Origin of the sequence: Leptothrix ochracea, from assembly GCF_041083635.1 — a bacterium.
Classification (GTDB): Bacteria; Pseudomonadota; Gammaproteobacteria; order Burkholderiales; family Burkholderiaceae_C; genus Sphaerotilus; species Sphaerotilus ochraceus.
In genome coordinates this window covers 57672-288357 of record NZ_JBFPHB010000007.1, presented here as the reverse complement: position 1 = coordinate 288357, position 230686 = coordinate 57672, and the positions used below count along the sequence as shown (strand labels likewise).

Annotated in this window: 186 protein-coding genes, 5 tRNA genes, 1 other RNA gene and 2 pseudogenes (2 of these 194 only partly in view); 87 read left to right on the top strand and 107 right to left on the bottom strand. The window is 60.4% G+C overall.

Annotation, left to right across the window (positions count from 1 at the left end):
- On the top strand, window positions 1-844 hold the 3' portion of the coding sequence (locus AB3X39_RS04250) for a glutamine--tRNA ligase/YqeY domain fusion protein (RefSeq protein WP_369416104.1). 998 nt of this gene lie to the left of the window's left edge; 844 of the gene's 1842 nt are visible here — the last part of the coding sequence; its start codon lies off the left edge, out of view; it ends in the stop codon at window positions 842-844.
- A gap of 44 nt (window positions 845-888) precedes the next feature.
- Here AB3X39_RS04250 and AB3X39_RS04245 read toward each other — a convergent pair whose 3' ends face one another.
- From AB3X39_RS04245 to AB3X39_RS04235, 3 genes are read right to left on the bottom strand one after another with little or no spacing between them, the layout of a single operon-like run.
- The gene (locus AB3X39_RS04245) at window positions 889-2172 is read right to left on the bottom strand and encodes a TRAP transporter large permease (protein ID WP_369416103.1); all 1284 of its coding nucleotides are present in this window, start codon (window positions 2170-2172) and stop codon (window positions 889-891) included.
- On the bottom strand, window positions 2169-2774 hold the full coding sequence (locus tag AB3X39_RS04240) for a TRAP transporter small permease (protein WP_369416102.1): 606 nt from the start codon (window positions 2772-2774) through the stop codon (window positions 2169-2171). The genes AB3X39_RS04245 and AB3X39_RS04240 overlap by 4 nt, the downstream gene beginning before the upstream one ends.
- Window positions 2775-2807: 33 nt before the next feature.
- Window positions 2808-3812, bottom strand: a complete 1005-nt coding sequence (locus AB3X39_RS04235; RefSeq protein WP_369416176.1) for a TRAP transporter substrate-binding protein — start codon at window positions 3810-3812, stop codon at window positions 2808-2810.
- Window positions 3813-3959: 147 nt separating this feature from the next.
- Here AB3X39_RS04235 and AB3X39_RS04230 point away from each other — a divergent pair, with 147 nt between their 5' ends.
- The gene (locus tag AB3X39_RS04230; RefSeq protein WP_369416101.1) at window positions 3960-5906 is read left to right on the top strand and encodes a sensor histidine kinase; all 1947 of its coding nucleotides are present in this window, start codon (window positions 3960-3962) and stop codon (window positions 5904-5906) included.
- Entirely contained in the window at window positions 5903-6505 is a 603-nt protein-coding gene (locus tag AB3X39_RS04225) for a response regulator transcription factor (protein ID WP_369416100.1), read from the top strand. Before AB3X39_RS04230 ends, AB3X39_RS04225 begins: the two co-directional genes overlap by 4 nt.
- Here the strand turns inward: AB3X39_RS04225 and AB3X39_RS04220 are convergent.
- A complete protein-coding gene (locus tag AB3X39_RS04220; RefSeq protein WP_369416099.1) occupies window positions 6494-7483 on the bottom strand; it encodes a quinone oxidoreductase family protein in 990 nt (329 codons plus the stop codon). The genes AB3X39_RS04225 and AB3X39_RS04220 overlap by 12 nt on opposite strands.
- A gap of 104 nt (window positions 7484-7587) precedes the next feature.
- Here AB3X39_RS04220 and AB3X39_RS04215 point away from each other — a divergent pair, with 104 nt between their 5' ends.
- Window positions 7588-8226 (top strand): hypothetical protein, encoded by a 639-nt coding sequence (locus AB3X39_RS04215; RefSeq protein ID WP_369416098.1) that lies wholly within the window; start codon window positions 7588-7590, stop codon window positions 8224-8226.
- A gap of 12 nt (window positions 8227-8238) precedes the next feature.
- Here AB3X39_RS04215 and AB3X39_RS04210 read toward each other — a convergent pair whose 3' ends face one another.
- The 6 genes from AB3X39_RS04210 to AB3X39_RS04185 all read right to left on the bottom strand — a co-directional run bounded on the left by AB3X39_RS04210 (window position 8239) and on the right by AB3X39_RS04185 (window position 15185).
- On the bottom strand, window positions 8239-9777 hold the full coding sequence (locus AB3X39_RS04210) for a malonate--CoA ligase (RefSeq protein ID WP_369416097.1): 1539 nt from the start codon (window positions 9775-9777) through the stop codon (window positions 8239-8241).
- A gap of 20 nt (window positions 9778-9797) precedes the next feature.
- On the bottom strand, window positions 9798-10586 hold the full coding sequence (locus tag AB3X39_RS04205) for an enoyl-CoA hydratase/isomerase family protein (protein ID WP_369416096.1): 789 nt from the start codon (window positions 10584-10586) through the stop codon (window positions 9798-9800).
- Window positions 10583-11482, bottom strand: a complete 900-nt coding sequence (locus AB3X39_RS04200) for a formylglycine-generating enzyme family protein (RefSeq protein WP_369416095.1) — start codon at window positions 11480-11482, stop codon at window positions 10583-10585. The genes AB3X39_RS04205 and AB3X39_RS04200 overlap by 4 nt, the downstream gene beginning before the upstream one ends.
- Before the next feature lie 123 nt (window positions 11483-11605).
- Window positions 11606-13642, bottom strand: coding sequence for a putative bifunctional diguanylate cyclase/phosphodiesterase (locus AB3X39_RS04195; protein WP_369416094.1), 2037 nt, complete (start codon window positions 13640-13642; stop codon window positions 11606-11608).
- Between the two features lie 16 nt (window positions 13643-13658).
- The gene (locus tag AB3X39_RS04190) at window positions 13659-14522 is read right to left on the bottom strand and encodes a phosphate/phosphite/phosphonate ABC transporter substrate-binding protein (RefSeq protein WP_369416093.1); all 864 of its coding nucleotides are present in this window, start codon (window positions 14520-14522) and stop codon (window positions 13659-13661) included.
- A 39-nt stretch (window positions 14523-14561) separates the two neighbouring features.
- A complete protein-coding gene (locus AB3X39_RS04185) occupies window positions 14562-15185 on the bottom strand; it encodes a malonic semialdehyde reductase (protein ID WP_369416092.1) in 624 nt (207 codons plus the stop codon).
- A 33-nt stretch (window positions 15186-15218) separates the two neighbouring features.
- Here AB3X39_RS04185 and AB3X39_RS04180 point away from each other — a divergent pair, with 33 nt between their 5' ends.
- Window positions 15219-15650 carry a DUF1841 family protein gene (locus AB3X39_RS04180; protein ID WP_369416091.1) on the top strand — a complete coding sequence of 144 codons (432 nt, stop codon included), beginning with the start codon at window positions 15219-15221 and terminating at the stop codon, window positions 15648-15650.
- On the opposite strand, the gene AB3X39_RS04175 is transcribed toward AB3X39_RS04180, so the two are convergent.
- A complete protein-coding gene (locus tag AB3X39_RS04175; protein ID WP_369416090.1) occupies window positions 15614-16639 on the bottom strand; it encodes a PA2778 family cysteine peptidase in 1026 nt (341 codons plus the stop codon). The two genes, AB3X39_RS04180 and AB3X39_RS04175, sit on opposite strands and share 37 nt — an antisense overlap.
- Complete coding sequence (locus tag AB3X39_RS04170) at window positions 16636-17046, bottom strand: PA2779 family protein (RefSeq protein WP_369416089.1); 411 nt, start codon at window positions 17044-17046, stop codon at window positions 16636-16638. Before AB3X39_RS04170 ends, AB3X39_RS04175 begins: the two co-directional genes overlap by 4 nt.
- A gap of 71 nt (window positions 17047-17117) precedes the next feature.
- Here AB3X39_RS04170 and miaA point away from each other — a divergent pair, with 71 nt between their 5' ends.
- Both miaA and AB3X39_RS04160 read left to right on the top strand, forming a co-directional pair.
- The gene (gene miaA, locus AB3X39_RS04165; protein ID WP_369416088.1) at window positions 17118-18098 is read left to right on the top strand and encodes a tRNA (adenosine(37)-N6)-dimethylallyltransferase MiaA; all 981 of its coding nucleotides are present in this window, start codon (window positions 17118-17120) and stop codon (window positions 18096-18098) included.
- A gap of 50 nt (window positions 18099-18148) precedes the next feature.
- Window positions 18149-18910: an oxygen-binding di-iron domain-containing protein gene (locus AB3X39_RS04160; protein ID WP_369416087.1), complete on the top strand. Its 762-nt coding sequence runs from the start codon at window positions 18149-18151 to the stop codon at window positions 18908-18910.
- A gap of 53 nt (window positions 18911-18963) precedes the next feature.
- Here AB3X39_RS04160 and sbcB read toward each other — a convergent pair whose 3' ends face one another.
- Window positions 18964-20484, bottom strand: a complete 1521-nt coding sequence (sbcB, locus tag AB3X39_RS04155) for an exodeoxyribonuclease I (protein WP_369416086.1) — start codon at window positions 20482-20484, stop codon at window positions 18964-18966.
- Between the two features lie 5 nt (window positions 20485-20489).
- On the bottom strand, window positions 20490-20990 hold the full coding sequence (locus AB3X39_RS04150) for a rhodanese-like domain-containing protein (RefSeq protein WP_369416085.1): 501 nt from the start codon (window positions 20988-20990) through the stop codon (window positions 20490-20492).
- A 108-nt stretch (window positions 20991-21098) separates the two neighbouring features.
- Here AB3X39_RS04150 and AB3X39_RS04145 point away from each other — a divergent pair, with 108 nt between their 5' ends.
- The 4 genes from AB3X39_RS04145 to AB3X39_RS04130 are packed head-to-tail and all read left to right on the top strand — an operon-like array spanning window position 21099 to window position 23386.
- A complete protein-coding gene (locus AB3X39_RS04145; RefSeq protein WP_369416084.1) occupies window positions 21099-21848 on the top strand; it encodes a glycosyltransferase family 2 protein in 750 nt (249 codons plus the stop codon).
- 1 nt (window position 21849) lies between these two features.
- A complete protein-coding gene (locus tag AB3X39_RS04140; RefSeq protein WP_369416083.1) occupies window positions 21850-22362 on the top strand; it encodes a hypothetical protein in 513 nt (170 codons plus the stop codon).
- A 43-nt stretch (window positions 22363-22405) separates the two neighbouring features.
- Window positions 22406-22951: a DUF4256 domain-containing protein gene (locus AB3X39_RS04135; protein WP_369416082.1), complete on the top strand. Its 546-nt coding sequence runs from the start codon at window positions 22406-22408 to the stop codon at window positions 22949-22951.
- Between the two features lie 27 nt (window positions 22952-22978).
- On the top strand, window positions 22979-23386 hold the full coding sequence (locus tag AB3X39_RS04130) for a hypothetical protein (RefSeq protein WP_369416081.1): 408 nt from the start codon (window positions 22979-22981) through the stop codon (window positions 23384-23386).
- Between the two features lie 43 nt (window positions 23387-23429).
- Here the strand turns inward: AB3X39_RS04130 and AB3X39_RS04125 are convergent, their stop codons facing one another.
- Window positions 23430-24431 (bottom strand): carbohydrate kinase family protein, encoded by a 1002-nt coding sequence (locus AB3X39_RS04125; RefSeq protein ID WP_369416080.1) that lies wholly within the window; start codon window positions 24429-24431, stop codon window positions 23430-23432.
- A 160-nt stretch (window positions 24432-24591) separates the two neighbouring features.
- Between AB3X39_RS04125 and AB3X39_RS04120 the strand changes: the two genes are divergently transcribed.
- The 5 genes from AB3X39_RS04120 to AB3X39_RS04100 are packed head-to-tail and all read left to right on the top strand — an operon-like array spanning window position 24592 to window position 29115.
- Entirely contained in the window at window positions 24592-25590 is a 999-nt protein-coding gene (locus AB3X39_RS04120) for a sugar ABC transporter substrate-binding protein (protein WP_407069303.1), read from the top strand.
- 18 nt (window positions 25591-25608) lie between these two features.
- Complete coding sequence (locus AB3X39_RS04115; protein ID WP_369416079.1) at window positions 25609-26568, top strand: ABC transporter permease; 960 nt, start codon at window positions 25609-25611, stop codon at window positions 26566-26568.
- Complete coding sequence (locus AB3X39_RS04110; RefSeq protein ID WP_369416077.1) at window positions 26568-27359, top strand: ATP-binding cassette domain-containing protein; 792 nt, start codon at window positions 26568-26570, stop codon at window positions 27357-27359. Before AB3X39_RS04115 ends, AB3X39_RS04110 begins: the two co-directional genes overlap by 1 nt.
- A 32-nt stretch (window positions 27360-27391) precedes the next feature.
- Window positions 27392-27862 (top strand): RbsD/FucU family protein, encoded by a 471-nt coding sequence (locus AB3X39_RS04105; RefSeq protein WP_369416076.1) that lies wholly within the window; start codon window positions 27392-27394, stop codon window positions 27860-27862.
- On the top strand, window positions 27859-29115 hold the full coding sequence (locus AB3X39_RS04100) for an ROK family transcriptional regulator (protein WP_369416075.1): 1257 nt from the start codon (window positions 27859-27861) through the stop codon (window positions 29113-29115). Before AB3X39_RS04105 ends, AB3X39_RS04100 begins: the two co-directional genes overlap by 4 nt.
- On the opposite strand, the gene AB3X39_RS04095 is transcribed toward AB3X39_RS04100, so the two are convergent.
- The 6 genes from AB3X39_RS04095 to AB3X39_RS04070 all read right to left on the bottom strand — a co-directional run bounded on the left by AB3X39_RS04095 (window position 29087) and on the right by AB3X39_RS04070 (window position 34812).
- Window positions 29087-29980 (bottom strand): hypothetical protein, encoded by an 894-nt coding sequence (locus AB3X39_RS04095; protein ID WP_369416074.1) that lies wholly within the window; start codon window positions 29978-29980, stop codon window positions 29087-29089. The genes AB3X39_RS04100 and AB3X39_RS04095 overlap by 29 nt on opposite strands.
- A 118-nt stretch (window positions 29981-30098) precedes the next feature.
- Entirely contained in the window at window positions 30099-30602 is a 504-nt protein-coding gene (locus AB3X39_RS04090; RefSeq protein WP_369416073.1) for a hypothetical protein, read from the bottom strand.
- Window positions 30603-30605: 3 nt separating this feature from the next.
- Window positions 30606-30929, bottom strand: a complete 324-nt coding sequence (locus AB3X39_RS04085) for a hypothetical protein (protein WP_369416072.1) — start codon at window positions 30927-30929, stop codon at window positions 30606-30608.
- Between the two features lie 5 nt (window positions 30930-30934).
- On the bottom strand, window positions 30935-31528 hold the full coding sequence (locus AB3X39_RS04080) for an alpha/beta fold hydrolase (protein ID WP_369416071.1): 594 nt from the start codon (window positions 31526-31528) through the stop codon (window positions 30935-30937).
- A gap of 36 nt (window positions 31529-31564) precedes the next feature.
- Window positions 31565-32461 (bottom strand): carbonic anhydrase, encoded by an 897-nt coding sequence (locus AB3X39_RS04075; RefSeq protein WP_369416070.1) that lies wholly within the window; start codon window positions 32459-32461, stop codon window positions 31565-31567.
- A gap of 95 nt (window positions 32462-32556) precedes the next feature.
- Window positions 32557-34812 (bottom strand): Orn/Lys/Arg family decarboxylase, encoded by a 2256-nt coding sequence (locus AB3X39_RS04070; RefSeq protein ID WP_369416069.1) that lies wholly within the window; start codon window positions 34810-34812, stop codon window positions 32557-32559.
- Window positions 34813-34917: 105 nt separating this feature from the next.
- Between AB3X39_RS04070 and AB3X39_RS04065 the strand changes: the two genes are divergently transcribed.
- From AB3X39_RS04065 to AB3X39_RS04055, 3 genes are read left to right on the top strand one after another with little or no spacing between them, the layout of a single operon-like run.
- Window positions 34918-35349 (top strand): NfeD family protein, encoded by a 432-nt coding sequence (locus AB3X39_RS04065; protein ID WP_369416068.1) that lies wholly within the window; start codon window positions 34918-34920, stop codon window positions 35347-35349.
- A gap of 43 nt (window positions 35350-35392) precedes the next feature.
- Window positions 35393-36313: an SPFH domain-containing protein gene (locus AB3X39_RS04060; protein WP_369416067.1), complete on the top strand. Its 921-nt coding sequence runs from the start codon at window positions 35393-35395 to the stop codon at window positions 36311-36313.
- Window positions 36310-36678 (top strand): rhodanese-like domain-containing protein, encoded by a 369-nt coding sequence (locus tag AB3X39_RS04055; RefSeq protein WP_369416066.1) that lies wholly within the window; start codon window positions 36310-36312, stop codon window positions 36676-36678. Before AB3X39_RS04060 ends, AB3X39_RS04055 begins: the two co-directional genes overlap by 4 nt.
- Window positions 36679-36685: 7 nt before the next feature.
- On the opposite strand, the gene AB3X39_RS04050 is transcribed toward AB3X39_RS04055, so the two are convergent.
- A complete protein-coding gene (locus AB3X39_RS04050) occupies window positions 36686-38104 on the bottom strand; it encodes an SUMF1/EgtB/PvdO family nonheme iron enzyme (protein WP_369416065.1) in 1419 nt (472 codons plus the stop codon).
- 89 nt (window positions 38105-38193) lie between these two features.
- Between AB3X39_RS04050 and map the strand changes: the two genes are divergently transcribed.
- Together map and AB3X39_RS04040 are read left to right on the top strand one after the other, a co-directional pair.
- Window positions 38194-39006, top strand: a complete 813-nt coding sequence (gene map / locus AB3X39_RS04045; protein ID WP_369416064.1) for a type I methionyl aminopeptidase — start codon at window positions 38194-38196, stop codon at window positions 39004-39006.
- Window positions 39007-39008: 2 nt separating this feature from the next.
- Window positions 39009-41603 (top strand): [protein-PII] uridylyltransferase, encoded by a 2595-nt coding sequence (locus tag AB3X39_RS04040; protein ID WP_369416063.1) that lies wholly within the window; start codon window positions 39009-39011, stop codon window positions 41601-41603.
- A 48-nt stretch (window positions 41604-41651) separates the two neighbouring features.
- On the opposite strand, the gene AB3X39_RS04035 is transcribed toward AB3X39_RS04040, so the two are convergent.
- A complete protein-coding gene (locus tag AB3X39_RS04035; protein ID WP_369416062.1) occupies window positions 41652-43760 on the bottom strand; it encodes an EAL domain-containing protein in 2109 nt (702 codons plus the stop codon).
- Window positions 43761-43901: 141 nt separating this feature from the next.
- Here AB3X39_RS04035 and AB3X39_RS04030 point away from each other — a divergent pair, with 141 nt between their 5' ends.
- The 3 genes from AB3X39_RS04030 to AB3X39_RS04020 are packed head-to-tail and all read left to right on the top strand — an operon-like array spanning window position 43902 to window position 50146.
- Entirely contained in the window at window positions 43902-44705 is an 804-nt protein-coding gene (locus AB3X39_RS04030; protein WP_369416061.1) for a DUF4349 domain-containing protein, read from the top strand.
- A 53-nt stretch (window positions 44706-44758) separates the two neighbouring features.
- Window positions 44759-46726 carry an ABC-F family ATP-binding cassette domain-containing protein gene (locus AB3X39_RS04025; protein ID WP_369416060.1) on the top strand — a complete coding sequence of 656 codons (1968 nt, stop codon included), beginning with the start codon at window positions 44759-44761 and terminating at the stop codon, window positions 46724-46726.
- A 45-nt stretch (window positions 46727-46771) separates the two neighbouring features.
- Complete coding sequence (locus tag AB3X39_RS04020) at window positions 46772-50146, top strand: formylglycine-generating enzyme family protein (RefSeq protein WP_369416059.1); 3375 nt, start codon at window positions 46772-46774, stop codon at window positions 50144-50146.
- A gap of 36 nt (window positions 50147-50182) precedes the next feature.
- Here AB3X39_RS04020 and AB3X39_RS04015 read toward each other — a convergent pair whose 3' ends face one another.
- The 3 genes from AB3X39_RS04015 to AB3X39_RS04005 are packed head-to-tail and all read right to left on the bottom strand — an operon-like array spanning window position 50183 to window position 54645.
- Window positions 50183-52081: a patatin-like phospholipase domain-containing protein gene (locus tag AB3X39_RS04015; protein ID WP_369416058.1), complete on the bottom strand. Its 1899-nt coding sequence runs from the start codon at window positions 52079-52081 to the stop codon at window positions 50183-50185.
- A gap of 11 nt (window positions 52082-52092) precedes the next feature.
- On the bottom strand, window positions 52093-53661 hold the full coding sequence (locus AB3X39_RS04010; protein ID WP_369416057.1) for an ATP-binding protein: 1569 nt from the start codon (window positions 53659-53661) through the stop codon (window positions 52093-52095).
- Window positions 53662-53703: 42 nt separating this feature from the next.
- The gene (locus AB3X39_RS04005) at window positions 53704-54645 is read right to left on the bottom strand and encodes a hypothetical protein (RefSeq protein WP_369416056.1); all 942 of its coding nucleotides are present in this window, start codon (window positions 54643-54645) and stop codon (window positions 53704-53706) included.
- 448 nt (window positions 54646-55093) lie between these two features.
- Here AB3X39_RS04005 and AB3X39_RS04000 point away from each other — a divergent pair, with 448 nt between their 5' ends.
- Window positions 55094-56737 carry a hypothetical protein gene (locus AB3X39_RS04000; protein WP_369416055.1) on the top strand — a complete coding sequence of 548 codons (1644 nt, stop codon included), beginning with the start codon at window positions 55094-55096 and terminating at the stop codon, window positions 56735-56737.
- 907 nt (window positions 56738-57644) lie between these two features.
- On the opposite strand, the gene AB3X39_RS03995 is transcribed toward AB3X39_RS04000, so the two are convergent.
- From AB3X39_RS03995 to AB3X39_RS03985, 3 genes are all read right to left on the bottom strand, one after another.
- Complete coding sequence (locus AB3X39_RS03995; RefSeq protein ID WP_369416054.1) at window positions 57645-58007, bottom strand: hypothetical protein; 363 nt, start codon at window positions 58005-58007, stop codon at window positions 57645-57647.
- A gap of 64 nt (window positions 58008-58071) precedes the next feature.
- Entirely contained in the window at window positions 58072-59154 is a 1083-nt protein-coding gene (locus AB3X39_RS03990) for a M48 family metallopeptidase (protein ID WP_369416053.1), read from the bottom strand.
- Between the two features lie 18 nt (window positions 59155-59172).
- Window positions 59173-60288, bottom strand: a complete 1116-nt coding sequence (locus AB3X39_RS03985) for a YjgN family protein (protein WP_369416052.1) — start codon at window positions 60286-60288, stop codon at window positions 59173-59175.
- A gap of 144 nt (window positions 60289-60432) precedes the next feature.
- On the opposite strand from AB3X39_RS03985, the gene AB3X39_RS03980 reads away from it, so the two are divergent.
- The 5 genes from AB3X39_RS03980 to efp are packed head-to-tail and all read left to right on the top strand — an operon-like array spanning window position 60433 to window position 65476.
- Window positions 60433-61476 carry an SPFH domain-containing protein gene (locus tag AB3X39_RS03980; RefSeq protein ID WP_369416051.1) on the top strand — a complete coding sequence of 348 codons (1044 nt, stop codon included), beginning with the start codon at window positions 60433-60435 and terminating at the stop codon, window positions 61474-61476.
- On the top strand, window positions 61473-63035 hold the full coding sequence (locus AB3X39_RS03975) for a DUF4178 domain-containing protein (RefSeq protein ID WP_369416050.1): 1563 nt from the start codon (window positions 61473-61475) through the stop codon (window positions 63033-63035). Before AB3X39_RS03980 ends, AB3X39_RS03975 begins: the two co-directional genes overlap by 4 nt.
- Before the next feature lie 43 nt (window positions 63036-63078).
- Entirely contained in the window at window positions 63079-63294 is a 216-nt protein-coding gene (locus AB3X39_RS03970; protein ID WP_369416049.1) for a DUF350 domain-containing protein, read from the top strand.
- Window positions 63287-64864, top strand: coding sequence for a polyamine aminopropyltransferase (locus AB3X39_RS03965; RefSeq protein ID WP_369416048.1), 1578 nt, complete (start codon window positions 63287-63289; stop codon window positions 64862-64864). The genes AB3X39_RS03970 and AB3X39_RS03965 overlap by 8 nt, the downstream gene beginning before the upstream one ends.
- A 57-nt stretch (window positions 64865-64921) precedes the next feature.
- Window positions 64922-65476: an elongation factor P gene (gene efp, locus AB3X39_RS03960; protein ID WP_369416047.1), complete on the top strand. Its 555-nt coding sequence runs from the start codon at window positions 64922-64924 to the stop codon at window positions 65474-65476.
- An 86-nt stretch (window positions 65477-65562) separates the two neighbouring features.
- On the opposite strand, the gene AB3X39_RS03955 is transcribed toward efp, so the two are convergent.
- The 8 genes from AB3X39_RS03955 to tolB form a co-directional block, all read right to left on the bottom strand.
- Window positions 65563-66285 (bottom strand): energy transducer TonB, encoded by a 723-nt coding sequence (locus AB3X39_RS03955; protein WP_369416046.1) that lies wholly within the window; start codon window positions 66283-66285, stop codon window positions 65563-65565.
- Between the two features lie 39 nt (window positions 66286-66324).
- Window positions 66325-66400: transfer RNA gene (locus tag AB3X39_RS03950), tRNA-Lys, on the bottom strand.
- Window positions 66401-66477: 77 nt separating this feature from the next.
- Window positions 66478-66553 (bottom strand) — tRNA-Lys (locus AB3X39_RS03945).
- Window positions 66554-66590: 37 nt separating this feature from the next.
- Window positions 66591-67361 (bottom strand): tRNA threonylcarbamoyladenosine dehydratase, encoded by a 771-nt coding sequence (locus AB3X39_RS03940; protein WP_369416045.1) that lies wholly within the window; start codon window positions 67359-67361, stop codon window positions 66591-66593.
- Window positions 67358-68485, bottom strand: coding sequence for a YeeE/YedE family protein (locus tag AB3X39_RS03935; RefSeq protein WP_369416044.1), 1128 nt, complete (start codon window positions 68483-68485; stop codon window positions 67358-67360). The genes AB3X39_RS03940 and AB3X39_RS03935 overlap by 4 nt, the downstream gene beginning before the upstream one ends.
- The gene (gene ybgF / locus AB3X39_RS03930; protein WP_369416043.1) at window positions 68485-69279 is read right to left on the bottom strand and encodes a tol-pal system protein YbgF; all 795 of its coding nucleotides are present in this window, start codon (window positions 69277-69279) and stop codon (window positions 68485-68487) included. Before ybgF ends, AB3X39_RS03935 begins: the two co-directional genes overlap by 1 nt.
- A 59-nt stretch (window positions 69280-69338) precedes the next feature.
- A complete protein-coding gene (locus AB3X39_RS03925) occupies window positions 69339-69926 on the bottom strand; it encodes an OmpA family protein (RefSeq protein ID WP_369416042.1) in 588 nt (195 codons plus the stop codon).
- A 20-nt stretch (window positions 69927-69946) separates the two neighbouring features.
- Window positions 69947-71302, bottom strand: a complete 1356-nt coding sequence (gene tolB, locus AB3X39_RS03920; protein ID WP_369416041.1) for a Tol-Pal system beta propeller repeat protein TolB — start codon at window positions 71300-71302, stop codon at window positions 69947-69949.
- Between the two features lie 128 nt (window positions 71303-71430).
- On the opposite strand from tolB, the gene AB3X39_RS03915 reads away from it, so the two are divergent.
- From AB3X39_RS03915 to rfbC, 8 genes are read left to right on the top strand one after another with little or no spacing between them, the layout of a single operon-like run.
- Window positions 71431-72519, top strand: coding sequence for a glycosyltransferase family 4 protein (locus tag AB3X39_RS03915; RefSeq protein ID WP_369416040.1), 1089 nt, complete (start codon window positions 71431-71433; stop codon window positions 72517-72519).
- Entirely contained in the window at window positions 72519-73568 is a 1050-nt protein-coding gene (locus AB3X39_RS03910) for a GDP-mannose 4,6-dehydratase (RefSeq protein WP_369416039.1), read from the top strand. Before AB3X39_RS03915 ends, AB3X39_RS03910 begins: the two co-directional genes overlap by 1 nt.
- Window positions 73565-74650 (top strand): GDP-mannose 4,6-dehydratase, encoded by a 1086-nt coding sequence (gmd, locus tag AB3X39_RS03905; protein WP_369416038.1) that lies wholly within the window; start codon window positions 73565-73567, stop codon window positions 74648-74650. Before AB3X39_RS03910 ends, gmd begins: the two co-directional genes overlap by 4 nt.
- Entirely contained in the window at window positions 74643-75488 is an 846-nt protein-coding gene (locus AB3X39_RS03900; protein ID WP_369416037.1) for a DUF5672 family protein, read from the top strand. Before gmd ends, AB3X39_RS03900 begins: the two co-directional genes overlap by 8 nt.
- Before the next feature lie 43 nt (window positions 75489-75531).
- The gene (gene rfbB, locus AB3X39_RS03895) at window positions 75532-76593 is read left to right on the top strand and encodes a dTDP-glucose 4,6-dehydratase (protein ID WP_369416036.1); all 1062 of its coding nucleotides are present in this window, start codon (window positions 75532-75534) and stop codon (window positions 76591-76593) included.
- A gap of 31 nt (window positions 76594-76624) precedes the next feature.
- Window positions 76625-77530, top strand: a complete 906-nt coding sequence (gene rfbD / locus AB3X39_RS03890) for a dTDP-4-dehydrorhamnose reductase (RefSeq protein WP_369416035.1) — start codon at window positions 76625-76627, stop codon at window positions 77528-77530.
- 43 nt (window positions 77531-77573) lie between these two features.
- Window positions 77574-78455 (top strand): glucose-1-phosphate thymidylyltransferase RfbA, encoded by an 882-nt coding sequence (gene rfbA, locus AB3X39_RS03885; protein WP_369416034.1) that lies wholly within the window; start codon window positions 77574-77576, stop codon window positions 78453-78455.
- Between the two features lie 37 nt (window positions 78456-78492).
- A complete protein-coding gene (rfbC, locus tag AB3X39_RS03880; RefSeq protein ID WP_407069355.1) occupies window positions 78493-79047 on the top strand; it encodes a dTDP-4-dehydrorhamnose 3,5-epimerase in 555 nt (184 codons plus the stop codon).
- Here rfbC and AB3X39_RS03875 read toward each other — a convergent pair.
- The 12 genes from AB3X39_RS03875 to AB3X39_RS03820 all read right to left on the bottom strand — a co-directional run bounded on the left by AB3X39_RS03875 (window position 79034) and on the right by AB3X39_RS03820 (window position 90540).
- A complete protein-coding gene (locus AB3X39_RS03875) occupies window positions 79034-79909 on the bottom strand; it encodes a rhamnan synthesis F family protein (RefSeq protein ID WP_369416032.1) in 876 nt (291 codons plus the stop codon). The genes rfbC and AB3X39_RS03875 overlap by 14 nt on opposite strands.
- Before the next feature lie 89 nt (window positions 79910-79998).
- Window positions 79999-81456, bottom strand: coding sequence for a glycosyltransferase family 2 protein (locus tag AB3X39_RS03870; protein ID WP_369416031.1), 1458 nt, complete (start codon window positions 81454-81456; stop codon window positions 79999-80001).
- Between the two features lie 344 nt (window positions 81457-81800).
- Window positions 81801-82964: an acyltransferase family protein gene (locus AB3X39_RS03865; RefSeq protein WP_369416030.1), complete on the bottom strand. Its 1164-nt coding sequence runs from the start codon at window positions 82962-82964 to the stop codon at window positions 81801-81803.
- Between the two features lie 11 nt (window positions 82965-82975).
- Window positions 82976-84466: a ribonuclease G gene (gene rng / locus AB3X39_RS03860; RefSeq protein ID WP_369416029.1), complete on the bottom strand. Its 1491-nt coding sequence runs from the start codon at window positions 84464-84466 to the stop codon at window positions 82976-82978.
- Between the two features lie 22 nt (window positions 84467-84488).
- Window positions 84489-85118, bottom strand: coding sequence for a Maf family protein (locus AB3X39_RS03855; protein WP_369416028.1), 630 nt, complete (start codon window positions 85116-85118; stop codon window positions 84489-84491).
- 16 nt (window positions 85119-85134) lie between these two features.
- Window positions 85135-85605 carry a 23S rRNA (pseudouridine(1915)-N(3))-methyltransferase RlmH gene (gene rlmH / locus AB3X39_RS03850; protein ID WP_369416027.1) on the bottom strand — a complete coding sequence of 157 codons (471 nt, stop codon included), beginning with the start codon at window positions 85603-85605 and terminating at the stop codon, window positions 85135-85137.
- Entirely contained in the window at window positions 85602-86288 is a 687-nt protein-coding gene (rsfS, locus tag AB3X39_RS03845) for a ribosome silencing factor (protein WP_369416026.1), read from the bottom strand. The genes rlmH and rsfS overlap by 4 nt, the downstream gene beginning before the upstream one ends.
- Entirely contained in the window at window positions 86289-86954 is a 666-nt protein-coding gene (nadD, locus tag AB3X39_RS03840) for a nicotinate-nucleotide adenylyltransferase (RefSeq protein WP_369416025.1), read from the bottom strand.
- Window positions 86944-87873: an oxygen-dependent coproporphyrinogen oxidase gene (gene hemF, locus AB3X39_RS03835; RefSeq protein WP_369416024.1), complete on the bottom strand. Its 930-nt coding sequence runs from the start codon at window positions 87871-87873 to the stop codon at window positions 86944-86946. The genes nadD and hemF overlap by 11 nt, the downstream gene beginning before the upstream one ends.
- Before the next feature lie 35 nt (window positions 87874-87908).
- The gene (locus AB3X39_RS03830; RefSeq protein ID WP_369416023.1) at window positions 87909-88511 is read right to left on the bottom strand and encodes a 1-acyl-sn-glycerol-3-phosphate acyltransferase; all 603 of its coding nucleotides are present in this window, start codon (window positions 88509-88511) and stop codon (window positions 87909-87911) included.
- A complete protein-coding gene (purD, locus tag AB3X39_RS03825; RefSeq protein ID WP_369416022.1) occupies window positions 88508-89818 on the bottom strand; it encodes a phosphoribosylamine--glycine ligase in 1311 nt (436 codons plus the stop codon). Before purD ends, AB3X39_RS03830 begins: the two co-directional genes overlap by 4 nt.
- 2 nt (window positions 89819-89820) lie before the next feature.
- A complete protein-coding gene (locus AB3X39_RS03820; protein ID WP_369416021.1) occupies window positions 89821-90540 on the bottom strand; it encodes a YebC/PmpR family DNA-binding transcriptional regulator in 720 nt (239 codons plus the stop codon).
- Window positions 90541-90676: 136 nt separating this feature from the next.
- On the opposite strand from AB3X39_RS03820, the gene AB3X39_RS03815 reads away from it, so the two are divergent.
- Window positions 90677-90766 (top strand) — tRNA-Ser (locus AB3X39_RS03815).
- Window positions 90767-90795: 29 nt separating this feature from the next.
- On the opposite strand, the gene AB3X39_RS03810 is transcribed toward AB3X39_RS03815, so the two are convergent.
- A complete protein-coding gene (locus AB3X39_RS03810; RefSeq protein ID WP_473964887.1) occupies window positions 90796-91227 on the bottom strand; it encodes a PaaI family thioesterase in 432 nt (143 codons plus the stop codon).
- The gene (locus AB3X39_RS03805; protein WP_369416020.1) at window positions 91217-92047 is read right to left on the bottom strand and encodes a CPBP family intramembrane glutamic endopeptidase; all 831 of its coding nucleotides are present in this window, start codon (window positions 92045-92047) and stop codon (window positions 91217-91219) included. The genes AB3X39_RS03810 and AB3X39_RS03805 overlap by 11 nt, the downstream gene beginning before the upstream one ends.
- A gap of 698 nt (window positions 92048-92745) precedes the next feature.
- On the opposite strand from AB3X39_RS03805, the gene AB3X39_RS03800 reads away from it, so the two are divergent.
- A complete protein-coding gene (locus AB3X39_RS03800) occupies window positions 92746-95226 on the top strand; it encodes a putative bifunctional diguanylate cyclase/phosphodiesterase (protein ID WP_369416019.1) in 2481 nt (826 codons plus the stop codon).
- Here the strand turns inward: AB3X39_RS03800 and AB3X39_RS03795 are convergent.
- From AB3X39_RS03795 to AB3X39_RS03775, 5 genes are all read right to left on the bottom strand, one after another.
- Entirely contained in the window at window positions 95160-95891 is a 732-nt protein-coding gene (locus tag AB3X39_RS03795; protein ID WP_369416018.1) for a hypothetical protein, read from the bottom strand. The genes AB3X39_RS03800 and AB3X39_RS03795 overlap by 67 nt on opposite strands.
- Before the next feature lie 235 nt (window positions 95892-96126).
- Window positions 96127-96768 carry a hypothetical protein gene (locus AB3X39_RS03790; protein WP_369416017.1) on the bottom strand — a complete coding sequence of 214 codons (642 nt, stop codon included), beginning with the start codon at window positions 96766-96768 and terminating at the stop codon, window positions 96127-96129.
- Between the two features lie 160 nt (window positions 96769-96928).
- Window positions 96929-98113 (bottom strand): acetyl-CoA C-acyltransferase family protein, encoded by a 1185-nt coding sequence (locus AB3X39_RS03785; protein ID WP_369416016.1) that lies wholly within the window; start codon window positions 98111-98113, stop codon window positions 96929-96931.
- A gap of 60 nt (window positions 98114-98173) precedes the next feature.
- Window positions 98174-101560 (bottom strand): putative bifunctional diguanylate cyclase/phosphodiesterase, encoded by a 3387-nt coding sequence (locus AB3X39_RS03780; protein WP_369416015.1) that lies wholly within the window; start codon window positions 101558-101560, stop codon window positions 98174-98176.
- Between the two features lie 63 nt (window positions 101561-101623).
- On the bottom strand, window positions 101624-102163 hold the full coding sequence (locus tag AB3X39_RS03775) for a Spy/CpxP family protein refolding chaperone (RefSeq protein ID WP_369416014.1): 540 nt from the start codon (window positions 102161-102163) through the stop codon (window positions 101624-101626).
- Between the two features lie 289 nt (window positions 102164-102452).
- Between AB3X39_RS03775 and AB3X39_RS03770 the strand changes: the two genes are divergently transcribed.
- The 3 genes from AB3X39_RS03770 to AB3X39_RS03760 are packed head-to-tail and all read left to right on the top strand — an operon-like array spanning window position 102453 to window position 105697.
- Entirely contained in the window at window positions 102453-103439 is a 987-nt protein-coding gene (locus tag AB3X39_RS03770) for a Tim44 domain-containing protein (RefSeq protein ID WP_369416013.1), read from the top strand.
- A 47-nt stretch (window positions 103440-103486) separates the two neighbouring features.
- Window positions 103487-104200 (top strand): response regulator transcription factor, encoded by a 714-nt coding sequence (locus AB3X39_RS03765; RefSeq protein WP_369416012.1) that lies wholly within the window; start codon window positions 103487-103489, stop codon window positions 104198-104200.
- An 18-nt stretch (window positions 104201-104218) separates the two neighbouring features.
- Window positions 104219-105697 carry a sensor histidine kinase gene (locus tag AB3X39_RS03760; RefSeq protein WP_369416011.1) on the top strand — a complete coding sequence of 493 codons (1479 nt, stop codon included), beginning with the start codon at window positions 104219-104221 and terminating at the stop codon, window positions 105695-105697.
- Here the strand turns inward: AB3X39_RS03760 and AB3X39_RS03755 are convergent.
- The 6 genes from AB3X39_RS03755 to hrpA all read right to left on the bottom strand — a co-directional run bounded on the left by AB3X39_RS03755 (window position 105694) and on the right by hrpA (window position 117146).
- The gene (locus tag AB3X39_RS03755) at window positions 105694-105888 is read right to left on the bottom strand and encodes a hypothetical protein (RefSeq protein ID WP_369416010.1); all 195 of its coding nucleotides are present in this window, start codon (window positions 105886-105888) and stop codon (window positions 105694-105696) included. The genes AB3X39_RS03760 and AB3X39_RS03755 overlap by 4 nt on opposite strands.
- A 65-nt stretch (window positions 105889-105953) precedes the next feature.
- Window positions 105954-106787, bottom strand: a complete 834-nt coding sequence (locus AB3X39_RS03750) for a DNA/RNA non-specific endonuclease (protein ID WP_369416009.1) — start codon at window positions 106785-106787, stop codon at window positions 105954-105956.
- Window positions 106788-106813: 26 nt separating this feature from the next.
- Window positions 106814-111292, bottom strand: a complete 4479-nt coding sequence (locus tag AB3X39_RS03745; RefSeq protein WP_369416008.1) for a cadherin-like domain-containing protein — start codon at window positions 111290-111292, stop codon at window positions 106814-106816.
- 35 nt (window positions 111293-111327) lie between these two features.
- Window positions 111328-112122: a hypothetical protein gene (locus AB3X39_RS03740; RefSeq protein WP_369416007.1), complete on the bottom strand. Its 795-nt coding sequence runs from the start codon at window positions 112120-112122 to the stop codon at window positions 111328-111330.
- 99 nt (window positions 112123-112221) lie between these two features.
- A complete protein-coding gene (locus AB3X39_RS03735; protein ID WP_369416006.1) occupies window positions 112222-113172 on the bottom strand; it encodes a hypothetical protein in 951 nt (316 codons plus the stop codon).
- A 149-nt stretch (window positions 113173-113321) separates the two neighbouring features.
- A complete protein-coding gene (hrpA, locus tag AB3X39_RS03730; RefSeq protein ID WP_369416173.1) occupies window positions 113322-117146 on the bottom strand; it encodes an ATP-dependent RNA helicase HrpA in 3825 nt (1274 codons plus the stop codon).
- 103 nt (window positions 117147-117249) lie between these two features.
- On the opposite strand from hrpA, the gene argA reads away from it, so the two are divergent.
- From argA to mobA, 6 genes are all read left to right on the top strand, one after another.
- Window positions 117250-118587 carry an amino-acid N-acetyltransferase gene (gene argA / locus AB3X39_RS03725; protein ID WP_369416005.1) on the top strand — a complete coding sequence of 446 codons (1338 nt, stop codon included), beginning with the start codon at window positions 117250-117252 and terminating at the stop codon, window positions 118585-118587.
- A 15-nt stretch (window positions 118588-118602) separates the two neighbouring features.
- Window positions 118603-118875, top strand: a complete 273-nt coding sequence (locus AB3X39_RS03720; protein ID WP_369416004.1) for an oxidative damage protection protein — start codon at window positions 118603-118605, stop codon at window positions 118873-118875.
- Window positions 118876-118950: 75 nt separating this feature from the next.
- The gene (locus tag AB3X39_RS03715) at window positions 118951-119286 is read left to right on the top strand and encodes an H-NS histone family protein (protein WP_369416003.1); all 336 of its coding nucleotides are present in this window, start codon (window positions 118951-118953) and stop codon (window positions 119284-119286) included.
- Window positions 119287-119617: 331 nt separating this feature from the next.
- On the top strand, window positions 119618-120169 hold the full coding sequence (locus AB3X39_RS03710; protein WP_369416002.1) for a C40 family peptidase: 552 nt from the start codon (window positions 119618-119620) through the stop codon (window positions 120167-120169).
- Between the two features lie 36 nt (window positions 120170-120205).
- Window positions 120206-121393, top strand: a complete 1188-nt coding sequence (gene moaA / locus AB3X39_RS03705; protein ID WP_369416001.1) for a GTP 3',8-cyclase MoaA — start codon at window positions 120206-120208, stop codon at window positions 121391-121393.
- A 16-nt stretch (window positions 121394-121409) separates the two neighbouring features.
- Entirely contained in the window at window positions 121410-122021 is a 612-nt protein-coding gene (gene mobA, locus AB3X39_RS03700) for a molybdenum cofactor guanylyltransferase MobA (RefSeq protein ID WP_369416000.1), read from the top strand.
- On the opposite strand, the gene plsY is transcribed toward mobA, so the two are convergent.
- Window positions 121969-122652, bottom strand: coding sequence for a glycerol-3-phosphate 1-O-acyltransferase PlsY (gene plsY, locus AB3X39_RS03695; protein ID WP_369415999.1), 684 nt, complete (start codon window positions 122650-122652; stop codon window positions 121969-121971). The genes mobA and plsY overlap by 53 nt on opposite strands.
- 119 nt (window positions 122653-122771) lie before the next feature.
- Here plsY and AB3X39_RS03690 point away from each other — a divergent pair, with 119 nt between their 5' ends.
- Window positions 122772-123257, top strand: coding sequence for a DUF4124 domain-containing protein (locus AB3X39_RS03690; protein ID WP_369415998.1), 486 nt, complete (start codon window positions 122772-122774; stop codon window positions 123255-123257).
- A 12-nt stretch (window positions 123258-123269) separates the two neighbouring features.
- Here AB3X39_RS03690 and AB3X39_RS03685 read toward each other — a convergent pair whose 3' ends face one another.
- A complete protein-coding gene (locus AB3X39_RS03685; RefSeq protein WP_369415997.1) occupies window positions 123270-123596 on the bottom strand; it encodes an RnfH family protein in 327 nt (108 codons plus the stop codon).
- Window positions 123583-124047 carry a type II toxin-antitoxin system RatA family toxin gene (locus AB3X39_RS03680; RefSeq protein ID WP_369415996.1) on the bottom strand — a complete coding sequence of 155 codons (465 nt, stop codon included), beginning with the start codon at window positions 124045-124047 and terminating at the stop codon, window positions 123583-123585. Before AB3X39_RS03680 ends, AB3X39_RS03685 begins: the two co-directional genes overlap by 14 nt.
- 44 nt (window positions 124048-124091) lie before the next feature.
- On the opposite strand from AB3X39_RS03680, the gene smpB reads away from it, so the two are divergent.
- Complete coding sequence (gene smpB / locus AB3X39_RS03675; protein WP_369415995.1) at window positions 124092-124556, top strand: SsrA-binding protein SmpB; 465 nt, start codon at window positions 124092-124094, stop codon at window positions 124554-124556.
- Here the strand turns inward: smpB and AB3X39_RS03670 are convergent.
- A complete protein-coding gene (locus tag AB3X39_RS03670) occupies window positions 124526-125722 on the bottom strand; it encodes a PLP-dependent transferase (protein WP_369415994.1) in 1197 nt (398 codons plus the stop codon). The two genes, smpB and AB3X39_RS03670, sit on opposite strands and share 31 nt — an antisense overlap.
- Before the next feature lie 26 nt (window positions 125723-125748).
- Window positions 125749-127173: a 30S ribosomal protein S12 methylthiotransferase RimO gene (rimO, locus tag AB3X39_RS03665; RefSeq protein WP_369415993.1), complete on the bottom strand. Its 1425-nt coding sequence runs from the start codon at window positions 127171-127173 to the stop codon at window positions 125749-125751.
- Between the two features lie 95 nt (window positions 127174-127268).
- On the opposite strand from rimO, the gene AB3X39_RS03660 reads away from it, so the two are divergent.
- Window positions 127269-128588, top strand: a complete 1320-nt coding sequence (locus AB3X39_RS03660; RefSeq protein ID WP_369415992.1) for an Hsp70 family protein — start codon at window positions 127269-127271, stop codon at window positions 128586-128588.
- Window positions 128589-128680: 92 nt separating this feature from the next.
- Here AB3X39_RS03660 and AB3X39_RS03655 read toward each other — a convergent pair whose 3' ends face one another.
- Window positions 128681-129109, bottom strand: coding sequence for a YchJ family protein (locus tag AB3X39_RS03655; RefSeq protein WP_369415991.1), 429 nt, complete (start codon window positions 129107-129109; stop codon window positions 128681-128683).
- 39 nt (window positions 129110-129148) lie between these two features.
- Between AB3X39_RS03655 and yaaA the strand changes: the two genes are divergently transcribed.
- Window positions 129149-129931, top strand: a complete 783-nt coding sequence (gene yaaA, locus AB3X39_RS03650) for a peroxide stress protein YaaA (protein ID WP_369415990.1) — start codon at window positions 129149-129151, stop codon at window positions 129929-129931.
- On the opposite strand, the gene AB3X39_RS03645 is transcribed toward yaaA, so the two are convergent.
- From AB3X39_RS03645 to AB3X39_RS03605, 9 genes are all read right to left on the bottom strand, one after another.
- A complete protein-coding gene (locus AB3X39_RS03645; protein WP_369415989.1) occupies window positions 129924-130286 on the bottom strand; it encodes a TfoX/Sxy family protein in 363 nt (120 codons plus the stop codon). The two genes, yaaA and AB3X39_RS03645, sit on opposite strands and share 8 nt — an antisense overlap.
- A gap of 15 nt (window positions 130287-130301) precedes the next feature.
- A complete protein-coding gene (locus AB3X39_RS03640) occupies window positions 130302-130718 on the bottom strand; it encodes a TRL domain-containing protein (protein WP_369415988.1) in 417 nt (138 codons plus the stop codon).
- 120 nt (window positions 130719-130838) lie between these two features.
- A complete protein-coding gene (locus tag AB3X39_RS03635; RefSeq protein WP_369415987.1) occupies window positions 130839-133841 on the bottom strand; it encodes a hybrid sensor histidine kinase/response regulator in 3003 nt (1000 codons plus the stop codon).
- Window positions 133842-133868: 27 nt separating this feature from the next.
- Window positions 133869-134471, bottom strand: a complete 603-nt coding sequence (locus tag AB3X39_RS03630; RefSeq protein WP_369415986.1) for a cyclic nucleotide-binding domain-containing protein — start codon at window positions 134469-134471, stop codon at window positions 133869-133871.
- Between the two features lie 23 nt (window positions 134472-134494).
- Complete coding sequence (locus AB3X39_RS03625; protein WP_369415985.1) at window positions 134495-136378, bottom strand: ABC transporter ATP-binding protein; 1884 nt, start codon at window positions 136376-136378, stop codon at window positions 134495-134497.
- A gap of 17 nt (window positions 136379-136395) precedes the next feature.
- Window positions 136396-137736, bottom strand: a complete 1341-nt coding sequence (locus tag AB3X39_RS03620) for an ABC transporter permease (protein ID WP_473964886.1) — start codon at window positions 137734-137736, stop codon at window positions 136396-136398.
- On the bottom strand, window positions 137736-138728 hold the full coding sequence (locus tag AB3X39_RS03615; RefSeq protein ID WP_369415984.1) for an ABC transporter permease: 993 nt from the start codon (window positions 138726-138728) through the stop codon (window positions 137736-137738). Before AB3X39_RS03615 ends, AB3X39_RS03620 begins: the two co-directional genes overlap by 1 nt.
- Window position 138729: 1 nt before the next feature.
- Entirely contained in the window at window positions 138730-140982 is a 2253-nt protein-coding gene (locus AB3X39_RS03610; protein ID WP_369415983.1) for an ABC transporter substrate-binding protein, read from the bottom strand.
- Complete coding sequence (locus AB3X39_RS03605; RefSeq protein ID WP_369415982.1) at window positions 140982-141923, bottom strand: LD-carboxypeptidase; 942 nt, start codon at window positions 141921-141923, stop codon at window positions 140982-140984. The genes AB3X39_RS03610 and AB3X39_RS03605 overlap by 1 nt, the downstream gene beginning before the upstream one ends.
- Window positions 141924-142060: 137 nt before the next feature.
- On the opposite strand from AB3X39_RS03605, the gene AB3X39_RS03600 reads away from it, so the two are divergent.
- From AB3X39_RS03600 to AB3X39_RS03555, 10 genes are all read left to right on the top strand, one after another.
- Window positions 142061-142858: a gamma-glutamyl-gamma-aminobutyrate hydrolase family protein gene (locus tag AB3X39_RS03600; RefSeq protein ID WP_369416171.1), complete on the top strand. Its 798-nt coding sequence runs from the start codon at window positions 142061-142063 to the stop codon at window positions 142856-142858.
- Window positions 142852-144225: a glutamine synthetase family protein gene (locus AB3X39_RS03595; RefSeq protein WP_369415981.1), complete on the top strand. Its 1374-nt coding sequence runs from the start codon at window positions 142852-142854 to the stop codon at window positions 144223-144225. Before AB3X39_RS03600 ends, AB3X39_RS03595 begins: the two co-directional genes overlap by 7 nt.
- 34 nt (window positions 144226-144259) lie before the next feature.
- The gene (locus AB3X39_RS03590) at window positions 144260-145681 is read left to right on the top strand and encodes an aspartate aminotransferase family protein (protein ID WP_369415980.1); all 1422 of its coding nucleotides are present in this window, start codon (window positions 144260-144262) and stop codon (window positions 145679-145681) included.
- 103 nt (window positions 145682-145784) lie between these two features.
- Entirely contained in the window at window positions 145785-146903 is a 1119-nt protein-coding gene (locus AB3X39_RS03585) for a polyamine ABC transporter substrate-binding protein (RefSeq protein WP_407069341.1), read from the top strand.
- A gap of 1 nt (window position 146904) precedes the next feature.
- Complete coding sequence (locus tag AB3X39_RS03580) at window positions 146905-148011, top strand: ABC transporter ATP-binding protein (RefSeq protein WP_369415979.1); 1107 nt, start codon at window positions 146905-146907, stop codon at window positions 148009-148011.
- The gene (locus AB3X39_RS03575) at window positions 148008-148928 is read left to right on the top strand and encodes an ABC transporter permease subunit (RefSeq protein WP_369415978.1); all 921 of its coding nucleotides are present in this window, start codon (window positions 148008-148010) and stop codon (window positions 148926-148928) included. The genes AB3X39_RS03580 and AB3X39_RS03575 overlap by 4 nt, the downstream gene beginning before the upstream one ends.
- A complete protein-coding gene (locus AB3X39_RS03570) occupies window positions 148925-149731 on the top strand; it encodes an ABC transporter permease (RefSeq protein ID WP_369415977.1) in 807 nt (268 codons plus the stop codon). Before AB3X39_RS03575 ends, AB3X39_RS03570 begins: the two co-directional genes overlap by 4 nt.
- A gap of 34 nt (window positions 149732-149765) precedes the next feature.
- Window positions 149766-151193: a DUF3138 family protein gene (locus tag AB3X39_RS03565; RefSeq protein WP_369415976.1), complete on the top strand. Its 1428-nt coding sequence runs from the start codon at window positions 149766-149768 to the stop codon at window positions 151191-151193.
- A 17-nt stretch (window positions 151194-151210) separates the two neighbouring features.
- Window positions 151211-152710: an aldehyde dehydrogenase gene (locus AB3X39_RS03560; protein WP_369415975.1), complete on the top strand. Its 1500-nt coding sequence runs from the start codon at window positions 151211-151213 to the stop codon at window positions 152708-152710.
- A gap of 25 nt (window positions 152711-152735) precedes the next feature.
- Window positions 152736-153296 (top strand): nucleotidyltransferase family protein, encoded by a 561-nt coding sequence (locus AB3X39_RS03555; RefSeq protein ID WP_369415974.1) that lies wholly within the window; start codon window positions 152736-152738, stop codon window positions 153294-153296.
- Window positions 153297-153329: 33 nt separating this feature from the next.
- Here AB3X39_RS03555 and AB3X39_RS03550 read toward each other — a convergent pair whose 3' ends face one another.
- Both AB3X39_RS03550 and AB3X39_RS03545 read right to left on the bottom strand, forming a co-directional pair.
- Window positions 153330-154700 carry a 3-deoxy-D-manno-octulosonic acid transferase gene (locus AB3X39_RS03550; RefSeq protein ID WP_369415973.1) on the bottom strand — a complete coding sequence of 457 codons (1371 nt, stop codon included), beginning with the start codon at window positions 154698-154700 and terminating at the stop codon, window positions 153330-153332.
- Window positions 154700-156097, bottom strand: a complete 1398-nt coding sequence (locus AB3X39_RS03545; protein ID WP_369415972.1) for a phosphomannomutase/phosphoglucomutase — start codon at window positions 156095-156097, stop codon at window positions 154700-154702. Before AB3X39_RS03545 ends, AB3X39_RS03550 begins: the two co-directional genes overlap by 1 nt.
- Window positions 156098-156143: 46 nt before the next feature.
- Between AB3X39_RS03545 and AB3X39_RS03540 the strand changes: the two genes are divergently transcribed.
- The 7 genes from AB3X39_RS03540 (at window position 156144) to AB3X39_RS03510 (ending at window position 162087) form a co-directional block, all read left to right on the top strand.
- Complete coding sequence (locus AB3X39_RS03540) at window positions 156144-156704, top strand: methylated-DNA--[protein]-cysteine S-methyltransferase (protein ID WP_369415971.1); 561 nt, start codon at window positions 156144-156146, stop codon at window positions 156702-156704.
- Window positions 156676-157569, top strand: coding sequence for a 3',5'-nucleoside bisphosphate phosphatase (locus AB3X39_RS03535; RefSeq protein WP_473964885.1), 894 nt, complete (start codon window positions 156676-156678; stop codon window positions 157567-157569). Before AB3X39_RS03540 ends, AB3X39_RS03535 begins: the two co-directional genes overlap by 29 nt.
- Before the next feature lie 35 nt (window positions 157570-157604).
- Complete coding sequence (locus AB3X39_RS03530) at window positions 157605-158228, top strand: L-threonylcarbamoyladenylate synthase (RefSeq protein ID WP_369415969.1); 624 nt, start codon at window positions 157605-157607, stop codon at window positions 158226-158228.
- Between the two features lie 97 nt (window positions 158229-158325).
- Window positions 158326-158401 (top strand) — tRNA-Val (locus AB3X39_RS03525).
- Between the two features lie 60 nt (window positions 158402-158461).
- On the top strand, window positions 158462-160390 hold the full coding sequence (locus AB3X39_RS03520) for a SurA N-terminal domain-containing protein (protein WP_369415968.1): 1929 nt from the start codon (window positions 158462-158464) through the stop codon (window positions 160388-160390).
- A gap of 42 nt (window positions 160391-160432) precedes the next feature.
- A tRNA-His gene (locus AB3X39_RS03515) sits at window positions 160433-160508 on the top strand.
- A gap of 88 nt (window positions 160509-160596) precedes the next feature.
- Entirely contained in the window at window positions 160597-162087 is a 1491-nt protein-coding gene (locus tag AB3X39_RS03510) for an NAD-dependent succinate-semialdehyde dehydrogenase (protein WP_369415967.1), read from the top strand.
- 28 nt (window positions 162088-162115) lie between these two features.
- On the opposite strand, the gene AB3X39_RS03505 is transcribed toward AB3X39_RS03510, so the two are convergent.
- Together AB3X39_RS03505 and AB3X39_RS03500 are read right to left on the bottom strand one after the other, a co-directional pair.
- Window positions 162116-163831, bottom strand: coding sequence for a SulP family inorganic anion transporter (locus tag AB3X39_RS03505; protein ID WP_369415966.1), 1716 nt, complete (start codon window positions 163829-163831; stop codon window positions 162116-162118).
- Between the two features lie 20 nt (window positions 163832-163851).
- Entirely contained in the window at window positions 163852-164715 is an 864-nt protein-coding gene (locus AB3X39_RS03500; protein WP_369415965.1) for an MBL fold metallo-hydrolase, read from the bottom strand.
- 551 nt (window positions 164716-165266) lie between these two features.
- Here AB3X39_RS03500 and AB3X39_RS03495 point away from each other — a divergent pair.
- From AB3X39_RS03495 to AB3X39_RS03475, 5 genes are all read left to right on the top strand, one after another.
- Complete coding sequence (locus tag AB3X39_RS03495; RefSeq protein ID WP_369415964.1) at window positions 165267-171407, top strand: hypothetical protein; 6141 nt, start codon at window positions 165267-165269, stop codon at window positions 171405-171407.
- Between the two features lie 132 nt (window positions 171408-171539).
- Window positions 171540-172328: an FKBP-type peptidyl-prolyl cis-trans isomerase N-terminal domain-containing protein gene (locus AB3X39_RS03490; protein ID WP_369415963.1), complete on the top strand. Its 789-nt coding sequence runs from the start codon at window positions 171540-171542 to the stop codon at window positions 172326-172328.
- Window positions 172329-172345: 17 nt separating this feature from the next.
- Entirely contained in the window at window positions 172346-174253 is a 1908-nt protein-coding gene (locus AB3X39_RS03485) for a hypothetical protein (RefSeq protein ID WP_369415962.1), read from the top strand.
- Window positions 174250-174891 carry an SCO family protein gene (locus tag AB3X39_RS03480; protein ID WP_369415961.1) on the top strand — a complete coding sequence of 214 codons (642 nt, stop codon included), beginning with the start codon at window positions 174250-174252 and terminating at the stop codon, window positions 174889-174891. The genes AB3X39_RS03485 and AB3X39_RS03480 overlap by 4 nt, the downstream gene beginning before the upstream one ends.
- Window positions 174892-174948: 57 nt before the next feature.
- Window positions 174949-175188: a hypothetical protein gene (locus AB3X39_RS03475; RefSeq protein ID WP_369415960.1), complete on the top strand. Its 240-nt coding sequence runs from the start codon at window positions 174949-174951 to the stop codon at window positions 175186-175188.
- A 58-nt stretch (window positions 175189-175246) separates the two neighbouring features.
- Here AB3X39_RS03475 and AB3X39_RS03470 read toward each other — a convergent pair whose 3' ends face one another.
- The 18 genes from AB3X39_RS03470 to AB3X39_RS03385 form a co-directional block, all read right to left on the bottom strand.
- Complete coding sequence (locus AB3X39_RS03470) at window positions 175247-175810, bottom strand: type II secretion system protein (protein ID WP_369415959.1); 564 nt, start codon at window positions 175808-175810, stop codon at window positions 175247-175249.
- A gap of 5 nt (window positions 175811-175815) precedes the next feature.
- Window positions 175816-176232, bottom strand: coding sequence for a type II secretion system protein (locus AB3X39_RS03465; RefSeq protein WP_369415958.1), 417 nt, complete (start codon window positions 176230-176232; stop codon window positions 175816-175818).
- Complete coding sequence (locus AB3X39_RS03460) at window positions 176219-176740, bottom strand: prepilin-type N-terminal cleavage/methylation domain-containing protein (RefSeq protein WP_369415957.1); 522 nt, start codon at window positions 176738-176740, stop codon at window positions 176219-176221. The genes AB3X39_RS03465 and AB3X39_RS03460 overlap by 14 nt, the downstream gene beginning before the upstream one ends.
- Before the next feature lie 8 nt (window positions 176741-176748).
- Window positions 176749-179031: a secretin N-terminal domain-containing protein gene (locus AB3X39_RS03455; protein ID WP_369415956.1), complete on the bottom strand. Its 2283-nt coding sequence runs from the start codon at window positions 179029-179031 to the stop codon at window positions 176749-176751.
- A complete protein-coding gene (locus AB3X39_RS03450) occupies window positions 179028-179630 on the bottom strand; it encodes a hypothetical protein (RefSeq protein ID WP_369415955.1) in 603 nt (200 codons plus the stop codon). The genes AB3X39_RS03455 and AB3X39_RS03450 overlap by 4 nt, the downstream gene beginning before the upstream one ends.
- Window positions 179630-180175, bottom strand: a complete 546-nt coding sequence (locus AB3X39_RS03445) for a hypothetical protein (protein ID WP_369415954.1) — start codon at window positions 180173-180175, stop codon at window positions 179630-179632. The genes AB3X39_RS03450 and AB3X39_RS03445 overlap by 1 nt, the downstream gene beginning before the upstream one ends.
- On the bottom strand, window positions 180172-180783 hold the full coding sequence (locus AB3X39_RS03440) for a hypothetical protein (RefSeq protein WP_369415953.1): 612 nt from the start codon (window positions 180781-180783) through the stop codon (window positions 180172-180174). Before AB3X39_RS03440 ends, AB3X39_RS03445 begins: the two co-directional genes overlap by 4 nt.
- Window positions 180780-181556: a hypothetical protein gene (locus AB3X39_RS03435; protein WP_369415952.1), complete on the bottom strand. Its 777-nt coding sequence runs from the start codon at window positions 181554-181556 to the stop codon at window positions 180780-180782. Before AB3X39_RS03435 ends, AB3X39_RS03440 begins: the two co-directional genes overlap by 4 nt.
- On the bottom strand, window positions 181534-183153 hold the full coding sequence (locus AB3X39_RS03430; RefSeq protein ID WP_369415951.1) for a GspE/PulE family protein: 1620 nt from the start codon (window positions 183151-183153) through the stop codon (window positions 181534-181536). Before AB3X39_RS03430 ends, AB3X39_RS03435 begins: the two co-directional genes overlap by 23 nt.
- Complete coding sequence (locus tag AB3X39_RS03425; RefSeq protein ID WP_369415950.1) at window positions 183153-184232, bottom strand: type II secretion system F family protein; 1080 nt, start codon at window positions 184230-184232, stop codon at window positions 183153-183155. Before AB3X39_RS03425 ends, AB3X39_RS03430 begins: the two co-directional genes overlap by 1 nt.
- Before the next feature lie 22 nt (window positions 184233-184254).
- Entirely contained in the window at window positions 184255-184710 is a 456-nt protein-coding gene (gene gspG / locus AB3X39_RS03420) for a type II secretion system major pseudopilin GspG (protein ID WP_407069359.1), read from the bottom strand.
- An 84-nt stretch (window positions 184711-184794) separates the two neighbouring features.
- The gene (locus tag AB3X39_RS03415; protein WP_369416167.1) at window positions 184795-187284 is read right to left on the bottom strand and encodes a glycogen/starch/alpha-glucan phosphorylase; all 2490 of its coding nucleotides are present in this window, start codon (window positions 187282-187284) and stop codon (window positions 184795-184797) included.
- Window positions 187285-187325: 41 nt separating this feature from the next.
- Window positions 187326-188807: a glycogen synthase GlgA gene (glgA, locus tag AB3X39_RS03410; RefSeq protein ID WP_369415949.1), complete on the bottom strand. Its 1482-nt coding sequence runs from the start codon at window positions 188805-188807 to the stop codon at window positions 187326-187328.
- Window positions 188808-188821: 14 nt separating this feature from the next.
- Window positions 188822-190096 carry a glucose-1-phosphate adenylyltransferase gene (gene glgC / locus AB3X39_RS03405; protein ID WP_369415948.1) on the bottom strand — a complete coding sequence of 425 codons (1275 nt, stop codon included), beginning with the start codon at window positions 190094-190096 and terminating at the stop codon, window positions 188822-188824.
- Between the two features lie 46 nt (window positions 190097-190142).
- Entirely contained in the window at window positions 190143-191804 is a 1662-nt protein-coding gene (locus AB3X39_RS03400; RefSeq protein ID WP_369415947.1) for an alpha-D-glucose phosphate-specific phosphoglucomutase, read from the bottom strand.
- The gene (gene glgX, locus AB3X39_RS03395; RefSeq protein ID WP_369415946.1) at window positions 191801-193912 is read right to left on the bottom strand and encodes a glycogen debranching protein GlgX; all 2112 of its coding nucleotides are present in this window, start codon (window positions 193910-193912) and stop codon (window positions 191801-191803) included. The genes AB3X39_RS03400 and glgX overlap by 4 nt, the downstream gene beginning before the upstream one ends.
- Window positions 193912-196167 carry a 1,4-alpha-glucan branching protein GlgB gene (glgB, locus tag AB3X39_RS03390; protein WP_369415945.1) on the bottom strand — a complete coding sequence of 752 codons (2256 nt, stop codon included), beginning with the start codon at window positions 196165-196167 and terminating at the stop codon, window positions 193912-193914. Before glgB ends, glgX begins: the two co-directional genes overlap by 1 nt.
- Complete coding sequence (locus AB3X39_RS03385; RefSeq protein ID WP_369415944.1) at window positions 196164-197732, bottom strand: alpha-glucosidase; 1569 nt, start codon at window positions 197730-197732, stop codon at window positions 196164-196166. The genes glgB and AB3X39_RS03385 overlap by 4 nt, the downstream gene beginning before the upstream one ends.
- Window positions 197733-198048: 316 nt before the next feature.
- Here AB3X39_RS03385 and ahpC point away from each other — a divergent pair, with 316 nt between their 5' ends.
- The 9 genes and pseudogenes from ahpC to mscL all read left to right on the top strand — a co-directional run bounded on the left by ahpC (window position 198049) and on the right by mscL (window position 214040).
- Entirely contained in the window at window positions 198049-198615 is a 567-nt protein-coding gene (gene ahpC / locus AB3X39_RS03380; protein WP_369415943.1) for an alkyl hydroperoxide reductase subunit C, read from the top strand.
- Between the two features lie 372 nt (window positions 198616-198987).
- Entirely contained in the window at window positions 198988-204039 is a 5052-nt protein-coding gene (locus AB3X39_RS03375; protein WP_369415942.1) for a hypothetical protein, read from the top strand.
- A gap of 445 nt (window positions 204040-204484) precedes the next feature.
- The gene (locus AB3X39_RS03370; RefSeq protein WP_369415941.1) at window positions 204485-210181 is read left to right on the top strand and encodes a hypothetical protein; all 5697 of its coding nucleotides are present in this window, start codon (window positions 204485-204487) and stop codon (window positions 210179-210181) included.
- A 90-nt stretch (window positions 210182-210271) separates the two neighbouring features.
- Complete coding sequence (locus tag AB3X39_RS03365; protein ID WP_369415940.1) at window positions 210272-210745, top strand: YcxB family protein; 474 nt, start codon at window positions 210272-210274, stop codon at window positions 210743-210745.
- A gap of 69 nt (window positions 210746-210814) precedes the next feature.
- Complete coding sequence (locus tag AB3X39_RS03360) at window positions 210815-211819, top strand: PDC sensor domain-containing protein (RefSeq protein ID WP_369415939.1); 1005 nt, start codon at window positions 210815-210817, stop codon at window positions 211817-211819.
- A pseudogene (locus tag AB3X39_RS03355) lies at window positions 211737-212117 on the top strand (PAS domain S-box protein); the annotation flags it as partial. The gene AB3X39_RS03360 and the pseudogene AB3X39_RS03355, both read left to right, overlap by 83 nt.
- Before the next feature lie 161 nt (window positions 212118-212278).
- A pseudogene (locus AB3X39_RS03350) lies at window positions 212279-212455 on the top strand (hypothetical protein); the annotation flags it as partial.
- A gap of 111 nt (window positions 212456-212566) precedes the next feature.
- Window positions 212567-213412: a diguanylate cyclase domain-containing protein gene (locus AB3X39_RS03345; protein WP_369416166.1), complete on the top strand. Its 846-nt coding sequence runs from the start codon at window positions 212567-212569 to the stop codon at window positions 213410-213412.
- A gap of 274 nt (window positions 213413-213686) precedes the next feature.
- Window positions 213687-214040, top strand: coding sequence for a large-conductance mechanosensitive channel protein MscL (mscL, locus tag AB3X39_RS03340; RefSeq protein ID WP_369424375.1), 354 nt, complete (start codon window positions 213687-213689; stop codon window positions 214038-214040).
- Window positions 214041-214067: 27 nt separating this feature from the next.
- On the opposite strand, the gene polA is transcribed toward mscL, so the two are convergent.
- The 7 genes from polA to AB3X39_RS03310 form a co-directional block, all read right to left on the bottom strand.
- Window positions 214068-216869, bottom strand: coding sequence for a DNA polymerase I (gene polA / locus AB3X39_RS03335; protein WP_369415938.1), 2802 nt, complete (start codon window positions 216867-216869; stop codon window positions 214068-214070).
- A gap of 11 nt (window positions 216870-216880) precedes the next feature.
- Entirely contained in the window at window positions 216881-217300 is a 420-nt protein-coding gene (panD, locus tag AB3X39_RS03330) for an aspartate 1-decarboxylase (RefSeq protein ID WP_369415937.1), read from the bottom strand.
- A 134-nt stretch (window positions 217301-217434) separates the two neighbouring features.
- On the bottom strand, window positions 217435-222699 hold the full coding sequence (locus AB3X39_RS03325; RefSeq protein ID WP_369415936.1) for a hypothetical protein: 5265 nt from the start codon (window positions 222697-222699) through the stop codon (window positions 217435-217437).
- Between the two features lie 816 nt (window positions 222700-223515).
- Complete coding sequence (locus AB3X39_RS03320; protein WP_369415935.1) at window positions 223516-224328, bottom strand: sulfite exporter TauE/SafE family protein; 813 nt, start codon at window positions 224326-224328, stop codon at window positions 223516-223518.
- A 31-nt stretch (window positions 224329-224359) separates the two neighbouring features.
- Window positions 224360-224538: non-coding RNA, 6S RNA (gene ssrS, locus AB3X39_RS13555), on the bottom strand.
- A 21-nt stretch (window positions 224539-224559) separates the two neighbouring features.
- Window positions 224560-224886: a cell division protein ZapA gene (locus AB3X39_RS03315; protein WP_369415934.1), complete on the bottom strand. Its 327-nt coding sequence runs from the start codon at window positions 224884-224886 to the stop codon at window positions 224560-224562.
- Window positions 224883-225158: a DUF904 domain-containing protein gene (locus AB3X39_RS03310; protein ID WP_369416165.1), complete on the bottom strand. Its 276-nt coding sequence runs from the start codon at window positions 225156-225158 to the stop codon at window positions 224883-224885. Before AB3X39_RS03310 ends, AB3X39_RS03315 begins: the two co-directional genes overlap by 4 nt.
- Window positions 225159-225354: 196 nt before the next feature.
- Here AB3X39_RS03310 and AB3X39_RS03305 point away from each other — a divergent pair, with 196 nt between their 5' ends.
- From AB3X39_RS03305 to AB3X39_RS03295, 3 genes are read left to right on the top strand one after another with little or no spacing between them, the layout of a single operon-like run.
- Complete coding sequence (locus AB3X39_RS03305) at window positions 225355-226041, top strand: CerR family C-terminal domain-containing protein (protein WP_369415933.1); 687 nt, start codon at window positions 225355-225357, stop codon at window positions 226039-226041.
- The gene (locus AB3X39_RS03300) at window positions 226038-227213 is read left to right on the top strand and encodes an efflux RND transporter periplasmic adaptor subunit (protein ID WP_369415932.1); all 1176 of its coding nucleotides are present in this window, start codon (window positions 226038-226040) and stop codon (window positions 227211-227213) included. The genes AB3X39_RS03305 and AB3X39_RS03300 overlap by 4 nt, the downstream gene beginning before the upstream one ends.
- 14 nt (window positions 227214-227227) lie before the next feature.
- Complete coding sequence (locus AB3X39_RS03295) at window positions 227228-230317, top strand: efflux RND transporter permease subunit (protein WP_369415931.1); 3090 nt, start codon at window positions 227228-227230, stop codon at window positions 230315-230317.
- Here AB3X39_RS03295 and AB3X39_RS03290 read toward each other — a convergent pair.
- Window positions 230303-230686, bottom strand: partial view of a TIGR03862 family flavoprotein gene (locus tag AB3X39_RS03290; RefSeq protein ID WP_369415930.1) — the final stretch only. It continues 903 nt past the right edge of the window; 384 of the gene's 1287 nt are visible here — the last part of the coding sequence; its start codon lies off the right edge, out of view — the gene reads right to left on this strand; its stop codon occupies window positions 230303-230305. The two genes, AB3X39_RS03295 and AB3X39_RS03290, sit on opposite strands and share 15 nt — an antisense overlap.

Sequence of the window (230686 nt, the reverse complement as noted above, 5' to 3'; positions counted from 1 at the left end):
TGACGGTCACGTGCAGGGCTGGGACGATCCACGCCTGCCCACCTTGGTCGGTCTGCGGCGGCGCGGCTACACGCCTGAGAGCATCCAGCTCTTTTGCGAACGCATCGGTGTGTCCAAAGCAGATAGCTGGATCGACTACAGCAGCCTAGAAATCGCGCTGCGCGACGACCTCGACGCCAAGGCGGCGCGTTGCATGGCGGTGCTCGATCCGGTCGAGCTGGTCTTGGGCAACTGGGCGGAGATCTACAGCGCCGAGCACCGTGAACCGTGCAGCGCCCCGAGCCACCCGGCGCACCCCGAGATGGGTCAGCGCGCGTTCACCCTCGGCCCGCGTCTGTGGATCGAGCGTGACGACTTCATGGAAGCGCCAAGCAAGGGCTACCACCGCCTCTACCCCGGCAACAAGGTGCGCCTGAAGTACGGTTTCGTCGTCGAATGCACCGGCTGCGAAAAAGACGCCTCGGGCCAGATCGTGCGTGTCTTGGCCAACATCGTGCCCGACACCCGCAGCGGCACGCCGGGCGCGGAAAACATCAAGGTCAAGGGCGTGATCACTTGGGTGGGCGCGGATGACGGCGTGGCCGCTGAGGTTCGGCTTTTTGATCGCCTCTACACCCAAGCCCAACCGGAGGCCGGCGGCGCCGATCACCTTGCCAGCCTGAACCCGAACAGCAAGCGCGTGGTGCAAGGCTGGGTCGAACCGAGCCTGGCCCAAGCCCCCGCCGGCAGCGCCTTCCAGTTCGAACGCCTCGGCTACTTCGTCGCCGACCGCCTTGACCACCAACCCGGCCTCAAGGCCGTCTTCAACCGCACGACGACACTGAGAGATAGCTGGGGGAAGTGATTCCCCCTAGCTTGATCCTTGGCACTGGGGAACGATGGGTTGGCTCAAACCATCCCCATCATCCTCGGCAGCCACAGCGACATCGCTGGCCAGTACGTGACCAAAACGAGGAACACCAGCATCGTCAGCAGCCATGGCCAGACGGCGATGGTGAGTTCGGTGATGCCCATTTTGGCGATGCCTGAGGCCACGTAGAGGTTCAGGCCCACGGGCGGGTGACACATGCCGACTTCCATGTTGACCACGATCAGGATGCCGAAATGCACCGGGTCGATGCCGAGCTTGACCGCCACCGGGAAGAGGATCGGCGCCATGATCAGCACGATGGAGGATGGCTCCATGAAGTTGCCAGCCACCAAGAGCAGCACGTTGCAGACCAGCAAGAAAGCGATCGGGCCCAAGCCCATGCCAACCAGCCAATCGGCCAGATGCTGCGGAATCTGCTCGTTGGCCAGCACGAAGCTAAACAGCACCGCGTTGGTGATGATGTAGAGCAACATCGCGCTCATGTTGGCCGAGGCCAGCAGCACGCGCGGCACGTCCTTCAGGCCCAAGTCTTTGTAGACAAAGACCGCGATGATGAAGGCGTAGACCGCACTCATCGCTGCGGCTTCGGTGGGCGTGAACAAGCCGGTGTAGATCCCGCCCATCACCACCACGATCAGCATCAGGCCCCAGAGCGATTCACGCAAGGTGCGCAGCCGCACCGCCCAACTGGCTTTGGGTTGACGCGGGTAGTTGTACTTGCGCGCGCGCCACCACGTGGTGAAGCCCAAAAAACCGGCCAGCGCCAGCCCCGGAATCACCCCAGCCATGAACAAGGCTCCCAACGAGGTGTTGGTCGAGACCGAGTACATCACCATCACGATGGAAGGCGGAATCAAGATGCCCAGCGCGCCGGAGGTGGTGATCACCCCAGCACCAAACTTGGGCGGAAAGCCCGCCTTCACCATCGCCGGCAGCAAGATGGAACCGATGGCCACCACCGTGGCCGGGCTGGAGCCCGACACCGCAGCAAACAGCGCGCAGGCCAGCACACCCGCCAAGCCCAAACCACCGTACCAATGCCCAACCATGGCGGCGGCAAAGTTGATCATCCGTCGCGCCACCCCACCGTGGGTGAGGAAGTTGCCGGCCAAAATGAAGAACGGGATCGCCATGATCTCGAACTTCTCGATGCCGGTGAACAGTTTCAAGGCGACCGAAGCCACCGGCACGTCGGTGAAGGCGAAGATGAACGTCAGGACCGTCAAGCCCAGCGAAATGGACACCGGCATGCCGGTGAGCATCAGGGCCACCAAGAGGCCAAAAATGATGAGTCCGTTCATGCCTTGGCTCCGGCAGTTTCTTCTTCGAGGCCATCGACATGGCCGTGGTCATGGTGCGGCAGCTCGCCCGTGCGAACGAAGGTCCAAGCCACTTGCAGGAAGCGGAAACACATCAGTGATGAGCCCAGCGGAATGGCGGCATAGATGATCCACGTCGGCCATTCCAGATCCGGCGTGGTCGGGCCTTCGATCAGACCCTCCATATTCAGACCGAGCGCGTGGAAGCTGGCGTAGTGCAAGCCGTTCTCCCAGACAAAATGACCCCCGAGCGTGCCGATCAGGCCGGTGAACAGCGCCCCGGCCAGCAAACCGAAAAGCACAAACTTGGCCTTACGGCGTTCGGGCATGCGGTTGATGAACACATCCACCCCGACGTGAATGCCGGTGCGCACGCCATAAGCCGCGCCAAACTTGGCCATCCAAACAAAAAGGTAGATGGTCGCTTCTTGGGTCCACGACACATCCAAGCTCAGCAACCAGTCCTGCAAGGGGGTATGCATCCCCACCATGTAGCGATGCACGACCGCAAAGAACGTGATGAGGGTGGCCAAGGCCATCAGCACCGTGATGATCCCCTCCTCCAAATGATCGAGCCACTTCATGGTCTGCACTCCGCTTGACAGGCTTGACAGGCTTTACAGCTTGCTGGCATCGAAGCCTGTTTCTTTGTAGATCGCTTGGAGCGTTTCAGCCCCAATGCGTGATTCCATCTGCTTGTGCACCGGGGCCATCGCCTTCTTCAGCGCCAAACGCTCAGCTGGTGTGGGCGTGTAGATCTCGGTCTTGCCGCTGGCCTTGACCTTGGCCAAGGCTTCCTCGTTGAGCTGGCGGGCGTGATCGTTGGCCACTTTGGTGGCCTCCGTCATGGCTTGATCCAAGGCTTTGTGCACATCCACCGGCAGCCCATCCCAGAACTTCTTGTTCACCACCACCGCATAGCCCAAGTAACCATGGTCCGTGACGGTGAGGTGCTTTTGCACCTCGTGCATTTTTTGGGTGTAGAGGTTGGAATGCGGATTTTCGGTGCCATCGACCACACCAGTTTGCAAGGCTTGGTAGACCTCAGAGAACGCCATCACCTGCGGCACCACACCAATGGCGCGCATCTGGGCGTCGAGCACCTTGGACGACTGGATGCGCATCTTCAGGCCCTTGTAGTCCTCGACCTTGTGCATCGGTTTGTTCGACGAGAAGGACTTGAAGCCGTTGTCCCAGAAAGCCAGCCCGGTGATGCCCTTGGGTTCCAGCTTGGCCAGCATCGCCTTGCCCACCGCCCCTTGGGTGACTTGATGCAGCTCTTGGTAGTTGTCAAAAATGAAGGGCAGATCGAAAGCTTCGAATTCCTTCACCCCCAGCGGGGCGAACTTCGACAGCGAAGGCGCCAGCATCTGCACCGAGCCAAGTTGCAGCGCTTCCATCTCTTCTTTGTCTTTGTAGAGCTGGCTGTTCGGATAGACCTCGACCTTGACGCGACCCTTGGTCAGCTCACCGGCGCGCTTGGCAAAGAACTCGGCGGCTCTGCCCTTGGGCGTATCGGCGGCCACCACATGGCTGAACTTGATGACGATCGGTGTCTGAGCTTGAACCGGCCAAGTGGCGCTCAAAACGGTGCTCAGCAAGGCAGCAGCGCCAAGGGCCATCGTGCGGCGATTGGGGTGAAACATGGTGCAGGTCTCCGATAAAGGTAGGCATGAATCGACGTTGACCGATTTTCCCGAGGACCTCGGTGTAAAACCAGTTGTGGTTTTCCACATCCCTTTCTGAAAAACAGCACGTAGACTCGCCCTGTGCCGACCGTCCCACCTGTGCCCCTGCTCCATCGCTCTGTGCTCAAGGCACAGGCATGGATGCTGCCCTTCTTGCTCTCGCTCATCTTCGTGTTGAGCGTGGCAGCTTGGTTAGAGTGGTCCGACCGGGCCGAAGTCGAAGAAAGCCAGCGGGTCTTGATCTCGGATGCGCTCTCCCTCGAAAGCCAGTTGACCGCCCGCATCGAGGCCGAGCGCATGCAGCTACAGATGGTGGCGGCACAAATGTCGAGGGCGACGCGCGGGGCGGCGAACGAGCCCCATCTCAGTGCCTTGGCAGGTGTCAACGAGGGCTTGCGGCGCACATGGATCAGCCTGACGTGGATCGATGCGCAGCACCGTATCGTCCAGCATCTTCCCCCTGTCACCTCGGGCAGCACCTCGGGCAGCACATCCCCGCCAAGCATCGATAACTTGGGCATCAGCGCCCACATCACCGCCCCCTTATCCAGCCCGCTGGTCGGGCAACTCATCGTGCGCTTTGCACCGGCCGCCTTGTTGCGCAGCAGCGTGCCGTGGTGGCTGGCCAGCAAATACGAGGTGCGGCTGGTCGATGGCGAAGAACAAGTGCTGGCCACCACCAGCGATCCACCGAGCCAGCCCCAACGCCAAAGCAGCGCCAGCCATCGCATCAGTTTGGAGCCCTCGTTGAATGACACTTGGCTGGAGCTGATTGCCCGCAGCCAGCCCACCCCGTGGTGGCGCACCTTGCCGCCGGTGCTGATGGTGGTGTTTCTGGCCTTGGTCGGTTTGGCAACTTGGTTGCTGCGTCAACAAATGGCCGAAGTTTCGCGCGCCGAAGTGCGCTGGCGCACCGAAGCCGCCTGGCGCCAAGCCATGGAAGATTCGCTCACCGTGGGCCTGCGCGCCCGCGATCTCGAAGGTCGGTTGATCTACGCCAACCGCAGCTTTTGCAACATGGTGGGCTACAGCGCCGAGCACCTCTTGGGCCTGCGCCCGCCCATGCCCTACTGGGCCCCGGATCACTTGGAAGAAACCATGTGGCACCACCACCGCAACATGGCCGGTGGGGCGCCCCGCGAAGGCTATGAATCACACTGGCGTCACCGCGATGGTCGAGCGCTGAACGTGTTGGTCTTTGAGGCGCCCTTGGTCGATGCCCAAGGACGACACATCGGCTGGATGGCTTCGGCGCTCGATATCACCGAGCGCAAACGGCTCGAAGACCTTGAACGCCGTCAGCGCGATGCCCTTGCCCACCAAGCAAGGCTCACGACCTTGGGTGAAATCGCCTCGGCCTTGGCCCACGAACTCAACCAACCGCTCACGGTCATCCGCAGCGACCACGCTGGCATCCAGCGCCGCTTGCAAAAACTGGGCTTCAACGACGCCCCCGTCTTGGCGGCCTTGCAACGCCAAGGCGAACAAGCAGCCCAAGCGGGACAAGTGGTGCAACGCATCCGCGCTTTCCTCACCCGCCGCGAGCCCCAACCCGAGCCCTGCGATCTGACGGCCTTGGCCCGCCACGCCCTTGGGCTGATCCAACACGATCTGGCTCGACAACGCATCGACGTGTCGTGGGATCTGCCGGCCACCGCCGCGCAAGTCATGGTCATGGCGGATCCGGTCCTGATTGAGCAAGTGCTGATCAACCTGATCCGCAACGCCAGCGATGCCCCCCAAACCCGGCAAATCACGCTACGGCTGCGCCCGGATGGTGGTTTTGCGCGCCTGCAAGTGAAGGATGACGGCACGGGGCTGGGTGGGCGCAGCATCGAAACCCTGTGCGCCCCTTTCCACTCCACCAAAGCCGAAGGCATGGGCATGGGTTTGGCGATCTGCCGCTCCATCATCGAAGCCCATCACGGTGCCATGGATGCCGGCCAAAGTCCCTCGGGCGGCGCCATGCTGGCCTTCACCCTGCCCTTGGCGGCCCTTGCGTCCCAAGCACCCACCTTGACACCATGAATGCTGCGATCCATATCGTCGATGACGAAGCCGCCGTGCGCGAAGCGCTGATCTTTTTGTTCGACGCCCATGGGCTGGCGGCCCAAGGCTATGCCAGCGGGGTGGATTTTTTGGCCGCTCTCGCGGCTCAACCCCTGCGGGGGTGCGTGCTGCTCGATGTGCGCATGGAGCCGATGTCGGGCCTGCAAGTGCATGACGAAATGGTGCGACGCGGCGCGCAACTGCCGGTGCTCTTTCTCAGCGGCCACGGTGACATCGCCATGGCGGTGGACGCGCTGCGCAAAGGCGCTTACGACTTCATCGAAAAGCCATTTTTGGATGACTCGCTGGTCGAGCGCGTGCAGCACGCCTTGGCCATTGACGCCGCCCGTTCACAAGACAACGCCAAAGCGGCGGAGCTGCAAGCGCGACTCAACAGCCTGAGCGAACGCGAACACGAGGTGCTACGGCGGGTGGCCGCCGGCAAACTCAACAAGCAAATTGCCGACGAGCTGTGCATCGCCGTGCGCACCGTCGAAGTCCACCGCGCCCGTGGTCTGGCCAAACTGGGCGTGCGCTCGGCCGCCGAAGCGGCCGTGCTGCTGCAACTACGCGTCTAGGGTCAGGACGGTCGAGCCGGTGGTTTGGCGGGACTCCAAAGCACGGTGCGCCTCGGCGATCTCGGCCAACTCAAAACGCTGATCGATGCGGATCTTGATCGCACCGGAGCCGACCATGGCAAAGAGCTCGTCCGCCATGGCTTGGGTGCGCTCACGCGTGGCCAAGTGGGTAAAGAGCGTCGGCCGCGTCACGAACAGCGACCCCTTTTGTCCCAACATCCCGAGCGAGAACGGCGGCACCGCCCCGGTGGTGTTGCCATAACTCACCATCAACCCGAGCGGCGCCAAGCAATCGAGCGAGGGCTCAAAGGTGTCCTTGCCGATCGAGTCGTACACCACCTTCACGCCACGCCCGTCGGTGATCTCACGCACCCGGCTCACAAAGTCTTCACTGCGGTAGTTGATGACGTGTGCGGCACCATGCGCCAACGCCAAGGCACATTTGTCTTCGCTACCCGCCGTGCCGATCAAGGTCAACCCCATGGCTTTGGCCCACTGGCAAGCGATCAAGCCCACGCCACCCGCCGCCGCATGGAAAAGCACCGTATCCCCGCGCTGCAAGCCCCCTTGGGGCTGGGTGCTGCGCAGCAAGTACTGCGCGGTCAAGCCTTTGAGCATCATGGCTGCGCCGGTTTCGAAGTCGATGCCGTCAGGCAACTGCACCACACAGCGCGCTGGCATGACCCGCACCTCGCAATAACTGCCCGGCGGTTGGCTCGCATAGGCAACGCGGTCACCGACTTGCAAATGCTTGACCCCTGTACCCACGGCTTCAACCACCCCTGAAGCCTCCATGCCCAGTTGCAAAGGCAGTGGCAAGGGATACATACCCACGCGTTGGTAAACGTCGATGTAGTTCAGGCCAATCGCCTGATGACGGATGCGAACCTCACCCGGACCGGGATCACCGACCGTGACGTCGATCAGTTCCAAGACCTCGGGACCACCGTATTGCGCGACTTGAATAGCACGGGACATGGGACTCTCCTGAAATAGGTGCGCAGCTTACGCTTTTGTGTCAGCGTCCATCTCGGCGCTTTCACACTTGTGTGACAGCGCCGAGCCCGCTACGCTCGCACCCCATGAATAACCTTTTCTCGCTCCGCTGGTGGTTTGGTGGGTGGATGCTCCTCGTGTTGAGCCTCCAAGTCGCTCAGGCTCAAGTTCAACCCCTCATCTCGCCCGCTCGGGCGCAGTACATCGAAGCCCACGAGCATGGCTGGGTCGAGGTGGCGGTTCAAATTCCCGCCAACATGATCGAAAGCAAAGCATCCACACCGTGCATGCTGGAAGCCAATTTGGACGGCGAGCCTTACTTGTCGGAAACGCTGTACCCATCACCCGCCGCATCAGGAAGCATTCGCACCGGTTTCGTTTTGAATACGCCCGCTGGACAGCACACCTTGAACCTGAGCTACGCCAAATGCAACAAGGACAAAAGCAGCACCAGCTTTGCCTTTTTGCTGCCGGATCGCCATCGTCTGCAATTGCTTTTCACGGGGCAAGCCCTGACCTTGGCCCAAGCACCTGTGCGTGAAACCGGCTCCTTGGCTGGGGTGCAAAGCACCATCAACGACGTGCTGGGTCGTCAGGGTGAACAAGAGCAAGCCATCGACCGCAAGCTGTCCACCCTGTTCGATACCTTCTTGATGGGGGTTGCCGTCATTGCCATGCTGCTCGGGCTGGTCTTCTTACGGCTGCTCAAAAAGAAAAAAGACTGACGATACTGACGATCAAAGCGATCCGGGCATCGTGGCAAAGACCCCTGCGAGTTGCTCTCGCAGCAGTTTCTTTTGCACCTTGCCCATCGCATTGCGCGGCAGTTCATCTTGAATCACCACATGCTTGGGCACTTTGTAGCTGGCGATCTGATCCCGCAACGCTTCTTGCAGCATCCAAGGCTCCAAGTGATGGCCTGACTTGAGAACCACCACCGCCACCACGCCCTCACCCCAATCGGGGTGCATGACGCCGACCACCGCCGACTCGAACACCCCGGTTTGCGCATTCAAGTGTGCTTCGACTTCGGCTGGATAGACGTTGTAGCCCCCCGTGATGATCATGTCGGAGCTCCGACCGACAAGCGTCAGATAGCCTTTGTCATTCAGAAAACCCACATCGCCGGTACGAAACCAAGGATGCGTCACCCGCGCCGGATCTTGGACAAACGCCTCGTTGGTTTTCTCGGGCATGGCCCAATATCCCTTGAAGATATTCGGACCGCGCACCTGCACATGCCCCGCAATGACCCGTATATCCACACCCGGTAGCGCCTTACCCACGGTGCCCCCCATGCGTTCACCGTCCTCGGGTCGGCAGGGGTTGGAGGTCAACATCAACGTTTCGCTCATGCCATAGCGCTCCAAGAGGGTGTGCCCGGTGCGTTCTTGCCAAGCCTTGAAGGTGTCGAGCCGCAACGGCGCCGAGCCGGAAATAAAGAGCCGCATGCCAGCGCACAGCTCACGGTTCAGGCTAGGTTCTTGCAACAAGCGGGTGTAGAGCGTGGGCACGCCCATGAACACTGTGGCGCGCGGTAAGCGTGCCAGCACCGCTTGTGGATCGAATTTCGACAACCACAGCATGGTGCTGCCATTGAGCAACGCCCCGTGGATGGCGACAAACAAGCCGTGCACATGGAAGATCGGCAACGCGTGCAGCAGCACATCGCCCGGCTGCCAGTCCCAAGCCGTTTTGAGGGTCAGGGCGTTGGAGAGCAAATTGCCATGGCTGAGCATGGCACCCTTGCTGCGCCCGGTGGTGCCACTGGTGTAGATGATGGCAGCAAGGTCATCGGCACTGCGCTTCACCACATGATGCTCAGTGCTGCCATGCACCGAGGTGTCCAACAAGGTGCCGGTACCGTCGTCATTCAGGGTGAACACATGTTGCACCCCGGCTTTGTAAGCCAAGCGACTGATCCAGCTGTGATGTCGATTCGGGCACACCACCACCGCCGGCTCGGCGTTATCCAAGAAATAACTCAGCTCAGCGGGCTGATAGGCAACGTTGAGCGGCAGATAAACCATGCCCGCCCGCAACGTTGCCAAGTAAAGCATCAACGTCTCGACCGACTTGTCGGTATAGACCGCGATGCGTGAACCTCGTGGAATCTCTAGTGCGGCCAACAGATTGGCGATGGTGGCCGATCCTGTTTCAAGCTCCAGCCATGTGTATGACCGCAACCCCAGATCCGGTCCTTCGGCACGGATCGCGATGCGGTTCAAATCCTTGGGGAAAGCAGCTCGCAGCGCAGCGTAGAGATTCTGATTCACGACTTTCGCCTTCGTGTCGCTCAAGCCCCGGTGAACTGAGGCCGACGCTTTTCGAGGAAAGCAAGGATGCCTTCGCGGTGGTCAGGGCCCTCGGCGTAACTCGACAAAGCCCGGCGCTGCGCTTCACTGAACAGAATCTGTGGGGCCACGATGCGCAGCGTGCGTTTATTCAAGCGGGCTGCCAACGGCGCCCCCGCAGCGATGCGCTCAGCGGTGGCCTCCGCTTCGGTTGGCACCGCATCATCAGCCACCACCCGCTGCACCCAACCACGCTGCTGCGCGGTGGCCGCATCAAGCAGCCTTGCTTCCAGCAACATCTCCGCTGCCGAGGCCCAGCCCACCACCCGCACCAAACCCGCCAACTCATCGGGCGCCATGGGAAAGCCCAGTCGGGCAATGGGGGCACCAAAACGCACGCTCTGACCGGCGATCCGTAAATCGCACTGGCAAGCGATTTCTAAGCCCCCACCGACACAAACCCGCTCAATTTGTGCCACCAAGGGCACATCGCACTGGTAAAGCGCCGTCAAAGCAGGCGTCACCACGTCTTCGTGAAAATGGCGCAACCGTTCCGTGTCAAAGCGAAAAGCCGGGAACTCTTCGATGTCCCCCCCTGAAACGAAGGTGCCGCCTTCGCCACGCACAATCACGGCCCGCAATTGCGGCTCGCGCTCGGCCAAACCCTCGAACACAGCTCGCAGCTTTTGCCACATCGCCACGCTCACGGCGTTGAGCTTGCCCGTGTTCGCCAAGGTCAACATGGCGACACCGACCAAGCGTGGGTGGGGTTCGAAGCGAACCTCGGTCATGGCATGGCGCGCACGATGCGCATGCCAACAAAATTGCCACGGTTACTGGGCGCGATGGCCACGCGTGCCGCCGTGCGTGTCAAACGTGGTGACTCACCCCAGCTCCCACCCCGGAAGACCCGACGTTGGCAGACCGGATCGTCCCATGCATTCCCGTCGGTGGGCGCATTGATGTAGGTGTCATGCCAGCAATCTTGGGTCCATTCCCAAGCATTGCCATGAACATCAAACAGGCCAAAACCGTTGGGTTTTTTCTCACCCACCGCATGCGTATGCCCTTCACTGACCTTCGTGAACCAAGCAAAATCAGCCAAGCGGGCATCCTCAGAGCCAAAGCTGTAGCGCGTGGTGCTGCGCGCACGGGCAGCAAACTCCCACTCGGCTTCGCTGGGTAGGCGATAGGTTTTGCTGGTCTTCTGACTCAACCACTTCACATACGCTTGGGCATCGTTCCAGCTGACACACACCACGGGGTGGTGATCGTCTTGCTCAAAGCCCGGATTGCGCCAACTCGTTCCCGCACCTTTGTTGAGTTCACCGTTTTGCCAAAGCCAGCAACCATCACCGGTTTCTGCTTCGGTTTTGTAGCCCGCGTCATCGACAAAACGGGCGAACTCGCCCTTTTGCAACTCAAAGCGGCTCATGGCGATGTTCACGCTGATGCCCACATCGTGCTGGGGCACTTCATTGGGTTTGCGGCCTGCTTCGCTGTCCGGGGCGCCCATCAAAAAATGCCCCTTGGGAAGCACCACCATTTCCGGGCAATCGGTGCAATCTTTCATCACTGAACCAGCACCATAGACGGCTTGCGCCGAAGCGCCGGCAGCGCACAGGCTCAGCAACAGCCCGGCAAACCAGCCGGCAACACGAGCAGGTTCGAATGGCGATTTATTCAAGGCATGACTCCTGTAGAGGAAAGAAAAACGACCTCACGCAAGGTCCTCCGAACATCGTAACCAACGGGCCACGGCAACAGGTCACAGGTTACCGCGAACTTTTGTGAGCGATGAGCCATTGGTTCACACCGACTCGACTGGACATGAAACAGGCCGTAAAAGGTAGGCGTCCTCTTGGGCTCGCCGGGCCACGGTGCTCATGAACTGTGCCAGCGGTGCCGGCCGATCAAACCAATACCCCTGCACCAACGAAACGCCCAGACTTGGAATCAAGCGAGCGGAGACTTCATCTTCGACAAATTCAGCCACCGTCTCCCCCGCGCTTAATTGCACCGCCTCAGCAATCGCACGCACGATGATGCGGTTCTCAGCGTGCTGATCGATATCTTGCACAAACTGCCCATCGATCTTGACCAAATCGGCCTGCAATTGCTTCAAGTAGGCAAACGAGGCGTAACCGGAACCAAAATCATCCAGCGCAATCTTGCAACCCAGCGCCCTCAAATCAGCCACAAACAAGCGTGCTTCCGTCAAGTCACCCAGCGCCGATGTTTCGGTGATTTCGATGACGATGCGATGGGGTGAAACCTCAAAACTGCGCAAAATCTCGGCGGCGAACGCGGCAAAACCACCCGCTTTGATGGTGCTGGCAGACACATTGACGGCCACACACAAGGTAGGCTGATGCACCAACAAACCCACCACGCTACGAAAGACCCATCGATCAATTTCGCGAATGATGCCGCTGCGCTCGGCGTGGGCAATGAATTGAATCGGCGTGAAGATCAGATCGGGATTGTTTTCATCCCGGAGCCGCAACAAAGCCTCAGCGTGCGATAGCGAACCATCTTGGGTACGCCAAATACCTTGGAAACGTAGCTCAAACAAATTGAGCTCCAACGCTCGATAAAGACGCTGGTTCCAATCCAACTTGGCCAACCCCTCTTCGTGAGTCGCCGGCTGATAAAGCCGCGCCGCGTTGCGTCCCGCCGCTTTGGCACGGTACATGGCCGTATCGGCAGCCGAGGCCAAATCACTTGCGTTGTGACCATGCATCGGCGCCACAGCCACCCCGACACTGCCCGTCAAGCGCAAAGACGTTCCCCCCAAGGTCAGGGTGGTTTGACGCAGCGCTTGGAGCACTTGCTCCGCCAACATCAGGGCCGCTTGTTCGTTTTCGATCCAAGCGATGAAGCCGAACTCATCGCCCCCCAGTCGGGCAAACAAGGCCTCTTTAGGGACTTGTTGACGCAGAGCTGAAGCGACGCAAATCAACATCGCATCACCCGCAGCATGTCCGAGGTTGTCGTTGAGTTCTTTGAACTCATCGAGATCCAGATACATCAGCGCCAACCATTGACTGGGATGCGCAGCGGTCTGCTGGAGGCGTCGATCCAGTTCAACTTCAAAGGCCCGACGGTTGAAAAGACCCGTGAGAGGATCGCGCTCAGCGAGTTGGCGCTGAGCGTTTTCAGCTTGGCGAATGGCCTCGAATTGCTGTTGCAAATCACCCGCCATGCGATTGAAATCAGCCGCCAAGGCCCCCACTTCATCACGGGTCAGCACATGGGCCCGAACGCTCAGATCTCCGCCAGCGAGCGCCCTGGTGGTGTGAGCCAATTGCTCTAAGCCCCCGGTCAGCCGTGCCGCCCAGCCTTTGAACACCCAAAAGGCCAAGGCAATGGCGACGGGCACGCATGCCAGCACCACCCAAAAAAGGGCCATCAACAAGGTGCGTGCCGGTCCCGCCACAAAATGCAAACTCACTTCGCCAAAACGCAGCCCGTTTTCTTGCAAAACGATGGTCTGCGTGGACGCCAGCAAGTCATCCACACCTTCTGGTGTGCGGACCTGCGCCAAGACTTTGCCATCGGGAGAGCGGATCGTGACCTCTTGGATCCCATCGCGGCTGACGAGGGTCCGCGCGACTTCTTCGACGGAAGCGTAATCGCGTTCAATCATCGGTCCGGTAAACGCTGCGGCCAACAAGGGCCGCATCGCCACCCCCTGAAAACGTGCGGACTCGGCAGAAGTCCACCACACCAAGATACCCGTCACCAAAGCCATGAATGACAGCGCCAGCACGGTCGATGCGCCTGCAAGAAAGACCAGCTTGAGCCGAAACGGCAAGCGGTCAAACCAAGCCACAACAAAACGCATAGGTCTTGTCATTCGTTCACTCAGCGACCGATAACTGGCTGTAGAACTCAGCCACCACTGGGTCCAAACTACTCAGCTCAGCGGCCGTTGCAGGCACCAAGCCCTCATGCCCAAGCGCTTCAATGAAAGCGTGACCCGCCGGTGTTTTATTGGCAAAGTTCAAAAGCGCTTGGGCCAAGGCTGGTGCCTTGGCCGTCAACGTGGGAGCCACGTGGTACACCACGGCCGACAACGCTGGCGGAAAAGTCAACAGCACATGCACACGCTGAGCCATCTCCGGGGCCACCTGCTTCAAGGTCGTGCGCGACACAATGGCTGCGGCAGCCTCGCCCGCCAACATGCGATTGAGTGAGTTGGCATGCGAGCCTGAAACCACCAGCTTGAACTCTTGACCGGGCACCAAGCCTTGATCACGCAGATAACGCAGGCCGATCACCGACAGGGCCGCGAGCCGATCCGTCACACAAACGGCCCGGCCCGAGAGCTCCGAAAGTTTGGTCACACCGCCTTGAGCCGGCACCACAAGGACGGGCTCCAGTTGCGCTTTGGTTCGCACCACGGGCACATGGCTCAGATCGCGCTGGGCGATGCGCGACAAAAACAGCGAATCAGCGACCACGTCGTAGTCCCCGGCACGCAAGCGCTGCAAATGCGCCCCGTAACTGGGCGCACTGACAATCTCCACCGGCTGACCCAAAGCACTTTCCAACGTGGGCAATACCGGCGAGTACAACGCCACCAATCGCCGTGCCGGCAGGTAGGGCACCACACCAAATTGGATGCGCTCCCGCACGCGCCCCAACGTGGGCAGACCCCATGCGCCCAGTCCTGCTGCCAAACCAGTACCGAGCCAAGCTCGGCGAGACAGAGGGTGTGTCATGGGCGTCGTCCTGATCAAAAGTGTGGCGAAATTCAACAATCAAACAAAGGCACCAACATCCTCAAAGGCCAAACGGGGGCCACGCGGATGCAAGGCAGCGGGATCACCGTAGCCCAGATTGCACACCACCAAGGTACGCACCGGCCGATCGCCCCAGAACGCAGCGTCCACAGCGGCAGCATCAAAACCGCCCATGGGGCCGCAATCCAAACCCAGTGAGCGTGCGGCGATGATGAAGTAACCGATCTGTAAACCAGCGTTCAAACGGGCTTGAGCTTCGATGCGCTCAGCCGGCATGTTCGCCACCATCGAGCGAGCGTCGATGTAGGGGAACAGCTTGGGCAACTGCTCAAAGTAGTGCAGGTCCATCCCAAGAAGGGCGACCGCCGGGGCCGCAGCGGTTTTGGCCCGGTTGCCCTCCATCATCAGGGGCAACAATTGCGCCCGTTTTTCCGCAGACACCACAAATTGAAGGCGCAACGGGCAGCCGTTGAGGGCGGTGGGACCGAACTTAGCCAATTCATAGATCGCTTGAAGCTGTTCGTTCGACACCGGACGGGGGAGCCAAACGTTGTGGGTCCGCGCTTCGGTCAACAACTGCGCCGTGGTCAGCGTTTGGGTAGAAGAAGCAGCAGTAGAAGCAGCAACAGAAACAGAGCTCATGGACATCAATGCAGATAAAGGGAGAATTGTCGGATGTTTACACCAAGTCAGAACGACGTTCGTACCTTCTTTTGCACCGCATGGCGCAAACATGTTGAAGGCACACCACGCGATGCCATGGAAACCCTGGCCGCAGGCTGGATCGCCGAGCATCCCGAGTACCACGCCATCTTTCTTGATCTAGAGACCGCGCTCGCCACGGTCTATCACGTCGAGGAGGGTCAGACCAATCCGTTTCTGCACATCGCCATGCATCTGTCGATCAGCGAACAGTGCTCCATCGACCAACCGCGTGGCATTCGCGCAGCGGTCGAGCGCTTGGCAGCAAAGCGCGACAGCCTGCACACCGCGCATCACGAGGTCATGGACTGCTTGGGCGAGATGATCTGGGCCTCGCAGCGCGCCGGGCTGCCCCCCGATCCGCACGCTTACCTCGACAAAGTGCTGCGCCGCGCTTCGTCCTGAGCGATCTCGTCCAGCGTGGCCTGCACGGCGGCCACCTGTTCAGGCCCGACCGATTTGGCTTGGGCTCGCGCCAACGCCTTTAAAGCGGCTTGCCGAGCAGCAACGGTGTCGCCCAACACCCGGCGCGCTTCGGCCAGATTGTTCCAAGCTGCCACGCTGTCATGGCGCTGAGCCGTACGCTCAAACACCTCGGCCGCCCGCGCCGCATCACCTGCCGCCAGATGGGCGTTGCCCAAGCCGATGGCCGCGATCAGGCTCTCGGGCCAGCGCTGGGCCAGCGCGGACCATGCTGGCAACACGTCCACAGCCGACCGCAGGCGCGCAAAGGCCAAGGTCGCGGCCGTGGCCTCGTCTTCAGACACATCCGGCGGCAAATCGCCCGGCGGTGCGACCCGAAAGGCCCAATGCTGACTGCGCGCCCAAGTGTGCTCAAAAGTGACCCAGCCCATGCGCTGCTGCGGCTCCAAGCCGCTACGCAGGATCACCTCCCGCGTTAGGCGGTCGTAGCCCACCACCACGGCGTAATGCCAACGCGGCTCCATCGCCAGCCCGAGGTTGAGCAGCACCAGCACCGGCCGACCATCGGCCACGCTACGCAATACCGCGCCCATCTCGGGCGGCAGACGCAGCGCCAGCGCTCCGGCTTGACGCGCAGCCGCCAGCATCTCAACTTGGAAGCTGCCGGCACGGGCTGGTACAAAAACCGCCGCATCAATGGCCTGACGCGCCTCGGCGGACAGGGCATGCCTCCGAGCCGCTTCGAGCACCGTGATCAGGGCCGCTGAGCCGCAGTGGTTACGTTCCTGCGGCAGAAACGGCACCTCGGCCAAGCTCAGCTCCCGTTGATCAGCCAGACCCTGCGGCCAAGCCGTTTGCAACGCAGTGCCTTGGGGGGTGAGCCCGGCACAGCCCGTCAAACTCACGAACATCACCCAAAGGGTGGCCAAGACGAACGGCCGCCCCCAAGGCAAGATCAAGCGCTGAATCAACGAATGGCGCGGGTGAAGGGGAAGACCTTGGTGAAGCCGAGGATGTCGGTCACCAGCAAGAGCACGAACAGGAACACGATCGTGCCAAGGATGTCGCCGCCAGCGGGGGCGCTGTCGATGCGGTTGGCCAGATCCAGCGCCTCAGCGTCGGTCAGCGCCAGCACCCGGGCCTTGGCTTGGTCCAGATCGACACCACGTTGGGCCAAAGCTTGGGCCACATCGTCGCGCTCCAGCGCCGCCAAGGCGCGGGTATGGGCAGCGGTTGGGGTCGCCGCTGCGCTCACTTGGGCCACGGCTTCGGCGCTGATCACCGTCGCTTGGGCGCTTTGCATCACGCCCATGCCAGAAACACAGACTGCCAACATCATCACCAACGCCCGCGAACGGGTACCAAGGGTCGTTTTCATCAAGGAAGCTCCTGAAAATAAGAAACAATCAACGCAGGACCGGCACTTTAACGCCGCCATGCCCCCTCGTCATGCCTCTTGCTTCCTCTCACACCCTGCCCTGCATCATCCTGACCGGGCCGACCGCCAGCGGCAAAACAGCGGCCGCTTTGGCCATCGCCCGTGATTTCGCATCAAAAGATCGGCCTGTGGAGCTGATCAGCGTGGACTCGGCGCTGGTCTATCGCGGCATGGATATTGGCACCGCCAAACCCAGCCATGCCGAACAAGCCGAAGTACCGCATCACCTGATCGACATTCGTGATCCGCTGGCTAGCTATTCAGCCGCTGACTTTGCGAGCGACGCCGCCAGCCTGATCACCGCCATCCACGCCCGAGGCGCACTGCCCGTGTTGGTCGGCGGCACCATGCTCTACCTCAAAGCGCTGTTGGAAGGCATCGACCCCCTGCCCGCAGCCGACTCGGCCGTTCGAGCCGACCTTGATCAACGCGCCGCTATCTTGGGCTGGCCAGCGATGCACGCTGAGTTGGCACGCATCGACCCGATCACCGCAGCTCGCCTTGCGCCCCATGACGCCCAACGCATCCAGCGGGCCTTGGAGGTCTGGCAGATCAGCGGCCAGCCCTTGTCGTTCTTTCATCGCCGCCCCCAAGAGGCCGCTCCGGTGCACGACCCCAAGGTGTTGTGGTTGTCGTTGGAGCCCGAAAACCGCGCTTGGCTACACGCCCGGGTGCAACAGCGTTTCGAGGTCATGCGCGAGGCCGGTTTGATCGACGAAGTGCGGTCTTTGCGCGCCCGGGGCGACTTGCATGTGGCGCTGCCTTCGATGCGCTGCGTGGGCTATCGCCAGACGTGGGCACTGCTTGATGGCGAAATCAGCCCCACCCAGTGGCAAGAGCAAGTTGTTGCTTCCACGCGTCAGTTGGCCAAACGACAACTGACGTGGTTGCGCAGTACGCCCCAGCGACACATCATCGCGGCGGACGGTGCCGATCCCGTTCAAGCCGTTCTTGATCAAGTCCAAGTTTGGACAGAACGTCAAGCCTGTTAGAGTGCCCGCCTTGCGCCTTGCAGCGGCGAAGACCAAGGGAAATCTCACCCATGCCGATCGAGCTCTATAACAAAGATGGCTTTAAACGCCTGATGTTCTGTGACCTCAACTTGGAAGGCACAGAAGCGGTTCAAAGCAACCAGTTCCTCATCGTCAATGGGGACACAGGCGCCATCATCGACCCCGGCGGCAACTTGGCCTACAACTCACTGCTGCTCGGGGTGACGCACCATTTCGCGCCATCTAGGCTGTCAGCCATCATCGCTTCACACGCGGATCCGGACATCATTGCCTCGCTGGACCGCTGGATGACCACCACCTCGGCGCCAGTGTTCATCGCCAAAGTCTGGGAACGTTTCATCCCGCATTTCTGCAAGCCCGGCAAAACCGACGGCCGCATCATCGCCATCCCCGATCCCGGCATGCGCATTCCAGTGGGTGACGGCGAACTCTTTGCCCTGCCAGCGCACTTCATGCACTCAGAAGGCAACTTCCAGTTCTGGGACCCGGTGAGCCGCATCCTCTTTTCGGGTGATCTGGGCGTATCGATGGGCGGCAACCCGCGTGAGTACATCACGTCGCTGGCCCCGCACCTGCACCGCATTGAGCCCTTTCACCGCCGCTACATGGTGAGCAACAAGATCCTGCGGCTCTGGGTCAACATGGTCTACAAGCTGCCCATCCGCATGATCGTGCCCCAACATGGCTCGCCCATCGTGGGCCCTGCGGTGCGCGAATTCCTCGATTGGGCCAACAAGTTCAGTTGTGGCATTGATCTGATGAGCGAGCGCGACTACGTCATGCCCGTCTGAGGCGGCTGATGCGTCTGAAGCGTCTGAGCCGTTTAAGAGGCATCGGGCGCGTATCAGGGCGCGATGAACTCGGCCCATTCGTAAAGCGCGGCCAGCACGTTTTGCTGCTGCTCCAGCGCCGCTTCGCTCAAGCGCCCTTCCTCCTCGGCCAACATCAGGCTTTCCCCCAAAGCGTCGATGCGCTCTTGGAAGGCCGCCAGCGTCAAACGCCCTTCTTCCGCACCAACGCCTTCAAGCAGCCAAGCCGCGCAGTGCTGCTGCCAGCGGGCTTGCTCGGCTTCACCCAAGCTGTCCGGGAAGTTGCGCGCCCGAAAGCGAAACAGCAGTTCTTCCAAACGGGGATCGTCGAAGTCGATGTCACGCCCTTCACGCACCCGCTCGGCCATGGCCTCAGGCCCCAAGCGGCGCCAGCGCTCCAGCCGCGCCCGGTCTTCGCGGCCCAGAAAGCCGCCGTAGAGATCTTCGTCCACATCGACCGGCGCAGCCTGCACCGCCTCGGGTCGGGCAAAGACCTCCGGCCACAAGCCCATGAGCTTTGGCGCGTGCTCGGTGGCCCAAGCGCTGTGGCGCTCAATCGCCGCCCAATCCACGCCCCAACGCTCGGCCTGCGTGGCCGACAAGGTGCCCAAAGCACTGATCACCACGGGTGACTTGTTGATGTGGATCGTTTTGATCGCCAACCGCGTCTGGCCCTCAGGCAGGTCCTCGGTCTTGGTGTAGAGCCGCAAGCGGATCTGCTCGGCGCTCAGACCCAGCAGTTCGCTCGGGTCAGCGGCCAAGTCCCAAACAATCACTTCGTTTTTGTGGATCGGATGCGGTGCCAGCGGCCAGACCACCGCGATGCAGCCGCGCTCGGCACCGTACATGCCTGAAATGTGCAAAAACGGCTTGCCCTGCGCTTGGGCCTTGTGCATCTCGGCCACCACCGCGTCTTTGCTGCGCAGCTTCCAACAAAAATCAAATAGCTTGGGCTGCTTTTGGCGAATCAGCCGCGCCAAGGCCAAGGTGGCATGCACGTCAGAGAGCGCGTCGTGCGCCGCCGTGTGCAGCAAGCCGTTGGCGGCGCTGAGGTGTTCGAGCTTGAAGGACGGCCGACCGTCTTCGTGCTTGGGCCACGTGATGCCCTCCGGGCGCAAGGCGTAGGCGCAGCGCACCACATCGACCAGATCCCAGCGCCCACAGCCGTTTTGCCATTCCCGGGCGTAAGGGTCGATCAGATTGCGCCAGAACAGGTGCCGGGTCACCTCGTCGTCAAAGCGGATCGAGTTGTAGCCCAAGCCAACGGTGCCAGGCTCGGCCAGTTCATCGACGATGGCCTGCGCAAAGGCTTGTTCATTCACACCTTGGGTCAAGCATTGCTGCGGCGTGATACCGGTCAGCAAGCACGACTCCGGGTCTGGCAGTCGGTCACGCGGCGGCTGGCAATAAAGCATCAGCGGCGCACCGATGACGTTCAGTTCGGCATCGGTGCGCAAGCCCGCAAACTGCGCCGGCCCGTCGCGCCGGGGGTTGATGCCGAAGGTTTCGTAGTCGTGCCAGAAAAACGTGGTCGGGGCGGTCAGGTGAGTCGTCATGCCGTTCATGCCTTGGCCGCTGGGCGGCGTTGTTCGGGCCGCAGCGTGGCGGAAGCCAGCAAGCGCTCAGCGGTATCCGCATCCACGGTGTCTCCCGCCTCGTTCACCAACGGCTGATCGAAATCATTCCAGCCGCGCACGCCGGTTTTGAGCGAAAACACCTGCGTAAAGCCCATGCGCTGCATCACGTCAGCCGCAAACACCGAGCGATTGCCTGAGCGGCAAATCACCACGATCTCGCGTTCGCGGCCCGCCGCCAAGGCCGGCACGGTGTCGGCGTAATCCCAATCGCACGCTTGTTCAAGCACCCCACGCGGCACCGAGATGGCGCCTGGCATGTGCACAGCTGCAAATTCAGCCGGTTCGCGCACGTCAAGCAAGATCACCGCCGCTTGACGCTCAAGCCGATCGCGCACGTCCCAAGGCATCAGTTCGCGCACGCGCTCCAAGGCGTCTTTGATCAGATCGTTGTGCCCCAAGGCGGGCCGAAACGGCGGGTTGAGCATGATGGCAATGTCTCCGGTCGAAAACGGTGGGTTCTTTGGGCGATTATCGACGGGACGGATAATCGCCTGCTCCGCCACCCTTGTCTGTCCCCGACCCCACCCGCGCCCATGAAGCTCTCTGCCACCATCATCACCCTCAACGAAGAACGCAACATCGAACGCTGCCTGCGCTCGCTCCAAGGGGTGGTGGACGAGGTCGTGGTGGTTGATTCTGGCTCGACCGACACCACCCTCGCCCTCTGCGCCCGCTACGGTGCGCGGGTGATTGCCCAGCCGTGGTTGGGCTATTCGGCGCAGAAGAACTTGGCCAACGCCCAAGCCGAACACGACTGGATCCTGAGCCTCGACGCCGACGAAGCCTTGGACGAGCCGCTGCGCCAAGCCGTCTTGGCCTGGAAAGCCCGCCCCACGCCCACCCCGGCGCGCATCAACCGCATGACCAACTACTGCGGCCACTTTGTGCGCCACGGCGGCTGGTACCCCGACCACAAGGTGCGCCTTTTTGACCGCCGCCAAGCGCGCTGGGAAGGTCTGATTCACGAAGACCTGATCGGCGTGGACCGCCGCAGCGCCGAGCTGTTGCCGGGTCACTGCCTGCACTACTCGTACTACACGCTCGACGAACACCGCGCCCAAACCCAACGCTTCACCACCCTCTCGGCCCAAGAACTGCACGCACGCGGCAAAAAAGCCAGCCTCACCAAACGCTTCCTCAGCCCCGCCGCCCGCTTCCTCTCCGACTACCTTTTCCGCCTCGGCTTCCTCGACGGCCCCGCCGGCTGGCACATCGCCCGCATCTCCGCCCACGCCACGTATCTGAAGTACGACAAGCTGCATAAGCTGACCCAACAGCGCTGAGATGCCCCGCCTGTTGTTCATCCTTTTTCTCCTTCTCCTCGTCGCCTGCTCGACGACGCAGCAGTCGAGGTTGGGGAGTGCGGCGGTGACGCCGTTGAGTGATTTGAATATCGTGGGCGATGCGATTCCGGTGGTATTGAAAGCGGCGATGGAAGAGCCGATTTATGGGGTGCCGCAGGCGCGGGGCTGTGCGGAGATCAAGGCGCAGATTGCGGCGTTGAATGCGGTGTTGCCGCCGGATGTGGATGCGCCGCCACCGGCGGAATCGTCGGCCTCAGCCGCGCATGGGAGTCTGGGGATGAGTTTGGTGGAGCGCGGCACGGCGGCCACAGGGGACGCAGCCATTGCAGCGGTGCAGCGCTCGGCCGAGGGCGTGCTGCCTTTTCGGACGTGGATTCGCAAACTCTCAGGCGCTGAGGCAGCGGCGAAAAAAGCAGCCGAGGCCGTGGCCGCAGGCACAGCGCGCAGAACGTTTCTCAAAGGCTTGAGTGCCGGGCAAAATTGCCAGCAGTAGCACCGTTCGCCCCGGAAAAATCCTCACCGAAAGCCCAAGCACCATGGACACCCCCCAGCATGCAGCGCTCATCCAAACCCTGAAAACCCGGTTTGAGAACCACTTGCATCGGCATGAAGGCCACGCGTGGACCATGGTGCTGGCGCGACTGGAAAACCGGCCGGAGAAGCTCACAGCGCTTCAAGCCATGGAGCAAACCGGGGGCGAGCCGGATGTGGTCGCTTTTGATCGGACCACGGGCGAATACATGTTCTATGACTGCGCTGAAGAAAGCCCCAAAGGCCGCCGCAGCGTTTGCTACGACCGCGCCGGGCTGGAGGCAAGAAAAGAACATGCGCCCGCAAACACCGCCATCGATATGGCCGCAGCCATGGGGATCGAGCTGCTGACGGAACCTCAATATCGACACCTGCAAAAGCTCGGCCCTTGTGACGCCAAAACATCGAGCTGGCTGCACACACCGCCTGAGATCAGAAAACTTGGGGGCGCGATTTTTGGTGATTTTCGCTACGGCCAAGTTTTCGTTTATCACAATGGCGCGCAGTCCTACTACAGCGCCCGAGGCTTTCGCGGCGCGCTGCGGGTGTAGAGCCACATCACCCCTTGGAGAACCCGCATGAACTTGCTTCGGTTTATCGCCCTTTCATGCTTGGCCTTGGCCTTGGCCGCCGGATGCGGCGGTGGTTCGTCATCGAACGCCCATGCCACGTATCAGCAAGCGGCAGCGGCCGCCAATGCCAAAGAAGCCGAAGCACGGGGATGGGCATCACCCACGCCCTGCACCACGGCTGCGCAGTGCGATGCCCTGTTTTTTGTACCGCCGTCGGGGGTCTGTTCATGCCCGTCTTATCTGGCTTACTCCTTGGCTGCACCCTCCGCCAGTGCTGCGAGCGCCGCAGCCACCGCGCAACAAACCCTCGCCCAGCAAGCCAGAGTTCTCGGTGGTTTGGTCAACACCTGCGCCTGCACCACAGCCCTGCCCACCCTCACTTGCACCGCATCAACCTGCGCGCTGGCCCCTTAAAACCTGCTTCACAAAGACACCGTTTAACGGTATCGGTCGTGCCTCAAACAAGCGAGGGAAACTCCCCGCGCCTTGGTAGATCAGGGCCACGGCGGGTGCAGGTGATGGCGGCGGCTTGGGCGGCGAAGCTGAGGAGGGTCTGACAGGTTTCGAGGCTGAGCTGGCCAAGGCCTTCTGGCGTCAAGAGGCCAAGTTCAGCCAAGGCAACCAGGGTGGCGGCTTGGAAGGTGTCCCCTGCGCCGACGGTATCCGCCACCGTGACGCTGGGCGAGCGCACCTCGCAGTGGCCCGCTGCGCACCAGGCTTGGGCGCCTTGGCCCCCCTGGGTCAGCACCACCAAGCGCACCCCGGCAGCCCGCCAAACCGCAGCTTGTTCGGCGGGCGAGGTGTTGGGGTAAAGCAGCGCGAAATCCTCGTCGCTGAGTTTGAGCAGATGGGTGCGGTAGCTCATCCAGCGCACCGTGGCGCGCCAGACCTCGATATCCGGTTCGACGTTCAGGCGGATGTTGGGGTCATAGGCGATCACGGTGCTCGTAAAGCGCTCTTGGACCAACTGGCGGATCGTCGTGCCGATGGGCTCGACCACGCAGGCATAAGAACCGAAGTGCAAGGCCGCCACCTTTTTGGGCAGGCGGGCCAGATCCTTGGCATGCAGTTGCCGATCGGCCCCACCGTGGCCGTAAAAGCGATAGCTGGGCACGCCGTGGGCGTCCAACCCGATCAGGCTCAGGGTGGTCGGTGCATCACAGGGCACCAAACCGCAAGGGTCGATGCCTTCGGCGCGGATGGCTTGATCGATACGCTCGCCCAGAAAGTCGCGCGAGATCGGCCCGAGAAAAATGGTCGGCCGCCCCAGTCGCGCCACACCCACGGCCACGTTCAAGGGTGAGCCCCCCACCACCGCATCCAGCGCCAGCCCCGCCGGGGTGATGCGTTCTTGAAAAACATCCAAGAGCGACTCGCCGCAGATCACCACGGGCAACGACATCGATAAAGGGTTGGGGTTCGGGTGCACTGTTGCTCCTGAAAGGACGGGGGTGGGCATGGGTTGATGCGGATGGTGGCATCACCTTGGTGCGAATGCACTAGGGAAAGCACTAAATCAATCTCATTGATTTATTAAATGAGAAGACTAGCATTCGGTCCGTGGCCTCACCACGCCGGCCTTCGCCCGGTCCCACCCCCTGCATCCTCACGGAGACACCATGAAGCACCTGAACCTCAGCCTCGCTGCCGCCACCCTCGCCTGCATGACCCTGATGGCGGGCCCGGCTCAGGCCGAAGACAAGATCGTCATTGGCCTGATCACCAAGACCGACACCAACCCCTTCTTCGTCAAGATGAAGGAAGGTGCGCAGGCGGAGGCCAAAAAGCTGGGGGCCAAGCTCATGACGGCGTCGGGCAAGAAGGACGGCGACACCGCTTCGCAAATCAACGCGATTGAAAACATGGTCACCGCCGGCGCCAAGACCCTCCTGATCACCTCCAGCGGCGACGCCATCATCCCAGCCGTCAAAAAGGCCCAAGCCAAGGGCGTGCAAGTCATCGCCTTGGACAGCCCCTTTGAAGGCGCCGACGCCCTCTTTGCCACCAACAACTACCAAGCTGGTGTGCTGATTGGTCAATACGCCAAGGCTTCGCTGGGCGGTAAACCGGCCAAGATCGCCATGCTGGACCTCTTCCCCGGCCACCCGGTGGGCGCGCAACGCCACAACGGTTTCATGTCTGGTTTCGGCCTGAAAGCCTTTGACGCCAAGTCGAACGAACTGTCCAGCACGCCTGAAACCGTGTGTGCGGCGGATACCGACGGCAACCAAGCCAAGGGCCAGACCGCGATGGAGAACTGCCTGCAAAAGGACGCGGCCATCAACGTGGTCTACACCATCAATGAACCCGCTGCGGCGGGCGCGTACAACGCCCTCAAGAAAGCCGGCAAGGAAAAAGGCGTGCTGATCGTCTCGGTGGACGGTGGCTGCGCTGGTATTGCGGACGTCGGCAAGGGCGTGATCGCTGCGACATCACAGCAATACCCGCTGAAGATGGCCTCGATGGGTGTGGCCGCTGGCGTGGACTACGCCAAAGGCGGCAAGAAAGCCAGCGGCTATGTCGATACCGGCGTGACCCTGATCGCTGGCAAAGCGGTCGCGGGCGTGGATAGCAAAGATGTGAAGACCGGCACCGATCTGTGCTGGGGCAAGAAGTAATCATCAAGGATGACCACCATGACCGCCTTCAAGGACAAGTTACCGCCACTGAGTCAGCTCGGGCCCTTCATCGCCTTGGCCATCGCCTGCGTGGTCTTCGGTCTGACGACCGATAACTTCTTCAGCGGCGCGAACTTCGCCCTGATCTTGCAACAGGTCATGGTGGTCGGCGTCATCGCCATCGGGCAAACGCTCATCATCCTCACGGCGGGTATCGACCTGTCGTGCGGCATGGTCATGGCGCTAGGGAGCATCGTCATGACCAAATTCGCCACCGAACTCGGCTTGCCTGTGCCGGTGGCGGTGTTTTGCGGTTTGACCGTCACGATGCTGTTTGGTTTGGTCAACGGCTTGCTGGTGACCCGCATCAAGTTGCCGCCCTTCATCGTCACGCTGGGCACCTTCAACATCGCTTTTGCCATCACCCAGCTCTATTCCGGCGCTCAGACGGTGACCGATGTGCCCGAGAGCATGACTTGGCTGGGCAACACCTTCTTGCTTGGCAGCACCCCGATCGCCTACGGCACGGTGCTGATGGTGTTGCTCTATCTGGGCACGTGGTACTGGCTGCGCGACACCGCCTCGGGCCGGCATGTCTACGCCGTGGGCAACAACCCCGAAGCCACCCGCTTGGTCGGTATCCCCACCGAGCGCGTGCTGCTGGGGGTCTACGTGCTTGCCGGGCTTTTCTACGGCTTGGCTTCACTGCTGACGGTGGCCCGCACCGGCGTGGGCGATCCGAACGGTGGTCAGACCGAAAACCTCGATGCCATCACTGCCGTGGTGTTGGGTGGCACCAGTCTGTTTGGTGGACGCGGTGTGGTGCTGGGCTCGCTGGCCGGAGCCATCGTGGTCGGTGTGTTGCGCAACGGCCTGACCTTGATGGGCGTGTCCTCGGTGTATCAGGTGCTCATCACCGGCATCTTGGTGATCGTGGCTGTGGCGGTGGATCAACTTTCACGCAAGGGAGGCCGCTGATGGCTTCGAACCGAATCGTCATGCAAGCCCAAGGCTTGGTGAAACGCTACGGCCAAGTCACCGCGCTGGACGGGGTTGACTTTGAGCTGCGCGCTGGTGAAATCCTGGCCGTGATCGGCGACAACGGCGCGGGCAAATCCAGCCTGATCAAGGCACTGTCGGGCGCCACCATTCCCGATGAAGGCCAGATCCGGCTCGACGGTGAGCCCGTGCATTTCAAAAGCCCGATCGATGCGCGGCGCAAAGGCATCGAAACGGTTTACCAAGATCTGGCCGTGGCGCCAGCCATGACCATCGCTGAAAACCTCTTTTTGGGTCGCGAACTACGCCGCCCCGGCTTGGCTGGCAGCCTGTTTCGGCGCCTCGACAAGCAACGCATGCTCGACATCAGCATCGAACGCATGAATGACTTGAAGGTCGGCATCCGCTCGATGAATCAAGCGGTCGAGACCTTATCGGGGGGGCAGCGCCAATGCGTGGCGGTCGCGCGTGCAGCCGCCTTTGCCGAGCACGTGGTGATTCTTGACGAGCCCACCGCTGCACTGGGGGTCAAGGAAGGCAACATGGTGCTGGAGCTGATTCGCCGGGTGCGTGACAAGGGCTTGGCGGTGATCCTGATCAGCCACAACATGCCGCACGTTTTTGAGATCGCCGACCGCATCCATGTGGCCCGCTTGGGTCGGCGTGCGGCGGTGCTGAATCCGAAAAGAATCAGCATGAGCGACACCGTGGCCGTGATGACCGGGGCCATGGCGCCTGAGCAGATTCCGGCCGACTGCCTCGCGCATTGACCCCCCACGCTGGCCACTTTGGAGACCAAGCCATGCTCAAAGGCATTGATTCGCTGCTGACCCCTGATCTGCTCAAGGTGCTGGCCGAGATGGGGCACGGTGACGAGATCGTCATCGCTGACGCCAACTTCACCGCAGCCAGCCTGCGTATGGGTGCGGACGGCCAGCGCAAACCACTGATCCACCTGCCCGGTGCGGGGGTGGCGCGCACCGTGCAGGCGGTCCTCAGTCTGCTGCCCTTGGATACGGCGGTGACTCAGCCTGTGGCGTATATGCACGTGTGCGGTCAGCCCGAGGGTTATCGCAGTCGCCAACAACGTGACGTGGTCGAGTGGTTGGTGCGTGAAGGTCATGCCAAGACCGAACAGTGCGAGGCCGTGGAGCGTTTCGCCTTTTATGATCGGGTCCGCCGTGCGTTTGCCATCGTCCTCACGGGTGAACTGCAACCCTACGGCAATGTCCTTCTCAAAAAGGGTGTCCTCGGCGAAACCCTCGATCCATGATGCATTCAGCAGTCCACCCTCTCCAGATCCGTCCCCGAGGCTCCAACCACGTAGGGATGCGCCAATACAACGAGCGCGTGGTGCTGCATGCCATTCGCCTGCACGGCGATTTGCCCAAGGCTGATCTGGCACGGCTGACGCACCTGAGCACCCAGACCGTTTCACTGATCGTCAATAAACTGCTCGATGATCAGCTGCTGATCAAGTGCGCGCCCTTGCGGGGTCGCATCGGCCAGCCTTCGGTGCCGATTGCGCTCAACCCAGACGGCGCTTTTGCCATCGGCATCAAGATTGGCCGACGCAGCATGGACGTGCTGCTGATCGATTTCACCGGCAACGTGCGCCAACGCTTCGAGCGCAGCTATGCCTTCCCCGATCCACGGGTGCTTTTTGACGATCTACAAGCGATGGTCAGCGAGGTGGTCGCCTTCATGCAGCACATCCATGCCGACGCGGCGGATCGTCTCACCGGCGTCGGCGTGGCCGCACCGCTATCGCTGGGCGGCTGGCAAGCGCTGCTGGACGTGCCCGCAGAACAAGCCCAAGCTTGGAACGAGATGGATCTGTACAGCCGCATCCAGGCCTTGCCAGCGGTGCGCACCCTTGACCTGCCGGTGCATCTGCTCAAAGACACCGCTGCGGCCTGCACCGCCGAACTGGTCGCCGGCCGGGGTCACAGGCTGAAGAGTTTTCTCTACCTTTTCGTCGATACCTTCATCGGCGGTGGCTTGGTCATCGATAGCCACGTTCACAGCGGCACCAGCGGCAACGCGGGCGCGGTGGGTTCGATGCCGCTGCATGCGGCACAACCGACCGGTCCGGCCCCCGCGCAGGTCCTGAGTCAGGCATCCCTGCTGAATTTGCAACGCCTATTTTCAGCTGCGGGCTTGGTGGTCGAAGCGGCGCTGGACGAGCGCGCCTTGCAAGCTCCTTGGCTGGCGTTGACCGAGCGCTGGCTGGGCGAAGCCGCTCAGGCCATCGCGCTGAGCATCGCCAACGCGGCTTGTCTGCTCGACCTAGAGCATGTGATCTTGGACGGTGTTTTCAACCGCGCCTTGCTGGCTGAATTGATCGCTCACACCCAAAAGGCCTTGGATGCGCACAGCTGGGAGGGCGTGACCCGCCCCACCCTGCACGCTGGCACCATCGGCAGCGATGCTCGGGCGCTGGGCGGCGCGCTTTTACCCTTGCACGCCGCTTTCGCCCCAGACCCGGAAGTTTTTCTTAAAACCGGGCGCCCACTGCGAAGATGATTTCTTTGTAGTCGAACGTCTGCGAGGCTTTGTCGTTTTGCGCACTGGTCCAGACATCCGGCAGATCGACATAGCCCATCTTGGCCGTGGTGCGCACAAAGAAGCGCTTCAAGAAGTCGGCTTCAAAACCTGCACCGATGTGGGCGCTGTAGCCGGCCAGGTGGAATTGGTCGTTACGCGGCCGACCCATCACCCCCAACTCGACATTGCTCTTCGGCACCACAATACCGCCGCCGACCAAGCCGAACACGCGAGCATGTTGGGTCGCGCCCAACCAGTTCACCGGCTTTTGCTTTTCCCACTCGACCGAGAGCACATTCAAGCCATCGGTGTGCTCATAGGTCAGAAAGTTGGTGGTCAGCACTTGATTGCCCGACTGCGCCACGCCGTTGATCGCGCCCGAGATGCCCACCAGTTGATCGGTGGCCATCACGTATTTCATGTGGTCCAGATTGATCGCGATGGCGGTGTTATCCGCGTACTGATAGGCCAAACGCACGTTGGTCTGCGGAATCGTGATGCGCAGCGGATTGAGGTAGGTCTGAAAGATATTGGCCAAGGTCAGCTCTGCCTGACGGTCGTTGGCTTGAACATTGGCCAGCGTGAAGTCGTGACCTGCGCCTTGGAAATGAATATCGCTGCTGGAATACTGTTCGCGGTTCCAGCCCCATGAAAATGACCACTTGCGCACGTCTGGCGTCGGCGTCGTGACGGTCGGCTTTTCAGTCGGGGCGGCGGTCTGCTGCTGAGCCACGCGAGCGGCCGGCAAGGTCGTCGGCGTCGATTGAGCCCAACAAGCGGGAACGGCCAACAAAAGAGAGGCCAGCAGAGACGAGACGCCAACAGCGGTATAAGAAGTCTTCATGGATGGACGAAGTATTTTTAAAAGAAACGACCGCAGGCTTTTCCATGTCGGATGCTGCGCGGCCACGTAGCTTACAGGCATCACCCCGGTTGAGCCTGTTCCAGATCAATCGGTGTCTTCAACGGTCGATGATCTGCTCCATGCGCTTAGCACGCAGCACCGGATCTTCACCCAAGGGCAACTTATCCCCTTCGGGTGACGGACCCCCTCCGGGCGAGGCGGTCTCCGTGCCGGGGGGGCTCACCTTCTTGGCTTGCTCGACCAGCTTGCGCTGATCCTTGAGCACCGTGACCGTGCCACTCAAACTGAGTTCCTGCATGCCAGCAGGGCAGGCATCGTCGGTATAGATGACGGTCGAACCTTGACGGCATTTGCGCAGGCCCCCTTTGGCGGTGGCGGCGGTGGCGGCGGTGGCGGCGGTAGCGGCGATACGCCCCGGCGCCGCTCCAGGCTGCACGGCTTGAGGACGCTCAGCAGCCTCATCTCGCCAAGTGCGCTCCTCACTCACCACGGGGGGTGGCGGATGAATCCAGCGCTGAATCAGCGGGGCATCGTGGTAATGCCACGCAAAACTGGCGATCAGGCCCAACAACAAGGTCCAGAAAAGGGTTTTGGCAATCACGATTCAACTCCGTTTGCAGTGTTCTTGCCGTTCTAGCCAATACGCCACATTGCCCAGCACCATGATGCTGCCAGAGATCACCGCTGAGGCCGCAGCCACAATCCCCGTCGCGGCCAACAAGGCGGCGCAATCCTCGCCATGGCAGTGCTGCATACCTTCGAGCATCACGGGCTCAAGCTCAAACTGCTTCGAAGTGACGTGGCAATCCGCGTCGTAGTACGGCTTGGAACTCGGGACCATCACACAAGCTTCGAGCAGCCCCAACATCAGAACGATGAACCCGATACGGGTGCTTGCACAACGTGGCCAACAGACAAACAGGTTCATGGGATTCATAAGCACAGGAAGGCATGCACTTCGGCGTTAAAGGCTTCGGGGCACTCCATAGGACTGAGGTGTCCCGCCTGCGCCAGAACGACAAGCCGGGCGTGCGGTATCTGCGCGTGCATGTGTTGGGCGATGGACATCTCTGGCGTCCAACGGGCCGCCATGGCCTGCGGCGGTAACGATGCATCCGCTTCACAGCGGACCAAGCGCAAGCGACACGTCTCAGCCGGCAGTGACCCCCGCCAACCGGCGTAGGTGTCGGCCAAGATCAGCCCTCGCACACGCTGCGCATAGAGCTGGCAAAACACTTGCGCCAACACCCCACCCCAAGACAGCCCCAGAAAATGCGCCCGCTCAACCCCGATGCGATCCAGAAAAGCCGCAAGGGCATGACTCCAATCGACCAAAGTGAACGGCGCGGGGGGATCCTCAGACCCACCCGCGCCGGGAGCATCCCAAGCCACCACCCGGCGATTCTGCGATAGGCCAGTTAGCTGGGGCCGCCAGCACCGCGCATCGCAGAGAAAGCCGTGCAACAGCACGAGCACCTCATCACCCTGCCCCGCCTCGCGATACGTGACCTTGAGGTTGTGAGGCACCAGCTAACTCGGCAGGGATGCAAGATTCATCAAGAATCAGAGCGACTCTTTGATGACACGGTCATTGACCGGCTGGGTCGGACGTGCGTTGGCGTGGAAAATGTGTTGGAAGGCCCGCACGTGAGCGCGGGTCAGCGTGGCATGTTCCTTCAGGATCATCCAGTTGACGCCTTCGCTGCACGGCGGCGTGGTCAGCGAGCCTTCGAGGTTGTAGTACCCCAAGCCCTTCGGCAGCGCTGCGGCCAGATCCAAGCTCAGATCATCCACCGTGATCTTTTCGCCAGGGCGCGGCAGGTGGTCAAACACCGCATCAAGGGCTGAGGGCTCCTTGCCGATATCGATCAACAAAGCCACCACGCCGAGCTTGCCATCAGCGTTCTTGTGCACGAAGTGCGCCACCATCGGGGCGTGCTTGTTCGAAATGGCCTCTTCGCTGGGGGTGTGGAAGTGGAATTGCAGCAGCTCGTAGCTCTGATCGCCGACCTTCAGCTTTTGTCCTGACGGCAAATTAACTTGCACGGTGTGACCGTTGTTCAAGATCACCGGAGCGATGCTGCTGTAGCTGAATTCCAGCGCCGGCAAAGCGGCCTTGACCGTCTTATCGATGTTCACCGGGCTTTGATGCACGCCCTTGGAGCATTCCTCAAAAGCGTGGTCCAGATCACCCCAATGGCCCGGGCCCGTTTCATGCGCATTGACATATTCCCAATGGGCATGGTGCATCGCGTGAGCCGCGTGAGCGCCGCTGGCCACATGTTCAGCAGCATGCGCTTTGACGTCGGTGCGATGGTGGTGACGATGCCCACCGGAAGCTGCCGAAGCAGGCGCCGCCGCCGAAGCCGCAGCGACCGCTGGCTCAGCCGCTTGAGCGGACCAAGCCAGGCCCAGAAACGCCGAGAAAATAGCCGTGCGAATGAATTGAGAATGAATCACGGGGTTGCCCTTTAATCTGTCGTGAAGAAAGCGCGCCATTATTGCGCAAGCCTCTCCACAAAACAGAGTATTTGCCCCGAGATCCAGTGTCGGTCTTACGCCACACAGTCCACATAGTAGCGGCTCGTGCCGTTGCCCAAGTTTTCCTCGACCAAACCGTGCACATCGGTATGGAAGCCGGGGAAGTGTTGGTTGAACTCGCGGGCAAAACGCAGGTAGTCCACGATCTTCTTGTTGAAGCGTTCCCCCGGGATCAACAGCGGGATGCCCGGTGGATACGGCGTCAGCAGCGAGGTGGTGATGCGACCTTCAAGGGCGTCGATATCAACCCGCTCGGTGGTGCGGCGAGCGATGTGGGCAAAGGCATCGCTGGGCTTCATGGCCGGTTGCAGATCAGAGAGGTACATCTCGGTGGTGAGCCGCGCGATATCACCCTTGGCATAGGCCTCGTGCATGGTCTGGCAGAGATCCTTCAGGCCCATCTTTTCGTATTGCGGATGGGCTTGGCAGAACTCGGGCAGGATGCGCCACATGGATGCATTGCGGTCGTAGTCGTCCTTGAACTGCTGCAAGGCCGTGAGCAGCGTGTTCCAGCGGCCCTTGGTGATACCGATGGTGAACAGGATGAAGAACGAGTACAGCCCGGTCTTTTCCACCACCACGCCATGCTCGGCCAAGAACTTGGTCACGATGGCGGCCGGAATACCGGTCTTGGCGAACTTGCCCGACACGTCCAGCCCCGGGGTGATCAAGGTGCATTTGATCGGGTCGAGCATGTTGAAGCCGGTCGCCAAGCCGCCAAAACCGTGCCACTTGTCGTTGGTCTTGAGGGTCCAGTCTTCGGGCTTGCCGATGCCATCGGTCGCCAGCTTGTCCGGGCCCCAGACCTTGAACCACCAGTCTTTGCCGAATTCTTTGTCCACCTTGCGCATGGCACGGCGGAAGGCCAACGATTCCTTCAGGCTTTCTTCCACCAAGGCGGTGCCACCTGGGGGCTCCATCATCGCGGCGGCCACATCGCACGAAGCAATGATGGCGTACTGCGGGCTGGTGGAGCTGTGCATCAAGTAGGCCTCGTTAAAGAGGCTGCGGTCCAGCTTGCGGCCCTTGGAGTCCTGCACCAGCACTTGGGAGGCTTGACTCAAACCGGCCAACAGTTTGTGCGTGCTTTGGGTGGCGTAGACCAGCGATTCAGCCGCCCGCTCGCGGCCCTTGCCCATGGCGTGGTACTTCGAATAGAAGCGGTGGAAGGCGGCGTGCGGCAACCAAGCTTCGTCAAAATGGACCGCCTCGACCCAGCCGTCCATCATGCGGGTGATGGTTTCAGCGTTGTAGAGCACACCGTCGTAGGTGCTCTGCGTCACGGTGAGGATGCGCGGCTTGATGGTTGTCGGGTCCACACCTTCCAAGAGCGGATGGGCGCGGATCTTGCGCTCGATCGATTCGCGGGTGAATTCGCTCTCGGGGATCGGGCCGATGATGCCGAAGTGATTGCGCGTCGGCGTCAAGAACACTGGGATCGCCCCGGTCATGATGATCGCGTGCAGGATCGACTTGTGGCAGTTGCGGTCCACCAGCACCACATCGTTCGGCGCCACCGTGTGGTGCCAGACCATCTTGTTCGACGTCGAGGTGCCGTTGGTGACGAAGTAACAGTGATCGGCGTTGAAGATGCGCGCGGCGTTGCGCTCCGAGGCCGCCACCGGGCCGGTGTGGTCAAGCAGCTGGCCGAGTTCTTCGACCGCGTTGCAGACGTCAGCGCGCAGCATGTTTTCACCGAAGAACTGGTGAAACATCTGCCCGATCGGGCTCTTCAGGAAGGCCACGCCGCCCGAGTGTCCTGGGCAGTGCCACGAATAGGAGCCATCGGCTGCATAGCCCAAAAGCGCCCGGAAGAACGGTGGGGCCAGCGAGTCGAGGTAGCTGCGGGTTTCACGGATGATGTGACGCGCCACGAATTCGGGCGTGTCCTCAAACATGTGGATGAAGCCGTGGAGCTCGCGCAAGATGTCGTTGGTGATGTGTTGCGAGGTGCGTGTTTCGCCATAGAGGTAGATCGGAATTTCAGCATTACGGAAGCGGATTTCGGCGATGAAGTTACGCAGCTTGACGATGGCAGGATCTTGCTCAGGCCCGGGCGTGAACTCTTCATCGTCGATGGACAAGATGAACGCCCCAGCGCGGCTTTGCTGCTGGGCAAACTGCGAAAGATCGCCATAACTGGTCACACCAAGGATCTCCATCCCTTCTTTCTCGATGGCCTGCGCCAAGGCTCGGATACCCAAACCCGAGGTGTTTTCGGAACGGAAGTCTTCGTCAATGATGACGATTGGAAAGTGAAACGGCTGCATGACTGCCTTGGGGATAAAGCGTAAAAAGTTCGCGCAGTGTAGAGCCATCAAGTGACAAACCCGGCCCCTTACACTGTTCGTGGATCAAAGAACTTGGAGGGCAACATGAACGGCACGATGGATGGCAGTGTGGGATGGTGGCTGGTCGCTGGCCTGATGGTCGCTTTGGAGCTGTTAAGTGGCACCTTCTACCTGCTGATGTTGGCCTTGGGTTGCGTGGCAGCGGGTGTGGGTGCGTACCTTGGCGCGGGGAGCTTGATGCAAACCTTGTTGGCCGCAGGCATCGGCGGCAGTGCGGTTCTGGCTTGGCATGGGCTTCGGTCCCGGCCCTCCACGCCATCGACTCAGCTCAACCTTGATGTTGGTCAGCTCGTCCACGTCGATCAGTGGCAGTCTGACGGTACGGCCCGCGTTCACTACCGGGGCACGCTGTGGTCCGCACGGTATCCACAAAGTGACGCAACGCCTGCGCCCGGAGCGCATGTGATCCAAGCTTTGGACGGCAACACGCTGATCCTCGAACCACAACAACACTGACCACAACACCAATCACAACACCGATACCCAAGAAGCCCCTCTCATGGACCCCATTGCCCTCGTCATCCTCTTCATCGCGGTGGTTTTCATCGCCCGCTCACTCAAGGTCGTGCCCCAGCAGCACGCTTGGGTGGTGGAGCGCCTTGGCAAATACCACGCCGTGCTCGCACCCGGACTGAACTTCTTGGTGCCCTTTGTGGATCGGCTCGCCTACCAGCACACGCTCAAGGAAATTGCGCTGGACGTGCCCAGCCAAGTCTGCATCACGCGTGACAACACTCAGCTGCAAGTGGACGGCATCCTCTACTTCCAAGTCACCGATCCACGTCTGGCCAGCTACGGTTCGGCCAACTACGTGATAGCCATCACCCAGCTGGCTCAAACCACCCTGCGCAGCGTGATCGGCAAGATGGAGCTGGATAAAACCTTTGAAGAGCGCGAGGCCATCAACGCCTCGGTGGTCAATGCGCTCGACGACGCCGCCTTGAACTGGGGCGTGAAGGTGCTGCGCTATGAGATCAAGGACTTGACGCCGCCCAAAGAGATCTTGCACGCCATGCAGCAGCAAATCACGGCTGAGCGCGAAAAGCGCGCCCTGATCGCGGCGTCTGAAGGCCGCAAGCAAGAGCAGATCAACATCGCCACCGGCGAGCGCGAATCCTTCATCGCTCGCTCTGAAGGTGAAAAACAGGCTCAGATCAACAAGGCCCAAGGCGAAGCCGCCGCCATTTTGGCCGTGGCTGACGCCACCGCTGACGCGATCCGCAAGATCGCCCAAGCCATTGAGCAGCCCGGCGGCAGCCAAGCCGTGCAACTCAAAGTTGCTGAAAAAGCCGTTGAGGCCTACGCGCAGCTCGCGCAGAAGAACAACACCATGATCGTGCCGGGCAACATGAGCGAGGTCTCAGGGCTGATCGGCACCGCCATGGCGTTGATGAAAAACACCCCACCCACGTCACGATGAACACCCCCCTGAACACCACGCCTTGGGCTCAAGCTGACAACGGCCAGACCGTTGATTTAGAAACCGCACGTGCCACGTTGGAAGAAGGTCGCATTGCCGTCTTTGACCTGCGCGAACCCTTTGAACACGCGACCGGGGTGGCCGCTGGGGCGCGGCTGTTGCCCATGAGTCAGATCAACGCTCGCTTGGCTGAAATCCCCACGGATCAACCGGTCTTGCTGATGTGCAACACCCAAAACCGCTCACGCATGATCGCCGAGGCCCTTTGGGAGCGCGGTTACAAGCATGTGCGCTACGTGATTGGCGGCATGAGCCTGTGGACGCTCCACGGCTGGCCCAAGGTACCACCACCGGCGGGATCATGACGGCGTGTTAGGGCAACGAACGGGCGACACGCAAGCCCAGGTCGTCGTTGCTGAAGGTCGGCACCGACTTGATGCGCAAAGCGGTGCGGACTTCTTTGGGGAAGCCGTACCAGCTGCCCCCCCGGTAAAGACGCAAGGGGCAATCCAGCGCCAGCCGGGGGCTGCCGTCCACCGGCGCGCCTTGATACGTGGCGTGATAGCAGTCATCCACCCATTCCCACACATTGCCCAGCATGTCGTAAAGGCCAAAGGCATTGGGTCGATAGCTGCCAACCGGTGCGGTTTGAGCGAAAGCATCATCACAGTCAAAGGTTTCTGCCCAGTCGGGGTGTTTTTGACGGGCGCTTTGATCGGCCACATTGGCAAACAAACAAGCGCGCTCAGTCGAGTTACCCCAATAGCGCAACTTGTCGGTGCCCGCCCGAGCCGCGTATTCCCACTCAGCTTCCGTCAAGAGGCGATACACCTTGCCGGATTTCTCTGAGAGCCACTCGGTGTAGCCCACCGCTTGCTCGTAATTGATATGAATCACGGGCCGTCGCCCCTCGCCCCAACCGCCATCCCAAGCCGGGCGACAAGCATGCTCGGCCACGCAGACGTTCCATTCCTCGAAGGTGATCTCAAACTTGCCCACGGCAAAGGGATGGGCCAGCACCACCTTGTGTGCCGGGGTCTCGCTCTCATAGAGCCCTGTCTCTGAGGCCGATGAGCCCATGGTGAAGGAGCCGGCAGGCACCACCACCATCTCCGGGCAGCTCACGCAGTCCCGAAAAACCGTGCCGGCCGCCGGTATGGGCGCGGCGGCAACGGGGGCCGGTGCTATGGGCAGCGCCGATGCCGGTGCTGATACCGGTGCTGATACCGGTGCTGATACCGGTGCTGATGCCGGTGCTGATACAGGTGCCGGTGCCAGTGGTGCAGAAGCGGGTAGCGGCGGAACCACCGCCGAAGCGGCCACGGGAGAAGGAGCCACAGCAGGGACGACAACCCGCGCTGCCGGTGTTGCCAAGGCAGAAGCCGCCGGTGCTGGGGGGCGTGGAACGACGGGGACGACCGATGACTTATCACCGGCCAAACGCTGACGAGCCCAGGCGGCGGCCTCAGAACTGGGCGCCAGCACAACCGCTTGCTGGTAAGCCTGACGCGCCTTATCGCTTTGCTTCAAGGCTTCATAGCTCTCCGCCAAATAAAATTGGGCTTGAGCGTTGTTGGCATCCACCGCCAAACTCTGCCTGAACTTACCGGCCGCGCGGGCCATCTTGCCGGCCTTGAAAAGCTCCAACCCCACCGAAAAATCATCGCTGGCCGAAGGGGGGACCACGGTCTGCCCGACGACCAACCCTGAACCCAAGGCCAAGCCAACACCGCACAACAGCAGCGACAAGCGTGATCGGCGTGACAAGCGTGAAGTGACGTGTGAAAACATGCTTTGATGAAGCTTGGATGAAGAGATAAGACCCGTATCAAAAGGCTCGCAGCACGGATGTTACGGGCAAATGAGGATAATCCGCCCCTATGTCGATCACGATCAAATCCGCTTCAGACATTGAAGGCATGCGCATCGCTTGCCGTCTGGCCTCCGAGGTTCTTGACTATCTGGAACCCTTTGTTAAACCCGGCGTGACCACCAACGAGTTGGACAAGCTCTGTCACGACTACATGGTGAACGTCCAGCAGTGCATTCCGGCGCCGCTCAACTACGCCCCACCGGGCTATGCGCCTTATCCCAAATCGATCTGCACCTCGATCAACCATCAGGTCTGCCACGGCATCCCCAGCGACCGGGCGCTCAAAGATGGGGAGGTCATCAACGTGGACATCACCACCATCAAGGATGGCTGGCACGGTGACACCAGCCGCATGTTTGCCGTGGGCAAAAGCGTTTCCATCGCCGCCAAGCGCCTGTGCGCCTTGACCCATGAGGCCATGTGGCACGGCATCATGCAGGTCAAACCGGGTGCGCGACTGGGCGACATTGGTCAAGCGATTCAGCGCTTTGCTGAAGGCAATGGCCTGTCCGTGGTGCGTGAGTTCTGCGGCCACGGTATCGGCCTTGAATTCCACGAAGACCCCCAAGTGCTGCATTACGGCAAAGCGGGCACGGGCGAACTGTTGCGCCCAGGCATGGTCTTCACCATCGAACCCATGATCAACGCGGGCAAGCGTGAGATCAAAGATTCGGGCGATGGCTGGACCATCATCACCAAAGACCGCTCGCTCTCCGCGCAGTGGGAACACACCGTGGTGGTCACCGATGTCGGGTTTGAAGTGCTCACTTTGTCGGCGGGCAGCCCTCCCATCCCACCCTTTGCCAAAGCCAAGTCCTGAGCATGGTGGCCGCACCCTTGGGTATCCCGGAGCTGCGCCGGCAATGGCGTGAAGGCCGCGCCGCGCTGATCGAGCAGTTTCGCCAAGGACCGGCCCAAGCAGCTGCGGCTGAACGACTGGTACGCCGCATCAGCCGTTTGGCCGACACCACGTTGCAACGGCTTTGGGTGGAAAGCCAGATGCCCCGAGGTGCCGCGTTGGTGGCCGTGGGGGGCTACGGACGAGGGGAACTGTTCCCCTACTCTGACGTCGATGTGCTGATCTTGTTGCCGGAACAAGGTGAGCGCCCCGTCGATGACGATGACCCCATGAAAGCCGTGCTCGAAGGCTTTATCACGGCTTGCTGGGATGTGGGGTTGGAATTGGGCTCATCGGTTCGAACCGTGAGTGAATGCCTGACCGAAGCGCAAGCTGACATCACCGTTCAGACCGCCTTGCTCGAAAGCCGTCGTCTGTGCGGCACGCGGCGGGTGTACGACCAATTCCGCCAATGCACACGAGCCAGCATCCAGCCGGCCGCTTTTTTGCGGGCCAAGACGCTGGAGCTGCGGCAACGCCACATCAAATTCGAAGACACCCCTTACGCCTTGGAGCCCAACTGCAAAGAAAGCCCGGGCGGCTTGCGCGACGTGCAGGTGCTGCGCTGGATCGCCCATGCCGCCGGGTTGGGCCGTTCTTGGTCCGAGATGGCCGGCAAGGGCCTGATCAGTCGCTTTGAGGCGCAGCAACTCCAGCGCAACGAAGGGTTGCTCAAACTGATTCGGGCGCGCTTGCACATCGTGGCGGGGCGTCGCGAAGACCGTTTGATCTTCGATTTGCAAACCGCTGTGGCCGAGACGTTCGGCTACACCTCGACCCTCAAGCAGCGCGCCAGCGAGGCGCTGATGCGGCGCTATTACTGGGCCGCCAAAGCCGTCAACCAACTCAACGGCCTGTTGCTGCAAAACATTGAAGAACGCGTGCTTGGGGCGCAAAACGCGCCGATGCGCCCCATCGATGCGCGCTTCTTTGATCGGGCGGGCTTGCTGGAAGTGGCCAGCGATGATCTTTACCAACGAGATCCGCATGCCATCTTGCAGACCTTCTTGGTGTTCCAGCAACAAGTGGGCATCACCGGATTTTCGACCCGCACCCTGCGCGCGCTCTACAACGCCCGGGGCATGATGAATCACGCCTTTCGCATCGATCCAGTCAACCGCGCCACCTTCATGGCGATCTTGCGTCAGCCCAGAGGCCAAACGCACGCTTTCCGGCTGATGAACGAAACCTCGGTCTTGGGGCGCTATCTGTGGGTCTTCCGGCGCATCGTCGGCCAGATGCAGCACGACTTGTTCCACGTCTACACCGTGGATCAGCACATCTTGATGGTGCTGCGCAACATGCGGCGCTTCTTTGTGCCCGAGCACACCCACGAGTACCCTTTTTGCTCGAACTTGGCGGCCCATTGGGATCAACCGTGGATCCTGTTTGTGGCCGCACTCTTTCACGACGTGGCCAAAGGCCGAGGGGGCGATCACTCCGAGCTGGGTGCGGTCGAAGTGCGCCGTTTTTGCCGCGACCATGCGATCGAACGCGAAGACGCCCGCTTGATCGAATTCTTGGTGCGCGAGCACCTGACCTTCTCACACGTGGCGCAGAAGGAAGATCTCTCCGACCCCGAAGTGATCGACGCTTTTGCCAAGCGGATGCAAGACCCACGTCGTCTGACCGCGCTTTATCTGCTCACGGTCTGCGACATCCGAGGCACCAGCCCCAAGGTCTGGAACGCATGGAAGGGCAAGCTGCTCGAAGACCTGTACCGCGCCACCCTGCGCGCGCTGGGCGGTGAACGCCCCAACGGCGCAGCGGACGTTGAAACCCGCAAACTCGAAGCGCGGCAGATGCTGGCCCTGCATTCGGTGCTGCCGGGCAGCGAAGAAGCGCTCTGGTCCACGCTGGATCTGAACTATTTCACCCGCCACGACAGCGGCGAGATCGCTTGGCACGCCCGCGCCATCAAGCGCAAGGCCCAAACCACGCAGCCGCTGGTGAGCGCCCGCGTCTCCCCCGTGGGGGAAGGCTTGCAGGTGCTGGTCTACGCCCCAGACCGCCCCGATCTGTTCGCCCGGATCTGCGGCTATTTCGACAGCGCGCAGTTCAGCATCTTGGATGCCCGCATCCACACCACCCGCGCCGGCTACGCCTTGGACACTTTCCAAGTCATCGCCACGCATTTGGTCGATTACGCTTACCGCGACTTGATCCATTTGGTCGAACACCAGATGGCCGAAGGACTCGATCAGGACGGCCCCCTGCCCCTGCCCTCACGCGGGCGGCTCTCGCGCCGGGTCAAATCGTTCCCCGTGGCCCCACGCATCCAACTGCGTCCCGACGAAAAAGCCCAACGCTGGTTGCTTTCGGTCTCGGCCAGCGACCGCTCCGGCCTGCTCTACGCCATCGCCCGGGTCTTGGCGCAGCATGACATCAACCTGCAACTGGCCAAAGTCATCACCTTGGGCGAACGGGTCGAAGACACCTTCCTCATCAACGGCGCGGCCCTGCAACACAACCGCCAACAACTGGCGTTTGAATCCGATTTGTTGGATGCGCTCGGATAACCCCCATGGATCGGTGGAGGGGATGCGGGGATGCGGCTCTCGTGGCGCTCACACCTTGCTCTGCACCAAGCGCCGCAGGCGTTGTTTGGAGGCGTCCATGGCCAAGCGCAACTGGTCACGCCCATCGTCTCGACCCGCAGCTTCCCGAGCCATGGTGGTGAAGCACGCGTAGTCGCGGTGCCATGCGATGTGCTCCGCCTCCAGCGCCTCATCCCCGCCCAAGCGGGCAAGGATGGTGTGCAATGGGCAACAGGTGGCGTCCGACAGGGAACTCACGTCGATCACATCGCTCAGGGTCGTCAGCGCTTGGCGCATCACAAACAAGCGCGCCACGTGGCGACTGTACCAGCCGTGCAAGGAGTTGGGAAAGATCGGTGCTGGCCGACGCTCAAAAGTGGCCATCCACGCCCCAAGATCGGCAGCGCGCATCGGCCGGGCGATGGCGTAGCCCTGAAGCAAGAGCCGGTCGAGGCTGCCGAGCATGTCGTAGATCCCGGCCGTTTCGACCCCTTCGGCCACACAGTCCAAGCCGCGCTGTTCGGCCAGCAGGGCCAAGGTCAGGATGAAATCGAGCTTGTCGAAGTTGCTTTGCAGCGGGCGCACAAAGCTCTGATCAATCTTGATGCCCGTGATCGGCAAGGTCGCCAGCCGCAGCAGCGAAGACTCCCCCGAACCCACGTCGTCAAGCAGGATCGAGAAGCCAGCGTCACGCAGGGCCCGCAAGGCGTCGAGCATCAACGGGTCGTCAGTCAGGGCTGATTCGATGATCTCAAAGCCGATGCGTTGCGGGTCGCCCCCCAGACGCGCCACACGCTCGGGCAGGCTGAGCAGCCAGTCGGTTTGGCGCATCACTTCGGTGGGCAAATTCACGCTGGCATGCACCCCCGCCAACTCGGGCCGCGCCATGTCTTCGATGCTCTTGGCCAAGGTGGCCTCAAACAGATCGAGCAACTGCGTCGCACCGAAGGCCGCCAAAAACTTATCGGGCGAGATGATGCTGGCATCGTCGCCAGCGCCGTTTTGCAGCCGTGCCAGCGCCTCAACCTTCACCACCCGTTGTTGGCGTGGATCCACGATGGGCTGGTAATGCATCTTGACGCGCCCTTGGGCCAGCAAGTGGCGGTAATGCAGGCCGTCGCTCAACCGATGGCGTCGCTTGCCACCGTGACGCGCCAGCCCTTCCATGGTCATGCCGATTTGATCGGCCAGCCGCTGCCAGTAGCGCTGCTGAGTCGGGTTGGCAAAGTGGCCCGGCCAGCGGCTGAAGACAAACAAACAGGCATCCGGGGCCCCTTGAGCGCTGCGGGTCGGCCACAAGCCCATCGAGCGGGCCCCTAGGCGCTCGCACTCGGCTTGCAGCTCAGGCGTCAACACATCGGTCTGTGCCACGCTGGGAATGATCAGCGGCTTTTCGTCAAACCACGCTTGTTGCAAGTAAGGGGCCGCCACCGTTGGGTAGACGCCCCCCTCAGCGTCGTACAGCACCTGCCCTGTGGCCAGCAAGTGGCGATAGGTGCCGTTGCGAATGCCGCCCAGCGCCACCCCCGCAATCTCACCTTGATCGTGCACCGTGGCCAGCACCTGTTGGACGTAATCCAGCACATGACTGGCCTCGTACCCGAGCATCACCACGTCTTCCAGCAAGGCCAAGCGGGCGTGTTCCCACTGTGCAAAAGCATCGAGCTGACCGATCAGATCGTGTTGAAAGCGCTGGTTGAGCACCAAATGCAAGGGCAGATGGCTCTGCAAAACCGCAGGATCTTCAGCCACCAAACCTTCACCGATGGTTTGGGCATAGAGCAGCGAAGCATCGCTCAGCATCCCCAGTGACAAGCCGACATTCACGTGACGCATGCCCACGCTCACAGCGATCCGGTGGTGCTCCTCGGCGGTCAAATCCGGCGCCAGAATCGCCTCCAGATGCCGCCGCTGACCCTCGCGCAGATGCACCATCTCAGACGGTGTGAGCAGATGCAGCACTTTCGCCGCCTCGGGCTTGGTCATCAAGCGGCGATAAAACAGCTCGACCACATGCGCCACAAACGCTCCCAAGCTCGGCTCGAAATCTCTCAACAAGGCACTGGCTTGTGGCCCATACGCCACCACCGACCACGGTGTTTGGCCCTTCTCAGCAGCTTGGATGTCGGTGGTGCTCATGGCGAACTCGCTCCATTGGTCTTGACCAAAATTGAGTAGATCACACCTCTCAAAACGTAACCCCATCCTTCCGAGCCAAGGATCCCCCAAAGCAATGGGCTAGGATGTTTTTGAGATCCTCCATCCTTTTTCAAAACCCCCATGAAAAACGTCCTCACGCTGATTGGGATCTGCTTGGTCATGACCGCTTGCAGCCGACCTTCTGAAGACACGTCAGCGGCTTCCAGCGGTCCACGCCAAGCGATTCGCTCGGAGGATTCCGGTGAACTGATGGCCTATGAGCATCAGGTGAATGTGGTTGTGGAGGAAAACCGTGTTGTGCCTCTGCACAAAGAAGCTGAAGCCGCCTGCCTGAAAGCGGTGGCCGAGAAATGCATGGTCCTGCATTCAGAGATCAACACTGAGCACATGCTGAGCCCCACCGCAACCACGTTGCGCCTACGCAGCACCGCTGCGGGCGTCAAGGCGGTGCGCGACAGTTTGGTCCTCAAGGGCAAGATCGTCAGTCAAGTCACCAAGGCCGAGAACTTATCCAAGCCCATCCAAGACACGGCCCAAAAACTGGCCATGCTGACGGATTACCGCAGCAAACTCGAAGCACTGCGCCACACCACAGGCGCCCCGATCGACGCGCTGATCAAGATCAACAAGGAACTGGCTCAAGTTCAAAGCGATCTTGAAACAGCCGCAGCCGAGAAAGCCGGCCTGATGCAAAAGGTCGAAACCGAGCTTCTGGAGCTGAATATCACCTCCTCTGAACAGCGCTCCGCGTGGTATCCCGCCAAACTGGCCTTGCGCTCCTTTGGCAAAAATCTTGCCGATGGGTTTGGCCTCGCCATCTCCGCGCTGGCCTACCTCATCCCCTTCGGCTTGGTGCTTGGCACCCTTGGCTGGATCAGCCGGCAACTCTGGTGCCGCCTCAAAACCTTCCGCACGCGGCGCTGACGGCCATCCTTCAACCGATCCCCGGGGCCGGGCCCGCTACACTCCGCCCCGCCATGCTCACCCTTAAAAACATCACCCTGCGTCGCGGCGTCAAAGTCGTGCTCGATAACGCCTCTTTCACCCTGCAACCGGGAGAAAAAGCCAGTCTGGTCGGCCGTAATGGAGCCGGAAAGTCGTCCCTGTTTGCCTTGATCACCCATCGTCTGCAAGCCGATGCGGGCGATGTGACCATGCCGCCGCGCTGGCGGGTGGCGGAGGTCGCGCAAAACATGCCCGAAACCGAGCAAGGCGCGACCGACTTCGTGCTGGAAGGCGACACGCCGTTGATGGAAGCCAACGCCTTGCTGGCGGCGGCGGAAGCCTCGGGTGACGGCCACGCCATTGCCGACGCCTACACCGTCTTGGCCGAAGTCGGCAGCTTTGATGCCAAGGCGCGCGCGCAGTCGCTGCTGATGGGGCTGGGCTTCAAAAACGCACAGCTCGATGCGCCGGTGAACAGCTTCTCGGGCGGCTGGCGCATGCGCTTGCAGTTGGCGCGCGCGCTGATGTGTCCGGCCGATTTGATGCTGCTGGACGAACCGACCAACCACTTGGACTTGGACGCCTTGGTCTGGCTGGAAGCCTGGTTGCAGCGCTACGAAGGCACGCTGCTCATGATCAGCCACGACCGCGAGTTCCTCGACGCCATCACCCGCGTCACCTTGCACTTGGACGAAGCGCAGATCACGCGCTACGGCGGCAACTACAGCACGTTCGAGACCATGCGCGCGGAACGCATGGCGCAGCAGCAAGCGGCGTTTGGCCGTCAGCAAGACAAGATCGCGCAGTTGCAGCGCTTTATCGACCGATTCAAAGCCAAAGCCAGCAAAGCCAAGCAAGCGCAAAGCCGTGTCAAGGCGCTGGACCGAATGGAGAAGATCGCCCGCGTGCTCACCAGCGCCGACTTTGCCTTCGAGTTCCGCGAGCCTTTGAGCTTGCCCAACCCGATGCTGTCGCTCAAAGAGATCGACGTCGGCTATCACGGTGAAGACGGCGCGGCCGACACGATCATCGTGCGCAACATCAACAAAAGCGTGCTCCCAGGCCAGCGCATCGGCATCCTCGGGGCCAACGGCCAAGGCAAATCGACCCTTGTGAAAACCTTGGCGCGGACCCAAAAGGTGCTGGGCGGCCACATCCAAGAGGGCAAAGGCTTGGCGATTGGCTACTTTGCGCAGCAAGAAATGGACGTGCTGCGCCCCGAAGAAGGCCCACTGGCGCACATGATCCGCTTGGCGCGCGAGGTCTCACCCCAGGCGCGTGAGCAAGAACTGCGCGACTTCCTCGGCCGCTTCCGCTTCACCGGCGACATGGTCCAACAAGCGGTGGGCAGCCTCTCGGGCGGCGAAAAAGCCCGACTGGTGCTGGCGATGCTGGTCTGGCAACGCCCCAACCTGCTCTTGCTCGATGAGCCGACCAACCACCTCGACTTGACCACCCGCGAGGCGCTCTCGATGGCGCTGAACGAGTTTGAAGGCACCGTGATGCTGGTCAGCCACGACCGCGCCTTGCTGCGCGAAGTCTGCGACGAGTTCTGGCTGGTGGCTGGCGGCAAGGTCGAACCGTTTGATGGCGATTTGGACGACTACCAACGCTGGCTGATGGAGCAAAGCCGCGAAGCGGCGCGCGCCGCCAAAGACGCGCAGTCCAAACCCGCCCCCGTCAAAGCCAGTGCCGCCGCGCCCGCAGCGCCGCCGCCCACCCCCGAACTCGACCGCAAGGCCGCCGCCTTGGCGCGCCAAAAACTCAGCGACTTGGCCAAGCCCTTCAAGAAGGAACAAGCCCAAGTCGAGCAGCGACTCAGCGCGGCGCAAAGCGAACACGCCCAATTGCTGAACGCCCTGGCCTCACCGACCACCACCGCCACCACCCGCGCCGACCAAGGCCGCCGCCTCAAACAACTCGACGACGACATCGCCACGCTGGAAATGCGCTGGCTGGAGCTGGTGGAAAAGCTGGAGGAGATTGCGCAGCAGGGGTGAGGCGGGCCGCTAAACTGCGCGCCAAATTGCGGGGAGCACATCGGTATGAGTTGCCGTCATCAACAAGTAGTGCGGATTTTTCTGGCGTCGCCCAGCGCCGATACGCATGAGGCGCGCGCCCGAGTGGTCGCCGTCGTTGACGAGATCAATGCTGACCTGCAATACAACGTCCATGTCCGGCTCGACCTACGCCGCTGGGACGACCCGGTGCGGCCGGTGATCTGCGACCGCAGCGGCAACCCGCAGCAGAACGTGGTCAAGCAAGCTGCCGATCCGGCTGATTGCGATCTGGTGATCGGTTTGCTGGCCAATACGATGGGCGGCACCCTGCCTACGGATCGCTTCCCTCCGCCCACCGGACACAAAGAGCCGTGGCATTGCACAGAGTGGGAGATTGAGCAGGGGTTGAGCGCCAAGCGGGCAGTCTGGGTTTTTCACGATCAGCGCCCGCCGCCGTCGAAGAAGCCCGATGTGATGAAGGCAGCTATGGCCGTCTCCCAATACATCAATCGGTTCAATCCGCCTGACGGCCCGATGCGCGAGGGCTACAACCCTTTCAACGATGAAGAGGATCTGGCTGCCAGGTTACGCACCGGTCTGCGCGATTGGTTGAGCCGCGAGTTCATCACCACCAACCCGCCGAGCGCGCCCAACAGCGACCGACATGACCAGCGCATACACGCCCACCTCACTGCCCCGGTCGAGCGTCTGGCCCAGCACGAGCCGCGCTATGTACCGCTGCCTTTCCTCGGCTTGCTGCAAGGCGTGAGCTGGGCCGATGGCGAACCGCCGCCGCCGGCGTTGCTCGATGCCCTGACCGGCCCGTTGGCTGAGCAGGCCAACCCGGGGTTGCCCCCTGAAGCGCTGCTGCCACCCGACGTCTGCCCGTGGGTCGGGCTGGCGGCATTTCAGAAAGAGCAGGCACGGCGCTTCTTTGGCCGCGAACGTGACGTGCGGGCGGCGCTCAACCTGCTCGGCCGCGCACCCGATACTGCATCGCTCGCGCTGGTCGAAGGGCAGCCACCGGGGGCGATCGGTTCCGGCACGCTCAGTGGCAGCACAGCACCGTACCGCCGCTGGCTGCATATCGTCGGCGGCAGCGGCTCGGGCAAATCGTCGCTGATGCGCGCCGGGCTGCTGCCGCTCGTCGAGCAGGGTGAGCTGTCAGCCCGCACCGGGCTGGACGAATGGATCGTCACCGCGCCGATGTTGCCCGGCACCGAGCCGCTGGTCGCGCTGGCTGAGGTGCTGGCACCGGCGCTAGGTCAGTCGTCGCTGACGCTGCTGCGCAAGCTGCGCGACGGCCAGGAGCCCGAAACCTTGCGCCTGTGGCTGCGCGACGCGCCGCGCCAACGCCAGAACCCGCGTGGTGTGTTGCTGGTGATCGACCAGTTCGAGGAGCTATTCACGCTCAGCCCCGTCGCCACGCGCCAGCGCCTGGACGTGCTGCTGCACGCCGCCCTTACCGCCCCGGCCAGCCCGCTGCACCTCGTCAGCACCTGCCGCAGCGACTACCAGCACCACATCGCTGAAGACCTGCCGCACCTGGCCGGTCTGCTCAACACGCTGAGCAGCCTCTACACGCTGACGCCGATGGATGCTGGCGGCCTACGCCAAGCCATCACCGGGCCGGCCGGGCTGGGCCGCGTGCGGGTGCAGCCCGATCTGGTGCAGGCGCTGCTTGATGACGCCGCCGAAGACCCTGCCGCCGCATTGCCACTGGTGCAGCACGCCATGGAAACGCTCTGGCGGCACCGCCGGCGTGCGGCCAACGCCCCGGCCGAGCTGATACTGGCTGACTTTGATGCGCTGGGCCGCTTGGGCGGCATCCTCGCCACCGAGGCTGACCGCCTGCTCGCCAGCCTAGGCCATGACGGCAGCCCGCAGCACAAGGGCGCGCTGGAGCTGCTCAGCGCGCTGGCGCACTTTCATCCCGAAGGCCGCCACACCCGCCAGTCGCTCACCTGGGATCAGGCTTGCCGGCAAGCTGGCCAGGGTTTTGCGCCGGCTGACCTGGCGCGCGGCCAGAAGGTGCTTGACGCACTCTCCGGCCAGCGCCAGGACGGCGCCGACCAGACCGCCCGCCTGCGCCTGCTCACCCTCAGCGGCAGCGCTGCCGACAAGGACAGCGGCGACACCCGCCGCATCGACCTGATCCACGAAGCCCTGCTGCGCAGCCGCCCCGGCAGCCGCCCGGCTGATCCGGCCCGGCCCTACTGGCCCCGACTGGTCGATTACCTGACCACCCACAAGGACCGCGACCTGCTGCGGCAGAACCTGCGGGACGAGGCTGAGAAATGGCAGGGCTGGGGCCGCTACACCCGGCTGCTCGATGCCCCGGCGCTTGGCACACTGCGGCGCTACCGGGCCGTGCAGTATCTGGCGACGCAGGACGAAAACACCTACCTGCAAGCGGCCCGCCGCATGGCCCGTGGTCGCGCCGCATTGGGCTGGAGCAGCCTAGCGCTGTTCGCGGCGCTGATCCTGCTGATGGTGTTTCAGGCCGACATTGCCCGCTGGCTCAAGACCGACGAGGGCTGGGACACCGTGATGGCCCTGCGCTGGGGCTGGCGCTCGGCGCCCATGCCGCAGACTGAGCCTGTTCCACCCGGCGAATTTGACTACGGCTGCAAACCCGGGCGTGATGACCAAGGCGGTATCCAGTGCCCCAAGAACGAAGCTTGGCGCCATGTCGATCTGCGCCGAAAACAGCATGCGAATGAGAAAGATCGCTGCACCGCTTTCGGCAAGTACGAAGTGACGCTGGCTGAATACGATTACTACATTTGGCAGCAACGCCGCACCACGCCTGCCGGAGCTATCAAGCCCAGCTACGTCGCACAGCCGGTGATGGACAGTGCCTGGAACTGGCGGCCCGGGAATCTTGCGGTTGTCAATGTCAGTTGGCAAGCGGCCACGGCTTACACCCAGTGGTTGCATCAGCAGACTGACCAGCCTTGGCGCCTGCCGACCGAGGAAGAATGGGAGTACGCCGCCCGCGCCCCCGGCCATGGTGGTGTCGAGGCCGCGTTCTGGTGGGGGCCGGACTTGCCGAAGGAAGCGCCGGGCCAACCGCCTCGGGCCAACTGTGAGGGCTGCGATGCCCGCTATCAGCACCGCATCGCCCCGGTGGGCAGTTATGCCGCCAACCCCTTCGGTCTGCACGACACGGCCGGTGGCGCCTGGGAATGGACGTCATCGGCCGATACCCCAGATAACCAGCCAGCAGCAACCGAGGCCGACGATCAGAACAGTTGGCGTGTGCTGCGCGGCGGCTCCTGGGACTTCTTTCCGGGGAATCTGCGCGCGTCCATTCGCAGCAGCGTCCACCCCGACTACAGGTACTACAACATTGGTTTTCGGGTGTGTCGTGCGTCCCCCATCAGTGAAGGGCCGGACGCGGGTGCCACTGACCGCTGAACACGGGCTGGCTGTTCACGGATCGCGCCGCGTCAGCTACAAAAGCTTATGGGCCAGTTGCGCCATCCACGTTGAAACGGTGCAGTTTTCGCTTGGAAGATGGCCCATCAGATGGTCGGCAAACAGCTCGTTGCCCACGTGCTCGCCCAAAGCGCGGTAGGCCTCGAATTGGGTTTCGCTGTAGAGCTGTTGCGCGGTGCTTTGGTGCGGGAAATCAGGAAACTCGCGCCGGTAGTTGCGCAGGAATTCTGATTCGTTGCCGGTCATGGAGAGCTTGATGTAGAGCAGCAGGCCGCGCACCTCCGTGCCGGGATACGCTATGTCCGCCATGACAAAATGGTTGTTGCAGACACCTTGGGCGTTGGGGCGCAGGTCAGACAAATCGGGTTCGATGCGAACACCCAAGTCAATCTGAGCCATGCGGGTCAGCGTCAGCAACCCACCAAAGTGGTGCTCGGGGTCGCACTCACCATCAATGGCGATGATGAAACGGCAGCGGCGGCGCAGCAGTTCATAGACACCAAGGTTCTCGATGTGGCCGCCGTCTGACAGGTTCAGGTAGGGCTGTTTCTCGTCCATGCCCCTGCCACTCAGTTCACGCAGAAAGCAAAGCAAGCCGTTAGGCTTCCACCATCGGCCCGGGTTCTTGGGCCAACGCAGCCAACACCCGAGCCGCAACCCCAGCAACGTCATCAAAACGCGGTAATGCAGTCGGCTCTGTGTGCCCATGTGGGGCGACGCAGCTGCCCCCGAAATGGCCATGGCTGTGGCCAAGTCGATATCAAGATCAGCGGTCGATTGCCAGCCGGTCAACGTGCTCCCGCAATAGTGCTTGCTGAGCACAAAGTGCGTGCTTTGACGGTCGCGCAGATCGGCCTTTTCACTGGAAGGCACATTCAGCGCCGTGTTGATCAGGTGATAGGGTGCGATCACGCCTGAACCGTTCAGCTCGGCCAACGGCATCGGTCGGTCGTTCTGGATGAATGTTCGAGCCAGCCGATGACGGTAATAGTGGTGCAGCGCACCCGTGTAGGGTGGAAGCCACCCTACAACGACACACAGGCCCGACATGAGGATGCCCGACACAAGGACCCACAACAGCGTCCACAGCGTGCTCAGACCGCCCTCGATCAGATACCGGCTGTGGTTGCGCATGTGGCGAATAGGCGGCTCGTCGATGCCTGATGCTGAAGGCTTCAAGGCATCCATGCCATGGGTGCTGATGAAGCTGCCCAGATAACCGCCCCCCGACACCGTGGACATGAAGTCCACCTCTTTCAGCAAATCACGCTGTGCCAGTGGCTGTAGCACCCCCAGCGCAAAGGTGGCTGAGCGGATGCCGCCGCCTGAAAGAGCCAAGCCCACAGCATCAACGTCCGAGCGTGGAAGCTGCCCCCGGGCGCGGCGCAGATCAACTTCCTGCCGCTCGCGCTGGTTCATGTGTTCCACGTCCAGCTCGTTCGGCTCGTTCGGCACACCAAACGGCAGCGCCCCCTTTGTCATCTCGGCGTTGCTCGGCCCATCTTGCTGCGAGGCGATCAGTGGCATCGGCATGCTGGCGATGCTTGCCAAAGCTTGGGCAAGCCCGATCAGCTCCTTGCGCAATACCTCCAGTTCGGCACGGAAGCGGTAGCGCACGTCAGCGCTTTGCATCCGGTTTTGTGCCTTGATGCGATGCCAATGGGCAGTGAACGGCCGGACTTTTTCGTTGAGGGTGTTCAACACCAAGGGCGCGCACTGCACGCATTCCGGGTTTTCAGCAATCTTTGAACGTGCCAGCCTGAAAAAATCGGCCACGCTTTGCAAAGCAGTGGCCTCATCACCATCGCGCAGGGGCAAAGGCTGGGTGGTGATGCGGGTGCTCAATTCGGTGCAGAGCAACCATGCCACCTTCACATCCGCATCGGTGGTCGTTACCTTTTCACTCGAACCCATGAACCGTGCCCCTATGGCTGTGTCTCCACCTCAAACCTGACGATATTGCGCTCTGCTTTGCTGAACTCGACACCGATCAAGTGGATCGGCTCGCCACGGGCTTGGTATTTGTCGGCGTAGCCCTTGTCCTTGAGCTGCTGCAACGCCCTGCCCTGCGGCACCAGTTCGACCACCTTGAACTCGAACAGCCAGACCGCACCGCAGGCCAACACGGTCATGTCGATGCGGCCATGGTTGGTGGTGTCCTCAACGACGATGTCGAGGCCCAGCGCAGCAAAGTGGCTGTAGAAGATGCTGGCGTCGTAGCCCTCGAACTGAGCGATGGGACTGTTGCGGTACCAGTCATGCGGAATGCTGGCAAAGAAGGCGTGGAACAGCTCGCGCAAGCCCGCCACGTCACCAGCGTGCAGCACGCGCCAGAGCCGGCTGATCTGCGCCCCGGGCACGGCGACGTCACCGACAAAGCTCTTGAGCAGGCTGTCGTTCAGGCTGGCCTGCACTTCCTGGTTCGGGTATTTCAGCGTCAGCTCCATGCGGCCGGGGATGGCCCAGACGCTGTCGATGGTCAGATACCCGGCTTGGAACATCAGCGCCTCGGTCGAGATGGTGTCCACGTCGAAGGTGTAGAGCAGTGACTCGGTCGCCACCGTCTGGCCGATGGTCGGCGTGTGCACCTGTCGTTCGGTCAGTAGCTTGATCAGGAAGGTTGGCGTGCCGGTCTCGAACCAGTAGGGCCGGAACTGGCGATTGCGAAACAGCAGCAGCAGGTCGAACGGGTTGTAGACCGACTCGCCGCACCAGTTGTAGCCGTTGTACCAGCGGCGGATCTCGTCGCGGTCCAGCCCCGGCAGCTCGGGCGCGAACACCGTGTCCACATCCTGGTCGGTATAGCCGCACAAGGCGCTGTACTGCGGATCAAGCGTGAGATCGACCAGCTGGTTCAGCCCGGAAAACAGGCTGACCTTGCTGAACTTGGTCACCCCCGTCATGAAGACGAATTTCAGGTGCGCATCGGCGTCCTTGAGCATGCCGTACAGCGCCTTGAGGCCCTCGCGCATCACGGTGGCGAGCGCGCGGTCCTCGATGCTGTCGAGGATCGGCTTGTCGTACTCGTCAATCAGCACCACCACCGGCGCGCCGTGCTGCGCGTGGGCGCGCTCGATCAGCTCGGCAAACCGACCGCCCACGCTCTGGTGCCGGCAGACAACGCCCAGACGGCGCTCGTTGTCGTCCAAGATCTCGAAGATGCGCTGCTCCAGCCGCTCGGCGCTGGTCAGCCCGCCGCCGCCGAAGCTGATGCGCACAACCGGATGGCGCTGGCTCCAGTCCCAGCGCGTCTCGGCTGCCAGTCCGGTAAACAGCGCCCGGTTGGCCTCGAACAGCTCTTGGAAGGTATCGACCAGCAGACTCTTGCCGAAGCGGCGCGGCCGGCTGAGGAAGAAGTACTTGCCGGACTCGACCAAGTCGGCCGCCATGCCCGTCTTGTCGACGTAATAGTGGCCGCCTTGGCGGATTTCACGCAGGTTTTGAATGCCGATCGGCAGCTTGCGGCGGGACAAAACGGGGCTGGCGGAGCTCATGAGGCCCGAGTGTAGCGAGCCGCCCGCCCCGTCATGTGACGTTCAAACAATGCTCAGACTGCGCACCGCGCTGGTGGCGCTGCCGTTGCCGTTACGCACGCGGGTTCTGAGCTTGACGAGCTGGCCGGCGCTGAAGGGGCCGATGGCGTTGCCGCTCGGATCGACCCGGACGGTGCGGGAGAAATCGGCATCGACGCCAGCGATCTGCCACTCCAGCGTGCTGTCGGCCTTGCCGTCCACGCTGGCGGGGTCGTAGGCCACCAGCACGTGCAGGTGGTCTTCACCGCCTTGCAGCACGTCCTTGATGCTGAGTGTGGCGGGCAGGTTGGGCGCGCCGGTGTCGATCTGCGTCATGGCCCGTGCCAGCGCCGGGTTGGCGCGGGCCAGCGCCTGCAGGCGGGCGTAAAAGCGCTTGTTCAGGCGGTCCAACGCAACGGCGGCTTCACGCAGATCCACGCGGGCGTGGTTGAGGCGCGCACTGCCGTTGGCCAGGGTCTGCGCCAGCACGGTCTGGGCGTCCATGGCGGCGTTGAGCTCAGTCAGGCCCTGCGCGTCGTTGACGATGCCGGCCCGGGGTGGCTGCAGGGCCGCCAGATAGGCGTTGATGCGTTCCAACGCACTGGCCAGCTTGTGGCCGCGACTGAGTGCGGCCTCAGTGGTGCGCGGCTTGATGGCATAGGCCGGCGCAAGCAGATCGATGAGCGCGCTTTCCTCATGCACGTGGTCATCGAGTTCGGCCTCCACCACCTTGGGCAGCGTCAGCACCAGATGCTGGAGCGCCAGCAGGCCACGACGCTCAGCGTTGTTGGCACCGTCGTAGTCGGCCAGCGCATGATCGCGCTGCTGCGCCATCGGGTCCAACGCCAAGCCCTGCGCGGCCAACCCAGCCGCATCGACCCCAGCCACCGAAAGGCCGGCTGCAAAGGTATTGATCACCGCCACCGTCTGCGTCGTACGGTTTTGGATGCTTTGATGGAACTCCATGATCTTGCTCCCTGAGAATGTTGCCGAACCGCAAGGCCGCCACCCCATCCCGAGGCCACGCGCCTTGGATCCGCGATCCACTCTATAGACACGACCCATCACCATCCACCCTCGGCAGAAAGGCGTTACATCCGTTCCAGTTGGTTGCTAAGGTTTGGGGGTTAGGCGGGTCTACACGACATAACTCGGCCTCACCGACACACAACGCGGTGACGCCGGGCAGGCGGCAGTGGATGTCACCGGATGGTGCTTTGACCTAGATGTGGGGAGAATGGTCGGCGGCGATTCATGGGCTGAGGTGCGGAGGGTGAGATCAATCGCGTGTACCGGACCAGAGGAGTGCTGTCGGCTAGGAGCAGTCGGTCACCGATGTCAGCATCAGGGATCGCTTTTACATTCGTGTGAAACACATCACAGCAGAATGCGAAACGCATTTCAAGGAAAAGCTGTGAAACAAGAACTAGGAATATTTGCCACCGATCAAGTCGATCGCCACGGCACATGCACTGCCTCAGCGCTGATGGAGGCGGAGGAGCGAGCGCGGCATGCTGCGCGAGAGCAAGGATTACCCCGCGGCTATCCTACGCACATCCAACACGACTTGCACCGGCCCATTGGCTGGAGCAAGGTGTTGGGGCATCTGATCGATGGCGCAATGGTTCGCACCATCGGTCTGCTGAATCAGGTCGAAACCGATGAAGAGAAAGCGGACCTTGCTGAACTGGCGGCGGAATACTGGCAACACCATCATCATGTCGGGAAAGAGTCGCTTCGTGATGAGTTGTCCGAACGGGTAGCGCCCGCATCCCTCCAAGGGGCGACATATCACCAGTTGGAGGCTTACGCGATCGCTCGTTCGGGCCTCGCGGCAGAGCTCTATCCCGAACTTTTCGATCTCACGAGCGATTTGGTCGACAAGGACGGACTAACCAACTACCGCGCGCTTATCACTCGCATGGAGCGGCGGCTCCACCAGCCCGGTGTCTTTCTCGACCAAGAACGCGGTCTAGTCTTGTTTGCTCACAAGTTCTTCAGACGAAGCCTGTCTCACTGGAACAAACTGAACGACTATTTTCTCGCGAGCTTTGACGTCGCTGCTAACGAAAGCAGCCTGACACCACGTCTTCGGCTGGATCCAGATTTGGTGGGTCACGCGGACACCGTGACCCATCTGATGGAGCGGGAATACTGGCACGGACCAAAGTTCGGTGATGACGTCGTCTCGATACCGCCCGGCTCGTCAGAACACAAGGCGTCTGAGCGAGCACGCTACTTCGAAGGCATCGACAAGACCCACTTCTGGTGGAAGGTGCCAGAGGCGCGGAATCAGAATGGGACCGACGTAATTTATCGAACTTTTGAGGTCGAGGAACTAATCGACAACGCATCGGGAGGCCTGCTTGATGAGCGCTACGGTTGCCGCTATGCCCACGCCGAGTTCTCGCCTGCGGTATCAGCGATCACGCACTTTGACGGTGCCATCCGAGCCTACCCGGCCGAGGCCTATCTGGAACGGATCGAGAAGACGATCGACCGCGCTGGCAAGCACTCCGACTCCGAATACACGAAGCTCTTCCGCTTCGATGGTTCTTTGCCCGTTCAACGCTGGAAGCAGCTGCTGAGCGACTTCTATCGGGGAAATCCGCTCATCCCTGAATACCTTGGCGGAAACAGCCGGGATTTTGAGGCTGAGAATGATCCGGTGGATTCGAAAGATAGCGACGTGGAGCAAGAGGCGAATGCGGCAGGCGAAGAACTCTGTGCGTTTATCAGCCTCGACCATGAGGCGGTGGATCAGGCACTCGTCATTCACACGCAATGTTGTTTTTTGCAGTTCGGGGATGGCTTGGAGATTCAGGCTGCGGAGACCGGGGGGGGAGCAATCGACACCTTCCTGCGTTCTAAGGTTGACCTCGCGAACGTAGCCACGCTATGCGCAATGGATGGTGTGCTTCATCTGGCGCGGATCTCCTTTGGCGCGACAGAGACCTTGTTGGCGGACATGCGAACGATCATCGACGGCTTAGCGAACGGACTTGCGAAAGATGCAGCTGATCTTGCTCTGCGGAAGATTTCCGTGACCCTGTCCTAGCCGGTTCACAGGCTAAATGTTACTCTCAGCTTACGTGGCTCGCCCGGGAACATCGGGACCATCCTGAGCAGCGTGTTCACGGTGATCGATCCACTGACAGCGCCTTCGAATTGGATCGAGCCACTTTCGATTGTCGTTAAGCGACTTTCCCCACGACAGACACCGACTAGCAATCTTTGGAATGTATTAGAGGGCGCACTGGTCTACAGCCGCCCAGAAGGGGTCAAACAGAAGTTCCTGCTTACCTCACAGTTGGTAAAGCAGTTGCGAGCCGAAGGTCGATTGCCAAACAAAGCGGACGATGCTGACGCCGAGAGTCAGGGTTAATCGCCTGATCTCCCGTGGTCAGGCTCGGTGAGTCGTCTACTTTGGAGCAATTGCTGCCGGTCATGTGCCTGCAAACGACGGGTATCGGGCAGTTTGATTTGAACTTCAGACGGCTTCTATAGGTCGATAGCAGCTGACCCCGTGGCTCTTCTGAATGTTTACCCCCAGCCTAGAACTGGCCTCCGGCAGCCATCAACATTTCAACCCGACCGTCCTCCAATCCCTCGGCCCTGCAGACAAAGCCGACAGACGGCCCTACCCTGATTCTGCTCAGCCCGCGCACGGCAAAGGAAACCACGGCAGCAGACCATGCACGCCCGTTCCCGCAGCACAGAACACGGCTCCCTCGATACGCCGCATAGTTCCCGAAGGCCGAGGAACGGTTCCCAATAGAGCGGCAATGGTGGCCGGGTGGCGCAAGGGCGTTCTGGCACGGCCTAAGTTGGTTCCCCACCCGCAGCAAGCTGTGGCGGCAACGGAAAGTGGCGAAGCCGCAGGGCTGGCGGCTGGGGCGCTGGATCAGCCTGCGGCGGCGGGATGGCAACAGCGCCAGAACCGACGATGCCCCACGAGTCACCGATCAATCAAACCAAATGCCGCTCATGGCAAAGCGCAGGGTCATGTGGTTGCATTTGGGGCAGCGGTAGGCACCGTTGGTCAGGCGCAGGACGCGGCCAAGTTTTTGGCGGGCGTTCCAGCTCACCAGCGGTAAATCGCCAAGCTTGGACTCATAGAGCACCGGGTGGTGATACGGGATGGGATAAGGGTTGCGGCAGTGCGGACAAACTTTTTTGCGGTCATAGAGGTTGACCGTGATGAGTTCATTGCAATGACGGCAGAGGCACGGAAACAGGCAAACGATGTCATGGTTGGAAATGCCGCCACCCACCAGACTCTTGGTTTGAAATCCGCAAGCACAACTTGCCGTCACATGTGAACCCATCGCCCCGCTTCCTTTTCTTGCGCCCAGCAAAACAAGTGCGCATCCTAGATCGCCCGGCTCTGTTTCAGGGATGTGAAGCCGCCTTGAGTCGCTCAATCCGTTCTTTTGTGGGGGGATGGGATGAAAAACCGATCCCCCAATCGTGGGGAACGTCCTCGGGCACACCGTCAGGCGTGGTCGCTTGGCCGGCTTGTAGGCGCTCGAAGAGCACCGCCAACACCATGGGTTCGATGCGGTTGGCCTGCAAAACAGCGATGGCGTGTTCGTCGGCGTCGCGCTCCATGTCGCGCGAATAGGCCATTTGTCCCAAGAGCAAGGGGGCGCTGCTCAACAGGCCCACCACGCTGCCGGCGTCGTTGAACAACAAGCCAGTGGCGATCGCCAGCAAGCTGCCCTGCACCAGCATGCGCATGCCGTGGCGCTGGCGCACGTGGCCCATCTCGTGGGCCAGCACCCCAAGCAGCACGTCTTCGCGGTCGTGCAACAAAGCCACCAACTCATCGGTGACGACGATCACCCCGCCGGGCAAAGCCAAGGCGTTGGCGCCCGGCATCTTGTCGCGGCTGCGGCGAAAGCGCAGCTCCCAAGCGGGCGCATCGGCTTCACCGTGATCGTTCCCGTGATCCACCCGCGCCATGGCGCTGCGGAGTTGCTCGCGCAAGCGCTCTTGCTGCTGGACTGGCACTTGGCTGGGACTCAGCCAGTGCGCCTCCATGTGCTCGAAAACTTCCTCCCCCACCCGCTGGTCCAGGCTGGTCGGCACCATGCCCAGCACGACGTGGGCGATCAGCGGCAAGCCGTGGGTGAACATCAAGCCCACAAGCAGCAGCATCAACGCCACGGCCATCAAAGTGGCGCGCCAGCTTTGCTGCATGCGCACCACGCCAAGGCGGCCGTGGTGATGGCCCTGATCGGCCAACCAATGGTCCCAAGCACCGCCGTCAGCGCAATGAATCTGGCCGCCGATGTCGTCGGGCAGCACGAGCACTCGTGGGCCGTGGCGCTGATGCTCGGGCCAGTCGAGGCGTTGCGCGTCTAGGTCAAGTGCCACGCCCTCCCCACTCACCCGCAGCCGCCCGTCGTGCAGTCGCAGCTCCACCGGCCGCGCCAGCGCCGTGCGGCCGTCGAAGTAAAGCGCCGTGATCATGGTCGCTGCTTGCGCTGCTTAGAAGTCGATGTCCAAACCCAGCGGGTTCAGGTCGGCTGCGGCCTCGCCCGCTGCGCCAGGCTGGGTGATCATTGAGCCCATCAGTTGTTCCAACGGTATCGAAAGATCCAAGCTGATCGCTTCCAGCCGCATGCGCGTCAAGGCCACCGCCGCAAAGGGCCAGTAAAAGCCGAAGGTGATCACGGTCAGCACGGCGCTCTTGAGCATCAACTTGACCAAAGGATGAAGCAGCAACTCGCTGTGAAAAACGATGTGCTCGCTGCGTGTGCCGCCCCAAATCAAGTTTTGCATGCGGGCCATGCGGTAACCGACCACGACCAGCATCGTGGCGTAAAGGCCGATCACACCGAGGGGACCCGCCCAAGGGCCGAGTGACATCACCAAGATCGCCGTCAGTGAACTGCTGATGAGGCTCCCTAGAAACACCACACCGACGATGCGGATCTGCACCTTGTCGTAGTCCTTGAGCGTGGCCTCCAAGCGCGTCACTTCATCGCCCAAACGGTAATGGCTGTGCTGGAACTCTTTCAGCCGCCACATCAGACGAATCGACATCAGCATGGAGGCAAAGAAGCACAACAGCGTCACAAAGCCCCAAATCGTAGCTGGCGTTGATTTCAACACGCTCTCCCCGCCATCCCCGCCCCCTGCGCCCACCACCAACAGCACCACCCAGCCCACAGCGGCGACACCCAAGGGCGTGACCATGGGCACAAACAAGCGGTACATCTGCTTCAAGGTGCCGTCGAACTGCAAGCGCAGACCTCGCCAGCCGGTGTTGGCCACCCGAAAACGCAGGGCCGACCAAAGAAACCACGGCGCAAGCGGTAGCGTCAAAACCACCATCACCGCTGCCGCGTCCGGGTGGGTGTTGTTCAACACCGTGTAGACCCCGCCCAGCACCCCCATCAACACGTAGCCCCGCAGCATGCGCTTCGGGTCGCCGTGGAAACTGAGGGGTGAGTCGCCCACCAAGGTGTTTTCATGGAAATAACGCAACTTGCGCGCCTTGGCAAAGGGCCAGTAGAGCCCCAACGTGACCACAGTGAGGAGCAAATTGACGATCCAGATGCGGAAATACTCGCTGCCCGAGGCGGTGAATCGAATCTTCATAAAACCCTCTCTGTGGTCGGTATACCCACACCCTATACCTTCATCCAAGCAACCCCTTTGAGCCAAGGCAAGGCGTCACTCGTGGCTATGATGCGCATGGCCCCATGCTTCATGGGGCTTTGAGGTGTTTTTAGGAGCCAGAGCATGGGTCTGTTCGATTTCATCAAGAAACAGTTCATCGACGTCCTGGAGTGGACCGAAGACGGCAACGGTGTGCTGGCTTGGCGCTACCCGATGGCGGACAACGAAATCCAAAACGGTGCGGTGCTGACGGTGCGCGAATCGCAAATGGCCGTCTTCATCAACGAAGGCCAGATCGCCGATGTCTTTGGCCCAGGGCGCTACACCCTCAGCACCCAAACCTTGCCGGTGCTGACTTACCTCAGAAACTGGGACAAGCTCTTTGCCTCGCCCTTCAAAAGCGACGTGATCTTTTTCAGCACCCGCCAGCAAATCGATCAACGCTGGGGCACCCAACAGCCCGTGACCCTGCGTGACAAGGACTTTGGGGCGGTGCGGCTGCGCGCTTTCGGCAACTACAGCTACCGTTTGGCCGATCCGAAGCTGTTCTTCAAGGAAATCTCGGGCACCCGTGAACGCTACGGCGTCGAAGACTTGGACGGCCAGTTGCGCGGCCTGCTGTTGCAGCACATCTCGGACGCCGTGGCTCAAAGCGGGGTGCCTTTCCTTGATCTGGCGGCCAACCAAGTCGAATTTGCGGCACAGATCAAGGCGGTCAGCGCGCCTGAATTCACCAAGCTCGGCTTGAGTCTGGACAGCGTGACGCTGCAAAACGTCTCGCTGCCCGAGGAGCTGCAAAAGATCCTCGACCAAAAGATCGGCATGGGCATGATCGGTCAGAACATCGGCCAGTTCATGCAATACCAAACCGCCCAAGCCATCCCCAAGTTCGCTGAAGGCGGTGGTGGTCATGGTGGTGGTAGTGGCATCGCCGGTGACGCCATGGGCTTGGGCGCCGGCGTGGCCTTGGGCCAAGTGCTGGCCCAAAACCTCGCCCAAGGGCTGGCGCCTCAGCAGGCCGCCCCGGTTGCAGCGGCGGCCCAAGCCATGAGCCCCGATCAAGTCATGGCGACCTTGGAAAAGCTGGCCGATCTCAAGGCCAAGGGCATCCTCACCGAGGAGGAATTCAGCGCCAAAAAGGCCGAGCTGCTCAGGAAGTTGGTGTGACGCATCGCTCCTACAGCGCCCTTTGCCCAAACTGTGGCGGCCGGGTTGAATTCCGCTCGGCGGCCTCGGTCAGCAGCGTATGCAGCTTTTGCCGCAGCACCTTGGTGCGAGAAGGCGAGGCGCTGCGCCGGATCGGCCAAAGTGCCGAGCTGTTTGATGACCACAGCCCCTTGCAGCTCGGGACCAGCGGCAAATACATGGGTGAGGCCTTCACCTTGGTGGGCCGTTTGCAATGGCAATCCCCCGACGCCCGCTGGACCGAATGGCATGCACTTTTCAGCAACGGCTCGGGCGGCTGGCTCTCGGAAGACAACGGCGCTTATGTCTTCAGCTTTGACGCTGAACTGAGCCACCCCGAGATCGCCAGCCTGCAAGCCGGCCAAGACTGCAACCTCAGCGGCCAGCACTGGAGCGTGGCCTCGGTGGTGTCCGCCACGGTGAGCGCGGCCGAGGGCGAGTTGCCGCATCCGCTGCCTCAAGGTGCGGTGCTGATCGCAGACCTTCGCCATGAAGCCGGTGAAGTCGCCACACTTCAATCCGACGTGAGCACCGTCTCAGTGGGGCGCCCGGTGCGACTGGCTGAACTTGCGCTGCAAGGTCTGCGCGAGATCAGTGAGAAGAAGCAAGACGGCCGCAGCATCGCTTGCCCCAGTTGCGGCGCATCCATCGCTATCCAACTCGACAGCACCAAAGCCGTCACCTGCGGCCAGTGCAAAGCGGTGGTCGATGTCTCGAAGGGTGTGGGCGCGGACCTGAGCTTTTACGCCCAGAACACCCCTTTTGAGCCGCTGCTGCCGCTGGGATCGACCGCCACCTTGAGCCTTGCCAGCCACGCCCTGCCTTGGCAAGTGGTCGGAGCCATGGAACGCTGCGATCTGCCCAATGGAGCGGATGAAGATTTCGAACAAAGCTTCTGGCGCGAATACCTGCTCTACCACCCGCAGGAAGGTTTTGTGTTTCTGGTCGATGCCGAAGACGGTTGGAGCTGGATGAAGCCCCTGACGGGTGCGCCCAAGCTCAAAAGCGATCTGGCCCGCTGGGCGGGTCAAGATTACAAACGGCGCTGGAGCTACTCGGCCAAAACCACCTGTGTGCTGGGCGAGTTTTATTGGCAGGTTCACCGAGGTGAACAACACCATGTGATGGATTTTGAAGGTCAAGGCCAAGCACGGCGTCACCGCATGAGCCGCGAACAGCAAGGCCAAGAGGTGGTCTGGTCTGGGGGGGAATTGATCGAGGCTGGCACCTTGATGGATGCTTTTGCCATCCCGGCCGATCAACGCAGCGCTTTTAAGCGCGACGCTGCGCCGCTCCACGCCTTGGGCGATCCCGCTCGATGGCCTCTTTGGATCGCCTTGGCGGTGATCGTACTGATCGTGTTCTCGGCCGCTTTTTGCACCAACGACAGCTGCAAGGACGCTCGCACCGTGTTTGGCGAAAACAGCGCCGAGTACCAGCAATGCCTCCGTCAACCATCCCGCAGCGGTATGAATTTCAACAGCGGCAGTGGCGGCGGCTCTTGGGGCGGCTTCAGCAGCAGCGGTGGCGGCCACAAATAAACCGCCACGCTTCGATTCACAACAAGCATAAGGACGCTTTTCTATGGACATCCTCAACCCGCACATCCTGCTCGGCTCCGTCATCTACGCCGTGATCGGCGTGGTGGTGCTGTGGCTCAGTTTCATCGTCATCGACAAGATCACGCCCTACAAGCTTTGGGAAGAAATCGTCGAAAACAAAAACCTCGCCTTGGCCGTGGTGGTCGGCGCCATGTTCATCGCCATCGGCCAAATCGTGGCCGCAGCGATTCATGGGTGAGCGGGATGCCAGCCCACCCGTTGGAGCAGTTTCCCTCACCGAACTCACCCTCCTCGCTTCGGTTTTTCTGATTGCAGCCTGCGGCTTGGTCTACGAGCTGGCGGCGGGGGCGTTGGCCAGTTATTTGTTGGGCGACTCGGTGTTGCAGTTCTCCACCGTGATCGGCACCTATTTGTTCGCCATGGGGCTTGGCTCGTGGTTGAGTCGCTTCATCGAGCGCCAACTGGTGGCTGCGTTTTTGCGCATTGAGTTGCTGGTCGGGCTGGTGGGCGGCTTGATGCCGGCGGGACTGTTTGTGGCGCACAACCTCCTGCCGGGGAGCGCCCAAGCGGGGTTCAAGGTGCTGCTGTACGGGCTGGTGCTGTGGGTGGGCGCGCTGGTGGGTTTGGAAATCCCGCTGGTGATGCGCATCCTTAAAAAGCAGTTCAGCCAGCGCTACGCCTTGAAAGACTTGGTCTCGCAGGTGCTGACCTTCGATTACTTGGGTGCGCTGGTGGTGGCGCTGGCCTTCCCGCTGCTGTTGGTGCCGCATCTGGGCCTGATCCGCACGGGGTTGTTGTTCGGGGTGTTGAACGCGGCCGTGGCACTGTGGGCGCTGTGGCTGTTCCGGGCCGAGCTGCGCCGGCTGCGCGCTTACGCCATCGCTTGTGGCGCGGTGATGCTGGTGCTGCTGGCTGCCATGGCTGGAGCCGAGCGACTCACCACGTGGTCGGAAGACCGTTTCTACGGCGACCGGGTGATCTACAAAGCCACCAGCGACTATCAACGCATCGTGGTCACCGGCGGCCAAGCGGGCCTTCGATTGTTTTTGAACGGCAATCTGCAATTCCACGAACGCGACGAATACCGCTATCACGAGGCCTTGGTGCATCCAGCCATGGCGGCGCATGGTGCGCCCAAGCGCGTCTTGGTGTTGGGCGGCGGCGACGGTTTGGCGGTGCGCGAGATCCTCAAATACCCCAGCGTCGAGCACATCACCTTGGTTGAGCTGGATCCGCACATGACGCAGCTCTTTGCCGAGCAGCCGCGTCTGCGTGCCCTGAACCAGGATGCGCTGCACTCGCCCAAGCTGCACATCGTCAACGCCGATGCCTTCAGTTGGCTGGAAGATCCGGCCCAGCAAGGCGCGACTTGGGATGTGATGGTGATCGACTTCCCCGACCCGAGCAGCTTCGCCATCGGCAAGCTTTACTCGACCAGCTTCTATCAGGTGGTGGATCAGCACCTATCCGCCAGCGGTTATGCCGTGATCCAGACCACCTCACCGCTGATCGCCCGCCAGAGTTTTTGGACGGTGGCCTCGACCCTCGAAGCCGTGGGCTTGCAGGTCACGCCCTATCACGCCCATGTACCCAGCTTCGGCGAATGGGGCTACATCCTTGCCAGCCATCGCCCTTGGCACTCACCCTCTGCTTTACCCCCCAAGCTGCGCTTCCTCACGCTGCAAGGCCTGCCGACCTTGTTCGACTTTCCGCCCGACATGGCTCGCTTAGAGATGCCACCCAATCGACTATCGGATCAAAGTTTGGTGCGTGTCTTCGAAGAGGAATGGGGTCGGGTGCATTTTTGAATTCGCCCACCGATTAGAATCGGCGGTTTTGCATCTCTCAGGCTAGAGGCCACCGATATGAAAATCGCACAGGAAATCCGCGCCGGCAACGTGATCATGCATGGCAAGGACCCCATGGTCGTGCTCAAGACCGAATACAGCCGTGGTGGCCGCAACTCCGCCACCGTGCGCATGAAGCTCAAGAGCTTGATCGCTAACTTTGGGACCGAAGTTGTCTTCAAGGCTGACGACAAGATGGACCAAGTCATCCTCGACAAGAAGGATTGCACTTACACCTACTTCGCTGACCCGATGTATGTCTGCATGGATGCCGACTACAACCAGTACGAAGTCGAAGCCGAGAACATGGGCGACGCCATCAACTATCTGCAAGATGGCATGGAACTCGAAGTGGTGTTCTACGACGGCAAGGCCATCTCGGTCGAACTGCCCACCTCCGTGGTGCGCGAAATCACGTGGACCGAACCAGCGGTCAAGGGCGACACGTCGGGCAAGGTTCTGAAGCCTGCCAAGATCGCCACCGGCTTCGAAATCCCGGTGCCGCTGTTCGTTTCCCAAGGCGACAAGATTGAAATCGATACCCGGACCAACGAGTACCGCAAGCGCGTTTAAGCGCTGACGACCATTTTTTGTTGCGCCAAGAAAAACGGACACTTCGGTGTCCGTTTTTTGATGTGCCGTTGGCCCTAACCTCGTGATCAGTCCTCACGAAACGAGACTTCCAGCGGCACCAGCACTTCGTTGGCACCATCGACCCCGCAGCGCATGCGTCGCACCGCGTTTTGCACCGGGCGGTAATACTCGCGCGGCCCAGACACGGGGGTGACATCGACGATCTTGCTGCCCTGAATACGGATCTGCACCTTCACTACCCCGACCACACCCACACGGTCGAAGACCCCCGCCAAGGCATCTCGCAGCACTTGGGCGTAATCCGGACAAGCCACGCTGACATCACGCCGCAGCGGTGATGCGGGTGCCGTAGGGGCCGGTGCTGGCGGTGGGGGAGCCACCGGCGGTGGAGCGGGAGGTGGCGTACTGACCACGGCCTGAATCACAGGTTGAACCGCTGGGGGTGGCACGATGTCCGGCGGCGGCACATAGGCTGGCGGCGGTGGCGTATCGACCGGTGGCGGTGTTTTAGGCGGTGGCGGTACGGGTTTGGGCGGCGGCGGTGGCTCAGCCGGCGTGGGCGCTTGCGTGATGATCGCCACTTCGACAGGCTTGTGGATCACCTCCAACACCTGCCGGGCCATGCCGGATGAAATCAGCCAAAAGGCCAACCCATGCACCAGCATCACAACCCCCACGCCAAACCATCGACGTCGCTTGTCTTGGGCGGAAGGATCGGCGCCAAAAGTAGAACGTTGTGTTCTGAGGGACTTGTTAGCCGGGTTCTGATCCATTTTCGAGAGGGCCATAAAAAAAGGACTTGGCCTCAAAGACCAAGTCCTTCTTGTTGGTGGGCCCTGAGTGACTCGAACACTCGACCAACGGATTAAGAGTCCGCTGCTCTACCAACTGAGCTAAGAGCCCTTCAATTCGTAAGCCCTAGATTGTATCTCAACAATTTTAAGGCTGTCAAATTTTCTATAAAAAATTTGCAAAAACTTTGGTGGGTTGTGCGGGACTCGAACCCACGACCAACGGATTAAAAGTCCGCTGCTCTACCGACTGAGCTAACAACCCCCACATCAGATAGAGAACGAGATTGTAGCGTATTTATTCACATTTGCAAGCGTATTTGCTCTAAAAGTTCGCCGGCAGCCACCATGCCAAACGTTGCGGTCACCATCACGCTCGATCCATAACCGTGACACCCCAGGGTGCCATCACTTTCGCAGAGCCCTTGAGCCGGCAAAACCGGCTCGGCAGCGTACACACATCGGACACCCATGGCACCTTGGCGCGGCCACCCATCCCGACGAAGCTGCTGCCGCAAGCCCGAAAGCAGCGGGTCATGGGTCACATCCGCCAGATCGGCCACTTGGGCCTTGTCAGCATGCAACTTGCCCCCTGCCGCACCCACCGTGACCAAGCGCTGGCGCGTCTGCATGGCCCAAACCATCAGCGCCCGCTTGGCCTTGGTTTGATCACAAGCATCCAACACAGCATCCACGGGCGCTGGAAGCAGCGCGGGCCAGTTCTCTGGGGTCACGAAATCTTCGACGGTTCGAATTTGGCAGCCCGGATGAATATCCAGCAAGCGATCACGCAACACGCTCACCTTGGCCGCACCCAAGGTGCTACCGAGCGCTTGAATCTGTCGGTTCACGTTGGACTCGGAGACGTGATCCAAATCAATCAGCGTGAGCTCGGCCACGCCACAACGTGCCAAGGCCTCTGCGGCCCAAGAACCCACGCCACCGACACCAATCACCGCAACACGCGCCGCTCGCACACGCCGGTAGCCTTCAGCGCCCCAAAGTCGGCGCAAGCCGCCAAAGCGACGCTCCAAATCAGGCCTCTCGTCGTCGTTCTCAATCATGGTTGTCATGAACCTGCCATTGCCCGTTCGAGTCGCCAAGCGGTGTAGCGCAATGCAGCCACTGCACCCGCCATGATGGCGACGACGGCCACCAAACTCGTCAGGCTCAACGTTGAAAGACCCGAGAGGCCTTGCCCGATGGTGCATCCCATGGCGGTCACCCCGCCCATACCCATCAAGACAGCACCCAGCAGATGACGGCGCAAGTCTTCAAGGTCACGAAATCCTTCCCAAGAAAAACGATGCGTCTGCCAGGCCACGATCGTCGAACCAACCACCACCCCGACACCAGAAGCCATGCCCAAATTGACATGCCGATTGCTGTCACTGAAGAACACCAGCCATTCCAAGGTCGCCGCAACCGATGAGACAAAAGACAAGGACTCCATGCGATGCGTGCCCGTACCGACAAAGTCCTCCAGCAGGGTCTCTGGATGTTCGATCAAGTGACCCCAAACACCAGAAACATACCAAACGGCCACGATAACGCCCCCCGTGACCAACCCACCGAGCAAGGACTCCGAGGTCCGGCCTTCTTCGTGGGCCAACGACCACATCAACAGTCCACCGCCAACGATCAAACCCAATCCACCGGCCAGCCAACGCACAGCATCCGTTTTCAGAACGTAGGCCCATAGATGCGGAAGATCTTGCGATGCCGGTAGCGTCCAAGCCCAAGCATCGACAGTGGCCACACGCAACACGGCGGTGATCCCCCTCAACGTAGCCCATGCGGACAACCCCATCACCAACAACACGACCAAGGCCTTGAGATTGCCGGAACCGAGTCGAATCAGGGTTTTGCTTGCACAGCCGGAAGCCAGCACCATGCCAAAACCGAAAAGCATCCCGCCCACCAACGCCGACGCCCATTGCCAAACCCGTCCCGCATACATGGACTGATCCGCGCGTACCCACCCCAGCGCCACCAACGTGTTGAAGCCAACAATGGCCACGCCAGCCGCCATGGCCCACATCCGCATGCGACTCCAGTCACCCATGTTGACGATGTCGGCCACAGCACCCATGGTGCAAAAGTGCGTTCGCTGCCCCACGGCGCCCAACAAGGCTGAAAGCAGAAAAACTGCGCCCAGTACCTGCCAAGTCAGTTCTTGGACCGTCGTTGACATCATCACCCCGGTGTCTTGAGGCTATTGAGGCGTTCCTTGGCGGTCTGCGCCGATTCTGACTTGGGATACAGCCGAATCAACTCGTCCAGCGTGATCTTGGCCGCTTTGCGATCTTTCAACTCGGCCTGACACGTGGCGGCTTGCAGCAGGGCCTCCGGTGAGCGTGGGTGTTGAGGTGCCGTAGAAACCAGCACGCGATACGCCACGATGGCTTCTTTCAAATCCCGCTTGCCATACAACGCATTGCCCAGCCAGTACTGGACATCACCGGCATAAGCACTGCCAGGGAAACGGCGCTGGAAGGCTTGCAACTGCTGGGCAGCCGCACCGAAATCGGTGCGCAGCGTGTGCATCGCATCTTCATAGGCCTTGCGCTCTTCAGGCGCGACCACGATGTCTCGACCATCCATGCTGACTTTTTGCGGCTCTATTTGGCGCAGGCGGGCGTCCAAGCTGGTCTGGATATCGGTCATGCGGCGCTGGGTTTCCGCCAAATCACGCACGGTGGCCTGCTGCGTTTGGGTGGTGACCTCCGTCTGGCCACGCAACTTGGCGACATCAGCACGCAACTGCTCAATCTGATTGTTCAACTCCAGCAGACTGCGACGCAACTGCGCGTTTTGCTCCGTTTGCTGGGTGGACTGCTCCGTCATCTTGGCCACCAGTTGCTCATAACGGCTCAAATGCTGGGCGTTGTTTTGCTCGGATTGCACGCGCAAATCGTTGATGGCTTTGCGAGCTTCATCATCATCAAACACACCGGCTTGGCTTGCAGAGCAAGCCCACAGGCTCAACATGAGCACCCCAACAGGTCGCAAGGGGAAGGATGACCGGGATAACAAATAGGAAAACATAGTCACTGATCCTTCAGTTCAACGCGACGATTCTTGGCCCAAGATGCCTCGTCATGCCCCGGAGTCGCAGGCCGCTCCTTGCCCGAACTGACGCCTTCAAGCTGCTCAGGGGCCACGTTGAGCAGCTGGAGCGCCCTCACCACCGCATTGGCGCGACGCTGCCCCAACGCCAGATTGAATTCCCGTCCACCGCGTTCATCGGTATGCCCCTCAACCAGCATGCGCCGTTGGTGTGACGCCTTGAGATAACGCGCTTGGACTTCAATGACGTTGCGGCCTTCGTCATTGATCAAATCACTGTTGAAGTCGAAATAGATCACCCGGTTGCGCAACGCCCCTTGGGCTGCGGCAGGATCGCCCACTTGGACCCGTGCCACAGAACTGGGATCCATGACGCCACTGGTTTGAACCCCATCGAGACCCACCCCAGCGGTGCTGGCCCCAAAGGGCGAAACACCCTTGCTATCCACCCCCCCGGCCGAGGAGCGACGATCTTCGACAGCAGCGGGTGGCTCCAAACGCGTGTTTGTTGCACAACCACCCAACCACAGCACGCCGCAAGTCACGGCCACGGCACCCAACAAACGCATGATGTTCATGACTCTTGCTTTCAACGGACCGTCAAAGGACCCCAAACAGGCTCGCGAACATCGGCCTGAGAGGCTCCACCCCCCAAACGCGACTTGATGCGACCGTCCAGCGATGTCGTCATCAACACCTCGCGCCCTTGAACACGGGTGGAGTACATGATCATGCGGCTATTCGGTGCAAAGCTGGGGCTTTCGTCATCCCCCGTTTCAGTCAGCGCGGTGATGACGCCGGTATTGAGATCCAACAACGTCAACCGAAACACATTGCCTTGGCGATTGATGTAGCTGAGATAGCGGCCATCGGGACTGATATCCGGGCTGATGTTGTAGGCGCCTTGGAACGTCACGCGTTCGGTATTGCCATCGGCCACCGTGAGGCGATAAATCTGTGGGCTACCGCCCCGGTCGCTGACGAAATACACCGTTTTGCCATCCGGAGCCCACACCGACTCGGTGTCAATGGCGCCCGACTGGGTCAGCCGCCGCACTTCGCCACCATTGCGATTGATGAGATAAAGCTGCGAAGCGCCATCGCGAGACAGGGTGACCGTCAACTGAGTGCCATCCGGCGACCACGCCGGCGCACTGTTTGAGCCCCGGTAATTGGCCATCTGACGGCGCTTGCCGGTGGCGATATCTTGGATGAAGACCACGGCCTTGCGTGATTCGAACGAAACGTAGGCCAGCTCGCGGCCATCGGGTGACCATGAGGGCGAAATGATCGGCTCCGAGCTGGACACCGAGATATGGGCCGCTTCGCCATCAGCATCAGCCACCCAGAGGGCAAATTGCGCCCCCTGCTTCGTCACGTAGGCGATGCGTGTCGAAAAAATACCGCGCTCACCGGTCAAGCGCTTGTAGATATCGTCAGCCACGCGATGGGCCGCTTGACGCAAATCGTCTTTGGTCACCGCCATCGACTGCGCAGATAGTTCGGTGCCACGCACCACGTCCCACAGCCGATAGCGGATGTCAAAGCGGCCGTCGGCCAACTTGGTCACGGAGCCCCCCAAGAGCGCATCCGTGGCCCGGGTACGCCACTCCGCCATGGCAGGACGCGTTGCGTCATCCAACACGATGCTGCCCACATCCATCAGTTTGAAGAGCCCGCAGCGCTCCAAATCAGCGCGAATGATGGCGGTCAGCGATACCGGTGAGCGGTCCTCATTTTTGAAGGCTGGCAAGGCGATCGGAATCTGGGTCTCACCGACCCCAGAAATTTCGACACGGAATTCTTCGGCGCGAGCAGCCGGCGACCACGCCAAGCCGGCCCAGCTTGCCCCAAGGCCCAAGCCGGACGTCAAACCTTGGCGAAGGAAACGGCGGCGAGGAGATGCCGGCGGTGAACAAAGCAACTTGGAGGATTCGAAGGTCATGGCAGGTTACGAAAGCACAAAGGGTGGCATCGCAAGGCTCGGATTGTAGGCAGCAGACACAGGGAGTCGAAAGAAAGGGCCGCGATAATGCCGACCTCGTCCCACTCACGCATCACGAAGCAGCCCCCATGAATCGTCCGCCCCTACGTCGCATCGGTCTGAGCTTTGGCCAATTGCGGACTTTCCATGACGGCTTGGGCGAAGTGTCGCAACAGCTCGGTCAGCGTTTGGCCGAACGGGCCCCCCAGTTGCTCGAAGAACACGGGCTGGAGCTGTGCTTTCATCTGCCCGAGCGGCTGCACGGCCATTTTGGCCCCCAAGTGCGCTACCTCGGGACATCCCATTGGCAGCGCTGGCTGCATCTGCGCGGTGAGCGCTTTGATCTGTGGCATTCGCTGCACCAGTTCAACCCCTTTCGCGCGCCAAGCTCGGCCAAGGCGGTCTTGCAAGGTGTGATGGATCTGAACTTTCTCTACTTCCGCTCCGGCGACAAGATCCAGAAATACCTGCGGCGCATCGACACCCAAGTCAAGCGCAGCGATGCGGTGGTGACGATCAGCCATTTCGTCAAAGGCGACATCGAAACCCACTTGGCCACCCAAAGGCCGGTGCATGTCATCCACTTGGCTTCGCGCGATTTCAGTCAGCAGCCGCAGACCCCCCTGCCCGGTCTACCCGGCTTGGAGCCCGGCAGCTTCTTCTTCCACATCAGCCGCATGGCCCCGTCGAAGAATCTGGTCACCTTGATCGACATGATGGCGCTCTGGCCCGAAAAAACCTTGGTGCTGGCGGGGGGCGACAGCGCCGATGGGCGAGCCTTGCAAGCGCAGGTCCAAGCCCGGGGTCTGCACAACGTGCAGTTTCATTTCGACGTCAACGAAGGCCAAAAGGCGTGGCTTTACGCCCACTGCGCCGCCTTCATGTTCCCCTCGCTCACCGAAGGCTTTGGCTTGCCAGCGCTGGAAGCGATGTACTTCGGCCGACCCGTGTTCTTGTCCAACCTGACCAGCCTGCCCGAGATCGGCGGCGAAGAAGCCTTCTACTGGCACGACTTCGAACCCGCAAGCATGAAGCGCTGTGTCGAGCAAGGCCTCGCCCACTTCGATGCTCAGGCGGGGGCGCGGGTCCGGGCCCGAGCGCTGAGCTTTTCGTGGGATCGCTGCACCGACGAATACCTCGCGCTCTATCAGCAACTCATGCAGCACGCCCAAGCCTGATGCAAGAACGCGTCCTGATCACCGGCATCCTCGGCCAAGATGGCGCTTATCTGGCCCGGCATCTGTTGGATCTTGGCCATGACGTGATCGGCCTGGGCCGCGAGTTTGACGATCCGGCGCGGCTGTGGCGCTTGCGTTATCTGGGCGTGCACGATCAGGTGCGTTTGGTCGAGCTGGACTTGGACACGAGGGGCAACGATGTGCTCACGCGCATCGCCGCTTTGCGCCCAGACCGAATCATTCATCTGGCGGCGCAAAGCTCGGTGGCGCGCTCCTTTGCTGAGCCTTTGCTCACTGCGGAGTCCGCCGGCATGGGCGCAGTGCGGATCTTTGAAGCGGCTCGTCAGCTTGGCGGTGTGCCGGTGGTGCAGCCCTCCTCGGCCGAGATCCTTGATTTGCAGGGCCAAACCCACATTGATGCGCACACCCCCATCGGTGCCCAAAGCCCCTACGGTGCCGCCAAAGCGTTTGCCCATCTGATGGCGCGGGTTTATCGCCAAAGCATGGCCACACCCATCAGCACCGCGATCCTCTTCAACCACGAAAGCCCCCTGCGTGGCGACGCTTTTGTCACCCGCAAGATCGTGCGTGAGTTGGTGCGGATCCGGCGCGAGTTGGATGCGGGTGTCACCCAACCCGCCCCACTGCGCTTGGGCAAGCTCGACGCACTGCGCGACTGGTCGCATGCGCGTGACATCGTTCAAGGCTTGTGGCTGATTGCCCAACATCCCCAAGCCGGGGATCATGTTTTGGCCAGCGGGCGCCTGCACAGCGTGCGCGACTTTGTCAGCCTCACCGCCGCTCACGTGGGGCTGGATATGGTCTGGGAGGGCCAAGGGCTGGATGAGGTGGGACGCTGCCCACGCGACGGCCATGTGTGGGTCAGCGTGGACCCCGCTTTTTACCGCCCCACCGATCCGGATCAAATGCCGGTCGATCTCCGAAGCACAATTGAGGCCCTGCATTGGCAGCCGACCCCCTCGCTGGCCCCCTTGATTGCCGAGATGTGCGACTTTGAATTGACGATGAACGGAAGAAACGCCCCATGAAAAAAGCCCTGATCACCGGCGTGACCGGCCAAGACGGTGCCTACCTTGCCCGTCTGCTGCTCGACAAGGGCTATGAAGTGCACGGCGTGCGTCGGCGGGTGTCGATCTTCAACACGCAGCGCATCGACGCCATCTATGACGATCCGCATGTCAGCGACGGCCGCTTCGTGCTGCACTACGGCGATCTGACCGATTCGACCAATCTGGTGCGCTTGGTGCAGCAGATTCGCCCGGACGAGATCTACAACTTGGCCGCCCAAAGCCATGTCGCCGTGAGCTTCGAAGAGCCCGAGTACACCGCCAACGCTGATGGTTTGGGCGCGCTGCGCTTGCTTGAAGCCATCCGCATTGCCGGGCTGGAAAAAACCTGCCGCTTCTATCAGGCCTCGACCTCTGAGCTCTACGGCTTGGTGCAGGAAGTGCCGCAAAAGGAAAGCACACCCTTCTACCCGCGCAGCCCCTACGCGGTGGCCAAGCTCTACGCCTACTGGATCACGGTCAACTACCGCGAGGCCTACGGCATGTACGCCTGCAACGGCATCTTGTTCAATCATGAGAGCCCGCTGCGCGGCGAGACCTTCGTCACCCGCAAGATCACCCGCGCCTTGGCGCGCATCGCCATCGGCCGCCAGCCCTGCCTGTACCTGGGCAACATGGACGCGCTGCGCGACTGGGGCCACGCCAAGGACTACGTCGAGATGCAGTGGCTGATGCTTCAGCAAGAGCAAGCCGAAGACTTTGTGATCGCCACTGGTGAGCAGCACAGCGTGCGCGAGTTTGTGCAAAAAGCGGCTCAGCGCATGGGCTTGATAATCCGCTTTGAAGGCCAAGGCGTGGAGGAGGTCGGCTTGATTGAGGCCGTGCTGGATCCGGCTTTGGCTTGCAAGGTCGGCGACACCGTGGTGCGGGTCGATCCGCGCTACTTCCGCCCCGCCGAAGTTGAAACCCTGCTCGGCGACCCAACCCACGCGCATGCCAAGCTGGGCTGGAAGCCACGCACCACCTTTGATGAGCTGGTGCAAGAGATGGCCGACGCCGACTTGCAAGAAGCCCGCCGCGAGGCCCGCGCTGACCATGGCTGAATCAGCATCACGCTTGGCCCTGCCGCAGGTCACGATCTGCGCCGTCGATACCCGCACCCCCGGTGCCGCGCTGGCCGGCATGCAGCGCTCGATGGCGCAGATCGACTTCGGTGATGCGATTTTGTTCACCGCGCCGGACCGGCTGGACGATGTCCACGACCCACGTGTGCGCGTGCTGCCCGCGCCCGGCGTGGATTCGGTAGCGACCTACTCAGCGTTCATGTTGCAGGGCTTGGCCCCCCATGTGGCGACCAGCCATGTGCTGATCACCCAATGGGACGGCTTCGTCATCCACCCCGAAGCTTGGGAGCCGGCCTTTCTCGACACCGATTACCTCGGCGCGCCGTGGATCTGGTGCGACCGGGACATCGCCGTGGGCAACGGCGGCTTTTCGCTGCGCTCCAAGCGCTTGCTCGACGCCCTGCTCGACCCGGCGTTCGTGCGCAGCAATCCCGAAGATCTGGCCATCTGCCATCGCAACCGCGATCTCTTGGTACAGCGCCACGGCATCCGCTTCGGCGATTTTGCGTTGGGGGAACGTTTCTCCTACGAGCCGCGCCGACCATCCCAGCCGACCTTTGGCGTCCACGGTTTCTTCAACTTTGGCGACTTCATGGACGACGCCGAGTTGGCGGTGTTTGTGCGCGACCTGCCCGACGCCATGATGCGCGGCGTTGATGCCCGCAACTTGGCGCGCAACCTGCTGCGCCTGAAGCGCCCCCAGGTCGCCGGCCAAATCGTTGGCCGGCGTTGGGCCTTGGGCATGCGCGACTGGAAAACCCTCCGGCTCGCCACCCACTGGGGCTGGACCCGCCTCGCCCACGCTTTTTCGCTCTGACCCTCTGCCCACCTCTTGACACTCCTTTGACACCCCTGAACCCATGATTCTGATCACAGGCGCGGCCGGCTTTATCGGCGGAAACTTCATCCATCATTGGTTCGACAAGAGCACCGAGCCGGTGCTGGTGCTGGACAAACTGACCTACGCTGGCAACCCGCAAACCATCGCGGCACACCTCGACGCCGGTCGTTGCACCTTGGTGCAGGGCGATATCGCCGATCGCGCTTTGGTCGCCCAACTGCTGGCTGAGCATCAACCGCGCGCCGTGTTGCACTTCGCCGCCGAAAGCCACGTCGATCGCAGCATCCACGGCCCCGGCGAATTCATTCAGACCAACATGGTCGGCACGTTTGAGCTGCTCGAAGCGGTGCGCGCTTACTGGGGTGCGATGACTACCGAGGCCAAAGCGGCTTTCCGTTTCCTGCACGTTTCGACCGACGAGGTCTATGGCTCGCTCTCCGAGACCGACCCTGCCTTCTCCGAGACCACCGCCTACGCGCCCAACAGCCCGTACTCGGCCAGCAAAGCGGGCTCGGATCACTTGGTGCGCGCCTATCACCACACCTACGGCTTGCCGACGCTGACCACCAATTGCAGCAACAACTACGGGCCGTACCACTTCCCGGAAAAACTCATCCCGCTGATGATCTTGAACGCCTTGGACGGCAAACCCCTGCCGGTCTACGGTGACGGGCTCAACATCCGCGACTGGCTGTATGTCCGCGACCACTGCGAGGCGATCCAACAGGTCTTGGCCAAGGGCCGCGTCGGCGAAACCTACAACGTCGGCGGCAAGAACGAAGTGCGCAACATCGACGTGGTGACCACCATCTGCCGCAAGCTCGACGAGCTGCGCCCCAAGGCCGATGGCAGCCGCTACGAAGCGCAGATCACCTATGTGGCAGATCGCCCGGGCCACGACCGGCGCTACGCCATCGACCCCAGCAAGGTGGAGCGCGAGATCGGCTGGCAACCGGCCGAGACCTTCGAGTCGGGCATCGACAAGACCGTGCGCTGGTACTTGGACAACACCGTCTGGACCGACGCCGTGCGCACCGGGGCTTATCGCGACTGGGTGGCGCAAAACTACGCGGCCCGTTGAGTCGTTCAAAGCAAGAAAGAAGGGACCTTCCATGAAAATTCTTCTGCTCGGTAAAGGCGGCCAAGTGGGCTGGGAGTTGCAGCGTGCGTTGGCCCCTCTGGGCCATGTCATCGGCTTGGACCAAGACGGCAGCGTTCAGCATCCCGGCTTGTGCGGCGACTTTGCACATCCCAGCGCCTTGGCTGAAACCGTGCGCTTGCTGCGCCCGGACGTGATCGTCAACGCAGCAGCCCACACCGCTGTCGATAAAGCCGAGAGCGAACCTGATTTGGCGCGGCGCATCAACGCCACCGCCCCCGGCGTGCTGGCTCGCGAAGCGGCGGCACTCGGCGCTTGGCTGGTGCACTACAGCACCGATTACGTCTTTGACGGCGCAGGTGACCACGCCCGGCTGGAAAGCGATGCCACCGGCCCCTTGAACGTTTACGGCCAAACCAAGCTCGAAGGTGAACAACTCATCCAAGCCAGCGGCTGCCAACACCTGATCCTGCGCACCAGCTGGGTCTACGGCGCACGCGGGTCCAACTTCGCCAAGACCATGCTGCGGCTGGCAGGTGAGCGCAACAAGTTGAGCGTCATCGACGACCAAATCGGTGCGCCCACCGGAGCCGATCTGCTGGCCGATGTCACTGCCCACGCCTTGCGCAGCGCCCAAGCCCGCCCGGAGGTTTCCGGGCTGTACCACGTGGTCGCCGGCGGTGAAACCAGCTGGCACGGTTACGCCCGCCACGTCATCGCTTGGGCCCAAACCCACGGCCACGCGCTGCAAGCCGTGCCCGAAGCCGTCCTGCCCATCCCCACCAGCGCCTACCCAACGCCGGCCAAGCGCCCGCTCAACTCGCGCCTCTCGACCCAGCGCCTGCAAAGCACCTTCAACCTCACCCTGCCCCCATGGCAGCCGGGGGTGGAACGGATGCTGGCGGAAGTGCTGGGCTGAACGCGGCACACCTACTGCACAACAACAACCCAAGGAAACGTTTATGCAACGCAAAGGCATCATCCTCGCCGGGGGTTCCGGCACCCGGTTGCATCCGGCGACCTTGGCGATCAGCAAGCAGTTGCTGCCGGTCTACGACAAGCCGATGGTGTACTACCCGCTCAGCACCTTGATGCTGGCTGGGATTCGCGACATCTTGGTGATTTCGACCCCGCAAGACACGCCGCGCTTCGAGGCCTTGCTGGGCAACGGCAGCCGCTGGGGCTTGAACTTGAGCTACTGCGTGCAGCCCAGCCCAGATGGGCTGGCGCAAGCCTTCATTTTGGGGCGCGAGTTTGTGGGCGGCTCACCCAGCGCGCTGGTGCTCGGCGACAACATCTATCACGGCCATGATCTGCCGCGCATCCTGCGCCATGCCACCCACCGCACCAGCGGCGCCAGCGTCTTTGCCTATCACGTCACTGATCCCGAACGTTACGGTGTGGTTGAGTTTGATGCCGACAAGCGCGCGCTGAGCATCGAAGAAAAACCCAAGGCACCCAAGAGCAACTACGCCGTCACCGGGCTGTATTTCTATGACGAACAGGTCTGCGACATCGCCGCGTCCATCCAACCAAGTCCGCGTGGCGAACTGGAAATCACCGAGGTGAACGCCACCTACTTGCGGCAAAACCAGCTCAACGTCGAAATCATGGGCCGGGGCTACGCTTGGCTCGATACCGGCACGCACGACAGCTTGCTCGAAGCGGGTCAGTTCATCGCCACGCTCGAAAAACGCCAAGGTTTGAAGGTGGCTTGCTTAGAAGAAATTGCCTTTCGCCAAGGCTGGATCGACGCTGAACAGCTGGCACGCTTGGCGCAGCCGCTGCTCAAAAATGGCTACGGTCAGTACCTGATGAAGGTGCTGCACGACACCATTTACTAAAGCCTCAAAGACCGAGACAAAGACCCCCCAGATCATGCTGAAAGTCATCCCCACCGATCACCCCGACGTCTTGATTTTTGAGCCCCGCGTGTTTGGCGACGCCCGAGGCCATTTTTTCGAGAGCTGGAATCAACGCACCTTCAACCAGGCGGTGGGCCACGAGGTGACGTTTGTGCAGGACAACCAATCGCGCTCGCAACGCGGCGTGTTGCGCGGCCTGCACTTTCAACGGGCGCCCCACGCCCAAGGCAAGCTGGTGCGGGTCACATCGGGCGCCGTGTTTGACGTTGCGGTCGATATTCGCCCGGAGAGCCCCCACTTCGGCCGCTGGGTGGGGGTTGAACTCAGCGCCGACAACCACCGCCAACTCTGGATGCCCCCCGGCTTTGCCCACGGTTTTTTAACCCTGAGCGACAGCGCCGAATTCCTCTACAAAACCACCGATTACTACGCGCCCAAGTCCGAAGGCTCGGTGCGCTGGAACGACCCAGCGATCGGTATTGAGTGGCCGGACTTGGGTGTCCTACCGCTGCTGGCGACCAAGGATGCCGAAGCGGCTTTGCTGAAGGACATCAACCTCACTTCGGCTTAACCTGCTCCCGCTCCCAAGCCTGAAGCATCTCCGCCGGGAGTGCCGCACGCACGGCCGGATTGTGCTGACCTTCAGCCAACACGCTCACCTTCAAGTACGGAAAACCGCGCTCCATCAAGCTGGCCCAACGGTAGTAAATGCTGTTGGCCTTGTAGAGATTGTGCGGATCGGCCTCAAACAAGGCCTCACAGCGCAAGCCTTGCGCTTTCATCGCCAAGGTGAAATGGGTTTCGTAGACATCAATGACCAGATCCTTGTTGGGCAGGTTCTGGATGGAGGCCATGGCCTGCGCAAAGAGGCCGCGCTGCAACGCTTCGCGCTGAAAGACCAAGAAAAAGCTTTGAAGATGCCAGCGCGGTGCCCAGTTCTCGGTCAGACCAATCACATCGCTCTTTGAAGCCCGCACCCGATCCACCAAAGCTTTGAACGCCGGCTGCGACACCGGCCCGATGATGCTGTCGTTGGCCAGCACCACCCGGTCCAGCTCAACGGTGCCGAGCTTGAAGTGATCCACGGCATGCGCCCAGGCGGCGAAATCAAGCCCGGTGTTCTCGCGCACACAGATGGCTTCACAAGCGACCACCAACGCCGGGTCCAACGTGAACGTCTCAGCCGCATGAGGACTGTTCAAGATCAGAATGACCTCAAAACCTTCCTGACGAAAAGCTTGGATGTGATGCAACACATGCGCTTTAACCGTGGGTTGCGGCGCATAGCTGACAAACAAACAGAGATCACGGCCGGCACTTGTTGCTTCACCAGCCACATCCGCACGCTGATGCACCACCGTGAAACCGGCATCGGTCGCCATCGACGGCTTGGCCATGAACGCCAAGAGTGCTTGCTCGTAGCGCTGGGCCATCACAGCATATTCACGCCGACGCACATAAGGTAGTTTTTGCTTGAGATGCCATAAAAAGGCGCGAAACTTGAAATAGCCGCTGTTTTGCATTAGGCACTCAATTGATCGATAAACGCAACACTCGAAAAACGTGTCGGCATTGAACGATGGAAAGACTCATCATTCAAGGTACAGTTTTTATTATAGAAAGGATCGTTTTTTAGTAGGTCATCATAGGTTTTATGCATGAAATCACATTCGCGCAAAAATCGAGCTTTTTTCACAGGATGGTCATCAAGACCCCGTGTCGCTGATTCATGATGAATCAACGTTGCAAAAGGTGTCCACACATTCATATAACCAGCCTGATGCACACGCAAACAAAAGTCAACATCATTGAAGGCGACTTTCAAATCAACGTCATTGAGACCACCCATGGATTCATAAATGGATCGACGCACCAACAAGCAAGCCGCAGTGACCACCAAGAGGTTATGCGTTAGCACCGCCCGGCCTTGGTAGCCAGCCTGATCGGACTCAAGGTATCGATGAATATGGCCAGCTACGCCGCCCAATCCAGCAATAACACCAGCATGCTGCACCCGACCATCTGGATATAAAAGCTTCGCACCAACAACACCGGTGCCAGGCCTTGAGCCCAATGAAATCATTTCATCCAACCAATCATCATGAATGATTTCAATGTCATTATTCATCAAAACAATATAATCTCCGCGAGCCTTAACAACAGCATCATTGTTCAACTTTGAATAATTAAACTCGCCATCATCCCTGACAACAGTAATATTTGGCAAACCATTCAATGATTCAAAATACTGCAATGACTCAGGATCATCAGATCCGTTATCAACCAAGATGATTTCATAGTTTTTATACGTCGTTTTTTCAACCAAACTTTGAATGCATTGCTCGACAAGCGACTTGGCGTTGCGCGTCGGAATGATGATCGAAACCAAGGGCACGGATGCCGGCATGGGATAGCGCACCCGAAACCATGGTCGTCCAGAGAAGTCTTCCCCATGATGTTGCGCCAAGGCACCAGGAAACACCCGATCCAAATGGGCCTGCAAGGCCGATGTGGCGCGCTGTATCGCACCCAACCGCTGCCGCTGCGGGAGGCAGCGCACGTGATACAAAACCTGTGGCACATGCACGATGCACTTCGCATCCAGCACTTCTTCAACCGCGTGAAAGATCAGCTGTGAGCCCATCAAACCCCGATCAATGGCATCCCACAGGTGCGCTTCAAGAATCACATGCTTCCGAAGAACAGCAAAAGGCCCGATATACCCAGCAGATCTGAAAAAATCGGGACTCCAATCAGGTTTGAAATCAGGATTCATGCGTGCATTGGAATCAGAAATCTGATCTTCATCTGCATAGATGATCGCCGCCGATGGCTTGCAATGGATAGCGCACGATATCCAACTCAAGGCATCTGGATGCAACATATCATCCTGCCGAGTAAATCCAACATAATCACTTAAAACTGCGCAATTCAAATCATTTGGTTCAATCAACTTGATGCGATCGTCCTTGATGCTCATAATATGCATCCAATTTTGGATTCGCTCTTTATCCAGTACTGAGCAACAAATCCAAAGATACCAACACTTATTGCTTTGCCCTAAAACAGAGCGCAAAAACTCCGTAAAATAAAAGGGATGTGGATTTTTACAAGAAACCACTAAACTGACTGTGGGCGAATCATATGTGGCTGATGTTTTGGCCAAGTCAAGACTATTTATAGCCTCCTTACGACTGTTTAACTTGATCCACTCACTGTAGGAGCATTCGCCCGATTTTAGAAAAGATTCCCGACCAAGTCGACGCCGAATAAGCCGAGTCCTGTTGACAGATTTCAACCAAGATGACAATCGCTCAAGCCAGATCATTCAGACCACCTTTGATGATTTTTATTCATGAATGGTCTCTCCCAAAAAACGAATGAAACAAAACTAAATAGAACAAGCAAAGGAACGATCATCATGATCGTTAACCAATGATCATGCCCTGATAGATGGCTTGGGGCAACGTACCCGTTGATCGCATTGAACGCCATAAACAAGCACAGGCCATGAAGCATATAAATGCTATACGCCATTTGGCCCAAGATGTATGAAACATTTGTCGTCAAAGATCCAAACAGCGTATTACCGGAAGCAATCAAGACAAAAACAGCGGTCAACATGATCGACTGAATCGCACCGTAGGCGGTATCGAACATCATCACCTCCATGCCGAGCAACAAGATCATGAGCCATGACGCCAGATGGCTTGAGGCGAACATTTGTAACTTGGGATGGCGTGCAGCCCAAGCCGCCAAAATGCCTCCAAGAAACGAGGTCACATGAATCAATACCGGTTGGCGGGCCAAGAGCAACAACAAAGCCAGTGCCCCCATCGCCGTCCATTTTCGGGACGACCGAAGGCCGACCATGCCTCCAAGGACCGGTAGCGATGCGTAGAAAAGCCACTCATAGGGCAGCGACCATGTGACCCCAGCGACGATGGTGAACGTATGAGAAACGCCGTTCAGATTCGGTGCGCCCCACGCCGTGAAAAACACCCATGACAACCCATGGCGAATCAAGGTGAGGAGATGGTCTTGGAGTTGCCAGCCAGAGACTTGAGCCACACATAACGCCATGAGAAGCATGGCGAAAAGATACAGCGGCACCAAACGCCTTGCTCTGGATCGAAACAACGCCGCCCAGTCGATCGGGATACCCCGATCACGGTGATCGAGTAATTTTGAAAAGAACAAAAAACCCGTGATCATGAAGAAAAAGGCAACGCCTACCTGACCCAGTTGGGTATACAGGCGCGATGGCGGCACCGCCCAAACATGATCACGTTGATAGAAATACCAAATACAAGCGTGATGTAGAAAAACACTCAACGCCAGATAACCCCGTAAACCCTCAATGGATCGATATCGCCCCACCGGTGCGATAACGCCCCAGAAACGCTCCAACAAGCGTGCCGTCACGATGGCAACACAGAGCACCAAAAGCACAGGCCAAGGGCTCACCGGATCCAAAGCAAGATCCATCCATCAGCCCCTTACATCAACACAATGTCGTACTGCTCCGGATTCATCGTGGCTTCGGCTTGCATGGAGATGCGTTTACCGATGAATTCGGACAGTCCGGCCAGATGGGTGCTTTCCTCATCCAGCAGCATTTCAACCACCGCCGGGGCGGCGATGACGCGAAATTCCTGCGGATCAAACTGGCGCGCTTCGCGCAGAATTTCGCGCAGGATGTCGTAGCAAACAGTGCGGGCATTTTTGACTTGGCCCCGCCCCTGACACGTCGGGCAAGGTTGGCAAAGCATGTGTGCCAAGGATTCGCGCGTACGTTTGCGGGTGAGTTCCACCAAACCAAGCTGGGTAAACCCGCTCACCGTCACTTTGGTGCGATCGCGCCCGAGTTGCTTGCGTAATTCCGCCAGCACCGCCTCTTGATGATCGGTTTTCACCATATCGATGAAGTCGATGATGATGATGCCGCCCAGATTACGCAACCGCAATTGGCGCGCAATCACCCAAGCCGCTTCTAAATTGGTTTTGAAAATGGTGTCGTCAAAATTGCGCGCACCGACAAAACCACCGGTATTGACATCGATGGTGGTCATGGCCTCGGTTTGATCAAAAACCAGATAACCACCCGACTTCAGATCCACCCGGCGCGCCAAGGCACGTTCAATTTCTTGATCAATGTTGTGCAGGTCAAACAGCGGTCGATCGCCCTGGTAATGCTGCAAACGCGCCACAGCACTTGGCATATAACGCTGACCAAAAGAGCGCAGCGCCTCGAACTGCATGCCTGAATCGATGCGAATCGACTGCGTCTGCTCACCCACCAAATCACGCAAAACCCGCTGCACCAAGCGCAAGTCCTCATGCAAAAGCGAGCCCGGCGGGGTACGCATGGCCGCAGCGCGGATCTCGGACCACGTTTTGCGCAGATAAGCAATGTCATCGGCCAGTTCAGCGTCGGTCGCATCTTCGGCGTTGGTGCGCAGGATGAAACCGCCACCGCCGCCCTCCTCGCGCGTCCCCACCAGCTTGTTCAGGCGTTGGCGCAATTGATCGCGCAACTCGCCAGAGCCGATCTTTTGCGAGATCCCGATGTGCTCGTCCTGCGGCAAATAAACCAACAAACGCCCGGCAACCGAGATTTGAGTGGAGAGCCGAGCACCTTTGGTACCGATGGGATCCTTGATCACCTGCACGATCAGGGTTTGACCGTCAAACACATGCTTTTCGATCAGCGGTGGCGCAACACCCGCGTCCGTCTGCGGTCCCCGACCATGGTGACCGACACCCGGCACATGCACATCGGCCACATGCAAGAAGGCCGCGCGCTCTAAGCCGATATCGATGAAAGCCGACTGCATGCCGGGCAGCACCCGCGCCACGCGACCGGCATAAACATTGCCGACCAGACCGCGCTCCAGCGTGCGCTCGATGTGCAAATCCTGCACGACCCCGTTCTCCACGGTGGCCACGCGCGTTTCCTGCGGCGTCCAGTTGACGAGGATGTCTTGCATAGCAGGTGTTGTGATGTTCTTTTTAGAGGGTCCAACCGGTTTGCCGCAGCAAACGCGATGTTTCAAACAAGGGCAGCCCCATGATGCCGGAATAACTGCCCTGAATACGCTCAATCCACATCGCTGCACGGCTCTGGATGGCATACGCCCCGGCCTTGCCCATCGGCTCACCACTGGCCACGTAGGCGTCGATGTCAGCTTGCGACACTTGCGCCCACCGGACCCGTGACACGCTGACCGCCAAGGCGGCGGCCTTCGGAGCATCAAGCCCATCGGAGCGCCCCACCATCACAGCGGTCAGCACCCGATGGGTCTGCCCAGAAAGCAGTTGCAGGATACGTGCCGCGTCGGCCGAGTCCTCCGGTTTGCCCAAGATCAGATCGCCCAAGGCCACGGTGGTGTCGGCGCACAAGATACAGCCCGGCGGCAAATCGCAGGCCTTGTGCCGGGCACAGGCCGCCGCCCATTTAGCGCGTGTCACACGCTCGACATAACGCCGGGGTGACTCGCCGTGGCGGGTCGCCTCAAGGGCTTCGGCGTCTTCGCCGGCCAAAGGCAAGAGCAGTTCATGGCGCACCCCGATCTGGTCGAGCAGCTGGCGGCGTCGCGGGCTTTGCGAGGCGAGATAAAGCACGGGCAAAAGGGCTGTCATGAGGAACGAACCCACGTTATTCCCGGTGATACGGATGCCCGGTGTTGAGCGACCAAGCGCGGTAAAGCGCCTCGGCCAACAACACCCGCGCAAAAGCATGCGGCAAGGTCAGATCGGACAAACGCAAGGCTTCATCCGCACTGGCTTGCAGCTCGGGATCAAGCCCATCGGGGCCGCCGATGAGCAACGCCACGTCGCGACCATCGTGTTGCCACGCCTGCAAACGCGCCGCCAACTGCACCGTGGTGAGTCGAGCGCCATGCTCGTCCAGCACCACACGGCGCACGCCCTTGGGCAGCGCTGCTTCGATACGGCTTTTCTCAGCCGCCATCAAAGCCGACACAGGTTTGCCTTGGGTGCGCGGCTCCGTCTTGACCGCCTTGAGCGTCAAGGGCAGATCAGGCGGGAAACGCTTGGCGTAATCCTCGTAGGCCGTCTCCGCCCAAGCCGGCATGCGCTGGCCAACGGCCACCAGCAGCAGCTTCATGCCCGTGTTGTGGTCTTGGTACGTTTGGCCGGGGCCTTGCGAGCCGGCTTGCCAGCGGCCTTTTCAGCAATCGCCTTGAAGCCGGCTTTGTTGCGACCTGTCGGACGCGGCGAAGGCGTGCGCGCCACCACGGTTTCAATGGTCGTGGGAGAGGCCTTCTTGCGCGGCGCAGCCTTCTTGGCAGCGATGCCAGTCGCTGTCGTCTTGGTGGCCGCCCGCTTCTTCGGCACAGCCGGTGCAGCCGTGTTGGCAGCTGAGCGACTCTTCTTCACCACGGGCGAGGCTTCAGTGTCGTCGTCCATCGCGTCGTCCGACGCTTTGACCAAACCTTGGGTCACTGTGCCAAGCTTCATGCGCACCGCCTTGCCACCCCAGATTTCTTCCAAGTGGTAGTACTGGCGAATCACTGGCTGCATCACATGCACCACGGCTTGACCGCAATCCACGATGATCCATTCGCCGTTGCCCTCGCCTTCGGTGCTGAGAACCTCGCCGCCCCGCGCCCGCACTGCGTCACGCACGCTGGCGGCCAAGGCCTTGGTCTGCCGGTTGCTGGTGCCGGAGGCCACGACGATGCGCTCGAACAGCGGTGAGAGGTGCTCGGTGTTGTACACCACGATGTCCTGGGCCTTGACATCTTCCAGGCCATCGACGATGGCACGTTGCAGCTTGCGGATATCCATTCAGTTTGATGCGTTCTGTTGTTTGTAATCTAAGGATTTGAGCGCCGGACGGTACAAACCGTGCTGCTCAATGTAGTCAGCCACACGCTCATCCAGCCCCAAAGGCACCAGTTGATGCGCGGCCACACCCGCATGCAAGCGCTCGCGCAACAGCGTCGAAGACACTGCCGCAGCCCGCATTGTGACGGTATGCACCGAACGACCTGCTTGACGCAGGGCGGCCAGCACCTCGGGTGTGGTCTCAGGAGGCTCGCCATCACGCGCCACCACCGCCAAATCGACCCGCTGGACCACCTCGCTCCAAGCGTGCCAAGTGTTCAACCGAGCGTACTGGTCTTGGCCCATCAGCAAAAACCATTCAACGTTCTGGGCCGAAGCTTGTAGCTCACGCAAGGTTTGCACGGTGTAGCTCGGACCAGCGCGGTTGATTTCGCAGGCATCAAGAACATGTTCAGGGCGACCCTTGAGGACGCGCGCCAACATCGCCAAACGATGCTCCGCCGCCAGCAGCCCCCGAGGTTTTTGCCAAGGCTGACCGGCGGGGATCCAGCGCAACTGGTCGAGACCAAGTTGCTGCTGGGCGGCACAAGCCAAGGCAAGATGACCGGCATGCACCGGATCAAAACTGCCGCCGAACAGTCCGATACGAAGAGGTTCAACCCCCATGCGCCCAATCACGCGGACGCAAGAAGTCGCTGTAGAGCCGCGCCTCGGCCGAACCCGCCTCAGGAGCCCACTGGTAGCCCCAGCGCGCCAGCGGCGGCATCGACATCAGGATGGATTCGGTGCGGCCGCCCGATTGCAAGCCAAACAGCGTGCCCCGGTCCCAGACCAAGTTGAACTCGACATAGCGACCCCGACGGAAGGCTTGGAATTCGCGCTCGCGCTCGCCATACGGTGTGTCGCGGCGCTTCTTGGCGATCGGCAGCCATGTTTCAAGGAAAGCGTCGCCCACCGCACGCAGCATGGCAAAGCTGCCTTCCAAGCCCAGCTCAGAGAAGTCATCAAAGAAGATGCCACCCACGCCACGCGGCTCGTTGCGGTGCTTGAGGAAGAAGTACTCGTCACACCACGCCTTGAAACGCGGATACAGATCGGCACCGAAGGGTGCCAGCGCATCGCGGCAGACTTGGTGGAAGTGCACGGCGTCTTCTTCGAAACCGTAGTACGGCGTCAGATCCATGCCGCCCCCAAACCAGGCCACCGTTTCACCGGCCGGGTTCTTGGCTGAGATCATGCGCACGTTCATGTGCACGGTCGGCACATACGGGTTGCGCGGATGGAACACCAGCGACACGCCCATGGCCTCGAACGGCGCACCCGCCAACTCGGGCCGATGCTGGGTGGCCGAAGGGGGCAAAGCCGGACCGCGCACGTGCGAGAACGCACAGCCACCACGCTCCAGCAAGTGGCCTTCTTCCACCAAGCGCGTGATGCCCTCGCCCTCCAAACGGCCACCGGCCGGACGTTGCCAAGCGTCGTGGATGAAGCTCTTGCCGTCTTCGGCGCCCACAGTGCTGCAAATACGCTCTTGCAGGCCGAGCAAATAAGCCCGCACATCGGCAGGCGTGATGGGGGTCGTCATGATGTTGATCTCCTCGTTTTCTTCAATAACAACGCTTACCCACGTAAGCGAACCGGTCCAAAAGACGCGGGATGCGCACCTTGGACTTGCGCATAGGTTTGGGCAATCAGCCCCATATCCGCTTCAGCATCACCGCTCAGTCGAATGAACGTGACCAAGCGGACTTCCTTGTGGCCAAAGTCAAGCACCGCCAATCCCAAGGGCACGTCAGCCCCATGGGCAAGGTGATAGAAGCCCGAGCGCCAACCTTCGGTGCGACTGCGCGTGCCTTCAGGCGTCAGCACGATCCAGAGCACCTGATCGGTATCGCGGGCTTGGCGCATGGCTTGCACGGCGCTGCCGACCATCCCGGTGGAGGCTTGCCGATCGATGGGCACGCCCCCAAGCCAACGCAGCCACGGGCCCAAGATCGGCCAGCGAAACAGGCTGTTCTTGGCCCAAAAATTGGCGGGGATCCCCATGGCCCACTTGACCAGCACACCCACCACGAAATCCCAATTGGACGTGTGGGGGGCGACGATGATCACGCCTTGGCGGGTTGGTAGTCCGCTGTAATGGACCTTCCAGCCCATCACCCGCAACAACCAAGCCACCCAAGCTCGACCTTGCGGCGGCACCACGGGATCGAACGTGCTCAACGCTTGATCGCCCGATAGCCAATGTCGCTGCGGAACTGCATACCGTCAAAGCGGATTGAACGCACGTCTTGGTAAACACGCTGCTGCGCCGCTTTCACCGTATCACCCAGTGCTGTCACGCACAGCACACGCCCACCGCTGGTCACCACCCCTGCGGCCGGTGACAGCGGTACGGCTGAGCTGGTGCCCGCATGGAAGACCATGCAGTCTTCACTCTCTTCCGGCAGACCGGTGATGGGATCGCCCTTGCGAGGGTCCAAGGGATAGCCATGGGCCGCCAACACCACGCCCAAGGCCACGCGACGATCCCAATCGAGCTGCACCTGATCCAAGGTGCCATCGGTGGCGTGCAGCAAGACCTCAAACAAGTCACTCTTGAAACGCATCATGATCGGCTGCGTTTCGGGGTCTCCCATGCGGGTGTTGAATTCCAGCGTCTTGACTTGGCCCTTGGCATCGATCATCAAGCCAGCGTAGAGGAAACCGGTGAACGGAATGCCGTCCTTGGCCATGCCTTCAATGGTCGGGCGGATGATGTCTTGCATCACCTTGGCGTGCACATTGGGTGTCACCACCGGCGCGGGTGAGTAAGCGCCCATGCCGCCGGTATTCGGCCCAGTATCTGCATCACCCAGCCGCTTGTGGTCTTGACTGGTGGCCAAAGGCAGGATGTTGTTCTTGCCATCGACCATGACGATGAAGCTGGCCTCTTCGCCGAGCAAGAACTCCTCGATCACCACGCGCGCACCGCCCGCGTTGTGCTTCACGCCCAAGGTGTTGTTGCCGGCGTCGTCAGTCAGCATCCAATCCACGGCTTGATGCGCCTCTTCAAGCGACATCGCGACCACCACCCCCTTGCCAGCAGCCAAGCCATCCGCCTTGATGACGATGGGGGCCCCCATCTTGTCCACATACGCATGGGCTGCGGCCACATCGCTGAAGGTGTCGTAGGCAGCGGTCGGGATCTTGTGCCGCTTCATGAAGTCCTTGGCAAAAGCCTTGGAGCTTTCAAGCTGTGCAGCCGCCTTGGTCGGGCCAAAGATGCGCAAACCACGGGCGCGGAAAGCATCCACCACACCGGCCGAGAGCGGCACTTCAGGGCCCACCACGGTCAGGGCAATCTTTTCGCTCACGGCAAAATCAGCCAGCGCCTCAAGATCGCTCAAAGGAATGTTGCGCAAACGAGCATCTGCTGCCGTGCCACCGTTGCCAGGGGCCACAAAAACTTTTTGTACACGCTCGGCTTGCGTGAGTTTCCAAGCCAGAGCGTGTTCACGCCCGCCTGAACCGATAACTAGCACTTTCATGGTCAGAGCACCGCGTTGTGATGAATGGCTTGGGCGTCGTCGAGATCTTCAAGAACGTCCAAGAGTTTTTGCATGCGTGCGGCGTCATCGCCGCTCAGTTCAATGGTGTTTTCAGCGCGCATCGTCACTTCAGCGAGCTCATGCTTGAGCCCTGCGGCGTCAAGCGCATTGCGCACCGCCTCGAAATCAACCGGCGAACTCAGGACTTCAATGGCACCGTCGTCATCTGTGATGACATCCTCAGCCCCGGCTTCCAAAGCGACTTCCATCACTTTGTCTTCGCTCACGCCTGGCGCAAAAACAATCTGGCCGCAATGTTTGAACTGGAAAGCGACCGAACCTTCGGTGCCCAAGTTGCCACCGTACTTGCTGAAAGCATGCCGAATCTCAGCCACCGTGCGCACGCGGTTATCGGTCATGGTGTCGATGATGATCGCGGCACCACCGATGCCGTAACCCTCGTAGCGGATTTCTTCGTAATTCACGCCTTCCAGCGCGCCTGAAGCCTTATCGATGTTGTACTTGATGCGATCAGCCGGCATGTTGGCGGCTTTGGCCTTGTCGATGGCGAGACGCAAACGTGGATTGACGCTGGTATCACCGCCACCTTGGCGAGCTGCGACCGTGATTTCACGGATGATGCGGGTCCAGATCTTGCCGCGCTTTTCGTCCTGACGGCCTTTGCGATGCTGGATGTTGGCCCACTTGGAATGACCTGCCATGAAGGCTCCTCGGATGGTTTCTTCGTTAGGCCGGCATTCTACTTTTCGACACCCCCCCGCCTGTGACGTTGTGCATGATGAAAAGCTTAGAAATGAAAAAACGCCGCAAAAATCTGCGACAATCGCGGCCTTCCTAGGAAGCGTGGCCGAGCGGTTTAAGGCACCGGTCTTGAAAACCGGCGAGGGTTGACGCCCTCCGTGAGTTCGAATCTCACCGCTTCCGCCAATAGCCAGTTTCATCCCCTGAACTGGCTTTTAGCGAGGCAAAGCGTAGGTACCCACAGCATGAGCCACTGGCTCCTCGGTGCCTTCGCTGTAAATCGAAACTTCCCCAATGACCAAAGAGCGGCCGACCTTGAGCAGTTCGCAGCGGCCAATCAGTGCCTGACTGGCGACCGGCTTGCGCAGGAAATTGATGTTCAGGCTGGTGGTCACCGCCAAGGGCACGATACCGACCTCACCAAGAATGGCGACATAAAGCGCCACATCTGCCACCTCCATCATGACGGGCCCAGAGACTGTGCCGCCGGGGCGCAGTGCGTCAACACCGACATCGCGTCGCACCACCGATGCTTTTGAGCCCACCGCCTCGACGGTGACTCGGCTTTGAGGAAATTCCGTTGTCATGAATGCCACAACCGTTTGAAGCGTGGTCATCGCCATCTTTTCGAATGAATTAGCCAGCATGCCGTTTTCCTTGAGCAGGTTTTTCACGACGTCTTTCACGACTCATCCGGACTGAATACATGGCCAACCCCACGACGGTACACAACGCCATGATGGGTAGGCCATCCGCACTGGGTGAAAACGCCCATGTGTGCGTCCGATTCAGCGTCAGCCCCGAGGAAAGGTTGATTTGGGCGACGATATTCAGGGTGGCATGCAATGCAAAAGCGGGCCACACCGATCGGCTTTTGAGAAAAAGCTCGATGTAGACCAGTTGCATCGCAAGTACGCCTAGAAATAATCGGGGCGCCAAAGTCGTCGTCGATTCCACGGTGTAACTGGCCGAGAGCACATCCAAGTACGGCAAGTGCCAAGCAAACCAGATCACTGCACCGACACCGAGAACCACGGTATAGCGAAAACGAGCCAGCAGAGCCGGCATCAGATAACCTCGCCAAGCCGATTCTTCCAGCAAAGCAAAGACGGCAACACTCGCAAGATCGAGCATGCGACGAGCGAAAGGCGGTGGCGCTGTCACGAGATCCATGACCAAGCCGCCCATAGCCAGACCGAGCTTGATCACCATCCAAACCGCTAACGCGGCCAAGATCATCACCCCCACGGCCAACCGCAACGATGCGCGCTGGAAGGCAAAAGGCTGCGTGGTACGAACATCGGCATCCAAGCGGCGAAACACCCATGCCAGCAAGGCAGGCGTCAAAATCCAAATCAACAGACCAGCGGTGCCCCCATCTGCGCGTGAGACCACGCCCCCATGATCCACCCCGTGGCGTGCGAACACCGCCACGATGAGAACCATCAGGCCAAAAATCAAAGGCAACACAAGTCTCCGTGTTGATGGCAGCACCGGTTTATGAATCAAAACTGAAGATTTTTTGCGCTTTCTCATGACGTTAGATCGATGTATCGGTGCAAGGCTATAGGGCTTCGTTTTATGTCCCACTGGAAGACTCTCCGCCGACCAAGTCACCGCATAATGACCCCCTCGAATGAATACCTACCCGGCTGATGCAGACAACACTCGATCTAAAGTCTGACGCTTGGCGTGTAAGTTTGGAACGCTGGTTATACCGACTCTCCGCCTATGCCGTACCGATCAGCATTGCCCTGATATCGCTATGGGCTATTGTCGCTTGGGATTTGCACTATCCCATTCCCAACCAAACAAGCACACTGCCCTTTCAGATGATCAAAGAATCTGGAAAAGGCGGGTGGAGTTTGGCCGACGCTCAAGCGGCTTTAAAAGGTCAGCCTCCCCTCCTTTTTGCAGAAAACCGGCTTTCCGAGTCGCCGTTCTGGTTCTCTTTTCGGCCTCCTGAGACACAGGCCGATGGAACGGTTCCACTCGTCGAATTTCCCTCACGACATGCCACGAGCATCACCTGCTGGTCGGCAGACGATGCTCGTCTGCTCGGTGAAGGGCTGCGTACAGGTGTATTGCATGGCGCGATCTCGACCAGCCGGGCCGGTTTTCTTCTGACCATACCGCCGTCACCCGCCGTTCAACCGACAGCGGTGGTGTGTCGCACGACATTCATTGGCCCAGCACGGCTGACGATTCTTCAATGGTCCGCCGCTGAGCTTGCCTCGGCCACCCAAGCGTTCCATCACAGCGCTGGCTTGCTTGAAGGTGGCCTGATCATCTTGGCCTTGTTTGTCTTCATCACCGCGTTGATCAATCGCAACAGTACCTATGTTCTGTTCGCCGCTTGGCTGGTCGTCAACCTGCGCATGGCCTCTTTGTCAGCGGGCTGGGATCAACACTGGCTGGGGTACACGATTCCCCATGAAGGCCTCTCTCAAGGCCGGCTGCTGACACTGACGCTTTACTATGTTTTGACCTTGGTCCTCTTCACCACGCTTTTTAAAGAAGAACTGAATCAACTCGGCCACCGGCGACTGATTCAAGTGGCCCGTTGGTCCTGTATACCCCTGCTGCTGCTCTCAACCCTGTTGTCCTATGCGCACTACCTGCCGCTCCTATGGATGGCGACAGGTCTGGGGGTGGTGATGTTGGTGTACCTTTTGGTACGCATCCTGCATAAGACCCGCTCCCGGGTCGCCATGTGGTACGGCGCTTCATTGGCCTTTACCCTGTTTGCCAGTCTGTATGAAGTCGTTTCAGCATCCTTGGGGTTGCGCGGCTTGATTGGCGCCATCAATAGCGTGACGGCAGCTCTTGCATCGAGTTTGCTGGCTTCACTGGCCATCGCTGCACAGATGAAGCAAGAGCACGATGCTCGGGTGGCCATGCAAGCCAAGCTGCAACACACCTATGAAGCGATGCCCATTGGCTTATTCACCCTTGATTTGGCCGGGCAGTTGATGAGTGCCAATCCAGCCTTGCTCACAACGCTGGGGGCCTCCACCTTGGAAGAGGCCGTTGAAGCTTGGGGCGCTTTTTTCCCACCCGCCGAATGGCAGCGCTTGCAGCACTTGGTGAGCACCCAAAGTGATGCAGAAATGGAGATGGAAGTTCTCACCGACACCCCCGTCCATCTGAACCTTTCTCGTGCCTATTTGGTGAAGGCAACGTTGGCTCACGATCGGGTGGAAGGCTCTTTGCAAGACGTGACCGATAAGTCTCAGACCACCAAACACCTGCAATTTCTCGCCAGCAACGATCCACTGACCAAAGTTCTTAACCGTCGCGGCATTGAAAAAATTCTCGATGCCGCCATGGCTGAGGCCACCGAAGAGCACCCCCTGGCCTTGGCTTACTTGGATTTGGATCGTTTCAAACTCATCAACGATCTGTTTGGTCACAGCGCCGGCGATGAAGTGCTTCAACAAGTGTGTGGCCGTGTCCGCGCATTGCTTTCCAAGACCATGAGTCTCGGCCGCGTGGGTGGCGATGAATTCGTGATCGTGATGCCAGATACGTCCCTCACCTTGGCTCACGCCATTTGTCAAGGACTGGTCACCAGCATTGGTCAAACGCCGTACAAAGTCGGCAGCCGAGCCTTTCATGTCAGAGGCTCCATCGGCCTGATTGAAGTCTCAGGGGGCTCATCGACCAAGGACGCCGTCTCGACGGCGGATCGTGCCTGTCACGAAGCGAAGTCCGGCAACAGCAACGGTTTGGTGGTTTTTGGCAAGGGTGCTCGCGTGTTTCTGGAGCACGAGGCCGAATTGCGGTTGGTGGAACAACTCTCCGCACACTCAGACATTCGTGGTTTGTTCTTAGAGATGCAGCCCATCATGTCTCTGACAGCCCCCCACAGCTCTCTCAACTTTGAAGTTCTGCTACGCATGCGTGACCCGAATGGTGAACGCATCTCGACGGATCGCCTCATTGCAGCCGGAGAAAGTAGCGGACGCATGGGCATGATTGATCGCTGGGTCCTTGCCTCGACCCTGAGCTGGTTGTCAAGTAACCAAAACCGCCTGAGCCATACTCAATTCGTCTGCATGAATCTCAGCGGTGCGTCCCTCAATGACGAACGCTTCACACAAGAAGTTTTTGTCTTGCTTGAAAATCATCTGGACGTGGCCCATTACCTTTGCCTAGAGATCACGGAAAGCGTGGCTTTGCACGATTTGGAAAACACCCGTCGTTTCATTGATCGGGTGCGCTACTACGGTGCGCGTGTCGCTTTGGATGATTTCGGGGCCGGTTATACGTCGTTTTCGTATCTGAAGGACTTGCCCAGCGATTTACTCAAAATTGATGGCAACTTCATCGTGAACATGAACGAACATCCCGCCAACATTGCCATCGTGGAGGCGATCGTGAATCTCGCGCGCAACCTCGGGATGAAAACTGTCGCCGAATGGGCCGAAGATGCTGCCACGGTCCAGACCTTGACGGATATCGGCGTGGATTACGTTCAAGGCTATGTGATCTCACCCGCTTTGATGCCTGACGTCCTGTTGCAAGCACCGTCGTCGGCAAGTTTTATCCAAGACACCGCATTGCAGGCGTTGGCACATCAGATCCAGTCCCGCTTGACCCCACAGACGGATGGCATCTTATCGACGGCGCGTAATTTGCATTGAGTCGGGCCTAGATCGATATCGGGGTGATCGGTATGGCACATGAAATCCAACAATGGGTGCTTCACGGCCGTCCATCGCGCCTGAGCGCTCTGGATGTGCAGGGCCATCACTCGATGCGGCACATTGTGAACATGGCGCATGGGAATGTAGCCCTGCCCTGGATAAACATCGCAAAAGAGCAATTGTTCATATTGCCGATCAATCGGTGACCGACCTGTCACGACCACCCAGTCGATATGCCTCTGTTGACAGTACTGGTAGAACGCCTTGAACAAGACCGTCTTGACCAGATGACCCACTTGGCGATTGGTCACACCCAACCGAGTGGCTTCGACCAAGCAAGTACCTTGAAGCCAGACGGGTAACTTCAGGGATCGTTCAATCTCCAACGGTCGAAGATGATTGGATTGGATTCTCAAAGTGCCAATGGGTGAGCCATCGACTTTGGACTCGGCCAATAAAATAACCACGCTTTCGTTGTAGTCCATCGGCTCAGGCGCTGTCAGCATCTGAGCGAATTCCGGCAGATGTCGGGCATAGGCAAGGTGGCGAATCGCCACGGCTTTACGCAGTTCAACATCGTTTTTGACCAAACGAACCGTGAACGGTAAATGCTCGACTCTCTTGACCTGAATGGACTCCATCGTGTTCAGCAAATCAGTCATAGCCAAGCCCTTTGACTCAATATTTAAAAAGTGACCGCTGCACTTTAGGTTTTGGGCCATCCCAAGACCGTCGGATCGGCACCTCAAATCGCGACTGTCTATTGCTGATCACACATAGGCTGACACTCGGCAACACCTGTAGAGCTTCGACACTTGAACCATGGGTAGGCCCCATGACGGATTTGTTGCCCATCGTCCACACGCCCAGGGAAGCATTGAACCTTGACGCGTGATCTCAACTCCAGCCAAAAACCTGTCGCACCGTGTCGCGTAGCTTGTGGGTGGGGGTTGGGGCTGGAGCGGGTTGCGCCAAGCTGGCCCGATCATCCGAGACAGGCCGAAGTTCAGAAGCCATGGCGTGATGCAGCAAGGCTTGGGCAGACCAAACCAGCGCCACCACACAGGTCGCTAACAGCAGCATCGGCACCACACGACTGCGCGATGGAGGGGGATAGCTGAGATCCCGCAAATCCATGTCATCCCGTTTACCACGGGATGACATGCCGCCCAGACTGCTGGGGCTCATGGCACCGTAAAACGGCACCGGCACGGTGAGATCTTGCAAATCCGTCAAAGGCCCACCCTCTTTGGGACGGCCAAGTCGGGCACCCACAGGGTGGTGATACCACTGGGCCGTCTCGGGATCGACCATGTTCAAGGCCGGTGGGCGATCAACAAACAGCAGTTTGTTGGCGCGACGATGCCCCCGAGCATCGAGGCCAAGCATGAAGCTGACCTTCTCCCCCTTGATCGGCGGATTCTCATCCAAAGGGAAATCGTGCAGTCGAACAAAGAGGGCCTCATGACTGCCCTCACGTAAGACGATGCCGCAATTGCGCGACTCGTCCCAAGATTGGATGTGCCCTTGATATCTCACGTCAGCTCCATTGTCATCACATTGACCATGGAACTGAGCGTACCGAAGCAAGAGCCTCAGTGCACACGAACCTCCCTCAACAATGGGGTTCGTTCGTGGCAGATCACCATCGTTTTACCCCTGAAACAAGGGGGAAAACGACAAAAAGCGACAAGATGAATCAGGTGCGTTCAAAGATTGCAGCGATCCCCTGACCACCACCGATACACATCGTCACCAAGGCATAACGGCCCTGGATGCGCTCTAGTTCATAAATCGCCTTGACGGTGATGATCGCCCCCGTAGCCGCCACAGGGTGGCCCAACGAGATGCCGGAACCGTTCGGATTGAGCTTGGCAGCATCCAGACCCAGTTCTTGAGCCACCGCACAAGCCTGAGCCGCAAACGCTTCATTGGCTTCGATGACGTCCATGTCGGCCAACGTCAAGCCAGCACGCTCCATCACCTTGCGGGTGGCAGAAACCGGACCGATCCCCATGACCTCAGGCTCGACACCGGTGTGGGCATAGGCCACCAAGCGCGCCAACGGCTTGAGGCCACGGGCAGCCACAGCGGCGCCGGAGGCCAGCACCACAGCGCCAGCGCCGTCGTTGATACCCGAGGCATTGCCTGCAGTCACGCTGCCGTCTTTCTTGAAAGCGGGACGCATCTTGGCCAGCGACGCCATCGTCGTGTCAGGCTTGACATGCTCATCGGTGTCAAAGAAAACGCTGCCCTTTTTCGAAGCGATTTCCACGGGCACGATCTGCGACTTGAAGCGACCTTCAGCGATGGCCCGCGAAGCACGACGGTGGCTTTCGACAGCCGCAGCGTCTTGCTGTTCCCGGCTGATACCAAAGCGAGCAGCCACGTTCTCAGCCGTCACACCCATGTGAATCTTATGGAATGGGTCATGGAGGATACCGACCATGTAATCCACCATGGCAGCTTCACCCATGCGCACACCCCAACGGGCACCCGGCATCAGATAAGCGCCACGGCTCATGCATTCAGCCCCACCCCCAACGGCGATCTCAGTGTCGCCCAAAGCAATGGCTTGGGCGGCGGAAATGATGGCCTGCAAGCCCGAACCGCACAAACGGTTGACGTTGAAAGCGGGGGTCTCTTGGGCAATGCCAGCCTCCATCGCAGCCACGCGGCTCAGATAAGCATCGCGCGGTTCAGTCACGACCACTTGACCCATCACGACGTGCCCCACGGCGTCTCCCGCCACACCGCTGCGCTCCAGAGCTGCCTTGACGGCGATGGCGCCCAAACGGGTGGGCGGCACATCCTTCAAGGAACCACCAAAAGTACCGATGGCCGTGCGTGCAGCACCAACAACAAAAACGTCCAGTTTGTTCATGGTTTTGATATCTCTTAAAAAATCGAGCCTGCATCTTCGGTCGTAACCCTGACGCAATGCCTACCCCAATGACGGTGACGAGGGCAACGCTTGCGCCGGATCAATTCGACCCAGACGCAACAAGGGCGTGAGGTCGGCAGGATCCATGGCCCGCGCAAACAACCACCCTTGCAAGGTGTTGCAGCCCTTGGCCAATAGATAGTCAAACTGCGCCTCGGTTTCGACCCCCTCAGCCAGAACTTCCATGCCCAAGCTATGCCCCAAAGCCACCACCACCGATGCGATTTCACTCGCCACTGAATCAGCGGGAATGCCGCGCACAAAGCTTTGATCAACTTTGAGCTTGTCGATAGGGAACTTGCTCAAGTAAGACAGGGAGGAATACCCCGTCCCAAAGTCATCCACCGCCAAGCGAACACCCAACGCTTTGAGCGCCGTCAGACGTTCAACCGCTTGTGCGGCATCCATCAGCGCACTTTCAGTCAGCTCAAGCTCTAGGCGATCCCCCGGGACGCCTGTGCGCTCCAAAATGCGAGCAATTTTGTCCGGCAAATCGCTTTGAGCGAATTGCAGCGTGGACAAGTTGACCGCCATCACCTCTGGAGCGATGCCATCACGCATCCATGCAGCCATCTGCCAGCAGGCTTGGTACAGCACCCATTCGCCCAAACGCAGAATCAGCCGCGTCTCTTCGGCCACAGGGATGAACTCAGCGGGGGACACCATGCCATGGACGGGGTGATGCCAACGCGCCAAAGCCTCGACCCCCACGATTTGCCGTGTACGTGCCTCGACCAGCGGCTGGTAATGCAACTGCAACTCATCGTTGTCCAAAGCATGACGTAGCCGTGTCTCCATTTCCAAACGACGTTGGGCGGTATCGGTCAAAACTTGGGTATGGAAACAGTACGTACCCCGGCCGGACCCCTTTGCCTGATAGAGCGCGGCATCGGCTTGCTGCAAGAGCTGGTGCGCATCATCAGCGTCATCCGGAAAAAGGCTGATCCCCACGCTGGCACCCACAAAGACCTCATGGCCAGAGCGCAGGGTGAACGATCGACTCAGCACCTCAATGATTTGATGCGCCACCAAACCAGCCCCCTGCGGTTCTCCGACGCTATCAAGCACCACCACAAATTCATCGCCCCCCAAGCGAGCCACCATGTCCGATTCACGCAGGCGCTGACGCAGGCGCTCAGCCATCGCGCGCAGCAACTGATCCCCGGCAGCATGGCCAAGACTGTCATTGACGTTCTTGAAACGATCCAGATCAAGCAGCAAAACAGCACCCCGCAAGGCATTGCGACGCGCATTGGCCATGGACCGCGATAAATGGCTCATCAACATCACCCGGTTGGGTAAACCGGTCAGGAGATCGTGGTGTGCCAAATACTTCAGATCTTGCTCAGACCGTTTGGCTTTGGTGATATCGACACATGCCGCGACATAGTTCACGATCTCACCGTCGCTACCGCGCACCGCATTCACGCTTAAGCGCTCCGGATAAACCTCGCCGTTCTTACGTCGGTTCCACACCTCCCCTTGCCATTGCCCGGACTCGCGTAAAGCTCGCCAGAACGTGGCGTAGAACGCATCGTCTTGGTAGCCAGAACGCAGAATTTGCATGCGCTGGCCGACAAGCTCATCTTCGGCATACCCGGTCATGGCACAGAACGCCGCATTGACCATCAAAATGTGCCCGTCTGACGTGGTCACGGCCAAGCCCTCTTGCGTGTGCTTGAACACGGCCTCGGCTTGGCGCATGTGCAGCTCTTCAGCGCGCCGTACGCTGATGTCATCGACAAAAACCACCGTCCGATCGACTTCCACCCGAGTCGCGGTCACATTGATCCAGCGGCGCTTGCCATCAGCGCCGAGCAATGCGATATCGAATTTGCGGCTGTCCCGTTCGGCCATCGCTCGCCAAGACTGTTCAACCATCACCCGAGCTTGCTCGTCGGGGAAAAACCCCACCAGGGATTGCCCCAACATGGAAGACACCGAGGTCTTTCCCAGCATGTGGGCCATCACCTTATTGGCCTCCACCATGGCACCTTGGTTATCCAGCACGACGATCCCCAAGGGGGCTTGCTCAGCGTAACGGCGAAATCGTGCCGCCACTTGAGCGCGCATTTGAATCAACTGCATGTTGCCCCGCCCTTGCAGCAGCAACCCCACCATCACCAACATCCCCATGCACAACATCAACATCACGATCATGTTGAGCACAAAGCGATAGGTCGCCGCCATCACGTGAGACTCGTCCAACTTGACGACCAAGTACCACGGCACCCTGGCCACAGGGGCCACGCCCGCCAGCACAGCCACACCCCGATCATCCACGGCCCGGAAACGCGACAGTGGCTCGCTGCCCTTCGTCAAGGCCCCCACCCAATCACGGCCATCGATGAGCGTCAGGTTCAGCGATTTTTGATCTTTATGAGCGAGATGCGGCGTGTTGAGAACTTCTGCTTGGCGTTGATTGACTCGCATCACCCATGTTTCACCATGATCCGCGCCCTCAGGGTGAAGGATCGACTCAGAACCGAGCAAACCCCAATCGTCCGGAGTGTGGAAAACCATCACACCGATCAGTCGGCGGGGATCGCGCGCAGCATCGCGTCCGGCCTCGGGTTGATGCTCAGCATGGACCGCAACCACCCATGCGAGATGTGAGGGACCCGACGTTGCTGCGGCCACGGCCAACTCAATAGCGGTTGAATCGCTCTTAGAGGCCAGCGTCGATGCGGCCGCCACGGGCAAGGCATCCGCCGCAATGACAGCTCTTACCGCTGAAGCCCATGAGGTGGCGTGCTCCGACTCCGGGGGCAACTCGGCCAGGCTGCTCACCACACGTTGGCCCGAGGTGCTCCAAAACTCAACGGCTTCCCAGCCATAGTCTTTGGCCATCCGTTGCAAATCGCTGGCCTGCAACCCTTGGCTGATCTCCTGACGCAGGCGATCGGTTTCCACCAAATTCCGTGCCAACGTCTGCCGATCCCGCAACCAGTCAGACAAAAACTGACTTTTGGCCATGGCGTGGGACGCCAACTCTTCAAGCTGGTCGTTGCGCGCCTGAACGATCTCGTTACGCAACAACACCACGGCGGTCACGGCGATCAACACCAAGCTCGTTCCGATGCCCCACCACATGCGTCCGGAACGATGCCCCGCCGTGGCGGCGGGTGCCGTTGAAAGGATGTCGGAAGGCTCCGACAAAACCACCGGCGAGGCATGCTTGGTCAAAATCAGGTACAGCAAAACAGCCGTGACCACCACCAAGACAAGCCCTTTGACAGCACTGAACCACAGCACGCTGCGGAGGTCTGGCAAACGTTCTAAGAGATAGTCTGTACCGATCACCCACCCCCCCGCGAGCAGGAGATAGATCAGCGTCTGGAGCAGCGCTTGTCGATGGGACGATGGGGTGCGGTTATTTGTAACCATGGCGGCGCAGCATACCCGCACCCCAGAAGTCCGCCAAGTCGGCAGACACCTTCTTCAGCCAAATCAGTGCCCGGAGTGCGCGGGAACATCGGCATGATCCGACGCTTCTTGACGCAGCATCATGCCTTTCCCACCCATCTTTGCGTGTGATCTGTGCGCAATAAATTTACGCACTTTCTGTTGTTGCTCAGGTCGAAGGCTGTCAAAAAAGTCGGCAGCCGACTTGATCAGTTCAGGACTTTGCGATCGCAGGGTCTGCGTACGCTGCTCAACCCATGCCTGAGCCCCCTTCTGATCCAGATGATCCCCGGCCAGCAAGCCCAGCATCGCCTGACGAGGATCTTTGTCATGGCTGCTAGCGCGCTCTGCTTCTTGGAACGCATGCCACTTCTGACTCAAAACCGTGAGGCGCTGTTTCTGATTGGCATCCAAAACCAAGGCATCACTGACGCGTTCGATCATGCGCTCTTGATGTTTGTTGCGCGCTTGCTCATCGCCGCCCGACCCGTGGTGCCCCATCGTCATGCCCATGAGCCCGCCATGCTCAGGGCACATGCCATCGCCCTCTTCACCTTTGGGATGAGCCACACCCACCAGCGCCACGACCACCAAACCGGTCAAGACAGAAAGCTTCAATGTGTTGCGAACAATCTTGTTCATGGTCCGTCCTTCTTGTTGCTCATTGCGAGCGTTGTCACCATGAACACAAGCATGCCCCCCCGAAGTTTCGGCCGCAATGCCACCATGTTGCTGGCAGGTTTCTGGGCAGCCATCCGTGATCTCACGTGGGCCTTGATAAAGGGCCGAAAAGCCAAACTTAAGCGGCTGTGCTTAAAAACACAATTTCTAGAGAAATCTTTCTCATGACTTTGATTCCTCTCAGGAGACACGCTTGAAAACATTGTTGGTCACGCTTTCGATGGCTGTCGCCGCGCTCACTTTCGGTGTTGCCCCCCAAGACGCCCACGCCAAACGCTTGGGTGCTGGCAAGCCTGCAGGGATGCAGCGCCAACAAACCAACACCCCGCCAGCGGCAACACCACCCACCGCCACGCCAACACCCACACCGAACCCTGGCGCAACGGCCGGTGCTGCCACGGCGGGCGCTGGTGCTGCTGCGGCGGCCGGTAAGCGCAGCTGGATGGGCCCGTTGGCAGGTTTGGCCGCTGGGTTGGGGATTGCCGCCTTGATGAGCCACTTTGGTATGGGTGAAGCCTTTGCCAACGTGATGATGTTTGCCCTGCTTGCCATGGTGGCCGTGCTCGCCATTGGCTGGCTGATCCGTCGCTTTGCGAAACCAGCCAGTGCATCCACCGCCGTCAACGGGATGCAATTTGCAGGAGCTGGGGCGCATGGCAACACCATGGACACCGTCCCGACATGGCAAACAGCACCCACCCCATCAGCAGTCGCCCCATCAGCCCTATCAGCCCCAGCTGGAACAACAACACTCGCCTCGACAACCCCGACGGGAAGCTTGACTGCGTTGCCCGCTGACTTTGATCTGGCCGGCTTTGAGCGCATCGCCAAGACCGTCTTCATCCGCATGCAAGCCGCCAATGACTCCGGTCAAGTGGAGGATTTGCGCAAGTTCACCACGCCCGAGCTGTTCGCCTCATTGCGCGTGGATCTGCAAGAACGCGGCAACATCGAGCAGCACACGGACGTTGAGGAGTTGCATACCAAAATCGTCGATGCCGCCCAAGAGCACGATCAACAGATCGTCTCCGTACGTTTCCATGGTCGCCTGAGCGAACGCAGCCAAGGTCAGACGACTGTCGAGTCTTTTGCTGAACTTTGGCACTTCATCCGCCCCATGGACGGCAGCCGCGAATGGGCCATCGCAGGCATCACGCCCGTCGATAGCACGACACACTGATCACCACCAACGGCAACACAGGCGGGCGTGCCGCACAATCACGCCCCATGCGTACCGTACTAGCTGAAGACGATGTCATCTTGGCCGACGCACTGTCGGCCAATTTGCGTCATGCAGGTTTCGAGGTCGAAGTGGCGACCAATGGAGCCGTTGCGGAATATCTCCTGACTCGACCTGGATTTGATCTCGGGATCATTGATCTCGGCTTGCCGTTGGTCGATGGGCTCACGGTCGTGCAACGCGTTCGGGCTGCGCGGCCAACCTTGCCGTTGGTGATTCTGACGGCCTTGGATGGCATGGAAAATCGGGTGGCGGGCCTGAATGCCGGTGCCGATGATTACCTCACCAAACCGTTTGATTTTCCAGAACTCGAAGCACGTATCCGGGCCCTTCTTCGCCGCGCCCAAGCGCATGGTTCGGCAGCCTTGCCGATCGAGGCAGCCCCCAACCACGGTGCTGACGCCAAGGTCCATCTTGGAGGGTTGGTTTTCGACCGCGAAGCTCACCGAGCCAGTGTCCGTGGCCAGATGATTGACCTCTCACCTCGCGAATGGCTGCTGCTCGATTTACTGGTCAGCCATGTCCGTAAAGTCATCAGCAAAGAGCAAATTGCCCAAGTGTGGTCGGCAGACATGTCAGAAAGTGGTGGCCCCGCCTCACTTGAGGTCTACATCCACCGAGTTCGCCGCAAACTTGAGGGCTCCGGCATGGGGATCAGAACAGTGCGTGGTTTGGGCTATCTGCTCGAAACGCAGGACTGAGCACGTCCGTCCAGAAGCATGCGTGTCGCCCTGCGCCATCACCTGCTGATCTGGTTGCTGGTCCCTCAACTGGTTCTTTGGCTGGCTGCGGCTTTGGTGACCTACAGCGTCGCCGTGCGCTACGCTGACCTCGCCATCGATCGGAGCTTGTTTCAGGCGTCGAAGGCCTTGGCTCGGCAAGTCAAGCCCATGGGGAGTGGTCTGCTGGTGGACTTCCCCCGTGCCGCCCGTGACATCCTCGAAACCGATCCTGACGAGCAGGTTTACTACATGGTGAGTAGCCCGCCAGGGCAGTTCATTCTGGGCAATCACCAGCTCCCCCTGCCACCTGACCCCGATCCGGGTACGGACACCCAGCACTTCTACGACGCCTATGTGCAAGAGCAAGGCGAGACCGTCGCTGTTCGGGTGGCCGCCATCAGTCTGAATTGGGGCGAACCCGAGGCCCCCCAGCGCATGTTGGTCCAAGTGGCCAAAAGTCGCCACAGTCGTCAGATTTTGGCGCGCCACATCCTGCGAGATACCGCCGTGCCACTCAGCATCTTGGTGCTGATCATGTCGGCCTTGGTCTGGATGGGGATCCGCTCCGGCTTGAGCCCACTGGCACGTCTACGCGACACCGTCAGCCGACGGGCCCCTGGCGATCTAGCGCCGCTGCGGCTTGATGTCGCCCCAGAAGAAGTGCGAGATTTGGTCGGTGCGCTCAACACCCTGCTCGCAGCCGTCCAAGAAAGTCTCATCCAACAGCGGCGTTTCATCAACGATGCCGCTCATCAGCTTCGGACCCCTTTGGCTGGGCTCAAAAGCCAAACCGAACTGGCGCTGAAAGAGCTGGAACAACGTCACTATCCCGACCCAGGACTTCATGCTCGCCTCCAGATGGCCTTAGAAAGCGCCACTCGATCCAGCCATCTCATCACCCAATTGCTCACCTTGGCCCGCGCAGAACCCGAGTCAGCCTTGGTGGCTGGGCAGCAAAGTTTCGACCTGCATCAACTGGCGCGCGAGATCACCACCGAGTGGGTGCCACGGGCTCTGTCTGCGCACATCGATCTGGGCATGGATGAAGACGATGGGGCCGAGGATCTTCCCGCCTCAGGATCGCCCACCGTGGTGCTGGGCCATCCCCTGCTGATGCGTGAGGCCATCATCAACTTGATCGACAACGCCATTCGCTATGCCGGATCGCAGACAGAAGTGACCGTACGAGTGCGGGCTAGCGCGCAGTGGGTGACGCTGGATGTCGATGACTCCGGGCGCGGCATCGAACCTGCGCTGTTACCCCGGGTGTTTGAACGCTTCGTGCGTGGCCACCAAGACAGCCAAGGCTGTGGCTTAGGGCTGGCGATTGTGCGTGAAATCGTGCTGCGTCACGGCGGGGGCGTTCACCTCGCCCCCTTGAGCCCGCACGGACTGCGGGCCCGGATTGAACTGCCGCAGCCGAAAGCGGCAGCGGCAGCCGTTCAATCCAGCACCCACAGCACGATGCTCCCTTAGTCGGCAAATGGATTGCTCACCTGTTCAGTGGGTGGCTCCACCAACTGCTCCGGCAAGGGCTGCCCGGCCTCTAGGGCTTGGATCGCCTGATCAAGCACGGCTCGCAAAGCCCGAGCACGCTCTAAACCTTGCTGATCCCGCGTGATAGAGAGGCTACCGTAGAGCTCAAACCGATCACTGCGGTTTTCCATGGTGAGCTCATCAAGGCTCTCACTGGATGAGTTATCTGCAAAAGGATTCATTCAGTCACTCACTCTCAATGGGCACGGCGGCCATGCGTCGATGTCGTGGCAGCAGTCGCTTTGCTCTGTCCGGTGGTCGTTGGCCCCGTCGGATCCGGCAAGGGCCAACGGGTACTCTTGACGCTATCCGGTATCGCTGGGAATAAATTGATCTTCAAACGTTGCTCCAAGGCCGCAATGGACATGATTTCGGCCTTGATATCAGGAGCATTGCGGTCATTGGTCACCACATAAGCCCCTGCCCGCTGCGATTTTGGATCGTAGACCGCCTTGAAAACCGCCGTGGGGACCATCACCCGCTTGTTGAGTTGGGTCAGTGAGGAGCCTTCGAACATCGGCCCGGTGATGACATACAGGCTGTTCCCCGCCTGAACCTGCTGACGCACCGTTTTTTCAATCTCAGCCCACAAACCTCGGTTGACCTTGGGTGCCTGCGGCACCATGTTGGTCAGCACAAAGCTTTCTTGCTGCGCATCACGATCGGGCATGTCGTGATTAGGACTCAGGTGCCCCCGGTCATAGCCCGATTTTTCATAGTCATCGAGCTCGGCACGTTCAGCCTCCGGCAAGCGATCTTCGGCGTGGAAATTGCCCTTGCGATCAAGTTTGGCGGCTGCGGCGATCGACTTTGGCGTGAGGTACTCCGCCGACCACAGGGGCGTCAAAGTCACGCCGCTATTCATCACATCAAAAGCTGAATAGCAAAACTCCTTGGTTTTTTTGGCCATCGCTGGCTTGTTGATATCGGGCGCGACCCCGCCCGCATAAAACTGTGGGCAGGTGGTTGGCGCAGCGAATGCCGGAGCACTCAAGATCGCCAGCGCGATCATCCAAGGGGTTTTGCTCATGCATGAACCTTTCAAAACAAAGACGTTCAAACCACCGCGATCGGCAAATGCGTGAAGGGATCAAGGATCGCGGTGGGAGCACCGCTGTTGACATACGCCAAAGAGCTGATGGTCAACCCGGCCACCCCGGTGAGGGTGGTGATTGGCAAAGCGGCACCTGGGCCATTGCCATCGGCATCCCACGATAGCGTCCCGGTGGTGGTGTCAAAGAGCAGCACCGTGGTGGCGCTGGTTGCCACAGCACCCGGCGCACTCACCAGCTGATTGGCGTTTGGAGCCAAGCCATTGAGCGCCGTGTAGACGGTGGTATCCAAGACCAGATGATCCGTTCCCACCACAAAGTCAGTCACGGTGTCCGCGTTGGCCGCTGAAGGTAAGGTGTTGAAGATGAACTGATCCGCTCCAGCGCCCCCCGTCAAGGTGTCATGCCCCAAGCCGCCACCCAACACGTTGTTGGAGGCATTGCCCACCAAGACGTTGTCCGAATCGTTACCCGCGCCATTGATAGTCGAAGCCTTGGTCAAGAGTTGACTCTGGATCTGAGCGGCCAACGTCACCCCTGAAGCGGCCAAGGAGGCTGCGGTGAACGTCACACCACCGAGAGTGGCGGTTGCATCCAGCAGGGTCAGGTTTTCAACGTTGATCGGCAAGGCATAGCTCACGCCCGCTTGCACCGTGTCAGTACCCTGCCCGGCCAGTTCGATCACCACATCCCCGTTCGCCCCTCCCGTACCGACCACATAAGTGTCGTTACCCGGACCACCGATCATGGTGTCGCTACCCAAACCACCGTTGAGCGTATCGTTGGCTCCACCGCCAGCGAGCACATCGTTGCCCACCGTACCTGTCAGAGTTCTTGGCAAATTCACACTCAGACTCCAAGGAGTCGAGACTGCAAACTGCCCATCTGAAGCCTGAATACTCAGTGACAACACCGTGTCCGCAGTAACGTTGGGGGTCATCCCGCTGAATGTGGCCGTAGCAGCATCAAAGTTAAGCCAAGTTGGCAATGCCGTGCCGTCAGCCTGTGCAGCACTGAGTGTCAATATGGGCGAATCCACATCAGTGAACACACCACTGGGTAAAGTAAAGCTGAAAACTTGGGCGTTGGCCGTGGCTGTGGCCGCCAAGGTCTGAGCCACGATGGGGGGGTCATTGACTGCCGTCAGCGAAAACGTCTGGGTCGCATGCGTAACCGCCCCATGGGTATCAAGCACGTTGTAGCTCAGGCTGACCGGGCCATTGAGATTCAACGTCGGCGTCAAGGTCCATGTGCCGTTACCGTTATTGACCACGGTGCCACCGTTACTGCTGAGAGCCCCCACCGACAACACATCCCCATTCAGATCGGTATACCCCGCCAACAAGTCAGAGGCGTTGATCGTATACGCCGTATCTTCGATCCCCGCAGGCAGCGAGGCTGCTGTCCCAGTCAATGCTGGGGCATTGTTGACAAAGACAGGTAACAACGCCGTCGAAGCAGCGCCCCATACATCGACCACGTCGTAGTACAGATTAACCACACCACTGCTGCCCGCCACCGGCGTGAAAGACCACGTGCCATTAGCGTTATCCACCGACAGACCAGCAATCGAGCGCAGGTTCGCCACCGAGATGGCATCGCCCTCGACATCGGTCCAGCCCGCCAGCAAATCCGTCGCTTTCAAAAGACCCGCTTGGCCCTCTTGCTGGGTGGGCAACGTGGCCGGTGTTCCGGTCAAGATCGGCGCATCGTTCACCGGTGAAACGGTGAACGATTGGGTGGCCGCCACTGTGGCCCCCAAACTATCGGCCACGGTATAGGTCAGCGTCACCGGCCCGTTGAAATTCAACGGGGGTGTAAATGTCCACAGATCGGTGCCGTTGACATTGCCGTTCGACACCACCGTACCGACGCTCGATTGCACGTTAAGCACTGACAGGGTGTTACCGTTCGGATCGGTATAGCCGGTCAACAAATCAGGGGCCGCTAACACCACCGTGAAATCCTCTACCCCGTTGTTCAGCACAGCCAAGGGTGCCGTCAACAACGGTGGGTCATTCAACGCAAATGATTGCGTGGCGGGTGTGATACCCCCTTGGCCATCGATCACGTTGTAGTTCAGGGTCACCAAGCCGTTGGTGGTACCGGCTGTGGGTGTAAACGTCCACGTGCCGTTGTTGTTCGAAACCACTGTTCCGGCCAACGACGTGACATTGACCACGGCCAACGGATTATTTTCGACATCCGTCCAACCCTTCAAAAGATCAGCGTCTTTGAGGATCACGGGTAAATTGCTGGTCGCGTAGGGTAAGACAGCAGGTGTTCCCGTCAGCGCGGGTGGATCGTTAACCGGCGTGAGCGTCAACGATTGCGTTGCAGCAGTGACCGCCCCATAGCTATCGACCACGTCATAGCTCAGGCTCACCGGGCCATTCAAGTTCAACGTCGGGTGGAAGGTCCACGTGCCGTTGAGGTTGTTGACCACGGTACCACTGGCCGTACTGAGATTGGCCACCGATAGTACGTCACCATTCGGATCGGTGTACCCCACCAACAAGTCGCTGACCAAGACGGTGTAGGCCGTGTCTTCGGTCCCCACGGGCAAGGCAGCCAAAGTACCGGTCAAGGTGGCCGGATCGTTGATGACAAAGCTTTGATAAGCCGCCGTCACACCACCAAAGCCATCCAAAACGTTGTAATTGAGACCAACAGCCCCCTTAACACCCACATTTTGCGTAAACGTCCATGTGCCGTTCAGGTTATCAACCACGACACCATCAGGCGAGGCTACATTAGCCACCGACAAGGTGTCGCCGTTTGCGTCCGTGTAGCCTTGCAAAAACTGCGCACTCGACAACACCACTTGCGTGTTGGATAAGACATTGGGCAAATGTGCAAGCGCACCGGTCTGAGCAGGAGCCGTGTTAGCTCCCAAACCAGCGTTCAAGAACACCGAAACCCCGGCGCTACCGGCATCCACGGTGACCAGATCAGGGCGGCCGTCGCCGTTCAGATCAGCGGTGGCCAATGCGCCAGGACTCACGCCAGCAACCACTTGGGCGGTGGCGGTCCCGAAACCCCCGGTACCGTTGTTGGTCAGGATGGAAACTTGGTTGCTCAGTTGATCCACCGAGACGATGTCGATAGCACCATCGCCATTGACATCCACCAACTTGACAGACATCGGGTTGAAACCCACGGCCACCGACTGTGCGGGCGCAAAACCGCCAACTTTGTCGTTCATCAAGATCGACACAGCGTTGCTGCCGCTATTAGCCGTCACGATATCGGGAAACGTATCGCCATTCAAATCAGCGACAGCAACCCCCAAAGGGAAAACGCCCACGGTGTAGGTTTGCGCGACACCGAAAGTGCCCAATCCCGTACCGGGCAGCACAGACACATCCCCGCTGGCGTTGTTGGCCGTGATGAGGTCCAACTTGCCATCACCATTCACATCGGCCACCACCACCGCCTTGGGGCTGTGGAATACCTTCGAGCCCGCAGGAGCCACCGAATAGCCGACAGGTACCGGAAAGTTACCCGTCTTGTCGTTCAACAGCACAGACACGGTATCACCGGTGTCGGCATCGGCCGTAACGATATCAAGGGCACCGTCACCGTTCAGGTCAGCCAATGCCAACCCATAAGGCATGGCCCCAGCGACGGGAAAGGCCTTCGCAAGACCGAAGGTCGCCCCGCCGGCATTGAGCAAGACCGAAACCTGAGAGTTGGACGTGTCCGTCGTCACGATGTCCGGCAAGCCATCACCGTTCACGTCACCCAAACTGATCGATTGCGAACCCAGCATGGTCACGGGATAAGCGGTGGCCGTCGCCGGATTGAAGCCCCCCGCACCATTGTTGGCCATCACCACCACTTGGCCCGCAGCTTGATCGAGCACGACCAAATCCGGCTTGTTGTCGGCATTGAGATCGGCCAAAGCCAAGCCAACGGGCACGGTGGCCCCCAAGGCGGTCAAGTCAACCAACACAGGGGGTGTCCAAGTGGCGGTGGCCAAATGCGCCAAAGTGCCCTGCCAACCAACGGCGGCCAAAGCCGACACATTGGAAGCACCACTGCTGGCTTCAAGCACCCAGTTACCGCCTTGGGCGGCTGAACCGGTGAGATCGGTCGAAGCGGCCACCGCTGCTCCGGATGTTTGTGCCAACTGATTGACGAAAGCTTGGCCCGTGGACCCGGCCGCCATGTCACAGGCATAAAACATCAGCGCCCCGCCTGGTGCCAAATGGCTGCCCATGGTGGAGAACGTTTGAGCTTGTGCGCCCCCCGACAACGAAAGACTGTCGATCACGGTGCTGCCCAGCGTCAGCTGTCCGGCAGCGCCATGGCTGAAGATATCGATGGCACTCAGGTTGGCGTAGCTTTGCAACGCAGCGTTGATCTGAGTGAGCGCATCTTGGGCCGGGTTCAGGATCAGCACATCGACCCCCGCACCAAAACTGGCAATCAGTCCAGCGGAATTCGCGATGCTGGCATCAATGATGGCAAGACGAGACATGGTTGAAATCCCTGAAAAAGGAGGTGTTGGATCGGTTATTCAGACGTGAGCAAACGCAGCGAGGCCACGGGCAAACCCGTCAGATCTTGCGTATTGACTTGCTCAACCAAATACACCTTGGCCACACCCCCGACCATGAACTGATAAGCCTTGAGGCTATAGACCGTGCTGCCCAGAGGATTGCCAGTCACAGGGTCATTGCCCAAAGACGCCGTGTAGCCCGCCCCCAGCAACTGATTGACAGTGGCGACATCGCCAGGAACCACCGGATCAGGCTGGACGCGTGCCCCCACGCCATCGAAACTCATCGTGGGCATGGTGTCAGCGACACAGTCATGCACCGCTCGGAACGACTTGCCGGCCAAGCCTGTGGCACTGGTGATCGCCGTCGCGGTGCCCTCGGCATCGCTCGAAGCCGTGGCCAGTCCGATGTAATGCGTGGTCGGCGTACCGCCGATACCGGCGGTGCCATCGCACAACATCAACACGCCACCATTGCGAGCGCTCCACAGCGTCACGGCCCCCCCGGCCGAGGTCACCGCACTAAAGGTGGATACAGCAGCCGAGCCACTGGTCAAAGTGAGGGTGGTGTTGCCATCGGCACCCAAAGAAACCACCGCGCTTGTCGCCGCCACCCCACTGACAGCCCCAGACGCCGTCAAGACAGCGCTGCCTTGCACCGAAGCGACGGCGCCCGTTTTGTACACCGTGTACTGCGAAGCCGCCAAAGCCGCGGCAGTCGGTGTGGGTGTCGGCGCGGGGGCGGCGCCACCGCCACCACCACAGGCCACCAAAACCGACAAGGTGACTGACAGGACCGGCAATGCCATCCAAGCTCGAACACATGAGGCCATTCGCCCCTCCTATTTCTAATCAATGAAAAACAGCGATGCAGTCAGCAGGCAATCTAGCGCTGACATGTATCGGGTTTATTTTGGAAGCGAAATTTCAATCTGGGTCGGTGCCACTTCCAGCACATATCGTTCCGACGGCTCGGCGTCGCTGACGATGGGAGACCAACGCAGAGGTAAAGCATCCAACAGCGTCACATGAAGCGCGGGTCGCCCGGCAGCATCCACCAACGTCACTTGGATCTTTTTCCGGACATCTCGGAACTGCACCACGACGTCTTGGAACCATTGAAACCACGATGCGTGCGTCCCAGCGGCCAAGGTGAATTTGACCGTTTCAGGACGGGCCTTGGGGCTGATTCGCATCTGACCCGAGCGCAATCCACCTGATTCGCCCGCCAGATTGACCCCGTACTTGAAGCCCGCCATGCGTAACGCAGAGATCGAGGCCAAGCCATCCGCGCTCAACGTCACCACATCACCACCCACCATGGGGTGGCCTGCACCCGCCGTTTCACGACCCGATGTAACGCACTTGGCAACCACGGTCAGTTGCTGGTCCGGCATGAGCTCGAACTCGAACTTCGGCGCGCGATCTGGCAAGGACGGCACGCCCACACCCACCACCACCGGGTTGGTAAAGCGCGTTGCGTGCACCGGTAGCCCTTTCGGGCCCAGACTTACCAGTTCAAGGTAACCGCTGGGAGCGGCAAAGTGGCTGGGATGTGCGGTGGTTTCACGCAAGCCTTGGGCCAAGCTTTGTACGTCAGCCGCTGTGGTGGCCACCATATAAATCGGCTCCCACTTACGCGCACCCAAAGCCACCGGAGCTGGTGGCCATTCTGTGCTCACCGAGGCCACTCGCTCAGCCACAAGACTACCGCCGGACCAATCGCGAACCCCCAAGGCCATCGGCTCGCCGGTGGTGCCTTGATAGTTGATGCAGAAATTCTCCGCCGCGTGAGCCATGGGCATACCTGCCAGCCAAGCCAAAGCACAGCAGCGGAGAGACTTCATCGTGAGGGACATGACAACTCCACAGGGATACGGGAAACGGTACGTTTTGTGACGTCTTTGCGACGTCTTGTAAAGCTTGGAAGAATACTTCGCTCTGTGGTTCGACCCCGAGTAAACGGCGCGAAAGATTCGACCCGTTACATTCATACATCACGACCGACTCAAGATCCGATCACTTGAGACCACACCTTGTCGAGTCTTTTGACGCTGACCGGCTGGGGCGTGCGCAGCTCCTGCGCAAAAAAACTGACCCGTAGTTCTTCCATCAACCAACGGTATTCCGTCAAACGTGCGTCCTGTACGCCTTTGAGATCTGCCAATCGACGGGTATAGCGCTGCTCGATGGGACGCAGTTCGGCCATCTTCTGCGCGTCGCGGACGACGTCGGTACGCAGTTTGTCGAGTCTCAACGTCACAGCCTTCAAATAGCGCGGCACATGCTGCAACTGGGCCCACGGTGTTTGCGCCACAAAGCGTTTCGGGATCAAGCGCTGCAACTGGGCTTGGATGTCATCGCCCACCTCTTTGGGGGCGCGGGCATCTTTGAGCTTGCGCAAGGATGCGGCGTAGTCCGTCAGGATCAGCCCCGCTTGGCGTGCGACCTCTTGCGCAATCAAGTTCAAACGCGAACGGCCTTCGGTCAGACAACGCTCAAAAGCCATGCGATCCGTCGGCAAAGGATCATTCAAAAAGGCGCGGTCCAAAGCGACATCGACGATCTGAGCGCGCAACTCTTCTTGCGTGCCCAAGGACATATAGGCCACGGCCATCTTCTGCAAGTCAGGAATGTTCTTCTCCAAATACTTGAGCGGCTCCTTGATCTGCAACGCCACCAGCCGCCGCAAGCCCGCACGGTGCTTGAGCGCGGTCGCCTCGGGCTCGTCGAAGACTTCGATCTCGACGTGGGTCCCCTTGTCGATCAAGGCCGGGAAACCAATCAGTGTCTGCCCCGCTTTGCGGATCTCCATCAACTCGGGCAGCTCGCCGAAGGTCCAAGCGGTGTAGGTCTGGGGCGTTGTTTCCACCGCAGGGGCAAGCGAGAGCGACGGCTGAGGTGATGAGGGGGACGACGAGGCAGGCAACACGCTCGCCCCCACCTTCAACGCTGCCAAGGCTTGAAACGCTGAACGAGCTTGCCCCCCCAATTCAGCCTTCAAGGAGGCCAATTGCCGCCCCATGCCGAGCTGGCGCCCGTGTTCATCCACCACGCGGAAGTTCATGAACAGATGCGGCGCAAGCATCTCGGGTTTGAAGTCGTTTTTCTGCACCGCGAGCTGAGTGCGCTCGCGCACGGCCTTGAGCAGCACATCGATCAACGCCCCTTGAGCAAAGTCATGCAGCTCGATGAACTCGGCGACAAAGGCGGGCAAAGGCACCAGCCGTGAACGCGGCTTCTGATGCAGGCTCTTGAGCAGCGCCGTGATTTTGGCGTCCAGCATGCCCGGCACCAGCCAGTCGCAACGCTCCTCGCTGACTTGGTTCAGCGCATAGATCGGCACAGTCACCGTCACGCCGTCCTTGGCGTCGCCGGGCTCGTGCAAATAGCTGGCCGCGCAATCAATGCCACCGAGGCGAATCGTCTTGGGGAAGGCGCTGGTGGTGATGCCAGCCGCTTCGTGGCGCATCAGCTCGTCACGCGTCAGATGCAGCAGCTTCGCGTTCTGACGCTGCCCATCGCGATACCAGCGCTCAAAAGTGGCCCCGCTCACCACGTGCTCCGGCAACTGCGCGTCGTAGTAAGCAAAGATCAGCTCGTCGTCCACCAACACGTCTTGGCGACGCGACTTGTGCTCCAGCTCCTCAACCTGCGCAATCATCTTGCGGTTGTGGGCCAAGAACGGCAGCCGTGTCTCCCACTCCCCGTTGACCAGCGCTTCACGGATAAAGATTTCGCGCGCGGCTGGCGCATCCACCTTGCCAAAATTCACTCGCCGATTGCTGTAGATCACGATGCCATAGAGCGTGGCGCGCTCCAGCGCAATGACCTCGGCGGCCTTTTTCTCCCAGTGCGGCTCCAGCAACTGAACCTTGAGCAAATGCCCGGCGATCTGCGGCAGCCACTGCGGCTCAATCGCCGCCAAACCCCGGCCGAACAACCGCGTGGTATCGACCAACTCGGCGGCGACCAGCCAGCGGCCCGGTTTCTTCGAGAGATGCGCGCCCGGATGACGCCAAAACTTGATGCCGCGTGCGCCCAAGTACCAATCCTCGTCGTCCGACTTGCAGCCGATGTTGCCCAACAACCCCGCCAGCATCGACAAATGCAGCTGTTCGTAGCTCGCTGGCGTGGTGTTGAGTCGCCAGCCGTGCTCAGCCACCACGGTGTGCAGCTGGGTATGAATGTCGCGCCACTCGCGCACCCGACGCGGATTGACGAAGCTGTCGCGCAGGCGTTGCTCCTGCTGGCGATTGCTGAGCTTGTGCGCGCCTTCAGCGTGTCCGCGCCCTTCCTCGATCCATTGCCACAACTTCAAGTAACCGACGAATTCTGATTTTTCGTCATCGAACTTCTTGTGCTTCTCATCGGCCGCCTGCTGCGCCTCCAGCGGTCGGTCGCGCGCGTCCTGCACGCTCAAAGCACTGGCGATGATCAGTACTTCTTCGAGCGCTTGACGCGAACGTGCTTCAAGGATCATCCGACCGACACGCGGGTCGAGCGGCAGTTTGGAAAGCTCTTTCCCGATGGCGGTGAGCTCATTGAAATCATCCACGGCACCCAGTTCACCCAGCAAAGCGTAGCCATCGGCAATCGCCTTACGCGGTGGGGGCTCGATGAAAGGAAAGTCATCCACCAGCCCAAGGTGCAGTGCCTTCATGCGCAGAATCACCCCCGCCAACGATGAACGCAGGATTTCTGGATCGGTAAAGCGTGGCCGCCCGGCAAAGTCCTTCTCGTCGTAGAGCCGGATACAGATGCCGTTGGCGACCCGGCCACAGCGCCCGGCACGCTGGTTGGCCGCCGCTTGGCTGATCGGCTCGATCTGCAACTGCTCCACCTTGTTGCGGTAGCTGTAGCGCTTGACACGCGCTTGGCCCGAATCGATCACGTACCGGATACCCGGCACCGTCAGCGAGGTTTCGGCCACATTGGTCGCCAGCACAATGCGCCGACCGTGGCCCGTCTCAAAAACGCGGTCCTGCTCGGCCTGCGAGAGCCGTGCGAACAACGGCAAGATGTCGGCGTTGCGATTCAACGGCTGGTGACTCAGGTGCTTGCGCAAATGATCGGCAGCCTCGCGAATCTCGCGCTCACCCGGGAGGAAAACCAGAATATCGCCGCCACCAGGACCACGCCACAACTCATCCACCGCGTCCGCAATAGCGTCGTTGAGATCGAACTCCTTCGACTCCTCGAAAGCACGCCAGCGCTGCTCAACCGGGAACAATCGGCCGCTGACCATCAGTACCGGTGCCTTGCCCTTGGTGCTGGCAAAGTGCTCGGCAAAGCGATCAGCATCAATGGTGGCCGAAGTGACGATGATCTTCAGATCGGGGCGACGCGGCAGGATCTGACGCAGATACCCCAGCAAAAAGTCGATGTTGAGACTGCGCTCGTGGGCCTCGTCGATGATCAACGTGTCGTAGGCCTTGAGCAACGGATCAGTCTGCGTCTCGGCCAGCAAGATACCGTCGGTCATCAGCTTGACGGATGCGCCCGGTTGCAGACGATCCTGAAACCGGACCTTGTAGCCAACCACCTCACCGAGCGGCGATTTCAGCTCCTCAGCAATGCGCTTGGCCACCGAACTGGCCGCAATCCGACGCGGCTGCGTGTGACCGATCAAGCCGTGGCCCCCAGCGCCCCAACCACGCCCCAATTCGAGGGCAATCTTGGGCAGCTGGGTGGTTTTGCCCGAGCCCGTCTCACCACAAACGATGATGACTTGGTGCTCCTGCAACGCTTGGGCGATGTCCTCTCGCCGACTCGAGACCGGCAAGGCCTCGGGGAAATGGATCGGTGGAATGGGGTTGGCAACGCGTCTCAAACGGGGGGCAACGGCTGGGGAGGTCGGGGCTTTGTCAATACTCACAGGGGGCAATTATCCAGCCCAACCACGGTCGCCAAGCTGGGGCACAATTCCGGCCACGATGAGCCTGGTCTTCCCCCATACTTTTGTCCCTTGGTTTCGCGCTGTTGCGCCGTATATCCACGCCTACCACGGCAAAACCTTTGTTGTGGCCATGGCGGGTGAACTGGTGTCAGCAGGGAAACTGAATGTTTTCATCCAAGATCTGTCCATCCTTCACGCGATGGGGATCAAGCTTGTCCTGGTGCATGGTTTCAGGCCCCAGGTGAATGAGCAATTACGCACCAAAGGTCACACCTCACGTTTTCACCATGGCCTACGCATCACCGATGCTGTGGCGCTTGATTGCGCCCAAGAAGCTGCCGGGCAATTGCGCTTTGAGATCGAAGCCGCTTTTTCACAGGGATTACCCAATACACCGATGGCCAATGCCACGGTTCGGGTTGTTTCCGGCAATTTCCTGACCGCTCGCCCCGTCGGCATTGTTGACGGCGTGGATTTCATTCATAGCGGCGTGGTCCGTAAAGTCGATGGCACCGCCATTCGCAAAGCCATCGATATCGGCGCCTTGGTGCTCTTGTCACCTTTTGGCTTTTCACCGACCGGTGAGGCCTTCAATTTGACGATGGAGCATGTTGCGACTTCGACCGCCATTGCTCTTCAGGCCGACAAATTACTGTTCTTGACCGAAGTACCCGGCATCCAAGAAGACCTGAATGATCCGGAAAGCCCGATCGATACCGAGCTTGCTTTAGCGGATGCAAAACGTCTCTTGGCACGTTTACCGATTCCCACGCAGCCAACGGATACTGCTTTTTACTTGAGTCATTGCGTCAAAGCTTGTGAAGGCGGCGTTGAACGATCACATATCCTGCCGTTTGGTGTGGATGGCGCCATTCTTCAGGAAGTATTTACCCACGATGGCATTGGCACCATGGTGGTCGATGAGAAACTGGAAAGCCTTCGCGAAGCCACCAGTGATGATGTTGGCGGTATCGTTGCTTTGATCGAGCCTTTTGAGCGCGATGGCACCTTGGTGAAACGTAACCGCAACGAAATTGAGCGTGACATCGCCAGCTATACCGTGATTGAGCATGACGGGGTCATTTTTGGTTGCGCCGCTCTGCACGTTTATCCTGAATCACGCACGGCAGAGATGGCCGCTTTGACCATTTCGCCCCAAGTTCAAGGCCAAGGCGACGGTGAACGCATTCTGAAACGCATCGAACAACGGGCCCGGTCGCTGGGCCTCGATAGCATTTTTGTTCTCACCACCCGCACCATGCACTGGTTCATCAAACGAGGCTTCCAGCCTGTGGACCCGAACTGGTTACCAGAACCACGCAAGCGCAAATACAACTGGGATCGACGCTCCCAGATTCTTGTAAAGAAAGTCTGAAAAAGGAATCAAACCATGACACGAACTGTTCATTGCACCCTGCTCAAAAAAGAAGGTGAAGGCTTGGACTTCGCCCCTTATCCGGGCGTGCTGGGTCAGCGTATTTACAACCATGTCAGCAAAGAAGCTTGGCAACAATGGCTGCGCCATCAAACCATGCTGGTCAATGAGAATCGGCTCAATCTGGCCGATGCTCGGGCACGCCAATATCTGGCACGGCAAATGGAGCGTTATTTTTTTGGTGAAGGAGCCGATCAACCGACGGGATACGTCCCTCCCTCGGCCTGATTTATCAGGCGCCCATCTTGAGTTTCTCAAAAATTCAACTAGAATGGCGCGAACCTAAAACCTATTGGACTTTCCATGGCTACCTATCAAGAACTCGTCGCTCAGAAGAATGCACTTGAAAAACAACGTGCTGATCTCGATAAACAAATCAATGACGCACTGCGTAGCGAACGCACCGGTGTCATTACTCAGATCAAGACGTTGATGGTTGAGCACGGAATCACCGTGGCAGATTTGGCCGTGAAAACCACGCGTCAAGGCAAGGCAGCCCCGGCGGAAGGTGTTCGCAAAGTCGCCCCCAAATTCCGTGACGCCGTGACGGGCGAAGTTTGGTCGGGTCGTGGCTTGCAGCCGAAGTGGCTCAAGGCTGCCCTCGAAAATGGTCGCAAAATCGAAGAGTTCGCGCTCTGATTTTTGGCATCGATCTGAAGGAACGATTTTCTTCCTTTCAGATCGATCCGCCCCCATCAGCCACCTTCGGGTGGCTTTTGTTTGAGCGATACATTTTTGATACCAAAGTGGCTCATTCATCGCACATTCGTTGAAATGCGTGATTGACATCACGAACGGCGCCACCTATCCTCGCGACCTTGTTGAGAAAACCCCTCTTCACATCGGCTCCATGACTTCAAAGCATTTGCTCCTGTCGTGCTGCGTCTCCTTGGCGTGCCACCTTTCGCCCGCAATGGCTGCGCCGGACACCACCCAGCAACCATCTCACAGCTTTTGGCAAGATGCCGACATGCTGAAAGATGCCCTGCCCAGCGCGACAGCGGTGATTGAGCAAGTGCGTGACAAAGCCTCGGATCTCGTGCTGGATTCGATGAACTTCCTCGGCGTTCCCTATCGGCGCGGCGGGAATTCAGAAATGAATGGCTTTGATTGCAGCGGCTTCACCCGCTACGTCTTTGAGCAGAGTCTCGGGCGCTTGCTGCCTCGTCGAGCAGCTGAGCAGGCCAACGACCCGTCCCTGCTCGCCATCCATAGCGACGACTTGAAGCCCGGTGACTTGGTGTTCTTCAACACCATGAAGCACGCTTTCTCCCATGTCGGTATCTATGTCGGTGAAGGCAAGTTCATTCACGCGCCACGCACCGGCAAGGCTGTTCAGGTTGAGGACATGCGCCAAGCCTACTGGAGCAAACGCTTCAACGGTGCACGTCGAGTGCCCGCCCTTGCAGCAGCGCTGCCAGCGGAATCGTCGGCGTCGTCATCCATCGATTTTTTCAGCCAACTGGTTCAAGCAGCACCCACGCTGCCCTCCATCAGTACCAAGGCCACAAATACCCCCTGATGCATCTTGGGCGGCTCATGGGCACAATCTAGCCTCATGAGTCCACGCAAGATCATCACGATCCAAGATGCACGGATCAGCCCCCAAGAGCTGATCGTGCCTCGTTCAGCCGCTGTGCTGCCCAAGACAACAGCAACACGGAACACACCGTGGACGGATCGCCGGGATCGGCCGCTGCGTGATCTACGCATCTCCGTCACAGATCGCTGCAATTTCCGTTGCAGCTATTGCATGCCCAAGGAAGTGTTCGACAAAGAACACCGATTCTTGCCCCATGCTTCGTTGCTCAGTTTCGAAGAAATCACCCGCCTCGCCCGGATACTCGTCGCGCAAGGTGGTGTTCGCAAGATTCGGCTGACGGGAGGAGAACCGCTGCTGCGACGGCACATCGAGAACCTCATCGGCATGCTGGCGGAGTTGCGCACCCCCGAAGGGGACGCGCTTGATCTGACCATGACCACCAATGCGTCCTTGCTGACTCGCAAGGCGGAAAGCCTGAAGGCCGCAGGTCTGCAACGCGTCACGGTCAGCTTGGATGCCTTGGACGATGCGGTCTTCCGGCGCATGAACGACGTCGATTTTCCGGTCGCCGACGTCATGGACGGTATTGATGCCGCCTTGGCGGCTGGACTTGGGCCGATCAAAATCAACATGGTGGTCAAAGGGGGCACCAACGATGATCAGATCGTGCCGATGGTGCGGTACTTCCGCGAACGCCATGGCAGCAACGTCACCCTACGCTTCATCGAATACATGGACGTGGGCAGCAGCAACGGCTGGCGCATGGATGAGGTCATGGCCTCCGCTGAAGTGATCCGGCGCATCTCTGCCGTGTATCCGCTGCACCCCATCGCTGCCAGTCAAACCGGAGAAACCGCCAGCCGCTGGGCCTTTGCCGACGGCTGTGGCGAAGTGGGTGTCATCAGCAGTGTCACCCAAGCTTTTTGTCATGACTGTAATCGCTTGCGCCTGTCCACCGACGGCCATCTCTACACCTGCCTGTTCGCCACCCAAGGTCACGACGTGCGCTTCATGCTGCGCAACGACCCCGACGATGATCGTCTTGCCGCTGTGATCGCCCACCTTTGGCAGCAGCGTGACGATCACTACTCGGAGCTGCGCCAAGCACACTCCTCACAACCCGCCCAATCCACCGACGGATCCACCGACCCCACCGAACCGAGCTCACGCCGCCGCATTGAGATGAGCTACATCGGCGGCTAAGGATCCGAACACACTCATGCTGCTCCCCGAAAACATCACCGGGCTTGTTTTAGCGGGCGGCGAAGGCCGACGCATGGGTGGGGTGGATAAGGGCTTGCAACTTTGGCGCGGTCAACCCTTGGCCCAACGCGCCTGCCAACGCCTGCAACCGCAGGTGGGCTCGCTGCTCATCAGCGCCAACCGCCACCTTGATGTCTACGGCGCTTGGGGCTGGCCCGTGATCGTGGATGAACGGGTCGATGGAAGGCTGGATTTCCAAGGCCCCTTGGCGGGTTTGCTGGCCGGACTGCGCCACGCCCAAACACCTTGGCTGGTGAGCGTGCCCTGTGATGTGCCGCTGTTCCCTACCGATCTGGTGGCCCACTTGGCGCAGCACGCCAGCCCCCACACCCCAGACACCGTCATCATGGCCCGCAGCCCGGAGCGGATTCATCCGGTGTTTTGCCTCTTACCCACGGCGTTGGCGCAGGATCTGCAAAATTTTCTCGATCGCGGTGAGCGGCAAGTCCAGCGATGGATGCGACGTCACGCAACCATCGAGGTTGGCTTTGGGCCGCCGGACTGCTTTCGCAACCTCAATGTTTGTGATGACTTGAATGCGGGTGATGCGATGTCACCACAGGCTTAACCACCGCAGCTTTTTGACCGATCCGCCCTTCTGTCCCCTTGATGAGCTTGGCGATGTTGCCTTGATGCCGCCACACCAAGATGACGCACATGACCACCATCGGCAAAGTTGCTGCGGAGGGGTCCCAGACCATCACGTGTAGAAAAGGTGCCGCCAGCGCAGCAAGAATCGCGGCCAGCGAGGAGTAGCGTGTTGTGAAGGCCACAGCCAGCCACACGCCCAAAACAGCCAAGCCCAGCCAGATATTCAAGGCCAACAACACGCCCGCAGCGGTCGCCACGCCTTTGCCGCCTTCAAACTTGAAAAACACCGGCCACACATGGCCCACAAATGCGGCCAAACCCACCCACGCCAAAGTGCCCTCACCCAAGCCCACATTCAGCCGGGGAATCAAAGCCGCTGCGATCAGCACCGCGATCGTGCCCTTCACGGCATCCAACACCAAAGTCAGGATGGCCGCTTTCTTGTTGCCTGAGCGCAGCACATTGGTCGCCCCCGGATTGCCTGAACCATAGGAGCGCGGATCAGACAGCCCCATCGCACGGCTGACAATGACCGCAAAAGAGAGAGATCCCATCAAATAAGCGACCAGCGCAAATGCCAAGGTCCAAGCCAATGTCGTGAGCGTCATTACAGCGGTGTGTGTTCAGTTTGCAACAATTGAGCAGTGTAAGCGGGAGCCAAGAGCGAGCTCCAGCCCGCATACACTGAACGCCTGAATAACCGGGTATCCCCCGATCGATTGACGTGATGATGAGACAAGCTCTGAAGGCTGGCGTTTTGATCGCAACGGCCTGTATCCCCCTGCTGGTGCAGGGCCAGTGGAAATGGCGTGACGCGGAGGGTCGCATGCAATACAGCGACCGTGCCCCCCCGCGCGGCACTGCCGACAAAGACATCCTGACCCGCCCGGCCCATGCCCCCTTGCGCCTCGTGGCAGAGTCTCCCTCGACGTCGGCTGCCAGCAGCCCTCAGGGCAAGGCATCGAGTCCGGCGGAAGCTGCGCGGCGTGCCAGTGAACCCGCCTCGGTCCATCCGAACAAAGCGGACGAAGCGCGACGCCAACAACAACGGTCGGACAACTGCCACCGTGCTCAGGAATACGCCCGCACGCTTGACGAAGGTCAGCGCGTGCAACGCGTCAACGCCCAAGGTGAGCGTGAATTTCTCGATGAAGGTCAGCGCAGCCGGGAACGCGACAAGGCCCGACAGGTCATGGATGCCGAGTGCTCCTGAGCGAGGCCGCGCCTAGCGCGGCTGCTTGCGGGGTCGGGCCTGAGCGTGATAGCGCAGGCGCCGGGACTCTTTCGGGTCCACCTGCAAGGGCCGCAAGATCTCGACCCGATCACCCGTACGCAACACGTGATCCGGGGGCACCCGTCGGCCCCATACCGCGACGACTTGCTCACACCCCCCGAGTGCGTCTGCCCAGCCGCTGGCCTGCACCGCATCCCAAGCCGTGCTGCCTTCGATCAACGCCAGTTCAATGTGTTCGATCTGACGGGCAGCAGGGCTGCGGTAGACCTGTACGTTGATCTGCTGGGTCATGCCCAAGGTCTGATCAACGGGGCCCATAGACCTGCTCGGCCCGAGCGACAAAAGCATCCACAAAGGTGTTAGCGATGCGATCAAAAACAGGGCTTACCACCACCTCAAGAGGACGGCTGGCAAAGGCGTAACTCAGCTCGAAATCGATTCGGCAGGCCTTCGGTGCTGCGGCCGTGTTGTCACTGGGTGGCGTGAGCGGCGTGAAATGCCATGCCCCTTCGAGCAGCGAAAAAGGCCCATCGACCAATTCCATGCTCACCAAGTCACCTTCGCGGTGGATGTTGCGGGTGGTGAACGCATGGCGCACCCCGGCATACGACAGATGCAGCCGAGCGGTCATGCCCAAGGTATCCTGCGCCAGAACCTCAGAGCGCTGGCACCAAGGCAAGAACTTCGGATAGTCCTCCACAGCCACGACGAGGTCATACATCTCGCGGGGCGAGTACCAGAGCAGAACTTGTTTCTTGACGTGCTTCATACAATCGCGCCATTGTAGAGAGAAGAATCCAGAGAACCATCGCCATGAGCATCGCTGAGAACCGCAAAGCCCACTTCAACTATCACATCGAAGAACGCTTCGAGGCCGGCATCATGCTGACCGGCTGGGAGATCAAAGCCATTCGCGCCGGCCAAGTTCAGCTGACCGACGGCTATGTGGTCGTCAAGGGCGGCGAGCTGTTCTTGATCGGCGCGCGCATCAACGCCCTGCGCAGTGCCTCAACCCACGTCAAGCCCGAACCGGACCGCACCAAGAAGCTCTTGATGCACAAAGACCAGATTCGTCGGCTGATCGGCAAAACCGATCAAAAAGGCTTCACCTTGGTGCCGCTCAACCTGCACTACAAGGGCGGCTTGGTCAAAGTCGATATCGCGCTGGCCAAGGGCAAGGACTTGCACGACAAGCGCGAAACCGAAAAGTCACGCGATTGGGAGCGCGAAAAGGGCCGCCTGATGCGTCACAAGGTCTCAGGCCCGGCCAAGGACTGAAGCACCGCCAGCGCTTGGGTCAAGTCGGCGATCAGATCTTCGACCGACTCCAGGCCGATGCACAGCCGCACCAAGGTGCCTCGGTAGGGTGTGGGCAGGCGGCGCATTTGGGCGGCCTCGTAGGGCACCGCCAAACTCACCGGCCCACCCCACGACCAGCCGATGCGAAACAGCCGCAAGGCATCGACAAAGGCGTCGGTTTGCGTTTGAGAAAAGCGCGGATCAATCTCAACCGTCACCAACCCAGCAGCGGCTTGACACAGCGCGGCCCAATGCGCGTGGCCGGGGGCCTCGGGCAAAGCAGGATGCAGCACGCGCACAAAGGTCTTTTGGGTGCAACACCAAGCAGCGATGCGTCTGCAAGCCGCGTCTTGGGCGGCGTAACGCAGCGCCAACGACGGCAACCCGCGCAGCACCGCCTCGACGTCATTCATGCCCACACCCACGCCTGAGCGGCTGTGACACCACGCCAAGCGTTGATAGAGCGCGTCGTCTAGGCAAGCTATCGACCCCATCAACACATCCGCCCCCCCCGAGGGGTATTTGGTCAGGGCATGCACGGTCAGATCAACGCCACCCTCCTCGCCAAGCTCAAAGGCGTTGAAAGCCAGCCCCGCCCCCCAGGTGTTGTCCAGCGCAATCACGGCTTGCGGCGCGCGTTCACGCACGCAGTGCACCAAGGCGCGCAGGTCAGGGAACTCCAGCGTCACCGAGCCGGGCACTTCGAGCCAAACCAAGCGGGTGGCGGGCGTGAGCGCCGCTGCCAGTGAGGGCAGCGCCATCGGGTCGTAGAGCCGATGCGCGATGTCCCACTGCACCAGTTCGTGCGCGGCAAAACTGAGGCTCGGGCCGTAGACGTTGTCCGGCAGCACCACCTCATCGCCCGCCTTGAGCAAAGCCATGTCCACCAGCGTGATGGCCGCGAGCCCGCTCGGGGCCAAGAGCACGTGGCGCGCGCCTTCGAGCGTGGCCAGCCGGGCTTCCAGCGTGAAGGTGGTCGGCGTGCCGTGCAGGCCGTAGGTGTAGGCGCTCTTGTCGTCCCAACGGCGCTCGCGCAAAGCGGCCACGTTCGGGAACAGCACACTGCTGGCCTTGAACACGCCAGGCGGCACGGCTTCAAAGTCCGCCGGCGGTGTGTAGGGATGATGAATCAGCGAGGTGGGCATCGCGCAGTCCTGAACGAGAAAGGGGTTCAGATCGGCAACGCGATCAAGTCATGGCCTTCAGCCGCAACGACGCGCGCCCGGGTGAACTCACCCACCTTGAGCTGCTTGCTGATCTTCTCGGGCGGCAGCAAACGCACGGTACCGTCGATCTCTGGTGCATCGGCAAACGAGCGCCCCACCCCACCTCGGCGGCCCATGGCCGGTGCGCTGTCCACCAGCACTTGCATGGTCGCGCCAATGCGGCGCTTGAGCTTCTCGGTCGAGACGCTTTCAGCCACCGCCATGAAGCGCGCCCGGCGCTCTTCGCGCACAGCGTCCGGCAGCGCACCCTCAAGGGCATTGGCTGGGGCGCCTTCGATGGGCGAATAGGCAAAACAGCCCGCACGGTCGATCTGCGCCTCTTTCAAAAAGTCGAGCAAGTACTCAAACTCCGCCTCGGTTTCGCCGGGGAACCCAGCGATGAAGGTCGAACGCACCACGATCTCGGGGCAGATCTCGCGCCACTTCAACAAGCGCTCCAGATTCTTCTCACCGCTGGCTGGGCGCTTCATGCGCCGCAGCACGTCAGGGTGCGCGTGCTGAAACGGCACGTCGAGGTAGGGCAACACCAGCCCTTCAGCCATCATCGGCACGATCTCATCGACGTGCGGGTACGGGTAGACATAGTGCAGCCGCACCCAAGCGCCGTGCTGCTTGGCCAGCTCGCCCAGCTGCGCCACCAAGTCCAGCATCTTGGTCTTGACCGGCTTGCCGTCCCAAAAGCCGGTGCGGTATTTAACGTCCACACCGTAGGCCGAGGTGTCTTGGCTGATGACCAACAGCTCTTTGACGCCGCCTTCAAACAGCGCGCGCGCTTCGCTCAGTACATCGCCCACGGGGCGTGAGACCAAATCGCCGCGCAGGTTCGGGATGATGCAGAAACTGCAACGGTGGTTGCAGCCTTCGCTGATCTTCAAGTAGGCGTAGTGCTTGGGCGTCAGCTTGACACCCGCGCCCTTGATGCCACCGGGCACCAAGTCGAGGAAAGGATCGTGCGGCTTGGGCACATGCTGATGCACCGCGTCCATCACCTCTTGGGTGGCATGCGGTCCGGTCACGGCCAAGACCTTGGGGTGAATCTGGCGCACCAAGTTTTCACCGCCTTCGGCCATCTTGGCACCCAAGCAGCCGGTGACGATCACCTTGCCGTTTTCGGCCAAGGCCTCACCGATGGTGTCGAGGCTTTCCTTGACCGCGTCATCGATGAAACCGCAGGTGTTGACGATCACCAGATCAGCACCTTGGAAGGTCTTGCTGGTGGTGTAGCCCTCGGCCGAGAGCTGGGTCAGGATCAGCTCGGAATCAGTCAGCGCCTTGGGGCAGCCCAGCGATACAAAACCGATGCGCGGTGCCGAAGACGTTGACGAAGAAGTTGTCGAAGAAAAGGATGGGGAAGATGCAATGTCGCTCATGGGGCGGCATTGTCCCCGAGATGGCCTCAGCTCGCCCACGTATGATGCGCGCCCCTTGCTGCCTCCCGTGCTTGAACACCCGCACAGCTGCCCCGATGACACACCTGAAGACTGATCCCGCCCTCGCGTTCTGCGCCATCGACTTTGGCACCTCCAACTCGGTCATCACCGTGCCAAGCCCAACGCAGCCCGGTGTCATGCAATTGGTACCGCTCGAACAGGGCCTGCCGACCATGCCGACCGCTGCCTTTTACCTCGCCGAAGGCCCGGATTTACAGAATTTTCCGCGCATGTACGGCCGAGCCGCCGTGGCCGCCTATGTCGAAGGCATGGAGGGCCGCTTGTTGCGCTCCATGAAAAGCGTGCTGGGTTCGAGCTTGATGGATCAGCCGACCGACATCGGCGCCGGGCGTCAAGTACGCTTTGCCGAAGTGATCGGCACCTATTTGCTGCACCTCAAATCGGCCGCTGAAAAGCAAGCCGGGCAGCCGCTGCGCCGAGTGGTGATGGGCCGGCCGGTCTACTTTGTCGATGGTGATCCGGTACGCGACGCCCAAGCCGAGGCCTCGCTGGCCGAAGCGGCTGAGGCCGTCGGTTTTGAAGAGATCCACTTCCAATTTGAGCCGCTCGCGGCAGCCTTCCACTACGAAGCCCAGATCGACGCTGAGCGCTTGGTGTTGGTGGCCGACATCGGCGGCGGCACCTCCGACTTCTCGGTGGTGCGGGTCGGGCCGAAGCAACGCCAACGCTTGGACCGGCGCGACGATGTGTTGGCCAATCACGGGGTGCACATCGCTGGCACCGATTTTGACCGTCGCATCGAGCTGGCCAGCATCCTGCGCGAGCTGGGCTTTGGCGCCATGGGCCCGTCCATCCACGGCAAACCGCCGCGTGAAGTGCCCAGCCGGGTTTATTTCGATCTGGCCACGTGGCACTTGATCAACCCCCTCTATCGCGCATCACACATCCACGAAGTGCGCACCATGAAGGGCGACTACGCCAACCCGAAGCACCACAGCCGGCTGCTTAAAGTGCTGACCGACCAACTCGGCCACGACCTGATTGGCCGCGCCGAACGCGCCAAGATCGAAGTCGCCGCTGGCGGCAACACCCAGATCGATTTGGGCTTGGTCGAGCGCGGTTTGACCATGGAGCTGGACGGCCACCACGCCTTGGACGCCTTGCGCACCGACATCGACCGCATCACCCACGCCGCCCTTGAAACCGTCGCCATGGCCCACCTGCAACCCTCGCAGATCGACGCCATCTACTTCACCGGCGGCTCCACCGGCCTCAAACCGCTCACCGAAGCCCTCGCCGCCCGTTTCACCGCCGCCCAACCCGTCCACGGCGAACGCCTCGCCAGCGTCGCCACGGGTCTCGGCCTCTTCGCGCAAAGGCTGTTTGGGGGCTGAGAAAGCTCACTGCGCGCTTTTAAAGCGCCGCTGGTTGTGCGTAGGGGCGGACTATTCCCCTTCGGGCCGCGCCCCGGCCGCACTGATCCAGATCAGCTCACATCTCCATCCACATAAACCCAGCGGCCTTCGAGGCGCACAAAGCGGCTGGTTTCGTGCAGGCGAAAAGCGCGGCCGCTGAGTTTGTTGCGGGCGACGAATTCGACGCTGGCGTGGTCGGGATCGTCGATGTGGTGGTGGCGGACTTCGAGGCCAAGCCAACGCAAACCGGGTTCGTTGGGCGTGAGATCAGCGGGGCAGGTGTCGGGGTGCCACGTGGCCCGCACGTAGTCGAGCAAACCGAGCACGTAGGCGCTGTAACGCGAACGCATCAGGCTGGCGGCGTCAGGGGCTTGCAGGTGCAGCGCCCCTTGGTGATAGCGCCCGCAGCAGTCAGCATAAGCCGCAGCCCGGCCACAGGGGCAGGCATCCTTGGCGGCGAGAGCAGAAGGAGCGGTATGGGTCGAGGTTGTTCGGGACATACGCCTGATTATCGGGGGCCGCCGCTATCATCCCGCCCCATGCTATTTCTGCTTTCGCCTGCCAAATCGCTTGATTTCGAGACCCCCACGGCGGTCCACGCCACCAAGCCGGCTTACAGCCACGAGGCGGCGGCGCTGATGGAGCTGCTGCGCCCGCACACCCCGGCACAACTGGCTGAGTTGATGGATGTGTCGGAGGCGCTGGCGCAGCTCAACGTGGCCCGCTACGCCCTATGGCGGCCCAAGGCAACCCCGAACAACAGCAAGCCCGCCGTGCTGGCCTTCAACGGTGATGTCTATGACGGTCTGCAAGCGCGCAGCCTGAACGCCGAGGACTTGGCTTGGACGCAGCAACATCTGCTGATCCTCTCCGGGCTTTACGGCGTGCTGCGCCCCTTGGATGCGCTGCAACCCTACCGATTGGAGATGGGCACTCGCTTGGCGAACCCACGCGGCAAAGACCTCTACGCTTGGTGGCGCGCCATCATCGCCGCCGACCTGAATCAGCGCCAGCAGCGTCTGTCCAAGCCGGTGCTGATCAACCTAGCCTCGCAGGAGTATTTCAAGGCAGTCGATCTCAAGGTGCTGCGCGCCCGGGTGGTCGAGTGCGTGTTTGAGGAGTGGCAAGGCGAGCGCTGGCGCATCGTGAGCTTCCACGCCAAACGCGCCCGGGGCCTGATGATGCGCTGGGCCATCGACCACCGCGCCAGCACGCCTGAAGCCCTCACCGGTTTCGACCGCGCCGACTACGCCCACGACCCAGCCGCATCCACGCCGGATCGGTTGGTGTTTCGGCGCGGGCGGGGGCCTCGATCTACTTAGTGCCCTTGGCCGCTTTCGGTACCTTGGAGACCTTCGGCTTGGGTGCAGGCAGATCGCGGGCGGTGGCTTGGACGAGGGTGCAGAGCCACGAGCGCTCGTCCCAGAGGTCAGCGCTGATGAGGAGATGGGGACGTGCGCCGGGGTATGGCGGGGCTTCAACCACCGGGCCACTGGCTTCGATCAAGCTGCGGCTGGTGGGCGTGTTCTTGAGATAGAGCTGGTCATCGCACACCAGTCCAAAGGGTTTGCCAGCGTGATAAAGGCAGTATTCGCCAAACATCTTGCGGGCTGAGACCACACCGGCATCGCTCAACTGATCCAGCAAAAAATCGATGGTGCTTTGCCGGGTGGCCATGGCGTGAGTCCTGCGTTATTTGGAAGCCGCCACCGCAGGGGGTGTTGCAGCGGGTGTTGCAGCGGGGGGTGTCACGTTGTCGCCAAACACCACCGTGCAGTTGGTGCTGAAGGGGAAGTACCAACGACCGGTTTCACCGATGAGCTTGACAGTGCCAATACCGCCGTCATCCGCAGCGGTCAGGATCGAGCCGTCACCCCAAATGGGGATGAAATAGAAGAAATTGACCGTGCAGGCTTTGCCGCGCTTCATGCTGTTGAGATCCGAGAAACGGATGTTCTCGACGCCCACCGGGCGGTTGTCGGCGTAGCGCAACGAGGTGGCCAAGTCCTTGGTGCTGGCACAGCCACCTAGGCCGCCGGCGGTCGCGCCAAGCAGCAGAGTCAGACCCAGCAGACGGGTCAGCAAGGAACGGGCTGGGGTTGTACGCATAGCGATCATCCTGATACGTTGTGTGGGTATTGTGAACATAGGCCCCATGATAGGGCGTCACAGGCTCATCGGAGCACACGAAGCTGAAAAGCCAGCACCCCCTCAAAACCTCACCTCTTGTCATCGCTCGATCAAGGCCAAACGGTGCGTCAAAGAAAGCAACACCGGGTTTAGATGCGCACACAAGCCATCCAAGGCGATCTTCAAAACATCTTGCGTGGTCGCGCCCTCACCCGCCAAAGCGGCCAAGGTCTCCAAGGCATGCGCCTCCTCGGCCAAAGACACCGCGCCGATCAAGCCACTCAAGCCTTTGAGGGTATGAGCCAGCCGATGCACCCGGACCCAATCACACGCTTGGACATGAACGGGCAAGGCCTCGCTGATCTCTTGTGCTTCGGTGACAAAACGATGCAGGATGCGCACATACAAGTCCGGTTGACCGTCGGCATGGAAAAGGCCCTTGGCCGTGTCGATACCCATATCCGCCAGATCGGGCAAAGCGACCTCAACCCTCACGGGTGCCCCATGTGCGGACTCTGGAAGGGGCTGAGGCGTGGGGTCGTCCGCCAAGATCCAAGGCCGACCATGGGTGCGCAGCAGCTCGAACAAGGCCTCCGGATCGATCGGTTTGGTCAAGTAGCCATTCATGCCTAAATTCAGGCAGCGCACATGTTCTTGCGACATGGCATGCGCCGTCAGCGCCAAGATGGGCAGAGCATCAAACCGAGGCAGCTCCCGCAGGCGCCGGGTGGCCTCGTAGCCATCCATCACCGGCATGTTCAGGTCCATCAACACAACATCGATGTCGCCATCAGGCACTTGCTGAAGGAAGTCGATCGCTTCTTGACCATCCCGGGCCAAAACCACGTCAACACCTTGGCTCGCCATCAACTCAGAGGCCAGCTCTTGGTTGAGCGGGTTGTCTTCGACCAACAGCACGCGCATGCCGTGCAAACCATAAAGCGGCGGCGGTACGGGCGTGATGGACGAAGGCGTGGAGAAGGTGGTTTTGGCCATGCCTGATTCGACCAGCAGGCGAATCGCTTGTGGCAATACCGGCTTCATCAGCACGGTATGACACCCCAGCTCAGCCACCCGCTGATGCATGGCGTCCGAGTCTTCGTCCGACACCACCACCACGGCGGGCTGGAGATTTTCCGCAGCATGGATGGCCTTGAGCAGGGCCTCACCCCCCATGTCAGGCATGCGCCAGTCCAGCATCACGACGTCATACGGCTGGCCATCCTTGGCCGCTTTGTGAAGCTGCGCCAACGCCTCCTGCCCCCCCGATGAGGTGTCCATCACCCCCGCGTCATAGGCCTGCAACAAGCCCACCAAAGCCGCCTGAGCCAAGGGGTGATCGTCCACCACCAAGATCCGCAAAGGGGGCTTGAACGGGTGCAAAAGCCCCCCCGGCAAGGGGGCGAGCGAGACCTTGAGCCGCTGCAAATAGACGTCAAAGCGGAAACATGACCCTTGCCCCAACACGCTTTCCACAGTGATCCCGGACCCGCCCATCGCCTCCACCAATCGCTTGGCGATGGTCAACCCGAGGCCTGTGCCCCCGTACTGTCGCGTGATGGTGCGATCCGCTTGGGTGAATGCCTGAAACAAGGCATTCATTTGTTCAGGGGTCATGCCAATCCCGCTGTCTTCGACCGAAAACCCGAGATGCAACCACCCATCCGCCAGTTCATCAAGCCATTCGATACGCAACCGCACATGCCCTCGGTGCGTGAACTTGACCGCATTGCCCAGTAAATTGGTCAGCACTTGGCCCAAACGCAAGGGGTCACCGCTCAGCACGGGGTCGGGTCCCACCAAGCGAATGTCCGGGGGGTCAAGAATCAGCTCAATGCCCTGCTCTTGAGCGCGCAAGCGCACCATCACAAACGCATGGGCCAAGACTTCTTCGAGTTGAAAACGCCGATGCTCCAAGGTGATCTTGCCGGCCTCGATTTTGGAAAAATCGAGCACATCGTTGATCACGCCCAGCAAGGCCCGCGCCGCGCCGTGGGCCTTGGCAATGAAATCGCGCTGCCGAGGATGCAGTTCTGTTTGCAGGGCCAGATGTGTCATGCCGATGATGGCATTCATCGGCGTGCGAATTTCATGGCTCATGTTGGCCAAGAAGAGTGACTTGGCCTGCGTGGCACTCTCGGCCTCTTGGCGAGCGTGTTCCAAGGCCTGTTGCACCACTTGGCGACGATTCAAGTCATCTTGAACGGCATGCGCCATGGCATCCAACGTGATGGCCAACGACTGCAACTCGACCACCGCCTGAGGCAAAGGCCCGGTACGCGCGTTGTAGAGGCCCTGCTCCAGATCACTGGCCACCCCCCAGAGCCGACGAATGGGATGCAAAACACCGTAGCGAATCAGCTTGTACGCCAGCAAGATGGCCATCAGTTCGATCAGCAACAAGGCCATCGATAGTTGGATATTGCGTCGCACCTCGTTGGTCGCGAACTGCACTTCTTCCAACGTGCGTTGATCACTCAAGTCCAACAACCGTGCCACCGCCTTGGCCAAGTGAGCTTTGAGCAAGTTGTAGTCCGGGCTGTTCACCATCCGACGGGCGACATCGAGGCGTGGCACGGCTTCAGAAACAAGTTCACCCTTACGGAGGTCATACAGCCCTTGTGTCAAGGCAAAGGCTTTTTGGTCGATATGGGCCATCGCCTTGGTCGCCAGCAGCACCTCGTCAAGCGCTTGACTCTCCTCTTCGGTGGCCCCGAGGCGCAAGAAGCGCTCTTGGATCGAAAGCTTGACGCCCTGATTGTCCAATTGATGCGGAATCGTATGGGCGATCACTTCATCCCAATAGGTCGCCGAGGCCATGCCCGCCGGCGCCACCGCCTTGCCTTCACGAATCTTGAGGATGTCGTAGTAATAGATCAGGAAACGGGATTCACCGGTCACGGTGTACATCCGGACCAACTGGGTGAGCTGCTCGGTTTCACGTTGCAGGGCCCCACCGAGTGAAAGAATCCCGGCCCGATGGGCGTGGGCCGCGACCATGCGGTCATGGGCCGTATCGATCCGCCACAGCAAGGCTGCATTGGCCCACAAAGCCCCGAAAAGGCCCGCAAAAAACCATGCGGCAGCAGCCCTTAGTCTCATTGTGGGACGGCTCCTTGGGATGAATGGTCAGTAAGACAACAGCTGCGGCCAAACCAATGTATCGTCATCGATCTTTTTCTTGGGCAAATGGTTGATCAATCGGTCATCGGTATCACGAATCTTGCGGCACAGGCCTCGGGCCAAGCTGGAGATGATCAAGATGAACTGATTGGCATCCATCTGATAGACACCAAGCAGGCTATCGGCTTGAATTTCAATAACCACGCATGCGGTATCGGCCCGGATAGACGCACTGCGCGGCGAGGGATCGATCAAGGCCACATCCCCAAAACAGTCCCCCGGACCCAAGGTGCCAAGCTCCACATAGTCTGGGGAGGCCGCCTCGGGAGAAATCAACAGACTGGCGCTTGAAGGTTGGATGATTTTGTGAATCCCCACCAAACCCGACTCGATCACATACATGCTCGAAGCGGCATCCCCTTGGTGGAACACATGGTCCCCCGGGTTCAAGTGCAGCACCCGGGCATCTGCCAGCAGACGTTTCAAGGCCTCCACCCGAACCCCTTTGAAGACGGGCATCTTTCGAAGCAACTCGACTTGGATGTCCGCGACGCCTTCTTGGGTCGGTTCGCCAATGTGCTGCAAGATGTTTTGCAGCGGTCTGCTCATCGGGGTCAGTGCAGTGGTGGATGTCATGATCGGTTGGTTTGAGAGGAGGGAGCGATTCTCGGCACTGCGGCAAGCAGCGTCTGCGTATAAAGCTGCTGAGGCTGATCCAACACGGCTGTTTGTGTCCCGGATTCGACGATCCGACCACCCTGCATGACAGCAATGCGCTGGGCCACAGCCTCAACCACCGCAATGTTATGGGTGATCAGGAGCATGGCAATGCCGGTGTGCTCTTGCAAGTGGCTGAGCAAATTCAAAATCTGCGCCTGCACCGAGACATCGAGCGCCGAAGTCGGCTCATCGCAGACCAGCACACGCGGCTCAACCACCAAAGCGCGAGCGATGGCGATGCGTTGGCGCTGCCCCCCGGAAAACTCATGCGGCCAACGGGCCAAGACGTGCTCGGACAGGCCCACTTGGTCGCACATCGCCAAGATGCGCTGTCGCCGGGCCGCAGTGCCCAGTTCAGGCCGCAAGGCGCGCAAGCCCTCTTCCAAAATCTCACCCACGCGCCAGCGCGGGTTGAGCGAGGCAAAGGGATCTTGAAAAATCATTTGGATCTTGGCGCGTGCAGCGCGCAAAGCGGCACCTTCCAAGCCGCACAGATCCGCCCCGTCGAGCCGCACCGCGCCCGTCAGGCGCGCACTGCCACGCAGCAGTTGCAACACAGCCCGCCCCGTGGTGGTCTTGCCGCAGCCCGACTCGCCCACCAAAGCCAAGGTCTGACCAGCGTGCAGCTCGAAGCTCACGTCTTTGACGGCCTCAAACCAAGCTTGCTCACCGCGCAAGCGCGCCCACACGTTGGCAGGCAGCGAATAGGCCACGCCCAGATGCTCGACCTTTAAGACAGGTTGGGGCAGCACCGCTGTCGATGCCGACAACGCTGAGGTGGCTGCCGGCGCCACGCTCAGCTCCGGGGCGACCAAGGGCGCCATCACGCAGCGCAGCGCGTGGTCGGCATCCCCGGGCAGCGCCAGCAAAGCCGGCTCACCCTCTTGGCAACGCGCTTGGGCCGAGGGGCAGCGCGGGGCAAAACGGCACGCCGTGAAGCGCTGAGTCAGCGGCGGCACGCTGCCGGCAATGGCCGCCAGTTGTCCGCCGGGCCGGCCCCGTGCGGGCAGCGCTTGCAGCAGCAGCCGGGCGTAAGGGTGACGCGGCGCGGCAAAGAAGGCTTCGGCCGAGGCCACCTCCACGATCTGACCGGCATACATCAGGGCGACGTGATGCGCCATGCCGGCCACCACCGCCAAGTCATGGGTGATCAACAACAGACCCAAGTGCTGCTCGCGCTGCAAGTCCTTGAGGAGATCAAGCACTTGGCGCTGGATCGTCACATCGAGCGCCGTGGTGGGCTCATCCGCGATGAGGTACTCGGGTTCGGCGGCCAACGCCATGGCGATCATGACGCGCTGTTTTTGGCCGCCAGAGAGCCGAAAGGGGTAGTCATCGATGCGCCGTTCTGGCTCAGGGATGCCGACCCGGCGCAGCCAATCGATGGCTTTGAGACGGGCGGCGGCACCACGCAAGGCGGTATGGGTCTCAATGGCCTCCAGCAGTTGCTCACCCACACGCAGCACCGGATTCAAGCTGGTGCCGGGCTCTTGAAAAATCATGCCGATGCGCCCGCCGCGCACCCGGCGCATGGCGCTCTCCGGCAAATCAAGCAATGCTTGCTCATCCAGCCGAATCTGACCGCCCTGCACCACCGCGCCACCCGGCAACAGCCGCATCAAGGCCAAGGCGGTCATGCTCTTGCCGCAGCCCGATTCGCCCACCAGCGCAAAGGTTTGACCGCGCGCCAAGCTGAGCTGCAAACGATCCAAGACATGCAACCAGCCCTCGCCGCCTTGCCCACCGTGCCCGCCTTGGACCGGCACATCCACACTCAGCTCGTCAAGGCTCAACATCTCAGGGCTCCATGGAATCAATGCGTGGTGGAGCGGCGGTTGTCACGCGGATCAAAGGCATCGCGCACCCCGTCGGCAAACAAATTGGCCGCCAGCACCAAGCTGACCATCACGCCAAAAGCCGAGGCAAAAGACCACCACACCAAGGGGTCGCGGCTCATCTCGCTGCGGGCCAAGTTGATCATGCCGCCAAAGCTGTTCAGGCTCGGGTCCACCCCGACGCCCACATAACTCAGCACCGCCTCATAAAGCACCAACCCCGAGAAATCGAGCACCGTGGTGATCAGCACCAGATGCATGACGTTGGGCAACACATGGCGCGCCAAGATACGCCCGTGCCCCACACCAAAAGCGTGCGCTGCTTGGACGTAATCCATCTCGCGCAGCCGTAAGGTCTCGGCGCGCAGCAGCCGGCACAACCCCGCCCAGCCGGTCACGCCCAAAATCACGCAGAGCAAAAAGATCTTCACGTCGGCGCGTTCCAGCGCCGTGGCGAAACGCTCGGGGTGGGCGTCAAGCTGCACTTGCACCATCAAGACAAAGGCGGCGATCAGCAGCACGTTGGGCACCGACGACAGCAGCGTGTACAGGTACTGGATCAGCGCATCCACCCAGCCGCGAAAGTAGCCCGCCAAAAGACCCAGCACCACCGCAAAAGGCAAGGTGGCGACGGTCGAAAGCGTGCCGATCACAAAGGCGGTGCGCACGCTTTTTAAAGCTTGATAGAGCACGTCGTTGCCGGTGCGGTCAGTGCCCAGCACGTGGTAGTGACCGCTCAAAGCGGCCACCAAGCCGGTCAACCCAGCCAACGTCATACAGGTCCAGCGGGCCGCACGCAAGGCCGGTGAGGCGGGCACGGAAGAGCGCAACAGCACCGCCCAAACACCCCAAGCGAGCGCCAGCCCGCCGCCCAAACCCAGCGCCGCCCGCCCCAGCACATCGGGCAGCCAGTCTTGTTCAGGTTGCTCAAGATGCTTGCAGCCGAACTTGAGACGCGGGAAACCGCGCTGGCCTGAAGGCAAGGTTTCCTTTTGGAAGCCGTAGCAGGCCAGCGGCGCTGAATAGCTCACCTCGCGCATCGCCAAAGGACGCGCCAGCACGCTGTCGAGCAAGGACGTGGTGCGACCATCCATGGTCAGATGCACGCTGTCCAGCGCGGCCAAAAGCACAAAGCCCGCCAGCACCAAGGCCGAGCCCAAGGCGGTGGCGTCTTGGCCCACCTTGGCCCAAGCGGCGCGGCGCTCGGGTGTGCGGCGCACCCACAGCACGTACAGGCCCAAAGCCAGCAAGGCCGCCAGCAACACGGCATCGGTCCAGAGCAAGGCGAAGGTCGGCATGGCGTTCATCGAGACATTCATCAAGACATGGCCCCAAGGCGCACCCGGGGATCGACCCAGGTGTAGGCGATATCGACCAGCAAATACGATGCGATGGTCAGCACCGCGCCCAAGAACACCATGGTGCGCACGATGGCAAAGTCTTGCGCGCCGATGGCGTCAATGACATAAGAGCCTAGGCCGGGGATACCGAAGAAGCCTTCAAACACCAAGCTGCCCAAAAACACCGCCGGAATGTAGGCCCCAGCGTTGGTCAGGATCGGGATCAGGGCGTTGCGCAGCACATGCCGGCCGAGCACGATGCTTTCGGGCAAGCCCTTGGCCCGGGCGGTGCGCACGTAGTCGCGCCCCAGCTCTTCGATGAACAAAGCGCGGTAAAAGCGGGCTTCGCCCCCGAGCCTCGCCAGAAGAGACAGCGCCATGGGCAAGAGCAGAAAACGCAGCGCCGACCAGCCTTCGACATAGCCCGAGATCGGGGCCCACTTCAGCACCCGCGCCATCAGCACTTGGCCGACCAAGATGTAGAACAGGCTGGAGATCGACAACATCACCACACACAGCACCACGCCCCAAGTATCGATGCGCGTGCCCCGGAAAAACACCAGCACCAATGCAAACACCGTGCTGGCAAGCAGTTGCAGCCCAAAGATCGGCAGCGCGAGTTGCAGGCTCACACCCATGCGCAAGGCGATCTGGCTGCCGATGTCACCCGAGCTGTCCGAGTCGCCCCGGCCAAAGTTCAGGGTGAACAGCGAGACTGAGCGTTCCCAAAAAATCGTCTCGGTGAACTGCGCCGCGCCGCTTTGCGCGTCGTTGCGATAAAGCGGCTTGTCGTAGCCGCGCTCGTGCTTCCACTTCTCGATTTGATCGGGGGTGACCCGCTTGCCACCGATGTTCAGACGCGCCATGTCGTCGGGCGTATTCACCGTGAAAAAGAGAAAAAAGGTCAGCAAATTGACGCCGATCAGGATCAACAACCCGTAGCCCAAACGGCGCAGCACAAAGCTCAGCATCTCAAGCGCCCTCCTTCATGGCATCCGTTGCTCGATCTGCGGCTGAACCCCGGCGCAGCGCCACGGCCCGCTCACGCTGGCGCCAAGCGCGTCGGCCCAGCCCAACCAAGACGGCCACGCAAGCGGCCAAAGGCAGCAGCGGCCAAAGCACCGGCTGATTCCAGGCGCGCTGCTTCGTCACCCGATCCACGGTGTCGAGCCGGTAGTAACGCAGCATGTCGCGGATCATGATGGCCGGCTTGCCGTTCTTCACCCAAGCGTGGAAGGCGCTGGACGCGTAGGGGAAGGTGCCCCACACCCAAGGCGCGTCCTCGCGCACCAAAGCCACCATCTGATCGATCACCGCCTGCTTGGCCGGGCCGTCGTCGAGCAGTTTGAGCTGCTGATAGAGCTTGTCGAACGCCGGGTTGGCGTAGTTGGCGGTGTTCTCGCCGTCCGAGGCGGTCTTGCCGTTCGGCCCGTAGAGCAAGAAGAGGAAGTTCTCAGCATCCGGGTAGTCCGCCAGCCAGCCCGAGACAAAGATCTGGTGCTGGCCCCGGCGCACCTTGTCTTGGAACTGGTTGTTGTCGGTGGCACGGATGTCGAGCTGGATCCCGAGCTTGGCGAACTGCCGAATCATCCAGTCGAACTCGGCCTTGCGCTCGGGCGAAGGCTGCGCGCTGTAGTCGTAGTTCAGCACCAAGGGCTTGCCGGTGTGCGGATCGCGCCCCTCGGGATAACCGGCTTGCACCATCAACGCCTGAGCGTCTTCGATCGGGCGGCGCTCGATCAGGTCGTTAGGATTGTTCGGGTGGCTCGGGGCGTTTTTCAGCCGATGCGTGATCGGGTTCAGGCCCTCGGGCGTGCCGTGATGCGAGCCAAAGAGCCCCGCTGGCAACGGCCCCATCGCGGGCTCGCCCGCAGCCTTGGGGAAGATGCGCAGGTACTCTTCCCAGTCGATGGCAATGGCGATCGCTTGGCGCAAAGCGCGGTTACTCGCTTGCTGCGCCGGCGTGCTGCCTTGGCCCACCACGGGGTCACTCATGTTGAAGCCGAGGTAGTGGCTGGAGAGATCGACAAAGCGCGGCAGGCGGATACCGCGCTCCTCAAACTCACGCGCCACCTCGGGCGAGTCGTCCTTCTCGACCGCAAAGGCCACACCGTAATCGGGCCGCTCGACCTCGGGCACATCCAAATAGCCTTGGCGGAACTTGGCCTTGAGCGGCACCGCTTCTTTTTCAATCTTGAAGACGACGCTGTCGATGAAGGGCACCGACTTGCCGCAGTCGTCGAGCATGCCGCTGGTGCGGTCCTCTGGGGTGCCTTCACAGGGATAGGTGTCGGGGTGGTAGTTCGGATTGCGTTTCAAGACATGGCGGCGGTCCTGCACCGACTCGGCCATCATGTACGGCCCGGTGCCGACCGGCCAGCGATCCAGTGAGAGGCCACGCGCTGCCATGCCCGGCTGGTTGTAGAAAGCGTCGGCCTCCCAAGGCACCGGGGCGAGGAAGGTCATCGCCATCCAGTACTTCCACTGCGGGTACTTGCCGTGCAAACGGATGCGCAGCAGGTACTTCTCCGGCGCGCTCACCCCTTCGAGTGGCCAGCGGCGAAAGTCCAGAAACGGTTTATCCGGGCTGGCCGGGTCCAAGCCCGCGCGCAGCACCTTATCTTGCTGACGAATCAGCTCGCCGTAGGCCTTCAAGCCGATGACGTATTCCGAAAAGACGCCAAACACCGGCGCGGTGATGCGCGTGGTAGCGTGGCGCTTCAAGGCATAGACAAAATCCTCGGCCACCAGCTCGCGGCTGCCCTGCTCTTCAAAGTCCCACGGTGAGCGCCGCTCGCCCAAGCTTTGGGCATCAAGATGCTGGTAGCGCGGCACAAAGGCGGGATGCGGCTGATAGCGCACGCCGGGCCGGATGCGGATGTCGTACACGCTCTCCACCACCTGCTCGCCGGGGGCGTCCTCAGGCAAAACCTCCCCCTTGGCCCCCAGATAACGCGGGGCCACCACGGCCTCAGCCGCCTTGGGCACCAACTCGTAGGGCCGTTTCAGGTAGTGATAGCCGTAGAGCGGCTCGTAGATGCTGTAGGTGAAAGGCGTCTCGTTGTTGTAGTACGAGGCCGTCGGGTCCAGATGGCGCGGCGAGCGCTCGCTGAACGCGGTGTACAGCGTGTTGCTGGCCGCAGCGCCGTCTTCATGCGGACTGTTGTCACAGCCCCCAAGCCACAAGGCGATCCAGGCCAACAGGCCCCACAGGCATGCGCGCATCACCCCCACGCCACCATCACGTTGCGGCCGTTGGCGAACAGTTCGACCTGCTCGCCCACCGGCAGGGTCACCAAGGTTTGAACATGGCCAAAAGGCAGGCCTGTCAGGATGGGGGTGTCGCACACCGAGCGCAGATGCTCGACCGCGCTTTTCAGGCTGTAGCCCCGGTCGAGCGGCGATTTGCGCCAGCCGCTGAAGTCGCCCAGCAACACGGCCGACTGTTCAGCCAACACACCCGCTTGATGCAGTTGCAGCAGCATGCGCTCCACCCGGTAGGGATGCTCGTTGACGTCTTCCAGAAAGAGGATGCCGCCCTTGATGAGCGGAAAGTGCGGCGTGCCAAGCAGCGAGCACACCATCGAAAGATTGCCGCCCCAGAGCACGCCCTCCTCTTCGAGTCCGTCAAAACCCGCCTCGGTGCGAAAGCCCACCGCCTCCAGCTCGCCCGACATGGCCTCGACAAAGCAGTCCTGCGTCACTTCGTCCACCCCGCCTTCGGTCTGGCTGCGCCCAAAGTGCTCCAGCGCCAAGGGGCCGGCCCAGCTCATCGAGCCGGTGTGCGCCAGCAAGCCCAGATGCAAGGCGGTCAGATCGCTCTGCCCCACCCAATGCGTGCCACGCTCCACGCTGCGCGCCAAAAGGGCCCAATCGATCTGATCCAACAAGCGTGTCAGCCCGTAGCCGCCGCGTGTCGCCAGCGCAATCTCCGGTGCTGCCTCAGCCACCCGGTGCAAAGCGGCCAAGCGAGTGGCGTCATCGCCCGCAAAGCGCTGGTGATGGGCGTTGGCGCCCTCATCCACCGTCACCGCAAAACCCAACGCCTCAAGGCGCTTCACCGCTCGGCGCAACGGCACCACGCTGCGCACCACCCCAGCGGGTGAAAAAAGATGCAGGTGCTGAACCGATGCAGCGGACGAAGAAGGTGTAGCAGCGTGTGACATGGGTGGCGATGATAAAGGCGCGGGCCAAGGAGAAATCGGACCTGGCGTTGGAACACGCTATCCGGCCCTGCAAACTGTATACACTTTGCTTCATGCCTTGGCATACGGTGCATTGCCTACAGTTTGTGAGCTCCTCCATGACGTCCAAAGCAGCTTCTCCCGTCCCTCGTCGCCCCGTTGTTTTGGTGCCGGCCTGCAATCGCTGGTTGGGCCAACATCCCTTCCATGTGGTGGGGCAGAAATATGTCGATGCGGTCCGGCTTGCCGGATGTCTGCCCCTCGTGGTGCCCTTGGCCACCGCCGAAGATGTGCCCGAGCTTCTGGCCCTGGCCGACGGGGTGCTGCTGACGGGCTCGCCCTCCAACGTGCACCCGTCCCATTTCGGCGAGGCGGTGCACAACCCCAGCCTGCCGCTGGACCCAGCGCGCGACGGCTGGACCCTGCCTTTGATTCGCCAATGCATCGCCAGCAAGACGCCCTTGCTGGCGATTTGCCGTGGGTTTCAAGAAATCAATGTCGCTCTGGGCGGCGCGTTGATCCAAGCCGTGCAAGAAGCTGGCCCTTACCGAGACCACCGCTCGGACGATACCCAGCCCGTCGAGCAGCAATACGGTCCGGCGCACGGCGTCCAAGTGGTGCACGGCGGCGTGCTGGCCCCCATGCTCGATGGTTTGATCGATGACCAAGACAGCTTTCGGGTCAACAGTCTGCACGGCCAAGGTGTGGCGCCGAGCGGTTTGGCCAGCGGCCTACGCATTGAAGCGCTCGCACCGGATGGGCTGATCGAAGCATTTTCAGGGTTGGAGCCGAGCCATTTCTTGCTCGGGTTGCAGTGGCATCCCGAGTGGCAAGCCCAGAACAACCCGGTATCGATGCGCTTGTTGCAAGCCTTTGGTACCGCGTGTGCTCACAAGAAAGGGACTCAATCATGGTGACCCGAGCCAACCTCACGTTCAGTGACATGGAGCAATGGCTCAACGAGCACCGGGTCACCGAGATCGAATGCTTGGTGCCCGATCTGACCGGCGTGGCCCGCGGCAAGATCTTGCCGCGCAAAAAATTTACCGAAGACCGGGGCATGCGCCTGCCGGAAGCGGTGGTCGCGATGGGGGTGACGGGGGTTTTTCCGCTGGAAGGACCGTATTACGACGTGATCAGCCCAACCGATCACGACATGCACTTGCAGCCGGACCCGAGCACGGTGCGCATCGTGCCGTGGGCCGCCGACCCCACGGCGCAAGTGATCCATGACTGCTACGACAAGCACGGCAAGATCGTGCCCTTTGCACCGCGCTCGGTGCTGCGGCGAGTGTGCGATCTCTACGCCGCCGAAGGCTGGAGCCCGGTGGTCGCACCCGAGTTGGAGTTTTACTTGGTGGCGCGCAACACCGACCCTGACATTCCGCTCATCCCCCCGGTAGGCCGTAGCGGGCGGGCCGAGACCTCGCGCCAAGCCTATTCCATCGACGCAGTCAATGAGTTCGATCCGCTTTTCGAAGATGTCTACGACTACTGCGAGAAGATGGAACTCAACGTCGATACCTTGATCCATGAAATCGGCGCGGGGCAGATGGAGATCAACTTCTTCCACGACCACCCGATGCAGTTGGCCGACGAGGTGTTCTTCTTCAAACGCACGGTGCGTGAAGCGGCCCTGCGGCACAACATGTTTGCCACCTTCATGGCCAAACCGATTGCGGATGAGCCCGGCAGTGCCATGCACGTGCATCAAAGCGTGGTTGAAACGCTGAGCGGTGAAAAACGCAACATCTTCTCCAACCCCGATGGCTCGGCCAGCGAGCTGTTTTATGGCTACATCGCCGGCTTGCAGCGCTACATCCCGGCGGCGATGGCGCTGTTTGCGCCCTACGTGAACAGCTACCGGCGCTTGTCACGCTTTACCGCTGCGCCCATCAACATTCAGTGGGGCACCGATAACCGCACCGTGGGCATCCGCTCACCCGTGGCGACCCCGGCAGCACGGCGGATTGAAAACCGGGTGATCGGCGCTGACGCCAACCCCTATGTGGCCTTGGCGGTCACCTTGGCCTGCGGTTACTTGGGCATGAAAAAAGGCCTCAAGCCCACCCCGGAATGCAAGGGCGATGCCTACCTTGGTGATTACCAACTGCCGCGCAGTCTGGGCGAAGCGCTGGAAATGCTGCGCCACGAGAAGGACTTGGCCGAGATCCTCGGTGAAGCCTTCATCACGGTCTACACCGAGGTCAAGGAAGCTGAGTACGCCGAATTCATGAAGGTGATCTCGCCTTGGGAGCGCGAGCACCTGCTCTTGCATGTTTGAAGCCTGTTTAAACGTTTGAAGACGGAGACCAGTCATGACTGAGTTGATCGGCCAACGCAGCACCCGTGCATGGCAAGACGCCGACACGGCGCACTTTCTGCACCCCTTCACCGACTTCCAAGCCTTGGCACACAAGGGCTCGCGCATCATCGAAAGCGCCCACAACATCTACCTGCGCGACACCGAGGGCCAACGCATCCTCGACGCCATGAGCGGGCTGTGGTGCGTCAATGTCGGCTACGGCCAGCAAGCGCTGATCGACGCCGCCACCCAGCAAATGGGCCAACTGCCCTTCTACAACAGCTTCTTTCAAACCACCACGCCACCGGCGGTCGCCTTGGCCGAGAAGCTGGCCGCGATCACGCCAGCGCAGTTTCAGCATGTTTTCTTCGCCAATTCGGGCTCCGAAGGCAACGACACCGTGATCCGCGTGGTGCGGCGTTATTGGGATTTGCTCGGCCAACCGGAACGCCACGTGATCATCAGCCGCTGGAACGGCTATCACGGCTCAACCATGGGCGGGGCCTCGCTGAGCGGCATGACGTACATGCACGCCCAAGGCGGTTTGCCGATTCCAGGCATCACCCACATCGGCCAGCCGCATCTGTTTGAGTTCAACCTCCAGCGCCGCAGTGCGGGCTTGCCCACGGTGGAAGAAGCCGAGTTTGGCCAGATGGCAGCGCGCTGGCTGGAAGACAAGATTTTGGAGGTGGGCCCCGACAAAGTGGCCGCTTTCATCGGCGAGCCGGTGCAAGGCGCTGGCGGGGTGATCGTGCCGCCCGCCACCTACTGGCCGGAGATCCAGCGCATCTGCGACAAGTACGGCATCTTGCTGGTCAGCGACGAAGTGATTTGCGGCTTTGGCCGCACCGGGTCGTGGTTTGGCTGCGAAACCATGGGCACCCGCCCTGATCTGATGACCTTCGCCAAGGGCGTGACCTCGGGCTACATCCCCTTGGGTGGCGTGATGGTGGGCGAGCGCGTGGCCAAGGTGCTGATCGAGCAAGGCGGCGAGTTTGAGCACGGCTACACCTACTCGGGCCATCCGGTGGCTTGTGCTGTGGCCTTGGCCAACATCGATCTGATGCAAAGCACGCAGCTGATCGAGCATGTGCGCGACGACATCGGACCTTACCTAGCCCAAGGGTTCGAGTCGCTGCGTGACCATCCGCTGGTGGGTGATGTGCAAAGCTGCGGCTTGATGGCCGCCCTGCACTTGGTGCGGTCCAAGTCAAGCAGCGGGCCTGAAGTGTTTGATCCGCAACTCGGTGTTGGCATGATCTGCCGGGGCCACTGCTTCGGCAACGGTTTGATCATGCGCGCCGTGGGCGACCGGATGATCATTGCCCCGCCCCTGATCATGACCCGCGCCCAGATCGACGACATGATGGTGCTGATCCGCCTTTGCCTTGATCGCACCTTGGTGGATCTGCGCACCCGCAATCTGTGGGTCTGACGCGCCCATCACCCAGAGACACCGATAGACTCACGGCCATTTCATGACCCTGTCGTGAGTCGTGAGTTCCTCACATCCCCCATTGCCTTTCGGAGTTCCTTTGATGAAATCGATGTTCATTCGCTCGATGGCTGCGACTGCCGTGGCCTGGTTGGGGTGTTTGACCGCCCCAGCGGTGCAGGCCCAAGAGGAAGAAAAAGTCCTCAACATCTACAACTGGTCGGACTACATCGCCGAAGACACGATCCACAACTTCGAGAAAGAAACCGGCATCAAGGTTCGCTACGACAACTTTGACAGCAACGAGTTTCTGCACGCCAAGCTGGTGGCGGGCCGTACCGGCTACGACATCGTGGTGCCCTCAGCGCACTGGGCCAAGTTGCAGATCGACGGCGGCTTGCTGCGCAAGATCGACAAGGCCCAAGTGCCGAATCTGAAAAATCTCAACCCCTCGGTGTTGGCACAGCTGGCCCGCATGGATCCGGGCAACGAGTACACCGTGAATTGGCTCTGGGGCTTCACCACCGTGGGGATCAACGTCGAAAAGGTCAAGGCTGCCTTGGGCAGTACCCCGCTGCCAGAGAACGCGTGGGACTTGGTCTTCAAGCCCGAGTACATCTCCAAGCTCAAGTCCTGCGGTGTCTCGTTCCTTGATTCGGCCAGCGAAGTGGTGCCTGCGGCCCTGCACTACCTTGGCAAGCCCTCGTTCAGCAAAAACGCGGGTGACTACACCACCGCGCTGAACTTGCTCAAAACCATTCGACCTTCGGTGACGCTGTTCAGCTCTTCGGGCTACATCAACGACATGGCCAACGGCTCCATCTGCCTGTCACTGGGCTATTCGGGCGACATCAACATCGCCCGTCAACGCGCCATCGACAACAAAACCGGCCAAAACATCCAAGCCCTGCTGCCCAGCACCGGCGGCTTGTTGTTCTTTGACGTGATGGTGATCCCCTCCGACGCGCCCCACCCGGGTAACGCCCACAAGTGGATCAACTACCTGCTGCGCCCGGAAGTGCACGCCAGCCTGACCAACAAGGTGTTCTACGCCAACCCGAACAAAGAGTCGCGCAAGTTCATCAAACCCGAAGTGGCCAGCAACACCACGGTGTTTTTGTCGGATGCCGACATGAAGAAGATGATCGCGCCCGATGCCTTGAACAACGATCTGCGCCGGCTCATGACCCGGACCTACACCGCCTTCAAGACGGGCATGTGACGTGGCGTTCCTCGACATCCAAGATGTCGTCAAGGACTTTGACGGCAGCCGCGCGGTCAATCACATCACGCTGGAGGTGCCTCGCGGCGCGATCTTCGCGCTCCTCGGCCCTTCAGGTTGCGGCAAAACCACCTTGCTGCGCATGCTGGCGGGTTTCGAGACGCCGACCTCGGGACGCATCGTGCTTGATGGGCAAGACCTGAGCGGCATGGCGCCCTACCAGCGGCCCATCAACATGATGTTCCAGTCGTATGCGCTGTTTCCACACCTGACGGTGTGGGACAACATCGCCTTCGGTCTGCAACGCGAAAAAATAGTGCGCGCTGAGATCCAGCAGCGGGTCGAGAGCCTGCTGGCCTTGGTGCAACTGGAAAAGCTGGCCCGACGCAAACCGCATCAGCTCTCGGGAGGCCAACAACAGCGTGTGGCCTTGGCACGCAGCTTGGCCAAACAACCCCAACTGCTGCTGCTCGATGAGCCCTTGGGCGCGCTGGACAAAAAACTGCGCGAGGAAACCCAGATTGAGCTGGTGAACATCTTGGGCAAGGTTGGCGTGACGTGTGTGATGGTCACCCACGATCAGGAAGAGGCCATGACCATGGCCTCACAGATCGCTGTGATGCACGAAGGCCGCTTGATGCAAGTGGGGGCGCCCAGCGAGATTTACGAAACCCCTTGCTCGCGCTTTGTGGCGGACTTCATCGGCAACGTCAATCTGATCGAAGGCCTTGTGGTCGAGATCGCCCCGGATCACACCCTGATCAACACCGCTGATGGCCCGCAACTTGTGGGTCATGGCATCAGCGGCACACCCGGCATGAGCGTGACCGTGGCACTGCGCCCTGAAAAGATTCATCTTTCCCCCCAAGACCAAGAGGGCATGCCAGAAAACCCGGTCAACCGCGTCGCCGGGGTGATCGAAGGCAAGTCCTATTTCGGCAGCCACACGCACTACCAAATCCGCCTACCCAGCGGTCAGAAGATGGTGGTGCACGTCGGGCATGTCGGACCCCCTGCGGCACAGCGCCAGCACGAAGGCTTGTTCGAGCGGGGCCAAAACGTCTGGGCCCATTGGTCACCCTTGGCCCATGTGGTGCTGACCTCATGAAAGAGCGGATGACCCTGTGGATGCAAGGCCGGCACTGGGTCGTGGGCTTGCCCTACGCGTGGCTGATCGCTTTCTTCCTGATTCCTTTCTTGATCCTGTTCAAGATCAGCGTCTCCGAAATGGAGACGGTGCACTTCAAAGACTTGCTGAGTTACACCGATGGTGTGTTGCACATCAAGGTCAAGCTGGGCAACTATCTGGCACTGGCGGGCGACGATCTCTACGTCAAGACCTATCTGGCCAGTCTGCGTTATGCCGCCATCACCACGCTGATCTGCTTGGGGCTCGGATATCCCTTTGCCTACTTCATGGCCCGGGCACGCACCGAGATCCAACCCGTGCTGCTGATGCTGGTCATGCTGCCGTTTTGGACCTCCTTCCTGTTGCGGGTCTACGCCTGGAAAGGCCTGCTGGCTGAGCATGGCTGGGTGCATGAGCTGGTGATGGCCTGCGGCTTGGGGCAACTGCTTTGGTGGTCGGGCGCGATTGAAGAGCCGGGGCAGTTGATGAACAGCCCCTTCTCACTGGTGATCGGCATGGTCTACACCTACTTGCCCTTCATGGTGCTGCCGCTCTACAGCCATCTGTCGAAGATGGACCTGCGACTCTTGGAAGCGGCGGCCGACTTGGGCGCCAAACCTTGGACCGTGTTTCGGACCATCACCATTCCGCTGTCCAAGCCCGGCATCGTGGCGGGCTCGATGTTGGTCTTCATCCCGTGCGTGGGTGAGTTCGTCATCCCTGAATTGCTGGGCGGACCGCGCACCATGATGATTGGCCGGGTCTTGTGGGATGAGTTCTTCTCCAACAACGACTGGCCCATGGCTGCTGCGGTCGCGGTCGTCATGGTCTTGCTGGTGATCGTGCCGTTGGCCTTGTTCAGCCGATCCCAAAACAGCCTTGGAGCGCACCCATGACAGGACGGCTCGCTCGGTTTTGGTTGGTGGCAGTGTTTCTTTTTTTGTACCTGCCGATTTTTTCGCTGGTGCTGTTCTCGTTCAACGACTCCGAACTGCCCAACGTCTGGCGTGGCCTGACTTTGCGCTGGTACCACGCTTTGGGCGCGGATGAGGAATTGATCCAAGGCCTATGGCTGTCGTTGAAGATCGCGTTCATCAGTGCCTCCATCTCGATCGTGCTCGGCACCTTGGCGGCCTATGCGCTGGTCAAGTACCCAGCCTTCAAGGGCCGAGCGCTTTTTGCCGGCATGATCAGCGCCCCCTTGGTGATGCCGGAGGTGGTGATTGGGCTGTCCCTGCTGCTCTTTTTGGTGGCTGTGCAGCGGCTGCTGGGCTTTCCAGAACGCGGTGTGCTGACCTTGGTCTTGGGACACTTGTTGGTCGGATTTGCCTATGCCACGGTGGTGATCAAGGCGCGGCTGGTGGAGATGAACCCGCAGCTTGAAGAAGCTGCCATGGATCTGGGCGCCCACCCCTCGCAAGTCTTTTGGTTGGTGACCTTGCCCCTGATGCTGCCGGCGATGCTCTCAGCGTGGTTGCTGACCTTCACCCTCTCGCTGGACGATGTGGTGCTCTCAGCCTTCCTCTCCGGTCCCGGCTCGACCACGCTGCCCTTGGTGATTTTTTCGCGCGCCCGGCTTGGCCTGAGTCCCAGCATCAACGCCGTGGCCGCCTTGATTGTTTTCGTCGTCTCAGCGGGCGTGATCGCAGCCAGCTACTTCATGGCTCGATCCCAAAAAGTTCGCACGCGAATTGCATAGAACCACAACAAGTACACCCTGTTAGGAGAACCCCATGCCTCACCATCCGACGAAGACGTCCCGCACCGTTGTCACCCTCGCTGCCACGCTTCTGATGTGCGGCTTGGCCGCCTCACCCTGCCAAGCGCAAGCGGCAACCGCCTCATCCGACGCACTGGAGAAGGAAGTGCAAGGCTTGCAGGAACGGCTGCGACTGATGGAAGAACAGTTGGCCGAGTTACGTCACCATCGCAGCCAACTTTCCTCCGAGCTGATGAGTGAGTTGCAAGAACTCAATCGCATCACCATCAAAGCCGAAGCGTTGGAAGACGCCCGCGACGCTGCCGGTCACAAGATGCTCAAGGCCAGCGGCTACATGGATCCGAGTTTTGTGATCAACCGCTCCCAAGACCGGGGTGGCTTCCAGTTCCTCAACCGAGCCGACACCGCTGCTGGGGGCGATGGCTACAACTACGACAACTCGTACTTCGGCACGGCGGTGATCGATTTCCAGAAGGAAACGGACAGCGCCGTCAAATGGCGCCTGACCTTGGCCCCCAACCGGGGCGTGGGCTCGGTGTTTGATGCCTCCTCGCCCGTGCACGAAGCCTCCATTTCTGTGCCCCTGACCGACTTGCAAACCCGCCTCATCGCCGGCCAGATTCCCGACTGGTCGGGCTATGAGTATCTCCAGCCCACCCTGAACAAACTCATCACCCACAACCTGCTGTTCGATTTCACCTTGCCTGCGGCCTATTCCGGAGCGGGGATCGATATCACACGCGGCAAGTGGAGCATCAAATCGGTGTTGGCCAACGTCAACGCCAGCAAGAAAAACCCCCACAACCATGCCCCAGCGCTGGCTTATCGGGTCGATTACTCGCGGGGTGAATTCCAAGGGGTGGGTTTTGCCGGGGTCTTGGGTAAAGCTTCGAATGGCCGGGCCAACGAAGTTGATACCACCACAGGCTTAGCTCTTTTCCCCCAAGATGCCGGCCTCGATACCCAATTGCATCTGTTTGAGGTGGACGGCTACTTCATTCGGGGCGACATCACCTTGCAAGGCCAGTTCAGCATCGGCGGCCAACAGAAAGCAGCCATCACCCCCGGACCCAACGGTGAATTGCGCGACGCCAGTTGGTACGGCGCATCGGTCTTGGGAGCCTACCGTTTGACACCGCGCATGGAGAGCACGCTGCGTATCGATCATTTGAACAACGAACGCAACGGCGGCGGGCTGCTGGGTTATTACGCAGCGGATAGCCGCAACGGCGTGGGGCCGGGGTATGGCGGTGATCCCAATGTGGGTGCCAATCGTTCGGCCGTGACCTTCGGCACGTCGTTCATGCTTGATCTAAGCACCACACTCAAGGCGGAGTACCGCGTCGATTACGCTTCGCAGCCGGTGTTCTATTACATCCAAGACGGCATCTATCGCCCCAAGAACGACATCTTCGGCGTCTCGCTGTTGGTGGCGTTCTAAGCCAGAGGAATCACGCTATGCCTACGCCAACCCACGATTGGCACGCCCGCGCGACGGAGCTCAGCATCGACGGCCGCTGCTTCATCGACGGCAAGCGCGTCCACGCCCGCTCCGGGGCGGTGTTTGACAACCATTCGCCCATCCAAGGTCAATGGTTGGCTGAAATTGAACGTTGCGGCCCAGCCGATGTGGACGCCGCCGTCAGCGCAGCCCGACGGGCCTTTGAAGACGGGCGCTGGTCCCACGTCTCGCCGATGGGGCGCAAGCGCGTGCTGGCGCGCTTTGCCGACCTGATCCGCAGCCACCAAGAAGAACTGGCCCTGCTCGAAACCCTCGACATGGGCAAACCCATTCAGTACGCCTTGAGCGTCGATGTGGGCGGCACAGCGCGTTGCATGCAGTGGTACGCCGAAGCGATCGACAAGATCTACGGCGAGATTGCCCCCACACCGCGCAACGGCCTGGCTTTGATCCAGCGCGAGCCCATCGGCGTGGTGGGCTGCATCGTGCCGTGGAACTACCCGATGATCATGGCGGCATGGAAGATCGCTCCCGCCTTGGCAGCAGGCAATTCGGTCGTCTTGAAGCCCAGCGAAAAGTCACCCCTGACCGCCCTGCGCTTGGCCGATCTGGCCTTGGAAGCGGGGCTGCCCCCGGGCGTGTTGAACGTGGTGCCGGGCTTTGGCGCGGAGGCCGGAGAAGCCTTGGCGTTGCACAACGACGTGGATGTGCTGGGCTTCACGGGCTCAACCCGCACGGGCCGGCGCATGCTCGACTACGCCAGCCGCTCCAACCTCAAGCACGTCTATAACGAACTCGGCGGCAAAAGCGCGCTGATCGTCTTTGAAGATTTTGCCGATTTATCGCGCGCCGCCAGCACCGCCGCTGCCAGCCTGTTCTTCAACCAAGGCCAGAGCTGCAACGCCCCTTCACGCGTGCTGGTGCATCGCAGCGTGGCCGACGCTTTCATCGAACAAGTGGCGGCTGAAGCGGCCAAATACCCGCCCGCCGACCCGCTGCTGGCCGACACCGTGATGGGGGCGGTGGTGGACGAAGCGCAGCTCAACACCGTGCTGGGCTACATCCAACAAGGCCAAGCCGAGGGCGCGCGCTGCGTGGCCGGGGGCCAACGGGCCAGGGCGGAGAGCGGTGGCTTCTACGTCGAGCCCACGGTTTTTGATCAGGTCACCAACCGCATGGCCATCGCCCGCGAGGAAATCTTTGGCCCGGTGATGAGCGTGATTCGCTTTGCCACCGAAGCCGAAGCCATCGCCATCGCCAACGACAGCCCCTACGGCTTGCAAGCCAGCGTCTGGACCGACAACCTGAACCGCGCCCACCGCACCGCCCGCGCCTTACGCGCCGGCACCGTCCACGTCAACCAATACGACGAAGACGACATCACCGTACCTTTCGGCGGCTACAAACAAAGCGGCAACGGCCGCGATAAATCCTTGCACGCGTTCGACAAGGTGACGGAGCTCAAGACAACGTGGATCCGGGTGGATGAGGCCTGACAACAAGAACCACACGATGGGTTGTATGGAAAAAATCAGCCAAGTTCAACAATTGGTTAGAGAAATCAACCGTTTGCATCTTGAGTTCTCCAAAGATTATTTCGAGGCGGGGCGAATTGAAAAGATCAATCTATCCCGAACCATCGGTCATGTGCCGGTGCCTCACATCTACACATACCGCCTGACCTTGCACGAAAGCATCAATGATTACCTGATGACGGCGAACATTGACATCAAATACTTTTACCGCGTCAAAACCCGCGAAAGCATTGATGACAAGATCGGGCGCTTTTCTGTTCGGGAAGACCAATACCCGGTCAACAACTGGCTCAATGATATTTTTGGGGCCCGCATCATTTTGGCCACCGATGAGATTGATGTTGTTATGAATTTGCTCGATGACTGGCAAGAAGGGCTGGGGTTGAAAAATTGGTATTTGCGCGATAAAGAAAGTTATCGCGGCTTACACATTTACTTCAAAAACAAAAGCAATTTTTATTTCCCGTGGGAACTGCAAATCTGGGATGACAAAGACCTTCAAAACAACATCCGGAATCACGAAAAGTTTAAACGCAACTTTGTCTGAATTTCAAAAATCAAGACTTTGAATGGGTGATCCCTACGCCCCTTTGAGGGTACTCAACGCCAAAATCTGCCGCGCCATGTGCTCTGCCGCACCTCGGTGGGCACCTGCAAAGGTGGTGGCGGCTTGGCGAGCCAAGGCCAAGGCGGGTGGATCACTGGCCCAGTGGAAGGCGAAATCCAACGCTTCAGGCAGATCGACGCAACGGCGGGCAGCTTGAGCGGTCTGGGCGCTTTCGGCAGCGTCCTTGAAGTTGAAGGTATGTGGTCCCATCACCACCGGGCAAGCGCAGGCGGCAGCTTCGATCAGATTTTGGCCGCCCAGCGGGGCAAAGCTGCCGCCCAAAAGGGCGACATCGGCCAAAGCGTAATAGGCCGGCATTTCGCGCATCGAGTCGCCCAGCCAAACATCAGCCGTGGCCAAGGCTTGATGAGCCTCCACCTCTGTCCAGCGACTGCGCCGCACCAAACTCAAACCTGTGGCTTGAACCATCGCTGCGACGTCATCAAAGCGCTGCGGATGGCGCGGCACCAACACCAACAGCGGTCGAGGACGCTTGGCGGCGTCACAGCGTTGGCAGAGTTGCTGCCAAGCAGCCAAGAGCGGTGCATCCTCGCCTTCGCGCCAACTGGCTGCCAAGATCAGGGGACGCTTGGGATCGGCATGGCTGCGCCAACGCTGGCCCAAAGCGAGCAAAGCAGGGTCCGGCGTCATGTCGAACTTGAGGTTGCCCAACACCTCGACCTGAGCGGCCCCGGCTTGACGAAAACGCAGCGCGTCAGCCTCGGTTTGCGCCAACACCGCCTTAAGACTTGCCACCGCAGGGCGCATCAGCGCATGCAGTCGTAAGGACTTGGCCAGACTGCGCTCTGACAAGCGCCCATTCGCCAACACCACCGGCACCCCGGCGCGGGCGCTTTCGGCTTGCAGATTTGGCCAAACCTCGGTTTCCATCAACACACCGACCTGAGGCTGCCAAGCGCGCAAAAAACGGCGCACCGCCCCGGGAGTGTCGATCGGTAGCCAAAGCTGCACATCGCCCGCTTGCAACAGCGCCTGCCCGGTCTCGCGCCCGGTGGCGGTGCCGTGGGTCACGATGAGTTGGAGATCCGGCTGCTGCTGACGCAAGGCGCGCAACAAGGGCTCAGCGGCCCGGGTTTCGCCCAAGGAGACAGCGTGCAGCCAAAGCCGTAACGGCAACCGCAACGGATTAACCCCAGCCCCCTTGGGCCCGCGTGCATCGGTGCCGTAGAAACCATAGCGCTCAGCGATAAAGCGCCCGTACAGCGGCTCGGCCCGAGCCCGCCAGCGCAGCCGCAGGGGCAACAGCGGCGCCACCACTGCACGCATCAAGGTGCTGTAGAGACCCCGTGCCAGTGTTTCTGCCAAGCTCTTTGCCAAGATCATCAGTGCGCAGCGGCCTGGAACGTGGCCTCCGGCAAGACTTCACGCAGCAAGCTGAGGAACTGCGCTTGGATGCGCGCCAAAGCTTCAGCGGTGTGACCTTCAAAGCGCAGCACCAACACCGGCGTGGTGTTCGAGGCGCGCACCAGCCCAAAGCCGTCAGCGTAATCGGCCCGAATGCCGTCGATGGTGCCGATCTCAGCGTCCGGCCAATTGAGGCGGGCGCGCAACGCCTCCACCACAGCGTGCGGATCCGGCGTGGGCACGTTGATTTCTGGCGTGCTGTGGCTGGTGGGCAAGGCGTCGAGCACCGCGCTGGGGTTGTCGCTGCGCGAGAGGATTTCCAACAGCCGTGCAGCGGTGTAGGTCGCGTCATCAAAACCGTACCAGCGCTCGCCAAAGAAGATGTGGCCGCTCATCTCACCGGCAATCGGGGCGTTGGTTTCCTTGAGCTTGGCCTTGACCAGCGAGTGGCCGGTCTTCCACATCAGCGGCACACCACCGGCTTCGCGGATAGCTACCGGCAGGCGTTGCGAGCACTTGACGTCATAAATGATCGGCGCACCGGGATGACGGCTGAGGATGTCTTGCGCGAACAGCATCAATTGACGATCTGGATAGATGTTGTGACCGTCACGGGTCACCACGCCCAAACGGTCGCCGTCGCCGTCAAAGGCCAAACCCAGTTCAGCTTCGGTGGCCCGCACCACTTGGATCAAATCCGCCAGATTCTCTGGGCGGGACGGATCAGGATGGTGGTTCGGGAAATTGCCATCGACCCGGCTGTAGAGGTCGATCACTTCACAGCCCAGCGCGCGCAGCACCGAAGGCGCCGAGGCCCCAGCAATGCCGTTGCCCGAATCGACCACCACACGCATCGGCCGAGCCAGTTTGCAGTCGCGGGTGATGCGGTGCAGATACTCGGGCAGGATGTCAATCTGGCCGCTTTGCCCTTCACGGGCCGAATCCGCTGGGACGGTGTAGTCCTTGGTTTCCATGCGCTGGCGCAGCGCCTGGATCGCCGGGCCGTGGATCGCCACTCCGGCCAAGACCATTTTGAAGCCATTGTAATCCTTGGGGTTGTGGCTGCCAGTCACTTGGATGCCGCTGCTGCAACCGTGCAAGCCGCGTGTGGCCGCGACGTAATAAACCATCGGGGTGGTTACGGCCCCCAAATCGACCACATCAATGCCGGTGGCGGTCAGCCCACGGATCAAGGCATGCACCAGACGCGGCCCGGAAAGACGCCCGTCGCGGCCCACCACCACCGCCCGCTCACCCGCTGCCAAAGCTTCGGTACCAAAGGCACGGCCAAGATGTTCAGCAAAGGCCTCGTTGAGGCTCTTGCCCACGATGCCACGGATGTCATAGGCCTTGAATACACCTGCGTCGATTTGCATGAGGGTTGGAATGAAGTCGTAGGATGGCGGCCATTGTAGGTAGAACATGCACAGCACCACGCCACCCTCTTTACCCCTGTCGTGCCCCTTGTCGTTTTATGCCCGCATCGCCACGCCCTTGGGCTGGATGACAGCGGTTGCCACCGATGCGGGCCTGACCCAACTGCGCTTTGTGGACGACTTGATGGACAAGAAAGAGTCCGCACCGACTCCTTCGCCCATCGATCACCCCATCGATCACCCCGTCTTGCAAGCCGTGGCCGCTGGGCTCGCCGCCTACTGGCAAAACCCCAAAGCCGCCGCCATCGGCGACCGCACAGCCGTGGCCCTTGCGCCCCAAGGCACACCCTTTCAGCAGCGGGTCTGGGCTGAAGTGGCCCGAATACCGGTGGGTCAAACGTGTAGCTACCGCGAGCTGGCCCAACGCCTAGGACAAGTCAGCGCGGTTCGAGCGGTGGCACGGGCTTTGGCGCTCAATCCCATGTTGGTGTGGGTCCCCTGCCACCGGGTCATCGGCTCGGACGGTCGCTTGCGCGGCTATGCCGGAGGTTTGGAACGCAAACAAGACCTTTTGCACCATGAAGGGGCATGGCCCTCCCTACAATGAGCAGGTGAACGTTGACCTGCACTGCCACTCGACCATCTCTGATGGCACCCTCACGCCCGAAACTCTGGCCCAACGAGCGCAAGCCAACGGCGTGGAACTTTGGGCCCTGACCGACCACGATGAGCTCAGTGGCGTCGCCCGAGCCCAAGAAGCGGCCCTTGATCTGGGCATGCATTTTCTGACCGGGGTTGAAATCTCAGCCTCTTATGGGGCCAACACCCTGCATATTGTCGGTTTGGGGGTGGATCCGACCCACCCGGACCTGTGTGCTGGCATGACCTCGATCCGCACGGGCCGAGAGCGTCGCGCACGCCTGATGAGCGAGTCGTTGGCACAGGCCGGCATCACAGGGGCCTTTGAAGGGGCCTTGAAATACGCCGGTAATCCGAACCTGATTTCTCGCACCCATTTCGCGCGGCATTTGGTCAAAACCGGGGTGTGCCGCGACCCTAACGAGGTCTTCCGCCGCTACTTGACACCGGGCAAGCCGGGTTTTGTGCCACATCAATGGGCCACCTTGGCGGATGCTGTGACGTGGATTCGCCGCGCGGGTGGCATGGCCATCTTGGCGCACCCGGGGCGCTATCCCCTGACCGCCAACCAAGAGTACGCGCTGCTGTCAGAGTTCAAAACCTTGGGCGGCTTGGGCATCGAGGTCATCACCGGTAGCCACAGCCCCGCCGAATTTATCCAATACGCTCAAGTGGCACGCGAGACCGGACTGGCAGCTTCTTGCGGCAGCGACTTCCACGCCCCCGGCGAAAGTCGCATCGATTTGGGCGACTTGCCTGCCATGCCGGACGACTTACCCAAGGTCTGGGATCTGCTGGCGGACCGCATCCACCACCCACGACTTGCGGGATAAGGCACTGTCACGGTCTCAGCGCACAATGCCGAACCATGGCTCAGTACTTCGAAGTCCATCCGGACAATCCTCAAGCGCGTTTGCTCAAGCAAGCCGCGCAAATCATCGATAAGGGCGGCATCGCCGCGATCCCGACCGATTCCAGTTACGCCTTGGTGTGTCGTCTCGATGACAAAAACGCCGCCGATCAGTTGCGCCGCATCCGTCAAATCGATGACAAGCATCACCTGACACTGCTGTGCCGCGATCTGGCCGAATTGGCCAATTACGCCAAGGTCGATAACCACCAATACCGGATGCTCAAACGGGCCACACCGGGGCCCTACACCTTCATCCTTGAAGCCACCAAGGAAGTGCCTCGGCGACTGTCTCATCCCTCGCGTCGCACGGTGGGGTTGCGTGTGCCAGAGCATGGCGTCGCTCAAGCTTTGCTGGAAATTCTGGGTCAACCGCTGATCGGCACCACCTTGATCGCTCCGGGTGAAAGCGAACCGATGAACGATCCCCAAGAGATCCGCGAACGCTTTGAACATCAGATCCAAGCCGTTGTGGACGCCGGTGCCTGCCCAATGGAGCCCACCACCGTGGTCGATCTGAGTGGCCCTGAGCCGGAAGTGCTGCGTATTGGACGGGGCGAACTTGCAAAACTCGGCCTTTGAAGCGCCAAGAGGGCCCTGAACTTCTGGTAGGATTCGCCTCCTCTTCGGTGAGCAAGCGTGCGACATGCGCGCAACGTGCAAGCCGATGCATCGAGCGGGGTGCTTAGCTCAGTCGGTAGAGCGGCGCCCTTACAAGGCGTAGGTCGGGAGTTCGAGCCTCTCAGCACCCACCACCGTTCGATTTCGCGCACACGGCTCCACGGTTCTACACACGGTTCGAGATCCTTCCACCTATGTTTGAATTTGTCCGCCAACACAACCGTGTTTTGCAGTTTGTCCTGATCCTGCTGATCTTCCCTTCGTTCGTGGTGTTTGGGATCCAGGGCTACAACAAATTCAATGAAGGTCATGCCACGGTGGCCGAAGTGGCGGGTAGCGCCATCACCCAAGCTGAGCTGGATGCGGTTTATCGCAACCAAATTGAGCGCATGCGGGCGCAGATGCCCAACATCGACCTGAAGTTGCTCGACACGCCGCAAATGAAGGCGCGGGTCTTGGACGACATGGTGCGTGAACGCGTCCTGCTCGAAGCGGTCCATCGGCTCAACCTCTTGCCAAGCGATGAGCGCCTGCAACGGATCTTCCAAACAGATCCGAAATTTGCCGCGATTCGCAATGAAGATGGCACGGTGCGCAAGGAATGGCTGGCATCTCAGGGCATGAACTCTGACCAATTCGTCGCTCGACTGCGCCAAGAATTGGCGACCAAGCAAGTGACTCAAGGCCTGGCTGACTCCTCCTTGGCCACGGCGGGTGTGGCAAGTCTTGCCTTGGATGCTTTCTTTCAACGCCGGGAAGTCCAAGTCGCCCGCTTCGAACCGAAGGCCTACTTGAGCCGCGTCAGTGTTGAGCCCGCCGACTTGAAGGCTTTCTACGAAGATCCAGCCCAAGCGCAGACCTTCATGAAGCCTGAGCAAGCCAAGGTGGAATACGTGGTGCTCGACTTGGAAAGCGTGGAGCGTGGTGTCACTGTCCCCGCAGATGACATGCGTGCGTACTACACCCAGAACATTGCGCGTTACACCGACAAGAAGGAAGTCCACGCCCGCCACATCCTGATCAAGGCTGAGAAGGGTGCCCCCGCTGAGGAAAAAACCAAAGCCCGCGCTCAAGCGGAAGCTCTGCTGGCCGATCTGCGCAAAAACCGGGGCTCATTCGCTGAGGTAGCGCGCAAGCAGTCCGGCGATTCGGGTTCTGCGGTTCAAGGCGGTGATCTGGGCTGGTTTGCAGCGGGCGACATGACGCAAGCCTTTGAAGACGCCGCTTTTGCCCTCAAGAAGGGGGAATTGAGCGGCTTGGTCGAGTCCGAATTCGGTTTTCATCTGATCGAGGTCTTGGAACAACGCGGGGGTGACGTTCGCAGCTTCGACAACGTCAAAGCAGCGATCGAACAAGAACTGAAGCACCAAGTGGCTCAAAAACGTTTTGCGGAGATCGCCGAACAATTCACCTCAGCCGTTGAGGCCGAAGAAACTCTCGCGCCGGTAGCGACCAAGATGAAACTGGCTTTGCAAACCGCAGAAGGCGTGACCTCGCAAGCTGGTTCGGCAACCACCGGTGCCTTGGCCCAACCCAAATTGCTCGAAGCCCTGTTCGCCGCCGACAGCGTGCGCACCAAGCGCAATACCACGGCCATCGATATCGGTGCCAATCAACTCGCAGCGGCCCGCATCATCGAGCACAGCCCGGCCCATCGCCTTTCCTTTGACGACGTGAAGGATCAACTGCGCGAACGTGCCCTGCAACAGAAGGCCGCTCTTGAAGCCACTCGCGAGGGCCAAGCCAAGCTCAAGCAATGGCAAGCAGGTCAGCTTCAAGACGAAACCGCCCTTTTGACCGCAACCGAGCTGATGTCACGCGCTGCGCCTCAGGGCAAACCAGCCGCCTCGCGGGACTTGGTGGACGCTGCGCTGCGTGTTCCCGCCAGTGCCCTGCCCGCTTGGACCGGTGTGCCGTTGGCCACCGGCGGCTACGCCGTCATCAAGGTCTTGAAAGTGTTGCCAGCTGATCAAACCGTGGTGGGCTCGCCCACCCAAGCTCAGAGTCAATACGCTCGCTTGTGGGGTCAAGCTGAGGCTGATGCCTATCAATCGGCCCTGCGGACACGCTTTAAGACCAAACTTCTTCAAGCTGCTGCAACGACTTCGACAGAGAGCCATTGATTTTCATGAATTTCTTCTGATACAATAGCCGTCTTTGCTGCGGTGGATGTAGCTCAGTTGGTAGAGTCCCAGATTGTGATTCTGGTTGTCGTGGGTTCGAGTCCCATCATCCACCCCACTATCAAGCAGCAAAGCACTTCAAAATAGGCCCTTCGGGGCCTTTTTTGTGCCCGTCTTTTTCGTACCCGGACTTCACGGATGAAACCATGACGCAGCTTGATACCCCCTTGGCAACACTGAAGCACCCGGACTTGCTCCAAACCGATGCGTTGATCAACGGCACGTGGGTCGCCAGCAAGCACCGCTTTGAAGTCACCGATCCAGCCACCGGCTTGAAGTTGGCCGATGTCGCCTTGCTGGGTGCTCAAGAGGCCGAACAAGCGATTCAAGCCGCCAACGCCGCTTGGCCCGCTTGGCGCAGCAAAACCGCCAAAGAACGCGCCGCCATCTTGATGGCTTGGTACCGCTTGATGGTGGAGCACGCCGACGATCTGGCCCGCATCATGACGGCCGAGCAAGGCAAGCCCTTGGCGGAGGCGCGTGGCGAAGTGATGTACGGTGCCAGCTTCATCGAGTGGTTCGCTGAAGAGGCCAAACGAATCTACGGCGAAACCATCCCCAGCACCGACCCCAACAAGCGCTTCATCGTGCTGAAGCAGCCCATCGGCGTGTGCGCAGCGATCACACCGTGGAACTTCCCCATCGCCATGATCACGCGCAAGGTGGCTCCAGCCTTGGCGGCCGGTTGCACCGTGATCATCAAACCGGCCGAAGCCACGCCGCTGTCAGCCTTGGCCTGTGCGGAGCTGGCCCAGCGCGCCGGCATGCCGGCGGGGGTGCTGAATGTGATCACGGGCGATGCTGAGGCTTCGGTGGCCATGGGCAAGGTGCTGTGCGATTCTGAGGTGGTGCGCCACTTGAGCTTTACCGGCTCGACCGAAGTGGGTCGCATCCTGATGAAGCAATGCGCCCCAACCATCAAAAAGCTCTCGCTAGAGCTCGGCGGCAATGCGCCTTTCATCGTCTTTGACGACGCCGATATCGACTCAGCGGTCGAAGGCGCGATGATTTCCAAATACCGCAACGCTGGGCAAACCTGCGTCTGCGCCAATCGTTTTTATGTGCAAGACGGTGTCTATGACACCTTTGTGACCAAGCTGGCGGCCAAAGCAAGCGCCATCAAGGTGGGCAACGGCTTTGATGCGGGCGTCACCCAAGGTCCGCTGATCGACGCACAGGCCTTGGCCAAGGTCGAAGCCCATGTCACCGATGCCGTGGCCAAGGGGGCGAAAGTGGTGGTGGGTGGCAGCCGGCTTGGTGGGGCACTGGGCGAGCGTTTTTACAGCCCAACCGTGCTGGCCGATGTGAGCGCTGAGATGCTTTGTGCCCGTGAAGAAACCTTCGGCCCGGTGGCACCGGTGTTTCGCTTCCACACCGAAGCGGAGGCCATCCAAGCCGCCAATGCCACCGAATTCGGCCTAGCCAGTTATTTCTACAGCCGCGACATCGGCCGGATCTTCCGGGTCGGTGAGGCGCTGGAGTACGGCATGGTCGGCATCAACACCGGGCTGATTTCAGTGGCCGAAGTGCCTTTTGGCGGCATGAAACAGTCCGGCCTGGGCCGGGAAGGATCGCACCATGGCATCGAGGACTACATCGAGATGAAGTACCTCTGCTTGGGCGACCTTCTGAAATAAACCGGAAGAAAAGCCAGCGGGTACGCTTTTAGCGTGCCCCGGCAAGCGCCGCATGCGCCTCGTGCTGGGTGTTGAACAGATCACCACTCAGCCACTCATCCAAGCCCACGGCATGGAGCCGATCACGCACCGGACCTTTGACTTCGGACAGGTGCAGCGTGATGCCTTGGAGTTGCAGATCCTTGTCGAGCTGAATCAGCCCATCCAAACCCGTGAGGTCGATGTCATTGACGCCAGACATCATCAGCACCACGTGCTTCAAGCCCGAGCGCTTTTGCACTTGGTCATTGAGTTCTTCAGCGACCCAGCGGCTGTTGGTGAACAGCAGACTTTCATCGATACGGATCGACAGAATCTCGGGCTGAGTTTCAACCTCAAAACGGCGCACATTGCGGAAAGTTTCGGTCCCGGCCACCCGGCCCACCTCGGCCCAGTGCGGCCGAGCGGTGCGCTGCAACAGCAGCGCCACGGAGACCAACACACCGACCAGCAAAGCCTCCTCGACGCCACTCACCACGGTCAGCAGCGTGACAGCGCTCATCAGGGCGAACTCGGTCTTGGCAAAACGCCAGGCTTGCTGGAAGGGATGCAGATCAATCAACGACAGCACGGCGATGATGATCGTGGCCGCCAGCACCGCTTTGGGCAAAAACCGCAGCACATCGCCCAGCAAAAAGACCGCAATACCCAAAAACAGTGCCGTCCAGATCCCCGCCGCCCGCGTGCGAGCACCGGCATCAAAGTTCACCACGCTGCGTGAGAAACCGCCGGTCACCGGCATACCGCCCGTGACACCAGCCACAGCGTTGGCCCCAGCCAAACCGAGCAACTCACGCCGTGGCGAAATCTTCTCGCCGCGCTTCGAGCCCAAGGCCTCAGCCACCGCCAAACTTTCAACGTAACCGACCAACCCCAACAAGGTGGCAGGAGCCATCAGTGCCGTCCATACGCCCATGGGCGCATCAAGCAACGACGGGGTTTGCAAACCATCCTTGAGATCAATGCGGCCAGCCAAGGAGACGCCGTGGCTCCAGACGGGCGTCGAAGCGATCAGCACCAAGGCAAAAACCACCACCAACATCGGGGCCATGCGCGCCGCCATCTGGGCCCCGCGTGGTGACAAGCCCAGCGCTTTGCCCGCTTTGGTGCCGTACTTGCGCGACAACCACAGCAGCAGCAAGGCCCCCAGACCAATCAACGCGGTGGTGCCTTGCGGCATCAACGTCGCAGCCTTGGAGGCCGAAGCAATCATCTCCGTCAAGGTATTGCCCTTGACGGCCACCCCCAACAAGGAAGGTAACTGCCCCAGTGCAATGGCGATGGAAGCCCCCGTGATGAAGCCATGCAACACCGGTGCCCCCAACAAAGCAGCCAGCACTTCAAGGCGCAGCACCACGGCGATCAGATAGACCGCTGCGATTTCAAGGGCCAACACCAGCGCGGCCAGATGCGGGGCAACGCCCTGCGCTTGGGCCACCGGCAGAATCGCTTGGGCGGTCATCATCGACAGCACCGCCACCGGCCCCACCGCCAAGGTCGAACTCGACCCAAGGAGGGCGTAGGCCACGATGGGCAACAAGCTGGCCATGACGCCCACCACGGGCGGCAGACCCGCGAGCATGGCGTAAGCCAGACTTTGGGGCACCAACAAAATGGTAACGATCACGGCGGCCACCACATCGTCGCCCAAAGGCCCGGATCGATAGCTTTGCCAGCGGGAAGACAACGAAGCAGTAGACGTCATGGTGTCAGCGGTGCAACAGATCAGAGCAAGTTGATGGGAATCTTGAGGTAGCTGGTACCGTTGTCTTCAGCCGGCGGCATGTTGCCGGCACGCACGTTGACTTGCACCGCTGGCAAGATCAAAACCGGCATCGACAAGGTTTTGTCACGCGCATTGCGCATCTCGGCGAACTCATCTTCACTGATGCCGTCGCGCACATGCACGTTGGCCGCACGTTGTTCCGCCACCGTGGTGAGCCACTTCACTTCTCGGCCACCGGGCATGTAGTCGTGGCACATGTGCAGGCGTGTCTCGGGGTGCATGGAGAGCACCCGCTTGATGGAACGATAGAGGATGCGTGGGTCCCCGCCCGGAAAGTCGCAGCGTGCCGTGCCGTAGTCGGGCATGAAGAGCGTATCGCCGACAAAAGCATCGCTTTCACCGATCAGATAAACCATGCAAGCAGGCGTGTGGCCGGGGGTATGCATGGCGGTGGCTTGGACGTTGCCAATCGCGAAGATTTCGTTGTCTTCAAACAAGTGGTCGAACTCAACGCCATCGGTGTTCATATCCTTGGCGTTGAAGACGCCCTTGAAGACTTTTTGCACATCACGGATGTGCGAGCCAATGGCGATCTGGCCGCCAAGATGCTTCTTCAAATAGGGCGCGGCCGAGAAGTGATCGGCATGAGCATGGGTCTCCAAATGCCAGATCACATGGAGTTGATGGTCTCGGACATAGGCCATGACCCGATCAGCGCTGGCTGTCGAGGTTCTGCCTGACTTCGGATCGAAATCAAGCACGCTATCGATCACCGCAGCAGCACGGGTCTCCGGATCAGAGACGATGTGGCTGACCGTGAAGGTCGCCGGGTCGAAAAAGGACTGGATGAGAGGTTGGTTCATGCACGGCTCCAAAGCGGCTCACAGGGGCAAGCAGACGGACGACAGTTTCGTCTGGGTTCGACATTTTCACAATATTATAAATTAGTGATGTTTGAAGTGTCATGGACTTCTTACACAGCGTTGTCGATTGGCTGCTTGGACCTCAAAAACAGCCTGCTGGTTAACGTGATTCACTCAAATTCACGTTTGGCAACATATTGGTGGGAAGAATGGAGGGCTTCGAGGGTTAACCGGCAAAAAACCACACAACGCCCGGCATCAATTACTGATTCGTGACGTAATGCAGCCTCTGAGCAACAAAGTTGAAACTCAGCTCCGTGACGGAGTTGTCACGATTCCTGAAGTCACTCAAGATAAAGGAGTTGCAGACCCAACCTGCGGCGCCACCCCCTCACTTTCTTAAAGACATCTTAAGATACGTGATGTCGAATTGGCGCCAATCAGTGGAAAAGCAGGGCCGTTCGTTGTGTTGGCCTACTTTTCGGGGTGCTTGGGTGCCCGGTTCGCCGGCTTCGTCAGTTTTATCTGATCCGTCTTTTTTCGGGGGAATCATGGCTTCTAAGAAGCATTTTTTCAAACGTCGTCCGGTCGCTACTGCAGCTGCCGTCGTAGCTCAGATCGCAGCGGCCACCAGCGCCTATGCGGGTATTGGTTTCGTGGATGCGGCAGATCCGCAAGGCAACCCGATCCGGGTTCAGACCTATTTTTCGACCAGTCCGTCCGGGCTGTACCACCATGTGCCTGTGCCACCGGAAACGCGAGCACCGTGGATCGATAAAAATGGCGTTGCCCGCCCCGCCCTGTTCCCCAATGCGTACAACCCCAACGGCTATCAAGGCTCGGGCAAAGCGTTCCGAAAATTTGTCGATCCGCTCTCACCGCTGGGCATTTTGCCGTCGCAAAAAGCGAACACGCTGACGGATCAATCACCGAAGTCGCTGCAAAAGACATCCAAATACATCCCTCTGGCCAGCGCTGAAAAGTGGCGCAGCCCGAACGGTGTCGTCACCACCGACGACTATTACGAACTCGCCTGCATTGAGTACACCGAACGCGTGCACTCGGATATCCGTAAGCCCACCACTTTCCGGGGCTACATGCAGATCGAAACCAACGCCATGAAGGCGGCGCGGATCGCCGCTGCAACGGCCAATGCCGCCAATCCGACCGGCCCACAGATCACGCCCGTCAGCAAGGGCATTCCGCTGTTCTACCCCTTGCAGCATTGGCCCAATACGCAAACCGTGGCCAACTTGGCTCCCGGCGCGACCATGCCGGGTGCTGATTGGCGCGGTCAGGATGACTATCGCGACCTAAGCCGCCCCATCATGATCCAAGACACCGATATCAACGGTGCCTTGCTGTTTGATGCTACTGGCAAGCCAGTCTTGAAACAGGCCATGGGTGTGGATGAAGCCCATTACCTTGGCCCAGCTGTGCTGGCGGTCCAAGGCACCCCCACGCGCTACAAGTTCTATAACCTGCTCCCGGCTGGACGTCCGGTGTTGCAAGCCGACGCGGCGGGCAATCCTGTGCGCGATGCCCAAGGCAACTTGGTCGTTCTGCAACGCAATGGCAATTTGCCCATTCCGGTGGATGGCTCCATCACTGGTTCTGGGATCGGCATTGACGGCATCACCACCTACACCCAAAACCGCATTGCGATCCACTTGCACGGTGGCGACACCCCGTGGGTCAGCGACGGTACCGCCCACCAGTGGTACGCCCCCGTGGGCGAGCACGACGCCACTGTGCCTGGCACCTTGGCCAGTGATCTCGGTGCAGACCCAGCACTGCTGAATCATTTCCTCTACGGTGCCAGCTACGCCCGCGTGCCGGACATGGCCGACCCAGGCCCGGGTGCGACCACCCATTACTACCCGAACGGCCAATCCGCCCGTTTGATGTGGTACCACGACCACGCCCTGGGCATCACCCGCCTGAATGCGTACATGGGTGAGGCTGCCCCGTATTGGCTCACCAGTCCGGCCGAACTGGATCTGATGGGCCCCACTCCCGGGATCAATCCTGCGGGCCGGGGCGTGATCCCAGGTCTGCTCGACACCATCCCTTTGGTGCTGCAAGAAAAGGCATTCGTCCCCGACGACATCGCCATGCAAGATGGCGCTTGGAACACCACCGCTTGGGGTGAACCGGGTGACTTGTGGTACGCCCACGTCTACGAAACCGTTCAAGACCCCGCATTGATGAACGGCTGGAGCCCTGTGGGACGCTGGCACTATGGCCCGTGGTTCTGGCCAGTGTTCCCAGCGCTCTACGCGCTGCCAACCGGGGCGTTCGGTGACGAAACGCTCACCCCTGAAAACTGGAACGACACTCCGATCATCAACGGCGTGATCTATCCGTACGTCGAAGTCGAGCCCAAGCCTTACCGCTTGCGCATGCTCAACGGCTCGAACGACCGGATGTTCACCTTCAACTTGTTTGATGCGGGTCCTCCAGTCACGGCCACGGATGCGATGGTTGCCACCTTCCCGGATGGGTTGATGCTGCCAGGAAGCCTGACCACCACCTACAACGCCGACGTCGGCGCTGATCTGCCCGTGCCCACACCGTCGTGGGCCAAGATCAACACCACGGTGCTGAATCCCAAAGGTCTGCCCACGTACGACCTGACCATCAACGCGGGCTGGGTGGCCGATGCCAAGGTGGCAGGCAAGTACTACCCGACTGAAGTCAAAATGGTGCCCGCCGCCCTCTCGGCAACACCGCGTTGCGCTCCTGGCGTGAAAGAGCCGACCCTCGGTCTGCCCGTTCGTCCGGATGGTTTCCTCACCACCACGTGTATTCCGGTGGATTGGCCTACCGACGGTCGCAACGGTGGCGTGCCCGACCCCTCCACGGTCGGCCCAGCCCTGTATCAGTTCATGAACGAAGGTGGTTTGCTGGCCAAGTTGGCGCCAACCCCGTCCCTGCCGACCAACCCGCTCTACGACAAGGGTCGTGCTGCCGTGTTGAACGTCAACACCACCGGTATTTTCCTCGGCAACGCTCAACGTGCTGACGTGGTGGTGGACTTCTCGCAGTACGCGGGCCGCACGCTGATCGCCTATAACGACATGTTTGCGCCGGTACCGGCAGGGGATCCGCGTAACGACTACTTCACGGGCGTGGGTGACCAAACACTCCAAGGTGGCGCAGAAGATACGCTGCCCGCCATGGGACCGAACACCCGCACTTTGATGCAGTTCCGGGTGCTGCCAACCTTGGCCAGTGGTGTAGCCCCCACAGCAGTGGATGCCATCACCAATCCGGCCAAGACCACTTTGCCCAGCATAGCCAGCCTGAAGGCAGAAATTCCGAAGGCTTACGCAGCGACCCAAGAACCGCCGGTGGTGGCTCAGGCGGCCTACAACGCCGCCTTCCATCCCACCAGCAACTGCCCGGCGATCGTGACGCCGAACACCGTGGGCTGCTGGGATGATGTGCGCTCTTACGCCAGCATCTACCTCAGTTCGCTCAAGCAGCCTTACTTCGACTTCGTCCCCGGCAACCCCGGCAAGTTCGACGCCATCATCGTGACCAACGGTGGTACGGGTTACGTGACAGCACCGCAGGTCGTCTTTACCGGCGGCGGCGCACCGACACCGGCCATCGCCAACGCCACGCTCAAAATCGGTCAGATCAACGTCTTGAACCCTGGCTCGGGTTACAGCGTGGCTCCAGGCGTGCAAATCGCCACCACCTTGGCCGGTGGCGGTGCTGTCGCTGAAGCCACCCTGCTGGTTCAAAGCGCCATCATCGCGAACGGCGGTTCGGGTTACACCACACCCCCTTCCGTGATGTTTGGTTTGCCCCAAACACCGACGGGGGTGCGTGCGACCGGTACGGCTGTTCTGACCAACGGCGTGGTCACGGGCATCACGATCACCAATCCGGGCTCGGGCTACTCGGCCATGCCGCTTGTGACCATTGCAGCCCCTCCGGCCGGTGGAACCCAAGCTGTTGCAACCGCCAGCGGTGGTGTCTCTGCCTTCCACCTGATCCCGATCGATCCGACCAATCCGGGTTCAGCGGGTGGGGGCGGCTACACCGACATGACAACGGTGACGATCACCCTGACACCGCCGGATTTGGCGGGTGGTGTGGCACCGACGCTGCAACCGGTGGGCTCCGTCATGGACGTGACCTTGGCCACCGACACCAAGAGCTATCTGACGCTGCCGACGGTCACGTTGGTCGGTGGTGGTGGTGCGGGTGCGGTGGCGCAGATCTTGGGTACGACCGCCATCACCGATGTGAACGGCAACTTGGTGACACCGCCGACCAACGGCACCACCTTGGCCCGCTACATGATCAAGGGCAAGGCCATTCAGGAGTTGTTCGATCCGACCTTCGGTCGTTTGAACGCCACCTTCGGCGCCGAACTGCCCTTCACCAGCGCGCTGACACAGACAACGATTCCGCTCGCCTTTGTCGATCCGCCGACCGAAATCATCAATGACTTCGAGACCCAAGTCTGGAAGTTGACCCACAACGGCGTCGATACCCACCCCGTGCACTTCCACTTGATGAACGTTCAAGTGGTGAATCGTGTGGGCTGGGACGGGTTCATCACCCCGCCAGATCCGAAGGAAATCGGTTGGAATGAAACGGTGATCATGAATCCGTTGGAGGACATCATCGTGGCGCTCAAGCCCAAGCGTACTGCTGTTGGCGGTGGCTTTGGTTTCCCACAAAGCGTGCGCTTGATGGATCCGACCCAACCAGAAGGTTCACCGTTTGGCTTCACCCAAATCAGCATCACTTCCGGTCTACCCACTCAGGTGGTCAACGCGGTGATGAACTTTGGCTGGGAATACACGTGGCACTGCCACATCTTGGGCCACGAAGAAAACGACTTCATGCGCGCCTTGGTGTTCAACATCCACGAAGCTCCGCCGGTGGCACCCTCAGGTCTGAAGGTCAATACGGCGACAGGTGTGATGCCTGCCTTCGTACCGGGTCAAGGCTACGCTGGCGTGCCCTTGGCATGGACCGACAACTCTGCGACCGAATATCAGCAGATCCTGCAACGTGCTGAAGGCGCGACCAGCACAACCTTCACCACGATCGCAACACTGCCGGCCAATCAGACGTCGTACGTCGATACCAAGGTGGACGGTCCGGTCACGTATCGCTACCAGATCACCGCTGTGGGTGCGGCCGGTCAAGCCGTCTCGCCGATCTTTAACGTCACCACACCCAGTATTCCGCCAGCAGCGCCGTCTGGACTGGTGGCCAGTCAGGTGGGTGCCGGTGTGCAGTTGAACTGGGTGGACAACTCGACCACCGAAACCAACTTCGTGATCCAGCAGTCTGTCAACGGTGGCGCCTTTACAGCGGTCGCCACGATGAACAGCGCGACCAAGACGGCCGTGGGTGGCACGATCAGCTACACCATCCCAGCAGCCGTCACGGGCAGCGTGGTCTATCGTGTGGCGTCGAATAACTTGACCGGCAACGCCAACTACAACTCGGCTTTTGCGATGTCGGCACCGGTGAATGTCAATGGCGCTCCGCTCCCGCCGACTTCGCTGACTGGCGTGGCCATCTCTGAAACCCAAGCTCAGTTGACTTGGACCGATGCATCGAACAACGAAGGCAGCTTCGTGGTGCAAATGTCCGATGTGACCAACCCAGCGGTTGTCACGCCGTTCACGACTGTGGGTACGGTGCCTGGTTTGCCCAACAAGGGCAGCTTGGCCAGCTTTATCGCCCCGGTCTTGAATGGCCACAGCTATGTGTTCCAAGTGGCGGCGGTTGGTTTGGGTGCTGCACCGCAACCCACCTCTGCTTACAGCACATCGGCCATCGTGCCCGTGAAGTTCCTGCCGGCTGCGCCAACAGGGGTGAACGCGACCATCGTCTCGCCAACCCTGATCACGGTGAAGTGGACAGATGCGGCCAACAATGAGACCAACTACACCGTTGAAGTCTCGGCTGACGGTGGTGTGACTTGGGCGCCAGTGGCCACCGTAGCGGGTGTGACAGGCACAGGTACGGCACTGAGCAGCAACTTCACCACACCGGTGTTTGGTAATGCCTACCTGTTCCGTGTGAACGCAGTCAATGCTGCGGGTCAAACGTCCATGCAGTCCCCGGTGGCGATCTTTGCACCCAGTCTGGCCAACCTGACGGCGGTTTCGAATGCACCCAATACCGTGACCCTGAACTGGGTTGACGGTGGGCCCCTCGAAACGGGCTACAAGATTGAGCGTCAGATCGGTGCAGCCGGTGCGTGGACATTGCTCGGCACGACAGCAGCCAACATCAAGACCTACACCGCCATCGGTCTGACGGCCAACACGGCCTACAACTTCCGGATCACTCCGGTCAATGTTGCAGGTGTGGTGACCCGAGCTGGTTCGCCCGTGGTTGCTCCCGTGACCACCCAAGCGCTGCCGAGCGCCCCGACGGGTGTGATTGGGGTGAAAGCAACGCCAACGTCCGTCACAGTCAGCTGGGTCGATAGCTCGACCAACGAAACGGCCTTCCAAGTTCAACGCTTGAACGGTGCCGTTTGGACGACGGTCGCGACGGTCACGAGCGCCAACGCCGCGACCATCGGTACGTTGCTGAGTTCAACGATTGCCAACTTGGCGATCGGGACCACTCACAGCTTCCGTGTGGTGCCCATGGCGGGTACCTTGCCGGGCACGCCAAGTGCTACGGTCAGCGTTGCGCTCTAAAAGCGCATGATGAGGGTTGGAAAGACCCACCTCGAAAGAGGTGAGACTTTCCAACCCTCTTTCATTTTCAGCACCCGTTTCAGAGTCATCCCCTGTCCTCTTATGTGGCCGCTCATGCTTTCTCATCGTTCAATGTCACGCGTCGCCCGTCATCGGGCCCATGGGGTGCTGTTAAGCGCCTTGGTCATGTGGGCCGGTGCTGTCTCCGCAGCCCCCCCAGCAGCAGCGGCAAACAGCGCCTCACCGGCTTCGGCGGCGGCATCATCCAGTGATCTGATCATCGGTCGGGCCAAGGGCGCACTTCCTGACCCGAAAGATCGGCTCAGCTACACCTATGGCGTCCAAACGGCCCGAAGTTTGCTCAAAAACGACACCGCCTACGATCTGGACATGCTGATTCAAGGTCTGCGTGATGTCTTGGATGGCCGTCAATTGCTGCTTTCTGAGCGTGACATGAACGCCACATTGAGTGACATGCAGGTCAAAATACAACGCCGACTTGCCTCTGACCGGACGCATCTCAGCGCAAAAAACAAGTTGCGCGAAGAAGCATTCTTGGCGGATTACCGCAAGAAACCCGGCGTGCAGGTTCTTACCGGCAACGTCATGGTCACACCGATCAAGACGGGCACCGGCGTCAAACCCCTTGAAGAAGATGCCATTGCGGTGAACTTCCGAGCGGTGCTGCTCGACGGCACCGAATATGACGTCACCGAAATTGGCAAGCCCCAAATCACACGCGTTGCCGATCAAATCATGGGACTGAAAACAGCCCTTAAAGCAATGCCCGTGGGCTCCATCTGGGAGGTGATCGTTCCGGCGGTGTTGGCGTATGGCGAACGCGGCATCAACGGTAAATTGGCACCCAATGAAACGTTCCGGTTCATGATCGAACTGGTTGCCGTGCGACCGCAGCAATGAAGATCATGCGCCCCCGCATGGCTTTAGCTTTAGCCCCCCAACTGACGGCGTGGGCGCTGATCTTGGTCGGTGCTGCATGCGCGGCGCCCAGAGTGCTCTTGGCTCAGCCCGTGACCGCCGCCGCCTCGCAAGCCATGTCACCCACCTCACCGGTCCACAACCGACCTGCTTCTGTGGGCTGGAGCCAAGGGATCCCCGCCCAAGATCCTGACTTGGTGGCGTGGGGGCGCAAGATTTATCTGGAAGGCCGTCGGCCCAACGGCGAGTGGGTGCGAGGGATGCGTTACGGCAATGTGCAAGCCTCGGGAGAAGCCGTTGCTTGCGTGATGTGCCACCGCCGAAGCGGCTTGGGTGCGGTCGAAGGGACGTTGCAAATCAGCCCGATCTCGGGTCGATATCTGTTTGACCAAGATGCACGCGCCGTGGTCAATATGAACCTGCGCGTTCGCAAAGCCTTCAACCAGCGCCACGCACCGTACACGTTCGAGACCTTGGCTCAGGCCCTGCGTTCCGGTGTTCATGTCAGCGGCACAGAACTTAATCCCGTGATGCCGCGTTTTGAACTGAGCGATCACGACGTGCAAGGCATCTCCGCTTACCTGCGTCAACTGTCGGCCAGTTGGTCACCGGGTGTCACACAAGATCGCATTCGCTTTGCCACCGTCATCACGCCCGATGTTGCCGCTGAACGCAAGAAGACTTTCTTAGAAACCTTGCAAGCCGTTATTCGGCAAAAGAACAGTAACTTTGTTCCCGGCCAACGCACCATGTCGAGTGCCGCGGAGATGGTGCTCAAAACACAACGCGTCTGGGATCTTGATGTTTGGGAGCTCAAAGGCCCGGCTTCGACTTGGAACGATCAGTTGACGGCCTTTTACCGTGAACGTCCGGTGTTTGCCTTGATCTCCGGGTTGGGGGGCGATACGTGGGAGCCCATTCACGATTTCTCTGAACGCACGGGCCTGCCCTGTTGGTTCCCCAGCGTCACGGCGGCCCCCGATCAGGCGGAGGATGGTTTCTACAACATCTACTTTTCGCGGGGTGTCATGCTGGATGCGGACGTCTTGGGACGCCATCTGCGCACCTTGCAAGCGCAAGCTCAGCCTACTCGGCGCTTGATTCAGATCGTGGGTCCTGAGTTAGCCCACCGTCGGGCCGCGCAAGCCTTGAGCACGGCGCTACAAGGCAGCGGCATCACCGTCGAACAACACCCCCTGGGTGCTGATACCCAGGGCATGCTTGGCGGCATGAAGGCCGATGAGGCGGTGATGTTTTGGCTCTCCACGCCTCAACTGGAGACCTTGGCCAAGTGGCCTGTTCCCAAAGGGGCCGTTTTCTTCTCTGCACGTTTGACAGGCGGTGAAGCTGCCGCCTATCCCACGGCTTGGACAACCCAGTTGCAGCTGGTCTACCCTTACGAACTACCGCAGAAACGCCAAGCAGGGCTGCTTTATTTCAAGCAATGGCTGAGCACGCGCAAGCTGGCGTTGGTGGACGAAATCTTGCAGTCCGAGGTCTATTTCGCCCTTGACTACCTCAATGACACCGTCGTCGACATGCTGGACAACCTGCACCGCGACTACTTGCTAGAACGGGCAGAAAACATGCTCAGTTTGCGCGAGGCCTCACGGGCCGAAGATCAGGCCCGGGATTGGATCAGTCCTCGTCAGCAGGCTGTTCACAGCGGTGAGCCTTTACGGGCCCTCCCCTATGGCACACCATCAGCACGCATGCCTCGCCCTCAAGCGCATCGCGGTGAATCTTATTCATCCATGACCAAACGTGAAAGCACCACGATTTATCCACGGCTGAGCTTGGCCCAAGGTCAGCGTCAAGCATCGAAGGGCGGATACATTGTGCGTTTCACCAACCCTACGGCCGGCAATATCGATGTGACGGCACAGACCGATTGGATCGTCCCATGAGTCCCATCACTCTTCCTCGTCTTGTGATCACCGCCCTGCTCACTGCGGCGTCTGTGGGCTCGTTGGCGGCTGATTCGGCACACGATCACAGCCATCACGCCGCCACCCATGTCAACGCCGATGCCATGGCGCTGAGCAGTCGATCGCAAGCCATCACATTGCCAGACGTGGATGTGGTCCGTGATGACGGTCAACGCATGCGTTTTCCTCAAGCCATCGATGATGGTCGCCCGGTCGTTCTTGATTTCATCTACACCTCGTGCACGGCCATTTGCCCGGTCACAAGTCAGGTTTTCATGGAATTCCGGGAACTCTTGGGGCCGACACAACGCGATAGCGTCAACATGGTTTCGGTGTCCATCGACCCGGAACAAGACACGCCCCGCCAACTGAGCAAGTACGCCAAACGCTTTGGCAGTGCCGGCACTTGGGCGCATTACACGGGTAGCACCAAAGATTCGGAAACCATTCAGCGCGCCTTCAATGTCTGGCGTGGGGACAAAATGAATCACCAGCCCGTGACATTTATCCGCGCGGCCGTCGGTCAACCTTGGATCAGAATCGACGGGTTCTTAAGTCCGACAGATCTACTGACCCAATACCGTCAACAAGTGCCCCTGCCCGCAGGGAAGAAATAAGCTCTCCCACTGAACCACCAGCACACGGTGTGCCGGTAAAAACCAAGGATGTCCACCATGAATAAGCAACTCTCCATCTTGGCTTGCCTGCTGTTGCCTTTCGCGGCCGCTCAAGCACAACAAGCCCCCACAGCGCCAACCACACCGACTTCGACCGTGGCGCCAAACCATGTCACCGCGACAGCCAAGTCGCAACAAACGCGTCATGCCAAAGACGCAGCCTGCCAAAAGGCTGCTCGTGACAAGGGCTTGCGCGATCAGGCGTTCAAGGAAGATGTGATGGCCTGCATGAAGTGAGGTGAGATGCGGTGAGCCGCAAGGCCACCGATCTGAAACAGCCGCTGCATGAAATCACTCAGCGCATCATCGGCGTCAAAACACGCGGGGGCATGACCGTCGTCGTCCCCCCGGATGCGGCACCGCTGGCAGCTACTGCCGCAGAAAAAGTAAATCGCCAATCGGCATACGTTTTGGCCGTCCCAAAATTGGGCAGTCGCGGATCAAAGTTAGCAGTGCGAAAAGGTTGACCGCTGGCTTGGCTATACACCCCTGCGATACGCCCACCCAAACGAATCAACCCCCAGTCCTGGTTGGGCGCCAAGGGGTCGCGGTAGAGTTTGCGGATATGCCTCACGGGCATGGGATAACGGGGATCAGACACCAAATCCTCCAGCCGCAAAGGCAACTGTCGGAGGCCATTGGGCGGGCGTTGGTAATACGACTCGATGGCCAATCGGTATTGCAACCCGACATAGAGCAGATCTTCTTCGGCCATGCGCTGACGCTCATCGGCCCACCGCTGGCTGATCAGCACGGTGGTGTAACTAGCGACAGCCAAAAACACCAGCACCCCAAGAAGAAGCACGCCGCGCGACGGGGATCGCAGCCTTGCAGGTGCTTGGCGACAACGACGAGACATGCGTGTTACTCCGAGGCGGCAGGACTGAGGCCCGGCACACCCGCACCGAACGAGTCCTCAGGCGTGGCCGCTGCACTGCGCACATCAAACACATTGCCTTTGCCAGCATCCGGTGGTGGCAGGACCGTCCAGTCCATTTTTTCGGTCAGGGGATCGATGGGAATAGCTCTTAGATAGCGTCGCGTCACCAAGTCTTCGAGCTGGTCAGGGTAGCGCGCGTTATCGCCGTAATACTTGTCGATCGCCTCGCGCATCAACGCTAGATCCTGCTGCTGAATCTGGCGCTTCCCCCGCTCCAAGGCTTGGAAATATCGGGGCATGGCCAAAGAAAGCAGCAAGCCGATGACCGTCATCACCACGATCAACTCGATCATGGTGAACCCGCGCTGCCACCGAAGCCTGAACGCATCACCACTCTTCATAGGGCACACCATTGAGTCCCTTGCCTTTGGCTTGAGAATAAACGTCAAAAACATCGTTGCCCGGAAACGGTGAGTCAGGCAGGCTGCTGTAAGCCCGTAACCCCCACGTATTTTCAGGGGGCATATCGTTGGGGGCGAACGGATCACGCGGGATGCGTCGCAAGAAGTACATCCGCTCATGGGTTGGCGAGCGCTGGTTTTCAACCCCTGAAACCAGCACCATCAAATTGGGGGGATACCCCGAATCCCCAGGCCGACGTTGGATAAAGCCTTGGTCGAAGGCCACTTTGTAGCGATCAAGGCCGTTGCGGATGTCATAAAGTGCTTGGCGCAAGGCCACCTCTCGGGCGCGCTGCACGCTCAACTCCACCAACGGTGCCGCCAACAAGGCAAGTAACCCCAGCAAAGCCAAGGTCACCACCAGTTCCATCAAGGTGAAGCCGCGTGATCGAGGCCCGGGCCTGCCCACCCAAAGCTGTCGGCGGTTCACCATACAGGCGGTAGCCATGCCATGGATCAAGGCTTGGTGCCGGAGGGCGTGGGGGTCGCCGGTTCAGCCGCTGGTGGTTCAGGCGCTGGCGTTGGATCAGCCGCCGGCTCAGGTGCTGGCGGTGTCGGCGCTGAACCGGCGCCACCATAAGCGCCGGGGGTATACGGCGTACCGGGTGCCGGCATCAGCGTCCGCCCCGGCAAGCGAATGGGCATCACCGTTGGCAACCCGGGCATGCCCGACGGGATCGGGGCGATACCGCCAGTCCCAGTGCTCGTGGCTGGAGCCGTTTCCCCCACCGACAATTTGCCCGGATGCACAGGACGCGGGGGCGTATTCTGCGGCGGTTGCGGCATCACCGTGGGGGGGACGGCGGCGGCCGCAGGTGCAGCAGGTGTCATCACCCCAGCAGGTACGGTCGATGGTGGTGGCGTCAATGCAGCAGCCCCTGCCTTGCCATCACCCAACTTCAACACCTCCATGGCATCCACACGCAAAGGCCGACTACGAACGGCCGACTCGCTACCGGTGTAGATATCGTTTGTGCGCTGCCCCGCTGAAGCCAAGGGGCGAATCACATGCGGGGTGATCGAAAGCACGATCTCGCTTTTCTTCGAGTCATCGGTATCGCTGCGGAAAAGCGCCCCAATGATCGGCAACTGTCCCAGACCAGGCACCTTGTTGGCCGCATTACGGTCTTCATCATTGATCAAACCCGCCAACACCTGCGTTTCACCATCGTGCAACCGAAGGGCCGTTTGCGCTGTGCGCGTGCCAATTTGGTAAGCAGAACCTGACGCCGTGGTGATCGTGCCGGCAATGGTGCTCACCTCCAAATTCACTTTGATGCCGACATCGTTATCTGCGTAAACCTGGGGCTCGACTTCAAGCTTCAGCCCCACATCCAGGTACTGAATCGAGCCGGTCATCACGTTACTGGTGCCCCCCGTTCCGCTCCCCGGCGAGATCAAGTTGGTGATCACCGGAACCCGGTCACCGACCATGATCCGGGCCTTTTCCTTGTGCCGGGTACGAATGCGCGGGCTGGCCAAGATATTGGCATCCGAATCAACCAGCTTCAGGTTCAGTCCCAACGACAACGGCGTCACCAGCAAATCATTGCCCGTCACCGCCCGCATGCCACCAATCGTCAGGGCACTCCCCGCAGTACTCGTGCTGCCGGTGGTCGATGTGGCTGATGAACTCACCCCGGGTGTCGAAATCGACACCGCATTGGGCCACTGCAACCCCAAAGCGCGTGAACGGGTCGATGAGACTTCCAGCACTTCGACTTCGAGCATCACTTCTGGGTCAGCCACATCGTTGGCGGCCACCAGTTGTTCAGCCACCGCAATCACATCGGCCGTTTCACGCATCACCAAGGTGTTGGTGCGCGCATCGGTGACGATGTCTTTGATCTTCAGCATGCTCTTGAGCACATTGGCCATGTGGGCCGCATCGACATTGCTGAGCTGGAAGGTGCGCACCCGCAACTCGGCGTAATCCTTTTGCTTGGCGGGCGTGGCCGGGTAAATCATCAGCGAATTGGCGTTGAGCGTGCGCTTTTCAAGCTGGTTTTGCAGCAAGATCAGATCGATGGCATCTTCGACGCTCGCGTCTTTGACAAAGATCGTGGTGCGCAAATCGGTTCGGATATCGCGATCGAGCACGATGTTGATGCCGGTTGAGCGCGAGATGGCTTCAAACACCTGCCGCACAGCCGCATCACGGAACTGCAACGTCACCGGCTTTCTGAGCACCGACTTCGAAGCCCCCAGCCGATCTTCCTTGGCCTGCCGTTCAGCGTCCATTCGATCGTTGAAACCCCGCTGCATGCTCTGTGCACCCGGGTGATTGGGCATGTCCCGCAGGACTTTGCGCACCAAGTCTTGGGCTTGCTCCCAATGCCCGGCTTGGGCTTGACGTTCGGCCTCTTGCAACTGCTCTTCGCTATGCCGGCGCAATTCAATTTGCTGCAAAGCCCGCAAAGCTCGGTCGTTGTTCGGGTCGATCTTCAAGCTATCCGTGAGCCGCTCTGCCGCCGTATCAAGCTGACCTTGGCCGTACGCGACATCGGCCGCTTGCAGCAAGCGTTGCACCGCGATCTGACGCTGGGTCAGATAGTCCACACGGTAGCGCGCATTGCCAGGTTCCAGCTCGTTAGCCTGGCGCAGTTGCTCCAAACCATCAGGAACCTTGCCGTTGGCCACCATATCCAAGCCTTCGCTGTGATGGCGCTGAGCCGCACAGCCGGCCAACATCATCAACACAGCCATCGCAGTCACAGTCAGGCTTTTGCTTATTGTCATGACGAAACTCCGTCGATTCCCAATTTCAAGATCGTGTTGTCAGCAGGCCAGACAAAACGCAATTCACGTGCACCCACTCCTTCTAGCTTGAAGCCACCTTCAAGCATCTCCCCAGGACGAGCCAACAAGATTTTTTCGCCCATCAGCAAGAACACCTGCGGCTGACTGCCATCGCGGTCGGCAAGCATGCCCAAGAAGCGATAAGGCAGCACGGGCCTCGGAGGGGGGGGTGGCGGCGGTGCCACCACCGGGGCAGGAGGCGGCGGCGGCGGTGCCACCACCACGGCAAGTTTGGACGGTGGCGGCACGGGCGGTGGCAAAGCGCCGAAGGGACTCCGCGCCGGCACCTCGATCAACACCCGCCGCAGGGGTACTTGCGCCGTGGTGCACACATCATCAGCGCTCGAAGCAGCGCGCGACGATGATGGGGCCGACGAGGTCGATGTCGCAGCCCGGTCCCGTCGTGCCACAGGAACGACCACCTCATCCGGTTGTTGGACGAACTGAATCCAACCCGACCACGCCACCACCACCAAGGCAGCTGTGCCTAAAAGCCATCGCCGTTTTGAGGCCATGCCCTCGGGACGGATCGGTGCCATCAGAGGTCACTCCGGAAGAAAAGACTCAGGTGCAGCACCACCCGCAACTGACTTGGGTCGGTGCTGGCGCTACGGTCAATTTGCATGCTGTCCAGAGCCGCATTGGGCATATGGTTCAGTGTCAAAGCCATGAAGCGCCGCAGTTGGACATAGTTCCCGGTGGCCGGCAAGGTCACACGCAGGCGTGACAAACGCGGTTCCTCGATTTGCACCGAATAATCGACTCGGTCTGGGCTGAGGCCACTTTTCTCCAGCTCTTGGAGCAGTTCATCGATCAAACGGCCTCGATCTTTCAGGCTCGGTAAGCCGTCGCGCATCTCGTCGCGTGGATCGCGCCCCGCCCGCACCAAGGCATCACTGCGCTGGCGTTGCAAAGCCATCTGTGCCACTTTTTGATGCAGCATGTCAGCCTGTTCGGCCTCCAGCGCTGGCATCGCCTGCCAAGCCAAGAAGGCCGCCAGCAGCACCAGTCCCAAGCCCAGCAGGCCGGGCCAACCGAGGTGCTGAAGGGCCCACCAACGCAGCTGGTTCAAGCGCACGTTCATGGCCGCGCCTCCGTCGAGGTGGAAGCCGCTGAAGCGGGCGAGGAAGCAGCCGGTGCCCCCAGCAACGAGGAAGAAGCACTCAGCCGATCCTTCCACGACGCTGTGAGCGAGAACTCCAGTGGATTGCCCGGCGTGTCCTTGAGCCGTTCATGGTGCAACAACACCACCTGACCCAAACCCGACTGGGTTTCAAGGCTGATCAGATACGCCGCCATGGCTTTGAAATCGGTCGCCTCCCCCGTGACGCGCAGCAGCCCGGAACCGGCATCCGGCTCCAAGCGCTTCAAGGTGATGCCGTTGCGGCTTTGCTCGAAGATCGCCATCAGATCTTCCCAAGGGGCCGCCAAATAGCCTGCGACCGCATCGATCTGCGCGTGGCGCCGACGGTCCTCAGGGCTCATGGTGGCCATCGCCGCACCGCGAGTGCCCTTGGCCGGCACAAACAGCGCCGACATGTTGTGTCGCTCAGCTTGCACCCGGGTGTGAAGCTCGTACCAAGCGAGTCCCTGCCAAACAGCCAAGCTGACACCCAGCACCACCCACGCCCAACCCACGCGGTGATCGCCCCCCGTGCCCTGACGGGCGAAATCGAGACTCGGCCAACTCATGCCACCGCTCCCACACCAGAACCCAAGATCAACCAACCCTGCTCACGCGCTTGAGGTGCCAGCAACTGGTGCTGGGCCGGGGTGGCGGCGATCAGAAAAGCTTGCGGACCGGCCAGAGGTTGCAAGCGCTGCCAGAGCGTTTCGGTCTGGCGCCAATCCAGCCGGTGCCAAATCACATCGTCCAACCCCGCCGCCGACATCGGCACCACCATCACGCCGTGCTCACGCACAAAGGCCCAGACTCGGCCGCCGCCAGCCACCATGCGCCGACGCGTAGCAGGCATCAAACGCTGCACCCGAGCCAGATCAACCATCAGCTCAGGCTGGATGGCAACGGGGCGCAAGCCACGCTCGAACAACACAGCCAACCAAGCATCCAACAACGTCGATTCGATGGCCGCCAACAACCAAGCACGCCCACCGGGAGCCATGGCATGGCGAACGTAGAGCGCCTCATGACCCAAGGCTTTGGCGAAATGCGCCAAGGCTTGCTTGGGCACCTCGGCCCACGCACCCAGTTGTACCGGCATGAGTTCGAAATACAGGCAATCGTCACCCAGCACCACCCGAACCCGCTTCGGGATCTCGACGCCTTGCAAGCTCAGGGCCTCAAGCGCGGCTTCCACCGCCACCCGGCCACTGCCCTGCCCCCGTGCCTGATATGTCAGCTGGGCTTGCCAGCGCCAGCCTTGGCGCGCACGCACCCACACAGCCGCATCGCAGTGATGCGGCGCCAGATGCAAGCGCAGCTCACTCTTCCACAGCAGTGACACGATTGGCTTCCTCCAAAGTGGTCAGACCGTCGGCAACGCATTGCAAAGCAGCGTCACGCAAAGTGTTCAGGCCGCGCTCTTCGGCGGCTTGGCGCAACACGGCCGGGCTGGCGCGCTCCGCAATCAAACTTTTGAGGCCGATGTCCAGCGCCATGGTCTGGGCGATGGCGCGTCGGCCTTTATAGCCGGTGCCCCGGCAGTTGACACAGCCCAGCCCTTTCATGAAACGCCAGCCTTCGGCTTCAGGCGGCAAGCTGCTGGCCTGACGACGTTCCTCAGAAACAATCTCGGGCTCAGCGCACTCGGGGCAGATTTTGCGCACCAAACGCTGCGCAAGCACCCCGTTCAAGGCCGCGACCAAGTTATAAGGATCGACCCCCATGGTCGCCAAGCGGCCGATCACGTCAAACACATTGTTGGCGTGCACCGTGGCATAGACCTGGTGGCCGGTCAGCGCGGCTTGGACCGCGATCTGGGCGGTTTCGGCGTCGCGCATTTCACCCACCATGATCCGGTCCGGGTCGTGGCGCAGGATGGAGCGCAGGCCGCGCGCAAAGGTCAGCCCCTTGGCCTCGTTCACCGGGATTTGCAGCACATCGGAGAGCTGATATTCGACCGGATCTTCGATGGTGATGATCTTGTCTTCACCGCTGTTGACCTCAGAGAGCACACCGTAAAGCGTGGTGGTCTTGCCCGAACCCGTCGGGCCGGTGACGAGAAACAGCCCATACGGCAGCTGAGCCATGCGGCGAATGAATTGCAACTGCACCTCGTTGAAGCTGAGGTGTGTCAGGCTCAGGCGGTCGTCAGCGGCGAGCTGATAGCGGTCGAGGATCCGCAGCACCGCGTCTTCGCCGTAGAGGTTGGGCATGATCGAAACCCGCACATCGACGTTGCGCCCCGCCATACGCAATTTGATGCGACCGTCCTGCGGCAGGCGGCGCTCGGTGATGTCCAGATTGGCCAGCACCTTGATGCGGGAGATCACGCGTGCGGCGTAGTCTTGGCCATCTTGTCGGACCACGTTTTGCAACACACCATCCAAGCGGTACTTCACCACCAAGCCGCGCAGCGCGCATTCCAAGTGGATGTCGCTGGCACGCGCCTTGAGGGCGTCGTAGAGCGTCGAGTTGACGAAGCGCACCACCGGACTGTCGTCGGTGCTGATGTCGGCCAGCGAGAGCTGCAAGGCATCTGAATCCTCGCTGCTCGCCCCGCTCGGATCAAGATCCAGATCGCTGCCTTGGGCGTCCAAGGCGCGCATGTCGCGCTCCATGCGCACATAAAAAGCCTGAACTTCCTCGCGGTCGGCCACGGCAAACCGCACCCGGGGGTGGCCTGCCGAGCGGATACGGGCTTCGAGCCAAAGTCGGGTGGCCCGATCTTGCGGATCGGTGAGGATGATCAGATCGCCCGCCAGCTCATCGCGCAGCGCCAGCACCAAGCGGCGCCGCCCTTCAGCAAAGGGGATCAGCTGCGAGTTGATGTGCTGGGTATCCCACTCGGCAAGGTGGCTCCACGGCAGACCCAGATCCACCGGGGCCACAGGACTGACAGGACTGACAGGATTCACAGAGGTCACGGAAGAGGTCGTCATCACTGGATGCTGGAAGCCAATTGGAAAATCGGCAGGTACATCAAAACCACGATGCCGCCCACCACCAAACCGATACCCAGCATGACGATGGGCTCGATCAAACGGCCGGCGCGTTCAAGCTGGCGCTCGACGATGGCGTCATGCACATCGGCCAGCCGGTCCAAAGCGACATCCAGCGCCCCGGTTTGTTCCGCCACGCGCAAGACCCGCAGACCCAAGTTATCAAGCAGCTTTTCTTGGTGCAGCGCCGCTGCCAAGGGGGCCCCAGCCGTGGCTTGGGCCAAAGCGAGATCGAGCCGGGGCCGATCGGGCGGCGCCAACAAATCGCGGCACATGGCCAACGCTTTGAGCGCCGGCACCCCGGAGCGCACCAGCATGGCAGCACTGCGGGTCATCTGACTGTGGCCAAAAAGCAAGACCAACTCACGCAGCCAAGGCATGCGGATGGCCACGTTCACCGCCATTTGCTCGATGCGACCGTTGCGCACCGCCTGCACCAGCGACCAGCCCACCCAACCCAGTATCGCTGCAAGGCTCAGCCAGACGGGGGTTTGCACGCCGTGCAAGGTTTTGCCAAAGACGATCAGCACTTTGGAGAGCATCGGCAGCTCCTGCTGGGTGCTTTCCAGCACCAAGGCAAAACGCGGCACCACATAAATCAGCAAAAACAGCACCACCAACATCGCCACCGACACCAGCATGAGCGGGTAGACCAAGGCCGAGACCAGCTTGCCGCGCATCACGCGCAGACGCGCCGCGTTGAGCGCAAAGCGGTGCAAGCTCTCGCCCAAATCGCCGGTCATCTCACTGGCCTTGACGCACGCCAAAATGGCCGGGCCAAAGGCGCCGGACTGCATCGCCGCTGAGAGCGATTCACCCTGCTGTAAACGTCCCGTGAGGCGATCCAAGGTCAGCGCCGCCGCCCCGTTGGCCCGTTCGCGATAGGTGCGCAGCGCTTCCATCACGCCCAAGCCGGAGCGCAGCATCAAGCTGACGTCTTGGGCAAACAGCTCTTCATCAATGTTGCGAGCCCGTGGGCTCGGGGTGCTTTGCAGCACCGACTGTCCGGCCATCGGCATGGGTTTTGTGTCCTAGGCCGGCTTACCAAGACGTCACGTCAGCGGCTTCGCCATCGCCACCGGGCTGGCCGTCGGAGCCCAAACTCAGCAAGTCGTAATCCCCATGCGTACCCGGAGCGCGGTACTGATAAGGACGCTGCCAAGGGTCGTTCGGAATTTCGCGCTTGAGGTACGGACCTTGCCAGCGCGCGGCGTTCGGCGGCGCTTGGCGCAACGCCGCCAAGCCTTGCTCGGTGCTGGGGTACTGGCCCAAATCCAGCCGGTACTGGTCCAAGGCCTGACCGAAAGACTCGATCTGCGCCTTGGCCACCTTGGCGTTGCTCTTGCCGAGCTGATTGAAGTACTGCGGCGCCACGATCCCCGCCAGCAAGCCGATGATCACCATCACCACCAGCAATTCGAGCAGGGTGAAGCCCCGCTGCGAGATCACTCCTCGGCGACGGGATCGGGGCATGGGCATGGAGACGGTGGAGTGCATGGGCATGGGAACGTCCTCGGCATGACGGGAAAGAGCCGCGAGTTTAATGCCCTCCCCCGTACGCCATGCCCCGCTTACACCGACTCAGATGCCTTCCGGCCCGAAATCGAGCACAACCGGACGACTTTTCCAAATTTCATCGGCGTATTGCGCAATCGTCCGGTCTGACGAAAACGGCCCCATACCCGCAATGTTGAGCACCGTGCGGCGGGTCCATTCGTCGCTGTTGCGGTAAATCGCATCCACCTTCGACTGGGTTTCGACATAACTGGCGTAGTCGGCCAAGAGCAGATAGTGATCACCCCAGTTCACCAAGGTGTCGAAAATCTGCTGGAAGCGACCCGGCTCGTCGGGGCTGAACACGCCGTCCCGGATCGCGTTGAGCGCTTGGGCCAAAGCGGGGTTGCTTTCGTAGATCTGGCGCGGCTGGTAGCCATGGGCCCGAATCTCAGCCACCTGCGGCGTGGTGTTGCCGAAGATGAAGATGTTGTCGGCACCGACGTTGTCCAAAATTTCAACATTGGCGCCGTCGAGTGTGCCGATGGTGAGCGCACCGTTCAGGGCGAACTTCATGTTGCCGGTGCCCGAAGCCTCGGTGCCGGCGGTCGAGATCTGCTCCGACAAATCCGCCGCCGGGATGATGATCTCGGCCAAGCTGACGCTGTAGTTCGGGATGAACACCACCTTCAAACGATCACCGATGCGCTCGTCGTTGTTGATGACGCGCGCCACATCGTTGATCAACTTGATGATCAGCTTGGCGGTGTGATATGCCGACGCGGCCTTGCCGGCAAAGACCACCACACGCGGCACCCACTGCGCGTCCGGGTTGTCGAGGATGCGCTGATAGCGCGTGATGACGTGCAGCACGTTGAGCAACTGGCGCTTGTACTCGTGGATGCGCTTGACCTGCACATCAAACAGCGCCTCGGGCTTGAGCGTGACGCCCAAGTGTTGTTGCACGTAGCGCGCCAGACGTTCCTTGTTCTGCCGCTTGACGCGGCGCACCGCGCCCAAAAAGCCTGGCAACTCCATGGCGTGACGCAGGCCATCGAGCTGATCGAGCTGCCGCCGCCAGCCGCGACCGACACGCTGATCGATCAAGTTGGCCAGGCCCGGATTGGCTTGAGCCAACCAGCGGCGCGGAGTCACCCCGTTGGTCTTGTTGTTGAAGCGTTCCGGCCACAGGTGGGCAAAGTCAGCAAAGATCGACTGCTGCATCAAGTCGGAATGCAGTGCCGAAACACCGTTGACAGAATGGCTCGCCACCACCGCCAAATAAGCCATGCGCACACGCCGTTCACCCCGTTCATCGATCAACGAGACGCGACGCAACAAATCGGCATCGCTGCCCACGTGAGAGGTGATTTCGGCCAAGAACACCGCGTTGATGTCAAAGATGATGCGCAGATGGCGCGGCAGCACCCGACCAAAAATCTCGATCGGCCACGTCTCCAGCGCCTCATGCATCAGGGTGTGGTTGGTGTAGCTGAAGATGCGCTTGCACAGCGACCACGCCTTGGTCCATTCGACCTGATGTTCATCGACCAAGATGCGCATCAGCTCCGGAATGGCCAGCACCGGATGGGTGTCGTTGAGGTGGATGCTGGCTTTGTCGGGCAAGGCATCGAAGCCGGTGTGGGTGCGCAAGTAGCGGTGCACGATGTCTTGCAAGCTGGCCGAGCAGAAGAAGTACTCCTGACGCAAGCGCAGCTCCCGCCCCGAGGGGGTGGAGTCATCGGGATACAAAACGCGCGAGACGTTTTCCGAATGGTTCTTGCCCTCAACCGCGCCGAAGTAATTACCCCGGTTAAAGGCGTTGAGGTTGATTTCCTCGGTGGCCTTGGCCGACCAGAGCCGCAGCGTGTTGGTCGCCTCCGTGCCGTAGCCCGGAATGATGGTGTCGTAGGCCATCGCCAAGACATCATCGGTGCCCACCCAGCGCACACGGCTGTCTGTCCCCTGCCCGACCGATTCCAGATGACCGCCAAAACGCACCGTGTAAGTGATCTCCGGCCGCTGGAATTCCCACGGATTGCCGTGCGTCAGCCAGTAATCGGGCGACTCCATCTGGCGACCGTCGATGATGCGCTGACGGAACATGCCGTAGTCGTAGCGAATACCGTAGCCAAAACCCGGCACGCCCACCGTGGCCATCGAGTCAAGGAAACACGCAGCCAAACGACCCAAACCACCATTGCCAAGCGCCGCGTCAGGCTCCAGCTCGGTCAGCACGTCCAGATCAACGTCGAGCTCCGCCAAGGCTTGGCGCACCACCGACATCATGTCCAGCGCCAGCATGGCATTGGTGAAGGTGCGCCCAATCAAGAATTCGGCCGAGAGGTAATAAACCCGCTTCACATCTTGGGTGTACTGCGCACGGGTGGTTTTCATCCAGCGCTCGACCAAATGGTCGCGCACAGCGTAGGACACGGCATGCAGCCAGTCCTCGGGGCGAGCCGAGACGGGATCTTTGCCCACGGTGTACATGAGCTTGTTGGAGATGGCACGTTTGACATCGGCCACGTCGTGGGTGAGATGGTCGTATTGGTGCTCGAACTGGGTCAGATCCATGGTCATGACAAATATCCTTGGACGAAAGTGTCCCTAAGAACTCAAGATGAGGAAGTGAGACCGGCCGCCCAGCGATAAACCCAGAGGTATCGCTTGGCTGCACCGTCCCAAGTGTGGTCTTGCTGCATGGCCCGGCGCTGGACACGCCGCCAATCGCTGCGCCGCGTCCACAAGGCCAAAGCTTTGTTGAGCGCGTGATGCAACGCAGCAGGGTGAAAGTCGTCAAAAACGAAACCGGTCGCGTCGGTATCGATGGTTTCAAGGCGAGTGTCGTGGACCGTATCGGCCAAACCCCCGACCCGGCGCACCACCGGCAAGGTGCCGTAAGCCAGCCCGTAAAGTTGGGTCAGGCCGCAGGGCTCGTAGTGCGAAGGCACCCAGATCAGGTCACTGCCCGCGATGAGCCGGTGTGCAAAAGCTTCGTCGTAACCGATATGCAGCGCCACCGCTTGCGGATGCTTCTGGGCCAAGGCCCTGAACGCCGCTTCGAGCTCCGCGTCACCACTGCCCAACAAAGCAAACTGCCCACCGCGCTCCAGCCACGAAGGCAACACTTGGGTCACCAAATGCAAGCCTTTTTGGCTGGTCAGGCGGCTGACCACGCAAGCCAACGGCAGGTTCGCATCCACCGCCAGCCCAAGCTGGGTTTGCAGATCCGCTTTGCACTGCGCCTTGCCCGTGAACCGCCCTTGGTTGAACCGTGCAGGCAGCAATTTGTCGTGCCCCGGATGCCAAACCGCCGGATCGACGCCATTCAAGATGCCGTGGAGCTGATCGCGGCGATCACGCAGCAAGCCATCCAGACCGCAGCCCTGTTCACCGCCCTGAATCTCACGCGCATAGCTCGGGCTCACGGTGGTGATCTGATCGGCAAAGTAAAGCCCCGCCTTCATGAAGCTCACGCGACCATGGAACTCAAGGCCGTGCACACCGAAGAAATCCTCAGGCAGCGCCAGATCACTGAACTGCCCCGATGGAAACAACCCTTGGTAAGCCAAGTTGTGCACGGTGTAGACCGACGACGCCAACTTGCGCCCGAGCGCGCGCTCGGCGGCACGCAAGTAAGCCGGGGCGAGACCAGCATGCCAATCGTGGGCATGCACCACCTCAGGGTGCCAATAGCTATCCAGCCCTTGGGCCAATTGCGCCGCCACCCAACCCAGCAAACCAAAACGGCGATGGTTATCGCCCCAAGGCCGCTGTGCGGCATCGGCATACGGCCCACCTTGGCGGTGATAGAAATCAGGGGCGTCGATCACATAAGCCACCACCCCCGCGCACGAAGCCAAGCGCCCGTACAGCAGCCGCGCCGCCACCCGCCCCTGCAAACCCGCAGGGGCTGAGAGCGTCGCCACTTCGGCGACCTCGGTCAGATCGGCCAAGATGGCATCAAAGCCGGGCAACAACACGCGCACATCCACGCCCTGCTGAGCCAAGGCCGCAGGCAAGGCCCCGGCCACATCCGCCAAACCGCCTGTTTTAAGCAGCGGAAAAATCTCGGCGCAGACTTGCAAGACACGCATCACAGCCCCTTTGCTCACAAAGCCGCCAGCATCCTGCTGGTCACCAGCACGACACCGTTTTCACTGCGATGGAACCGTTGGGCATCGAGCACCGGGTCTTCCCCGATCACCAAGCCCTCGGGCAACTTGCAGCCCCGATCAATCACGGCCTTGCTCACGCGGCAATGGCGATTGATCTGCACGTCCGGCAACACCACCGAGTCTTCAATCGAGGCAAAGGAGCGCACCAGCACGTTGGAAAAGAGCACCGAATGGCGTACCGACGCGCCTGAGACGATGCAGCCGCCCGACACCAAACTGTTGATGGCGGTACCGACCCGACCGATTTCGTCATGCACGAACTTGGCCGGCGGCAGTTGCTCTTGATAGGTCCAAATCGGCCAGTCGCGGTCGTACATATTCAGTTCGGGGGTCACCGAGGCCAAGTCGAGGTTAGCGGCCCAGTAAGCATCGACCGTGCCAACGTCGCGCCAGTAAGCGCGTGAATAGGGCGGATTGGCAATGGCCGACATCGAGAAGGGGTGCGCCAAGGCTTGACCTTCACGCACCGCCTTGGGGATCAGGTCCTTGCCAAAGTCATGGCTTGAGGTTTCGTCATGCGCGTCCTCTTCCAGCAAGCGATAGAGGTAGTCGGATGTGAAGATGTAGATCCCCATGCTGGCCAGCGACATGTCGGGGTGGCCGGGCATGGCCGGCGGATCGGCCGGCTTTTCAACGAATTCACTGATACCGCGCTGCTCGTCGATGGCCATGACACCAAAACCGGAAGCCTCGGCACGCGGCACCTCGATGCAACCCACAGTCACACCACGCTTGTGCGCCACATGGTCGGCCAGCATCAGCGAGTAATCCATCTTGTAGATGTGATCCCCTGCCAAGATCACGATGTACTCCGGCGGAATCGAGCCCCGGATGATGTCGAGGTTTTGATAGATCGCATCCGCCGTGCCCCGGTACCAGCTTTCTTCATCGACGCGCTGCTGCGCGGGCAGCAGATCCACGAATTCGTTCATCTCGTTGCGCAAAAAACTCCAGCCGCGCTGCATGTGGCGCAACAGCGAATGCGACTTGTACTGCGTGATCACACCGATGCGGCGCATACCGGAATTGAGGCAGTTCGACAGCGCGAAATCGATGATGCGGAACTTGCCGCCGAAATGCACTGCCGGTTTGGCGCGGCGATCGGTCAGGTCCTTCAGGCGTGAACCCCGCCCACCGGCCAACACCAGCGCCATGGTGCGCTTGGTCAGGGTCAGGGTGGACGGACTGATGTTTGGATGGGTGGTCATGATGGTCTCCTCGTTCTCGGTCTCAATATCGGTCAATCTTGACGGCTCAGGTCACCACGGTCGGACCAGGTAGGCCCGTCAGGTGGCGAATGTCGGCCAGCACATCGGCCAAAGTGATCAGATCAGCCAATGCGTCTTGGACGGGCACATCGTGGCGCGCTGGGTCGGGCTCGAAGCGCTCCAGGTACACCCGCAAGGTGGCGCCCTCGGTGCCCGTGCCCGAGAGACGGAACACCAAACGTGCACCGCTTTCAAACAGCAGCCGCACGCCCTGCCCGGTCGAAACCGAGCCGTCGATGGGATCGGTGTAGGCAAAGTCATCGGCCAAACGCACCGTCAGACCCGGGGCCAAAGTTTGCCCGGCCAAGCTCGGCAACTTGGCGCGCAAAGCGGCCATGAGCTGATCGGCCTTGGCCACCGCCACACCTTCCCAGTCGTGCCGCGAATAAACGTGTCGGCCAAAGCGCGCCCAGTGCGCCCGCACCAGATCCTCGACCGATTTGCCAGTCACGGCTTGCAAGTTGAGCCAGAAAAGCACCGCCCAGAGGCCGTCTTTCTCGCGCACATGGTTCGAACTGGTGCCGTAGCTTTCCTCACCGCAGAGCGTGGCTTGACCGGCGTCGAGCAAGTTGCCGAAAAACTTCCAGCCCGTGGGCGTCTCAAAGGCCGCTACGCCCAGCGCTTTGGCCACCACATCGACAGCTTGGGAGGTCGGCATCGAACGCGCCACGCCCGCCAGCCCGGCGCGATAACCCGGCACCAAGGTGGCGTTGGCCGCCAAAATTGCCAAGCTGTCGGATGGCGTCACCGCGAAATCACGCCCCAAAATCATGTTGCGATCCGCATCACCGTCAGAGGCCGCCCCAAAATCGGGCGCAGCAGCACCGCTCATGGCGGCCATCAACTCAGCCGCATGCACCGGATTGGGGTCGGGGTGATGGCCGCCAAAATCTTCCAGCGGCTCACCGTTGACCACCGTACCGACAGGTGCACCCAGCAGACCTTCAAGCACGCGCCGCGCATAGGGCCCGCCCACGGCACCCATGGCGTCGTAGCGCATGCGGTGGCCCGCTTGGAACCACGCCCGCATGGCGTCGAAATCGAACAGCTGCTGCATCAACTCGGCGTGGTCGTCCACCGGATCGATCACCTGCACCACCATCTCGCCCAGCCAGCTTTCGCCAAGGCGGGACAGATCGACGTCCGGCGTGCCGGACATGATCTTGTAAGTTGAGAGCGTTTGGGTGCGGGCAAAGATGGCTTCCGTCACTTTCTCAGGCGCCGGGCCACCGTTGGCGATGTTGTATTTGATGCCAAAGTCGCCGTCGGGCCCGCCGGGGTTGTGGCTGGCCGACAAGATGATGCCGCCCAAGGCACCGCGCTTGCGAATCACTGCGCTGGCTGCTGGGGTTGAGAGCAGCCCGTCTTGGCCCACCAGCACCCGAGCCACACCATTGGCAGCGGCCATGCGCAAAATGGTTTGCACCGCCACCCGGTTATGGAAGCGCCCGTCACCGCCCAGCACCAAGGTCTGGCCTTGGGGCGATGCCTGCACCGCTGGCAAGACGTCGAACAACGCTTGAACAAAGTTTTCTAGGTAGCCGCTTTGGGCAAAAACGGTCACTTTTTTGCGCAACCCCGACGTGCCGGGCCGCTGACCCGCAAAGGGGGTGGTCGGTTGAACGGTCAACACAGCTTTCAAAGTCATCGTGTCTCCTCTGGGTTCTCTGGGATCGGGGCAGCCACCAGCACAGATCGTGCCGGGACCAGCATGGTCGAGCCGGGGTCGGCCCTCAACATCGAGTCACCACCCGGCTGGTCGCTGGCAAACACCCAGCGCCAAGCTTGCGCTGAAGCGGCCTCGGGCCGATGAAAGCAGCAAGGCCGATCAGCAGCATTGATCAAGATCATCACCGCTGACAAACCCGGTGGATGCAACCAAACCGCCAAGGCCCGACGTGCCACATCGCCCCACGCGGCAGCGCTGATCGGGACACCGTCAGGCTCCAGCCAAGTCACATCAGCCGGCGTCCACCAGCGATCCATCTGCAAGGCGGGCGTCTGCTGACGCAAGCGCAAAAGCCGCGCCACGGTCGCGCACAGATCACGGCTCAAACTGTCTTCGTTGTCGGCGTTGTCGGCGGCCCAAGTCAGCCAGCTCAGGGCGTTGTCTTGGCAATAGGCGTTGTTGTTGCCTTGCTGGCTGTGCCCCAGTTCATCACCCATCAACAACATCGGTGTGCCTTGGGCCAACAGCAGCGTGGCCAGCAGCGCACGCGACAAGGTCAAGCGCAGCGCCAGCACAGCCGGATCTGCGCTCGGCCCTTCAACCCCGCAGTGCCAGCCAAGGTTGTGGCCGTGGCCATCGCGGTTGTGCTCGCCGTTGGCTTCGTTGTGGCGCTCTTCGAAGCTGAGCAGATCGCGCAGCGTGAAGCCGTCGTGGGCGGTGATGAAATTGACGCTGGCGCTCGGAGCGCGGCCATCGTGGCAAAACTCGGTGCTCGACGCTGCAAAGCGATGCACAAAGTCACCCCGGCTCACAGCATCGCCCGCCCGCCCTTGATGCAACCAAAAGGCCCGCATGGTGTCGCGGAACCGATCGTTCCATTCCAGCCAGCCGGCCGGAAAGCGTCCCAGCTGATAGCCCCCGGGCGCCGGATCCCACGGCTCAGCGATCCACACCACCCGTGCGAGCACCGGGTCGGCTTGCAAGGCGGCCAACAACGGTGCTCCGGCATCAAACTGGCCGTGGCGATCACGCGCCAAGATCGGCGCCAGATCAAAGCGAAAGCCATCCACGCCGATCGCCTCAACCCAGTAGCGCAGCGCGGCGATGAAATGCTCCACCACACGCGGCTGGCTGAAGTCGAACACATTGCCGCAACCCGCCCAATTGACGTAACGCGCCGGGTCTTGCGCCTCCAGCCGATAGCTGCGGGCGTTGCTCAGGCCGCGCCAGCTCAAGGTGGGACCGTCTTCGTCGGTCTCGGCGCTGTGGTTGCCCACCACGTCCAGAATCACTTCCAGACCGGCACGGTGCAGTGCCTCGACCATGGCGCGGCACTCCTGCGTCGGGCTGGTGCCGGCGCGGCCGCTCCAGTAACGCGGCTCAGGCGCGAAATAGCCCAAGGTCGAATAACCCCAATGGTTCGACAGCCCCAAGCGTTGCAGGCGCTCTTCATCAGCGCGCAACTGGATCGGCAACAAACTGAGGGTGGTGATGCCCAATGCTTGCCAATGGCGGATCAGCGCCGGATGGCTGAGGCCGGCGTAGCTGCCTTGCAACTCAGCAGGCACCTCCGGGTGCAAGCGACTGGCGCTGCGCACATGGACTTCGGCGATGACTCGATGGGCCGCAGAGGCAGGTTTCACCGCCTCCGTTCGCCCTGAGCTGGTCGAAGGGCCCATGGCCAACACCCTCGCCTTCACCGCCACCACTGCGTTGTCGCGGGGGTCATCGCCCCGAAACATCTCCAGTTCGGCCACGTTGGTTCGGCTGTAGCTGCCCACCGCCTCGCGGCCCCACGGGTCGAACAGCACTTTGGCGGGGTTGAAGCGCTGACCACGTTGCGGCGCCCACGGCCCTTGGGCGCGCAGCCCGTAGACCAAGCCCGCCACGCCACCGTCCTCGCGGGCCAGATGCCCATGCCACACCCCGTTGGTGCAGGCGGGCAAGATCAGTCGCCGGGTTTCGGTGTGGCCCTGATCGTCAAACAAACAGAGCCAAAGCTGGGTCGCATCCGGTGCCCAGACCGCCACGTTCAAACCCGTGGCATCCAAGGTAGCGCCCAAGGGCCAAGGTGCGCCGACTTGCATCAAAGAAGCGGCCCCTTCATGTCGCGATCAATCTCGGCCTCATGCTCCGCGTCGATCTCAACATCGGGCTCGCGCACCAGCATCACGGTCGCCAAGGGCGGGATCGTCATCCAGATCGAATGGTCCCGGCCCTGATGACCTTCGGCGTAGCTCAGCATCGGTGGGTTGTGCATGCCGGTGCCGCCATAAATTCGCGCATCGGTGTTGATGCACTCGCGCCACAAGCCGCTTTGCGGCACACCCAATTGCCAGTGCTGATGCGGCACCGGCGTGAAGTTGCAAATAACGAGCACGCTTGAGCCGTCACGCGCGCGGCGTTCAAACGCCAACAGCGAGTGATCGGCGTCTTCGTGGCTCAACCAGGCAAAGCCGGCGGCGTCCACGTCTTGTTCATGCAGCGCGCTGTAATGGTGCAGCACATGGTTCAGATCACGCACCAAGCGTTGCACGCCCGCGTGCTCTGGCTGATCCAGATGGCCCCAGTCGAGGGCAGCGTCAGCGTTCCACTCACGCTCTTGGGCGAATTCGCAGCCCATGAAGAGCAGCTTCTTGCCGGGGTGGCCCCACATGTAGCCGTAGAAAGCACGCAAGTTGGCAAAGCGCTGCCACGCATCACCCGGCATCTTGCCGATCAGTGAGCGTTTGCCGTGCACCACCTCGTCGTGCGAGATCGGCAGCACAAAGTTCTCACTGAAGGCGTACATCAGCGAAAAACGCAGCCGGTCGTGGTGATGCTTGCGGTAAATCGGGTCGAGCGCCATATAGCTCAGGCTGTCATTCATCCAGCCCATGTTCCACTTGAAGTGGAAGCCCAGACCGCCGCTGTTCAAGTCCGCGCTGGGCGGACGGGTGACCAACGGGAACGACGTCGATTCTTCAGCCGAGGTGATCGCCTCGGGCCGCTCGGTGCCGACCAGATGATTCATGCGCCGCAGGAAGTCGATCGCCTCCAAGTTCTCGCGCCCACCGTGGCGGTTGGGAATCCATTCGCCGTGTTTGCGGCTGTAGTCGCGATAAAGCATCGAAGCCACCGCATCGACGCGCAGGCCATCCATACCAAAGCGCTCGATCCAGTACAGACCATTGGCTGCCAGAAAGTTGCGCACCTCCGTGCGGCCAAAGTTGTAGATCAGCGTGTTCCAGTCCTGATGGAAGCCTTCTTTGGGGTCGGCGTGCTCATAAAGCGCCGTGCCGTCAAAGTTGGCCAAGCCGTGCGCATCGCTCGGGAAATGCGCGGGCACCCAGTCGATCAGCACGCCAAGGCCGGCCGCATGGGCTTTTTCGATGAAAGCGCGTAGATCTTCGGGCCGACCAAAACGCGAGGTCGGTGCGTACAAGCCCACCGGCTGATAGCCCCAAGAACCGTCGAAGGGATGTTCGTGCACCGGCAGCAATTCAAGGTGCGTAAAGCCCATGTCCACCGCGTAGGGGATCAGCTGCTCAGCCAGTTCGGCGTAACTTAGCCAGCGCCCATCCGCCGACCGGCGCCACGAACCGAGATGGACTTCATAGATGCTGATGGGCGCATCAAGCGCGTTGGCTTGGCGGCGTTCGTCGCTGATCGCCACGCCCGGCAGCAAGCGCTGCACCACCGAGGCCGTTTGCGGGCGCATCTCGGCCCGAAAGGCAAAGGGGTCCGCCTTGACCCTTGAGACGCCATCCACGCCAAGGATGTCGAACTTGTAGACATCGCCCTCACCCACCTGCGGCACAAACAGCTCCCACACGCCACACTCATGGCGCAGGCGCATCGGGTGCCGCCGGGCATCCCATTGATTGAAGCTGCCGATCACCGAAACGCGTTTGGCCGAAGGCGCCCAGACAGCAAAGCGGGTGCCAGGCACGTTCTGGTGCATCTGTGGATGCGCGCCCAGCCATTCATAGGGCCGGTGATGCGTGCCCTCGGCCAGCAGCCAAACATCCATGTCAGCGATCAAGGGATCGAAACGATACGGGTCGTCGTGATCTTCGACGTGATGACCCCAGTTGACACGCAGGCGATACGCCTGATCGGCAGCCAAAGCCGGCACGGCACCGACAAACAACGCACTGTGGCTCTGACGCTGTAAATCACCCAGCCACTCACCGCTGGGGCGGACCACCGCCACCGCCACCGCTTGGGGCAACAGGGCGCGCACAACGCTCTGCCCTTGGGCATCCAAGTGCCGCCCCAACACACCAAACGGGTCGCCCTCTTGGGCGTGCATCAGCCGCTCTAGGCGTTGTGGCTCGATATCGATACTTGCAACGCTCATGAGATGCTTTCTGCGGTTGAAACCCAAGCCCAGCCCCAAGCTGGGATGAGCCCAAAAGGCTCGATGGTCACGGCCTCATCGCTGAGGTTGAAAACCAGTTCTAGGCGATCCGTAGCGGTCGAGCGCTCGAAATGCAGCACCCCGTTCGGCGCGGGCAAGAAACGCATCGCGCCCCCACGCAAAGCCGGATGCTGGCGTCGCCAAGCCAGCAAGACGCGGGTGGCGTGCAAGGTTGATGTCGCATCCGCCTCTTGCACATCGACCGCCAACGGCAAATGCGCAGCTGACATCGGCAACCATGGCGCAGCGCTGGAAAAGCCGCCTTGCACGGCGTCACGCTGCCAAGGCATGGGCGTGCGGCAGCCGTCGCGGCCCTTGAACTCCGGCCAGAACGCTTTGCCGTAGGGGTCTTGCAGCAACTCGAACGGCACGTCGGCTTCCGGCAGCCCCAGCTCTTCGCCTTGATAAAGGCAAACACTGCCGCGCAAGCTCAACAGCAGCGCCAGCAAGGTTTCAGCCTTGGCGGGTGCCCAGCGGCTGGCGATGCGCGGCACGTCATGGTTCGACAGCGCCCAGCAACCCCAGCCGCCGGTCTGCCCGATCTCAAGCTCCAGCCGCTCGACCTCGCGGCGGATGTGTTCAGCCGAACCATTGGCCGTGAGCAGCGCAAAGCTGTAGGCCATGTGCAAACGCTGGCCCTCTGCGGTGTAGAGCGCCATCAACGGCGGCGCATTCTCATCGCCCACTTCACCGATGCTGGCCGCACCAAACTCGTCCAGCAGCGGGCGCAAACGTTCCAGAAAGCGCAGGTTCTCCGGCTGACTCTTGTCAAACAGATGCCGCTGCATCGCGTAGGGGTTGTCAGCGCGCACGGTGCTGACCGGCCCATCGTCGGCCAAGGCGGGCGGGTTGTCGCGCAGCAGCGCGTCGTGAACTTGGTGGTTACAGGCGTCGAAGCGGAAACCGTTCACACCCTTCTCGCACCAAAAGCGCACTTCGCCCAGCAAAGCGTCCTGCACCGCTGGGCAATGGAAATTCAGATCAGGCTGGCTGGTAAGAAAGCTGTGCAGGTAGTACTGGCGGCGGCGCGAGTCCCACTGCCACGCTGAACCGCCAAACACGCTCAACCAGTTGTTCGGCGGCGTGCCATCGGACTTGGCTTCGGCCCAGACGTACCAATCACTTTTGGGGTTGTCACGGCTCAAGCGGCTTTCTTGGAACCAAGCATGCTGGTCTGAGGTGTGCGAAAGCACTTGATCGATCATCACCTTCAGCCCAAGCTGATGGGCACGCGCCAAGAGCGCGTCAAAGTCAGCCAAGGTGCCAAAGATCGGATCGACGTCGCGGTAGTCAGCCACGTCGTAGCCGAAGTCCTTCATCGGCGACTTGAAAAAAGGGGAGATCCAGATCGCATCGACCCCCAGCCGCGCCACGTACTCAAGCCGTCGCGTGATGCCCGGCAAGTCACCGATGCCGTCACCGTGGCTGTCTTGGAAACTGCGCGGATAGATCTGATAAATCACCGCCCCGCGCCACCAAGACCTTGTTTCACTGTTCGATTGCATGCGCCGCCATCAATTTGCCACTGAACGATCATCGTTTAACTGTCATTGAACTGACAGCGGGCATCTTGCCATGTAACCCGGGTGAAACCCAGCGCTTTGTTGGGGCGTTTGGACCATGCCCCGTCTGCGGTGCATACAGAGAGCCACGGGCAAGCGACACGCCAGCAACGATGTCTATAGTCAAAGACTATGAATCCAGAAATAGATTCAATTTTGACTATCTCAGATCCCCCTCTAAGATCGCGTCCATCGATGAACGCCAAGCGTCATCGTTTTTACGGTTCTTGTTCCTCTTCAACCCGCTAGGAGTCATTCCATGTCTTCCCTGATCAACACCAAAGTCAAGCCCTTCAAGACCACGGCCTATCACAACGGTCAGTTCGTCGATGTTTCGGACGCCGATCTGGCGGGTAAGTGGTCGGTGTTCTTCTTCTACCCGGCCGACTTCACCTTCGTGTGCCCGACCGAACTCGGCGACATGGCCGATCTGTACCCTGAATTCCAAAAGATCGGCGTCGAGGTGTACTCGGTGTCCACCGACACCCACTTCGTGCACAAGGCTTGGGCCGATGCTTCGGAAACCATCCAAAAGATCAAGTACGTCATGCTGGGCGACCCGACCGGCAAGATCACCCGTAACTTCGAAGTCATGATCGAAGAAGAAGGTCTGGCGCTACGCGGCACCTTCGTGGTGAACCCGGCCGGCGAAATCAAGATCATCGAAGTCCACGATCTGGGCATCGGCCGCGACGCCAAGGAGCTGCTGCGCAAGGTGCAAGCCGCGCAGTACGTCGCCGAAAACCCCGGTGAAGTGTGCCCGGCCAAGTGGACGCCAGGTGCTGACACCCTGACCCCGTCGCTGGAACTGGTTGGCAAGATCTGACGATCTAAAACCAACGATCACGGGCCGCAACTGCGGCCCGTTTTTCATGGATCACACATAAAAGCCATTTTTAAAGAGTGGTCGATGAATGCCAAAAAGCAACATCCACTGATCCAAAAATGGTCTTACCGACTGATTGCGGTTATTTCCTCAGAGCAACACAGGCGAACCATCCTCGAAATACTCTCAAAACGCTTAAGAGTGCCCAGAAGAACAACCTGAAGATTCCATTCACATTCTTGACGCAATCATGACATGCGTCGCAAATAACACACATCACCACCAAATACCGAATGAGATAGCGCAATAAATCGCGCTTTACATTCTTTTTAAGCCGTCAGAAGCTTGTCAAAACATCCACGGGAGGAAGTTATGGCAAGCCAAGTGATCGCCTCGGCGAAGAAAATTCCGTCCACACGCATCGCAGCTGCAATCGCAGTTCAGGCGCTGATTGCAACCTACGCCCACGCAGGCACCGGATTTGTCGATTCAGCAGATGCGCTGGGCAACCCGATCCGGGTACAAACCTACTTCTCTCACAGTCCCTCCGGGCTGCGTCAAGCCGCCACCATGGGCTCTGGCGGTACGCTTGATGCGGCGTCCTTGGCTGGGCAGCAGGTTGATGCCCTCTTTCCGGGCTATCGAGCCACCCCAGATACCGGCAAGGCCTTGCGCAAGTTTGTCGATCCGCTGGCACCTTTGGGCCCGTATGCCACCTCTGCCAATACGCTGAGCAGCAATGCGGCCGCCACCAAAAAAATCCCTGTGGCGTTGCTGGAAAAGTGGATCAACCCCAATACGCAAGCCGCCGGATCGGATGACTACCTCGAACTGGCTGTCGTCGAATACCGCGAGCAAATGCACTCGGATCTGCCAGCCGTGATCTCGACCACCGGCCCGACGGGGCTCGCCACCGGGGGCACGGTGCTGCGCGGCTACGTGCAAATCGCCAGTCCGCAGATGGAAGCCGCAGCCTTGGCCGCAGGCCAAACACTGGCCCAAACCTTCAAACCGCTTTACTACCCGGACGGCAAACGCATTCAGGTGTGGGATGCGAATCTGGATGGTTCGCCCAAGCTTGATGCCGCCGGCAAGCGACTCAAAAAAGACGCTTGGGCCGTGGAAGATCCGCACTATTTGGGCCCCGTCATCACCGCCACCCAAGGCACGCCTTTGCGCGTCAAGTTCTGGAACCTCCTGCCCGTGGGCCGTGCCCAATTGGACGCCACGGGCCAAGTGACGCAACGCAACGGCGACTTGTTCATTCCGGTCGATAAATCGCTGGCAGGTGCCGGTGTCGGTGCCGATGGCCTGACGATGTACAGCCAAAACCGCATCGCCGTGCACCTCCACGGCGGCGATACGCCGTGGATCAGCGACGGCACCGCGCATCAGTGGTTCACACCGCTTGGCGAAGAAGATGCTTTGCACACCACAGGGGCCGGCTTCAGCGGCAACTCATTGGCGTCCGAACTTCTCAACTCAACACTGCTGCCAGATTTCTTGCGCGGCCCTAGCGCGTCCAATGTCCCGGACATGTACGACCCCGGCCCGGGTGCCATGACGCTCTACTACACCAACGGGCAAAGCGCCCGCATGATGTGGTACCACGACCACGCCGTCGGCATCACGCGCCTGAATGCCTACTCGGGCATGGCAGCACCTTATGTGCTGTCTGATGCCACCGAACAAAGCTTGATCGCTGCCAAAGTGATCCCTGCCGCATCGGACACCCTGCCCTTGGTCTTGCAAGACAAGTGCTTTGTGCCCAAGGACATCGCTTTGCAAGACGCGCACTGGAACACCACCGCTTGGGGAGATTACGGCAGCTTCTGGTTCCCCCACGTCTATGAGACGGTGCAAGATCCAACCCAGTTCAACAGTTGGAATCCGGTCGGTCGCTGGCACTACGGCCCATGGTTCTGGCCCGTGTTCCCAGCGCTCTATGTGCTGCCCACCGGCGCTTATGGTGACGAAACCACCACGCCCGAATCGTGGTGCGACACCCCGGTGGTCAACGGCGTGGCTTACCCATTTGTCGAGGTCGAACCGAAACCGTATCGACTGCGTATCCTGAACGGTGCCAATGACCGTTTCTTCACCTTCAACTTGTTCCAAGCCGACCCAAGCGGGGCGGTGATCGACACAGCAGGTAACGTTGGCAGTCCGCTGGATGCCACAGGCCATCGGACGTGGGTCGGTGCGAGCGGGGCGCCGATGGCGAGCCCCCCCGTTGATCCGATAACGTCATTACCGACGAAGTTCTTCCCCACCGATGTGCGGATGGTCCCCGCTCAGCCAGCGACCACCCCTTGCCCGGCAAACGTGACTCGCTCCGATCAAGTGACGGGCGGCTGCACCCCTGCCAACTGGCCCACCGATGGCCGCAATGGTGGGGTGCCGGATCCCGCCACCGCCGGACCGACCCTGTACATGATTGGCAATGAAGCGGGTTTCTTGGCCAAGGTTTTCCCGATTGAGCCTTTGCCGACCAATCCGCTTTACGACGTAGGCCGGATCACCGTGCTGAACATCAACACCACCGGTCTTTTCCTTGGCAATGCCGAGCGCGCTGACGTGGTGGTGGACTTCAGTCAGTACGCCGGTCAGACGCTGATTGCCTACAACGACATGCACGCCCCGGTGCCGGCCGCTGACCCCCGCAACGCTTACTTCACCGGCGTGGGCGACCAAACCGCCAGTGGCGGTGCGGAGGACACCCTTCCGGGCTACGGTCCGAACACCCGCACGCTGATGCAGATTCGTGTCAAGTCGGCCCTTGCCAGCGGCGTCGTGCCCACGCCTGCCAACAAATACGACCCCACCACCCTTAACGCAGAGATTCCCAAAGCCTACGCTGCCAGCCAAGAGCGACCGGTGGTGGCGCAGTCGGCCTACAACCAAGCGTTGGGTACGAGCTGGAACGATACCCAAGCCTTCGCCTCCATCTTCACGGGCTCGCTCAAGCAACCCCAGTTCGTCTTCACACTCGGCAACCCCGGTGTGTTCGACCAGATCAAAGTCAACGTGATGGGGTCAGGCTATGTGACGGCCCCCACCGTGGTTTTCACAGGGGGTCTGTCAGGGCTGACCGGCGACGTCCCGGCGACCGCCAACGCCTCACTCAAGATGGATCAGATTGCGGTGACCAACGCCGGCAGCGGCTATCTGATCACCCCAGCCGTCAAGATCTCCACCATCACGGGCGGGGGGACTGGGGCAACGGCCCGGACCACCTTGAAAGTTTCGGGGATCAAGATCACCAATGGCGGCACCGGCTACACCACTGCACCGCTGGTGACTTTCTCCAAGCCCCAAGAAGTGGGTGGTATCACGGCGACAGGCACCGCCATCATCAAAGCAGGCAAGGTCACGGGGATCACGCTCACCAATGGTGGTGGCACGGGCTACTGGACTGCCCCCACCATCACCATCGATCCGCCTGCGGCCGGTACCAAGGCCTTGGCCACCTCCAGCGGCAGTGTTGAACGCTTTATCCTGACCTCACCGGACCCGACCAACCCGGCCGCAGCAGGGGGTGGGGGCTACACCGACTTCACCGGCGTGACCATCACGCTGACGGCGGCACCCACGGGCGGCGTCAGCGCCACAGGCTCGGCCACCGGCAAGGTCTTTGATGTGACCTTGGTGCATCCGGGCAGCGGCTACACCGCGATCCCAACAATTGATTTCATTGGCGGAACCCCGACCACAAAAGCCAAAGCCACCGCATTGTCAACCGGCCAAGGCAGCTATTTGGTCAAAACCAAGGCCATTCAAGAGTTGTTCGAGCCGACCTTTGGCCGCTTGAACGCCACCCTCGGCATTGAGTTGCCCTTCACCAGCGCGCTGACGCAGACCACCATCCCGCTGCTCTACATCGACCCGCCCACGGAAATCATCAACGACTTCGAAACCCAGATCTGGAAGATCACCCACAACGGCGTCGATACCCATCCGGTGCACTTCCACCTCATGAACGTGCAGGTGATCAACCGCGTGGGCTGGGACGGCTTCATCACCGCACCCGACCCCAGCGAAGTGGGCTGGAAAGAAACCATCAAGATGAATCCGCTGGAGGACATCATCGTGGCCTTGAAGCCCAAGCATCCCAAGATGCCAGGCTTCGGTTTGCCGCTGAGTGTGCGTCCCATGGATCCAAGCCAACCGCTGGGCTCACCGTTTGGCTTCACGCAGGTCGATGTCAACACGGGCCTGCCAACCCAAGTGGTCAACACCATGACCAACTTCGGTTGGGAATACGTCTGGCATTGCCACATCTTGGGCCACGAAGAAAACGACTTCATGCGTCCGCTGGTGTTCCAAGTCAGCGAAGCCACACCGACCGCCCCCACGGGATTGGCCGCCCAATCCTTGGGCGCAAGCGGTGTTCAGTTGAACTGGACCGACACCGCTTCGACGGAATATCAGCAGGTCGTTGAAAGCGGCAATGGCACCACTTGGGCACCCTTGGTCACCCTTCCGGCCAACCTGACCAGCTACCAAGATACGACGCCGCTGCTGGCCGAGACCCTGCGCAGCTACCGGATGACCGCTGTGGGTGCAGCGGGCTCGGCCACCTCAACGGCGGTCAGCATCTTAGGTCTACCCAATGCACCCTTGTTAACAGGCGCAGCCCAGAAAGCAGGCACCGCCTCAATCACACTGACGTTCGACGACAACTCCAAGATCGAGAAGTCGTGGAGCGTGCAGCAATTGGTGGCCGGCGGCGCTTGGACGGATGTGGGCAGCGTGGCCTCCACCACCTCAGCCACCACGGGGAAGGGCAAGACCATCACCGTGACAGCCACCAGCGGTGGGTCGGTCAGCTACCGCATGGCGGCCAACGCCATGGCAGTCGCTGCCCTGCCCTCACCCAATACCGCGTCGGCTTGGAGCAATGCGTCGCTGGCCATCACCATGATCAAGGTCAATCAGACGTTGACGGCCCCGACATCGGTCGCACTGGGCAGCACAGGCACGGTCACCACGTCCTCGGGCCTGCCCGTCACGCTGACCACAACTTCAACCCCCACGATCTGTTCGGTGGCCGGCAGTGTCATCACCCCCATCGCTGTGGGCACCTGCACAGTCACGGGAACGCAAGCCGGCAACACCCTGTGGAACACCGTGACCGCGACCAAGCAGGTGACGATCAGCAAGAAGGCCCAAACCATCGCGCTGGCCTTCACACCCACAACGATGGCCACCCGTACCAGCGCCGTCACCGTGACCGCCTCGGCGACCTCTGGTTTGCCCGTCACCCTGACCGTGACCACCCCCACCATCTGTACCCTGACCATCGCAGGAACCACGGCGACCGTGACCGGCAAGGCCAAGGGCAACTGCATCGTCTCTGGCACCCAAGCGGGTGATGCAACGTGGAATACCTCGACAGCCACCCAAACGATCGCCGTCCCTTGATGCGTTGACACCCCATCAAACAGCACCTTCGGGTGCTGTTTTTTTATATGTCAAATTAAATTGTTTTCTTAATGTTTTCTGCTTGCTAACAATAAACAAAGATATCGACCCATATTGACGCGTTTTAATGCTTTTTTGAGGTCTCATTGCAAGGCTTCATTGGGTGGAAACCACCCTCAAAAAGATGCATTTGCGCAACACTTTCACCCTCAAAAGATGAACACCCCCTTAAACAAGGGATCATTCGTGATTTTTGTCATTTTTAAGGCCGCCATCACGCCGTTCTTCTTGGAGAAAGCCTAGGGCCGCACGCCCCAATACAGGCTCAAAAAAGATGCGAAACCCTCAACAATCAACACAAACAAAAATCACATCTATTTACAAATAAACCCACCCTAAGGCACCCTGAAGACGTGTGTCCACAATCTTCAGGAGAAACCACCTTATGGCAAGCAAATGTTTGGCCCGTGCCAAGAAGCAACCCTTGACCCGCATCGCCGCTGCTATCGCAGCGCACATGCTTCTTGCCACCCACGCCCATGCCGGTATCGGCTTTGTGGATGCGCTGGATGCCAACGGTCAACCGCTGCGTCTTCAGACCTTCTTTGCCCATAGCCCATCTGGAGCTCGCCAAGGTGTGGTTCCCCCGGAAGCCAATACCCTTTTCCCCGCCGGATACCCTGGCACAGGGGCTGCGATCCGCAAGTTCGTCGATCCGCTGGCCCCGTTGAGCCCGTTTGCCACCGCTGCCAACACCCTCAGCAGCAACCCCGCAGCACAAAAACACATCCCGATCGCCAAGCCGGGTAAGTGGATCAACCCCTCCAGCGGTCTGGCCAGCGCAGACGACTACCTCGAACTGGCGGTCGTCGAATACCGCGAGCAGATGCATTCGGATTTGCCGGCCCTCCAAAAGACCACGGGCTTGAGCGGCCCCACCGGCCCAGCCAGCGGCGGTACGGTGTTGCGCGGCTACGTGCAGATCGCCAGCCCGCAGATGGAAGCCGACGCTTTGCTCGCTGGACTCAGCTTTGATCAAGCCTTCAAGCCGCTCTACTACCCCGATGGCCGTCGCATCCAGATCTGGGATACCCGCTTGGACGGTTCGCCCAAACTCGACGCTACGGGCCATCGGCTCAAAAAAGATGCTTGGGCGGTGAACGATCCCCATTACTTGGGCCCAGCGATTCTGGCCTTGCGTGGCACCCCCACCCGCATCAAGTTCTACAACTTGCTGCCCGTGGGTCGCGCCCAGATCGATGCTGGCACCGTCGGAGCCGCCAACGGCCAAATGAGCGTGCTGCAACGCAATGGCGATCTCTTCATCCCCGTGGACAAATCCCTGTCCGGTGCCGGTTTGGGCCCCGACGGCATGACGCTCTTCAGCCAAAACCGTATCGCGGTGCACCTGCACGGTGGCGACACCCCGTGGATCAGTGACGGCACGGCCCAGCAATGGTTGGCCCCGCTGGGTGAAGAAGACCTGAGTCACACCGTCAACAACGGCTTCAGCGGCACCTCATTGGCGGCTGAAATCAACGATCCGAATTTGCTGCCAACCTATCTTCGCGGCGCCAGTTACGCCAACGTGCCCGACATGATCGACCCAGGACCGGGAGCGGTGACGCTTTACTACGTCAACGGCCAAAGTGCGCGGTTGATGTGGTACCACGATCACGCCGTCGGCCTGACGCGCCTGAATGCCTACGCCGGTATGGCGGCGCCTTACTGGCTGACCGACACGGAAGAGCTCTCGCTCATGCCACCCCTCAAGGCCGACATCTTGGCCAGCGGCACCGTCATTGCGGGCCTCACCCCCAGCCCCAACCCGGCGGGCACGGTCGATACCACCCCGATCGCGCGCAGCATCCTGCCCGGCTTGGCGGAAACGCTGCCCTTGGTGCTGCAAGACAAGTGCTTTGTGCCCAAGGACATCGCCTTGCAAGACGCTCGCTGGAACACCAGCGCTTGGGGCGACCACGGCAACTTGTGGTTTCCCCACGTCTATGAAACCGTTCAAGACCCGGCGCAGTTGAACAACTGGAACGCTGTGGGCCGTTGGCACTACGGCCCGTGGTTCTGGCCGGTGTTCCCAGCCTTGTACGCCTTGCCAAGCGGCGCTTTTGGCGATGAAACCACCACGCCCGAAGCTTGGTGTGACACAGCGGTGGTCAACGGCGTGGCGTACCCCTTCGTCGAAGTGGAGCCCAAACCGTATCGCCTGCGCATCCTGAACGGCTCCAACGATCGCTTTTTCACCTTCAACTTGTTCCAAGGCGATCCCAACGGCGCCTTGACCGACTCGGTCGGCAACATGGGCAGTGCCCCGGATGCCACCGGCCTGCGGACCTGGGTGGATGGCCATGGCATCCCCGTGGCGGGCCCTGTCGGCGCGACGTATCCGACCGAAGTTGCGATGGTGCCGGCCTCCATCCCCAGCAACCCGTGCTTGAACGGCGAAACGCGCTTTGATCAGACTCCCGGCGGCTGCACCCCCGCCAACTGGCCAACCGACGGTCGCCCCGGCGGCGTACCGAACCCGGCCACGGCAGGCCCGACGATGTACATGTTCGGTAACGAAGGCGGCCTGCTGGCCAAGCTTTTCCCGATCGACCCGCTGCCGACCAACCCGCTCTACGACGTAGGCCGAATCACGGTGTTGAACATCAACACCACCGGCTTGTATTTGGCCAACGCCGAGCGTGCCGACGTGGTGGTGGACTTCAGCAAGTACGCCGGTCAGACGCTCATCGCCTACAACGACATGAATGAGCCGGTGCCCGCCGGCGATCCGCGCAACACCTACTACACCGGCGTCGGCGATCAAAGCCGTCAAGGGGGTGCCGAAGACACCCGGCCCGGCTACGGTCCTAACACCCGCACCTTGATGCAGTTCCGCGTCAAGTCAGCCGTCACCACCCCCGGCATCAGCTTCGACCCAGCGGTGCTGGCGGCCGAGCTGCCCAAGTCCTACGCTCGGACTCAAGAGCGCCCCGTGGTGGCGCAGTCGGCTTACAACGCCGCGTTCAATCCCGGTTGCCCAGCCACCATCACTCCCGGAACAGCGGGCTGCTGGGACGATGTCAAGGCCTATGCCAGCATTTTCACGGGCTCCATCAAAGCACCGCAGTTCGATTTCGTCCCCGGCAATCCGGGTCTGTTTGATGCGGTCTTGGTCACCAGCACCGGCAGCGGTTACATCACCGCGCCCACGGTGGTCTTCAACGGGGGTGGGGCCACGACGCCAGCGAGCGCCACGGCCACGCTGAAGATCGGTCAGATCAACGTCGTCAATCCGGGTAGCGGCTATACCGTCGCACCCGTGGTCACCATCGCAGCCAGCACCGGCGGCGGCGGTGCAGCAGCACGCACCACTTTGGCCGTCAATGAGGTGCAGATCCTCAACGGTGGTTCGGGTTACCTCACTGCGCCAACCGTGGTCTTCTCCCTGCCGCAAGAGCCGGGCGGCGTGCGCGCCACCGGCGTGGCCGTGCTGACTGCGGGCAAAGTCACCGGCATCACCATCACCCACCCGGGCAGTGGCTACACTGCCGCCCCGATGGTGTCCTTCAGCCTACCGCCCTTGGGTGGTACGCGGCCCGTGGCCACCACCACCTGCGGTGTGGGGCAATTTATTTTGGTGGCCCCCGATCCCGCCAACCCGGCCAGCGCTGGGGGCGGCGGCTACGTGGACTTTACCGGCGTGACGATCACCGTCACGCCACCCACCGCCACGCTCCCCTTGGGTCATGCACCTTGGGCCAACGCCTCGGCACAAGCCAGCGGCGCGCTCTATGACATCACACTGAACAACGCGGGCAGTGGCTACACCAGCGTGCCCACCCTTTCCTTGGTCGGTGGCAGTGGCACGGGTGCTGCGGCCCAAGTGGGCCCCACGGGCAAGGCGCTTTTCCTCGTCAAAACCAAGGCCATCCAAGAGCTCTTTGAGCCCACCTTTGGTCGCCTTAACGCCACCCTCGGGATTGAGCTGCCTTTCACCAGCGCAGTCACCCAAACCACCATTCCGCTGCTGAACATCGATCCAGCGACCGAAATCATCAACGATTTCGAAACGCAGATCTGGAAGATCACCCACAACGGCGTCGATACCCATCCGGTGCACTTCCACCTCATGAACGTGCAGGTGATCAACCGCGTGGGCTGGGACGGCTTCATCACCGCACCCGACCCCAGCGAAGTGGGCTGGAAAGAAACCATCAAGATGAATCCGCTGGAGGACATCATCGTGGCGCTGCGGCCCAAGCAGCCGCACCTTGATCAAGTAGCAGGGTTTGGTCTGCCCCAAAGCATCCGACCGCTCGACCCAAGCCAGCCTTTGGGTTCGCCTTTCGGCTTCACCCAGCTCAATGTCAACACGGGTCTGCCCGCCCCGGTGGTCAACGCTGTCGCCAACTTTGGTTGGGAATACACATGGCACTGCCACATCTTGGGTCATGAAGAAAACGACTTCATGCGCCCTGTGGTCTTCAACGTGACAGAGGCTGTGCCCTTGGCCCCGAGCCAACTGAGCGTCGATGCGGGTCTAACCCCCAGCGCTGGCAGCACCTATGGCGGCGTGCAACTCACGTGGACCGACAACGCCCGGACCGAATACCAACAACGCATTGAACGCGCCGAAGTCCTCAGCGGCAGCACCGCTGCGCCCGTCTTCACGCCCTTGGTGACCCTGCCGGCCAACTTCACCCGTTACACCGACACCCAAGTCGAAGGCGGCGTGAGCTACACCTACCAAGTGGTGGCGATCGGAGCATCGGGATCCACCACCTCAGCACCGACATCGACATTGACCCCCACGGGACTGCCGCCAGCAGCCCCGGCTGATCTGATCGCCAACCAGATCGGCTCGCAGGTTCAGCTCAGCTGGACCGACAACTCTGTCTCCGAAGTGCTGTGGACCCTCCGCCAAGCGGTGCTTGATCCCGTGACCAACACCTACGGACCGGCCGTGGATGTGGTCCCGGGGGTGATCAGCACCACCACGGCGCAACGCGGCCCAGTCCAAGCCAGCATCCCCGTCACCACACCGGGTGCGACCGTGCGCTACGAGTTGGCCGCCAACGCTTCGGCCAACGCGGATCCAGCAACCAGCTCTGCTTGGGTGGCTGCGGCGCCGATCAGCATCCCCGTGGTCCTGCCGCAAAGCATCAGCTTTGGTCCCATCCCGGTGCTGAGCTTTGGTGCCAGCGCCACACTCGGGGCCAGCGCCAGCTCAGGCCTCCCCGTCACGCTGAGCAGCAGCACCCCGTCGATCTGTACGGTCAGCGGTACGACGGTGACGGCCTTAAGCGCAGGCTTATGCACGATCATGGGTGAGCAACTTGGCAACAACACCTACAGTGCCGCACCGCCTGCACGTCAAGACATGGTTGTCAACCGTGCTGATCAACTCATCAGCATCGGGACGATACCTACCTTGATGGCCACAGGGGTGGGGACGCTAAGTGCCACCTCATCCTCAGGTCTTCCAGTGACCTTCGGAACAACCACAGGCAGTACCTGCTCGGTGAATGGCACCACACTTACGGGTCTATCCACGGGGATCTGTACGGTCACAGCCGATCAAGGTGGGGATGCCAACTGGAATCCAGCACCGCAACTCTCGCAGACTGTGTCCATCACGGCCAAACCCCAGACGATCAGTCTGACTGCCCCCAACGTTGTGTCCTTGGTGGGCACAGGAACCGGCACCGTCAGCGCTCTGGCGAGTTCTGGCTTGCCTGTCAGCATCACAGCGACACCGGCCACAGTGTGTTCCATCGTGGGTAACACCTTGACAGGCGTGGCGCCCGGCACTTGCCGAATCAGCGTCAGTCAGGCTGGGGACGCGGTGTACGCTGCCGCCCAAATGGTGCGCAACGTCACCTTCACTTTGAAGCAGTTGCAGACCATCACCATGGCACCACCGGCACTGGTGCCAGTGGGTGGCACAGGTGTGATTACCGCAACAGCAACCTCTGGACTCCCCGTCACGCTGGTCTCCGCAACACCAACGGTATGTTCAGTAAGCGGTGGCGTCGTCACGGGTTTGCTGGCGGGCATTTGCCGGATCACAGCCAGCCAAGCTGGCGATGTGACATGGAATGCGGCCACATCGTTGACCATGAATGTACGGGTGAGATAAGCACCGAGAGGACGTCTTGGAATGACGTCGGGGTGGGGGTGCGATTCTGCTATGGTCGCACCCCACCTTGGTTTCTTCCACGGCTTCAACATGACCCGTACGCTCCACTACACCGAACAAGATCTGATCGACGCCCAGCGTCTGCATGCCGTGCCAGGCCCGACCATGCGCAAGCTGGTTTCGGGCATCTTTATTTTGGTCATGGTGTATTACGCTCAGACTGACCAGCTGACCAACACCCTTTTTCTCGGCACGATCATCGGATTGGTGAGCTGGGTGATGATTCAATTCTTGATCCTGATTCCTCAGCAAGCCCGGCAGCTCTACCAGCGAGATACCAGCTTGCGACGCAAACAAAGCTTCCGCTGGGATGAAGAGCAGATCAGTATCCACGCGGAAGATACGGCGCACCACATCGCATGGCGAAACGTCAAACAGATCAAGGAAAGCGCTTCGGTGCTCCTGATCTATCAAGACACCAACCACTTCAACTTGTTCCCCAAACATTGTTTCAATAACCAAGCTGAGATCGACAGTTTCAAAGCCTGTCTTCCCAAGCCATAAGTGGTTCATGGATGGATATCTGGCTACGATGGCCGCATGTCGCTCCGATCCCAATCAGTCTCGGCGGCCATGTCTGGGCCCCCTCACCCCTTGGGGCAGCACCGTTATTTGATCGTTTTGCTGGCCATCAGCCTGCCTTTCATGGCCTTGTTGGTCTTGAATCTGCATGCCGCCCAGACGCATGCACGATCCATCGCCATCAACCGGGCGGAAAACCTGAGCTTGGTGATCGAGCATCGACTGTCCCTACACTTCCGTGCTGCCGAGCACGTGCTCAAGCTGCTGACCCAGCAAGTCCCCACGGCCGCCATGGCGCAGGGGCAGATGCCAAAAAAGTACCGCGCCACCCTCGAAGCGTGGCTGCAATCCCACAGCTACGCGCTGATTCCACACTCAACACTGAGCTATTTCGATGCTCGGGGGCGGCGGCTGTACGCCTCTGAACCGACAGCGGACGAAAACATCGCTGATAAAGCGTATTTTCAGCAACTCAAGCAACACCCCCAAGACATCCTCGTTGACGCGACGAAGACGCAAGTCCACCACACTGGCCAAGGTTCCTTGGTCATCGCACTTGCTGTGCATGATGAGCAGCAACGTTTCCTTGGCATGGCGACAGTCACCACGGATATCTCCGCCTTGCTCCATGAGTTTCAAGATCTTCATCTGGGGCCCGACAGCGTCGTCACGCTGCGGCGGATCGACGATGGCAGTTTGGTGATTCGCTCCCTAGGAACGCTGGTGACCGACGCCTTTCCGGAGCGGCGCATGGTGATTCCCCAAGCCATCCAGCAAGGGACGCCCCAAGGACACCTGGAGATCGTTTCACCAGCCGACGGCATCACACGCATGTACGGCTACCGTGTCATCGACCATTCGCCCCTCTATGTGGCGGTTGGTTTGGCCGAAAAAGGAAGGCTCACGGCTCGGGCGTGCATCCGGGGCCTTGGGAGCAATCTTCCTGCTCATCTTGGCCACGGCTCTGCTTCTGATGAATCGTGCCGCCAGCGCACGCCAACGCTCCGAAGAACAACTCAGGGCCAGCGAACGTCGCTTTCGCCACTTGATCGATGACCACCGAGCCGTAATTCTTCAGATCAATCCCGACACTGGCCGCATTGTCGATGCCAATGAGGCTGCCGCAGATTTTTATGGTTGGAGCCGCGAAGAGTTGCGTGATCTATCGATCAGCGATATCAACAACCTGCCCCCTGCGGAGATTCGACAAGCCCTGAAGCAGTCCAAGCATGGCTCCTGCACCCACTTTGTTTTTCCACATCGCCTACGCAGCGGTGAGGTGCGAACGGTCGATGTGCATGCCACGCCCATCGATATCGATGGTCACATCATCTTGGTGGCGATCATTTTTGATATCACCGAGCGCCTCCGCAATGAAGCGGCGCTGACGCAACTGATGCAAGAGCAAAAAGCCATTCTTGAGGGGCGTTTGATCGGTATCGCCAAATTGCATCAACGCCACATCTTGTGGAGCAATCAGGCCATGGCGGACATGTTGGCTACACCCCCGAAGAGATGGTGGGTCAAGCGGCGCGCACGTTCTATGTTGAGGAGGCCGATTTCATCGCTTTCGGTCAAAAAGCTTATCCAGCGATTCAAGACGGCAGCTGCTACCGGGAAACGCTTCAGCTCCAACGGAGCAACGGCAGCACAGGCTGGTTCGATATCAACATCGCCCCCCTGTTTCCGGGCAGTGACGTCGCCATCATGGCGTTGGTTGATGTCACCCCGAGGATGCTCGCGCAGTTGGCTTTGCAGGAAAGCGAAGAGCGCCTGCGCACGCTGGCAGACTACACCTACGACATGGAAACTTGGATCGGCCCGGATGGCAAACTGATCTATATCAGCCCGGCTTGCGAACGCGTCAGCGGCTACACACCGTCTGACTACATGGCCGACCCAAGCCTGCTTGACAGAATCGTGCTGGATGAAGACCGTGAGCGTGTCACCGCAGCCTGCCGACTCGGCCCCGAGGATGCTCCGCACGATATGAGTTTTCGCATTCGTTGCAAAAATGGCGATCTCCGCTGGATCGCGCGAGGCATACGACCCGTACACGCCTCCGATGGCCGCCCTTTGGGTCTACGGGCCAATGACCGCGACATCACCCAACTCAAGCACGCCGAGCAACTCGCCCAGTCACTGGCCCATGCTGACGCTCTGACGGGCCTCCCCAACCGGCGCATGTTGATGGAACACCTGACGCAAAACTTGTTGCGTGCCCAGCGTTTTCATCGACCCCTTGGTTTGATCTTCATCGATCTCAATGACTTCAAAAGGGTCAACGATCAATGGGGCCACGACACAGGTGATGAATTGCTGCGTCAAGTCGCCCAACGTTTGTGCCAATGCGTACGAGCCAGCGACACCGTAGCGCGCCTTGGCGGTGATGAGTTTGTCATCTTGCTGACCGAACTCAGTCATGCCGACGATGCCACCCGGGTGGCTGACAAAATTCTTCAAGCTTTTGTGGAGCCGGTGCGCTTGGGTGAACACGCCCTCATCGTCACGATGAGCATGGGCATCACCCTGCCCGACACGAAGCACCGCCAAGATCCCCGTGAGGTCATGGCCCAAGCTGATCAAGCGATGTACCGTGTCAAACGTTCGGGTCAGAACGGATGGGTCTTGTTTCGGGAACCGACTTAGCGGCCACGTTCACCACGTTCGTGGTGTTCTCCTCCCTGATAGCCGCCATGCTCCCGACCATACGGATTAAAGGGGTTGAAACAACAACCCACTGTCGCCACACCCAAGACGACGAGAAGACCGAGTTTGACCATACGACGCATCACATTCACTTTGTTCTCCTACGTGGCGCCATCGCCACCCATGCACAACGGCCTGTGCATGCTGCCGTTGACGCACAAAGCATCCGGTAACCGTACATTAAGGCTTTCAACCACCAGACCATCATCCAACCATGAGCGTGCTTCAAGAGTTCAAGGAATTTGCCGTCAAGGGCAATGTCATCGACATGGCCGTCGGCGTGATCATCGGCGCAGCCTTCGGCAAGGTCGTTTCATCCTTGGTGGCCGATGTCGTGATGCCCCCCATCGGCATGCTGATGGGCGGGGTGAATTTTTCAGAGTTGGTTTGGCCCTTGAAGGCGGCCACAGCCAACTCACCTGCCGTGGTGATTGCTTATGGCAAGTTCGCGCAGACCGTGATCGACTTCTTGATCGTGGCCTTCGTGATCTTCACGGTGGTCAAGCTGGCCAACAGCCTGCGCAGGAAGAAAGAGGCCGAAGCTGTGGCGGTGCCCCCCCAGCCCTGACGCAGAGCACCTGCTTAGTGCATCTGCTTAGTGCGCCTGCTCCCAATTGGGCCCGACGCCGACCTCAGCCAGCAGCGGCACCTTGAGCTCCGCGACGCCCGCCATCAAACGCGGTAGGGCCTCGCGGGCCCAATCGAGCTCTGCCTCAGGCACCTCAAGCACCAGCTCATCATGCACTTGCATGATGAGGCGGCTGGCGCGGCCCTCCACGTCGATGGCGTCTTGGACGGCCAGCATCGCCAGTTTGATCAGATCGGCCGCCGTGCCCTGCATGGGTGCATTGATCGCCTGTCGCTCGGCTGCTGCCCGACGCGGGCCACTGCCGCCGCGAATATCCATCAATTCAATGCGCCGCCCGAACAAAGTCTCCACATAACCATGCTCCGCCGCTTGGGCACGCGTTGCGTCCATGTAGCGTTTGACGTCGGGATAGCGGGTGAAATAGCGCTCGATATACGCCTTGGAAGAGGTCATATCGATGCCCAAACTCTGCGCCAGACCAAAGGCACCCATGCCGTAGATCAGTCCGAAGTTGATGGTCTTGGCATAACGCCGCTGCTCGCTCGTGACGTCCACCGGCGTGATACCAAAGATCTCAGCCGCCGTGGCGCGATGCACATCCAAGCCTTCAGCAAAGGCTCGCAACAAGGTGGCGTCGTTGGAAAGGTGCGCCATGATGCGCAGCTCAATTTGCGAATAATCGGCGCTCACCATCACATGGCCCGACGGCGCGATGAACGCCTCGCGCACACGCCGACCCTCTGCGGTGCGAATAGGAATGTTTTGCAGATTGGGCTCGTTGCTGGCCAGACGCCCTGTTACCGCCACCGCTTGGGCATAGTTGGTATGGACGCGGCCGGTGGCCGGGTTGACCATCTGCGGCAACTTGTCGGTGTAAGTGCTCTTGATCTTGGCCAGACTGCGGTATTCAAGCAGTTTGGCGGGCAAGGGGTAATCCAGCGCCAACTCTTGCAGCACGTCTTCATCGGTGCTGGGTGCGCCGGTGGCGGTTTTCTTCTTGATCGGCAGGCCCAAGCGATGGAACAAAATCTCGCCGATCTGCTTCGGGCTGCTGAGGTTAAAAGCCTGCCCAGCGATGGCGTGAGCCTCGGCTTCCAAGGCCACCATGCGTTGCGCCAAGGTGTTGCTCTGGCGTAGCAACACCGAAGCGTCAATCAACACCCCGTGACGCTCGATGCGACCCAGCACGGCAGCGGTGGGCAGCTCCATGCGGGTGTAGACCTCACACAACTTGGGTTCAGCTTGCAAACGTGGCCACAAGGTCTGATGGACATGCAGCGTCATGTCGCTGTCTTCGCCCGAATAGGTCGTGGCCTGCTCCACTGAAACCTGCGAGAACGGGATCTGATGCACGCCCTTGCCGCACAGATCCTCGTAGCTCAGGCCCTTGCGGTTCAGATGCCGCAAGGCAAGGCTTTCAAGCCCATGCGGACGATGCGCTTCGAGCACATAGCTTTCCAGCATCGTGTCATGCGCCCAACCCCGCAGCGTGATGGCGTGATTGAGCAACACGTGGGTGTCGTACTTGATGTTTTGCCCAACTTTCAAGGCCTTGGCGTCTTCCAACCAAGGCTTGAGCCGTGCCAGCACCGCATGCAACTCAAGCTGCTCAGGCGCACCGGGATAGTCATGGCCCACCGGGATGTAGGCGGCTTCACCGGGCTTGACGGCAAAACTGATACCGATGATGCGGGCCTGCATGGCATCGAGCGAATCGGTCTCGGTATCGAGCGCCACCAGCTCAGCAGCGAGGAGGCGGGCCATCCAAGCGTCGAGCTGCGCCTCGGTGAGGATCGTCTCGTACTGTTTGGCAAGATCCAGCACGTCCAGCACGGCGGGCTCATCAGGAAGAGCGGCGTGCTCTGACGCACCGAATAAATCGGGCTCAGCTAAAGCCACTGCTTTCACGGCTGCTTTTTGTGCCGCCTTTTTTTGCTCGTCTTCGAGCTTGCGCCGCCGCGCACCAAAACCGTGGCGGATATAGAAGGCCAGCAAAGCCTCGCTGTCTTCCGGCTTGAACGCCAAAGATCCGACCTGCGGCCAGCCAGAAACGTGGGCGGAAAGGTCAGCGTCACACTGCACCGTGATGAGGCGGCGGCCCATCGGCAACCAATCCAGCGCCCGGCGCAGGTTCTCGCCCGCCACGCCTTTGACGCTGGCTGCTGCGGCCATCACACCGTCCAACGAACCGTGTTCAGCGAGCCATTTGACGGCCGTTTTGGGCCCCACCTTCTCAACACCCGGTACGTTATCCACCGTGTCGCCGATGAGACTGAGGTAATCAATGATGCGATCAGGAGCGACACCAAACTTGGCCAGCACACCGGCTTCATCGAGGGTTTCGCCCGTCATGGTGTTGACCAAGCTGACATGCGGATTGACCAGCTGCGCCAGATCCTTGTCACTGGTCGAGATCACCACCTGATAGCCAGCCGCCACGGCGACTTGGGCCAGGGTACCGATCGCATCATCGGCTTCAATACCGGGCACTTCCAGCACCGGCCAGCCCATGAGCCGAACCATCTCGTGGATCGGCGCCAGTTGCGCCACCAGATCCGTCGGCATCGACGGCCGGTTGGCTTTGTAATCAGCGTACCAATCGTGCCGAAAGGTCGGGCCCTTGGCATCAAAGACACAGACCGCGTGGCTGGCTGGGAACTGCTCACGCAGCCGCTCCAGCATCGAAATCATGCCGTGCAAGGCCCCGGTGGGCTCGCCCTGCGCGTTGCGCAGATCGGGCATGGCGTGAAAAGCACGGTAGAGGTAGCTGGAACCATCTACCAGCAACAGGGTCGGACGCACGCTCATGCCCACGCGCTTCAACGTGGATGATTCGGGTGGGGATTGTGGGCATGCAGCGGCGGAATGGCGTTGGCCGGCTCGCTGCGTTGCTCGGTGATGCGGTTATCACCATCGACAAAAACCAGCTTAGGCTTGAAAGTCGCCATGTCTTCACTGCTGAGTTGCGCAAAGCTGGCAATGATGACCAAGTCGCCCACCGTGGCTCGACGTGCGGCTGAGCCATTGAGCGAGATCATGCCGCTGCCACGCGGACCACGAATCGCATAGGTGATGAACCGCTCACCGTTGTCGATGTTCCAGATATGGACCTGCTCGTTTTCAACGATGCCAGAAGCATCCAACAGGTCTTGGTCGATCGCGCAGGATCCTTCGTAATGCAACTCGCAGTGAGTCACGGTGGCGCGGTGAATCTTGGCGTTCAACAGGGTGCGAAACATCTTGGAACTCGGCGAGGGTACAAAACAGAATTTGACATGAAATCGGGGCTGCGCCGACCGATGAAGTCAGCGCAGCCCCGATTGTGCGCGATCACGCGAGGGACGTCACCCTTGACGATCCCTCAAACCATCCATCAAGGCATGGTTGCTGTCACGATCGCACTCGGTGAACCCGTCACCGCGCCGATCAACGGCACGATCCGGAAGCTGTACGTCGTCTTGGTCACCAGCCCTGTGTTGGCGAAACTGATGGTCGCGCCGGTTGCTGCCGAGGTGGTGCTAGCCACCGTCCCCACCGCTGCCCAAACAGAGGTCGGCAAGCAAGCGACTGCCGGTGCAACAACCGTACAACGCTGCACTTGGAAGGAGGTTTCGTTGACCGAAGCATCCACCCAGCTCAGGTTGGCTGACGGCATACCACCCACCGGCGCTGCCACCGGAGTCACCGTCAACCCTGTCGGCGCGGACGGCAAGGCTTGGGTGGTAACGGGGATCGTCATCGAAGCCCCCGGGCGAGTCAGCAACCCAGCCACCGCCACCGGAGTCACCCGGAAGTTGTAAGCCGTGTTGGGTGTCAACCCAATCGCGGTATAGGTCACCACATTGGCTGCGGTCGTCCCCAACAAGGTCCACACGGTGGAACCAGCCACACTACGCTCCACCTTGTAACCGGTCTCCAAGGGGCCACCATCGAGCCACGTCAGGGTGGCGGTGGTCGGCGCAGTCGATGTACCCACCAGACCAGACATCGTCGGCAACATCACCACAGGCAGTGACACTTGCGAGGCATTCATCCCTGCCGCGTTGACCGCATTCACGCGGAACAAGTACGCATTGCCCATGGCCGGGATGAAATTAGTCGTCAGCGTCGTCCCCGAACCCACCACAGCAGCAACCGTGGGCAAGGAGGTCCACGTCACGCCGGCATTGGCCGAGACTTGGGGCAAGAAGCTGGTTTCGTTGTTGGAGGCATCGGTCCAGCTCAAGGCAATCTGAGTTGCCGAGTTCAGCGTGGTCGTCAAGTTAGCCGGCTGAGCCGGTAAGAAACTGACCGGCACCAACGCCGAAGTCAACCACGCAGACGGAATCCCCGTAAAGCTTTGCGCAGCAACACGGAAGGTGTACTTATGCCCATTCAACACCGGAGCGGCGAAGGTCAGACGATTACCCACCCCTGGAGACAGCGCCACAGTCCCGATTTGAGCAAAAGCCCCACCGTTATCGGACGCCTGAATCACGAAGCCAGCTTCATTGTTGGAGCTATCGGTCCAAGTCAAGTCCACTTGCGTTTCAGAGACGGCGGTGGCGCCCAAGGTTGTCGGTGCAGCAGGCACCGCATTCAACGCGATAGGCGACGAATAGGTGAACGCCGAGTTGTAGTTCGCGTTACCCAAGGTGTTATTCGCGGCCACACGATAAATCACCGAACCTGTCGCCCCGCCCAAACCGACGCTCGGCAGTGTCACCACTGTCGCGGTACCGGCCATCGTGGTGCTGGCCACAGGCGATCCGGGCACCGCTGTATAAGCCTGACCATTGGCCGAAGCCTCAAGCACGAAGTTGGTCTCGTTGGTGGAGTTATCCGTCCAACTCACCTGCATGGTTGTGGCCGATGACTGGCTAACATTCAAACCACTTGGCGCAGCCGGCGGCAACACAGGTGTCGCCGTTGTGTTGAAGATGGGGGAAGCCGCTTGGCCTGCCGCACCAACGGCCACCACTTGATAGCGGTAAACCATACCGCCTTCAACGGTGGTATCCACAAACGACTTCTTGTTGGCTGGCAACGTGGCAATGGTCTTGAAGACCGTGCTCGTTGCGCCCGTTGCCCGCTGAACCAACTGCTGAGTTTCAGTGCTTGAGTTGTCGGTCCATGTCAGGGTCACACCGGGGTACGGTGTACCGGGTGTAAACACCGGGACCGTTGCTGCAAGCGCTGAAGGCGCCACAGGCACGGCCTGCACGGCATTCACCACAACCGGGCGACGCATGTCGTTTTCAGCGTGGCTCAACACGCGGTTACCCCACGTGTATTCCCAACCGTAATTGCCGACTTGATTCACGGTGGCGGCTGGTGGCAACCCCGGGAAGATACCGCCACCCAGTAATGCCAACTGGGTAAAGCCGAAACTCGAACCCAAAACCTGGGTCGGATCGAAAGATCGAGTGCTTGTGGGCAAGCCAAACCCCGGCATCGTCGGTTTTTTCGGCCGCAGAGCAACGATGGCATCCGACAACGGATGGACACGAACCGAGTCCTTCCAACCCACTTCGTTGGGGAACGGTGCTTCAATGAAGTTATCCCAACCCACACGGTTGATCAGCTGAACATCCATGCCGTCAAAGCCAAGCACTTGGCTGTACAAGCCGTTGTGCACCAGCTTCCAGACCTGCATTTCGTTGCTGCCAATCACTTCGCTGGCAGGGTCAAGGAAGTTAAGCGGAATGGTGGTCTGCACGCCTGCATTCACGAAGGGCATTTCCACACCCAACGAGGTGTTGGTACGACCATAGGTGGCTTCATGCAACTCTTGCTCAGCCTTGGCCTGCACCGTCGCTGTCGCTTGATTGGTGGGCAAGACCTGTGCAGAGGCACCGGCACCACCACCACCAGACAGGGTGATCGTCGGAGCTGAGGTGTAACCCACCCCAGGGTCCGTCAAGTTAACGTCATAGACCGAACCCACAGGTGTACCCGTGGCCGTAACGCCACCAACCGTCGGTGGGACACCGATGGTCAACAGCACTTGGGTCAGATCCGTGTAACCCAAACCGCCCATCGATGAGGGATTGGTTGGGTCGGTCGGCACCATGACAAAGGCGGCAACCCCGCCTGTGGCCGTAGCGGTAGCGCGCACATTGCCAGCCTTCACCGGCGGCGGTGCGATGCTGACAGCAGGCACACGGTCATACCCCGACCCCGGATTGGTGATCGTGATGCCGGTGACCTTGCCGGCAGTCACGACGGCAACACCTTGGGTTTGAACGCCACCCTTCGGCGGTAAGGCAAAGGTCACTGCCGGTGCACTGATGTATCCCGCACCGCCATTGATCACTGTGACGTTATTCACCAAAAGCTTGGTCGAAGCTTGGGCACCACCGCCGGCAACACCGCCATTCACAGCGATCGTCACCAACGGTGCCGTGGTGTAACCCGACCCCGGATTGGTGACGGTGATCGATGCGATCTTGAGCGAGGAAATCGCTGTAGCCTGTGCCGTTGCACCGCCACCACTGAACGTCACGGTCGGTGCCGTCACGTATCCAAGCCCGGGTGCGGTCACACCCACCGCATCAAAGAAATTCGGTGATCCCGGCACAAACGAGAACAACGGCTGCTTGGTGGTGCCGGCATAAATCGTTGAAAACGCTTTGACATTGTCCCAGCAACCCGCCGTGTTGGGCTGAACCACTGCCGGGCAATTGCCCGCCGCATTAAAGGCTGCGTTGTAAGCCGACTGCGCCACGATCGGACGGGGCTGCCCAGCACCAGCTGTGGCGATACCGTTGATTTGACCCACGTACGACTTGGGAATTTCAGTGGCAAGCGCCGGTGCTGCCGCGTTGAACGGAATACCTGGCGTTGTCACGGCCGCCTTGACACGGAACTGCATCAAGGTGCGCGTGTTGGGTCCGAAGCCCGGCTTGGAGTCTTCAGCGCCCCCATTGGGCGAGCGATCGCCAATGCCGACGCTGTAATCATCACGATTGTCTGCCGCAGGAACAGGCGAGAACATGTCGTTGTAAGCGATCAATGTCTTGCCCGCGTACTGCGAGAAGTCAACCACCAAATCTGCACGCTCACCCGGAGCCAACCATAAGCCCGTGGTATTCACGTTCAACACCGTGATGCGACCCTTGTCATACAAAGGATTGGTTGGCAGCGGGTCAATGGTTGCCATATGGGGGATCAACCCACCATCGGAACCAAATTGATAAAGCGTCGGCCCTGGCAACGATGCGTCAGGGACTCCACCTAAACGAGCATCGGTCGGCCAGTCGAAAGGTGTACATGGATTGGCTGGCGTCCAACGCGTCTCCCCATTGGCGCACTGCATGGCGGGGACAGCCGCCGGGACCATGCGTACTTCAGTCGCACCCTGTGATGGGAAGCTCAGCGCAGGATTGGGATCGGCTTCGAAAAGGCTGAACGAGAAGGAACGATCCACCGCACCGTTCGCCAATCGCAACCGATACGCCTTGGGCTCAACATCGACGTAAGGGTAAGCCACCCCATTCACCACGGGCGTGTCGCTATAGACCTCAGGCACCATGGTTTCATTGCCATAGGCCCCTGTGGGCAGCACGTATTGGGCTGGGAAGATCGGCCAGAACCAAGGGCCATACAACCAACGTCCAACCTTGTTGGAGCCGTTTTGCTGTGCCGGATCTTGGAGGGTTTCATAGACGTGGGTCATCCACAGATCACCCGGTGCGCCCCAAGCGGTCGTGTTCCAACGCGCGTCTTGCAACGCAATGTCGTCAGGAACAAACGATTTATCTTGAAGCACAAGGGGGATCGTTTCTGCCGGTCCCGGGATGATTTGCCGAGCAATCAAGTCTTGCTCAACAGCATCCGTCAACATCATGGGGGCCACCAAGCCTGCGTATGTATTCAGACGACCCATGCCGTTGGCACTGTCTTGAATCCACATGAAGCGGGCGGTTTGCTGATTGGGGAAGTACAGCGTCCGTGCACCTGCACCGGGGTCATACATGTCAGGAACGTTGGCAACGCTGGCCCCCTTCAGGTAGCCCCCCAAAGACAACGGGTCAATGATCTGACTTGCCAGCGATCCTGGGCGCGCAGGATCTTCTTCACCGAGAGCAGCCACCCACTGATGGGGGGAGCCCGCACTGATCCAAGGCGCGTCAGCACCCAGCACGTGGGGCGAAATCCGGTTTTGCGTATAGCGATTGCCGTCGGGTCCCGTCCCAGAACCAGCCAAAGACGAATCGACTGGCAAGAAAAGGTCACCGTTACGCTTCACCACCTGCACCTGCCCCTTGACGAGAAGCGGTGCACCAGCAGCATCACGAGCTAACTCAGCACGGCCCACAGGCAGCAGGTTAAGCAACTTGAGCCGTGTCGCAACACCTTTGGTCGCATTCAACACAGGCCCCATGTAGTGAGGCTTGTCCATGGCAACGGCTTGCTTAAGGACCTTGTTGCCCGCGTTGTCAAATTTCAACGACCCATCCGGGTTCGTATCTTGAATCAAGATGGGCGTGATGCCATCTGGGTAAAAGAGCGGCCAACGGGTCGCAGCTGGGGCTGGGTTGCGCGCCGTTTCCAACTGCACATAACCACGGAACGTGGTCGCCTTGCGTAGATCGGTATGCACCTTTTCGGTGTACTCAACGGCTGCGACCTCGAAATAGTCATCTGTCGTGGTCACACCATTGGTGTCAACCCACTTTTCAGGAACAGCAATCGGCACGTACTTTGTCGTGGTGCCATCAGCAAGCGTGGGCACAGCACCCGTGGCTGGCCGACCAAATCGAGGCAGCGGATCAACGAACTTGCGCAGTGCCTTCCCTGTCCCAAGCCCGCCAGGAGCACCAGGATAGGCTGCTGCCGAACCGTAAATACTGACAATCTCAGCCGATGTCGGTAGCACAGCGTTCGGGTCGGGTTGACCATTAGCAAGAAAACCTCGCAGACCAGAAGGGCTATGGGCGAAATAGGTCTGGAGCCGAATCGGATTCCCAAGTGTGTCAGCCGATGACACAAACCCAGGGCCGGCCTGAGCTGACGAAGCCACCATCTGAACCACAACAGCTGCAACGGCGGCTGCGACGGGACGGCGCGAGAACCTGAAATATCTGGTAGACATGATTTCCCCAATACAGACTCAAAAAAAACGACACACGCCCGGCATGATGAATGGACAACATCCAGAGCTGACAATGATTTCTTCAGAAATGATAGTGGAGAAGACCCACCGGCCCCCCCAGAAGAATTGAAATCAGAGTGAAATGCTACCGAAAGCCCAACAAATCAATATCCCGTTTCAAAGGGCAACATCAACACACTGGATAAAAGCGTTTTAAATACGCGTTTCGGCGGCATTTATGTAACAAATAATGTCTCAAATGCAACAAAAATGATGGAATTGATGCCATCTGCATTGATTATTGAGACTCAGGCGCAACGGCCCTATTTGTATAGATCCAACACTCCCGTGCGTCGAAACATCCATCTCCATCAAGCATCAGAGCGATGCCCGACTGAGCATGTATCCCGCCAAGCCATACAACATCAGGGCGAAGATCTTCTTGAGTTGCGCAACATCCAGTTTGTGCGCCATCCGAGCGCCCCAAGGAGCCGTTACGACGCTGGCGCAAGCAACGATGAGCCACCCCGGAAGCCATAGATAGCCCACACTGGCGGCGACATGACTCTCCATCTGCCAACCACCGATCACATAGCCAACGGTATTGGCCAACGCGATCGGAAAACCAAGGGCAGCACTGGTTGCCACCGCACGGTGCATGGGCACATTGCACCAAGTCATGAAGGGTACGGACAAAAATCCCCCGCCGGCTCCCACCAACCCGGAAACCGTCCCAATGAAAGCACCAGCGCCCCAACGTCCCACCAAGCCAGGCATTTGCCGTGACGACTTTGGCTGACGATTGAAAAGCATTTGCGTGGCCGAAAAGCCGACAAACAAGGCGAAAAATAACGCCAACGATGTGCCCTTGAGCATCGCAAAGACACCGACCCCAGACACCAAGCCGCCAAGCAAGATACCCGGGGCGAGGCTGGTGACAAGATCCCAACGGATGGCGCCGCGACGGTGATGTGCACGCACGCTGGAAAGCGATGTGAACAAGATCGTTGCCATCGAAGTCGCGATGGCCATCTTGACCGCCAAAGAGCCCTCGACGCCCTGACGGGCCAACAAGAGGGTCATGAACGGCACCAGCAACATACCGCCACCCACACCCAGCAACCCAGCCATAAAGCCAGTGCAAGAGCCAAGCAGCAGTAGCCCTAGAACCAAGTAGGGATCGAGCATCATTGAATGGGGAGGAGGTGCGGAGGAAGGAGAAGGAGTCCGCCGCTAACTGAGAGCCGCATTCCTGAACCCAGGGGTCCAGGTGGGCGAGGTCAGCCAGGCTTCGGGTTCATCTGACGCGAGACGATCGCACCAGCCGGGATATATTCCAAGCCCATGCTTGCGAAAGCATCGGTTCAAGGAAATAAAAGCCCTCACGAAAGCGACGGACACGCCCATTCTAACCGCTGCAACTCACAGCCCCAAAGCAACATCCAAGCGACGAATCAAGCTTTCGATATCCACCGTCGTACCTTGCCACTCATCGGCAGCCCCAGCCTCACCTTGGGTGGCGTTCTCGGCAACATCGCTGGCCGACGCTTTGGATTCAGAGGCGGCAAATGCCAAATTCAGAGCGGCAAGCACAGCAATACGCTCCCGAGATTTGACCTTGCCATGGTCACGAATGACGGACATGGCTTGATCCACCCGACTGACAGCTTCGGACAAGCGTTGCTCATGCCCTTCAGGACAACCAAGAACGTAGGTCTGATCCATGATCAGGACTTCAAGCTGCTTCATGGCTGGCTCGCAGGAGAAAACGATTCAGGGACGGCGCCTGATGGCTCAAACGATTGGATCGAGGCCCCAAGACCGGGGGCGGGCGGCGATACACCACGCCCAACAAGCGCATCCATACGATCGCGAGCCGCGTTCAAACGCAATCGCAGCATGTCACGTTCATCCATCAAGGCGACCACCTGTTGCTCCAGCAACGCTTGGGTCTGTTTCAACTCTTGGTGGCGGAGCAGCAATCGTTCGACGCGCTCCGCGAGTTCTTCCAGTGTCGGCATTTCGCTTCGATCCAGATTCGGGCAGAAGAGCCCCATACGGCGCGCATTGTAGTGTTTTGAGTTCGGACTTCGAACCTTGGGTGGCACAGCAGCCCAAACAGGGCGCTGATCCACATCTTTCAAGCGACTGCTTGATTTGATCTATGATCAAACATCATTGATGTCCTCCGTCTTCCCTCTTCTTTGACCCTTGGGCATGAGCAGCGCCAACACCCCCCATCCGGTCATCACGACCCTGCGAGGCGCAGAAGCACGCACCCGCTTGGTTGAAGCAGCCACGTTGCTCTTTGCCGATAAGGGCTTCGGAGCCACCTCGACACGCGAAATCTGCCAAGCCGCAGGCGTCAACGTTGCATCGATTCACTACTATTTCGGCGATAAGGATGGGCTTTACCGTGCGGTATTGCTGCGTCCGATCCAAAACGCTGATCGCGCTTTCCAAAACTTGGATGACCCCTCGATCAGTCTTGCCCGTCATTTGCACCACGTGATTGGAGCGATCTGCTGCCCAGACAATCAGGTCGAACGGGCCGCCATGATGCGGCTTTACCTGCGTGAGTTGATCGAACCCACCGCCGGTTGCGCTGATCTGATCTTCCAGCACATCCAGCCGCAGCACGAACGCTTGGTGAGCTGCCTAGCGCGCCATGTGGGCACCCCCGCCGACGCCCCCTCCTTGCATCAACTCGCCTTTGCCATCGTGGCCTTGGCCCATGACCAGCTTTCGCGCCGTGTCCTGCCTTGCCGCATAGCCACCCAAGCCCCCCCACCCGACGACCACTCCGCCCATCTTGAGCGACTGGTGGATTGGGCCTTGGCCTTGGTTGACCACGAAAAACACCGCTTCCACAGCGCTTCAAACCTTTCTAGGACTCCAACATGACTGGTCTGCCCGCCTTCCTTCTGACGCCCCGCCATCGCAGCGCCCTGATCTTGACCACCCTGGTGGGACTTGGCTTGGGTGGCACCGCTGTGTGGGTGCATGCCGCCAATGACACCCCCGCTGACAAAGCGGCCGCGCCTAAAACAAAGGCTCGCCCAGCATTGACTGTCACCGTCACCAGCCTGCAAGCGGCGGACTGGCCGCTCACGATCTCCGCCAACGGCAATCTGATGGCGTGGCAAGAAGCCGTGATCGGCGCCGAAGCGGGCGGGCTGCGCTTGCTGGACGTCTTGGTCAACGTGGGCGACAACGTGCGACGCGGTCAACTCTTGGCACGACTGCAATCGGAATCGGTCTCCGCCGATGTGGCCGCTTCGCGCGCCAATCTGGCCGAAGCCCAAGCGGTGCTCACTGAAGCCCGAGCCAACGCAGATCGGGCCCGCCAACTTCAGCCCGGTGGGGCCATGAGCACGCAGCAAAGCCAACAAGCCTTCACGGCGGAACAAACTGCTGCGGCACGCCTAGAGGCCTTGAAAGCGCGCCTCAGTGCCGACGAACTGCGTCTCAGCCAAACCCGCATCACGGCCTTGGACGACGGCGTGATCTCCGCACGCCAAGCCAGCGTTGGCGCGGTGGTCCAACCCGGCCAAGAACTGTTCCGCTTGATCCGCCAGCGGCGCTTAGAGTGGCGTGCCGAAGTACCCGCCACCGAGTTAGTCCGCATTCAACCCGGCACCCAAGTCAGCCTGACCCCAGCGGGTGGACAGCCCATCCAAGGCAAGGTACGCATGGTGGCTCCCACCGTGGACCCTGCCACCCGCAACGGGCTGGTGTATGTCGATCTGCCGGCCAACGGCTCAGCGCGCGCGGGCATGTTCGCCAAGGGTGATTTCGAGCTTGGACGTGCTGCGGCCCAAACCTTGCCGCAATCAGCGGTGCTGCTGCGTGACGGCTTCAGCTATGTCTTCCAAGTGGGCGGCGACAGCAAGGTCACGCAGACCAAAGTGGTGACGGGACGCCGTCAAGGCGATCGAATCGAAATCACCGCCGGACTGCCATCCACGGCCAAGGTCGTGGCTTCAGGCGGGGCGTTCTTGGGTGACGGTGACGGCGTGCGGGTGGTTGAAAGCCCTGCGACGGCGAACACCGCCCAACCCGCCGCTGCGCACTGAGCCAGGAGCCCGCCATGAATGTGTCCGCTTGGAGCATCCGCAATCCCATCCCGGCCGTGATGCTTTTTTTGATGCTCACGCTCACCGGCCTGATGGGCTTCAAGTCGATGAAAGTCCAGCAGTTTCCGGACATCGACCTGCCCACCATCAACGTCACCGCCTCGCTGGCTGGCGCTGCGCCCGCCCAGTTGGAAACGGAGGTCGCGCGCAAAATCGAAAACGCCGTGGCCTCGATCCAAGGCGTGAAGAACATCTACACCAAGGTGCAAGACGGCGTGGCCCTCGTCACGGTCGAATTCCGTCTTGAAAAACCCAGCCAAGAAGCGCTCGACGACGTGCGCGGCGCTGTGGCCCGCATCCGTGCGGATCTGCCGGCTGACTTGCGCGATCCGGTGATCAACAAGCTTGATCTGGCTGGCTCACCGATCCTGACCTACACCGTGGCTTCGAGCCGCATGGACGACGAAGCCCTGTCGTGGTTCGTGGACAACGCCGTCACCAAAGCGATGCTTTCGGTGCGCGGCGTGGGCTCGGTCACCCGCGTGGGCGGCGTGAGTCGTGAAGTGGATATCGAGCTCGATCCGACCCAGCTGCTGGCCTTGAAGGCCTCAGCAGCCGATGTCTCGCGCCAACTCAAGGCCGTGCAACAAGACGCCTCGGGGGGACGATCCGATGTCGGCGGCATCGAGCAATCGGTGCGCGCCTTGGCCACCGTCAGAAGTGCTGAAGAGCTGGGCCGGATGGACATCACGCTGCCCGACGGCCGACGCATTCGTCTGGATCAGATCGCCAAGATCAGCGACACGGTGGCGGAGAAACGCAGCGCCGCTTTGCTCAACGGCGCGCCAGTGGTTGGTTTTGAGATCGTGCGTTCACGCGGAGCCAGCGAAACCGACGTGGCCGAGGGCGTGCGGACCGCGCTCGACAAGCTGCGCGCCGAGCATCCCGATGTAAGCGTCACCGAAGCCTTCAACTTCATCGATGCCACGGTCGAGAACTTCAGCGGCTCGATGTATTTGTTGCTCGAAGGCTCCATCTTGGCCGTGATCGTGGTCTGGCTGTTTCTGCGCGACTGGCGTGCCACGCTGGTGGCCGCCACGGCCCTGCCCCTGTCGGTGCTGCCCACCTTCGCCACGATGTACTACCTGTTCGGTTTTTCGCTCAACATCGTCACCTTGCTGAGCATGTCGCTGGTGGTCGGGGTGCTGGTCGATGACGCCATCGTCGAGATTGAAAACATCATGCGGCACCTGCGCATGGGCAAAACACCGTTTCAAGCGGCCATGGAAGCGGCCGACGAGATCGGTTTGGCCGTGATCGCCACCACCTTCACGCTGATTGCCGTCTTCTTGCCCACCGCTTTCATGGGCGGCGTGCCGGGCAAATTCTTTGTTCAGTTTGGCTGGACCGCCGCCATCGCGGTGTTCTTCTCGCTGGTCGTGGCCCGGATGCTCACGCCGATGATGTCGGCCTACATCCTGCGTCCCCCCAAGAAAAGCCACCCCGAACCGCGCTGGATGACGCGCTACCTTGGCTGGGCCGCGTGGTGCCTGAAGCACCGCGTGGTCACCGTGCTAGCCACCGTGGCGTTCTTCTTCGGCTCCTTCGGTCTGCTCAGCGCCCTGCCCACCGGCTTCATGCCGCCCGATGACTTCCACCAAACCCAAGTCACGCTGACCCTGCCCCCGGGCAGCACCTTCAGCCAGACCTTGGCCGCCGCTGAACACGCGCGGGCTTTGGTGCAAAAGCATCCGCACGTCAAGCTGATCTACACCACGGTGGGTGGCGGCAGCACCGGGGCAGACACCTTCACGCCGGGCGCCGGCCTGCCCGATGTGCGCACCGCCACGCTGACCATCAACCTGACGCATCGCACTGAGCGGCGCGGCACCTCCAAGCAAAGCATCGAAGGCCAGTTGCGCGAAGCCTTGAAGGAGCTGCCGGGCGCACGCGTCAAGGTGGGCTTTGGTCAAAGCAGCGAAAAGTACGTGCTGGTCTTGGCCGGTGAAGACGGTGCCACCTTGATGACGCACGCCGCTGTGGTGGAACGCGAACTGCGCAGCATCCCGGGCATCGGGGCCGTGACTTCCAGCTCCAGCTTGGTGCGACCCGAGTTGATCGTGGTGCCCGACACCGCCCGAGCCGCCGACTTGGGCGTGAGCACCAGTGCTATCGCCGACACTCTGCGCATCGCCACAGCGGGCGACTTTGATCAGGCCCTGCCCAAACTGAACCTCAGCCAGCGCCAAGTGCCCATCATCGTGCGTTTGCCCGCTGAGGCGCGTACCGACTTGGCTTTGCTGGCCCGTCTGCCGGTGCCGGGTAAGAACGGCCCGGTGTTGCTAGGCAATGTCGCCAGCTTGTCGATCAGCAGCGGCCCGGCCGAAATCGGGCGCTACAACCGCCAACGCAACGTCAACTTCGAGATTGAACTCAATCAGCAGCCGCTGGGCGAAGTCAAAGACGCGGCCATGGCCCTGCCAAGCTTGAAGGAACTGCCGCCGGGGGTGATCCAGACCGAAGTGGGCGACGCCGAGGCCATGGGCGAGCTTTTTGCCAGTTTTGGCTTGGCGATGCTGACCGGCGTGCTCTGCATCTACATCGTCTTGGTGCTGCTGTTCAAAGACTTCATCCAGCCGGCCACCATCTTGGCGGCTCTGGTGCTGTCGATTCCGGGCGCTTTCTTGGCGCTGTTCGTCACGCACACCGCCCTGTCGATGCCGTCCATGATCGGCTTGATCATGCTGATGGGCATTGCCACCAAGAACTCGATTCTGCTGGTGGACTACGTCATTCTGGCGCGCCGCGAACATGGCCTCGACCGCTGGCACGCCGTGCTGGATGCCTGCCGCAAGCGCGCTCGGCCGATCATCATGACCACCATCGCCATGGCGGCCGGCATGATGCCGATTGCCATGGGCTGGGGGGTGGACCCGAGCTTCCGCTCGCCCATGGCGATCGTCGTCATCGGTGGGTTGATCACCTCGACCTTCCTAAGCCTGCTGGTGATCCCGGTGGTCTTTACCTACGTCGATGACGCGATCCACTCGCTGGACCGCTGGCGCAAGAAGCCACCAGAGATCGCCGCATCAGCCCAAGGCTAAGCACCCTTCAGCGGCCACCCGGCCGCTGGCCAAGCTGGCGGTGAGCAAGTAGCCGCCGGTGGGGGCCTCCCAATCGAGCATCTCGCCCGCACAAAACACCCCCGGCAAAGCGCGCAGCATGAGGTGCTCGTTCAAGGCCGTGCCCAGCTCAACCCCCCCAGCGCTGCTGATCGCCTCATCCAAGGGCCGTGGGGCCAAGAGTGCGAGCGGCAGCGCCTTGATGCGCGCTGCCAAGCGGGCCGGATCTTTGCTGAGGAGGTTCCAAGCCGGCGTATCAAGCCCCTCGTGCAGCAGGGCCGCCTTGGCGCCGTGCAAACCCGCGTGCTCACGCAAATGGTTCGCCATGGAACGGGCTCCCCGCCCCTTGGC

Excerpts from the sequence above, each read along its gene's own strand:
- AB3X39_RS03455 (WP_369415956.1), bottom strand. The coding sequence starts at position 179,031 with ATGACAATAAGCAAAAGCCTGACTGTGACTGCGATGGCTGTGTTGATG.
- AB3X39_RS03495 (WP_369415964.1), top strand. The coding sequence starts at position 165,267 with ATGGCTTCTAAGAAGCATTTTTTCAAACGTCGTCCGGTCGCTACTGCA.
- AB3X39_RS04240 (WP_369416102.1), bottom strand. The coding sequence starts at position 2,774 with ATGAAGTGGCTCGATCATTTGGAGGAGGGGATCATCACGGTGCTGATG.
- AB3X39_RS03555 (WP_369415974.1), top strand. The coding sequence starts at position 152,736 with ATGGAAAAAATCAGCCAAGTTCAACAATTGGTTAGAGAAATCAACCGT.
- AB3X39_RS03940 (WP_369416045.1), bottom strand. The coding sequence starts at position 67,361 with ATGACAACCATGATTGAGAACGACGACGAGAGGCCTGATTTGGAGCGT.
- AB3X39_RS04195 (WP_369416094.1), bottom strand. The coding sequence starts at position 13,642 with ATGCGTTTTGTTGTGGCTTGGTTTGACCGCTTGCCGTTTCGGCTCAAG.
- AB3X39_RS03545 (WP_369415972.1), bottom strand. The coding sequence starts at position 156,097 with ATGCAAATCGACGCAGGTGTATTCAAGGCCTATGACATCCGTGGCATC.
- AB3X39_RS03715 (WP_369416003.1), top strand. The coding sequence starts at position 118,951 with ATGGCTACCTATCAAGAACTCGTCGCTCAGAAGAATGCACTTGAAAAA.
- ybgF (WP_369416043.1), bottom strand. The coding sequence starts at position 69,279 with ATGTTGAGCCTGTGGGCTTGCTCTGCAAGCCAAGCCGGTGTGTTTGAT.
- AB3X39_RS03370 (WP_369415941.1), top strand. The coding sequence starts at position 204,485 with ATGGCAAGCAAATGTTTGGCCCGTGCCAAGAAGCAACCCTTGACCCGC.
- rlmH (WP_369416027.1), bottom strand. The coding sequence starts at position 85,605 with ATGAAGCTGCTGCTGGTGGCCGTTGGCCAGCGCATGCCGGCTTGGGCG.
- AB3X39_RS03345 (WP_369416166.1), top strand. The coding sequence starts at position 212,567 with ATGGAAACTTGGATCGGCCCGGATGGCAAACTGATCTATATCAGCCCG.
- AB3X39_RS03385 (WP_369415944.1), bottom strand. The coding sequence starts at position 197,732 with ATGCAATCGAACAGTGAAACAAGGTCTTGGTGGCGCGGGGCGGTGATT.
- mscL (WP_369424375.1), top strand. The coding sequence starts at position 213,687 with ATGAGCGTGCTTCAAGAGTTCAAGGAATTTGCCGTCAAGGGCAATGTC.
- AB3X39_RS03480 (WP_369415961.1), top strand. The coding sequence starts at position 174,250 with ATGAGTCCCATCACTCTTCCTCGTCTTGTGATCACCGCCCTGCTCACT.
- AB3X39_RS03690 (WP_369415998.1), top strand. The coding sequence starts at position 122,772 with ATGATGAGACAAGCTCTGAAGGCTGGCGTTTTGATCGCAACGGCCTGT.
- AB3X39_RS03475 (WP_369415960.1), top strand. The coding sequence starts at position 174,949 with ATGAATAAGCAACTCTCCATCTTGGCTTGCCTGCTGTTGCCTTTCGCG.
- mobA (WP_369416000.1), top strand. The coding sequence starts at position 121,410 with ATGCTGCTCCCCGAAAACATCACCGGGCTTGTTTTAGCGGGCGGCGAA.
- AB3X39_RS03485 (WP_369415962.1), top strand. The coding sequence starts at position 172,346 with ATGGCTTTAGCTTTAGCCCCCCAACTGACGGCGTGGGCGCTGATCTTG.
- AB3X39_RS03910 (WP_369416039.1), top strand. The coding sequence starts at position 72,519 with ATGCAAGAACGCGTCCTGATCACCGGCATCCTCGGCCAAGATGGCGCT.
- AB3X39_RS03535 (WP_473964885.1), top strand. The coding sequence starts at position 156,676 with ATGAAGGGGCATGGCCCTCCCTACAATGAGCAGGTGAACGTTGACCTG.
- yaaA (WP_369415990.1), top strand. The coding sequence starts at position 129,149 with ATGCTATTTCTGCTTTCGCCTGCCAAATCGCTTGATTTCGAGACCCCC.
- AB3X39_RS03970 (WP_369416049.1), top strand. The coding sequence starts at position 63,079 with ATGGACATCCTCAACCCGCACATCCTGCTCGGCTCCGTCATCTACGCC.
- AB3X39_RS04185 (WP_369416092.1), bottom strand. The coding sequence starts at position 15,185 with ATGAGCTCTGTTTCTGTTGCTGCTTCTACTGCTGCTTCTTCTACCCAA.
- AB3X39_RS03745 (WP_369416008.1), bottom strand. The coding sequence starts at position 111,292 with ATGTCTCGTCTTGCCATCATTGATGCCAGCATCGCGAATTCCGCTGGA.
- AB3X39_RS03630 (WP_369415986.1), bottom strand. The coding sequence starts at position 134,471 with ATGAGCAGACCGCTGCAAAACATCTTGCAGCACATTGGCGAACCGACC.
- AB3X39_RS03430 (WP_369415951.1), bottom strand. The coding sequence starts at position 183,153 with ATGACGACCTCTTCCGTGACCTCTGTGAATCCTGTCAGTCCTGTCAGT.
- argA (WP_369416005.1), top strand. The coding sequence starts at position 117,250 with ATGAGCCTGGTCTTCCCCCATACTTTTGTCCCTTGGTTTCGCGCTGTT.
- AB3X39_RS03780 (WP_369416015.1), bottom strand. The coding sequence starts at position 101,560 with ATGGTTACAAATAACCGCACCCCATCGTCCCATCGACAAGCGCTGCTC.
- ahpC (WP_369415943.1), top strand. The coding sequence starts at position 198,049 with ATGTCTTCCCTGATCAACACCAAAGTCAAGCCCTTCAAGACCACGGCC.
- AB3X39_RS04030 (WP_369416061.1), top strand. The coding sequence starts at position 43,902 with ATGAAAAACGTCCTCACGCTGATTGGGATCTGCTTGGTCATGACCGCT.
- AB3X39_RS03310 (WP_369416165.1), bottom strand. The coding sequence starts at position 225,158 with ATGCCGACACTGGAAGAACTCGCGGAGCGCGTCGAACGATTGCTGCTC.
- AB3X39_RS03755 (WP_369416010.1), bottom strand. The coding sequence starts at position 105,888 with ATGGAAAACCGCAGTGATCGGTTTGAGCTCTACGGTAGCCTCTCTATC.
- AB3X39_RS03985 (WP_369416052.1), bottom strand. The coding sequence starts at position 60,288 with ATGAAGATTCGATTCACCGCCTCGGGCAGCGAGTATTTCCGCATCTGG.
- AB3X39_RS03530 (WP_369415969.1), top strand. The coding sequence starts at position 157,605 with ATGGCTCAGTACTTCGAAGTCCATCCGGACAATCCTCAAGCGCGTTTG.
- rfbD (WP_369416035.1), top strand. The coding sequence starts at position 76,625 with ATGAAAATTCTTCTGCTCGGTAAAGGCGGCCAAGTGGGCTGGGAGTTG.
- AB3X39_RS04215 (WP_369416098.1), top strand. The coding sequence starts at position 7,588 with ATGAATAACCTTTTCTCGCTCCGCTGGTGGTTTGGTGGGTGGATGCTC.
- AB3X39_RS04150 (WP_369416085.1), bottom strand. The coding sequence starts at position 20,990 with ATGCTCAACCCGCCGTTTCGGCCCGCCTTGGGGCACAACGATCTGATC.
- AB3X39_RS03955 (WP_369416046.1), bottom strand. The coding sequence starts at position 66,285 with ATGGCCCTCTCGAAAATGGATCAGAACCCGGCTAACAAGTCCCTCAGA.
- AB3X39_RS03320 (WP_369415935.1), bottom strand. The coding sequence starts at position 224,328 with ATGATGCTCGATCCCTACTTGGTTCTAGGGCTACTGCTGCTTGGCTCT.
- AB3X39_RS03750 (WP_369416009.1), bottom strand. The coding sequence starts at position 106,787 with ATGAGCAAAACCCCTTGGATGATCGCGCTGGCGATCTTGAGTGCTCCG.
- AB3X39_RS03590 (WP_369415980.1), top strand. The coding sequence starts at position 144,260 with ATGACTGAGTTGATCGGCCAACGCAGCACCCGTGCATGGCAAGACGCC.
- AB3X39_RS04060 (WP_369416067.1), top strand. The coding sequence starts at position 35,393 with ATGGACCCCATTGCCCTCGTCATCCTCTTCATCGCGGTGGTTTTCATC.
- AB3X39_RS03460 (WP_369415957.1), bottom strand. The coding sequence starts at position 176,740 with ATGGCTACCGCCTGTATGGTGAACCGCCGACAGCTTTGGGTGGGCAGG.
- efp (WP_369416047.1), top strand. The coding sequence starts at position 64,922 with ATGAAAATCGCACAGGAAATCCGCGCCGGCAACGTGATCATGCATGGC.
- AB3X39_RS04025 (WP_369416060.1), top strand. The coding sequence starts at position 44,759 with ATGCTCACCCTTAAAAACATCACCCTGCGTCGCGGCGTCAAAGTCGTG.
- AB3X39_RS04040 (WP_369416063.1), top strand. The coding sequence starts at position 39,009 with ATGGTGGCCGCACCCTTGGGTATCCCGGAGCTGCGCCGGCAATGGCGT.
- AB3X39_RS03560 (WP_369415975.1), top strand. The coding sequence starts at position 151,211 with ATGCCTACGCCAACCCACGATTGGCACGCCCGCGCGACGGAGCTCAGC.
- AB3X39_RS03735 (WP_369416006.1), bottom strand. The coding sequence starts at position 113,172 with ATGTCCCTCACGATGAAGTCTCTCCGCTGCTGTGCTTTGGCTTGGCTG.
- AB3X39_RS04020 (WP_369416059.1), top strand. The coding sequence starts at position 46,772 with ATGAGTTGCCGTCATCAACAAGTAGTGCGGATTTTTCTGGCGTCGCCC.
- panD (WP_369415937.1), bottom strand. The coding sequence starts at position 217,300 with ATGTTTCGCACCCTGTTGAACGCCAAGATTCACCGCGCCACCGTGACT.
- AB3X39_RS04065 (WP_369416068.1), top strand. The coding sequence starts at position 34,918 with ATGAACGGCACGATGGATGGCAGTGTGGGATGGTGGCTGGTCGCTGGC.
- AB3X39_RS04115 (WP_369416079.1), top strand. The coding sequence starts at position 25,609 with ATGACCGCCTTCAAGGACAAGTTACCGCCACTGAGTCAGCTCGGGCCC.
- AB3X39_RS03465 (WP_369415958.1), bottom strand. The coding sequence starts at position 176,232 with ATGAAGAGTGGTGATGCGTTCAGGCTTCGGTGGCAGCGCGGGTTCACC.
- gspG (WP_407069359.1), bottom strand. The coding sequence starts at position 184,710 with ATGCACTCCACCGTCTCCATGCCCATGCCCCGATCCCGTCGCCGAGGA.
- AB3X39_RS04105 (WP_369416076.1), top strand. The coding sequence starts at position 27,392 with ATGCTCAAAGGCATTGATTCGCTGCTGACCCCTGATCTGCTCAAGGTG.
- AB3X39_RS03605 (WP_369415982.1), bottom strand. The coding sequence starts at position 141,923 with ATGTCACACGCTGCTACACCTTCTTCGTCCGCTGCATCGGTTCAGCAC.
- AB3X39_RS03440 (WP_369415953.1), bottom strand. The coding sequence starts at position 180,783 with ATGAGTTGGCCGAGTCTCGATTTCGCCCGTCAGGGCACGGGGGGCGAT.
- AB3X39_RS03305 (WP_369415933.1), top strand. The coding sequence starts at position 225,355 with ATGAGCAGCGCCAACACCCCCCATCCGGTCATCACGACCCTGCGAGGC.
- AB3X39_RS03685 (WP_369415997.1), bottom strand. The coding sequence starts at position 123,596 with ATGGGCCCCGTTGATCAGACCTTGGGCATGACCCAGCAGATCAACGTA.
- AB3X39_RS03640 (WP_369415988.1), bottom strand. The coding sequence starts at position 130,718 with ATGCGTACAACCCCAGCCCGTTCCTTGCTGACCCGTCTGCTGGGTCTG.
- polA (WP_369415938.1), bottom strand. The coding sequence starts at position 216,869 with ATGAGCGTGCGTCCGACCCTGTTGCTGGTAGATGGTTCCAGCTACCTC.
- sbcB (WP_369416086.1), bottom strand. The coding sequence starts at position 20,484 with ATGACGACTCACCTGACCGCCCCGACCACGTTTTTCTGGCACGACTAC.
- AB3X39_RS04055 (WP_369416066.1), top strand. The coding sequence starts at position 36,310 with ATGAACACCCCCCTGAACACCACGCCTTGGGCTCAAGCTGACAACGGC.
- map (WP_369416064.1), top strand. The coding sequence starts at position 38,194 with ATGTCGATCACGATCAAATCCGCTTCAGACATTGAAGGCATGCGCATC.
- AB3X39_RS03865 (WP_369416030.1), bottom strand. The coding sequence starts at position 82,964 with ATGGATCTTGCTTTGGATCCGGTGAGCCCTTGGCCTGTGCTTTTGGTG.
- AB3X39_RS03635 (WP_369415987.1), bottom strand. The coding sequence starts at position 133,841 with ATGAGACTAAGGGCTGCTGCCGCATGGTTTTTTGCGGGCCTTTTCGGG.
- AB3X39_RS03785 (WP_369416016.1), bottom strand. The coding sequence starts at position 98,113 with ATGAACAAACTGGACGTTTTTGTTGTTGGTGCTGCACGCACGGCCATC.
- AB3X39_RS04190 (WP_369416093.1), bottom strand. The coding sequence starts at position 14,522 with ATGACACACCCTCTGTCTCGCCGAGCTTGGCTCGGTACTGGTTTGGCA.
- AB3X39_RS03300 (WP_369415932.1), top strand. The coding sequence starts at position 226,038 with ATGACTGGTCTGCCCGCCTTCCTTCTGACGCCCCGCCATCGCAGCGCC.
- AB3X39_RS03500 (WP_369415965.1), bottom strand. The coding sequence starts at position 164,715 with ATGAACCAACCTCTCATCCAGTCCTTTTTCGACCCGGCGACCTTCACG.
- glgB (WP_369415945.1), bottom strand. The coding sequence starts at position 196,167 with ATGAGCGTTGCAAGTATCGATATCGAGCCACAACGCCTAGAGCGGCTG.
- rng (WP_369416029.1), bottom strand. The coding sequence starts at position 84,466 with ATGCAAGACATCCTCGTCAACTGGACGCCGCAGGAAACGCGCGTGGCC.
- AB3X39_RS03680 (WP_369415996.1), bottom strand. The coding sequence starts at position 124,047 with ATGAAGCACGTCAAGAAACAAGTTCTGCTCTGGTACTCGCCCCGCGAG.
- tolB (WP_369416041.1), bottom strand. The coding sequence starts at position 71,302 with ATGACCTTCGAATCCTCCAAGTTGCTTTGTTCACCGCCGGCATCTCCT.
- AB3X39_RS04170 (WP_369416089.1), bottom strand. The coding sequence starts at position 17,046 with ATGAAAACGACCCTTGGTACCCGTTCGCGGGCGTTGGTGATGATGTTG.
- AB3X39_RS03935 (WP_369416044.1), bottom strand. The coding sequence starts at position 68,485 with ATGATGTCAACGACGGTCCAAGAACTGACTTGGCAGGTACTGGGCGCA.
- AB3X39_RS03710 (WP_369416002.1), top strand. The coding sequence starts at position 119,618 with ATGCTGAAAGATGCCCTGCCCAGCGCGACAGCGGTGATTGAGCAAGTG.
- AB3X39_RS04245 (WP_369416103.1), bottom strand. The coding sequence starts at position 2,172 with ATGAACGGACTCATCATTTTTGGCCTCTTGGTGGCCCTGATGCTCACC.
- AB3X39_RS03615 (WP_369415984.1), bottom strand. The coding sequence starts at position 138,728 with ATGCTGAGCTTTGTGCTGCGCCGTTTGGGCTACGGGTTGTTGATCCTG.
- AB3X39_RS03400 (WP_369415947.1), bottom strand. The coding sequence starts at position 191,804 with ATGACTTTGAAAGCTGTGTTGACCGTTCAACCGACCACCCCCTTTGCG.
- AB3X39_RS04125 (WP_369416080.1), bottom strand. The coding sequence starts at position 24,431 with ATGCCCACCCCCGTCCTTTCAGGAGCAACAGTGCACCCGAACCCCAAC.
- AB3X39_RS03670 (WP_369415994.1), bottom strand. The coding sequence starts at position 125,722 with ATGCCCACCTCGCTGATTCATCATCCCTACACACCGCCGGCGGACTTT.
- AB3X39_RS03740 (WP_369416007.1), bottom strand. The coding sequence starts at position 112,122 with ATGGCATTGCCGGTCCTGTCAGTCACCTTGTCGGTTTTGGTGGCCTGT.
- AB3X39_RS03660 (WP_369415992.1), top strand. The coding sequence starts at position 127,269 with ATGACACACCTGAAGACTGATCCCGCCCTCGCGTTCTGCGCCATCGAC.
- AB3X39_RS03490 (WP_369415963.1), top strand. The coding sequence starts at position 171,540 with ATGTCACGCGTCGCCCGTCATCGGGCCCATGGGGTGCTGTTAAGCGCC.
- AB3X39_RS04135 (WP_369416082.1), top strand. The coding sequence starts at position 22,406 with ATGGACACCCCCCAGCATGCAGCGCTCATCCAAACCCTGAAAACCCGG.
- AB3X39_RS04140 (WP_369416083.1), top strand. The coding sequence starts at position 21,850 with ATGCCCCGCCTGTTGTTCATCCTTTTTCTCCTTCTCCTCGTCGCCTGC.
- AB3X39_RS04095 (WP_369416074.1), bottom strand. The coding sequence starts at position 29,980 with ATGAAGACTTCTTATACCGCTGTTGGCGTCTCGTCTCTGCTGGCCTCT.
- rfbB (WP_369416036.1), top strand. The coding sequence starts at position 75,532 with ATGATTCTGATCACAGGCGCGGCCGGCTTTATCGGCGGAAACTTCATC.
- AB3X39_RS03820 (WP_369416021.1), bottom strand. The coding sequence starts at position 90,540 with ATGGCAGGTCATTCCAAGTGGGCCAACATCCAGCATCGCAAAGGCCGT.
- gmd (WP_369416038.1), top strand. The coding sequence starts at position 73,565 with ATGAAAAAAGCCCTGATCACCGGCGTGACCGGCCAAGACGGTGCCTAC.
- glgA (WP_369415949.1), bottom strand. The coding sequence starts at position 188,807 with ATGCGTGTCTTGCAAGTCTGCGCCGAGATTTTTCCGCTGCTTAAAACA.
- AB3X39_RS04145 (WP_369416084.1), top strand. The coding sequence starts at position 21,099 with ATGAAGCTCTCTGCCACCATCATCACCCTCAACGAAGAACGCAACATC.
- AB3X39_RS03365 (WP_369415940.1), top strand. The coding sequence starts at position 210,272 with ATGACCCGTACGCTCCACTACACCGAACAAGATCTGATCGACGCCCAG.
- AB3X39_RS03445 (WP_369415954.1), bottom strand. The coding sequence starts at position 180,175 with ATGAACGTGCGCTTGAACCAGCTGCGTTGGTGGGCCCTTCAGCACCTC.
- AB3X39_RS04050 (WP_369416065.1), bottom strand. The coding sequence starts at position 38,104 with ATGTTTTCACACGTCACTTCACGCTTGTCACGCCGATCACGCTTGTCG.
- AB3X39_RS03295 (WP_369415931.1), top strand. The coding sequence starts at position 227,228 with ATGAATGTGTCCGCTTGGAGCATCCGCAATCCCATCCCGGCCGTGATG.
- AB3X39_RS03610 (WP_369415983.1), bottom strand. The coding sequence starts at position 140,982 with ATGCGCGCATGCCTGTGGGGCCTGTTGGCCTGGATCGCCTTGTGGCTT.
- AB3X39_RS03595 (WP_369415981.1), top strand. The coding sequence starts at position 142,852 with ATGGTGACCCGAGCCAACCTCACGTTCAGTGACATGGAGCAATGGCTC.
- AB3X39_RS04235 (WP_369416176.1), bottom strand. The coding sequence starts at position 3,812 with ATGGCCCTTGGCGCTGCTGCCTTGCTGAGCACCGTTTTGAGCGCCACT.
- AB3X39_RS03810 (WP_473964887.1), bottom strand. The coding sequence starts at position 91,227 with ATGCTGGCTAATTCATTCGAAAAGATGGCGATGACCACGCTTCAAACG.
- AB3X39_RS03520 (WP_369415968.1), top strand. The coding sequence starts at position 158,462 with ATGTTTGAATTTGTCCGCCAACACAACCGTGTTTTGCAGTTTGTCCTG.
- AB3X39_RS03510 (WP_369415967.1), top strand. The coding sequence starts at position 160,597 with ATGACGCAGCTTGATACCCCCTTGGCAACACTGAAGCACCCGGACTTG.
- glgC (WP_369415948.1), bottom strand. The coding sequence starts at position 190,096 with ATGACCACCCATCCAAACATCAGTCCGTCCACCCTGACCCTGACCAAG.
- glgX (WP_369415946.1), bottom strand. The coding sequence starts at position 193,912 with ATGCAAGTCGGCGCACCTTGGCCCTTGGGCGCTACCTTGGATGCCACG.
- AB3X39_RS03570 (WP_369415977.1), top strand. The coding sequence starts at position 148,925 with ATGACAGGACGGCTCGCTCGGTTTTGGTTGGTGGCAGTGTTTCTTTTT.
- AB3X39_RS03585 (WP_407069341.1), top strand. The coding sequence starts at position 145,785 with ATGAAATCGATGTTCATTCGCTCGATGGCTGCGACTGCCGTGGCCTGG.
- AB3X39_RS03450 (WP_369415955.1), bottom strand. The coding sequence starts at position 179,630 with ATGGCACCGATCCGTCCCGAGGGCATGGCCTCAAAACGGCGATGGCTT.
- AB3X39_RS04120 (WP_407069303.1), top strand. The coding sequence starts at position 24,592 with ATGAAGCACCTGAACCTCAGCCTCGCTGCCGCCACCCTCGCCTGCATG.
- AB3X39_RS04070 (WP_369416069.1), bottom strand. The coding sequence starts at position 34,812 with ATGCAGCCGTTTCACTTTCCAATCGTCATCATTGACGAAGACTTCCGT.
- AB3X39_RS03760 (WP_369416011.1), top strand. The coding sequence starts at position 104,219 with ATGCGTGTCGCCCTGCGCCATCACCTGCTGATCTGGTTGCTGGTCCCT.
- AB3X39_RS04010 (WP_369416057.1), bottom strand. The coding sequence starts at position 53,661 with ATGAGCTCCGCCAGCCCCGTTTTGTCCCGCCGCAAGCTGCCGATCGGC.
- AB3X39_RS03875 (WP_369416032.1), bottom strand. The coding sequence starts at position 79,909 with ATGGCCCAGCGCTACGAGCAAGCACTCTTGGCGTTCATGGCCAAGCCG.
- AB3X39_RS03655 (WP_369415991.1), bottom strand. The coding sequence starts at position 129,109 with ATGTCCCGAACAACCTCGACCCATACCGCTCCTTCTGCTCTCGCCGCC.
- AB3X39_RS03720 (WP_369416004.1), top strand. The coding sequence starts at position 118,603 with ATGACACGAACTGTTCATTGCACCCTGCTCAAAAAAGAAGGTGAAGGC.
- AB3X39_RS03765 (WP_369416012.1), top strand. The coding sequence starts at position 103,487 with ATGCGTACCGTACTAGCTGAAGACGATGTCATCTTGGCCGACGCACTG.
- AB3X39_RS04160 (WP_369416087.1), top strand. The coding sequence starts at position 18,149 with ATGCCGATCGAGCTCTATAACAAAGATGGCTTTAAACGCCTGATGTTC.
- AB3X39_RS03965 (WP_369416048.1), top strand. The coding sequence starts at position 63,287 with ATGGGTGAGCGGGATGCCAGCCCACCCGTTGGAGCAGTTTCCCTCACC.
- rsfS (WP_369416026.1), bottom strand. The coding sequence starts at position 86,288 with ATGGATATCCGCAAGCTGCAACGTGCCATCGTCGATGGCCTGGAAGAT.
- AB3X39_RS03625 (WP_369415985.1), bottom strand. The coding sequence starts at position 136,378 with ATGTTGAGCCTTGACGAGCTGAGTGTGGATGTGCCGGTCCAAGGCGGG.
- AB3X39_RS03795 (WP_369416018.1), bottom strand. The coding sequence starts at position 95,891 with ATGACTGATTTGCTGAACACGATGGAGTCCATTCAGGTCAAGAGAGTC.
- purD (WP_369416022.1), bottom strand. The coding sequence starts at position 89,818 with ATGAAAGTGCTAGTTATCGGTTCAGGCGGGCGTGAACACGCTCTGGCT.
- AB3X39_RS03575 (WP_369415978.1), top strand. The coding sequence starts at position 148,008 with ATGAAAGAGCGGATGACCCTGTGGATGCAAGGCCGGCACTGGGTCGTG.
- AB3X39_RS03600 (WP_369416171.1), top strand. The coding sequence starts at position 142,061 with ATGACGTCCAAAGCAGCTTCTCCCGTCCCTCGTCGCCCCGTTGTTTTG.
- plsY (WP_369415999.1), bottom strand. The coding sequence starts at position 122,652 with ATGACGCTCACGACATTGGCTTGGACCTTGGCATTTGCGCTGGTCGCT.
- AB3X39_RS03990 (WP_369416053.1), bottom strand. The coding sequence starts at position 59,154 with ATGATCACGGCGCTTTACTTCGACGGCCGCACGGCGCTGGCGCGGCCG.
- AB3X39_RS04035 (WP_369416062.1), bottom strand. The coding sequence starts at position 43,760 with ATGAGCACCACCGACATCCAAGCTGCTGAGAAGGGCCAAACACCGTGG.
- miaA (WP_369416088.1), top strand. The coding sequence starts at position 17,118 with ATGCCTCTTGCTTCCTCTCACACCCTGCCCTGCATCATCCTGACCGGG.
- AB3X39_RS03980 (WP_369416051.1), top strand. The coding sequence starts at position 60,433 with ATGGGTCTGTTCGATTTCATCAAGAAACAGTTCATCGACGTCCTGGAG.
- rfbA (WP_369416034.1), top strand. The coding sequence starts at position 77,574 with ATGCAACGCAAAGGCATCATCCTCGCCGGGGGTTCCGGCACCCGGTTG.
- AB3X39_RS03375 (WP_369415942.1), top strand. The coding sequence starts at position 198,988 with ATGGCAAGCCAAGTGATCGCCTCGGCGAAGAAAATTCCGTCCACACGC.
- AB3X39_RS04205 (WP_369416096.1), bottom strand. The coding sequence starts at position 10,586 with ATGACCGAGGTTCGCTTCGAACCCCACCCACGCTTGGTCGGTGTCGCC.
- AB3X39_RS03995 (WP_369416054.1), bottom strand. The coding sequence starts at position 58,007 with ATGGGTTCACATGTGACGGCAAGTTGTGCTTGCGGATTTCAAACCAAG.
- AB3X39_RS03915 (WP_369416040.1), top strand. The coding sequence starts at position 71,431 with ATGAATCGTCCGCCCCTACGTCGCATCGGTCTGAGCTTTGGCCAATTG.
- AB3X39_RS03550 (WP_369415973.1), bottom strand. The coding sequence starts at position 154,700 with ATGATCTTGGCAAAGAGCTTGGCAGAAACACTGGCACGGGGTCTCTAC.
- rimO (WP_369415993.1), bottom strand. The coding sequence starts at position 127,173 with ATGAGCGACATTGCATCTTCCCCATCCTTTTCTTCGACAACTTCTTCG.
- AB3X39_RS04015 (WP_369416058.1), bottom strand. The coding sequence starts at position 52,081 with ATGGGTTCGAGTGAAAAGGTAACGACCACCGATGCGGATGTGAAGGTG.
- AB3X39_RS03505 (WP_369415966.1), bottom strand. The coding sequence starts at position 163,831 with ATGACGTCTACTGCTTCGTTGTCTTCCCGCTGGCAAAGCTATCGATCC.
- AB3X39_RS04180 (WP_369416091.1), top strand. The coding sequence starts at position 15,219 with ATGTTTACACCAAGTCAGAACGACGTTCGTACCTTCTTTTGCACCGCA.
- AB3X39_RS03900 (WP_369416037.1), top strand. The coding sequence starts at position 74,643 with ATGGCTGAATCAGCATCACGCTTGGCCCTGCCGCAGGTCACGATCTGC.
- AB3X39_RS04005 (WP_369416056.1), bottom strand. The coding sequence starts at position 54,645 with ATGGAGTTCCATCAAAGCATCCAAAACCGTACGACGCAGACGGTGGCG.
- smpB (WP_369415995.1), top strand. The coding sequence starts at position 124,092 with ATGAGCATCGCTGAGAACCGCAAAGCCCACTTCAACTATCACATCGAA.
- AB3X39_RS03620 (WP_473964886.1), bottom strand. The coding sequence starts at position 137,736 with ATGAATGTCTCGATGAACGCCATGCCGACCTTCGCCTTGCTCTGGACC.
- AB3X39_RS03425 (WP_369415950.1), bottom strand. The coding sequence starts at position 184,232 with ATGCCGATGGCCGGACAGTCGGTGCTGCAAAGCACCCCGAGCCCACGG.
- AB3X39_RS03855 (WP_369416028.1), bottom strand. The coding sequence starts at position 85,118 with ATGACAGCCCTTTTGCCCGTGCTTTATCTCGCCTCGCAAAGCCCGCGA.
- AB3X39_RS04225 (WP_369416100.1), top strand. The coding sequence starts at position 5,903 with ATGAATGCTGCGATCCATATCGTCGATGACGAAGCCGCCGTGCGCGAA.
- AB3X39_RS03315 (WP_369415934.1), bottom strand. The coding sequence starts at position 224,886 with ATGAAGCAGCTTGAAGTCCTGATCATGGATCAGACCTACGTTCTTGGT.
- AB3X39_RS03925 (WP_369416042.1), bottom strand. The coding sequence starts at position 69,926 with ATGCGTTTGTTGGGTGCCGTGGCCGTGACTTGCGGCGTGCTGTGGTTG.
- hemF (WP_369416024.1), bottom strand. The coding sequence starts at position 87,873 with ATGACGACCCCCATCACGCCTGCCGATGTGCGGGCTTATTTGCTCGGC.
- AB3X39_RS04110 (WP_369416077.1), top strand. The coding sequence starts at position 26,568 with ATGGCTTCGAACCGAATCGTCATGCAAGCCCAAGGCTTGGTGAAACGC.
- moaA (WP_369416001.1), top strand. The coding sequence starts at position 120,206 with ATGAGTCCACGCAAGATCATCACGATCCAAGATGCACGGATCAGCCCC.
- AB3X39_RS03360 (WP_369415939.1), top strand. The coding sequence starts at position 210,815 with ATGTCTGGGCCCCCTCACCCCTTGGGGCAGCACCGTTATTTGATCGTT.
- nadD (WP_369416025.1), bottom strand. The coding sequence starts at position 86,954 with ATGGGGGTTGAACCTCTTCGTATCGGACTGTTCGGCGGCAGTTTTGAT.
- AB3X39_RS03870 (WP_369416031.1), bottom strand. The coding sequence starts at position 81,456 with ATGAGCATCAAGGACGATCGCATCAAGTTGATTGAACCAAATGATTTG.
- AB3X39_RS03470 (WP_369415959.1), bottom strand. The coding sequence starts at position 175,810 with ATGTCTCGTCGTTGTCGCCAAGCACCTGCAAGGCTGCGATCCCCGTCG.
- AB3X39_RS04130 (WP_369416081.1), top strand. The coding sequence starts at position 22,979 with ATGAACTTGCTTCGGTTTATCGCCCTTTCATGCTTGGCCTTGGCCTTG.
- AB3X39_RS03565 (WP_369415976.1), top strand. The coding sequence starts at position 149,766 with ATGCCTCACCATCCGACGAAGACGTCCCGCACCGTTGTCACCCTCGCT.
- AB3X39_RS03415 (WP_369416167.1), bottom strand. The coding sequence starts at position 187,284 with ATGGATCTGACCCAGTTCGAGCACCAATACGACCATCTCACCCACGAC.
- AB3X39_RS04085 (WP_369416072.1), bottom strand. The coding sequence starts at position 30,929 with ATGAACCTGTTTGTCTGTTGGCCACGTTGTGCAAGCACCCGTATCGGG.
- AB3X39_RS04100 (WP_369416075.1), top strand. The coding sequence starts at position 27,859 with ATGATGCATTCAGCAGTCCACCCTCTCCAGATCCGTCCCCGAGGCTCC.
- AB3X39_RS03540 (WP_369415971.1), top strand. The coding sequence starts at position 156,144 with ATGCACAGCACCACGCCACCCTCTTTACCCCTGTCGTGCCCCTTGTCG.
- AB3X39_RS03645 (WP_369415989.1), bottom strand. The coding sequence starts at position 130,286 with ATGGCCACCCGGCAAAGCACCATCGATTTTTTGCTGGATCAGTTGAGC.
- AB3X39_RS04220 (WP_369416099.1), bottom strand. The coding sequence starts at position 7,483 with ATGTCCCGTGCTATTCAAGTCGCGCAATACGGTGGTCCCGAGGTCTTG.